General features: G+C 34.9%; 198 protein-coding genes, 1 tRNA gene, 4 pseudogenes and 1 riboswitch (2 of these 204 running past the window's edge). Of the genes and pseudogenes, 81 read left to right on the forward strand and 122 right to left on the reverse strand.

What is annotated here, in order from left to right; translation table 11 throughout:
- On the forward strand, positions 1 to 602 hold the 3' portion of the coding sequence (locus AC3IS6_RS11020; RefSeq protein ID WP_291286678.1) for a heavy metal translocating P-type ATPase. It extends 1,492 nt beyond the left edge of the window; the window shows 602 of its 2,094 coding nt (coding positions 1,493–2,094); its start codon lies beyond the left edge, outside the window; it ends in the stop codon at positions 600 to 602.
- A gap of 358 nt (positions 603 to 960) precedes the next feature.
- Positions 961 to 1,032, forward strand: a riboswitch (Fluoride riboswitch).
- 40 nt (positions 1,033 to 1,072) lie between these two features.
- A complete protein-coding gene (locus tag AC3IS6_RS11025; protein WP_291286679.1) occupies positions 1,073 to 1,414 on the forward strand; it encodes a hypothetical protein in 342 nt (113 codons plus the stop codon).
- Here the strand turns inward: AC3IS6_RS11025 and AC3IS6_RS11030 are convergent.
- Positions 1,405 to 2,046 carry a sensor histidine kinase gene (locus AC3IS6_RS11030; RefSeq protein ID WP_291286680.1) on the reverse strand — a complete coding sequence of 214 codons (642 nt, stop codon included), beginning with the start codon at positions 2,044 to 2,046 and terminating at the stop codon, positions 1,405 to 1,407. The two genes, AC3IS6_RS11025 and AC3IS6_RS11030, sit on opposite strands and share 10 nt — an antisense overlap.
- Before the next feature lie 154 nt (positions 2,047 to 2,200).
- Between AC3IS6_RS11030 and istA (AC3IS6_RS11035) the strand changes: the two genes are divergently transcribed.
- Together istA (AC3IS6_RS11035) and istB (AC3IS6_RS11040) are read left to right on the forward strand one after the other, a co-directional pair.
- Positions 2,201 to 3,748 carry an IS21 family transposase gene (gene istA, locus AC3IS6_RS11035; RefSeq protein WP_291286681.1) on the forward strand — a complete coding sequence of 516 codons (1,548 nt, stop codon included), beginning with the start codon at positions 2,201 to 2,203 and terminating at the stop codon, positions 3,746 to 3,748.
- Positions 3,749 to 3,760: 12 nt separating this feature from the next.
- The gene (gene istB, locus AC3IS6_RS11040; RefSeq protein WP_291286682.1) at positions 3,761 to 4,498 is read left to right on the forward strand and encodes an IS21-like element helper ATPase IstB; all 738 of its coding nucleotides are present in this window, start codon (positions 3,761 to 3,763) and stop codon (positions 4,496 to 4,498) included.
- Between the two features lie 442 nt (positions 4,499 to 4,940).
- Here istB (AC3IS6_RS11040) and AC3IS6_RS11045 read toward each other — a convergent pair whose 3' ends face one another.
- The 24 genes from AC3IS6_RS11045 to AC3IS6_RS11160 all read right to left on the reverse strand — a co-directional run bounded on the left by AC3IS6_RS11045 (position 4,941) and on the right by AC3IS6_RS11160 (position 29,372).
- Positions 4,941 to 7,448 (reverse strand): multicopper oxidase domain-containing protein, encoded by a 2,508-nt coding sequence (locus AC3IS6_RS11045; RefSeq protein ID WP_291286683.1) that lies wholly within the window; start codon positions 7,446 to 7,448, stop codon positions 4,941 to 4,943.
- A 25-nt stretch (positions 7,449 to 7,473) separates the two neighbouring features.
- Positions 7,474 to 7,698 (reverse strand): DUF305 domain-containing protein, encoded by a 225-nt coding sequence (locus AC3IS6_RS11050; protein WP_291286684.1) that lies wholly within the window; start codon positions 7,696 to 7,698, stop codon positions 7,474 to 7,476.
- A 419-nt stretch (positions 7,699 to 8,117) separates the two neighbouring features.
- Complete coding sequence (locus AC3IS6_RS11055) at positions 8,118 to 8,990, reverse strand: DUF2911 domain-containing protein (protein ID WP_291286685.1); 873 nt, start codon at positions 8,988 to 8,990, stop codon at positions 8,118 to 8,120.
- A gap of 10 nt (positions 8,991 to 9,000) precedes the next feature.
- Positions 9,001 to 10,245, reverse strand: coding sequence for a hypothetical protein (locus AC3IS6_RS11060; protein ID WP_291286686.1), 1,245 nt, complete (start codon positions 10,243 to 10,245; stop codon positions 9,001 to 9,003).
- Between the two features lie 26 nt (positions 10,246 to 10,271).
- Entirely contained in the window at positions 10,272 to 12,797 is a 2,526-nt protein-coding gene (locus tag AC3IS6_RS11065; RefSeq protein ID WP_291286687.1) for a heavy metal translocating P-type ATPase, read from the reverse strand.
- A 180-nt stretch (positions 12,798 to 12,977) separates the two neighbouring features.
- On the reverse strand, positions 12,978 to 13,517 hold the full coding sequence (locus tag AC3IS6_RS11070; protein WP_291286688.1) for a DUF3347 domain-containing protein: 540 nt from the start codon (positions 13,515 to 13,517) through the stop codon (positions 12,978 to 12,980).
- Positions 13,518 to 13,535: 18 nt separating this feature from the next.
- A complete protein-coding gene (locus AC3IS6_RS11075) occupies positions 13,536 to 14,750 on the reverse strand; it encodes an efflux RND transporter periplasmic adaptor subunit (protein ID WP_291286689.1) in 1,215 nt (404 codons plus the stop codon).
- Positions 14,751 to 14,753: 3 nt separating this feature from the next.
- Complete coding sequence (locus AC3IS6_RS11080) at positions 14,754 to 16,061, reverse strand: heavy metal-binding domain-containing protein (RefSeq protein ID WP_489164899.1); 1,308 nt, start codon at positions 16,059 to 16,061, stop codon at positions 14,754 to 14,756.
- Between the two features lie 10 nt (positions 16,062 to 16,071).
- Entirely contained in the window at positions 16,072 to 17,355 is a 1,284-nt protein-coding gene (locus AC3IS6_RS11085) for a TolC family protein (RefSeq protein ID WP_489164900.1), read from the reverse strand.
- The gene (locus AC3IS6_RS11090; RefSeq protein ID WP_291285321.1) at positions 17,306 to 19,240 is read right to left on the reverse strand and encodes an efflux RND transporter permease subunit; all 1,935 of its coding nucleotides are present in this window, start codon (positions 19,238 to 19,240) and stop codon (positions 17,306 to 17,308) included. Before AC3IS6_RS11090 ends, AC3IS6_RS11085 begins: the two co-directional genes overlap by 50 nt.
- Positions 19,227 to 20,537: an efflux RND transporter permease subunit gene (locus AC3IS6_RS11095; RefSeq protein WP_035650031.1), complete on the reverse strand. Its 1,311-nt coding sequence runs from the start codon at positions 20,535 to 20,537 to the stop codon at positions 19,227 to 19,229. The genes AC3IS6_RS11090 and AC3IS6_RS11095 overlap by 14 nt, the downstream gene beginning before the upstream one ends.
- Before the next feature lie 4 nt (positions 20,538 to 20,541).
- Positions 20,542 to 21,012 carry a heme-binding domain-containing protein gene (locus AC3IS6_RS11100; RefSeq protein WP_035650032.1) on the reverse strand — a complete coding sequence of 157 codons (471 nt, stop codon included), beginning with the start codon at positions 21,010 to 21,012 and terminating at the stop codon, positions 20,542 to 20,544.
- 1 nt (position 21,013) lies between these two features.
- Entirely contained in the window at positions 21,014 to 21,706 is a 693-nt protein-coding gene (locus tag AC3IS6_RS11105; protein ID WP_291285320.1) for a DUF3347 domain-containing protein, read from the reverse strand.
- Positions 21,707 to 21,774: 68 nt separating this feature from the next.
- The gene (locus tag AC3IS6_RS11110; RefSeq protein ID WP_291285319.1) at positions 21,775 to 22,239 is read right to left on the reverse strand and encodes a YncE family protein; all 465 of its coding nucleotides are present in this window, start codon (positions 22,237 to 22,239) and stop codon (positions 21,775 to 21,777) included.
- Between the two features lie 101 nt (positions 22,240 to 22,340).
- Positions 22,341 to 23,195 (reverse strand): DUF3347 domain-containing protein, encoded by an 855-nt coding sequence (locus AC3IS6_RS11115; protein WP_291285318.1) that lies wholly within the window; start codon positions 23,193 to 23,195, stop codon positions 22,341 to 22,343.
- Positions 23,196 to 23,345: 150 nt separating this feature from the next.
- The gene (locus AC3IS6_RS11120) at positions 23,346 to 23,714 is read right to left on the reverse strand and encodes a hypothetical protein (RefSeq protein WP_291285317.1); all 369 of its coding nucleotides are present in this window, start codon (positions 23,712 to 23,714) and stop codon (positions 23,346 to 23,348) included.
- A gap of 507 nt (positions 23,715 to 24,221) precedes the next feature.
- Positions 24,222 to 25,025: a PRTRC system ThiF family protein gene (locus AC3IS6_RS11125; RefSeq protein ID WP_291285316.1), complete on the reverse strand. Its 804-nt coding sequence runs from the start codon at positions 25,023 to 25,025 to the stop codon at positions 24,222 to 24,224.
- Positions 25,022 to 25,738, reverse strand: a complete 717-nt coding sequence (locus tag AC3IS6_RS11130) for a PRTRC system protein B (protein WP_291285315.1) — start codon at positions 25,736 to 25,738, stop codon at positions 25,022 to 25,024. Before AC3IS6_RS11130 ends, AC3IS6_RS11125 begins: the two co-directional genes overlap by 4 nt.
- Positions 25,735 to 26,826 carry a hypothetical protein gene (locus AC3IS6_RS11135; protein ID WP_291285314.1) on the reverse strand — a complete coding sequence of 364 codons (1,092 nt, stop codon included), beginning with the start codon at positions 26,824 to 26,826 and terminating at the stop codon, positions 25,735 to 25,737. The genes AC3IS6_RS11130 and AC3IS6_RS11135 overlap by 4 nt, the downstream gene beginning before the upstream one ends.
- A gap of 56 nt (positions 26,827 to 26,882) precedes the next feature.
- Complete coding sequence (locus AC3IS6_RS11140; RefSeq protein WP_291285313.1) at positions 26,883 to 27,101, reverse strand: PRTRC system protein C; 219 nt, start codon at positions 27,099 to 27,101, stop codon at positions 26,883 to 26,885.
- Positions 27,095 to 27,634, reverse strand: coding sequence for a prtrc system protein e (locus tag AC3IS6_RS11145; RefSeq protein ID WP_291285312.1), 540 nt, complete (start codon positions 27,632 to 27,634; stop codon positions 27,095 to 27,097). The genes AC3IS6_RS11140 and AC3IS6_RS11145 overlap by 7 nt, the downstream gene beginning before the upstream one ends.
- 4 nt (positions 27,635 to 27,638) lie before the next feature.
- Positions 27,639 to 27,845: a hypothetical protein gene (locus AC3IS6_RS11150; RefSeq protein ID WP_083558606.1), complete on the reverse strand. Its 207-nt coding sequence runs from the start codon at positions 27,843 to 27,845 to the stop codon at positions 27,639 to 27,641.
- A gap of 47 nt (positions 27,846 to 27,892) precedes the next feature.
- Positions 27,893 to 28,954: a DUF932 domain-containing protein gene (locus AC3IS6_RS11155; RefSeq protein WP_291285311.1), complete on the reverse strand. Its 1,062-nt coding sequence runs from the start codon at positions 28,952 to 28,954 to the stop codon at positions 27,893 to 27,895.
- 31 nt (positions 28,955 to 28,985) lie between these two features.
- A complete protein-coding gene (locus AC3IS6_RS11160) occupies positions 28,986 to 29,372 on the reverse strand; it encodes a single-stranded DNA-binding protein (protein ID WP_291285310.1) in 387 nt (128 codons plus the stop codon).
- Between the two features lie 447 nt (positions 29,373 to 29,819).
- Between AC3IS6_RS11160 and AC3IS6_RS11165 the strand changes: the two genes are divergently transcribed.
- Genes AC3IS6_RS11165 through AC3IS6_RS11190 form a run of 6 tightly spaced genes read left to right on the forward strand, consistent with a single transcriptional unit; the run spans position 29,820 to position 41,486 of the window.
- Positions 29,820 to 30,839 carry a hypothetical protein gene (locus tag AC3IS6_RS11165; RefSeq protein ID WP_291285309.1) on the forward strand — a complete coding sequence of 340 codons (1,020 nt, stop codon included), beginning with the start codon at positions 29,820 to 29,822 and terminating at the stop codon, positions 30,837 to 30,839.
- A gap of 4 nt (positions 30,840 to 30,843) precedes the next feature.
- Positions 30,844 to 31,281 (forward strand): hypothetical protein, encoded by a 438-nt coding sequence (locus AC3IS6_RS11170; RefSeq protein ID WP_291285308.1) that lies wholly within the window; start codon positions 30,844 to 30,846, stop codon positions 31,279 to 31,281.
- Positions 31,282 to 31,284: 3 nt separating this feature from the next.
- Complete coding sequence (locus AC3IS6_RS11175; RefSeq protein WP_291285307.1) at positions 31,285 to 34,518, forward strand: ATP-binding protein; 3,234 nt, start codon at positions 31,285 to 31,287, stop codon at positions 34,516 to 34,518.
- A gap of 12 nt (positions 34,519 to 34,530) precedes the next feature.
- Positions 34,531 to 35,631, forward strand: a complete 1,101-nt coding sequence (locus AC3IS6_RS11180; protein ID WP_291285306.1) for an RES family NAD+ phosphorylase — start codon at positions 34,531 to 34,533, stop codon at positions 35,629 to 35,631.
- Positions 35,632 to 35,686: 55 nt separating this feature from the next.
- Complete coding sequence (gene avs2, locus AC3IS6_RS11185; RefSeq protein WP_291285305.1) at positions 35,687 to 40,399, forward strand: AVAST type 2 anti-phage system protein Avs2; 4,713 nt, start codon at positions 35,687 to 35,689, stop codon at positions 40,397 to 40,399.
- Positions 40,386 to 41,486 (forward strand): ComEC/Rec2 family competence protein, encoded by a 1,101-nt coding sequence (locus AC3IS6_RS11190; protein WP_291285304.1) that lies wholly within the window; start codon positions 40,386 to 40,388, stop codon positions 41,484 to 41,486. The genes avs2 and AC3IS6_RS11190 overlap by 14 nt, the downstream gene beginning before the upstream one ends.
- Before the next feature lie 29 nt (positions 41,487 to 41,515).
- Here AC3IS6_RS11190 and AC3IS6_RS11195 read toward each other — a convergent pair whose 3' ends face one another.
- From AC3IS6_RS11195 to AC3IS6_RS11210, 4 genes are read right to left on the reverse strand one after another with little or no spacing between them, the layout of a single operon-like run.
- Positions 41,516 to 42,478 carry a PDDEXK nuclease domain-containing protein gene (locus AC3IS6_RS11195; protein WP_291285303.1) on the reverse strand — a complete coding sequence of 321 codons (963 nt, stop codon included), beginning with the start codon at positions 42,476 to 42,478 and terminating at the stop codon, positions 41,516 to 41,518.
- Between the two features lie 21 nt (positions 42,479 to 42,499).
- Entirely contained in the window at positions 42,500 to 44,482 is a 1,983-nt protein-coding gene (gene mobC / locus AC3IS6_RS11200) for a conjugal transfer protein MobC (protein WP_291285302.1), read from the reverse strand.
- 17 nt (positions 44,483 to 44,499) lie between these two features.
- The gene (locus AC3IS6_RS11205) at positions 44,500 to 45,804 is read right to left on the reverse strand and encodes a relaxase/mobilization nuclease domain-containing protein (protein ID WP_395433557.1); all 1,305 of its coding nucleotides are present in this window, start codon (positions 45,802 to 45,804) and stop codon (positions 44,500 to 44,502) included.
- On the reverse strand, positions 45,789 to 46,181 hold the full coding sequence (locus AC3IS6_RS11210; RefSeq protein ID WP_489159433.1) for a plasmid mobilization protein: 393 nt from the start codon (positions 46,179 to 46,181) through the stop codon (positions 45,789 to 45,791). The genes AC3IS6_RS11205 and AC3IS6_RS11210 overlap by 16 nt, the downstream gene beginning before the upstream one ends.
- 640 nt (positions 46,182 to 46,821) lie before the next feature.
- Between AC3IS6_RS11210 and AC3IS6_RS11215 the strand changes: the two genes are divergently transcribed.
- The 3 genes from AC3IS6_RS11215 (at position 46,822) to AC3IS6_RS11225 (ending at position 49,247) form a co-directional block, all read left to right on the forward strand.
- A complete protein-coding gene (locus tag AC3IS6_RS11215; RefSeq protein WP_366045962.1) occupies positions 46,822 to 47,112 on the forward strand; it encodes a hypothetical protein in 291 nt (96 codons plus the stop codon).
- A 237-nt stretch (positions 47,113 to 47,349) separates the two neighbouring features.
- On the forward strand, positions 47,350 to 48,864 hold the full coding sequence (locus tag AC3IS6_RS11220; protein ID WP_291285300.1) for a MauE/DoxX family redox-associated membrane protein: 1,515 nt from the start codon (positions 47,350 to 47,352) through the stop codon (positions 48,862 to 48,864).
- An 86-nt stretch (positions 48,865 to 48,950) separates the two neighbouring features.
- On the forward strand, positions 48,951 to 49,247 hold the full coding sequence (locus AC3IS6_RS11225) for a DUF6520 family protein (RefSeq protein WP_072974240.1): 297 nt from the start codon (positions 48,951 to 48,953) through the stop codon (positions 49,245 to 49,247).
- Between the two features lie 57 nt (positions 49,248 to 49,304).
- On the opposite strand, the gene AC3IS6_RS11230 is transcribed toward AC3IS6_RS11225, so the two are convergent.
- The 3 genes from AC3IS6_RS11230 to AC3IS6_RS11240 form a co-directional block, all read right to left on the reverse strand.
- The gene (locus AC3IS6_RS11230; RefSeq protein WP_291285299.1) at positions 49,305 to 51,902 is read right to left on the reverse strand and encodes an alpha/beta hydrolase family protein; all 2,598 of its coding nucleotides are present in this window, start codon (positions 51,900 to 51,902) and stop codon (positions 49,305 to 49,307) included.
- Between the two features lie 61 nt (positions 51,903 to 51,963).
- Positions 51,964 to 53,349, reverse strand: coding sequence for a RagB/SusD family nutrient uptake outer membrane protein (locus AC3IS6_RS11235; protein WP_291285298.1), 1,386 nt, complete (start codon positions 53,347 to 53,349; stop codon positions 51,964 to 51,966).
- A gap of 10 nt (positions 53,350 to 53,359) precedes the next feature.
- Positions 53,360 to 56,383 carry a SusC/RagA family TonB-linked outer membrane protein gene (locus tag AC3IS6_RS11240; protein WP_291285297.1) on the reverse strand — a complete coding sequence of 1,008 codons (3,024 nt, stop codon included), beginning with the start codon at positions 56,381 to 56,383 and terminating at the stop codon, positions 53,360 to 53,362.
- A 500-nt stretch (positions 56,384 to 56,883) separates the two neighbouring features.
- On the opposite strand from AC3IS6_RS11240, the gene AC3IS6_RS11245 reads away from it, so the two are divergent.
- From AC3IS6_RS11245 to AC3IS6_RS11305, 13 genes are all read left to right on the forward strand, one after another.
- Complete coding sequence (locus AC3IS6_RS11245; protein WP_291285296.1) at positions 56,884 to 57,105, forward strand: helix-turn-helix domain-containing protein; 222 nt, start codon at positions 56,884 to 56,886, stop codon at positions 57,103 to 57,105.
- 354 nt (positions 57,106 to 57,459) lie between these two features.
- Positions 57,460 to 58,542, forward strand: a complete 1,083-nt coding sequence (locus AC3IS6_RS11250; RefSeq protein ID WP_291285295.1) for a ComEC/Rec2 family competence protein — start codon at positions 57,460 to 57,462, stop codon at positions 58,540 to 58,542.
- Positions 58,530 to 59,819 carry an ABC-three component system protein gene (locus tag AC3IS6_RS11255; protein WP_291285294.1) on the forward strand — a complete coding sequence of 430 codons (1,290 nt, stop codon included), beginning with the start codon at positions 58,530 to 58,532 and terminating at the stop codon, positions 59,817 to 59,819. Before AC3IS6_RS11250 ends, AC3IS6_RS11255 begins: the two co-directional genes overlap by 13 nt.
- Complete coding sequence (locus AC3IS6_RS11260; protein ID WP_291285293.1) at positions 59,797 to 60,348, forward strand: ABC-three component system middle component 1; 552 nt, start codon at positions 59,797 to 59,799, stop codon at positions 60,346 to 60,348. Before AC3IS6_RS11255 ends, AC3IS6_RS11260 begins: the two co-directional genes overlap by 23 nt.
- Entirely contained in the window at positions 60,338 to 63,490 is a 3,153-nt protein-coding gene (locus tag AC3IS6_RS11265; RefSeq protein WP_291285292.1) for an AAA family ATPase, read from the forward strand. The genes AC3IS6_RS11260 and AC3IS6_RS11265 overlap by 11 nt, the downstream gene beginning before the upstream one ends.
- Positions 63,491 to 63,655: 165 nt before the next feature.
- Entirely contained in the window at positions 63,656 to 64,339 is a 684-nt protein-coding gene (locus AC3IS6_RS11270; RefSeq protein WP_291285291.1) for a GNAT family N-acetyltransferase, read from the forward strand.
- 178 nt (positions 64,340 to 64,517) lie between these two features.
- Entirely contained in the window at positions 64,518 to 64,838 is a 321-nt protein-coding gene (locus tag AC3IS6_RS11275; protein ID WP_291285290.1) for a hypothetical protein, read from the forward strand.
- 234 nt (positions 64,839 to 65,072) lie between these two features.
- Positions 65,073 to 65,555: a GIY-YIG nuclease family protein gene (locus AC3IS6_RS11280; RefSeq protein ID WP_291285289.1), complete on the forward strand. Its 483-nt coding sequence runs from the start codon at positions 65,073 to 65,075 to the stop codon at positions 65,553 to 65,555.
- A gap of 140 nt (positions 65,556 to 65,695) precedes the next feature.
- Positions 65,696 to 66,742 (forward strand): HNH endonuclease domain-containing protein, encoded by a 1,047-nt coding sequence (locus AC3IS6_RS11285; RefSeq protein WP_291285288.1) that lies wholly within the window; start codon positions 65,696 to 65,698, stop codon positions 66,740 to 66,742.
- Between the two features lie 269 nt (positions 66,743 to 67,011).
- The gene (locus AC3IS6_RS11290; RefSeq protein WP_291285287.1) at positions 67,012 to 68,097 is read left to right on the forward strand and encodes a DUF6236 family protein; all 1,086 of its coding nucleotides are present in this window, start codon (positions 67,012 to 67,014) and stop codon (positions 68,095 to 68,097) included.
- A gap of 141 nt (positions 68,098 to 68,238) precedes the next feature.
- Complete coding sequence (locus tag AC3IS6_RS11295) at positions 68,239 to 69,063, forward strand: competence protein CoiA (RefSeq protein ID WP_291285286.1); 825 nt, start codon at positions 68,239 to 68,241, stop codon at positions 69,061 to 69,063.
- Positions 69,064 to 69,222: 159 nt separating this feature from the next.
- Positions 69,223 to 70,278, forward strand: a complete 1,056-nt coding sequence (locus AC3IS6_RS11300) for a DUF4238 domain-containing protein (protein ID WP_291285285.1) — start codon at positions 69,223 to 69,225, stop codon at positions 70,276 to 70,278.
- A gap of 201 nt (positions 70,279 to 70,479) precedes the next feature.
- A complete protein-coding gene (locus AC3IS6_RS11305) occupies positions 70,480 to 71,085 on the forward strand; it encodes a DUF6602 domain-containing protein (protein WP_291285284.1) in 606 nt (201 codons plus the stop codon).
- A 149-nt stretch (positions 71,086 to 71,234) separates the two neighbouring features.
- Here AC3IS6_RS11305 and AC3IS6_RS11310 read toward each other — a convergent pair.
- Positions 71,235 to 71,297, reverse strand: a pseudogene (locus tag AC3IS6_RS11310) (histone H1); the annotation flags it as partial.
- 147 nt (positions 71,298 to 71,444) lie between these two features.
- Between AC3IS6_RS11310 and AC3IS6_RS11315 the strand changes: the two are divergent.
- Positions 71,445 to 71,912, forward strand: a complete 468-nt coding sequence (locus tag AC3IS6_RS11315) for an N-acetyltransferase (RefSeq protein WP_291285283.1) — start codon at positions 71,445 to 71,447, stop codon at positions 71,910 to 71,912.
- Positions 71,905 to 72,453, forward strand: a complete 549-nt coding sequence (locus AC3IS6_RS11320; protein ID WP_291285282.1) for a hypothetical protein — start codon at positions 71,905 to 71,907, stop codon at positions 72,451 to 72,453. The genes AC3IS6_RS11315 and AC3IS6_RS11320 overlap by 8 nt, the downstream gene beginning before the upstream one ends.
- Positions 72,454 to 72,642: 189 nt before the next feature.
- Here the strand turns inward: AC3IS6_RS11320 and AC3IS6_RS11325 are convergent, their stop codons facing one another.
- Both AC3IS6_RS11325 and AC3IS6_RS11330 read right to left on the reverse strand, forming a co-directional pair.
- Positions 72,643 to 72,819, reverse strand: coding sequence for a histone H1 (locus tag AC3IS6_RS11325; RefSeq protein ID WP_072974225.1), 177 nt, complete (start codon positions 72,817 to 72,819; stop codon positions 72,643 to 72,645).
- A gap of 114 nt (positions 72,820 to 72,933) precedes the next feature.
- A complete protein-coding gene (locus AC3IS6_RS11330) occupies positions 72,934 to 74,559 on the reverse strand; it encodes a tetratricopeptide repeat protein (RefSeq protein WP_489159442.1) in 1,626 nt (541 codons plus the stop codon).
- A gap of 435 nt (positions 74,560 to 74,994) precedes the next feature.
- On the opposite strand from AC3IS6_RS11330, the gene AC3IS6_RS11335 reads away from it, so the two are divergent.
- The 5 genes from AC3IS6_RS11335 to AC3IS6_RS11355 all read left to right on the forward strand — a co-directional run bounded on the left by AC3IS6_RS11335 (position 74,995) and on the right by AC3IS6_RS11355 (position 78,232).
- Complete coding sequence (locus AC3IS6_RS11335) at positions 74,995 to 75,708, forward strand: hypothetical protein (RefSeq protein ID WP_489159444.1); 714 nt, start codon at positions 74,995 to 74,997, stop codon at positions 75,706 to 75,708.
- Positions 75,709 to 75,710: 2 nt separating this feature from the next.
- The gene (locus AC3IS6_RS11340) at positions 75,711 to 75,959 is read left to right on the forward strand and encodes a hypothetical protein (protein WP_489159445.1); all 249 of its coding nucleotides are present in this window, start codon (positions 75,711 to 75,713) and stop codon (positions 75,957 to 75,959) included.
- Between the two features lie 43 nt (positions 75,960 to 76,002).
- Positions 76,003 to 76,863 (forward strand): helix-turn-helix domain-containing protein, encoded by an 861-nt coding sequence (locus AC3IS6_RS11345; protein ID WP_489159446.1) that lies wholly within the window; start codon positions 76,003 to 76,005, stop codon positions 76,861 to 76,863.
- A gap of 109 nt (positions 76,864 to 76,972) precedes the next feature.
- Positions 76,973 to 77,653, forward strand: coding sequence for a hypothetical protein (locus tag AC3IS6_RS11350; RefSeq protein ID WP_291285278.1), 681 nt, complete (start codon positions 76,973 to 76,975; stop codon positions 77,651 to 77,653).
- Between the two features lie 30 nt (positions 77,654 to 77,683).
- On the forward strand, positions 77,684 to 78,232 hold the full coding sequence (locus tag AC3IS6_RS11355) for a hypothetical protein (protein WP_291285277.1): 549 nt from the start codon (positions 77,684 to 77,686) through the stop codon (positions 78,230 to 78,232).
- Between the two features lie 12 nt (positions 78,233 to 78,244).
- Here the strand turns inward: AC3IS6_RS11355 and chrA are convergent, their stop codons facing one another.
- The 5 genes from chrA to AC3IS6_RS11380 form a co-directional block, all read right to left on the reverse strand.
- On the reverse strand, positions 78,245 to 79,375 hold the full coding sequence (gene chrA / locus AC3IS6_RS11360; RefSeq protein WP_291285276.1) for a chromate efflux transporter: 1,131 nt from the start codon (positions 79,373 to 79,375) through the stop codon (positions 78,245 to 78,247).
- A complete protein-coding gene (locus AC3IS6_RS11365; protein ID WP_291285275.1) occupies positions 79,365 to 79,799 on the reverse strand; it encodes a DoxX family protein in 435 nt (144 codons plus the stop codon). The genes chrA and AC3IS6_RS11365 overlap by 11 nt, the downstream gene beginning before the upstream one ends.
- A 352-nt stretch (positions 79,800 to 80,151) precedes the next feature.
- On the reverse strand, positions 80,152 to 80,295 hold the full coding sequence (locus AC3IS6_RS11370; protein ID WP_291285274.1) for a hypothetical protein: 144 nt from the start codon (positions 80,293 to 80,295) through the stop codon (positions 80,152 to 80,154).
- A gap of 374 nt (positions 80,296 to 80,669) precedes the next feature.
- Positions 80,670 to 81,659 carry a hypothetical protein gene (locus AC3IS6_RS11375; protein ID WP_291285273.1) on the reverse strand — a complete coding sequence of 330 codons (990 nt, stop codon included), beginning with the start codon at positions 81,657 to 81,659 and terminating at the stop codon, positions 80,670 to 80,672.
- Positions 81,660 to 81,752: 93 nt separating this feature from the next.
- Positions 81,753 to 82,220: a DUF1905 domain-containing protein gene (locus AC3IS6_RS11380; RefSeq protein ID WP_291285272.1), complete on the reverse strand. Its 468-nt coding sequence runs from the start codon at positions 82,218 to 82,220 to the stop codon at positions 81,753 to 81,755.
- Positions 82,221 to 83,164: 944 nt separating this feature from the next.
- Between AC3IS6_RS11380 and AC3IS6_RS11385 the strand changes: the two genes are divergently transcribed.
- From AC3IS6_RS11385 to AC3IS6_RS11475, 19 genes are all read left to right on the forward strand, one after another.
- Positions 83,165 to 83,644 (forward strand): hypothetical protein, encoded by a 480-nt coding sequence (locus tag AC3IS6_RS11385; protein WP_291285271.1) that lies wholly within the window; start codon positions 83,165 to 83,167, stop codon positions 83,642 to 83,644.
- A gap of 137 nt (positions 83,645 to 83,781) precedes the next feature.
- Complete coding sequence (locus AC3IS6_RS11390) at positions 83,782 to 84,126, forward strand: DUF4134 domain-containing protein (protein ID WP_489159450.1); 345 nt, start codon at positions 83,782 to 83,784, stop codon at positions 84,124 to 84,126.
- Between the two features lie 11 nt (positions 84,127 to 84,137).
- Complete coding sequence (locus AC3IS6_RS11395) at positions 84,138 to 84,566, forward strand: DUF1896 family protein (protein WP_291285270.1); 429 nt, start codon at positions 84,138 to 84,140, stop codon at positions 84,564 to 84,566.
- Between the two features lie 36 nt (positions 84,567 to 84,602).
- Positions 84,603 to 90,173 (forward strand): Eco57I restriction-modification methylase domain-containing protein, encoded by a 5,571-nt coding sequence (locus AC3IS6_RS11400; protein WP_291285269.1) that lies wholly within the window; start codon positions 84,603 to 84,605, stop codon positions 90,171 to 90,173.
- A 10-nt stretch (positions 90,174 to 90,183) separates the two neighbouring features.
- A complete protein-coding gene (locus AC3IS6_RS11405; protein WP_291285268.1) occupies positions 90,184 to 90,501 on the forward strand; it encodes a DUF4133 domain-containing protein in 318 nt (105 codons plus the stop codon).
- 40 nt (positions 90,502 to 90,541) lie between these two features.
- On the forward strand, positions 90,542 to 93,004 hold the full coding sequence (locus AC3IS6_RS11410; protein WP_291285267.1) for a TraG family conjugative transposon ATPase: 2,463 nt from the start codon (positions 90,542 to 90,544) through the stop codon (positions 93,002 to 93,004).
- A gap of 28 nt (positions 93,005 to 93,032) precedes the next feature.
- Complete coding sequence (locus AC3IS6_RS11415) at positions 93,033 to 93,719, forward strand: conjugal transfer protein TraI (RefSeq protein WP_291285266.1); 687 nt, start codon at positions 93,033 to 93,035, stop codon at positions 93,717 to 93,719.
- A 15-nt stretch (positions 93,720 to 93,734) separates the two neighbouring features.
- On the forward strand, positions 93,735 to 94,364 hold the full coding sequence (locus AC3IS6_RS11420; RefSeq protein ID WP_291285265.1) for a hypothetical protein: 630 nt from the start codon (positions 93,735 to 93,737) through the stop codon (positions 94,362 to 94,364).
- The gene (locus AC3IS6_RS11425) at positions 94,361 to 94,996 is read left to right on the forward strand and encodes a TerB family tellurite resistance protein (protein ID WP_291285264.1); all 636 of its coding nucleotides are present in this window, start codon (positions 94,361 to 94,363) and stop codon (positions 94,994 to 94,996) included. The genes AC3IS6_RS11420 and AC3IS6_RS11425 overlap by 4 nt, the downstream gene beginning before the upstream one ends.
- 11 nt (positions 94,997 to 95,007) lie before the next feature.
- Positions 95,008 to 96,204 carry a conjugative transposon protein TraJ gene (gene traJ / locus AC3IS6_RS11430; RefSeq protein ID WP_291285263.1) on the forward strand — a complete coding sequence of 399 codons (1,197 nt, stop codon included), beginning with the start codon at positions 95,008 to 95,010 and terminating at the stop codon, positions 96,202 to 96,204.
- A gap of 29 nt (positions 96,205 to 96,233) precedes the next feature.
- The gene (gene traK, locus AC3IS6_RS11435) at positions 96,234 to 96,842 is read left to right on the forward strand and encodes a conjugative transposon protein TraK (RefSeq protein ID WP_291285262.1); all 609 of its coding nucleotides are present in this window, start codon (positions 96,234 to 96,236) and stop codon (positions 96,840 to 96,842) included.
- Between the two features lie 14 nt (positions 96,843 to 96,856).
- Positions 96,857 to 97,351 carry a hypothetical protein gene (locus tag AC3IS6_RS11440; protein WP_291285261.1) on the forward strand — a complete coding sequence of 165 codons (495 nt, stop codon included), beginning with the start codon at positions 96,857 to 96,859 and terminating at the stop codon, positions 97,349 to 97,351.
- Between the two features lie 4 nt (positions 97,352 to 97,355).
- Positions 97,356 to 98,639 (forward strand): conjugative transposon protein TraM, encoded by a 1,284-nt coding sequence (gene traM / locus AC3IS6_RS11445; RefSeq protein ID WP_291285260.1) that lies wholly within the window; start codon positions 97,356 to 97,358, stop codon positions 98,637 to 98,639.
- An 18-nt stretch (positions 98,640 to 98,657) separates the two neighbouring features.
- A complete protein-coding gene (gene traN, locus AC3IS6_RS11450) occupies positions 98,658 to 99,503 on the forward strand; it encodes a conjugative transposon protein TraN (protein ID WP_291285259.1) in 846 nt (281 codons plus the stop codon).
- Between the two features lie 27 nt (positions 99,504 to 99,530).
- Positions 99,531 to 100,328: a hypothetical protein gene (locus AC3IS6_RS11455; RefSeq protein ID WP_291285258.1), complete on the forward strand. Its 798-nt coding sequence runs from the start codon at positions 99,531 to 99,533 to the stop codon at positions 100,326 to 100,328.
- Between the two features lie 6 nt (positions 100,329 to 100,334).
- Entirely contained in the window at positions 100,335 to 101,393 is a 1,059-nt protein-coding gene (locus AC3IS6_RS11460; RefSeq protein ID WP_291285257.1) for a hypothetical protein, read from the forward strand.
- A 14-nt stretch (positions 101,394 to 101,407) separates the two neighbouring features.
- On the forward strand, positions 101,408 to 101,692 hold the full coding sequence (locus AC3IS6_RS11465) for a hypothetical protein (protein ID WP_291285256.1): 285 nt from the start codon (positions 101,408 to 101,410) through the stop codon (positions 101,690 to 101,692).
- 42 nt (positions 101,693 to 101,734) lie between these two features.
- Positions 101,735 to 102,172, forward strand: coding sequence for a hypothetical protein (locus AC3IS6_RS11470; RefSeq protein WP_291285255.1), 438 nt, complete (start codon positions 101,735 to 101,737; stop codon positions 102,170 to 102,172).
- A 39-nt stretch (positions 102,173 to 102,211) separates the two neighbouring features.
- Positions 102,212 to 102,502, forward strand: a complete 291-nt coding sequence (locus tag AC3IS6_RS11475) for a helix-turn-helix domain-containing protein (protein WP_065450762.1) — start codon at positions 102,212 to 102,214, stop codon at positions 102,500 to 102,502.
- 125 nt (positions 102,503 to 102,627) lie between these two features.
- Here the strand turns inward: AC3IS6_RS11475 and AC3IS6_RS11480 are convergent, their stop codons facing one another.
- The 24 genes from AC3IS6_RS11480 to AC3IS6_RS11595 form a co-directional block, all read right to left on the reverse strand.
- Positions 102,628 to 103,848 (reverse strand): site-specific integrase, encoded by a 1,221-nt coding sequence (locus AC3IS6_RS11480; RefSeq protein ID WP_291285254.1) that lies wholly within the window; start codon positions 103,846 to 103,848, stop codon positions 102,628 to 102,630.
- Positions 103,849 to 104,108: 260 nt separating this feature from the next.
- Positions 104,109 to 104,196, reverse strand: a tRNA-Ser gene (locus AC3IS6_RS11485).
- Between the two features lie 153 nt (positions 104,197 to 104,349).
- The gene (locus AC3IS6_RS11490) at positions 104,350 to 104,748 is read right to left on the reverse strand and encodes an acyl-CoA thioesterase (RefSeq protein WP_489159457.1); all 399 of its coding nucleotides are present in this window, start codon (positions 104,746 to 104,748) and stop codon (positions 104,350 to 104,352) included.
- 6 nt (positions 104,749 to 104,754) lie between these two features.
- Entirely contained in the window at positions 104,755 to 105,888 is a 1,134-nt protein-coding gene (ribB, locus tag AC3IS6_RS11495; RefSeq protein WP_173967331.1) for a 3,4-dihydroxy-2-butanone-4-phosphate synthase, read from the reverse strand.
- A 2-nt stretch (positions 105,889 to 105,890) separates the two neighbouring features.
- Positions 105,891 to 107,345, reverse strand: a complete 1,455-nt coding sequence (locus AC3IS6_RS11500; protein ID WP_489159458.1) for an LptF/LptG family permease — start codon at positions 107,343 to 107,345, stop codon at positions 105,891 to 105,893.
- An 8-nt stretch (positions 107,346 to 107,353) separates the two neighbouring features.
- Positions 107,354 to 107,980: an outer membrane lipoprotein periplasmic chaperone LolA1 gene (gene lolA1, locus AC3IS6_RS11505; RefSeq protein WP_476019505.1), complete on the reverse strand. Its 627-nt coding sequence runs from the start codon at positions 107,978 to 107,980 to the stop codon at positions 107,354 to 107,356.
- Between the two features lie 73 nt (positions 107,981 to 108,053).
- Positions 108,054 to 110,507, reverse strand: coding sequence for a DNA translocase FtsK (locus AC3IS6_RS11510; protein ID WP_489159460.1), 2,454 nt, complete (start codon positions 110,505 to 110,507; stop codon positions 108,054 to 108,056).
- Positions 110,508 to 110,525: 18 nt separating this feature from the next.
- Entirely contained in the window at positions 110,526 to 110,900 is a 375-nt protein-coding gene (locus tag AC3IS6_RS11515) for a diacylglycerol kinase (RefSeq protein ID WP_489159462.1), read from the reverse strand.
- A gap of 8 nt (positions 110,901 to 110,908) precedes the next feature.
- Positions 110,909 to 111,406: a thiol peroxidase gene (gene tpx, locus AC3IS6_RS11520; protein WP_489159464.1), complete on the reverse strand. Its 498-nt coding sequence runs from the start codon at positions 111,404 to 111,406 to the stop codon at positions 110,909 to 110,911.
- Between the two features lie 344 nt (positions 111,407 to 111,750).
- Entirely contained in the window at positions 111,751 to 112,008 is a 258-nt protein-coding gene (locus AC3IS6_RS11525) for a DUF6952 family protein (RefSeq protein WP_017495510.1), read from the reverse strand.
- 107 nt (positions 112,009 to 112,115) lie between these two features.
- Entirely contained in the window at positions 112,116 to 112,424 is a 309-nt protein-coding gene (locus AC3IS6_RS11530; protein ID WP_007805605.1) for a thioredoxin family protein, read from the reverse strand.
- Positions 112,425 to 112,597: 173 nt separating this feature from the next.
- Positions 112,598 to 113,236 (reverse strand): peroxiredoxin, encoded by a 639-nt coding sequence (locus AC3IS6_RS11535; protein WP_160375383.1) that lies wholly within the window; start codon positions 113,234 to 113,236, stop codon positions 112,598 to 112,600.
- A gap of 137 nt (positions 113,237 to 113,373) precedes the next feature.
- Positions 113,374 to 114,981, reverse strand: a complete 1,608-nt coding sequence (locus AC3IS6_RS11540; RefSeq protein ID WP_489159467.1) for a glycoside hydrolase family 3 protein — start codon at positions 114,979 to 114,981, stop codon at positions 113,374 to 113,376.
- A gap of 208 nt (positions 114,982 to 115,189) precedes the next feature.
- Complete coding sequence (locus AC3IS6_RS11545) at positions 115,190 to 115,642, reverse strand: GNAT family N-acetyltransferase (RefSeq protein WP_489164919.1); 453 nt, start codon at positions 115,640 to 115,642, stop codon at positions 115,190 to 115,192.
- Positions 115,643 to 115,768: 126 nt separating this feature from the next.
- Positions 115,769 to 116,650: an XAC2610-related protein gene (locus AC3IS6_RS11550; protein WP_489159469.1), complete on the reverse strand. Its 882-nt coding sequence runs from the start codon at positions 116,648 to 116,650 to the stop codon at positions 115,769 to 115,771.
- Positions 116,651 to 116,685: 35 nt separating this feature from the next.
- On the reverse strand, positions 116,686 to 117,027 hold the full coding sequence (locus AC3IS6_RS11555; RefSeq protein WP_489159471.1) for a hypothetical protein: 342 nt from the start codon (positions 117,025 to 117,027) through the stop codon (positions 116,686 to 116,688).
- A 23-nt stretch (positions 117,028 to 117,050) separates the two neighbouring features.
- Positions 117,051 to 118,373: an MFS transporter gene (locus tag AC3IS6_RS11560; RefSeq protein WP_489159473.1), complete on the reverse strand. Its 1,323-nt coding sequence runs from the start codon at positions 118,371 to 118,373 to the stop codon at positions 117,051 to 117,053.
- Complete coding sequence (locus AC3IS6_RS11565) at positions 118,360 to 119,931, reverse strand: glycoside hydrolase family 10-like protein (RefSeq protein WP_489159474.1); 1,572 nt, start codon at positions 119,929 to 119,931, stop codon at positions 118,360 to 118,362. The genes AC3IS6_RS11560 and AC3IS6_RS11565 overlap by 14 nt, the downstream gene beginning before the upstream one ends.
- Positions 119,932 to 120,015: 84 nt before the next feature.
- Positions 120,016 to 121,284: an acyltransferase family protein gene (locus AC3IS6_RS11570; RefSeq protein WP_489159476.1), complete on the reverse strand. Its 1,269-nt coding sequence runs from the start codon at positions 121,282 to 121,284 to the stop codon at positions 120,016 to 120,018.
- A 218-nt stretch (positions 121,285 to 121,502) separates the two neighbouring features.
- The gene (locus tag AC3IS6_RS11575; RefSeq protein ID WP_489159477.1) at positions 121,503 to 122,711 is read right to left on the reverse strand and encodes an anhydro-N-acetylmuramic acid kinase; all 1,209 of its coding nucleotides are present in this window, start codon (positions 122,709 to 122,711) and stop codon (positions 121,503 to 121,505) included.
- 358 nt (positions 122,712 to 123,069) lie between these two features.
- Entirely contained in the window at positions 123,070 to 124,575 is a 1,506-nt protein-coding gene (locus tag AC3IS6_RS11580) for a sodium:solute symporter (protein ID WP_489159479.1), read from the reverse strand.
- Positions 124,576 to 124,820: 245 nt separating this feature from the next.
- Positions 124,821 to 125,642, reverse strand: a complete 822-nt coding sequence (murQ, locus tag AC3IS6_RS11585; RefSeq protein ID WP_489159481.1) for an N-acetylmuramic acid 6-phosphate etherase — start codon at positions 125,640 to 125,642, stop codon at positions 124,821 to 124,823.
- Positions 125,643 to 125,708: 66 nt separating this feature from the next.
- On the reverse strand, positions 125,709 to 126,986 hold the full coding sequence (locus tag AC3IS6_RS11590; RefSeq protein WP_489159483.1) for a RagB/SusD family nutrient uptake outer membrane protein: 1,278 nt from the start codon (positions 126,984 to 126,986) through the stop codon (positions 125,709 to 125,711).
- A 15-nt stretch (positions 126,987 to 127,001) separates the two neighbouring features.
- Positions 127,002 to 130,064, reverse strand: coding sequence for a SusC/RagA family TonB-linked outer membrane protein (locus AC3IS6_RS11595; protein ID WP_489159485.1), 3,063 nt, complete (start codon positions 130,062 to 130,064; stop codon positions 127,002 to 127,004).
- 223 nt (positions 130,065 to 130,287) lie between these two features.
- On the opposite strand from AC3IS6_RS11595, the gene AC3IS6_RS11600 reads away from it, so the two are divergent.
- From AC3IS6_RS11600 to AC3IS6_RS11615, 4 genes are all read left to right on the forward strand, one after another.
- Entirely contained in the window at positions 130,288 to 131,037 is a 750-nt protein-coding gene (locus tag AC3IS6_RS11600; protein WP_489159487.1) for a DeoR/GlpR family DNA-binding transcription regulator, read from the forward strand.
- A gap of 222 nt (positions 131,038 to 131,259) precedes the next feature.
- Complete coding sequence (locus tag AC3IS6_RS11605; RefSeq protein WP_489159489.1) at positions 131,260 to 131,538, forward strand: hypothetical protein; 279 nt, start codon at positions 131,260 to 131,262, stop codon at positions 131,536 to 131,538.
- A gap of 158 nt (positions 131,539 to 131,696) precedes the next feature.
- Positions 131,697 to 132,557 carry a hypothetical protein gene (locus AC3IS6_RS11610; protein ID WP_489159491.1) on the forward strand — a complete coding sequence of 287 codons (861 nt, stop codon included), beginning with the start codon at positions 131,697 to 131,699 and terminating at the stop codon, positions 132,555 to 132,557.
- A gap of 3 nt (positions 132,558 to 132,560) precedes the next feature.
- Entirely contained in the window at positions 132,561 to 133,808 is a 1,248-nt protein-coding gene (locus tag AC3IS6_RS11615) for an AAA family ATPase (RefSeq protein ID WP_489159493.1), read from the forward strand.
- 608 nt (positions 133,809 to 134,416) lie between these two features.
- On the opposite strand, the gene AC3IS6_RS11620 is transcribed toward AC3IS6_RS11615, so the two are convergent.
- Entirely contained in the window at positions 134,417 to 134,650 is a 234-nt protein-coding gene (locus AC3IS6_RS11620; protein ID WP_489159495.1) for a hypothetical protein, read from the reverse strand.
- A 676-nt stretch (positions 134,651 to 135,326) separates the two neighbouring features.
- On the opposite strand from AC3IS6_RS11620, the gene AC3IS6_RS11625 reads away from it, so the two are divergent.
- Together AC3IS6_RS11625 and AC3IS6_RS11630 are read left to right on the forward strand one after the other, a co-directional pair.
- Positions 135,327 to 135,764 carry a DUF6896 domain-containing protein gene (locus AC3IS6_RS11625; RefSeq protein WP_489159496.1) on the forward strand — a complete coding sequence of 146 codons (438 nt, stop codon included), beginning with the start codon at positions 135,327 to 135,329 and terminating at the stop codon, positions 135,762 to 135,764.
- 43 nt (positions 135,765 to 135,807) lie between these two features.
- Positions 135,808 to 136,182, forward strand: coding sequence for a hypothetical protein (locus tag AC3IS6_RS11630; RefSeq protein ID WP_489159498.1), 375 nt, complete (start codon positions 135,808 to 135,810; stop codon positions 136,180 to 136,182).
- Positions 136,183 to 136,485: 303 nt separating this feature from the next.
- Here AC3IS6_RS11630 and AC3IS6_RS11635 read toward each other — a convergent pair whose 3' ends face one another.
- Positions 136,486 to 137,169: a hypothetical protein gene (locus tag AC3IS6_RS11635; protein WP_489159499.1), complete on the reverse strand. Its 684-nt coding sequence runs from the start codon at positions 137,167 to 137,169 to the stop codon at positions 136,486 to 136,488.
- A gap of 293 nt (positions 137,170 to 137,462) precedes the next feature.
- Here AC3IS6_RS11635 and AC3IS6_RS11640 point away from each other — a divergent pair, with 293 nt between their 5' ends.
- Together AC3IS6_RS11640 and AC3IS6_RS11645 are read left to right on the forward strand one after the other, a co-directional pair.
- Entirely contained in the window at positions 137,463 to 140,369 is a 2,907-nt protein-coding gene (locus AC3IS6_RS11640; RefSeq protein WP_489159501.1) for an FAD-binding and (Fe-S)-binding domain-containing protein, read from the forward strand.
- Positions 140,370 to 140,676: 307 nt separating this feature from the next.
- Complete coding sequence (locus tag AC3IS6_RS11645) at positions 140,677 to 142,611, forward strand: amino acid permease (protein WP_489159502.1); 1,935 nt, start codon at positions 140,677 to 140,679, stop codon at positions 142,609 to 142,611.
- Between the two features lie 200 nt (positions 142,612 to 142,811).
- On the opposite strand, the gene AC3IS6_RS11650 is transcribed toward AC3IS6_RS11645, so the two are convergent.
- On the reverse strand, positions 142,812 to 144,056 hold the full coding sequence (locus tag AC3IS6_RS11650) for an aminotransferase class I/II-fold pyridoxal phosphate-dependent enzyme (RefSeq protein WP_489159504.1): 1,245 nt from the start codon (positions 144,054 to 144,056) through the stop codon (positions 142,812 to 142,814).
- 405 nt (positions 144,057 to 144,461) lie between these two features.
- Between AC3IS6_RS11650 and AC3IS6_RS11655 the strand changes: the two genes are divergently transcribed.
- Both AC3IS6_RS11655 and lpdA read left to right on the forward strand, forming a co-directional pair.
- A complete protein-coding gene (locus AC3IS6_RS11655; protein WP_489159505.1) occupies positions 144,462 to 144,917 on the forward strand; it encodes an Lrp/AsnC family transcriptional regulator in 456 nt (151 codons plus the stop codon).
- Positions 144,918 to 145,315: 398 nt separating this feature from the next.
- Entirely contained in the window at positions 145,316 to 146,719 is a 1,404-nt protein-coding gene (gene lpdA, locus AC3IS6_RS11660) for a dihydrolipoyl dehydrogenase (RefSeq protein WP_489159507.1), read from the forward strand.
- Positions 146,720 to 146,771: 52 nt separating this feature from the next.
- On the opposite strand, the gene AC3IS6_RS11665 is transcribed toward lpdA, so the two are convergent.
- The 3 genes from AC3IS6_RS11665 to AC3IS6_RS11675 all read right to left on the reverse strand — a co-directional run bounded on the left by AC3IS6_RS11665 (position 146,772) and on the right by AC3IS6_RS11675 (position 149,557).
- Positions 146,772 to 147,425: a hypothetical protein gene (locus AC3IS6_RS11665; RefSeq protein WP_489159509.1), complete on the reverse strand. Its 654-nt coding sequence runs from the start codon at positions 147,423 to 147,425 to the stop codon at positions 146,772 to 146,774.
- A gap of 650 nt (positions 147,426 to 148,075) precedes the next feature.
- Positions 148,076 to 148,450: a DoxX family membrane protein gene (locus AC3IS6_RS11670; protein WP_489159510.1), complete on the reverse strand. Its 375-nt coding sequence runs from the start codon at positions 148,448 to 148,450 to the stop codon at positions 148,076 to 148,078.
- 210 nt (positions 148,451 to 148,660) lie between these two features.
- On the reverse strand, positions 148,661 to 149,557 hold the full coding sequence (locus tag AC3IS6_RS11675) for a DUF4349 domain-containing protein (RefSeq protein WP_489159511.1): 897 nt from the start codon (positions 149,555 to 149,557) through the stop codon (positions 148,661 to 148,663).
- Positions 149,558 to 149,755: 198 nt separating this feature from the next.
- Here AC3IS6_RS11675 and AC3IS6_RS11680 point away from each other — a divergent pair, with 198 nt between their 5' ends.
- From AC3IS6_RS11680 to AC3IS6_RS11690, 3 genes are all read left to right on the forward strand, one after another.
- Positions 149,756 to 151,042, forward strand: a complete 1,287-nt coding sequence (locus tag AC3IS6_RS11680) for an anthranilate synthase component I family protein (protein ID WP_489159512.1) — start codon at positions 149,756 to 149,758, stop codon at positions 151,040 to 151,042.
- Between the two features lie 175 nt (positions 151,043 to 151,217).
- Complete coding sequence (gene tilS / locus AC3IS6_RS11685) at positions 151,218 to 152,528, forward strand: tRNA lysidine(34) synthetase TilS (RefSeq protein WP_489159514.1); 1,311 nt, start codon at positions 151,218 to 151,220, stop codon at positions 152,526 to 152,528.
- On the forward strand, positions 152,528 to 154,630 hold the full coding sequence (locus AC3IS6_RS11690) for a protein-disulfide reductase DsbD family protein (protein WP_489159516.1): 2,103 nt from the start codon (positions 152,528 to 152,530) through the stop codon (positions 154,628 to 154,630). The genes tilS and AC3IS6_RS11690 overlap by 1 nt, the downstream gene beginning before the upstream one ends.
- Before the next feature lie 164 nt (positions 154,631 to 154,794).
- On the opposite strand, the gene AC3IS6_RS11695 is transcribed toward AC3IS6_RS11690, so the two are convergent.
- The 6 genes from AC3IS6_RS11695 to AC3IS6_RS11720 form a co-directional block, all read right to left on the reverse strand.
- Positions 154,795 to 156,111 (reverse strand): ammonium transporter, encoded by a 1,317-nt coding sequence (locus AC3IS6_RS11695; protein WP_489159518.1) that lies wholly within the window; start codon positions 156,109 to 156,111, stop codon positions 154,795 to 154,797.
- A 338-nt stretch (positions 156,112 to 156,449) separates the two neighbouring features.
- A complete protein-coding gene (locus tag AC3IS6_RS11700) occupies positions 156,450 to 157,757 on the reverse strand; it encodes an amidohydrolase family protein (protein WP_281922024.1) in 1,308 nt (435 codons plus the stop codon).
- Between the two features lie 40 nt (positions 157,758 to 157,797).
- A complete protein-coding gene (locus AC3IS6_RS11705; RefSeq protein ID WP_489159519.1) occupies positions 157,798 to 160,794 on the reverse strand; it encodes an amidohydrolase family protein in 2,997 nt (998 codons plus the stop codon).
- A gap of 164 nt (positions 160,795 to 160,958) precedes the next feature.
- Complete coding sequence (locus AC3IS6_RS11710; protein ID WP_489159521.1) at positions 160,959 to 162,182, reverse strand: S41 family peptidase; 1,224 nt, start codon at positions 162,180 to 162,182, stop codon at positions 160,959 to 160,961.
- Positions 162,183 to 162,594: 412 nt separating this feature from the next.
- A complete protein-coding gene (locus AC3IS6_RS11715) occupies positions 162,595 to 163,668 on the reverse strand; it encodes an alanine/ornithine racemase family PLP-dependent enzyme (protein ID WP_489159523.1) in 1,074 nt (357 codons plus the stop codon).
- Positions 163,669 to 163,703: 35 nt separating this feature from the next.
- Positions 163,704 to 164,138, reverse strand: a complete 435-nt coding sequence (locus tag AC3IS6_RS11720; protein WP_489159525.1) for a GNAT family N-acetyltransferase — start codon at positions 164,136 to 164,138, stop codon at positions 163,704 to 163,706.
- 296 nt (positions 164,139 to 164,434) lie between these two features.
- Here AC3IS6_RS11720 and AC3IS6_RS11725 point away from each other — a divergent pair.
- The 4 genes and pseudogenes from AC3IS6_RS11725 to AC3IS6_RS11740 form a co-directional block, all read left to right on the forward strand.
- Positions 164,435 to 164,851: pseudogene (locus tag AC3IS6_RS11725) on the forward strand (magnesium chelatase domain-containing protein); the annotation flags it as partial.
- Between the two features lie 143 nt (positions 164,852 to 164,994).
- On the forward strand, positions 164,995 to 166,542 hold the full coding sequence (gene istA, locus AC3IS6_RS11730; protein ID WP_489159527.1) for an IS21 family transposase: 1,548 nt from the start codon (positions 164,995 to 164,997) through the stop codon (positions 166,540 to 166,542).
- A gap of 16 nt (positions 166,543 to 166,558) precedes the next feature.
- Positions 166,559 to 167,296, forward strand: coding sequence for an IS21-like element helper ATPase IstB (gene istB / locus AC3IS6_RS11735; protein ID WP_489159528.1), 738 nt, complete (start codon positions 166,559 to 166,561; stop codon positions 167,294 to 167,296).
- A 126-nt stretch (positions 167,297 to 167,422) separates the two neighbouring features.
- A pseudogene (locus AC3IS6_RS11740) lies at positions 167,423 to 167,725 on the forward strand (magnesium chelatase subunit ChlI family protein); the annotation flags it as partial.
- Between the two features lie 16 nt (positions 167,726 to 167,741).
- Here the strand turns inward: AC3IS6_RS11740 and AC3IS6_RS11745 are convergent.
- The 24 genes and pseudogenes from AC3IS6_RS11745 to lysA all read right to left on the reverse strand — a co-directional run bounded on the left by AC3IS6_RS11745 (position 167,742) and on the right by lysA (position 187,947).
- Positions 167,742 to 168,110 (reverse strand): nuclear transport factor 2 family protein, encoded by a 369-nt coding sequence (locus AC3IS6_RS11745; protein WP_489159530.1) that lies wholly within the window; start codon positions 168,108 to 168,110, stop codon positions 167,742 to 167,744.
- 60 nt (positions 168,111 to 168,170) lie between these two features.
- Complete coding sequence (locus tag AC3IS6_RS11750) at positions 168,171 to 168,857, reverse strand: GNAT family N-acetyltransferase (RefSeq protein WP_489159531.1); 687 nt, start codon at positions 168,855 to 168,857, stop codon at positions 168,171 to 168,173.
- Between the two features lie 40 nt (positions 168,858 to 168,897).
- Entirely contained in the window at positions 168,898 to 169,770 is an 873-nt protein-coding gene (locus tag AC3IS6_RS11755) for an alpha/beta hydrolase (RefSeq protein WP_489159532.1), read from the reverse strand.
- A 196-nt stretch (positions 169,771 to 169,966) separates the two neighbouring features.
- The gene (locus tag AC3IS6_RS11760) at positions 169,967 to 171,196 is read right to left on the reverse strand and encodes a porin family protein (protein WP_489159533.1); all 1,230 of its coding nucleotides are present in this window, start codon (positions 171,194 to 171,196) and stop codon (positions 169,967 to 169,969) included.
- A 345-nt stretch (positions 171,197 to 171,541) separates the two neighbouring features.
- A complete protein-coding gene (locus AC3IS6_RS11765; RefSeq protein WP_489159535.1) occupies positions 171,542 to 171,943 on the reverse strand; it encodes an SRPBCC family protein in 402 nt (133 codons plus the stop codon).
- Positions 171,933 to 172,271: pseudogene (locus tag AC3IS6_RS11770) on the reverse strand (ArsR/SmtB family transcription factor). The gene AC3IS6_RS11765 and the pseudogene AC3IS6_RS11770 overlap by 11 nt, the downstream one beginning before the upstream one ends.
- 159 nt (positions 172,272 to 172,430) lie before the next feature.
- Positions 172,431 to 173,495: a T9SS type A sorting domain-containing protein gene (locus AC3IS6_RS11775; RefSeq protein WP_489159537.1), complete on the reverse strand. Its 1,065-nt coding sequence runs from the start codon at positions 173,493 to 173,495 to the stop codon at positions 172,431 to 172,433.
- A gap of 302 nt (positions 173,496 to 173,797) precedes the next feature.
- Positions 173,798 to 174,394 carry a rhodanese-like domain-containing protein gene (locus tag AC3IS6_RS11780; protein WP_489159539.1) on the reverse strand — a complete coding sequence of 199 codons (597 nt, stop codon included), beginning with the start codon at positions 174,392 to 174,394 and terminating at the stop codon, positions 173,798 to 173,800.
- 97 nt (positions 174,395 to 174,491) lie between these two features.
- Positions 174,492 to 174,890, reverse strand: coding sequence for a YybH family protein (locus AC3IS6_RS11785; RefSeq protein WP_281922078.1), 399 nt, complete (start codon positions 174,888 to 174,890; stop codon positions 174,492 to 174,494).
- A 37-nt stretch (positions 174,891 to 174,927) separates the two neighbouring features.
- Positions 174,928 to 176,115, reverse strand: a complete 1,188-nt coding sequence (locus tag AC3IS6_RS11790; protein WP_489159541.1) for a hypothetical protein — start codon at positions 176,113 to 176,115, stop codon at positions 174,928 to 174,930.
- 389 nt (positions 176,116 to 176,504) lie between these two features.
- Positions 176,505 to 176,900 (reverse strand): VOC family protein, encoded by a 396-nt coding sequence (locus AC3IS6_RS11795; RefSeq protein WP_489159543.1) that lies wholly within the window; start codon positions 176,898 to 176,900, stop codon positions 176,505 to 176,507.
- A 508-nt stretch (positions 176,901 to 177,408) separates the two neighbouring features.
- On the reverse strand, positions 177,409 to 177,963 hold the full coding sequence (locus AC3IS6_RS11800; RefSeq protein WP_489159545.1) for a hypothetical protein: 555 nt from the start codon (positions 177,961 to 177,963) through the stop codon (positions 177,409 to 177,411).
- Positions 177,964 to 178,376: 413 nt separating this feature from the next.
- Positions 178,377 to 179,366 carry a T9SS type A sorting domain-containing protein gene (locus AC3IS6_RS11805; RefSeq protein ID WP_489159547.1) on the reverse strand — a complete coding sequence of 330 codons (990 nt, stop codon included), beginning with the start codon at positions 179,364 to 179,366 and terminating at the stop codon, positions 178,377 to 178,379.
- A 238-nt stretch (positions 179,367 to 179,604) separates the two neighbouring features.
- Complete coding sequence (locus AC3IS6_RS11810; RefSeq protein WP_489159549.1) at positions 179,605 to 179,970, reverse strand: hypothetical protein; 366 nt, start codon at positions 179,968 to 179,970, stop codon at positions 179,605 to 179,607.
- A gap of 104 nt (positions 179,971 to 180,074) precedes the next feature.
- Positions 180,075 to 180,458: a VOC family protein gene (locus tag AC3IS6_RS11815; protein WP_489159550.1), complete on the reverse strand. Its 384-nt coding sequence runs from the start codon at positions 180,456 to 180,458 to the stop codon at positions 180,075 to 180,077.
- Positions 180,459 to 180,503: 45 nt separating this feature from the next.
- On the reverse strand, positions 180,504 to 180,980 hold the full coding sequence (locus AC3IS6_RS11820) for a DinB family protein (protein WP_489159552.1): 477 nt from the start codon (positions 180,978 to 180,980) through the stop codon (positions 180,504 to 180,506).
- Between the two features lie 33 nt (positions 180,981 to 181,013).
- Positions 181,014 to 181,562, reverse strand: a complete 549-nt coding sequence (locus tag AC3IS6_RS11825) for a hypothetical protein (RefSeq protein WP_489159554.1) — start codon at positions 181,560 to 181,562, stop codon at positions 181,014 to 181,016.
- Between the two features lie 354 nt (positions 181,563 to 181,916).
- Entirely contained in the window at positions 181,917 to 182,366 is a 450-nt protein-coding gene (locus tag AC3IS6_RS11830) for a hypothetical protein (protein WP_489159555.1), read from the reverse strand.
- A 10-nt stretch (positions 182,367 to 182,376) separates the two neighbouring features.
- Complete coding sequence (locus AC3IS6_RS11835) at positions 182,377 to 182,985, reverse strand: hypothetical protein (RefSeq protein ID WP_489159557.1); 609 nt, start codon at positions 182,983 to 182,985, stop codon at positions 182,377 to 182,379.
- Between the two features lie 206 nt (positions 182,986 to 183,191).
- Positions 183,192 to 183,527 carry a hypothetical protein gene (locus tag AC3IS6_RS11840; protein ID WP_489159559.1) on the reverse strand — a complete coding sequence of 112 codons (336 nt, stop codon included), beginning with the start codon at positions 183,525 to 183,527 and terminating at the stop codon, positions 183,192 to 183,194.
- A gap of 71 nt (positions 183,528 to 183,598) precedes the next feature.
- The gene (locus AC3IS6_RS11845) at positions 183,599 to 184,012 is read right to left on the reverse strand and encodes a helix-turn-helix transcriptional regulator (protein ID WP_489159560.1); all 414 of its coding nucleotides are present in this window, start codon (positions 184,010 to 184,012) and stop codon (positions 183,599 to 183,601) included.
- 177 nt (positions 184,013 to 184,189) lie between these two features.
- Positions 184,190 to 184,912: a peptide arginase family protein gene (locus AC3IS6_RS11850; protein ID WP_489159562.1), complete on the reverse strand. Its 723-nt coding sequence runs from the start codon at positions 184,910 to 184,912 to the stop codon at positions 184,190 to 184,192.
- A 191-nt stretch (positions 184,913 to 185,103) separates the two neighbouring features.
- The gene (locus AC3IS6_RS11855; RefSeq protein ID WP_489159564.1) at positions 185,104 to 186,498 is read right to left on the reverse strand and encodes a PIN-like domain-containing protein; all 1,395 of its coding nucleotides are present in this window, start codon (positions 186,496 to 186,498) and stop codon (positions 185,104 to 185,106) included.
- Positions 186,499 to 186,654: 156 nt separating this feature from the next.
- Complete coding sequence (gene lysA / locus AC3IS6_RS11860) at positions 186,655 to 187,947, reverse strand: diaminopimelate decarboxylase (RefSeq protein WP_395339288.1); 1,293 nt, start codon at positions 187,945 to 187,947, stop codon at positions 186,655 to 186,657.
- Positions 187,948 to 188,069: 122 nt separating this feature from the next.
- Here lysA and AC3IS6_RS11865 point away from each other — a divergent pair, with 122 nt between their 5' ends.
- Positions 188,070 to 190,202 (forward strand): TonB-dependent receptor, encoded by a 2,133-nt coding sequence (locus AC3IS6_RS11865; protein ID WP_489159566.1) that lies wholly within the window; start codon positions 188,070 to 188,072, stop codon positions 190,200 to 190,202.
- 103 nt (positions 190,203 to 190,305) lie between these two features.
- Here AC3IS6_RS11865 and AC3IS6_RS11870 read toward each other — a convergent pair whose 3' ends face one another.
- Positions 190,306 to 191,760, reverse strand: coding sequence for a glutamate synthase subunit beta (locus AC3IS6_RS11870; protein ID WP_489159568.1), 1,455 nt, complete (start codon positions 191,758 to 191,760; stop codon positions 190,306 to 190,308).
- A 124-nt stretch (positions 191,761 to 191,884) separates the two neighbouring features.
- Entirely contained in the window at positions 191,885 to 196,402 is a 4,518-nt protein-coding gene (gene gltB / locus AC3IS6_RS11875) for a glutamate synthase large subunit (RefSeq protein ID WP_489159570.1), read from the reverse strand.
- A gap of 415 nt (positions 196,403 to 196,817) precedes the next feature.
- Here gltB and sucC point away from each other — a divergent pair, with 415 nt between their 5' ends.
- A complete protein-coding gene (gene sucC, locus AC3IS6_RS11880) occupies positions 196,818 to 198,011 on the forward strand; it encodes an ADP-forming succinate--CoA ligase subunit beta (protein ID WP_263363044.1) in 1,194 nt (397 codons plus the stop codon).
- Positions 198,012 to 198,265: 254 nt separating this feature from the next.
- On the opposite strand, the gene AC3IS6_RS11885 is transcribed toward sucC, so the two are convergent.
- Positions 198,266 to 199,069 (reverse strand): DUF5694 domain-containing protein, encoded by an 804-nt coding sequence (locus AC3IS6_RS11885; RefSeq protein WP_489159573.1) that lies wholly within the window; start codon positions 199,067 to 199,069, stop codon positions 198,266 to 198,268.
- A 220-nt stretch (positions 199,070 to 199,289) separates the two neighbouring features.
- Here AC3IS6_RS11885 and AC3IS6_RS11890 point away from each other — a divergent pair, with 220 nt between their 5' ends.
- Positions 199,290 to 200,330: a sensor histidine kinase gene (locus AC3IS6_RS11890; RefSeq protein ID WP_489159575.1), complete on the forward strand. Its 1,041-nt coding sequence runs from the start codon at positions 199,290 to 199,292 to the stop codon at positions 200,328 to 200,330.
- A gap of 1 nt (position 200,331) precedes the next feature.
- Positions 200,332 to 201,039: a LytR/AlgR family response regulator transcription factor gene (locus AC3IS6_RS11895; protein WP_489159577.1), complete on the forward strand. Its 708-nt coding sequence runs from the start codon at positions 200,332 to 200,334 to the stop codon at positions 201,037 to 201,039.
- Positions 201,040 to 201,353: 314 nt separating this feature from the next.
- Here the strand turns inward: AC3IS6_RS11895 and AC3IS6_RS11900 are convergent, their stop codons facing one another.
- The 4 genes from AC3IS6_RS11900 to AC3IS6_RS11915 form a co-directional block, all read right to left on the reverse strand.
- Complete coding sequence (locus AC3IS6_RS11900; RefSeq protein WP_489159578.1) at positions 201,354 to 201,815, reverse strand: DUF1456 family protein; 462 nt, start codon at positions 201,813 to 201,815, stop codon at positions 201,354 to 201,356.
- A gap of 146 nt (positions 201,816 to 201,961) precedes the next feature.
- Positions 201,962 to 202,999 carry an aminotransferase class I/II-fold pyridoxal phosphate-dependent enzyme gene (locus tag AC3IS6_RS11905; RefSeq protein ID WP_489159580.1) on the reverse strand — a complete coding sequence of 346 codons (1,038 nt, stop codon included), beginning with the start codon at positions 202,997 to 202,999 and terminating at the stop codon, positions 201,962 to 201,964.
- Positions 203,000 to 203,004: 5 nt separating this feature from the next.
- The gene (locus AC3IS6_RS11910; protein WP_489159581.1) at positions 203,005 to 204,015 is read right to left on the reverse strand and encodes a dipeptide epimerase; all 1,011 of its coding nucleotides are present in this window, start codon (positions 204,013 to 204,015) and stop codon (positions 203,005 to 203,007) included.
- Positions 204,016 to 204,030: 15 nt separating this feature from the next.
- Positions 204,031 to 204,834, reverse strand: coding sequence for an alpha/beta hydrolase (locus AC3IS6_RS11915; RefSeq protein WP_489159583.1), 804 nt, complete (start codon positions 204,832 to 204,834; stop codon positions 204,031 to 204,033).
- Positions 204,835 to 204,890: 56 nt separating this feature from the next.
- Here AC3IS6_RS11915 and AC3IS6_RS11920 point away from each other — a divergent pair, with 56 nt between their 5' ends.
- Positions 204,891 to 205,292: an excinuclease ABC subunit B gene (locus AC3IS6_RS11920; protein ID WP_489159585.1), complete on the forward strand. Its 402-nt coding sequence runs from the start codon at positions 204,891 to 204,893 to the stop codon at positions 205,290 to 205,292.
- A gap of 56 nt (positions 205,293 to 205,348) precedes the next feature.
- Here AC3IS6_RS11920 and AC3IS6_RS11925 read toward each other — a convergent pair whose 3' ends face one another.
- The 11 genes from AC3IS6_RS11925 to AC3IS6_RS11975 form a co-directional block, all read right to left on the reverse strand.
- Positions 205,349 to 206,578: a hypothetical protein gene (locus tag AC3IS6_RS11925; RefSeq protein ID WP_489159587.1), complete on the reverse strand. Its 1,230-nt coding sequence runs from the start codon at positions 206,576 to 206,578 to the stop codon at positions 205,349 to 205,351.
- Between the two features lie 122 nt (positions 206,579 to 206,700).
- Positions 206,701 to 208,692 (reverse strand): excinuclease ABC subunit UvrB, encoded by a 1,992-nt coding sequence (gene uvrB / locus AC3IS6_RS11930; RefSeq protein WP_489159589.1) that lies wholly within the window; start codon positions 208,690 to 208,692, stop codon positions 206,701 to 206,703.
- 133 nt (positions 208,693 to 208,825) lie between these two features.
- On the reverse strand, positions 208,826 to 211,936 hold the full coding sequence (locus tag AC3IS6_RS11935; RefSeq protein WP_489159591.1) for a TonB-dependent receptor: 3,111 nt from the start codon (positions 211,934 to 211,936) through the stop codon (positions 208,826 to 208,828).
- A gap of 348 nt (positions 211,937 to 212,284) precedes the next feature.
- On the reverse strand, positions 212,285 to 213,247 hold the full coding sequence (locus tag AC3IS6_RS11940; protein WP_489159593.1) for an alpha/beta fold hydrolase: 963 nt from the start codon (positions 213,245 to 213,247) through the stop codon (positions 212,285 to 212,287).
- 89 nt (positions 213,248 to 213,336) lie between these two features.
- Positions 213,337 to 214,296, reverse strand: coding sequence for a 23S rRNA (adenine(1618)-N(6))-methyltransferase RlmF (gene rlmF / locus AC3IS6_RS11945; RefSeq protein ID WP_489159594.1), 960 nt, complete (start codon positions 214,294 to 214,296; stop codon positions 213,337 to 213,339).
- Positions 214,297 to 214,353: 57 nt separating this feature from the next.
- The gene (locus AC3IS6_RS11950) at positions 214,354 to 215,016 is read right to left on the reverse strand and encodes a thiamine diphosphokinase (RefSeq protein ID WP_489159596.1); all 663 of its coding nucleotides are present in this window, start codon (positions 215,014 to 215,016) and stop codon (positions 214,354 to 214,356) included.
- A 264-nt stretch (positions 215,017 to 215,280) separates the two neighbouring features.
- Positions 215,281 to 215,724: a DUF1572 family protein gene (locus AC3IS6_RS11955; RefSeq protein ID WP_489159598.1), complete on the reverse strand. Its 444-nt coding sequence runs from the start codon at positions 215,722 to 215,724 to the stop codon at positions 215,281 to 215,283.
- 4 nt (positions 215,725 to 215,728) lie between these two features.
- Positions 215,729 to 216,211 (reverse strand): GyrI-like domain-containing protein, encoded by a 483-nt coding sequence (locus AC3IS6_RS11960; RefSeq protein ID WP_489159599.1) that lies wholly within the window; start codon positions 216,209 to 216,211, stop codon positions 215,729 to 215,731.
- 10 nt (positions 216,212 to 216,221) lie between these two features.
- On the reverse strand, positions 216,222 to 217,043 hold the full coding sequence (locus AC3IS6_RS11965) for a DUF4249 domain-containing protein (protein ID WP_281922126.1): 822 nt from the start codon (positions 217,041 to 217,043) through the stop codon (positions 216,222 to 216,224).
- Between the two features lie 36 nt (positions 217,044 to 217,079).
- On the reverse strand, positions 217,080 to 219,461 hold the full coding sequence (locus AC3IS6_RS11970) for a TonB-dependent receptor (protein ID WP_489159601.1): 2,382 nt from the start codon (positions 219,459 to 219,461) through the stop codon (positions 217,080 to 217,082).
- Positions 219,462 to 219,693: 232 nt separating this feature from the next.
- A complete protein-coding gene (locus AC3IS6_RS11975) occupies positions 219,694 to 221,916 on the reverse strand; it encodes an NADP-dependent isocitrate dehydrogenase (RefSeq protein ID WP_489159603.1) in 2,223 nt (740 codons plus the stop codon).
- A 395-nt stretch (positions 221,917 to 222,311) separates the two neighbouring features.
- Between AC3IS6_RS11975 and AC3IS6_RS11980 the strand changes: the two genes are divergently transcribed.
- The gene (locus AC3IS6_RS11980) at positions 222,312 to 222,722 is read left to right on the forward strand and encodes a helix-turn-helix domain-containing protein (RefSeq protein ID WP_489159605.1); all 411 of its coding nucleotides are present in this window, start codon (positions 222,312 to 222,314) and stop codon (positions 222,720 to 222,722) included.
- Positions 222,723 to 223,295: 573 nt separating this feature from the next.
- Here the strand turns inward: AC3IS6_RS11980 and rplS are convergent.
- The 4 genes from rplS to trmD form a co-directional block, all read right to left on the reverse strand.
- Complete coding sequence (gene rplS / locus AC3IS6_RS11985) at positions 223,296 to 223,646, reverse strand: 50S ribosomal protein L19 (protein WP_017495434.1); 351 nt, start codon at positions 223,644 to 223,646, stop codon at positions 223,296 to 223,298.
- 184 nt (positions 223,647 to 223,830) lie between these two features.
- Complete coding sequence (locus tag AC3IS6_RS11990) at positions 223,831 to 224,961, reverse strand: agmatine deiminase family protein (RefSeq protein ID WP_489159607.1); 1,131 nt, start codon at positions 224,959 to 224,961, stop codon at positions 223,831 to 223,833.
- A gap of 113 nt (positions 224,962 to 225,074) precedes the next feature.
- Entirely contained in the window at positions 225,075 to 225,899 is an 825-nt protein-coding gene (locus tag AC3IS6_RS11995) for an AraC family transcriptional regulator (RefSeq protein ID WP_489159609.1), read from the reverse strand.
- A gap of 103 nt (positions 225,900 to 226,002) precedes the next feature.
- A complete protein-coding gene (trmD, locus tag AC3IS6_RS12000) occupies positions 226,003 to 226,683 on the reverse strand; it encodes a tRNA (guanosine(37)-N1)-methyltransferase TrmD (RefSeq protein WP_489159611.1) in 681 nt (226 codons plus the stop codon).
- Between the two features lie 280 nt (positions 226,684 to 226,963).
- On the opposite strand from trmD, the gene AC3IS6_RS12005 reads away from it, so the two are divergent.
- The 6 genes from AC3IS6_RS12005 to AC3IS6_RS12030 all read left to right on the forward strand — a co-directional run.
- Positions 226,964 to 227,293, forward strand: coding sequence for a hypothetical protein (locus AC3IS6_RS12005; protein ID WP_489159613.1), 330 nt, complete (start codon positions 226,964 to 226,966; stop codon positions 227,291 to 227,293).
- Between the two features lie 115 nt (positions 227,294 to 227,408).
- Entirely contained in the window at positions 227,409 to 227,858 is a 450-nt protein-coding gene (locus AC3IS6_RS12010; protein WP_489159614.1) for a nuclear transport factor 2 family protein, read from the forward strand.
- Positions 227,859 to 228,192: 334 nt separating this feature from the next.
- Positions 228,193 to 228,654 carry an IS200/IS605 family transposase gene (tnpA, locus tag AC3IS6_RS12015; RefSeq protein ID WP_489159616.1) on the forward strand — a complete coding sequence of 154 codons (462 nt, stop codon included), beginning with the start codon at positions 228,193 to 228,195 and terminating at the stop codon, positions 228,652 to 228,654.
- Between the two features lie 115 nt (positions 228,655 to 228,769).
- Positions 228,770 to 229,120 (forward strand): cupin domain-containing protein, encoded by a 351-nt coding sequence (locus tag AC3IS6_RS12020; protein ID WP_489159618.1) that lies wholly within the window; start codon positions 228,770 to 228,772, stop codon positions 229,118 to 229,120.
- Between the two features lie 142 nt (positions 229,121 to 229,262).
- On the forward strand, positions 229,263 to 230,408 hold the full coding sequence (locus AC3IS6_RS12025) for an MFS transporter (protein ID WP_489159620.1): 1,146 nt from the start codon (positions 229,263 to 229,265) through the stop codon (positions 230,406 to 230,408).
- A gap of 51 nt (positions 230,409 to 230,459) precedes the next feature.
- Positions 230,460 to 230,686, forward strand: the 5' portion of a protein-coding gene (locus AC3IS6_RS12030) for a peptidylprolyl isomerase (RefSeq protein ID WP_489159622.1). 706 nt of this gene lie beyond the right edge of the window; the window shows 227 of its 933 coding nt (coding positions 1–227); it begins with the start codon at positions 230,460 to 230,462; the stop codon falls past the right edge of the window.

Here is a 230,686-nt window from a genome sequence, read left to right on the forward strand (position 1 = left end):
ATACACCGTTTACAATTATTGTTGTTGCCATCAATCAAAAATATGCCGGCTATTTTCTAATTGCAGACGAAATCAAGGAAGATGCAAAACAAGCAATTCAAAGTCTGCACAGCATAAATGTAAAAACAGTAATGCTGTCGGGCGATAAACAAGTAGTTGTAGAAGCTGTTGCCAAAGAATTAAATATAGATCAGGCTTATGGCGATTTGCTGCCTGAAAATAAGGTCGAAAAAGTAGAGGAACTTAAATCTCAAAATTTAAAAATTGCTTTTGTCGGCGATGGTGTAAATGATGCACCTGTTGTGGCTTTAGCAGATGCCGGAATTGCAATGGGCGGTTTAGGCAGTGATGCTACTATTGAAACGGCTGATATTGTAATTCAAAACGACCAGCCTATTAAAATATACACAGCTATAAACATCGGTAAAAAGACCAAACAGATTGTCTATCAGAATATTGGTCTGGCATTTGCCGTAAAAGCGGTCGTTTTAATTCTGGGTGCCGGCGGGCTGGCTACCATGTGGGAAGCCGTATTTGCAGATGTAGGTGTGGCACTATTGGCAATACTTAACGCAGTAAGGATTCAGAGGATGAAATTCTAGAACATCAGGAAATCTATTTTCAAAACAATCCGTGTCATTTACTTATGGCACGGATTGTTTTATTTTATCCGCTGGGCAATAAATCAGAAAAACATTCAAGAAAGGCAGAAATGCTGTCCAAAAAAGAAAAAGAAGATACCTGCCAAAACAGTACTCATGGAGTTTGACAAGTTCAGTAGGTTTGGTAGTATAGATTTTTATTGATGATTCGGCAAATCTTCAGTCCCTTTATTTCTATTGATTTTTCTGCCTATGATCGGGTAAAGTTATTTTAATGTTGTTGTTTTCTTTCTGTAAAAAAAGTTATTAATTTAAAATCGATAATTGCCTTAAATCAAAATAAAAGATTATTTTCACAGCACAATACGGCAATGATGTCTGCCTTGAACCGCCCACCAATATTATTGGAGCTGATGACGTCTAGTAATTGCTTATGCCACTAGATATGTATTCATTTTATTCAAGAGAATATGACCCAACAAAATTTCTCCCGCCGTATTATTTCAATACAACAAATTCCTTATCTTTTTTTTCTTTTCAAATGGATTTTCTTTGCTGCTGTAATTAGTATATGCGTAGGATCTGCCTCTGCTTTTTTTCTTGTCAGTTTAGATTTCGTTACCAATTATCGTGAAAATCATCTCTGGATTATGGCGCTGCTTCCTTTAGGAGGTCTTATTATCGGATTTACTTATCATTATTTGGGCACCAGTGTAGTAAAAGGGAACAACCAGCTGCTGGAAGAATTTTACAATCTCAGTCCAGATATATGTTTCTGCCGTCTGGGATATGAAACTGATCGTCAGAAATGAATGATGAAAGAATGAAAATCATTGTAAAAGGAGTAATTGACTTTCCAGCCGCTAAGCTCAGAAATCTTTTTTATGATGGAGAGCCCAAGTCCATTGCCCTTGGAAGGGGATCCACTGTTAAAGAAGCGATTAAATAGTTTTTCAATAGGAAACGGCTTATCATCACCTGTATTTAAGACAAGCAGTTCATTTTTTATTATTCTTATGATTATGGTGCCGTTACTTCGATTATGTCTTATAGCGTTATGTACAAGGTTGTTAATTAAAATTTCAGTAAGGATTGGATTTCCGCTGATCTGTAGTTTTTCGGAAGTCTGCAGATTTATTGCTATATTTTTAAGATCTGCCTGTTCGGTAAAAAATTCAAGGTGTTTTTCAATATGATCGTTAATCGAAATTATATTTTTTTCCAGATAAATTTCGTGTTCAATTTTGGAAAGCAGCAGCAGGTTCTTGTTCAATCGGTTTAACTTGGCCACATCCCTGCTTAACGATCCCAAGACCTGTGTCTGTTCCTTATTGAGTTCCATCTGAAATAAAACATCGATTTTGTTTTGAAACAAAGCAAGAGGTGTCTGGGGCTCATGTGCAGCATTCTCAACAAATTTGGAAAAAACGGTCAAATTGACCATAGATTTTCAGTTTAAAATGATCACCCGATTCGGAGCAAACTGATCACCTAATTTCAATTTAAACTGACCACCTATTTTCGGTGCAAAGTGACCACCAAAAAACTACTTCTTTTTCATGTTGTTTAACCATGGATCTGTAATAAAACTACAGACTATGGCAAATAATACAATAAACATGAATAAAATTAGAAAAGTAATTAAATTACATTGTGGCGGTAAGAGCAAATTGTTTATTAGCAAGTATTTATCTCTTTCCAGAAATACCGTAAAGAAATACATCTCTTTATTTGAAGTACTTGGATTAAGTCTTGAATCGATTAATCAAAAAACAGATGCAGAATTAGATACTCTTTTTTCTCAAAGCACAGAAGAGATTACCACTCCAAGGATGCAAAAGGTCTATGAGTTCTTTCCACAAATGGAACGGGAATTAAAGAAAACAGGCGTAACCATGTATGGCATGTGGGAGCGTTATCTCTCTTTAAATCCGGATGGATTTAGAATCTCTCAATTTAGATTCCATTACTTCAAATGGAGTAATAAAGTCAATCCTGTGATGCATATGATTCACAAAGCTGGAGATAAAATGTATGTGGATTATGCCGGAAAGACACTCTCAATTATTGACAAATCAACATCTGAAGTCAAGGAAGTACAGTTTTTTGTAGCTATTCTTGGTGCAAGTCAATATACTTATGCTGAAGCTTCTATGAGCCAGCAAAAAGAAGATTTTGTTGCTTCAGTAGAAAATGCGATACGCTTTTTTGAAGGTACTCCTGCTGCAATTGTGCCAGACAATTTAAAATCTGCCGTAATCAAAAGCAGTCGCTTTGAACCCACCATTAACGAAACTCTTGCAGATTTAGCAGAACAATATGAAACCACTATTCTGCCTGCTAGAGCCTATAGGCCAAGGGATAAGTCTCTGGTTGAAGGAGCAGTTAAAATACTCTATAGAAGAATTTATGCAAATTTAAAGGACATAGAATTCTTTAGCATAGAAGAGTTAAATCAAACTATATGGTACTTACTTGATGATCATAATAACAGAAAACTTACAGGGCGTCCATACTCCCGTTTTGAGCTATTTATTGAAGACGAGAAGCATGAATTACAGCCACTCCCTCAGGAACGCTTTGAAATTAAATATCATTCAATGGCAACAGTTATGCAAAACGGACACGTCCAATTAAGCCAGGACAAAAACTACTATAGTGTACCTTATCAATATTTAAAGAAAAAAGTAAAGCTGTTGTACACAAAATCAACAGTTGAAATTTACTTCAAATACAATCGTATAGCTACTCACAGCAGAAATCCTAAACCCTATATCTATACTACAAATCCTGAACATCTTGCAAGTACACATCAATTTGTATCAGAATGGAGTGCCTTTAGATTTATTGAATGGGCCAACAGCATTGATCCGGCAGTAGGAGAATATATTATGCATATATTCGATAGCAGAAGCCATCCTGAACAGGCATATAAAAGCTGTTTAGGAATATTATCTTTTGAAAAAAAGGTAGGCAAAGAAAGATTAATAAATGCCTGTAAACGCGCACTGGACTTTAAAATTTACAATTTTAAAACTATAAACAACATCTTAGAGAACAGTCTGGATAAAATACCATTTGAACAGGAAAAAGAGCAGGATCTTCCTGAGCACAATAACATTAGAGGAAAACATTATTTTAACTAAAATCAATATACAATGAATGAATCTACTGTAACAAAAATGAAGCAAATGAAGCTTCATGGAATGCATAATGCATTTAAAACAGCCCTTGAAAGTGGTAAAACTGATCATTACACACTCGATCAGTTTATATCAATGATGATAGATGCCGAATGGGATGAAAGACATAACAGACGCATTGAACGAAGTATTGCAAATGCACGTTTCCACTACAAATCCAATATTGAGAGTATTAATTTTGATGAGTCACGCAATATTGACAGAAACCTTATACTTCGTCTTGCAGAGTGCAGTTTTGTTGAAAAGAACGAAAATGTCTTAATAACCGGAAGTACTGGTGTAGGCAAAAGTTTTTTAGGAACAGCTCTGGGTTATCAGGCCTGTATAGAAGGATATAAAGTAAGTTATTTTAATACTTCAAAACTGTTTGCAAAGTTAAAAATGGCAAAAGCAGACGGCACTTACTTAAGAGAACTTGCTAAAATACAAAGACAGGATGTTATAATACTTGATGATTTTGGACTGCAAGCGCTCGACAATCATAACAGAATTACACTCTTAGAGATCATTGAAGACAGGCATAATAACGGTTCTATCATAGTAACATCACAAATACCAGTTCAGGGATGGTATGATATCATTGGGGAGAAAACCATAGCAGATGCGATCTTAGACCGGTTAATACATCAATCGCACAGGGTTGAATTGCACGGAGAATCTATGAGGAAGAAAAAAAGCATAAATAAGGGATAGTTATTTATCTATATTTGAATATAAATTAACAAATGAAAAAAGTAGTTTTTTGAAATAAATAGAGGTGCTCACTTTGCACCGAAATTAGGTGGTCAATTTAAACTGAAACTTGGTGGTCACTTTAAATTGAAAATAGGTGGTCAATATCACTGGTTTTTACAGCCTAAATAAGGATTATGAACTTTTTTGGTGGAACTGATCCATGATGCGCCCTATCATTTGGAGCCATGGGACAAAACTCTGTATACAGCTCTCGGTCGGCCTGTCTATAGGACAATATCTGGTCTTAAAGAGTTCTAAGAGAAGTAACGTTCTATTGTATTTGAAAATATTTTTATGACAATATACTTGCAGTTAAAAAATGTATTTAGTTATAAAAAGAGACCAGCCCTTTTAAGGCTGGTCAAGTAAAGTTGTTTGCTATTTTTTTTAGTTGAAAAGTTTAATAATTTAAAATAAAACCTGCACCAAAGCCCATATCACTATCATAATGCGAGGATAGGGAACCCCATCTGGTAACTATATAGCGTAGTCCTGCCATATATTCCTTGTCAGTATTCCACATTAAATTCATTCTAAGTCTTTTAGAAACAGGGATGTCCTTACGTTCAAACTGTAATCTGACTTTACCATCAGTAAAAACTTCAGCTTGCGCAACTATTAACATAGGAAGGGTGTAGTTAACACCCAGACTTACTACTGCACGTTTATCTTTTGTATTGTTTTGTCCGAAGAGATTTCTTTCCTGTACATCTTCTCCCATTCTTCGATATCTCCAGTCAAATCCAATAAAAGGCATTAACCATTGCATTTTTCCAATATAGCGTCCAATATGTGTTTCAGTTTCATAACCATGCATGTCATTGTATCCTAATCTCCATTCTGTTCCAATATTCCAACGCGTGCTTTGATACATTGCTTCACCATCATTTCCATTGGTTGCAAAATCATTCTCTGCCATAAAATGAAATTTCCTGTCGTCTGCAAAAAGTTTTCGTTGTGCTAATTTTGGGTTTGGTATTTCAGGGTTGGCGGGTTGATTTTCGTAAGTAAAAACCCTTCCCATTCCGCTCATCATATGATATAAAATATGGCAGTGAAAAAACCAGTCCCCATCTACGTTAGCATTAAATTCCAGCGTATCTGTTTCCATTGGCATTATATCAATCACATTTTTTAACGGTGCATATTCTCCTTGGCCATTAAGGACTCTGAAGTCATGTCCATGTAAGTGCATGGGATGGCGCATCATAGAATTATTATGTAAAACGATGCGTACATTTTCGCCTTTTTTAATTAATATTTTATCGGATTCAGAAACCACCTTATTGTCCAGACTCCATACATATCGATTCATGTTCCCTGTAAGTTCAAATTTTAGTTCTTTAACAGGGGCATTCTCAGGGAGTGTTGTTTTTTTTGGCGATTTTAGCATTGCATAATTCAGGGTTGTAATATCTGAAAGTGCATTGGCATTGTATTGCTCAGCATCCATTTTCATACCATCTATTTTTGTAGTGGTTTTAGGCTTGGTTTCACCAGTGATTTCGGGGTACATTACTACATTCATATCCATTTTATTGAGGCTCATACTCATTCCCATATCATCCAGATCTCCATTCATTTTCATCATACCGTTCATCATCTTCATTCCTTCAAAATATTTAAGCTTTGGCAAAGGCGACGTTAATTGCTTAACACCACTGCCAATATACAGGGAGGTAGATTTTGTACGGTCTTCCGGTGTTGCCAAAAATTCATAAGCAGTTTTATCAGATGGAACCGTTACAATTATGTCATAGGTTTCAGAAACAGCAATAATTAACCGATCGACCTCAACGGGTTCTACATCATTTCCATCATTGGCCACAACGGTAATTTTTCCGCCGGCATAGGTTAACCAAAAGTAGGTTGATGCACCTCCATTGGAAACGCGTAATCGGACTTTATCACCTGCTTTAAATTGAGAAAGCTGATTTTCATTTTTCCCATTGATTAAAAATTTATCATAATAAACATCACTAACGTCCATGGCATTCATGCGCTTCCATTCATTTTTAATTTTGTCTTTAAAATACCCTTGTCTTACGGCTTCTGCATAACTTTGTGTGGTTCCCTTTTTAATAGCAAACCAGTCTGATGCATTGTGCAGTAGTCGGTGTACATTTTCAGGTTTCATATCTGTCCATTCACTCAGTACTATTGGAACAGATGGCAAATCGTCTATTCCTTTGCGGAAAGTTGGATCATCCGTTTTTTTATTCATAATAAAAGAGCCGTACATGCCTATTTGTTCTTGTAGTTCCGTATGACTATGATACCAGTGCGTACCATTTTGAATAATAGGGAAAGTATATAAATGGGTGGTATGAGGTTTAATTGGCATTTGAGTTAGATTTGGCACGCCATCGTATTGGTTAGGCAAGAATAAGCCATGCCAATGAAGAGAAGTGTCTTCATCAAGCTCATTGTGGACGTAAATTTCAGCAGTATCACCTTCTGTAAAAGTAAGGGTAGGCATGGGTATTTGCCCATTAACAGCAATAGCCCTTTTGGGTTTTCCTGTGAAATTTACAATTGTATCTCTTATATAGAGATCATATCGGACTACACGGGGTTGCGATTTATTCTCTGCAACTTTTTTTTGAGTGTTCGTACCATTGCTGCTGTCCTGTGCTGATGTGTGCTCTTGGTCCATTTGATTTTTAGAAACCTGTTCTGGCTTGTCTCTGTGAGATGATATTGTTTTTTCCGGAACTAGTTTCATCCCACACTTTGGACAATTTCCCGGTTTGGATTCGTGAATTTCAGGATGCATCGGACAGGTGTAGGTTGTGGGTCTTGACTCTTCTTTGGATTGTTTTTTATCCATCACCATTCCTTTCATATCCTGAGCCTGAATTAGGGATGGGAGCATCATAACTACGAGTATTGTCAGTATATTTTTCATTTTGCTTTTTTTAGAGAATATCGTTCTATTTTTTTTTCATTTCATTCAACTTGGCTTTCATTTGTACAATTTCCGCCTGCTGTGCTTTAATAATGTCCTGAGCCAGTTGTTTTATTTCAGGATCTCGAAGAGAAGCCTCTTGAGCCATGAGAATTGCTGCAGCATGATGAGGTATCATTGATTTTAAGAACCGTTTATCTCCAACAGCAGCTTGTAAGCCTGATGCAGGTAAAAAAAATGATTGTGGCAACCCCGCCTGCAATAAGTAAGACTATGTTCTTCTTTTTATTCATATACATGCTGCCCATAACAATAATCTCAATTATGAGCATTGGGATAGTCATTATTGCTACCATGTAAAACTGGTTTACATTGGGAATTACATTAGCAAAAACATCAACCATCGAATACATTAGTATATACATAGAAAAAAATGATAATACTATCATAAGGGCTAATTTTTTGTACATTTTGGAGTTTGACTCTTTTGAATGATGCAGTGTCGGGTGTTCCGTTTTCATGATTTTTTTATTTAAAAGTTACTTAAATTCATCGATCTCCCTGAGCAAAGCAAGTCTAATACATACAACACGATAGCTGCTTAAAATTGTACGGGGTTATTATTTATGCTTTTGCATTTTAATATGATATTGTTATAAATTATTATCGTTATTTATTTTTAAGTAATAACTCCAACTCTGCAATCTGGTTTTTCAATTTCTCTACATTTTTCATTTTTTTCTGTTCTGCAATCGCTAGTGCTTTTTTTGCAGCTCCAATGGCTCCTGGATAGTCCTTGAGCTCTATCGATATTTTTTGTCTTAAAGCCGGATAATAAAAATTTTCAGGCTCCAACTTTTCAGCATCCACTAACCAGGATATTGCTTGGTTATTTGCTCTGCCGGTACTAGAATAATAATTTGCCGCCTGAAACAATAAAGTAGCATTTTGACTTTTCTCTTTAACGATATATTTGTCTATTAAGGCTAATATTTCTTGGTCAGCTTTACTTTTGATTGGGATTTTAACCATGGTATTTTCCCAAGTTATTTTCAGGAAACCTTCTCCTTTGCTATTAATGTCATTTAGCTCTATGGTAAATGTTTCATAGAAGTTAGGTGCCTTTTCTGAGGGAACTGTAAAACGCATAACGTCTTTTTTCTCATCATAGCCAGTTTCTCCATGTAAAGCAGTATCAGTATTTATAATGATAGTCCACTCATTTTCTGATGGGATTGAGAATATAGAATAAGTGCCTGTTTTTAAAATATTATTTCCAAAGGCAATATCTTCATTGGTAGTTATAGTCGTACAGTCGCTCGCACCTGTGCGCCAGAGTTTGCCAAATGGCACCAGTTCCCCAAATATTTTTCGTCCTCTTACTAAGGGTCTGCTATAGGCCATTTTTATTGTTGAGCTTCCAATTTCTTGTTGAAATGATGCTGAAGGGCTTGCAGAAGTAAGCTTAATTTGAACTTTTTCCTGTGCCCAAATTGATAACGATTGTATAATAATGAAGCTTAATACAATTATTTTTTTCATAGTTTTAATTTTAAATTGATTTTGATATTTTTTCCATTACCGAATGGTCGGTTCCAAATTTACAGATAGCATCACAATTAGCTCTTAATTCAGAAAACAGGATATATTTTATATTCATTTTCGAGTTTTTTATAACGGGCCTATTTAGCTGAAGCACTACATCCTTTTCTCTGTTATTGGGAATAATAATATAAAAAACTTCCTGTCCGCTTGAAATACTAAAGTACAGGTCAGACAAGCGCAGTATGCCGGAGTAGATACTAGTGCTCTTTTCTACTTCAAAGGCACCTATAATTTTGTTTGTGCCTTTTTCAAACCAGAGCACATCAATAAGCTTAATGGTATTTTGAGTGTCCTTGTCGGTAGGCAACTCAGGGAATTTTACCAGTGAAATAAATGAGAAATTTTGTCCATTAAATGATTTGGTTTTATCATTGCTTGCCGGGGTAACATCGAAACCGAGAGAAATACCTATTTTTAGCAGATGGTATTGCATCTCACTATGCAGATTTTCCTCCAGTTTTTCTTCGAGTATTTCTTTTTGACGCTTGTGTACGTTTTTTTCGAATCTTGAACGTTCTGCCTCGCTTAAATACTCATCGTTACCGATTAGCATTTTCTGAGTTCCAATTTCAAAACACAATCCTGCAATGGCACCCAAATCATTTGACAGCTGAGATTTATGCAAAGTGTTAGTTTCCATCAAAGTTTCTCTTATTTTAAGGTATTCTGTCCAACTTCCCAATTTTTTTTTGTCTTTAAAAAGAAAATTAAAACCATTGAGAATAGCAGTGTTGAATGGCGGGAACCAGGTTGGGTGTATAAAATATAAAATACTGGCAACCGCAGGTCCTAATCCTTTAATTTTTAATTCATCGAGTTTTATGATTTCTTTTACAACCTGTTCTTCAGACTTGGCATTGATACAATTTTCAAGGAATTGACCGAAAGCCAATTTATTGTTTTGATTTTCATAGATATCGGGAATGCGCAATTTGGGTTTCCAATAAAACGGATGGGAAACCCCTGCAAAGACTTGTTTTTGTTCAGCAATGCAACTCAGAACAAATTCTAAGCTGCTTTCTTTAAAATCATTAGGAAAGGTTTTCTTTTTAATATCCTCAATGACTTGTAAAACACCTCGTCTTATAGTCCGAAATGCCTTTAACCGTTGGTTGTTATCTATAAACCAGGTATTATAGACACTTTCGTTATCGTTTTTATACTGCAGAATAATTTGTCCTAGATTGGTCATTTGTTTTTATAATAAATTATTATTCTTTAGAGTTTTAAGCTTCTCAATCGCAATGCATTGACAATAACAGATACCGAGCTAAAACTCATTGCCAGGGCAGCAATCATAGGAGAAAGTAATATTCCGAAAAACGGATATAAAACTCCCGCAGCAACTGGTACGCCTAAGACATTATAAATAAAAGCAAAGAATAGGTTTTGCTTGATGTTGCGCATTACAGCGTGGCTCAAATTTTTTGCTTTTACAATTCCTTGCAAATCTCCTTTTACCAAAGTAATCTTGGCACTTTCTATCGCAACATCTGTTCCTGTTCCCATCGCAATGCCAATGTCCGATTGTGCCAAAGCTGGCGCATCGTTTATACCATCTCCTGCCATAGCAACAACTTTTCCTTCAGCTTGTAATTTTTCTATTACTTTTAATTTGTCTTCTGGTAAACAACCTGCTTGGAAAGAGGTTAAATGCAAATCTTCGGCAACAGCTTTGGCAGTATTTGCATTATCTCCCGTCAGCATGATCACTTCAACTCCTTGACGCATTAATTCTTTTATAGCAGCAGCACTGGTTTCTTTTATAGCATCGGTTATCGTTACAAATCCCACTACGTTCTTATCTACAGCGATATAAGAAACTGTTTTTCCTAGTTTTTGTTCGGCAATAATTTTCTCTTCAATTGTGGCAGAAATAGATGCGCCTACTTGCTCCATTAATTTTTTATTCCCTAATGCGATCTTTTTATCAATAGCAGTTCCAATAACTCCTTTTCCTGCAATATTTTCAAAATCATCGACTTTCGTTAAAGAGACATTTTTAGCTTTTGCAAATTTCACCACGGCTTGTGCCAAAGGGTGTTCGCTATACTGATTTAAAGATGCAATGTATTGCAGCAGTTCATCTTCTGAATATTGTAATGCAACAATTTTTTCCACCGAAGGTTTCCCTTCTGTAATTGTTCCTGTTTTATCAGTAATCAGAACATTTACCTTATCCATTTTTTCTAAAGCTTCGGCATTTTTTATCAGAATTCCCGATTGAGCGCCTTTTCCAACTCCTACCATTACAGACATAGGGGTTGCCAGTCCTAAAGCACAAGGACAGGCAATAATTAGTACCGCAATGGCATTTATAAAACCATAGACCAATGCCGGTTCGGGACCAAATTTTGCCCAAATGAAAAAGGTAAGAATGGAAATTACAACAACAATTGGTACAAAATATTTAGCAATACTATCGGCTAATTTCTGAATTGGTGCTCTGGAACGACTTGCATTATTAACCATCTGTATAATTTGCGAAAGCAAGGTTTCCGAACCAACTTTTTCGGCAATCATTATAAATGATTTGTTTCCGTTTATAGTTCCTGAAGACACCATATCGCCTATTTTTTTATCTACAGGAATTGGTTCACCAGTAATCATCGATTCGTCTATTGTACTTTCACCATCGGTTATTTTCCCATCCACAGGAATTTTATCTCCGGGTTTTACCCGTAATAAATTACCTTTTTTTATATCATGGATTGAGATTACTTTATCACCGCCATCAATTACCAAAGTAGCTTCGGTAGGAGCCAATTTTAATAATTCTTTTATAGCACCACTGGTTTGACTGTGCGCTCTGGCTTCAAGCAATTGTCCTAATAAAACCAAAGTCAGAATAACAGTTGTGGCCTCGAAGTACAATAGTACTGTTCCGTGCTGGGTCTTAAATTCACTTGGAAAAATGTCTGGAAAAAACATTCCAACTAAACTAAATAAAAATGCCACTCCTGTACCAATTCCGATAAGGGTAAACATATTTAAATTCCATGTGATTATTGATTTCCATGCTCGTACAAAAAATACCCAGCAGGCATAAAAGACAACAGGAAGTGATAAAATAAGCTGTACCCAATTCCATTTAGCCGCATCCATTAGCCCGAGTAAAGGATTGTTGTGTGCCATTTCTATCATGGCAATGGCGAAAACAGGAACTGTAAATACAACCGCTATTTTCATTTTCTTAACCAAACCCTTATAAATCCTTTGTTCTTCGCTTTCGCTTGGTTCCATTGGTACTAGATCCATCCCGCAAATAGGACATGATCCTGGCGCATTGGTTATAATTTCCGGATGCATAGAGCATGTGTATTGCTGAACCTGAACAGCGGCTGGTTCTTGTACCAAATGCATTCCGCATACAGGACAATCTCCCGGTTTATCATACATTTTATCGCCTTCACAATGCATCGGGCAATAGTATTTTCCACCCGCATCATTATGAGGCGCAGCTAACTTTTTATGATCACGATCGTTAGCAGTACTACAGCATGGTTTCTCAGCTGTTTTTTCTTGCAAATGAGTTGTGTGTGTCATTTCAATGGTGTACTTTCCAACCGCAGCTAATGCCTCTTGGAGTTCTTCGGTCGCAATATGTTTTTCCATTGTAATGGTTGCCAATGGAGGATCTAAGGTGACATTTGCCTTTATTCCCTCCACAGCATTTAGTGTTTTTTCTACTTTCGTACGACATCCATCGCAAGTCATTCCCGATATTGTATAGGTATGTGTCATAAAGTTATTTTTTAAGGATTTGATGTGTTATTTGTTTAATATATAGAAAGTTACTGATTTTTTTTTGAAGCCAATCTGTATTTTAAACTTACTTCAAATGGCTAGTTTTTCATCAGCTGTTTCAACCGATTGTTTAACACTAAAAAATAATTGCAAACAGTCTTCAATCTTAGATTCTGATTATTTAATTGTTTCTTTCACCTCACCACACTTGAGCATTTTTTCTCCAAAGTAAGGGTTACGCACTTCTTTGGTAGAACTAATCCATACAGCTCCTTTATTGTCGAAAGCCATTGGACAATATTCCACGTATAGCTCAGCCTGAGCCATTCCTGCTTTTTTTAGCAAGCCCACCATTTCATTACTTAGATTAGAATAAGCAGCTCGCTGCTTTTCGATATTTGGAGCTGAAACGATTGCTGCTGCGCTTGCTGCAAGATTGCTGTTGTTGCTGATTTCTCGTGCTCCGGCCTCAATCGCATTGGCCGCCAGTTTTGCTTCTGCGACATTATCTTGGGTAAGGGCAACTGTTAAATGGGCATACTGGCTGTATATTGCGTTTAAAATATCGTCATTTATCTTCACTACGGATTCCTTTGGAATTACGATAGAAGTTTTATTTTTCTGCGGAATCTCTTTCTTTTTGTTTTCATTATTACCGCAGGCAATAAGTAAGAAAATTACTGATATTGGAATTCCTGTTTTGATTAATTTTTTCATTGTCTGTGTGATTGATTATTACATTTTCATTCCTGACATTGGGTTTTTGCCTTTTTTTAATATAAACTCACTGTACAAGAGATAGGCGCCAGATGCAACAACAATATCTCCTTTTTTTAAGCCAGTAGTAATTTCGACTTCATCGAAAGTTTCCGAACCAAGAGCCACCATTCTTGGCTGATATTTGCCTTTTTCAATTTCAATCCACACATGTGTACCGCTGCCGTCTCTTATTACAGCATCTACAGGTATCGTCAATTTCATTTTTTGTTCTGATGAAGGCAGTAAAACAATTGCCTGCTGACCTGCCTGCCATTGATTGTTCGGATTGGCAATAGCACCGCGCAGCTGTATTATCTGCTTGCTTGTTTGCAGGGCAGGATTTATAAAATCTACGGTCATTGTTTGGGGCTGATCTTCATAACCAGTGACTATAACTTTTACTTTTTGTCCCGGTTTAATTTTACCAGCATCTGCCGGATAGACATCGGCTTCGACCCATAAACGATTGTAATCTTCCAGTTTCATAATAGAGGCTCCTTCTGCTACATATTGGCCTTCCGTTATGGAAAGTTCCGCAACTATTCCTGAATTTGGTGCGTAATAAACAACATAAGGAGAAGCTTTTTGTTTTTTTAATAATTCATTAAGCTGTGCTTCAGATTGTCCATATAATAATAGTTTTTGTTTTGCAGCACTTTTTATTTGGCCAAAGCGTTTATCCTCAGTAAAGCTTGCGGCCTGTGCTGTGGCAAGAAGGTATTCCTGCTGCAGGGCTGAAAGCTGTTCTGAATATATTCTGTATAAAGGCTGACCTTTTCGAACGGGGACACCGGTTTCTTTTACATACAACTCTTCAATCCTTCCTGCCACGCGACTTGAGATGTAAATAGTTTGCTCAGGGTCAGTAACCAAACGTCCGTTGAGACGGGAAGAATTTGAAAATTCATTTTCCCCAGCAGTTATTGTAGTCAAATTGGCTAGTGCTTGCTGGCTTGGCCCCAAAGTTAGAAAGTCCTGTGCGTTGTTTTTTTCGAAGGGTACTAAATCCATTCCACAAATTGGGCATGAACCTGGACCGTCTTTTACAATTTGCGGATGCATGGGGCAGGTATATGTTTGAGTTTTTTCCTGGCTGGCTTTTTTTTCTTCTTTTTGGGTACATGCTGCAAATAGAAGTGGAAAAACCATAGCAATGAGCAAAATAGTACGAAGTATTGATTTATTGTTCATGGTTTAATTTTTTAATTTATGTTCTGAAGATATTTTGATAAAACTCTCACTATCTATCATATAGGCTGCATTGCTGGCAATATTCCAATCACTGATGTCTTGATCTATGAGCACCATGCCATCAGCATTGTTCTTCGTTTTAACTTCTCGGGGAACAAATACATCCTGTTCTTTTTTGAAAACGATGGATTTATTTCCTAGATTGAGAACGGCACTTTGCGGTAGCCACCAGCCTTTACTGACAATAGGAATAATTGCAGTCACCAATTTTCCTGTCTGAAATTTATTATCCTGCAAATAAATTCGCGCTATGGTAAAATTGCTTCCCTCTTTAAAGACGGGCTGAATGAGTCCTATATTACCAGTATACACGGTTTGCTTATCTGAGGGTTCATAAAACACCAATTTTTGCCCTTTTTTAATCTGTGGTGATACCGATGGATCAAAAGCAAATTCAGCAATAAGGTTTTTGTTGGTATAGATTGTAAAAAGTGTTTGTCCTGCTCCAATATACTGTCCTTCTCTTAGCATAATAGCAGAGGCAGCAGGGGTAGATGCACTACTATTTGATGCTGTATTGCCGCTTGAGCCCATAGCGCCCATACCATCATCTGACGCTGCGCTTTGAGGAGAAGCCGCTGGAGCTGATGCAGACACGTTTGCTACTGCAGTGTTGTCCAAGATGTATCCGGAGGCATTACTGTAAACAGGGATGCGATAGGAAATTTTACCTGTTTTTAATACCTGTTGGATTTGTTTCTGCTGCATGCCTAACAGAGACAGCCTTTCTTTTGCTTTTTGAAGCATTGGATTGTTTGGGTCAGATTGATAAATAAATAACAATTCTCTTTGCGCGGCAGCCAGATCAGGTGAATAGATTTCCATGATTAGCTGTCCTTTTTTTACGGGCTGATAATTGTACTTAATCAGCAGACGCTCAATCCTGCCGCTTACCCTGCTGGAAATACTGGTCTGGTCACGGGTGTCGTAGGTAATAATTCCTTGTACCTCCATGGAGAATATTTTAGTACCTGCGTCAGGTTTTATGACAGATATATTAGAAACGACCTGTTCGTTGACTGGTTTTAAAAGGTGTTTTAAACTGCTGTCTATAGCTGTTTCCGTACCAGATGTGTGTCTTGGAACCAATTCCATACCGCATATAGGGCAGCTGCCGGGCTTATCCTGGATAACTTCGGGATGCATTGGACAGGTATATTCCTGATTTGTACTATGCTGATGTGCTGGCTTATTGTTATGCTCGGTTTTCTTGTTACAGGCTGTCAATACTAGTATCGAAACGAATAACAATCCGACTAACTTAGCGATAGAGTTCTTTTTCATAATCGACAATCATTTGATATAGTTTTAATTTTTCATCTAATAAGTTATTCTGCAGCATATTTAAAGCTTCCCAGGAATCAATTACTACAGGAATCTGAAGTTTGTTTTCCTGATAGTTCAGAAAGTTTACATCCAAGGACTTTTGCATAGAAGGGATTATTTTGGTTTCGAGTCCCTGAATCCTTTTTTGCATGGTCAGTATTTCATATTGCATTCCATATAACATACCTTGGGTTTCCTGCAGCATGGCGGATTTCTCTTTCTCCATTGCCTGTACATTATATTGCATTGCTTTGACATCTGATTTATACATTTTTGAGGACCACGGAGCAATAGGAATAGACATCATTGCCATTACCGAATAGGCTTTGGGCATCATTTTATCAAAAGAATTCATATGGTCAAACTGGATTTTAAAAGAAGGATTTTTCTCTGCTTTCATCGCTTGAATACTGAGCTGCATCGATTCAATTCCCGCATCCATCTTTTTAATATCTCCTCGCACAGCTGCAAGACTTGTGGTGTCGTGCAAAGCCGGGTTGAAGACAGGGATAATACTTGTGTCGATTGAAAAATCAGCATTGCCGGGCTGGTTCATCAAGCTGTTGAGCCATGCTCTTGCTTTTGCGATTTCACCTTCCTGCATGCGGATCATATTTTTGTTTTCTTCAATCCTTGCATCAATCTTGTATACATTACCCAACTGCGACTGGTTGTAAGGATAGCGTACTTCCTCAATCTTTTTCATGGTCAGCATTATCTTTTCGTTCTGATCCAAAACTTTCATTCGCTGTTCGGCTACCATCCAGCTGTAGTAGAGCTGCTTGGCCTGAGCTTTATAGTCGTTAAGTGTAACGGTCCGCGTAGCGTTCTCAATGTTTCCTTGGGACTGGATAAATTTTTTCTTCTTGTTTAGCTTTCCTATATTAGGGATGTCTTGTTCAATTCTGAACATTAAAGATCCCTTGTCGCGGTCATCCATAACTTCCTGAAAAGGATAGGGGGTCATAAAGGTTCCCACACCCACCATTGGTGCCATCCATGCCGTTGCGGCATCGGCACTATATTTATATCCTTCTGCCTTTAGGCTATAGCTTTGCAGGAGCACGTTTTTTTTATCAATCCTTTGAAGGATTGTATCAAGAGACAAGACCTGTTTGGTCTGGCTCAATAGCTGTAATGGCAGTAAAAGCAATAGTACTGCCAGTATTTTAATGTTTGACATCATGTACTTCGAGTTTACCATATTTTCGTAATTCATATTCTTTAGACATTAGGAAAATAAGCGGGGTTACTAATAAGATATGTACGGCAGAAGTAAATACGCCGCCAATCATAGGCAAGACAATTGGTTTCATTACATCCATACCAACACCATTGGACCAAAGGACAGGCACTAATCCAAATAATGAGACGCAAACGGTCATTAGTTTTGGGCGCAATCGTTTTGCGGCGCCGTGCACCACATACTCCCTAAGGTCCTCTTTAGTTATTGTTTCTCTTGAATTCCCTTTGGCCTTGATAAGCTGTTCCATGGCATCATTGAGATAAATAACCATTACTATTCCGGTTTCCACTGCAATTCCAAACAGGGCAATAAATCCAACTGCTACGGCCACTGATAGATTGACATCCCAGAAAAAGATTATATAGGCACCGCCAATCAAAGCAAAAGGCACTGTTATAAGGCTTAAGAAGGCTTCTCTGAGGGAGTTAAAAGCAAAATAGAGGGAGAAGAAAATAATAAGCAATACTATCGGTGCAATGATCTTAAGGGTCTTTTCTCCGCTGATCAGGTTCTCATATTGTCCGCTCCATTCTATAAAGTACCCTTCGGGAAGTATATTTTTGGCACTTTCTAATTTTTTCATGGCTTCCTGCACAGTTCCCCCCATATCACGGTCGCGTATATTGAACATGACTGCTCCACGAAGAAGCGCATTTTCTGAACTGATCATTGGAGGGCCGTCTACGAATTTAATATCAGCAACAGAAGACAGGGGCACTTCTCCAAAGGTTGGGGATTGCAAGGGAATGCGTTTAATGCGTTCGACACTATTTCTATAGTCCTGAGCCATACGCACACTTATTGAAAAACGTCTTCGTCCTTCAACCGTATTACCAATGGACGCCCCTCCTAAAGCAAATTCCACGGTTTGATTTACATCATCTACAGTTAGTCCATATCGTGCCAGTTCTGCACGATTGACATCAACATCCAGATATTTGCCGCCAGTAATGGGATCTACAAATAAGTCGGACACTCCGGGTGTTCCTTCTAAAGCCATTTTCACTCTTTCCGATACACGTGCAATGGTATCCAGGTTCTGCCCGTAAACTTTAATACCCACATCGGTACGAATTCCTGTAGCGAGCATATTAATACGATTGATAATAGGCTGTGTCCATCCATTTACTACACCAGGTATCTGCAGTTTGGTATCAAGTTCCTTAATAATGTCTTTTTTATTTATTCCTTCACGCCATTGTGATTTTGGTTTAAGCATTATAATGGTCTCAATCATGCTCATTGGGGAATTATCAGTAGCAGTATTGGCTCTTCCGGCTTTACCCAAAACACTTTCTACTTCAGGAACTGATTTTATTATTTTATCCTGTACCTGTAAAATGCGTTTGATTTCTCCATTGGATACATCAGGCAGGGTAACAGGCATAAATAAAATGCTCTGCTCATCCAGTGGAGGCATGAACTCCGTTCCGAGCCGCATCAATAATGGAATAGAAATCAATAACGCCAAAATATTAACTGTAAGGGTTGTTTTTCTCCATTTCAGAACCCAGCGTATGATTGGCTCATAACCCCTTTCTAAAAAACGATTTACCGGATGTGAATCGGTTGGACGGAATTTCCCTTTCATAAAAAAAGAAATCAGTACCGGAGCTAATGTAAGTACCAATAGGGCGTCCACAATCATTATGAATGTTTTTGTATAGGCCAAAGGATGGAATAGTTTTCCTTCCTGTCCGGTAAGCATAAACACAGGCAAGAAAGAAGTAATTATAATTACAGTGGCAAAGAATACGCCACGAGAAACCTGCTTGCTGCTTTTCTCAATTATTTTGAGTCTTTCCTCTTCGGATATCCACTGTGGTTTTTTGCGAAATATATTTTTAATTCTTTTCATCAGAGTTTGTTTCATTTTTTTGTTCAGATTCCCATTGTGCATACCGTTGCGAGAGATGCTGGTAGGCGTTTTCACTCATAATAATACCGTTGTCAACTATTACTCCAATGGCAAGTGCTATACCGGTAAGGGACATAATATTGGAGGATATGTCAAAGGCATTGAGCAGTATGAAACTTGCTGCAATGGTAATTGGTATCTGGATGATAATACTCAGTGCACTGCGCCAGTGAAAAAGAAAAATAATAACGATAAGCGACACTACAAGCATTTCTTCAATTAAGGTACGCTTAACCGAATCAATAGATTCTTTAATCAGATGTCCCCGGTCATATACAATATTGAATTTTACCCCTTTTGGGAGCCCTTTAGCAACTTCCTTCATCTTTTCTTTCACATTATCAATTACAGCATCTGCGTTTTCACCATAACGCATCACTACTATACCTCCAACGACTTCGCCTGTGCCATTATGATCAAAGATTCCCAATCGGGTTTCCCCGCTCATCTGGACAGTTCCTATATCGCTGACTTTTATAGGAATTCCATTTTGGTTTTTCAGCGGAATATCCTCAATCTCTTTGATGGATTTCAGATAACCGGATGTCTTAATGATATAACCAATATCACTCATGTCGAATTTTCTTCCGCCGCTTTCATTATTATTGGCACGTACAGCACTTATAACCTCCGGGACAGACAGCTTATAATATAGCAGTTTGTTTGGATCAATGGTAACCTGGTATTCTTTTTGAAATCCTCCAAAAGAAGCAATTTCACTTACTCCGGGAACATTTTGCAAAGCAAACTTGACGTACCAGTCCTGTAGGGCTCTTTGTTCGCCAAGGTCAACACCGGGTGCCTCCAAAGTATACCAGAGTATATGCCCAACCCCAGTTCCATCGGGTCCTAATTGCGGGGCAACTCCTTTGGGCAAGGTGCTGCTAATAGTACTGAGCCTTTCCAGTACTCTTGATCTTGCCCAGTATACATCAACATCATCTTCAAAAATGACATAAATAAAACTCATACCAAACATGGAAGCAGCTCTTACATATTTAATTTTGGGCAATCCCTGAAGGTTGGTAACCAAGGGATAGGTGATCTGGTCTTCAACGAGCTGTGGAGCACGTCCCATCCATTCTGTAAAAACGATTACCTGATTTTCAGATAAATCGGGAATAGCATCAATAGGATTTTTTTGAATAGAGATGATACCCCATACAAATATTCCTGCTGATAATAGTAAAACGATATAACGGTTGCGCAGCGACCATTCTATTAATTTGTGTACCATAGATTTAATTTATTTGTGCAAGACTATCGCTTACTTTTTCAATCCAATTGAGCAGTTGTTCTTTCTGAACAGTATTCAGCACTGCATTTTTATGGATCAGCGTATAGGAAGCCAAAGGCATTTCGTTAGCTTTTATCTGCTTGGCAATTCGGTCTAATTTATTTTCCTGTTTTCGTTTGGAATAACTTCCCCATTGGCTAAAATTCAAATTTTCTTTACCCTTAGTAATATGCCCCTCCATGAAAGTACGTGCCGGCTGTATGTAGGAGTACCATGGATATTGCGTGTTGCTGCTGTGACAATCATAACAGGAAGTCTGAAGAATCGTTTGTACATTTTTGGGAATGGGATAGACTCTCGAAATGTGAATTGGTAAAACCTGCCCGTAATCGGAATTTCGGGCAGGCTGATACAATTGCATCAGTAGAAAAATAATTAACCCAATAAAAAGAATCTTTCTGATGAATCGTTTCATTTTACAATTGTTTTTTCATTGAGCCGCAGGTTAGCATTTTAGAACCATAGTAAGGATTTTTTATCTCTTTTGTTTCACTGATCCAGATAGCCCCTTTCCCTGCATCATACATAGGGCAGAAGTCCTGATACAATTTTTGTTCTGACTTGAAAGATTTTATCAAATCATTCATGTCTTTACTGAGCATGGCGAAATGCTCTCTTTGGTGCTCAATATTTCCACCATTAGCTCCAATATGTTGGGCGTGTTCTTTGGCATCATCAGCTATATCAAGATATTCTGTCTTTAATTTCGCATCGATTGAATTGGGATTTACACTATTAAAAATTGTGTATAATGTATTTGCGGCATTTGCGGCACCTTTTGTATCATCTTTGGTTAATGCATTTTTTAGAGACAGGTAATTATTAACGATTTCGTTAATAGAAAATGTTGCCTGAGCAGCCTGGGTTGTTTTTGCTTCTGCGTTTTTTTCAGTAGTTTCCTTTACTGGCTCGGTTAATTCCATTCCGCATTTGGAACATTTGTCTCCTTTTTTTCCTGTAACTTCAGGATGCATGGAACAGGCATACAATTGTGAATCATTCTGAGCGGTCCCAGAAGCAGCTTCAGGCGTTGTAGTTTCTTTGTTTTTTGAATTACAGGCTATAAGTACAATTGCCATTACAAGGGTTGAGAAAATTATTTTTTTCATTTTTTTAGTTTTTGATCTCTTATAAATGTTGTTTTGTCCAACATTCTTTTATTTGAGTGTTATACGAATTATTCTTTTTTTGATTGTGCAAATTCAATCTCCTGTTGGCATTTTGAATACCTTTTTAAGCTAAAAATGTAAATCCTAACTTTTCCATTCATGTCCATTTGAGGCACCCAAATTTCTAAACCATTTGGACTGTAGATCGTGTTATGGTTCATCATTGGCAGGTTAATATTTTTTACAGTTGTCCCATGGACGGCATCAATTACTAGGAGTTTACCTGTCATTCCTTCCATGCCGACAGTATGACCGGCAGAGAAGTCCATTCCGGGCACGCCAATGGTCACATGATTAGAATGTAAAGAAATGTGGTAAGGCCACATGATCATATCAGTTCCGGTCCCCATAAGGCTGACGGTCTCTGTAACTTTATTGGTTGCCAATTTGATTACTGAAATTGTGCCGTCCTGGGCATTGACCACATATGCGGCAGGATAGTTTATGTTCAATTTTGGATCGGACATATTCATATCATCTGATTTACTGCAAGAAGACAGCCATAGGGTTCCTAAGATTAATGCTCCAAGGATTGAAGTACCTGTAATTATATTTTTAATTTTATGATTTGGGATTATTTGATTGTTTCTATAGTTGATCCACAGCTTAGCATCTGGGAACCGTAATACGGATTCTTGATACCGCTTTCTTTGCTGAGCCAATTCGCATCAACCATTGGGCAATGGTTATAATAAACCGGTTGTGGCGGATTGGTAGTTTTTATAAGATCGTAAGTGTTTTTAGATAAGCTTTTAAAGGATTCTCTTTGTTTCTTAATATCTTGGGTTTCAGAAATGTTCTTTGCATCCATAGCTAAACTTTTCATTAAATTCATCCATGCAGTATGTTCTTTAGATTTTAGGTTTTCCATTTTAATGGCATTGATTGCAGTAAGAAGCTCTTTAGATTTGATTGCAGTAGTCTTGGCATCTGTTTTCACCAAAGCATCTTTTACCTCAAAGTAGTTGTCGAAAATTATTTTAAATGGACTCTCTTGTTCTGCATCTGGAAGAACTGCGGTTGTATGCTGGGAATGATCCATTTTCTCCATATCCATTTTTGATTCTTTCATTGGGACAGCCATCTTATTTGTTCTTTCGTATTGGCAGCATTTTGGAAGTTTTGCATATGCATCGGCAGGAGATAAGAATTGCTCACTGTCATATCCCGCTAAGGCAATTCGTTTTAGAATCTCATCCTGATTTGTTTTCTTCTGGTCGTAGGTAATGGCCGCAATTTTGGTATTCTCATCCCAGTTTACCGAAGCGATATTTTCGATGTTTCCTGCTTTTTCAATAGCAGTTTTGCACATTAGACAATTACCATAAATTTTTGTGTTTACGGTTTTGGCATTTTTTATAGGTGCGCCATACACTATGACTGATAGCAATATTGTAATTGCCATCAATCCTTTTTGAATTGATTTCATTTTAAAATGTATTAGAAGTGAATGTAGCCTTATGAGAAATAATTGTATATACGAGGTGTATAGACTATTATTCTCTAAAGCGAAAAATTAAAATAATGAAAAGCAAATGCCTTCCTTTTTTGACACACGTATGGCTGTCAAAAAAGGGTTTTAGCTTATTTTAGGTATAAGCCAGATAGAAGAGAAACCAGTTAAAATTGCGGTTTCTGAATTGTAGAATTTTTGTTTTTCAGAAAAAAAACTCAAGGTAATGTTTTTGAATTCAAGCTGGTTTACAAACGTAATTCCTCCGTTGCAAATTGAAGCACACCCGCACATTGAATGCCCACATTTTCCGCCACATCCATCATGATTTTTCTCACCTGAATGATTCGTTTTAGAACAGCAATCATCTTTATCAGATTGCGAAGTCTCTTTTGTACAAGAATGATTTACCACAATTTTTTCACAGGCAAAAGTGTCTGTTGGCATTAGGAATAAGCCAAGTAAAACAAGTACTATGATGTGAAATCGATTCATGTGAAAAAATAATAGAAACAAACTTACTTATATTTTTTCGGTTTTTTCAAAAAAAAATGTTAAAACCATTTATACAATAAAAAGGTTGCCTAAAAAGCAAAATCAATTACTTTAAATTTCTTTTACTACGGTCTTAGTTTATAATCTATGGTGACGATTTAATAATTAGCTATTTGCCAATTAATATATAATAATGTTTCTCATTTTACTATGAATGTTAAAATAAGGAGAATGGTTTATAGGGGATTTAGATGTCATTTCATATAAAATTAATTTAACGATTTATCAGGGTTAGAAACATTACCATGATGGCTGTCAGTATATTAATTATTCTAGTAAAAATTAAAAATTAGTAGTTTAGGGTACTTATTGCATTTTGAAAATAAAACACTAAACACACAAACATCATTAGCTATATTGCGATTGTGTAATGAGCAATATAGCTAATGATGTTGTTCCGTTTTAAAGCGCCCCGCAATTGCCCGACCAATTGCGGGGCGGCGGGCATTAGCCTACCGCTATAGGTTCTAACCTAAAAGTGCCAAGATTCAGAAAAAATCCTCTTTGGGCAGTCATGCCTTCACGAAATAATTTCCATAGTAGTGATGCCCCCATACAGGCAAGTGTCGCATTAATAAATAAATCCTGTTTTTCGAGTGCCTCGGCAAGGGAACAGCTCGGCTCATTGTTATCTGTCTGCGCCATTAGTAATTCCTTAAATTCATCGGTTAGCATCGGAAGACTGGGTACAGTCCTGTATAGTTTGGAATCAGGCTGTTTGATTTCGCTGATTGTTGAGAGTATCGCCTGACCTGTATTTTGGGCGTTGCCGAGGTCGAGCCAATAAAGGGATTTGTTGCGTTCAAAATCATTATTTCCATTACAGTTCTTTAAGAAATCTGCTATATCAAAACGTGCCGATACGGTATCGACACAACTAATGTAAATATTTGCTCTGCCACGATTGGGCAGGGACTTCAGATTAGCTGTTGAAAATTGCTCTGTTACGGCTTTCCAATTCGTTCCAAAAAAGCGATTAATACGATTTATAAGTGCTACTGCTTTGGGAAGCCCAACCTCAGCATCTGCAAAAAGCTGTCGTCCCTGATTGGCATTAGTGACTACATCATCATCGAACAAATTAACCTGTAGTCCAGGATGTCCCAAGGCTATAAGGCTGTGGTTCATTCTTGCGAGTTCAGTGAGCATCCTGCTTCCTGTTCCTCCTGCGCCAATAAGATTTACCGTTATGGGATTGGCTGGGTTTATCAGGTAATTGTGTGAGTAATGCATGGCGCTTTGTGTATTCATGATAGTAATTTTTTAAGTGTTAAACCATTTTTGATTAGGGATTTTATGGGAAACGGTTTACCGCTACCCACCAATTTCTGCCAAAGCTGTATGATGTTTCCTTTTACAGGACTTGTATTTCCAATCAGATGACTGAAATAGCTTTTAAAGAAATACTGCTCCCAAGATTGCATGAAATCTTGTAAATGACAATCTGCTTTTATATCAACTTTCACTGTACCCATGCATACCCTTCCATCATTATATAAATTAAAAAAGGGTGCATGATACAGTGCTGTCTGTTCGTTTATTATTTTATCTGCAACCATTGCATAGATATACAGGGTGTTTTTGGAGGCTTTCCATAACAAGGGCGGTACAAATGCTTCTGCGTTTGGGATTGCTAAACCCTCCACAAAAAACAAACTGACTTTTTGGGCAGGGGTGTACCAAATAGCATAACCATCATGCTCGGGATTCAAATGCAGTACATTTTTTGGAAGCAGTCCTGATGGTTTTAGAAATTTACGTGTGAGTTCTTCTGAAGTATCAAGGGCACTGGCAAGCTGTGTGCTTTCTTTAAGGCTTAAGGGATGGGCGTTTATGGGACAGCCATTTTTATCCATATCATAGGCTTCCACATAAATGGATTTTTCAGCGGAGTTTTTCTGATAGACCACAAAGGCTTTTACAGGATTGTACAATGTTCCGAATGCGGAGGTTATATCTTTCATGGCATATTATTTAAAAGGGTGCATAAATCATTTAAAAGAGGAAACAGCCTGCACTCGAAATCGAGCGCTTTATGGGTTAACTCGTTTTGGGCATCATAGATTTGCAGAAGCGTCGGCTCTTCTATTTCGGAGCATTCGTTCAATTCATCATTGATTACCCGTGCAATATTCTCATAGAGTTGCCCATCAGTCTCTGCTATAAAGGAAATGTACTGTTCTGCCCTGATAATTCCTTCCTCGCTTTCAAACACCTCATTGGAGGTATTTTGAAAAATAGTGTTCGCAGGATATTCAAGCATTAATGTCAATGCCTGTTTGGCAACGTTTAGACAATCCTTTTCGAAACTGTTATTGAATTTATAACTGCCTATACGTTTTTCAAAGACACTCAGATGATAGGGATTGTACATTTTACGGTGCATAACATCCCCATAGTATGAAGCCGTGTTTAATTCTGAAATCATGCTGTTTCCATCTTCGGACTCTTCATCTTCCAACTCATCAATGATCCATTCTTCCATACATTCATAGTGATAAAACAGACAACTGATGTCTTCCCTGTAATACGGAATCCCTGCAATATGGTACAGATAAGCAAAAACAGAGAGCAGTAATTCTGCAGTTTTTTTCTGTTTCCTGTTTTGTAATAGTCGGTACAAAGGCAGTACAGGAATATAGTACAGCGTATTGCACGTGTTATAAATATGCTTGGTTGCTAATTTTACGCTACTATTTTGTTCCTGCATAATTGACAATTCAATATCACGCCCCAAACTGTTGAGCTGTTTCTGAATGTCTTCGTGTGCCAATAAGATATTATATGGATAGGGTTTGTCTTTTGTGCCCATAACCCGAAAACCATACAGCCCAGACAGGAGAGCAAGTGAGGCGAAAAAATTCTTTTCCACCTGAAATTGGTCGGGTACTTTTTTGCCCATTTCGAATAAGGGCAGAAAGGAATGCCTTAGAAAACCATCGGTAAAAGGCCGAGCGGAACCGAACTGTTTGGGTTCTTTTTTACTTCCTGCGCATCGGGAAGCCTGTTTGTGTTTTCTGTGAATTCCCCTAACTGTCTGTATAGTCTGCATAGCTTTTTATTTTTAGGCAGTTTGATACTGCCTGTTATTGTTTGTGTTTTCATGGTTTATCCTTTTGTGCCAATCTGAGCTACAAATTTGTACTGCACGGCATCATCATTTATAACAGGTCCCTCTATGGATGCCGTAGTTAAAATCGGATAGGTCTGCGCATAAAAATTGAGTACCGCTTCGGGGCTGAAGGATGTTGATGGGTCAGCGAGTTTAATCTCCTGCTCTTTATCCCTGAAGATAAAGATGCGCTCTAAGGTGGTGGCTGTTAACATGGCTGTTCGGTTTTGAGGTCATTGAAAAGGTCTATGGGGAACTTATCGGAAAGCTCTGCTTTTCGGGCATGAATAATGTCCTTATATTCAGGATACAGGTCAGCGGGAGGGACTTTCATCCATGCTTCTTTAAATTTACCTGCCGTTTGGAGTTCGTCTGCTTTTTTCATGGCTGATTCGTATTGTTTCTGCAATTCGGATTTCTCCTTATCTCTTTTCAGAATGTTGTCTTTTTCCATCTGTGAATTCACTTTTGCCTGTTCCTTTTCTTTGAGGAACTGTTCCATATTGGCAAAAAGCTTTGCGGTATCTTTTACAGGCTCTGTAATCGCCTGAAAAAATCCGTTGTCGAGTTCCTCCGCCGTGCCTTTTAGCAAAATAGGCGGTACTTTTTTGCGGGCATCATCGCCAACGGTATCATTAAAAAACAATACCGATACGATTAGTTTGTCTGCTTCTTCTTTGACTATGTTTATTTTCCAGTTCCCTGCTACCTGCAAGGCGAGGATTGATTTAAAAAAATTGGTTTCCATTGCTTTACTGTTTAGTTTGTTTTACCTCTAAATCACTAATTGCTACTAACTTTTCGTACAGGTCTTGCCAATAGGCTTGCCGTTTTTTATCAAAGTTTTCAAAGAGTTTGTCTTCATGGGCAAAATTCCTGAAGTAGTCTGCCTGTTTTATTGCCTCTGCTAAATTTAGAACTTCAATATTCTCTCCATTTCTATCTTCTATTTGTATCATGATTTCAGGGTTTAAAAGGACAGGCAGATTATGCCTGTCCCGATTAGCTAATTCAGAATCAAGGCGTCCGAGCCTTTATTTGCAAAATCCACGCAGAGGTTAAAAGCAGACTGTGTGCGAATCTGTCCTGTACCCCCCATCAAAAGCGAAGTTAATTTAGCCTCTTCATCTTTGTAATTTCTAACATTCTGAAAATATCCTGTGATTGCATTGTAAGCCCCAAAAACAGTCCCTTTGGTGGTGTCCATCAGTTGTGTAGGGTTGCTCATGGCATATTCAAATGCGCTATCGACTATATTGGTAAAACAAGTAGATAATTCGTCTTCCCTGCCATTTTGTATAGTTTTGAGCACTTCTTTACTCGGAACAAGGGCGGACTGTATTAGTTTTTTCACTTCATTGTCCGTTATTCGGATTTTTGTCCAATGGTTAAAAATGGATTCCATTTGCGAAGACAGCATATCTGATATACCCATTACTTTGTGTGCCTGTTCCAAACGCTGTTTGGCATTTGAGGTATGGCGAATACGCACGGTATTGGTCTTATTGTTCATAGCGGCATTCAGGGTATTGTTGCATACGATACGTATAGGGGTGAATGCTGCGGTTATGCTTCCGCTTCCGTCATGGGAAGTGGTCAGGAAAAGATATTTTTCAATCAAATCATCGTTACCAACCCTGATATAATCGGGCAGTTTTGCCGTTATAAAGATGCGTTCCCCTTTTCCGAGTGCCCCTGCGGTTTCGTATAGGATACCGTCACCACCTACGATGCTGTCAAAAAAAGAAAAGGCATCCCTGTTTTGTACAATTTGGTAATCTTTGCCTACCACACCGAGTACAGCATCATTATCGGTTCGCACCGTACTGTAGTAATTCGGGACTTCTATTTTATTGTGAATGATTTCATTATCCAAAATAATGTCGGCAGAACTGGCTGTAAATAACTTCCGTTTTTCTATTTCATAATCCAAACCTGCGTGCTGAATTGCCTGTGCGCTTGTGGGGTAATCGGTAATAATCTGCCCCAAATTGTGCCATGCTTTTTGCTTAGTGCTGAAAAAACTGTGTTTTCCTGTGTGCTCGTTGTAATTTATATTGTGTGCCATGATATTAATATTTTAAGTGATTGTGATAGAATTAAAAAGGTACGTCCTGTGCTTTTTTCGATTTCTTTTCCTTTACTGCTGAATTGGCCTGGGCAGTATCTTCTTTTTTGGGAAAAACCAAAATTTTAATATTATTGGTGTGAAAAGTCAGCGTGCCTACTGCTTCGCCTTCGCTGTTATTGTAAACATTCATGCCAATACGCCCAAAGAGCTGTACAAGTGTCCCTTTTTTAAGCCACTGTGCTGTAGCAGTATTTAACCAATAAGAGCAATTGATATAGGTTGTTACTTCCTTTACTTCGGTACTGCCTTTAGGTTTGTAATTGTCATTGATGGCAATACTGAAATTGACCACTTGTTTGTCATTGTTCACTTTTTGAACTACTGCATCTGCTGTTAATCGTCCTGTGATTTCCATAATTTTAAAATTTAAAGATTACTACTGTTTTAGTTTCTCTCTAATCCTGCTCCCTCAAAAATTGTTTTCAAAACGAAAAAACGGGAAAAAAGAAAGCAAGATGTAAGTGGCTTAAGGATGGGTAAGTGCTATAAGTCCCGAAGGGTGGCAAGGGAAGCGCCGCCATTATGCGCACGGGGCATGCTTAAGTCACTATCTTAGCTGCCCTTTTAGTCCGTTTAGAGTGAAAATCTACTATAACTCAATAAAGAACTAAGGCATAACTATACAAACTAAATTAGGTAGTGAAGTTCTAACTGCAGAAAGACAAAAAACATTCTATTTATCTATTCAGAATATTGAAGGAGATAATATTTAGAATTCTTGTGAATTAAAACGTTATTGTTTAAACGATGAAAAAATGTAATCTAAATATTGTTATATTTGTTAGTAAACGAAAATATAAAGATGAATAAATTGGATTTTTCAAAAATTGGATTTGATTATGGATTGAGGCCTCACTTAATGTTAGTTAGCGATCCTGAATTCTCAATTTTATTTAAAGCAGCAAAATGTATCGGTTTAAGTTATGAGTTTTCAAAGGGTGAAAAGGATTTAACCAAGCCAGAATCACTTTCATTTATGTTTGAAAATGAAAAACCCGCAGAAGACTTTTTTAATATATTATTAAACTGGATTGATAAATCAAATGGAGATGGAGATGCTGTAGCTTTGGATTTTATTGAAACAAATGAAGGTGGTTATGCACTGGGAATTTCCCCTGATATGAAAAGATTTATTGATCGTATGGTTCCAAAGAGCCATAAAGAGAAAGTTTCCCCGATTGCTATAATTTGTACTCAATTCAAGGAAATTCCAACTTTAAGTAAAAACTACCTTGCTTTTAAAAATAATATAAAAAGTATAGACCAATTTTCTATCGGATATGTTATTGTCGAGAAAGAAAAAATCATCAAAAAAGGTGAAAAACATTTTATTAAATCAGAGTTTAGCTTTTTTGAAGAAAATAGTATTCCTGAAGACCATATTATAGTCTCATATCGTGCAGTAAAAAAACAATCTGATTTTGTACAAAAGTCTACGATAAAACGTCCAAAACTACCAGTAAAAGAAATTGGGGAACGAAGACTTTTAGAAATGAAGTCATACCTTCCATTAACTTTAAATAGATTACAAAATAAATGGCTGGAAAGCATTATAGAAAAATTACAGAAAGAATATGAAAATGATCAAATAGTTCAGGCTATTTGTAACCTGACAATATTTGAAAGACTAAGGCAAAATCCTGATCTTACTTCTAATTTTACAGGTCAAGGATGTCTAAATAATATTTTAGATTACCTTTTATTTACGTTTGAATCATTTGACAGTTATTATCCTGATGATGATTTTTATACGGAAGATAAAATTATGCAACAAATCCAAAATGATAAAAACGAACTAGAACAATATTTTAATAAACCTTAAAACTATGCTTACAATTTTTTCTGCCGTGAGTGCTTTTGTATTGGCTTATAAGGCTGATATCGCCACTAAAGTTATAGCCAGTGCTACCTATGATGTTTTAAAAAACACAATTGATTTTTCGTCCTTAAAAGAAAGAATTAGGAAATTCTTTAAAAATGACACGGAGGTTGATACCTATTTAGAAACCATATGCAGCCAAGAATCAATAAATACTTCAAAACCAGAAAGAGACATTGAAGATGTATTTGAATCAGTAACAGGGGAAAAATATAATGACGAAATGTTTACAGAGATTAAAGGATGGATTAAAGAAAATGAATCTGTCCTAACACAGGTGTCCACAATGGAATTTAGTAATACCAACGGCTTTAATATTGGAGTTCAGAAAGCCAAAAAAAATATTATAAATATCTCTGGAGATTATAAACCCAACCAGAAATAATTTATGAAAATTGATATACCCTCACAGAGCGCCCATACTATATATAATGTAGCGGGAGGCTTGCATATAAATAATTCTCCTGAAATGCTTGAACTTCTCAATAAGCAAAAACAGGAGAAGCTTCAGGAATTATACTCCACACCTTATTTTGAAGCATTGTCCGAGGGACTATCAAAAAAAAAACTTATTGAAAGAAAAGACAAAGTTTCAAAAATTCAAGATGTTTTAGAAAAACATAATCAATTGATCTTTTACGGAGAGCCCGGTATGGGAAAGACAACCATATTGTATCAGTTTGCAAACGACCTTGAAAAGGTTATCTATATTTCTGTTAAAGATAAATCTCCTATAAGTATCTTTTCGTATTTGATAAACAAAATTCGCCAGCTAAACGGCGAAGACTTGCTTGAAGTGGTTGATGTTGATCAAGCCGTTGAATGGCTTCAAAGTAGTCTACAAAAAACGAGCGCTACGATAATCATTGATGATTGTGAGCAGCTGCCGGATACCGTAGCGAAAATTATACCTCTGGAAAAATTCAATAATCAATTTTTGTATGCAACCCGAAACAAAATTTTTTTTTCACAAGCGGGTGTAGTAACTTATGAGTGCGAAGCTTTTACCGATTCGGAAATAAAAACTTTTTTGAACTCTCATGGTAAGATAGTTGGTGCTTTAGAATTCAATAAAATTCGAAAAGCATCGAAAGGTAATCCTTTATATCTCTTCTATTTAACTAATTTTGAAGTCATTTCATTGCCTAAAAGTTTAATAGCTTTTCAAGAAGCAATTTGGAGCAAATTAAATACATCTGAGCAAGAAATCTTAATACTAATTTCAGCTCCTCATTTTAGTATAAATACTATTCAATTATCAGAAGTTCTTTCGTTTGCATCACCGTTGGAGTTTTCTAAAGTAATTGAAAATTTATCTACATTGGTCAATAGTGTAACTGGCTTATTGCATATTTTTCATCCTACCTTTAAAGAGTTTGTTTTAGATAAGATAAAAGATAAAGGACTACTTGAACATTATTTGATAAAACTTGGGGATTACTTTTTATCCAAGAATGAAATAATACAAGCAACTTATCTCTTAATTGACATAGCTCCCGAAAAAGTGGATAAATATTTATTTGATGTTTTTCCAAGATTACTAGATTGGGGAGAACTTCCTTTTGCTGTAAAAGTTATAAAAAGAACTCTTAGTAAGGTTAAGAAAAATATTGAGAAAGGATATTTATACTATCATTTAAGCCATGCAAATCATCTACTTGGAAATAAGGAAGAATCACGTTCGGAATTAGATCATTCAATTTTTTATCTTGAAAAAGTAAAAAATAAAAAAATGCTAGCAGCTGCATTGATATTTAAAGCAGCGGATTTAGTAGAACAGGGATGTATTTCTGAAGCAACTGAAATGGCTGATAAAATTTTTTCTGATCTGAAAGAAGAAAATAAAGAAGTAAAAGCACCATTACTAGTTACTCTGGCCAAAATTTATGTAGATATGTCAGAAACAACGAAGGCTGCAATGGTTAGTAAGGAAGCTTTTGGAATTTTCGAAGAGCTTGGAGACAGAAGAGGAATGATAAGCAGTTTAGCTAATTTAGTTTCAAGTCTTGCTCATGATGATCTGTATCATAATGATGCAGAAAAATATGGTTTACAATTATTGGAAATTATAAAAGGTGACGATACTGAATTCTCTATTGAAGTAATTGTTTTAAATGCACTAACGTCAATTTATCGAAAAAAGAAGAAATTTGAGAAAGCAAAAATACATTGCAAAAAAGCAATAGAACTTTATCAAAGATATGAGATGAAGGACAGGGCAATTTTGAATTTAATTAATTTTGGTAATATCTTAAGGGATGAGAAAAATATTGAAGGAGCCAAGGCGATTTATAACGAGGCATTAGTTTATACTGTTCAGTATAACATCAAAAAAGATGAAGGCCGGGTTTATTGGATTTTGGCTAGTGTTGAAGCAGCGGATGGAAATTTAGAAATTGGTCTTGAATATGCTGAAAAATCTTTTACCGCATGTTCCGTAGTAAATTATTATTACGGTATCGCTAATGCATTAAATGAAAAGGCAGAAATATTAGAATTACTTGGAGAAAATACAAAAGCAGCTCAGGCGTACGAAGATTGTGCTAATTATTATGCTAAAATTAAACAATACAACCAAAATTATAGAAGCAATACAGCTAAAGCTATAAATCTGTATAAATCTGCCGGAGCAAAAAAAGAAGCCAATATTTTGACTACAAAATTAATCGAAAATGCATTTGTTGATGAAGATTTTGATGGTATTGAAGAGGTAATCAGCAATGATCCCTCAGATGAGTCTGTTGTAGAGAATTTTAGAATTTTATTTCAAAAGTATTTTTCTCATTCAGATAATCATAATAATATAATTCAGCAATTTTTATCTTTTGTTGAATTTTGTAAAAAGCAGAATAAAGAAAAGGGCAAGTTGCTTTTTAAAGAATTTCTAAATATCATTATTTATAGCGGTTTTAAAGCTAAATATTCATATAGTATCCTAGGATTAGCAATAGAACAATCTGAAGATCTATTATCAGATGAAGATTTAAATTTTATTTTCTCTCTACTTGAGAATTGTTTGCCTTTTTTATCATGCAGAACTATCGATGAGGAATTTCAAATATTGGTAAGTATAGCTGGTAAAATTAATTTGGAAATTAAAGTAATTGCGGATGAACTTATTTGCAAAAAGCTTGCTTTATCTTTATTAATGCTACTTCATGAAAAACCAGATCTAATTGTTAATGAAGATACTATGGAAGAAAAAAGATGTGGAATCTTTTTTTTAATGCATAACCCAGAAATGGAAAAGATCTTAAAAAATGAAATTCCAGCAAAAAGTAAAATTTTTACAGAACATTCACAGTCTGTTCATATGGGAAAAGCAGATTATTCTATACTTGAAATGATAATAATAAGTCCTGAATTTGAAACACATTGTAATCTATCAAAGAATCCTGATGGTAAGGGGTCAATGTATTTTTATGTAAATACCGTTATAGGCATAAAAGAACATTTTTATCATAGTAAAATTAGAGATGATACGAATAAACGTAAACCTATTGTTCACACAATTGCAGGTCTTCTTGGTTATACTGATTTAGAATATAAAAACCATAAGGTTGATAATTTTTCTCTTGATTTAAGTAAAGTTTCGGGATTAGCTACATTACAAAAAAAATAAAATTTTACTATTATGGAATTATTATCCTTATTGCATAATCCTATTACCAACGTACCAATTCATTATGACAGTGAAGGTTTTAGGAAAGCAGTCGCTTCAAAATTGATCGATTTTAAAACCTTAGTAGATAACTCAGAAATCATATCGTCACATCCCGACTTGAATTATCGTGATGTAAATGAATATAAAAAAAAGATTGGAGTTCTAATTAACGGGCTCCTCAGGACAATTGATAATTTTTATAAAGGTAAACCGGCTCAGGCTTATATAACTTTCAGGAATACAATGAAAGCTATAAATATAACTGAATATCTTGATAAGAATTCAAGACTTCCGGCAGCAAATAATCTTTATCGTATTAGAACTACTAGTGGAAATTATCCTTTGAGCAAAGACGAATTGTTTCATATTCCATTTGAGAAGCGTGGAATAGTAAAATCACAAAGATTTAGTATTCCTGGGCTTCCATCACTTTACACGGCAAATTCAATATATGTAGCTTGGGAAGAAATGCGCAGACCAAATATAGATTCAATTCAGGCTATAAGGTTAGTTAATCAGCGCGATCTTAGATTACTAGATTTAACTTCAGATATATATAATTCTAATTTAAAAAATGATACCATAAGAACAGATGTAAATACTTCTTTATATAAAGTTTTAACCTGGCCATTAGTCGCTTGCTGTTCAATTAAAGTTAAAAATTCAGAAGACACATTTAAGCCTGAGTACATTATTCCACAGCTTTTATTGCAATGGGTTTCTGAAAATCTTGATGGTATTAAGTATTCGTCAACACATATTGACTTAAACAAAGTAAGACATACCGGAACATTTCATAATGTAGTTCTGCCTGTCAAAACCTTTAATTTGGATTATGGGTATTGTAATCGTTTAAAAACATTGTTTAAAGGAACTGATGTCTTGCCTATGCAACTAAGACAATTTGCAACCTATAACGATCGCTTTAACCATCAGGCAAGTATAAGAACGGATGTTAACCTAAATGTTAGTGAATTGGAACTTATAGAGGGAACTTCCCAGTATTATTCTCAAACATTATTTGGGGTTTTAGAACACGGTTTAAATGGTCTTGAAATCCATGATTTGTAGTGATTTTTATTATTCATTAAGAGAGTGACAGTAAAATTTAAAAAGTTAATTAAGAATGAAAAATACTAACGATAAAATTATATCTAATCTTACAATAAGACTTACAAATAGAGTAACAGGTAACTGCATAGGATCAGGAATTGTATATTATAACGACCAATTAAAGGACTTGGTATATATTTTGACCGCTGCACATTGCTTATTCCAAGACGGAGATGGGTTTCAAGAACCTTTAGAAGAAATAAATATTGATTTTTACAATTCCAAAAATAACTCGTATTACAGTACAACCAAAACAATCGATAACCGATTAGTTTTTAAAGATGCTGATAAAGATGTTGCTGTACTTGTTTTTGATAAGAGTGAATTAGAATCCTATATAGGGCTAATACCTAAGATATTATGTGTAAACCATAGACAGTCCTTTAATCAATTTGCTGTTAAAGGATTTCCAAATGCTACTCAGGGTAAAGAATTAGATGTGATTTTCCCGACTTGGAAACAAGAGATGACGGAAGTTCATAAATTTCAATTACAGCTGCATGAAGATTATAACTCATGGGCAACAGAAGGTTTTTCAGGTAGTGGAGTTTTTCTAGAAGCAAACGATGAAATATATCTTTTTGGGATTTTTACTCGTTTTAGACCCGAGGATATGGGAAAAGTTATTTATTGTCAATATTTGGATACTCTTAATGAACTTCTTAATAACTGTTATTTTCCACCGATCACATTTTCATTTATGGGAGGACAAGGGTTGACACCTTCATTTTTCAAGCAAAAAGTAGAATTAGCTATTGAAAATTTAGGTCCTAGATTTAATGAAAAACTAAATTTCAGATTACCTATAGCACTCAAATTTAATGACATTTCAAAAGATCAGAATTTCAAATCAAGAACATTCAAAATTTTCGACGACTGGATTAGTGAAAAAAGTTACCATACTCTATTTGAAAATGAGCATGTAGGCGAAATAGAAAAAAAACTTGTAGCATTTCGTCAGAAAGTTAAACAATGGCTATCGGACATTGAATTCAAAGCAGATGAAATCTTTGATCCAGAATGGATTCTTATTGAAATCAATACATTTAATGAACTAACAAATGACAAAACAGATCAGTTGTATCAACTTAGAAGACAAAAAGAAAGTGAAATAAAAAATATAAAAAAAGAATACAATTATCGAGAACCATATAGTGCTGAAATTGAAAGACTGTGGGAAATGCGTAGGGATAATAATACTTTTTTAGGACGGTTAGAGAATGATATCGATATCAGACTTGCAAACAACCCTTTTCTTATTATAAAAGGTGAAGCAGGTTGTGGTAAATCGCATCTATTGGGAGATGTAGCAAATGAGAGGATAAAAAAAGATATCCCAACAATTCTATTACTGGGACAGAATTTTACTAGTACTAAAAGCATATCTGCGAATATTCTTGAAAAGCTTGATCTTCAGTGCAGTTTTAAAGATTTTTTAACCAGTCTTAATGATATCGGTGCTCAGATAAATTCCCGAGTTCTTATCCTTATTGATGCTGTGAACGAAAGTAAAACATCTGATTTATGGACAGATAATCTTGCAGGATTTATAAAAGAAATTTCTACCTACCCTTTTATAGGACTTGTATTAACAGTCCGCTCAACCTATTTTAAATTTGTAATACCGGAAAGTACTCGTAAAAACGAAGAAATAACATTTCTAACACATGAGGGTTTTAGAGGTAATGAATATGCAGCCTTAAAATTATTTTGCAACTTCTTTGGGCTCAAACAGCCAACATTTCCAATTCTTGCTCCAGAATTTACCAATCCTCTGTTTCTACAGCTAGTCTGTATTGGCGTAAAAGAGTCAGCAGATAAAGCTTTTCCGTTAGGATTTCATGGAATAAAAGAGGTATTTGATATGTATATTACATCAATAAATATCAAATTACTAGCAAAAATTGAATATGCTAACCGTACAACTCTTGTTAGAGAAGCGATTAACAAAATAGCTGCCCTGTGTTTTGAAAAAGGAAAAAGAATTCTCTTCTTACAAGAAGCTGTAGAATTTTTTGATAAAGAATTTTCAAGGTTTCCTAATTTATTACATGATTTAATCCAAGAAAATGTACTTACAAAGAATATGAATTATAACTCTGTAAGAGATAAACATGAAGAGACAATCTATTTTGCCTATGAAAGATTTGGAGATTTTTATATTGCGGAAGAATTATTAAAACCTTACAAATCAAAAGAACAAATAGTTCCAGCATTTGAAAAAAATACTCCTCTTGCCATACTATTTGATAAGTACTATAATAATGGAATCATCGAGGCTATAGCAGTTTTACTCCCCGAAAAATATGAAATTGAGATTTTTGAAGTTTTTAACTGGATGATTGATGAAGAAAAACAACTTGATACTTATCGTAATCATACCCACATGATAAGTAATTATTTTCTTAAAAGTCTCACTTGGAGAGCAATTGATAGTATTAATTCTGAAAAATTAAACTATTGGTTATCAAGTGACGATTTTTTGGTAGATAATGATGATTGGATTCATAAATTACTAGAGTTCACTGCCATCCCTGGGCATCCATTAAATAGTGACCGCTTGCACCATGGTCTAAAAAAGTATACAATGTCAGAACGGGATAGTTTCTGGCAATCATATCTTTTGGGTTTCGGAGGTAATGACGATTATGGTAGTGCTTTTCCTATTAGACGCTTAATTGACTGGGCTTGGACAAAAAATATTTCTCCAAATTTGGATTATGAAACAACACGACTTACAGCTCAAAGCTTATCCTGGGTTTTAGCAAGTACCTGTGTGGAACTTCGCGATAAAACAACGAAGGCCATGGTCAATCTTCTAGAGAATCAACCGCAAGCATTAATTTCTACATTAAAAGTATTTAGGCGAACTAACGATATGTATATACTGGAAAGACTTTATGCTGTTGCTTACGGCTGTATACTCCGGACGGCGCAAAAGGAATCGATTTCAGAAATATCAAAATATACCTATTCTTCTATTTTTAAAAATGGCAAACCGCCCAGAAATATATTACTCCTTGATTATGCAAGAAACATATGTGAGTATGCTTTTTATAGAAAAACAAACTTAAATTTTGATATGACATTAGTACGTCCGCCGTATCAGAGTAATGTTCCATTTTTCCCAACCAAGAAAGAAACTCAAAAATATGAGATTCCGTACAATAAGAAGACTGAAAAAATCCAGTACAAGAATTCTTTTAATCAAATTTATCATTCAGTGATAAGCGGTGATTTCGGTAATAAAATTGTGAATACAGCTTTAAGTTCATTTTCCCCTTTAAAAAAGAATGCAGATGAAGAAATGAAAAATTTTTCTAAATCGCTAAATAAAAGTGAAAAAAAAATACTTAAAATGATTTCACAAAATATCGAATTAATTTTTTTCTGTAGTGAAAAACGCGATAGAAATTTTACTTCTGAATTTTCTGAAAGTGAAAAAGAATTAGCTGAAAAAATTAAATTTTTGGAAGATTTTCAAGAGAATGCCCTTGGTACTTTTGCTACAGAACAAAGAATATGGTTAGATAGAATAGGAATTCCATACATGCAAATTAAAATAAAAATAAAGTATAGGAACATGTCTTTATTTTCTACAGCTCCTATCAAATATTGGATTGTGCAACGAGTATTTAAGCTAGGCTATAAAAAAGATTTACATGGTGAGTTTGACTCTGGAGCCGGTAGTTATAATAATCGACATAACAATAAAGTTGAACGTATTGGTAAAAAATACCAATGGATTGCTTTTTATGAAATTCTTTCAATTATAGTGGATAATTATGAAATGAAAAAAAGATGGGGTTCTAGAAAACCTAATTATTATAACGGAGCCTGGCAGCTTTATATCCGAAATATAGATCCTGCTTATACAAGCTTAAACATCAATGAGGATAATATAGAAGATGACCTTGGGATTATTTACAATGAGAAAAAGTGGTGGGGAGAACCTACATACACGCATTGGAACGTTCCTTCTAATATATGGGCATTCCAAATTGAAGACTTGCCAATGGGTAAAGATGTCATTGTCAAAAAAGATCCTGAGGGTGTTGAGTGGTTACATTTAGAGCATTATATTGGATGGAGACAACCCAAGAGCCTAGGAGAAGATAAATATTTTTCTCCCCACAAACATATAGAATATTTGATTCAGGCATATTTGGTAAAAAAGAAAGATAAACGAGAAATCGTAACATACTTGTCGGATAAAAATTTTTTCGGACTTTGGATGCCTGAAAATCATGGTACAATAAGCCGTTTAATCAATCGAGAAAAGTTTTGGTCGCCAGCTTATTTTGATGAAGGACAAGAGCCTAAATGGGAATTTATTCGGGACACTGACTATAAAGTTATTGTTGCTACAACATCAGCAAAAGGAAGCATGGAAAATGATAAATCTGATGCAAATTTTGAATACAACATTCCATGTCAAACTTTATTTGAAGGATTAGGATTGCAGTACGCATCCAACGATGGAGATTTTATAGATTCAAATGGAGATTTAGTTGTGACAAACATCAATCCTAAAGGGGTTCTGATTCGCAAAGATAAACTTGTTGAATTTCTAAGTAAAAACAATCTTGAAATAATCTGGACCATACTTGGCGAAAAAATTTCGGATTTGGGAAATCAGGATTATGATTTCGGAGTTCCATGCGGTGTTTTCTCACTTGAAAACGGTACTGTTAAAGGAGAAATGCTAATGTATGAAAGAGACTAAAATGAAAATATATTTTTACCAAGCAGAGTGCGGAGATGCTTCACGAATTACTTTTAAAGGAGATGATAACCAAAATCATAATATTTTTATTGACTCTGGATATGAACGAACCTTTAACCATATTCTCTCTAATGAAATCAAAGAACTTATTACCAATAAAGAAATCATTGATATGTGGCTCATTTCTCATATTCATGATGATCATATTGGAGGCGTAATAAAATATCTTACTACAATTAAAAGAGGAGAATTTACTGATATTGTTCAAGAATGGTATTATAACCCCCCGAGAATATATCCTGCTTTAAAAGTCGTTTCTGATGAAAAAAAAATTAGTGAAATAAAAAGTATTGATCAGGGTGACCAACTCTATAATTATTTGAATCAGAAAGGAAAAATTAAAAACTTTGACATAACATCTGAAATTACCCTTCCCATTATTTTTGGCATGGAATTTAAGGTGCTCACACCATCAGTTGGAAAAATTAATAAACTTCGGGAGAAGTATCGTTTACCAATAGTTCCACTTCAAAAAAATGAATCTAGCGAAATCAGTGAGGCCAAGAAACCTAAAGAATATGACTATAATATGAGGTTAGACGATTTTAATCTTGATTTTTGGACTGAAGATACATCTGTTGAAAATGGTAGTAGTATTAGTGTCTTGACTATTTTTAAAGGAAAGAAAATTTTGTGGCTTGCGGATTCACATCCTTCAGATGTAGTAAGGAGTCTAAAAACAATGGGGTATTCTAAAAATAATAAAATTAAATGTAATTTGGTTAAAGTAACCCATCATGGAAGTAAGGCAAATAACTCTAATGAACTTTATGATCTTATTGACTGCGAGAATTATTTAATGAGTGTTAATGGAATTAACAAAGATTATTTACCTACTAAAGAATCAATGGCAAGGATAATAAGAAATAAAAATAGGTCCATAAACTCACATTATAAATTCTATTTTACATACGATAATGAAATACTGCGTGGAATATTTAAATCAGATGAAGATAGTGTTTTTGAAAAATGGAATTTTGATGTCCATTATCTTACAGAGGGAGAGTATTATGAGTTTGAATTATAGCAGTTTATAATACGGTTGTTAAAAATTAATTAAAGATCGGTCAGCTTTTGTGTTAATAGTTTTTTGTCTGGCAGTTGAATTTTATATTCCGCAACCATCGTTGGAGATAGACTTCTGCTTAAAGCGTATTCTACAACGGTATGATCCTGATCTTTGCATAATAAAATACCAATACTTGGGTTTTCATTCTGCTTTTTCACATCCCGATCCAATGCTTCGAGATAAAAATTCAACTGTCCGAGATGTTCAGGTTTAAACTTATCTGATTTTAATTCAAATGCTACCAAACACTGTAAGCCTCTATGATAAAAAACCAGATCAATATAAAAATCACTATGACCTACCTGAACTTTATATTCTTCTTCTATAAATAAAAAATCTTTGCCTAACTCAAGTATAAAATTTTTCATTTGATTGATCAATCCCTTTTGTAAATCACTCTCGCTATAGGATTCAGAAAGGTTTAAAAAATCAAATATATAGCTGTCCTTAAAAGTATTTTTGATATCGGGATGTAATTCTCTCATCATTGATGAGACTTTTGAATTTCCAATAATTGTTCTTTCAAAAACGCCACTGTTTATCTGCCTTTCTAATTCTCTTGAACTAAATTTCTCCTGACTTGAAAGCCGCAAATAAAATTCCTGTTCTTCGATTGATTTGGTCCTGCTTAAAATGATAAGATTGTTAGTCCAGCTGATTTCTCTCAGCAGTGCTGAGAGTTTTGGAAAAGCTTTGTATGTTTGATAAAACTGTTTCATTCTCCAAAGATTCTTGTCCGAAAATCCTTTTAAATCAGGTTCACTTTTCTGTAAAAAATCAGCCAGTTCTTTTACAACTGATTTTCCCCAATCTGCTGTTTCAATACGATTGTGAATGTACTGCCCAATATTCCAGTAAAGATTAATCATTTCAGTATTAACTACTGTAATAGCATTTGATCTGGATTGCTTTATTAATTGAATAATATCGGTAAATTGTTTCTGTGTCATTATTTCTAAGTTTAATTTTTATCACTTCTTAATCACTAAATTCATCAATTCAGGATCATTTAATAGTCGTTCTTTTTCAGCATAAATGATATCCTTGATGTCTTTTTTTATTTGCAGATAATTGCGCAGCACCATTGAATTGTCGACTTTTCGAATGACAGGGATATCGATGTAATCATCCTTTTCTTTTTTCAATGCTTCATGGTCATTTACTATTTCAGAATGAAAGGTTTTAAGTTCTATTTTACAATCAGGATCATCGGCTACCATACCAACAAACTCACCGGAACTAAGTCCGGAAATTTTGGACGGAGGTACAGCAGATTCCAATTGTTTGGACCGGCTTATAGAAGTATCTCCGCTATTGATGGAAAGGCTTTCCCTATCCTGCATAATTTTTCCAAAACGCTCTGATAATTGTTTAGCTGTATCACCTGTAACCTGTCCGCTGACTACGTTCCCAACAATATTCATAATAACATCCGCCTGTTCTCGTCCATAATCTTTACGCAGCTGGCTAAAATCTTGGATACCCAGACAAGTTGCTACTTTGTTGCTTCTAGCAGTAGCGATCAAACTGTCCATATTGTTGAGGTAGATAGTTGGAAATTCATCGAATATCAGACTGCTTTTCTGCTTGTTTTTTTTGTTCACTTGTTTTACCAATCGGTTAACATATAATGATAATACAGCTCCATATATCTGGATTTTCTGCGGATTATTGCCCATGCAGACAATCTTCGGTTCATCCGGATTATTGATATCCAATGTAAAATCGCTACCAGATAAAACATAATACAATTGTGGAGAGGAAAGCCGTGCCATGGCAATTTTTGCCGAAGCAATTTGCCCCTCCAACTGGTCCATAACATTATTTAGGTAGGCATTCACAAAAGGATTAATAAGTACTTCTATTTCTTTTTCGGTTCTGAGCAGGGTAAAGAGACTATCGTAATCTTCCTGCATTAGTTCAATTACATGGGGAAGCGTACAGAATTCGCCGTCTTTGTATTTTCGTAAATACCATATTATAGCTGATAGAAAATTAATCGGAGATTCTACAAAAAAATCGCCCTGTCTTTTGATCCATTCCCTGTTGAGTCCGAGCAAAATAGTACGCGCTGATTCTGAAGCATCCGTAATGTCACTCATACCAGATGGCTCTAAAGGATTACAACGATTTGTCCGGGTCAGGTCATCAAAATTAATGACATAGAACTGAGGCAAAACCGGATAGAGATGCTTGTATTTAAGCCAGGTATTATAGACAATTCTGGTCAGATCATCAAACTTGAAATCATAGACAAACATGGTGAATTGTTTACGGATGTGCTGGGTAATGACATGGCGTATGACGAAATAAGATTTCCCAGATCCTGGTGTGCCGGAAACCAGCAGTCCCCGAAAAGGATTAATAATGTTTATCCAACTGTCCCTTATCTTATCCTTTAAATGGTATCGAGCGGGAAGGTTGATGGAATATTCATTTTCCAAGAACCTTTCTTCCTGGGGGAAAGTTTCATTTTCGTTGTTAAAAATATCCTTGCTGTTTAACCTGTTTTTTATAATACGCGATAATAATGTACCGCCGGAAAGCATCAGAAGAAAGCCACTGGAAGTTATGGCCATGTAGACAATAGCTGCCAACATTAATTCTATTTTCAGGTATAGTGAAAGATAACTTATAAAGTAAATCAGAATCCCGGTAATTATATAAGCAAAAGCTGTTTTGTAATTCAGTTTTTCATCTTTTCTCCCTTTAACTCCAAGCAGTGAGATTATTAAAAATCCCAGTGCAAAGAGTTTGGACTTATGAAAATTACTAAATAGTCCTGTATTGTAAATATTACCTATAATTTTATCACTGAACCCACTGACCAGATGCCACTCCCGAAACGCTGCATAACAGTAATAATAAAAATGGATTACTAAAATAATAATACTGATGAGTCTTGTCATATCCAAGATCTTTCTCAGTGCCTGTTCGTTTTCTCCTGTCTGCATAGCCATAATTTTAAGTTTTATCGATTATTAGACTGTCCTCTTCTTTTTTTCTTTTTGTTTTTCAGCTCGTATGGAAGGTAATTAGATGTCTGTTCAGCTTGTGTGAGCATCTCTGCTAATTGGCCCATTATAGTACTGGATCCTACATACTTGTTATCCCTGAAATCATCTCCAAACAGTGCTGCAACTATTTCCGATTTCGGTGTTTCAAATTTGATTTCGTGTAATTTTTCACCAACCAAATTTGGCATTTTTTGTTCTTCCTGATTAATTGACGTACATCTTTCCTGTATTGCTTTGGCACTATATTGTTTACCGAGTGTACTTCCATTAAAAACACATTTTGTGGTATGGTCAACGTAGGTAATACCGTAAAGTAAACCTTCTGCGTTTTTTCTAAAAACAGTATTGATACCCTCTTTTTCCAGTAGTTGAACTAATTCTCTTATTGATATTTTTGTTCTTAAAAATGCCATATCAATGGCGTTTTTCACCCTTCTTATATCTGAGACTTGATTTTTGGTATTGGATGCGAATTTTTCTTCTAAAAATTTCAGTGTAGGCTTGTTGTAAAAAAGACTGGCTTTTATGGGTACACCAATAGGTTTTCCATTTTCATCGAGTATCCTGTACATTAATCCTTTTGCCTTAAACATTCTTGAATCTTCATTCCCTGGGTCTGCTAAAACATTGTATTGTTTGAGTACGGCATTGAGCTGTGGAAGGCTGGTATATTTGTACGATGAAAGCACCTGATCCAGTACATTTGTAATAGCCTTTTTTGATTCGCTTCTACCGTATTGAACCTTTCCTGAAATGATTGGCTTCAGGTGAAAATCCGGACTATTTTTATTCCCTTGAGCCTTAACAAGTCCAAAGCGTTCTTCGATTTCTTTTCTTGCCGGTTCAGATCGGTTTTTACCAATATTTTGCATATCAATTCGTGTACCATCCCTCTGAACATTTATGGAGACCAGATGGATGTGCGCATGCCCGGAATCGTGATGCTGATATACGAGATAAGGCTGCTCACCAAAACCGATTTTTTCCATATACGAATCAGCGATAGCCATTAATTTTTCCTTGGAATAATTTTCTGACGGATCAAAGTTGATCGAAATATGAACACTGTTTCGCTTTACATTTTCATTTAGTTGCAGCTGTTTTAAAAATCGGTTCAGTTTTACAGTAGGTCCCATTTTATCAACATCAATCGGATAATTTCCGGCGCCTATACATTCTGCCACACGCTCTTTTACTTTGTTTTCATTGTAATAAAAAACCTTATGAAGGGAATGTCCGGTCTTTATGATCGCAACCATCTTTCCGAGATTTTCTGGATGTAATTTTTGATTTCATCCATCTTGTCAAAAAGGATTTTTTTATCCAGTTCAGCGCTTATAATCCATACCTTGAATTCCGGAATCTGATTTAGTGTATGCAGTTTTTTTACTGCCTGATTGAAGTTGTTTCCAATCCCATTTAATTGCCTGAACAACTGGGTCATTTCATGGATCATATCATCCAAAGACTGATTCCTGTAAGTGGTGTTTATAGATTTGCCAAATAGGTGCCTGCGAATGTAATCGCTAAGCTTGCGGCAAGTACTCGCTTTCCATTTTTTCTCAATTTTTTCATACTCTTCGGGTGTAAACCGTAACCCGACAATGCGTGTTCTGTTTGAATTTTCTCTTTTCATCATCTCTCTTTTTCATTATTATCAAGCTCTTTTTATTCTTCCAGTATCACTGCTAACGAGTCCCGAGTGTAGAGCAGCAAGAAGGCTGTTGTTTAACAACAGGACATCTTGCCGATTGCAGGAACGTTGCAATCCTGCTGATAGTTTAAATGTCTTTCGGATATTCCTATGTTTCCAAAATACTCAAAACTTAAATTTCTCTTTTACAGACTTCTTTTATACTATTTGCTGTACTTATTGTGGTATTCCGTAAATTCAATGCTGTATTCATTAAGTCATTAAAATTTCAATATCTTTTTATAAAATCTGTTTCATTTTATTTTAGAACTCAAGGAAAGTGCACACTGCATAAAATTCAGAACTATTATAACTGGGTAGCAATTGTGCCAATTTGTGGTCCGAATCTTAGATTGAAAAACGTGCTCTTTCAAAGCAATAAACCAATTTTAAAACAGCAAAATCCTGACTGTTTTAGGGAAGGTTTTTGGTTGCTCAATTTTAACCTTTCCTTTTTATTTCAGAGACAAAATTAAGTAAGCGAAATGGATTTTACCTATGATGGACATATTATGTCCATGACACTTTAAGACTGGCTTTATACCTTTGTAGAAATAAATTATTAATTAAAACCGTGAAGATTATGACAACAAATGATGTGGCCAAGGTTTTTGATACTGTACTTAGTATCCCAGGCATGAATGATGTAGTGAAGATTGATTTGAAAATTTCACGAAAAAATGTATTATTATTAAACCATGTTATTGAACGTGGATTATCTGCTAAGGATAATGACAAACCCTCAATTCTCTTGATGAGTATCCCAGATGAAAATCTTCAGGATTTAAGATTCTTTGGAGATGAATGTTTACAAAAAGCCGGACTGATTGAACTTAGTGAAAAACTAAACACGTTGAGTGAAACGGGTAAGTAATTTTCTTTGAATTGCATTATTTAATCAAGGCATTGCTAAACAAAATAGTTTAGTAATGTCTTTTTTTATTTTTTTAACTATAATTGATTGTTTTTGAAAAATCTTGGCTTGTTTTCGGTAACAGTTTATTGCAGAGGTCACTGTAATTTTGTCTTATCAAATTCTAATTAGTAAAACTTCAAGTTAAGATATCCTTTCTAGAATTTGAAACAGGAATGATTTTCAAAATCTGTAAAGATGAAAAAATTAAATTTACATAGTAAAAAAGTAATTGCGGAGATCATTTGTCTCTTGTATACAATTCTTTTTGTTTATGCAGCAGTAAGTAAATTATTGAATTTTGAGAATTTTGAAGTGCAGCTTGGTCAGTCTCCATTATTAAGTATATATGCCTCGTGGATTTCGTGGCTGGTAATTAGTATTGAACTATTAATCGCTGCAGCACTGCTAGTACCCAAATTGCAATCAATAGGTTTGTATGCTGCAATGGGTTTGATGACAATGTTTTCTGCTTATATTTTTATAATTCTAAATTTCAGTTCTTTTATTCCCTGTTCCTGCGGAGGGATTTTAGAGAAAATGAGCTGGAATATGCACTTGATTTTCAATTGTATATTTATTGTCCTGGCCCTTTTTGCAATTGTGCTAGAAAAACAAACCAACATTAATGCTACTGCATCTACAACAGGCACCAGAACGGTTAAATTAACAATTGGAATTATTGTTGGCAGTATACTGATTGTGTTTATTTTATTTCTTTCCTCTGAAAATATCATACATCATAACAACCCTTTTATAAGAACATATCCAAATCATCCAGCTGAGTTTTCAAATACAATAGATTTAAAACATCATTCATATTATATTGCCGGTTTTGCAAATAACAGGATCTATCTTGGAAACTATCAATATCCAATGTATGTACTTTCAATGGACCAAAATCTAAAGAACAAAAAATTAGATAAACTGTATTTCGATGTAAAAAAAATCCCCTTCCAATCAATTACGATAAGTGTCAGAGAACCCTATTTTTATTTATCGGATGGGAATGTTCCTGTGCTCCTTAGAGGAGATATGAAAAACTGGACCATCACTAGAGAATTAAACTCAGTTCCTTACTTTACAAGGATAGTCCCAATTGACAGCAGCATGGCGGTATTCAGATCAAACAATTCAAAAAAACTGGCAAATGTTTTGGGGATTTATAATGCTGACGCCGAACAAAAAACAACATATAGCAGAGAACTTCTGCAGAGCCGCAATGATGGCATTTTTGATACTGATGGAACGCTTCTGTACAGTGAAGCGGCAAAGAAAATTGTCTACCTATACTATTACCGCAATGAATTTATGACCGCTGAAAAAAACGGAAAACTTATCACCAGAGGACATACCATTGATACTATAAGCCATCCAAATTTAAAGGTTTCACTCCTCAGGGATGGAAAACAATATGCAATGTCCACGCCATCATTCGTAGTAAATGCTAATGCCGCAGTAGTCGGCAATCTGCTCTTCGTGCATTCCAGGGTAAAGGGCAGGTATGAGAATAAAAAGTTATGGGATAAATCCTTTATTATAGACGTATACAATCTAAAAAACAATACATATCTGCTCAGTTTTCCTATCTTCCATACTTCGAGCAAAGTCCTTAATTCTTTTGCAGCAACTGATACGCATTTGTATGCTATAATTGGGAATGATCTTGTGGTTTATGAACTAAAAAAAATAATTAAGAATGAAATTCAATAATTAAAAATTTACCAGCGCTGTTGACAGGAAACAGATCGAAACCTGTAGAAAAAGTAGATCAAATTATAATTTTAAATTTTAATATTATGAAAAGTTTATTTTTAAAAAATGGAATGCCTGTGGCTGCCGTATTATTGGCAATGGCAGGCGCTTTTGCAACTACCTCCATGCAGAGTTCGCCAAAAGCAGATACCCTTGCCATCCGACCAGGATACTTTCCTGATTCAAATGGAGACTGTACTGAAGAAGAACCAATAGATTGCTCTAACATTCAAAAGCCGCAGCTATGTCGTCTTAACGTAACATCAGGTCCTGTTGCTTATGAAAAAGATGACCAAAACAATTGTGTTCAACCTTTATATCGTGTTGTAAATGGTCAGTAATTTTCGTTTTCATGGAAGAATGCAGTCCCATTTGGGACTGCATTCCTATTTAAATTTCTATTGTACTCCTTTGTTAATCCAAGAATAGGAATGATCATCCTTCAAGAAGTAATTAAACCATTCCATCATGCGTATCGTAATGTCTTTTTGATTGTCTGGTTTTGTAAAAACATGACCTTCATCAGCATATAAAAGCATGATGCTTTTTTTCTTTAATCGGCGCATTGCCAGGTAAAATTCTAAACTCTGGTGTATGTCTACCTGCTTGTCATTTTTACCACTCCACAGCAGTAGAGGTGATTGAATATTTACAGCATTTGGAAGAGGTGAATTAGCATGATAGCTTGATGGTATATCATGTGGAGATCCACCCATATTCCATTGTTCGCTCTCAAAGCGCCACATTTCCGGATTTCCAGATCTGCCGACAGAATAATAAAGGCTTATCAGGTCCGTTATCGCCCCACTGGCAATTGCAGCAGCAAACATAGGGGTCTGTGTAATAGTAAAAGCGGTCTCATATCCGCCGAAAGAATGTCCCATAAGCCCTATTTTTGCAGAATTTACAATCCCTTTTTTTATTACTGCCGTTGTTGCAGAAACCACACAGTCAGCAGCAGAAATACCTGGGCTCTGGTAAATAAGGCTGATATCAGGAAGAAGCACAAAATATCCTTCCAATGTCATTAAAGTAACATTAAATCCTCCTTCGTTTGCAAAGGTAGGGTTTTGATATAGATGCAACTCATCGGCTTTACCCTGATAAATATTAACAATCATTGGATATTTTTTTTTGGGATCGTAAGCAGCAGGATATAATAGAACAGCTTTTAAATTCTGATATCTTGAATTTTTAAAATTAATCAGTTCGGATTTTCCCCAATAGTATTTTTCATGCTGGGGATTGCTTTTAAAAAAACTAACCGACAGCGATGAATTATTACTGCTGACGAGTTGTGGAGGCATATCAAATTTTTGCTCTCGATAGAAAATTTTATTTCTTTTCTCACTGTATTTAAACTGATCAATATAACTGTCTAAATAGACTATTCTTTTTTCAAAGGAAGATTTATCCCATCTAAAACAGCCCATCTTACCGTCATTTCCCTTTGCCCTTAGAAATATTTTTTTGTTCAGGTCAAAGGTCTCTACAACGGGTCCGTCATATACGAGTTTTCTATAATTGACAGACGGATTAATAATTCTGTATTGTATTTGCTGCTCCCTTCCTTTAGTTAATCTTCTAAAATTACTTCCATTAGGGGTAATGGCCCAAATATCGTATTGGTCGTATAGGATAATCTCATTGTCTTTTTGTGTCCACCCTGGATTTCCATAGACTGATTCCGGAACAAGTTCCTGCTTTTTCCCCTTGAATTTAATGCCCGTCGAGCCAGTAATATTTGTATGGGCATCAGTGGCCGGATTATAAACCCACCAGTTATTTTCTTTAAAGTACGCCAGGTATTTTCCTGTGGGCGAAGGGTTCAATGCCTCTAAATCATAGGGATGTTTTTCCAGAATTAATTTTTTCTCGAAAGTTTTCAAGTTTAAGATGTAATAATCTCTCGGACCTTCTATTTCAAATTGGGGTTCATACTCTTTGGGATTTGATAATATAGCATACTTCATATCGGCGGTAAGCATAACACTTGATAACTCATTTGAGGTAATAATATTTACTTTGCTTTCTGTAGGCTGCCATAAACCTAATTTTGATTTCTTTTCAATACTGCCCTGAAATTTATCAACTGGATATATCCACTTATCATTTGCATTCCATATCTCAATATTTGATTCCTGCTGTATTAAAGCAGATGGGGTAACAACAGCAAAAAAAACTTTCTGCAGGTCTTCAGATATTAGAATTTTTCGAAAAGTGTCATTTACTATGGACCAATTTTCCGGGAAATTTATATCAGATGCGCTAAGATTATATAATTCATGATTCAATAGGTTGTACAGAAACAAAATATTTTCTTTGGAATCATCATACTGCTTTATAAAGGCCAGCGCATTCCCTTCTTTCTGCCATGTCAAACCTATGAATTTTTCCCTGCTGTCCTGCTGAAACCATTTTATGTTTTCCGGTTTTTTAATACTAATTAAAGCAATAGCATTCCTGTTATCCAATAAGGTTGTATAGACCAAATTTTTACCATCAGGACTCATCAGATAACTAGTTACATCATTGATCTTTTTGATGCTTCCGCTTTGCATCGATCTGATTTCAAGGGTTTTTTTATTATTCTTATTGGTTCGCAAATAAATTAAATACCCTGTTTCACTTAATGAATACTGCATCACATTGGGTACTGTTTCTTTTTTTGAGGTTTTCAAATTAAGAATATGTAGGTTATCTCCTGAACGGCAAACGAATATATCATTAGGCGCAAAGCTGCCGTTTTCGCCGCCCGGAAAAGCATATGTAGTATTTTTTTCGATATTCTGAACAAATAAAGTATCGTTTCCGCTGGTATACTCCATATTGTATACTGCCCATTTCTCATCATGGCTTATTTTCTCTAAACGAACTTCTCCCCAAAAATGGTACTCATCAGGTGACAAGACTTTTTTTTGCACCACCTGCCCCCATAAGGGACAGGCTACTAATGGCAAAATAAATAATAAAACTAAATATAGTGGGCATTGCATTTCACAGAACCTCATGGTTCTCAGATGCTTCTTTATTATATTGAAAAACATAATTATAAATTTAATATCCCGGATTTTGAGAACCAAGAAAAGGATTTGCACTAAACTCACTTTGAGGAATAGGTAATAAATCATCAGGTGTATTCCAGCCAGGCTTAATTCCACTGAGTACAATGTCTAATTTAGCCGTCCTTTTAAGATCAAAAAAACGATGCCCGTACTCAGTAAAAAGTTCCCATTTTCTCTCAATAATTATAGCGTCCAAAATTTCCTGCTGCGTTGTGGCTGAAGTGTCTGATAGGCCTGCGCGATGCCTTACTTTATTTAAATCTTCCTTGGCACCAATGAGATCTCCCTGATAGGCCCTGGCCTCTGCTCTGATCAGATACTGCTCGGCTAATCGAAACATTATTGCATATTCTTTTGAAACTGCTGTTGAGTTGTTTTCTTTGTATTTATATGCGTGGTAAAATGTCGAAGTATTTTTTGTAACTGCTTTTATCCATAGGGACCTGCGCAGATCACCAGCCCCAAATGAATCCACCAGAAAATTGCTGAGCGAAACACGAGGGGGAGGAATCGAAATAAAAGTAAAAGTGGCAGCTTCTGCTGTATTTCTGCCTCCAGCTCCGGCCTGTAGCTGCCATATAGTTTCATTTGAATTCAATAAAAATGCACGGTCGGGACTTTCCAGATGATAAAGTTCTTCTCTGTTAAGTACAGCAGAGGAGGCATTTGCCGCTTCCGGATAAGCTTTTGAATACAAATAGACTCTGGCAAGAAGAGCTTTTGCAGTTAAAACATTAGGACGCACTCTTTCCTGACCCTGATACTGAACAGGCAGTAAAAGAATAGCATTTTCAAGATCTGTTGTAAGCTTTCTATATATCTCCGCAACAGGTTTTCTGCTAACAGTGCTGTTTTCTTTATAATCAGTGCTAGTAATATAGGGTATATCTCCAAAAAGGTTTGTAAGATAGAAATGAACCAGTGCCCTGATAAACAATGCTTCTCCCTGAAGCTGATTCTTCTGCTCAAGGGTAAGATTGCTGCTTGCAGCTGAGCCTTCGATTATCCCATTTGCAGCATAAATTTGATTATAAGCGGCGTTCCAGTACCCACTGATAACAGTGTTGGCAGGCAAAAGTGTATTTTTATAAAAACTTAAACTGGAATTGGTTGGACTTTCACTGCTTTTAATTTCATCTGCATAGTTGCCAAGCTGATTTGAAATCCCTACAGCTGTTCCAGTGAAAATTCCCGCATCCCTAATATTGGAGTAAATATTTAAAAGTGCTGAACTGGCAGTATTATAGTCTTCAAAAACAGTTGGTGTGGTCAGCTGGGATTTTGGCAGATCAACTTCTACAAACGAATCACAGGAGAACATCGAAATTATAATAATATGGCACAAGGCATTGATCGATGTGTTAAAAAGTGTTTTCATATTAATTGATTTAAAATATTAATTGTATTCCTGCTGTTATAACTTTTAGTGGCGGCAGAAAACCGTAACTTAAAAATTCCGGATCCCCATCCTTATATTTAGTGAATGTCAAAAGGTTCTGGCCCTGCAGCATAATTTTACACTGGGTTTCTTTTAACGAAAGAGGCAGGTTGTAGGAAAGAGATATATTTTTCAACCGAATGAATGAAGCATCGGTAACGGATCCCGTGCTTTCATCAAGTAAATAACTGGCTGTCATAGCATCATCGTTATACCCGGTAGTGTAGATCTGATATGGCGCAATATCGTTCTGTTCCCTCCAGCTGCTGGCTATTCTTTGCTGCTGATTGGACATCATTCCGGCAGGTCCCATTGGATAAGTTCTGTTTTTCTGTTTTACCAACTGAAATAAAAAATCTAAAGTGATTCCTTTATAAGTCAGCTGATTTTGAATTCCTCCGAAATATTTCGGATTCAGATCGGCCATTGCCTGTCTATCTTCGGGAAATGTAATACTGCCATCGCCATTTAAATCATCGAATTCATATAAGCCTGTCTGCGGATTAACACCTTTGAGGTCGTAGAGCAGTGCGATATTTAAAGGTTTTCCAATCCGGTACTGCTGGCTGTAAGCTGAGCTTTCCAGACCTGGAAAACGCACCAATTTATTGTTGGCAAACGTTAAGTTTAGATTTGTTATCCAGGTAAAATTTCCTTTTACAAAATTACTGGTACGAAGTGTAAATTCCAGTCCGCTGTTTTCTACAACAGCGTCAAGATTGGACTGTATGCTTGTAAAACCTGTTGTGCCCGGCAAGGATAGGCCCACCAGCTGATTGGACGATCGATTTTGATACCAAGCTCCTGTTACAAATATGCGATCCTGAAAAAAACCAAGCTCGAGCGCTGCTTCAAATTTTTTATTTGTTTCCCATCCAAAATCTGCATTATACAATCTTGAGGGAGAAAGTCCGGTGTTGCCACCATAAAGCACTGATGAGGTGGTATAGGTATCTAGAAATTGATAATCACCGATTTGATCATTTCCTGTTGTTCCATAACTGGAACGGATTTTACCAAAACTTAGCCACGAGCTGTCTTTTAGTAAATTTTCATTTGAAAAAATCCAAGCCAGACCTACTGCCCCGAAATAAGCAAATTGATTTCCAGGACCAAAACGACTGGATCCATCTCGTCTTGCTGTCAGATTGATGATATACCGCTCTTTGAGGTTGTAATTTATCCTTCCGAAAATAGCCTGATATTTATACTGAGTCTGGTCGTTAGTGAGCACACGTACATTCTTTGCGGCGGCAAGGTTATAAATTAGATTGTTGGAAGCGAAACCTGTTCCAGACTGAACAAGTGATTGGGACTCCTGGCTTTGAAATGTGGCTCCCAAGAGAATGTCGAGATTAGATTTACCAAGATCTTTTTTCCAGTTGATCTGTGGTTCTATAATCCATGACGAGCGATCTGTATTATTTAAAAAAATAGCAGAACCTGCACTGCTTACATTATTTGCCGGATTATAAATTGTGGATGGCACGATTCGGGTTTCATCATTATGCAAGATTGTATATCCAAGGTTACTTTTTACCGATAATCCTTTTGCCAGTTCGTATGTAAGAGTTGTATTTGCTGTTAAATCATTGGTTGCAGATTCAAATTCCGTATTAAGATTTCTAAGGGGATTATCCCAAGTTCCGTTTTCCCAATTTAGTTCACCATCGGAATTATATAAAGCTGGCGCATTAGGAGGCAGTGCCCGCGCATCATAGGTAAAATCAAATGACGGCTGGTTATTATCCTGTCTATTAAATCCTGCCGAGAATGTCAGCTTAAATTTATTATCCTCTGACTGGTGGTTTAAATTTATCTGGCTGCCCCCTTTTCGGTATAAAAAATCACCAGCAAACACAGTGGATTCTGTATGGTAAGAACCACTGACCAGAAACTGTGTATGCTCTGAACCTCCTGATACAGATGCATGAAGGTCAGTTATTTGAGCTGTTCCTCCAAGTAGTTCTTTCTGCCAGTCTGTGTAGCGGTTTTGATCCCATGTGCCGTTTATATCATAATCAGAAATCCCGTACTCGCTAATCCCGTCATTTATAAAGGCCTGTCTGCGCATATCCAAGTACTCTTGTGTATTCATCAGTTTTATAAACTTAGTCACCGTCCCAGTACCTGTCGATGCCGTCACGGTAAACTTTGTTTTTCCGGCTTTACCTTTCTTGGTTGTAATCAAAACGACACCGTTGGCACCTCTAGATCCGTAGATAGAGGTAGCATCTGCATCTTTTAGAATCTCTATGCTTTCGATCGCGTCAGGATTTATACTGTTTAGAGGACTGGTAAGTGTGGGGAAAGTTGTTCCAGTATAAAAGGACCCAACGGGTTCCGAGGAATAGGGTACACCATCAATAATATACAGAGGTGCATTGGCATCCGTCCTGATGCTGTTCTGTCCCCTTATCTTTATATCAAAGCCTCCACCGGGAACTCCAGTTGCCTGGGTTATGCTCACTCCAGCCATACGGCCCTGCATTGTTGCAAGGATATTAGTTACGGGCTGTGTTTCGATATCTTTGGAAGTGATACGAGCAATACTTCCGGTGCGTTCGCTTTCTTTTACGGAATAATAACCGGCATTGACTTTAACTTCCTGAAGGGTTGTGATATCATAAAGCAATTGTATATCAATGTTCGTTCGACTTTTTATTGGGATCAAAGCAGTTTTAAAACCAATAAAAGAAACAATTAAGGTGTCATTTGGAGCGGAAAAAAGGGTGTATTGTCCACTATAATCTGAAATAGTAGACGAATTAAGTTTGCTTTTAACAGCAATAGTAACACCAGGCAATGGATTGAGACCATCGGTTATAGCCCCTTGAATTTGATGTTGTTGAGTAAAAATAGTACTGTGCCGGACTGTGTTTTTGGCATAGACAGATGAAAAAGAAAAACAAAGCCATATAAAAAACAGGCAATAAAGACCTTTCCCATCCTTGTAAAATGAAAAAATATTCATAATATTGGATTGGTTAGTTAAACGAAGATTTGATTAGCTACGGTCCTCTATAACAGTTTAGCGACGAAGTAGAGGGCCATTTTTTATGCATTAAGTAAACGGCTTAATGGTCATAATAAAATTTCTTTTTACATTAATAAACGAGTTTTAAGATTAAAATTCTCTTATAATGCGAAGTCATTTTTAATTTAAAGGATTGCTAAGAAATATAAGCCATGAAGAACCTAATAAAAAAGGCGCAGAACTCAGCTTATTGACTTGAGGTACTGGAAATACCGAGGAACAATAAGTGAGCCCACGCCATAGGCGTGAGCATCTTACTTATCCTCTCGTTCCTTTTAAATTTCCAGTTTTCAAGTCGAGATTCTAAGCGAATGCTTCAAATATCTTAATGTGAAGAATCGCAAATATATAAATTCAAAAACAAATATAATGAAAAAAACACACAACTACACATATATGTGTAGGATTAATGTTTTTTTATACTGGAAATTTATCATGTGGAAGAAAAAGAAATAAATAAAGTACAAATTAAGCTTGGAGCTAACATAAGAAAAATTAGAGAAGAAAAAGATCAATATTCTCAATCTAAATTAGCTATTGAAATTGGTATGTCAGTAAATCAGGTTGCCAGAATAGAAAGAGGAGAAACGAATCCAACAGTAAAAACTCTAACTTTAATTGCAAGAGCCTTAAAGGTTGATATAAAAGATTTGTTTTAAGAATAAAAAGATGCTTCGGCATCTTTTTTTATGCGCAATAAAAATTTAAAACAGGTATTTATACGGTATCAATATGCTTATTAAAAGAACTATTTTGCAACTTATTTAAAGATACAGATTATGGAAAACCGTAAAGTAATGTTAAAACAGTTTTATATGTTTGCTATTCGAAGTTAATCTGTTGATACCTTGTTGATTTTGAAAATATAAAAATAAAAAATCCATTTCAGGAATACATTGAAAATTGGATGGATTGTCGAATGCTTGTTTCAGATTTTAATAAGCTTTTCCGTCATATTCAAAGCCGACACAATTGAGCATATTTAATTTTGTCCAACCGCAACAATAACAACTATGAAAATTAAGTTTTTAAAAGCATTCAACGGAGACGCAATCCTGATTTCTTTCGAAGAAAACGGAAAACCAAGAAACATTTTAATTGATGGTGGAATGCCAGCAACTTATGTACAGAAAAGCAAGAACGGTAAACTTGAATATGGAGAACTAAAAGAAACAGTTGACAAAATTAGAGAGAATGACGAAAAAATTGACCTACTTGTACTTACCCATGTTGACGATGACCATATTGGAGGTGTATTGAAATGGTTTGAAAAAGACAATGATGCTCATTCTTTGATTGGTAAAGTTTGGTTTAATTCAGGAAAACTTATTTCTGAATACTTTGACGAAGAAGAAAATAAAGACAATTTTTTGACTTTCAACCCTGATGAAACAACACTTACAAGCATTGGACAAGGTGTGAAGTTTGAGGATTACATCGAGACAAAAGGAATTTGGGACAGAAATGTAGTTATCGCCTTAGAGTATTTTGAATATTTAGGAATTAAGTTCAAAATTTTATCCCCTAGCCCAGATAAATTAAAGTTATTGCTTGGTAAATGGGAAAAAGAAGAACCTGAATCTTTAGACACATCAGCCGAAAAAAACGACTATGACTTTACACTTTCAGAACATATTGCAAGTGACAAATTCAAAGAAGACCCTGCTATTCACAATGGAAGTTCAATTGCCTTCATATTAACATTTGAGAAGAAAAACTTTGTGTTTTTGGCAGATGCACATCCGACAGTAGTAGTGAATTCCTTGAAAGAGTTTGGTTATTCAAAGGAAAAGCCATTAAAAGCTGAACTGGTAAAAATATCACATCACGGCAGTAAGGCTAATAACAACATCGAAATGCTTGAATTAATCGAGACAAAGAAATATGTAATAAGCACTAACGGAGACAAACACGCTCACCCAAATAAAAAGTTTCTTGCAAGGCTAGCTTCAGTAAATGATAATTGTGAAGTATTCTTTAATTATCCAGAGCAAATTGAAAAGATATTCTCTGATACCGATTACTCAGATTTTCCAAATTTCCGACCAATGCAAATACCCAATAACGAATTTTCTTTCTCAGGATGTCAAGAATAGATTTATTAACAAAATTTACTGTAAAAGTTGAAGGTGGAAGCGGTTGCTTGTTTCAACCAATAAATGATGAATATAGTTACGTTCTAACAGCAAAGCATGTTATAATAGATAACAATGCACCATCAATAATTCGACAATACTTGGATGAAAATGGAAATTTAATAAACGAAACATTAGAAATTATTGAAGAGCCTTATAGGCATTCAGACAATAACAAAGATGCAGCAATTATAAAAGTTAAAAAAATAGGCATAATAGAAATATTACTTCGGAATGAAATATTACCTGAAAATAAAGATGGGTATTTTTTATGTGGGCATCCGAATTCTAGGAGAAATCAAAATGACAGTTTTAGACTTGATGAAATCACTATACTACAAACTAAGCAACACAATTATCGGGAATCAAAAAGTAAACAGCCTATTATCTACGATGAAGTAATTGGCCAATCAGGCGGAGGTATCCTGAAAGTAGAAGATTCCTGTATTTTGCTTGCTGGTATTCAATCTAAAATGGCAGCAGAAGATGGAAAAGAAACCTTAGGTCGATTAGTATTTATGCCTTTATCATTCTATGATGAAATTATAGCTGAAAATGAAGATGAGTTATCCAAATTATTCCCACCATACATCGGTTCATTTGAAAGATTACTTAATGACATTTTTCCATTAGGAGGAATTCAAGTTACATCAGCTAAAAAAACTTTAATTCAAAACGAATTAAAAGTCATCGCTAAAAATCTTTGCGAAGAATTTACCCCACAAAAGATAATTGAAATCTACAAAGATTCCCTTCTAGTCTCAGGAACTGATATCGGTCTAATTAATCATAAAGCATTATGGATTTCATTTTTAGAATTACTATCTATCAATCAACTGCATAATGAGCAAAAAATTACTTTAAATGAATTGAAAAATATTCATAAGTCTAAAAAACTATACTTTACCGATTCAAAAGAGTGGATTTTTAAGCTGGAGGATATATATAGGTCTGACTTGTCAGAAGTTGAGAAAGGAGGTTTGATTGTAATAGGTTCAACTTTTGACACCAAACCAACAACCATAGAACTTGACAAAGGTTTTATTGGAGATATTTGTACAGTTCCAAATAAGGAAATGTATATAAACAATACTGTTACAGAGCCATTCAATGACTTGACAATAGTTCATATTTTCAAGTTTCAAAAACACGTAATTGATAATTATAGAGAATTTACGGCAATAACCGCAGCAAATTCTCTGCAAAAAATAAAAGATGTCACAAAAGGAGTTATTTAATAAAATAGAACTTGAAATCACAGAAGAAATAAATTCAGCATTTGAACTGAATTATTTTTCGATTGGAAAAGTCCAATATGGAGGAGAAGTAATTGTTTGCATAGTTAAGTTTGAAGACGATACAATTCTAACATATAAATGGAAAGAATTTAACAGCTACTTGACAGCAAAATTCATTCCCACAGTTAAGGATGATTATTCAAAATGGAATTTTTATGTATTCTATATTTCAGAAAGTATATTAGGAAAATCTGTAAAATATGAAATCGAAAATAACAAGTTTAGTAGCAGAAAAATTGTAATTGAGAACGTCAAATCTATTACAGAAAAAGAAATTAATCTTTTTATATCAGAACATATTACAAATGACAATATTCAAATTGGTGTTGAGAATAAACAATCATTAAAGTTTAAAAAGAATACTTCAATATCCAACATAATTGACAAGCTTAGCTTAAACAAAAAGAGTGATGGTGATTTACTAGATGCATTGAATTCAATAGAAAAAATCTACAAAAATGAAATTTAAAAAAGTTGAAATACAAGCATTTCGTGCTTATGACAAAGCCGAAGATGGAACATTCGATTTTACACGTAAAGAAGATGGTGAAAGTGCTGATTTTATCTCGTTGTATGCTCCTAATGGATTTGGAAAGACCTCATTTTATGATGCTATTGAATATGGTATCACCAATAATATTGATCGTTTTCTAAGAAAAGGAAAGGATACTTTTAATTCAGTTAAATCAGAAAGAAGTATCAGATCTAATAAAAAGCAATACTTTCTAAGGAATAATTATTCAGATGACAATCTTCCATCTTTTATCAAATTATATAAAGTTGGAGAAGAAAGTCCGGTTATAACCAATATTGAAAAACCTAAAACAAAGGCAGGATATGATTATAAATTTGATCCCAAAGCGACTATTAATAAAGAATTCAAAACAGTTATTTTGTCTCAGGAATGGATTGACGCATTTCTAAAAGAAGACAAGCCAGAAGAAAGGTATGAAAGGTTTATAGAGTATTTTGGAGATAAAAAAATTGATGAATATTATAAAAAAATAACCTCCTTGATCGCTTTTAATAATAAGAAAATTGAAGCCCTTTTGGAAGTTTTAGATGGGATTCAATTAGAACTAAAATTTGAAGGTGATAAGGATATTCTTAAAAAAATAAATGAAAAAATTATTTCATTAAATAAGGCAGGAGAAAATTTAAAAGAGATTGATGAATCTTATTCAGAAACAGATGCTCTTTATCTATCAAATTTTATGTCTGAAAGGACAAATGATTTAGATTTTGAAGTTAAAAAAGAAATTGAACATAATAAGTATTTAGATGTTTTCTATGCAGGAAATGAAGAAATTGAAGGAATGGGTAAATACTTTGATTCAAAAAGTCAAATAGAGAGACTTGAAAAACAACTCAAAGGAAATAAATCTATTCTTGAAAAATTTGATAAAAAACAAAAGTGCACAAATGAGATTGATTCGATTAAAAAGCTAAATGAAGAACTGAGTACAAAAAAGCAAAACTTGGAATCTTTAAAAATTGACTTCAAAGAATATGAAAAAGTAATTAGAGAAATTTCGGGAAAAAGTAAAGAGAATGAAGAACTGAAAAATGAGTTGTCAGCAATAACAATAATTCTGAATGTTCTAAAACAAAATGAAAGTGAAAATACCACAAAACAAAGTTCTATACAGAAACAAATTTCTGATTTAGAAAAAACAATTTCTGAAACACCAAAACTTAAAGAAAGCACTGATAATACTAATAAAAAGTTACAAGAATCAAATGAAAAACTTGTTGATTTACAAGCAAAAATTACGAGCTTAGAAAAGGAAAAAAGTTTAGTTGAAATACCAATAAATAACCTCAAAACTTCGATTCAAGAAATCAACGCTGGTGTATATCCTTCTGTTTCTGATGAAGCGTATTCTGATAATGGAAAAATCATTGAGGAACTTACACAAATTGAGAAATCATTAACGACTGAAAAGAAAGATCTTAATGAAATTAATTCTAAGATAGAGGCAAGTGAAAACTTTCAAAAAGAAGTCGAACAGTTTATTTCAAAAGGTTCGGAAATAGTAAATAAAAGTCAAGCAAGTGCTTGTCCTTTATGCGAACAGCAATACGAATCGTTTAGTGCTTTGGCTTCAAAAATATCTAATAATATACTTTTATCAAATGTCCTTTCAAGTTTACTAAATGAAAGAGATGTTAAAAACAGAACCATTACACAAGTAAATGAATCATTAAAATTAAAAAGAGAAAGATTAATATCTGAAACCACCAAGAAATTAGAAGAAATAGAAAAAAAGCGTGCAACAATTTTAGATGATTTGAAAAAACATTCCGATTCAAAAGCGTTACTCACAAAAGAGATAGAGTTGAATACTAAAATTCTTAATGAAACTATTTTAAAACTAAAAGGAAAAACGATTGAAGAATTTGAAAAAGAAACACAAAGTTCTTTAAGTAAATTAAAATTAGAAATTGAATCATTCATCAAAAAGATTGAAGAACTTAAAAGTTCTATTATATCAGAATCATTGAAATTAGACAATTTAAAAGAAAAGTCTGCCAATATATTAGCTGAACTCGACAGACTTAATAAAGAAACGGTCTTTACTAGGGTTATAGAGTTCTTTAAAGTAAATTATCCTGAAATAGAAATCAACGAAAACGTATTGACCGATGAGTTAACAAAGACCTTAGCCAGCATAAAATCTAATGTCGATAGAGAAATAAATTTGAAAAAAGAAATTGAAGATCTCAACACTACTCTAAACTCTTTTAAAAGTGAAGATGTTCAAAAGCAGAATGAACTAATCGAAAAATCAAAAGAATTATTCATCAAGATAATAACAGGTTTTGAGCAAGAAGTTAAATCGAAAATTGGTATTGAATTAAAAGAATATAACCTTGAATTGTTTACTAAGTTTCTAGAGGATAGAAAAAAGAAGAGTAATGAAGAAATCAATAAAATGGAGCTTAAAATAAAAGACTATAATCTTTTAGCTAAACTCAAAGAAAATGTCGAACCTTATTTGAAGTACGAGGATGCAAAAATTAAAGATAAAGACACTAAAACGAAAATTGATTTTTTAAAAAATAAAATAGCTAAGGAATTAGATAATGAGTTAAAAAGTGTAGCCGATTATTTAACTCAACAAATAGATTCTTTCTTTTATGAAGGATTGATAAATGAATTATATAGGAAAATAGACCCACATCCTGATTATAAAACTGTAACTTTTAAATGCGATTTCTCAGACACTAAACCAAAACTTAATGTTTGTGTTTATCAAGAAAAACAAGATGAACTAATAATTCCTAATTTGTACTTTAGCACAGCACAGTTAAACATTTTGAGTTTAAGTATCTTTTTAGCAAAAGCACTTAATGCAAAAGACGAGAAAGGAAATCCACTTGAATGCATATTCATTGATGATCCTATTCAATCGATGGATAGCATAAACATTCTATCGACAATTGATTTATTAAGAAGTATTGTCTTTAACCATAAAAAGCAAATCATACTTTCTACTCATGACGAAAACTTCCATAATCTTTTGAAGAAGAAAATGCCATCGAACTTATTCAATTCAAAATTTATGGAATTAGAGACTTTTGGAAAAGTGCGAACAAACAATAATTAGAGAGAGCTTCCGACTAGCGCTCGTTTCCAACGAGTGCCTACTTAAGTTAATAGGCAAAAAGATAGTGGTTGCATAGCGGTTGGAACATTATGTGATCAATTGGCTTAATGGAAAAATGTTTTTGTACTTGTGATGATTTGGCAGAATTAAGAATATGATTGAAAAATGGAAGAAAAATATCTAAAATCTTTAATTCAAAAACTCAACAGAAATAACAATAATGAGCTTATTCATTTGAGACCTCTTTCTTCAAGCGTGGAATTTGCAAAAGTTTGGGTTAATAAACCTAAATTACAAAAAAACATTTCTGACATAAATGGTCCATATAATTTTTATTTTATCAAAAATGAGGATGATATTTATGTTTCAAATGTACTTGACATGGGGTCAGATTTGCATTGGTTTGTGGATAAGAAATTCCGAAGAAATGGATATTTAACTAAAGCTTTAAGGGAAATAATTTTAAGTCATTTATTCCAAGATAGAAATGAGCAAAGAATTACAATAGATAAAAGTCAAATTGGTGAAGAAAATTCTATTGCTTCGGAAAATGTTGCAGTTTCTCTTGGATTCAAAAAATTGAATGAAAAGGAATTTTTATTATCCGGAGATAATTATTGCAATGATTTTTATATTGATGGAATAAATTCTTTTATTCCTGAGGAAAAAATTGATGAATTAAAAAATAGAATAAAATATTTAGCTCAGTCATTGAAAATGATTCAAAGTGAAGTGGAAATGAAACTTGGTTTGGCTGACTATGTAGAGGAATTGGAGGAAACAGTTAAAACATTGAATAGACATGCTATTGAATTAAAAGAAATTTGGTTTGAACAAAATCCTGACTAACAATGTCAGCTACTAACATCGATGCTACCTATGGCTGGCGCAAGTGTCACACTCGTGCACACAATCAAAATTATTATTTTCTAGTTAAAATTTAATTCCTCCATAAACAGAGAAAGAAATTTGCATTTTTGATTTTAGAAGAATAAAAACATTTTGAATTTAAAAACTTTTACAAATTATGGAGATAAATTTTGATGTTATTAGAATTGGAAAAATTCGTAAAGATAACACCGCAGAAATAATTCTGAAACAGAATGTTAATTTCATGAAAAGTGGAATTCGGCATTTACTTAATAATAATATTGATAATTTGGAGGAAAAAATTTGTATTGTTTTAGCTATTCCAGGAAAAGGTTACTCTATTAAAATAGTATTACAGGAAGTAAAGAAAAAGCACATTAGAAATGAGCTTAAAAACAATTTTCCCTATTCTATTTACAATGGAAAATATTCTGCTATTTTGGACAATGTAAACAATAAGATTTCTAAAGGTTACTAAGTCGAAAAAATGCTATTTAATGGATTTTAGATCATTATAATATAACCGTACACCAACTGGTGGTCTTTTGCAAAGAGTGCCTACTTAAATTGATAAAGAAATTGGTTAGCGTTTGCAACCGGTTGGAATATTATTTGATCAATTCACTTAATGGAAAGTTGGTATTGTTATAGATTATTTATAATACAAGAACGTTAGTGTCAAACTAAAACCATAACATTCAAAATCGCGATTATGAATATTAATTTACCAAGTGAAGAATTATTGGATGTACTTCATCTTGCGCAAGAACAACTTTTACGAAGTGAAAGAATTAAGTTTGAAAAAAACAGAGTTTGGCGCGAAAATAGAGTTCCAAGCTCCCCTGGAGTTTACGCACTTTTTGAAAAAAATAACAGGATATTGTATATCGGAGAAAGTGGTAATTTGCGCGAACGAATGAACGAAATAAATAGAACCGTTAATCATTCATTTCGAAGGCAATTAGGATATTCAAGATTTGGCGGTGTAAAATCAACCAAAAAATTTGAATCTGATGTAGAATCAAAACTAGATTTATTCTTTGCGGAAGAATTATATGTTGCGTTTATAGAAGTCTATTTTGGAAGATTAGAAATTGAAGCTTTCTTAATTGCTAATCATCAAGTAATTATAACAAATTCTCTGAGTAAGCGAAAATTAAAAACGGTAATGGAATATCTCGAGCAAGCACGATAGTATGGTCAGCATATAAGTACCTATAATCGTAATCGCAGAGTTTTTCAGAGTTAATGGATTAATAGATAATAATTTTAAGCATAATAAATGCACACTTTTAGCTAAATTTACTTTGAATCATTTTCATCTAAATCTGTTTTATGAACCTCCCACATTCGCAGCAACTGCCGGTAAATAAGTTAGCATCAGTATTTGCTAATACTTCTGCAAGTTATAAGTTTTACTGGTTTTTAGCTATTCTTGAACTGGTAGAAGAAGGTAACACAAATATTGAAAAAAGGAGATTATTCTCAAGAATGATTAGTAACTCTTGGTACACTGTAAATTATTTTCATGTTTCTTTTGGCAAACAAGATCTTATTCAAGATTCAGTTAGAGCTATTATACAAATAGAGAATCTTACTATAAATGAAAATAGAAACACTTTAAATACTGTTTTAGAAAATACTAATAAGACTGAAACTATCAAAATTTTAAATCATTTTGATAAAAATGTACCACACTGGTTTATTTCATCTTGGTTTTCAGGAAATCGTAATGAAATTTATTCACTTTCCCAAAATTTTGATCATGGCTGTTTTTATCGTTTAGAAAAAGATTTTATAGAGATAAATCCAATATGGATTTCTTATTTACAATCGAATGCCAAGATACTTAAAGACTTTTGCTTCTGGAATTTATCTCTATTTCTTCAGAAAAGAAATCTGAATGTTCCTGATATTCCAAATAAAATAAGCAAATCAATCACGAGAAATTCTTTAGTTAAACAAACCAACGAATATTGGAAATTAGTATTTAATGAATTGGGATCGATTGATTGTATTTTCACGAACAACCGATTAGTTTTTGACGAAAAAAAATATGCTTTGGACCATTTTGTACCTCATGCATTTGTTTCACATGATTTAATTTGGAATTTAATTCCGATAGATAAAACTTTTAATTCCTCAAAAAGAGATAAACTTCCGTCAGTAAATAAATATTTTGATAAGTTTTATAATCTTCAAAAAACAGCTTTTGAGATCGTTAAAAGCCATAACGTTAAGAATAAATACATAGAAGAGTATCTTAGTATTTTCCCTGATTTAGAAGACAATTATGAATTTGATTATCAAAGATACAAAGAAACTATTCAACCTTTGATAACTATCGCCAGCAATAATGGGTTTTCATATTTAAAAGATTAGATACAAATAATAGCAACATAAAAACAGGTATTTATACGTTAGCGAAATCCTTTATAAAAGAATTATTTTGCTATTTATTAATGATACAGATTATGGAAAACCGTAAAAGAAAATAAAAACGGTTTTGTATGTTTGGAAATTAATATCAATCAATTACATAAAGCTTTTTATAATTAGGTTTTTGATGTCATTTTAAGACATTAATATTTAGGCAATAAAAATTTAAAGTGTTCACGTACCTAACAACAATACAACTAATAATAATCGATATGGGATTTACAAAAGCATTATACTACCCGACTATAGACATTCCTGAAGAGAATTGGCTAAAATCAGCAATATTGTATTGGGACGAAATTCAGACCATTGTACCAACTTCAATCAAGACCCCTTATCAAAATAAGCTAACTCAAACACTTCATGATAAAGGCATATTAACACCTTTTGAAATAGATCCTGACAATAGACTTGTCACCGATTTATCAGAAACTGTTTTAAAATACATAAATGAAGCCTCAAATTTTTTAGTAAATGAAAATTCCGAAAATGTAAGAATTCATACGGAAAAATTACCGAGAGAATTTAGGATGCATCCTGAAAAACTACCTCACGAAATCAGACATTTAATTGAACAAAATATTGATAACGAAGGCTGGTTTAGAACCAATAGCGAATTTGGTTCTTTTTATATGAGTTTGCTTGCGAATAAAATTTGTGAAGACAGGTCATTTGCCCTATTGACAGACAATTCAATAGCTTCAAATTTGACAGAACAAGCCAGACTTGACAATAGAGTTCAATTTGGAGCAAGAGATTATTACAGACGGAACGACAGAACAACATTACATCTTGCACAAGGATTATTGACAAACTTAATTGTAAAAGGTATCAAATTAGCACCAGATACAAGTGTTGAAAAAATAATTGATTTCAAAAATAATCATAAAGATGAGTTGGGACAATTTAGAACTAACTTATTGAAACTTGTAAACAATGTAAATAAAGAAAGTTCATTAGATGCAATTCAACAGCAAGTAAGTGATATTTATAACGACGAGTTCTTACCAGGATTAAATAATTTAGAGAAAGCCTTAGACGGTTCGCAAATAAAATGGTTTTCAGATACAATTTTGAAAGTTGGTTTAATTTCAACAGGAGCAACTGCATTTTTACCTACAATGTTAGGCCTTACAATTCCACAAGCATTGTTTGCGGGAGCTGGTATTTCAGTTATTGCAACTAAAATTATGTTTAATCAAGACAAGGCAGAAAGAATAAGGACTAGTCCATATTCGTACTTAATGAGTGTTGAAAAAGAACTAAATAAACATTCGATGAAAAACATAATAATATAGAAGGTCTGCCAACAAGGGTTTTGCAAAAAGAGGGTTCAATTCTAAACTTAACATTTGTTTTTCTAATTCCTCTTCTTTGCAAAGTCTGAGCCTGTTGATGGCAATCCAACAAAACTCCTCACTAAAAAATGCAAATTTGAAATGAAGTTCGCAATAATTGATGGTCATAAAATTGAGGCTTCTAAAGGGGCTAAAGGTTTCTGCCAAAGTTGCGGAGCAGAAATGATTGCGAAATGCGGAGAGTTTAAAATAAATCATTGGGCGCACAAAAAAATTCGCCAATGTGACATCTGGTGGGAAACCGAAACAGAATGGCATCGTGAATGGAAAGGAAATTTCCCAATTGAATGGCAGGAAATTATTCAATTTGACAGCCTAACAAACGAAAAACATATAGCCGATGTCCGAACAGATAAAGGTTTGGTTATCGAATTTCAGCATTCGCATATCAATCCAATTGAGCGCAGACAACGCGAGGATTTCTACAAGAATATGATCTGGATTGTTGATGGAACAAGATTGCAAAGAGATATTCCAAGATTTATTAAAGCACAAAAAGATTTTGTCTCTATGGAAAATCCCAGCATATTTGGGATTGAATTCGCAGACGAATGTTTTCCTAAAAATTGGCTAGGCAGTTCTGTTCCTGTTATATTCGATTTTAAAGGAACTGCGTTAATAGGAAATAAAAAAAGCAATAGAACGCTTCTTTATTGTATTTTTCCTGTTCAATCAGACTGGTTAACAGTATTCGCAGAAATATCTCGCAAAGCTCTTATTAAAAGCATAATTGACGGTGAATGGCAAACAAGATATGCCAATTTTATGAATGATTTGTCCGAACGTAATAAAATCAAAGCGCAGCAAGCAAAATTAGAATTAGAAAGACAACAAATGCGATCAAGGTATCAGTTTAATCAATTATTATTAGGGCGTAGATTCACTGGAAGAAGAAGACGTTTTTGAGTTTCATCAGTGTAATGCCGCAAACAAAGGTTTTGGGTAACGGCGGTTTTTATTTTCTGATCCTAAATTACTAAACCTAATTAATATATCATACGACAAAGCGCTAAAGTCGCAGCCACAGCGCAAAGCCGATGTGAATTAACCTGTTAAACATTAAATATGGCAGAAAAGAAAAAACAACATTTTGTTCCTAAACTTTTATTAAGACATTTTTCAAACGAAATAAAAAAAGCAAAAATTAATATTTTTAATGTAGAAACTGAGTTTTATAGAGTTAATTGCCCTTTAGATTCGCAAGCACAAGAAGATTATTTTTATGGAGAAGATAAAGTTATAGAAGATGCTTTAGGAAAAATAGAGGATTCTGCAGCACCTATAATAGCGGAAATAATAAACGAAAAAAAAACACCTGCGAGAAATTCTGAAAAATATATTTTACTGCATCTTTTTAGTATAATTCTTTCATACAGAACAAAAAACTCTTCGGAAAAACTTAATGAAGTTGTAGACAAAACAATTAAAGAGCTTGCTAAATATGACGATAGATTAGGTGCACTTATTAAGGATGATTTAAGTATTAAACTTAAGAATGCTCCTGCACAATCACTTTCTGCAGTTGCCAAAGGAGTTAAATATGCTAATGATTTAGAATTAATTTTATTAATTAATAATACTAAAAAAAAGTTTATTACGTCTGATAACCCATGTAATCGATATAATCAATATTTAGAAAGTAGAAATCATCCTGGTAGCCATCTCGGTCTTTTTTCAAAAGGATTACAATTCTTTTTCCCTATATCGCCAGATTTAATGCTTGTATATTACGACAAATGGGCTTACAAATTTGGAAACAAGAAAGATAAAGAAATCTTTTTAACAAATGAAAATGATATCAACCAACTAAATCTTTTACAATTAGCTAATTGTCATAAAATATGCATTTTTGACGATTCTGTATCAGAAATGTATTTAAAAAATCTTAATAGTAAAGTGAATAACTTGAGACAAATAGATAAAAGCAAATTATATGAAAGTGGTAAAAGACACCTAGATTTAGATGGAAATGAACATATTAAATTCATACACCAGGCAGAAGACAGAAGGCTTAATATGAAACTAAGCTTTGTAAAAGAACCACAAGGAGCCAAATCTCATAAACTAAATAATTTGTTGGTTCAATTAAGAAATGAAAATATGAGAAATTTTAAAGGCTGATCTAAAGAGTTGAACATATCCTAGGAATGTTGCCAGAAAACTTAAAAAAATAAGAACTTAAAAAATAATTTATCAGAGAATGGATTAATGATAGATTTGATGCAAATTTTACCGAAGCAGATTTATCAGAGTAATCCAATAATAAAACTTAATTAATCCAAAACCTTATCTTAGCATGGGAACAAAGGTAATAAAGCAAATATGCATAAAAGACAAATTGAAATAGTAGAATTCTCTGAAAAAGTTTACCATTCTGGATTACGCCATAAAGGTATTAACGGATCTTTGTATGAGGATTTTTTTATTCAAATTTTAAGAGAAGAATTACCAAAATTTGATTTTTATAAAGGACAAATAAAAGGCGAATTAAAGTCCTCTCCACAATATGATATTATAATCTGTAAAAAAGGAACGCCACAGCCAGAGTTTCTGAAAAGAGTTAATCCTTTAGTAAATATAGTTTCTGCTGAAAATTGTTACGGCGTTATTGAACTTAAAAAATGGGCATTCCCAAAAATGATAATGCAAAATGGGGAGATTCAAAATGCTTATAATAAATTTAAGTTAGGACATTCAAAACTAAAATATTTTTTTGTTGCCCTTAGATTCAAAGACAGGAAAAAAGGCAATGAAAATTGGAATAGCTTGAAGTCACAACTAGATGTAGACGGAAAATTTTGTTTTTTTGGGCGAACTGAGCATTCAAATAAGGAATGGATAACTTGGTCAGAAGATTTGATAAAAAAACATCAAGCTTACAATGGAGAATTTGAAAAATTAATATTCGAAATCAGCAACATCAATTAACTGCTGCTAAGCCAAATTCTTGATTTTCATAATATGAAATTTTTGCTTTTTGATTATAAATCGAAACCAAAAAAATGTTGAATCAATTACAGCTAATCTAAAATAAAGGGTTGCTATTAGAAAACACTCCACTAAGAGTAAAATGAATCTTATTTTTTCGACTCATCAATAGAAGCTTTTCTAAACTCTTTTAAAAGTTTTTCAATTTCTAAAGTTAATTAATGTCATCTTAATACATATCATACAAGCATTACCATTTAAATTATTAACCAAATAAAAGTTGTTCTTCGATTTTCCAAAAAACGTAAACTTAACAGTAAATGTTTCCGTTATAAGTAAACTATTTGTAAATTTGTGAAATGACAATTCAAGAAACTTCTTCGGGGAAAATTTATAATGTAGAAATTCTGCCAGTAGAAGATATTGATTTTAAGTCTATAGATAAAAAACGCTATTTTTTCGATTGGAAGACTGAAAAGGCTTATGAAATCTATAAGTTAAAAATTATCAATTCAAATGATATTCTAGGAATTATTTCTTTGGAAAGAATACCTCAGGAATGGAGAATCCATATTAGACTATTAACGGTTTCATTAGAAAATAAAGGTACGAATAAGAAATTTGATAATATTGCTGCAAACTTAATTACCCATGCTGCGAAAATTGCAGTAGCAGAATATGCAGAGTTAGCCTGCGTATCACTCAAACCAAAAAGTAATATTGCCCAGCATTATATCGACAAATACAATATGAATATAACCGGAATGACTTTGAGTCTTGAGGTTCCAGAAATTTTAAACTTGATAAACACATACGATAATGAATAAGAAAGTAAATATTGAAGATATTGAATTTGGAGTAGATTCAAGATACAAATCAAATTCAGAACGTGATACTGATGGAGCGGCTTTAATGGAAGCACGTTTACAACGAATTAAAAACTTACCCATAGATCAGGTTATTCGTGCCAAACTATTACAATTAAAATTAAAAATGGAAGCTTATATAAGCAAACCGACTTATGATAATCACCACTATTTTTCAGAATTCTTATCGGCATATATTGATACTATTTACAATAAGAGAAGTAGTTTTGCAAAAGATATTGATATAACTCCAGTAAGTTTAAGTCAAGTCATAAACAATCACAGAGAACCTAAAGAAGAATTTATTCTGAAGTTAATGATACATTCTGAAAAAACATATCAGAATGTTTGTGAGTTCCATAAAAAGACATGGTTTCAGGTTTATTTTCATGAAAAAATTTGCGATACTATGTCAACACAAGACAAATGGAGGCCAAAAATTGAAAAGCATGTAAAATTTAGTGAATCTCTAAAGTTAGAAACTGTCGATAACATCCGATAACCAAACAGATAATAGCAATTATTCTTTTAAGTTCTAATTGTTACTTTTATTAACGTTAGAATCTCAGAGATTAAAATTACTTACAGATTTATTAAGATCTATTACAAGAGTCATAATAAATTTACTTATTACAAAAAAAGCCTTTTCGGAAAAATCGGAAAGGCTTTTTAAGTAAAGTAAAGATTGAAATTATTTTTTCGACTCCTCGATAGAAACTTTTCTAAACTCTTTTAATAGTTTTTCAATTTCTAAAGTTGATTTACGAGCTCTCGCTCCAGCTGCTTTAACACCTTTTTCAATTAGTGAATCCGATTCTGTTTTAAATGTTTCGATTTCGGCGTTTATTTTAGCTACTAAATCTTTCATGATATGTTTTTATTAAATTAAGGCAGCGAAAATAAAACTTTGCTTGTTATATTGCAACTTTGCTGCAAAAATTAAAAACGTTTTTAATTCATAATTATTATAGGAATTATTTATTCAAAGAATCTTATTTTCCTGAGACATCTTATTTAGTTCTTCAATGAAATAAGACGTTGGACAGCCAGCTTCTGCAAAAAAAGCCTGAGTAAATGTTTTAGTACTGCTAAAGCCAACTTCTTCAGCCAATGCACTATTGGAATATTTCCTTATTTTACTATCCTCTTTTAACAACTTTATTAGATAATTGATTTTAAGATCAGCAATGTATCTCACAAATTTCTTTCCTCTGTATTGATAAATTATCTTTGATAAATATTTTGAATTGGAATTGAAGATTGCAGCAAGCTTTGCGGAAGTCAGGTCCTTTGCTAGAAATTTTTTATCTTTTTCGAATTTTTCCAATTGTTTAAGTATATCTGCAACAGTATCTTTATTTATATTTCCAATTCCTTTATTTTCATTTCTGAATTCTACTTTAGAAACAGCCTCGTTTTTTGCCATCAATTCCTCAAATTTTTGCCTGTAAACATTCTTATTTCTGATATGCCTGTAAGCAATGAATGATACGATTAAAAATAATACTACTACGATAGCAGTAAAAATAAAATCATTATACTTCCTCTTATTAAATAAATCTTCAATATCCTGCTTCTCTTTTAGTAAGACTTTTGTATCATACACTTTGCGAACTCTGCCGGAAAGATATCTAAACCTATTATCCAGCACACTGTCTGCTTTAAGTAATTTCTCAATGTAATAAAGCTGTTTCTGCAAGTTGTTTTTAGATTTATAATATTTGATAATCAGTTCATAGTTCTGACGCAAGTCGGGACGTATATATCCTTTATCATCAAAAATCTTATCAACTTTTAAAAAATACAGCAAAGCCATTTCTGGTTTATGGAGATCCCAATAGCTTTTTCCAATGTAAAAATAACCAACAGATTCATTTGCAAAATCCTTGTTTTTATTTATGGTCGGAATTGAATAGGCAATCTTTTTTATAGCTGAGGTATAATTATTTTTAAAATATTGATTAATACCTTCTGAATGAATGAAGTAATCTTTCATTTCATTATTGTCTAATCTTATTCCTTCCTGAATACCCTTTTCATTTATTTCAGAACATAAGCCGTAATTACCAATTCTGTTATAACACAAACCAAGTAAATGCAATGAATTCAAATATGCTCTTGAATTCTTTTCTTTAAAATAATCAATGCATTCGGTATAGAGAGAAATTGCCTCATCATAGAATCCGAGATAATACTTTACACCTGCAATATTATATTTAACTTTATAAGTTAGATACTTGTCGCTGGTTTTCGAAATATAATTATCGGCTGCAAGATAATTATCAAGAGCATGTTTATGTTTTTTCTGTCCATAGTAAACAATTCCTTTTGAAAGATAAGCAGAGCCAATAAGAGCATTATCATTGGCTTTTTTAGCAGTATAAATCATACTGTCAGCATATACCAATTTTAATTTTTCAGAAGAATAGAATAAAAAATTTTTATATCCATTTACAATTTCCTTGGAATTTTTATCCGTTTTTGCCTTGTTCAAAAAGTATTGAAGATAATATGCTTGTTTTATTTTATCCTCAGCCGTAGCTTCTATACATTCAAAAAGGTAATCATAATTTTTTCTTTGAAGCGTATCGGAAATTTTCGATTCCATTTCCTGCGCATACAATTGATTTCCAAAGCAAAGAATTACTAATAATATATAATTTTTAATCATAAGTTAAATTAAAAAATGAGACATTATTTGATGTGAAAATGCATTTTTATCAGCGAAAAACACTATTTGGTAAATATAATATTGTGTTTTGTTCAAAACAGTATCAGTAATAACGTAATGTATTGATAATTAGTGTGTTTTTGATTAAAAAAGGTGTGTCGATTTTCGGAAAATCGATACCCTAAATTCGGAAAATCCACATACAACGTTTTGCAAATCAAAAATTCTACTTCTAGATTTGTCTTGAATTCAATAGCAAAAACATTTGGCATCGTGCCGGATTAAAGTTCTGCTAACCCGGGTGAAATGAACTGACTGAAAAAAAAACAGTCTTTACATTTAACACTTTTAATCATGAAAAATCTTTTATTATTGCTAGTTGTATTAGCATCACTACTTGTTTCTTGTACCAGTGAGAGTATTGATAATGCCAAAATTTTAGATGATGGTCTTATTGAAAATAAATTTAAAAAAACAGCAAAGCTACTTCAGACACTAAGTCCTGAAAATCCAGCTAATGAATATGACATAGCAGGTAAAATACATAATGACATCCTTGATGTTTACTTGTCTGGAAATTATACTTTCAATACGATTGCTCAAATCAGCCAAAAAGTAGATTCTATCTCGGTTCTGAATAACGATCTATTAAATATGGCAACAAGTCTTCCCTGCAACTTTCAGGAAATTCAAGAAATTGTCGATGATCCTCAAATAAAATTAGAGCAGGCGATTGCAAATTCCTCAATGACAAATGCCGCTAAAATTTCTCTTTCCAACTTTATGGATTCCATACTGTTATGGGAAACTAATGAATATGCTATCATTCATCAATCCATAGTCTCATTCGAGGCTTCCGTTATATCCAACACACAGTTTAGCAATGAGGATAAGAGAATCATTCTCACGACTTCCTCTATAGCAAGATATTCATCGTATTATGCTAAAGAACGCAAAGATAAGGATTGGGAGACTTCTGTTGGAAATCGTGTTGGAGCGCTACAAGGTGCAGTAGCAAATTCTTCAACTGCGATTAATAAATCAATAGTGACAGGACTCATAATTCAAAATCTCCAAACAGAATAGTTATGTATATAACTGAGTCGATTGAAAAACAATTGAAATATGTGTATTGCGTGTTTTTGATTCTTTTCAATATTGTGAGCCTTTATTTCATCATAGATCTTTTATCCTATGATGAAATAATAGGCTATTTAACCGATGGCGGGATAAAAACTGATTCTCCCAGAAAATTGGCATATCTATTTTTTGTAAACGGCATTTCAAATTTATTGTTCGTTTGCATTTCATTGATGGCCAGATTATTCGAAAAGTAATACTTACTAGAACAATTAAATCAAACATTTTAAAGCGCTTATTTTGGCATCTCTAAAATCAAAATATAACCCATCAGGCATACAAGTCTACATCTTCGAAACGTTCTCCTCCAGAATTGCTTTTAAAGAATCAATTATATTGAATCGATTTACCGTTTTGATTATAAATTCCGGAGCAGTATGCCTGTTGGTCAACAGTAAAAAGATTCATTTATTTATCAACGAACTAATCGTTATTCCAAAAAAGTCTATTTGTGAAGTTTTAATAATGAGCAATCAATTGCAGATTTGCCAGCTTTCATTCTCTTCGGAGTTTGCTTTTACTAATAGTATAAGATGGCCGCACATAGGATATTTTGAATTTTTTATTGCAAAAAATACTTCCAAGATTTTTCTCAAAAATAAAGAAATTGGATTACTTGTAGATCTGCTTAAATTAATCAATAGTAAGGTCAGAAGTTCAAATAAGAATATTTTGAAAAAGGAAACATTGCTTTTGAGTTTTAATCTTTTCCTTTATGAACTGGCTGGAACATATTATCGGTCATCTTGGTATGATAATGTCAAACATACTGGAAATGAAAAAATAGTTATCCATTTTTTTAGGTTATTAGAACTAAACTGCCGAAAAGAACACAGTGTAAAATTCTATGCAAATATCCTAAATGTTACTGCAGGGCATCTTACTAAAACTGTCAAACAGGTTACGGAGATCACAGCGAAACAATGCATTGAGAATGCAATTATTCTGGAGGCCAAAATCCTGCTTCAAAATAATGATTTAACCATTTTATATATTTCAGAAGAACTGAAATTTGCCAATACTTCTTTTTTCAGTACTTTTTTTAAGAAGCATACTTCCCTGTCTCCTTCCGAATACCGTTTACGATTAAATTCTAATTAAATATTAACAACACATGTTTTGAGCGGGTTAAGAATGTTCTATAAGCATTGATTTAGAGTACTGTCGATTACAATTCGAGAGAAATATTTACTAAATAAAAGTAAAAGAAATGACTCAAACCTATCTTTTAGAATGGATGGACTTAACGGTTACTTCAACCCTTAATCCCAACAAGACCGATCTTACTATGATTTCTCCAATTCAATCCCGAGAGATTATTGAAAAAGCGAATGAACAAACATTTTTTATTCAGTCACAGTTTACTATACAGGTTTTTTCACTTACTAAGGAGAAACAGATAAAAATCTTAGTTGGAAATTATTATTCTACATTACTATTTCTTTTAGATAAAATCACAGAAATAACTAAAAGTAATGATTTACACAGAGATAGTCTAAAAGAAGTAACAACTACTTTAATATCCTGTTTGAATGAATTAATAATTTTTGTAGAATCAAGATTCGCAAACTATTTAACGGCACCTTTCCAAATTATCGAAAGGAAAACAAATAGCCCTGTAGTAATGAATGGCATTTCTGGTAAAGTTTTATGCAAACTTTCAACTGATCAAACAGCCTTAATTTTAAGGGCATCCGATGAATTAAAAATTCTTATTTCAAAATCAATGAATCATTTATTTAAAACCATAGTCCCTTTTTTATCCACTCCAAATAAAACAGATCTGTCTTATAATGCCATGCGCAGCAAGGCATATGTTTTTGAAGAAAGGGATAAGCAAATAGCAATTGAAACATTGGAACGCATGATCAAACAAATCAAAGAATATTAATAAAATATTACTAATTTAAAATTTAAAAACATGAAAAAGCTATCATATATTTTAACTACAGTGATTTTAATAATCACAGGCTGTGAGTCTAAAAAACTGGATAAGAAATTGGCTACTGCCATTATTCTGGAAAAAAATCATTATCCAATTATTGTAGACCATGATATTTTTTGTGGCGATCCCGCGCATGCTTATACCATTTTTAAATCCGGTCTCGTAGAAAAAGGATTTGTAAAAGTGCTTCAAAGCAAGAAACTTGGAGATACAACTTCGTTTGTGAGTTTTACTCCTGCAGCAAAACCGTATTTAATGCCTACACCTAAAGTTGATAAAGAACATAAAATTCAGCGTGTAAAAGTAGCTGATGAAGAATTTGGAGCAATTAAGGAAATCAGAATTATGAGCACTGGTAATAAGGCAATTGTAGAATATACTACAATTCGAAGAAAGAATGTTTTTGCTGCTGCCATTAAAAATGGTTTGAAAGATACACTCAATCATGAAGTCTATTTTATACTAACAGATGATGGCTGGGAGCTCATGGATAAAAAGTCGGAGATTGAATTTTTATCATTTTAGAATAGGGACATTTTAAAATTGGAACAACAAATAACCCAACAAAGAACCTCCTAAAACTACAAAAGCACTATTCAATTTCTTGTATCCAAATGCAATCGTTATACTTAAAACTGCAATTAAAACTGTTCGCCAATCCGTAATAGTCTCTTTACCCATATCAAAACAAGCGGCTATAATTATAGCTACCGAAGCCACATTAACTGCGTCTAAAAATGCAGAGAATAGTTTTGAATTTCGCATTTTCTTTACAATTGGGTTGAGCAATGCGACAAAAGCAAATGATGGCAAAAATATTGCGATTGTAGAAACGATAGCTCCTGACCAACCGTTAATTTGATAACCAATAAATGTAACTGATGAAAAAACGGGTCCGGGTGTGAATTGTCCAACCGCAATGGCATCAATTAATTGCTGTCTTGTTAAGAACCCTGTCGAAACTAATTCTGTGTCGAGAAATGCAAACAAAACATAACCGCTTCCGTAAAGTATAGCGCCGATTTTTAGAAAAATCCAAAATAGGTTTGCATTGGCTACTGAAAGTGGGACTGTATTTGTTATCTGCAATAAAGTGAATGGCAGAAAACCATTGATATTATTTTGCTTACTGTTTCGCAGATAAGCCAAAAGCAAAGCCAAGAATCCTGCTCCAAACATCAGATAGATTTCGTAGATACTCAATAATGCTCCAGCCAAAACAAGTAATCCGATGATGATGAGTTCTGCCGATTTTAAAGATTTTTTAGCCAATGGAAAAATTGCTCCCAATATGATGGCGATAATGGCAGGTTTTATTCCGTAAATAAAAGGCTGTACTTCGGGGATTTGGCCGTACTGTTTGTAGAGATAAGCGAAAAATCCTGTTATAAAAACGGCTGGTAAAATGAAGCAAAGACCTGCGATTATCAAACCTTTCCAACCACCTTTTTCGTGTCCGATGTGGATTGCCATTTCCGTGCTGTTGGGCCCAGGGATTAAGTTGGTTGCACCAACCAAGTCCAAAAAATGTTGCTCGGTGAACCATTTTCTTTTTATAACCACTTCGTCCTGCATCATTGCAATATGTGCAGCGGGGCCACCAAAACCAATAATGCCCAGTTTTAGAAAAAGTTTGGCGATGTCTTTTAAAGTTGCATTATGCTTCATTTTTTGCCACAGTTTTGTCCACCGACCATAGGCCACCGCCTTTGATCAACAAAAAGATACTGCCCAACAGCATCGCCCAGTCTGTACGGCTTCCATGCATCATTTCCCAAAAACCTTTTTCTGCTAAAACTTCCGATTTGGTTGTCGCAATTGCTACAAGCATTATAATAATAAGTGGGATACTTGCCAATCTTGTCAAAAGTCCAATAAGGATAAGTATTCCACAGGCGATTTCAAAAGTACCAACAAAACTTCCTAAAAATTCAGGCGATGTCAAACCAATTTTTTCAAACCGTCCTGCACCACGAATAGCAGGAAATAAAAATTTCTGAATACCCTCTGAAAGAAATACCATACCTACCATTAGACGGATAAGCACGGTGGTTTTTGAGAGATCTGTCTTAATTATCCTGGATAATATCATACTTAGTTTAATTTATTTACTTTCTTTCGGAAATTCACATTATTAAGCAAATTTATCAAATATTAAAAAGAGAATACTAATCAGGCGATGTTCTTTTACTTCTTTTTTTTGGTCGATGTGTGAAAAGAAAATAAGTCCTTGCACACCTAATTATTGAGATAAAGAATGTCTCACACAATAATGTCTCAATTTGTTGGTAAAATGTAAGGAAAGGGAATTGTGGAGTGGTGCATTTTGACAAAGGGACGTACCAATTTTAACCGCAAAAATGCATTTCCGGCCGTGGCGAGGAATTACTTTTTTGGTGCCCGCTTTTTTAGTTCAGGCTATATTTTAACTTCAATTTTTATAATTAGGGCAAATTATTTGACTTTACTACAACAAAATTTGCAACCCTGTCCTTGATAAGCCATTTTCCATTTATCTTAACATAGTTATCATCATATTTTACACTATAATCCGTTAGAACATCTTTTCCTTCAATTTTTCTGATCATTTTAATTTTAGCGTAAGAAACTTTTGATAATATTTAGTCATCGATTTTTACAGTGTGTTGTCCGTTAAGAGTAAAATATGTTTTCACTTCAGAGGAATGCAGATTAAAATCTCTCTCCATAGTTTCTCTCCTTGAAACATCTGCTACCAGAGCCGACCCATATATACTTTATAGCTAAGATCTGAGTTGAATAATAGCATCTTTTCTGCAATCTTTGTCTCATCACCTAAGTTAGCGTAATCATCGAATTGGTTAATGCGATGACAAAATGGTGAATTCAGCATCGCCAGAAGCTGAAAGCAGAAATGTCTGCCAAGAAATAAATTAGTTTTCAGTAATTGATTTTCTTCCATTAGTGGAAATATTATACCTGACTAGAATTCATACAGAATACTGACGATTTTTTTATCATTTAGTACAAACCTTATCTGCTCATATTTTTGAGTAGGGTTGATATCCTGTTCTTTAGCTGGCGGAAAATATTTTACTCCAATAATCACGTTTGGTAAACTAAAACTCCAAGATGACCGAATTTTAAAATTCTTACCACACAATTGTTGTTCGGATGAGTTCAGATATTCTTTGAATTTTGAAAGGTTTTCGGTTTCAAATACAGTTTTCCAGTTTTTACGAGCTTCAAAAACGATATTTTCGTCAAGATTTTTCAGGACACTACTTTCATCGGAACTGTTGCAGGAGTTTATAAAATCTCTGATGATTTTTCGTGGTTGCTTCTGAATTTCCCTGATTTCTTTCTTTTTATTTTCAAGGTAAGTGCCAAAATCCTGATTCACTACTTTGGACAACTTATAGTATCCTGAATGAAAAGCTTCTAAGGGAGATTTGTATAATCTATCTTTAAAAAATGTTGCTTCATCAGTTTCATTGGTTTTAAAATGATCCAGAAGCAAAAAACCTTTTTCTTCAGTAGCACTGTTAACACCATCTACAATATTTACAAAGTAGTACTGCTCTTTATCTTCAAACAAAACTTTGATTTTAGGGTTGAACTTTTCAGGCTTATTTACCGATGCTTTTACAAGATATTTCGTTTCATCCAAAGGATTTTCAATCCGTCTTCCCCAGCCATCAGTCGATAATTCTGATTGGTATCGGGATATTTGAACCCGTATTTCTTTTCGTCCTTTTTCAAGGTCGGTGGTAAATTCATATCCAGGAAAAGAATTGAGAATGGCCGTGTCTAATTCCCATTCCTCATAATCACTTGTAAAATTTATTTGATAACTAAATTCATATTCCCGAATGTAAACCGGAAATTGGAACTTGTTCCCGACAATTGTTTGCTCTAATAAAGTAAGATCGGATTTTCTGTTTACGGTTATTGAGATTTCTGTTTCAATCATTTTGAAATTTATTGTTACTGACAGTTTTTAAAGTAATGCCATTTTTTTGAGTTATTCTGCTTGAGAGTAGAAAGGAAATCAAGTGAAGTCTGCTTAATCATTGTCGTTAGCTAATTGGTCAATGTATTTCAAAATTATATTTACTTGTTTGTCCTCGGATTTTGTAGAGGATATTTTTTCAATAATTTTGATCCTATCTTCTTTTGGCAATTTATTGAACGGTTTTAGAACACCCGAATTTCTAAAAGTATCTAAAATTTCCTTTTCTGTAATCTGCTCTTTTGAAGTCAACAAGTAAAGTGTGACAGTTACAGTGTCGCCACCACTTTTGTTGATTGCTTTCCTAATTTTGTCATTGATTGAAATTAGCTTGTCTTGTCCCCCGATTGTAAATAAATTAATACTGTCAATTTTATAGTTGTCAATTGTACCAGATACTTTCAATGAACCCCATTTTCCTATGATATGTTTGGTATTAGGTACTTGGATGTGATATGTCCAAGCGCCTTTGCCTTGTTCATATTTCAATTCAAGCTTTTGTTCTTTTACTAAGCACTCCATATTTTACGAATTGTATTTTAGCCTTTCCAGTAACCCCATAATTTAGAAAATATGTATATTTTGTAGAGGAATTAGTCTATTTGTTTTAATGGCAAATTTAATGAATTAGACACTAGAGTTATGGCAAATATTCTATTATAAACCATCATTAATGAAGCGACCTTCTTTGCTTTTCTTTGGTCGCTTGACAGAAGAAAGAAAAGAAGTCCGCAGAATCTATTTTAGGGATGTGTATCCCTAACGAAAACTACACAACCTCTTTGGTAAAATATAAGAGAGGAGTTTACGGATCGGCATATATATTTGGTAAAGTGGTTTTATCGCTTAAATGCAAAAAGACTGTCCCGACATTAGAAGGGTTTTATCTTTTTTTGCCCGACTTTTCGGGTCAGGTGACTGGAAATGGCCTATGAACGGAAATCTTTCTGATTAAGAAAAAATCCTCTCTACTGAGGCATTCCATAGCGTAAAAAGCTCTATAAATGAGCCATTGCAGAATTGATAAACAATTCCTGTTTCTCGAATACTTCGGCAAGGGAGCAACTTGGGTGTCGTCCAATTGCTAGGAGAGCTTCAATAAATCTCCATATTCATCGGTAACAAACGGCAGGCTTGCCGCCGTTTCCTACTTTTTAAAATTAGGTTATTTTATTTCTCAGATAGTTGATGGTATTACTTGTCCTGTCTATTAGCTGTTGACAAAATACAGCTAATATATAGGTTATCCCTGCCGGGCTTTTTTATTTAGTATACATTTTTTTATTTTTTTTCTGCTTGATTTTAGTAGGGGTTCAATGGGGTACAACTGGGGTACAACAAAAAGTTGTACTTGTGGCAGTTTTATCTCTATCGTTTCTTTGCCTTGTAATGATGAAGAACCTGGTTTGGAATTATCCATTTACCGGGATTGTGAGAACTAATGTAGAACGATAAAATGATGAGGTATGTTTACAAACATTTCATGGGGTAATTACATAGTTGTAGTTATTCTGCTATTGGCAAGTTGGTATTTATTTGTTGGGTTTCGATTTTATTTTGATGATCTCAAAGAAGTCATATCAGGAAAGCGGAAACTTCAATTCCGTGGATTTGAAAATCCAAGTTACGAGGATTCTCAATCCGAATTAAATTATCAGGAATCACCTGAAGCAATCTCAGAACAAACTTCCTTCGGAGAGTTTGACACTACCTTTCAGGACGTTGATACTTTGGTGGCACGATTAAAAAGTTTTATCGCAGATGCAGCAAAGAAAAAATTAGTCAAAAAAGAATTTACCTATTATCTGCAGCTTCTCCTAAGAGAATTTCCCTCAGTTAAAAATTCCCCTTTTAATTCTTCGATAAGTGAATTGATAGTCTTAGAATGTGAGAAATTCGAATCAATTACTTTAACCCAGAAGGAAGCAGAAGCCCTTTGGGAATAAACTCTAAACAATATAACGGAGGAATCGCCCCTGTCCATCCCGGCGCAGTATGACAGATGTAACAGGAAAGTGGAACTGCGACAGCGGCTACACCTCCGTTTTTTATCTGAATTTTTAAACTTTAAAAATAATGAGTGATGAAAAAATGGAACTGGAATTTTAAAAAGTTTATTGAGCAAAGAACAAATAGTATCTGTATGCTTCTGGTACAAATCCTTTTTGTGATCAGTTATGAAACCTACGCGCAGGATGGTCTGGCAGGAATCAATGAAGCCAACCAACAAGTACGAAGTTATTTTGATGCAGGAACGGAACTGATGTATGCCGTAGGAGCATTACTAGGACTTATAGGCGCAGTCAAAGTATATCAAAAATGGAATGCGGGAGATCCTGATACCGGAAAAGTGGCTGCAGCCTGGTTTGGAAGCTGTGTTTTTCTGGTAGTAGTGGCCACAGTAATCAAATCCTTCTTTGGGATTTAAAACAAGTCGCTATGGAAGATATACTCAAAGAAAAGTTATGGTTTTACATTATCCATAACAATCCCGATCTGATGTTTACACTTCAGGAAGATTATAGTGTATTGGATTATCTCAACAAAAAAATTAGTAGTGTGAAATCCATATTGGAAGATATGTCGTCAGATGGTACACCCCAATATATCATCGAAGAAATTTGTCTCAATGTACTTACCGAAGATCTAAAACCTTCTCGGTTTTTATATATCCGCTCCCTGCTTTCTGATGAGTTTGAGAAAACCTATACCGCTTTTCAGGAATCGGGTATTCTTACCTATGAGGTAATCAATCTTATGGAAAGCTGCAAGCCCATTTTTGAAACCATTGGTTTTACAAAAGAAAATGAAGAAGACCCTACTTTGAGAAATGCCCTTATTGGTCAGATTGCTGACTATCTGAATTGAGCTATTTATAGCAGTGTAGTATGAAAAGGAGTAATTATGGCTTACAATATATCCAAAAAACTAAGTGCCAACATCAAGGCGATTACCATTGCAATGCAATGGCAGCAAGGTGATGCTTTATCGGAAGAAGCTGTTGCAGCACTTAAGGCATATGCCGGCTTTGGAGGTATCAAGGCTATACTATACCCACATGGTACTACCGAAGACTGGATAAAATCCGGAGCTGTTAAAGAAGACCTGAAGCAGCATGCGGAAATGACACGCCTTCATGAATTACTGCAGGAGCACTATTCTGAAAAGGATTATAATGCGGTTGTTTCTTCACTTCGTAATAGTGTTCTTACTGCTTTTTATACGCCGGAAATTGTACCGAAAACTTTGTATAATGCTTTAAAAGAACAGGGCATTAACCCTAAAAGGTTATATGAACCATCAGCAGGTTCCGGTATTTTTATCACCGAAGCAGAAAACACATTTTCAAATTTGGAACAGATTACTGCTGTGGAAAAAGACCGATTGAGCGGACTGGTACTTTCAGCATTAAACAGTACACTTTCAACCCAAAATACCACTCATGTAATAGGGCTGGAAGAAGCTCCAACAAATGATAACAGCAGTTATGATCTTGTGGTTAGCAATATTCCTTTTGGTAATTTTTCTGTGTATGACGAAACCTATCCCGATAAAACGATTTCAGGAAAAATCCACAATTACTTCTTTGCAAAAGGACTGGACAAACTGGCTGATGGAGGTCTTATGGCATACATAACTACAGACGGTTTTTTAAACAGTCCTTCCAATCAGAGTGTGCGAGAATATCTTTTTCAAAAAGCAGATTTTGTGAGTGTCGCAGTTATGCCTGATAATCTGATGAAGGAAACAGGAAATACCGATGCTCCAAATCATCTGCTTATTGTGCAGAAAAACGAGCATAAACAAAACCTGTCTGATAATGAAAATGAGCTGCTGCAAACTGTTGAACTCGAAAATGAATTTGGAAAATACAGTATTAATAAATATCTGCATAATAAACCCGAGCTCATCATTGGTAATGAAATACAAGCCGGTAAAAACCAATACGGACAGGCGCATCAAAGTGTGAGACTAAACGGTGATATTAATTCTATTGGAAAGAGTCTTGGAGAAAATATTACCAAAGGATTAAAAGAAAACTTTAACCCGGAACACTTTGAGAAGGCTCAAAAAACGGAGATCGTTCAGCCCGCTGAAGCAATTGGGCATACATTCACTTATTTACCCATGCCCGAGAGTAAAGCAAGCGGTATTTCAGTCCAGCTTGGCTTGTTTGATACTGTGCCTGCAGAGAATATCAACCGTGCTATGGATTATATCAACGAGCTTGATGAAACTGTAGTGGATAAAAAAACAGCACGAATACTCAGTACCATACGCACTAATGATAATCCCTCGCATGAAAATGTGGTGCTTATCGCTGCTAAACAAATTAAGACTAATCGATACCTGTATAAATTATATTCGAATGTAAAAGAAATCGATGGCTTTTCAGCCAATTGGATGAATGGCGGATTACTGCCGCATGAGTTATTGGCTTTATCCAATACCCTTCAATACTATAATCACAAGTATATTTATGAAGGAGATAAAACCCTTGAACCTGCTTTTAACCTTGAAAAAAGACTTTATGAAGAAGTTGCTTCATTGAAATCTTTTTATACAGAAGGCACTCTGGTTAGAGTTGGAGAATCCGTTGGAATTATCAGTGATATCAATGAGCAGCACAAACAGGCCTTTTTCCAGCCATTAGCATCACAAGGCAATCTGAAATTCTACGATTCCTATATTGCTATTCGGGATCATTATCTGGAATTGTTTGAGAAAGAGCAATCAGATAAAGCTGGCAGTGAAGAGGTTCGGAAAAATCTAGATGAGCAGTATACCAAATTTGTTTCCCACTATGGTATTTTGAACGGTGCTGAGAATCGCAGGTTAATCATGCAGGATTCCGCTTTCGGTTTCACCATTTTTTCTTCACTCGAACGCAAAGAAGGCGAACGTTATGTGAAGTCGGATATTTTAATAGAATCTGTAGTAAAACAGCAAGAGCGCTATTATACAGATGATCCTGTTGAAGCGCTGGCCCGAAGTCTGAATGAAAAAGGAGCTGTTGACTTAGGATTTATAACTGCTGCAACAGGACTTGAACAAAACGAGGTTATAGAACGTCTGAACCATCATATTTATTTGAATCCTACAGATCAGAATTGGGAAACTTCAGACCTCTATTTAAGCGGCAATGTTGTAGAAAAGTTACAACAGGCTAAACAGGCTGTGCAGCTATACCCTGAAAACACGCAATATTACAAAGGATTGCAGGCATTGGAAAAAGTTCAGCCAGAGCGTATCCCTTTTGAATTACTCGATTTCAATCTGGGCGAGCGATGGATTCCCAACCGATACTATGAAAGTTTTGCCGGAAAATTATTTGACCAGCCAACTGAAATTAATTATTTCCCATCACTGGATACCTTTAAAGTAAGTACAGGTCACAATACCAAAATAGACAGAGAATTTTCGGTGACTCCCAAAAGCGGCAGAACCACTTATGGTTACACGATATTGGAGCATGCGCTCGAAAATACGGCTCCCTTTTTTACCTATGAAGTTGATGGAGCCGGCGGAAAACCCATCCGACTGCCCGATAATGAAGCCATACAGCTTGCTCATCAAAAAATTGAAAACATCCGTAACGGCTTTATTGAGTGGCTGCAGGAATTGCCAATAAATGACAAAAATGAATTGGAAAATCTCTATAACAATACGTTTAATTGTTACGTATTGCGAGAATATAATGGAAGTCATCTGAGCTTTCCGGGTTTGGATAAAAAAGCTCTGGAGATTGAAGACTTGTACAGTTCTCAGAAAAATGCGGCATGGCGTATCATTCAGAACCGTGGCGCTTTAATCGATCATGAGGTTGGGCTTGGAAAAACATTAACCATGATTGTGGCTGCCAATGAAATGAAACGATTAGGAATTATTCATAAGCCTGCAATACTGGCATTGAATGCCAATGTAAATCAAATTGCTGCAACCTATCGAAAGGCTTATCCCAATGCCCGGATTTTAGCACCTGGTGAAAATGATTTTACCCCGGCCAAAAGAATGAGACTCTTCCATGAGATTAAAAATAACAATTGGGACTGTATCATTTTAACCCACGATCAGTTTGGTAAAATTCCGCAGTCATCCGAAATACAAAAAGAGATCTTACAAAATGAGTTGGATAATATAGAACGGGACCTTGATACGGCCAGAGATCTGGGAGGCGATATCTCCAAGAAAATATTAAAAGGTCTTGAAATACGAAAAAATAATCTGGACGGCAGACTAAAAACACTGCTCAAAGATATAGAAGATAAAAAGGACAGCGGCATCAACTTTAAAGAAATGGGGATTGATCATTTGTTTGTAGATGAATCTCACAAATTCAAAAATCTGACTTTCACTACCCGTCATGACCGTGTTGCCGGAATTGGAAATATGCAGGGAAGCCAAAAGGCGCTTAATATGTTATTTGCGGTACGCACGCTTCAGGAAAAATTCGATTCGGATCTGTGTGTGACCTTTCTTTCCGGTACCCCTATATCCAATAGTCTGACAGAAATGTACCTTCTTTTCAAATACCTGCGCCCTAAAGAAATGGAACGCCAGCATATTGAAAACTTTGACGGGTGGGCAGCTGTTTTTGCCAGAAAAACGACTGATTTTGAATTTTCTGTCACCAACGAGATTATTGCCAAAGAGCGTTTTCGCCATTTTATTAAAGTTCCGGAACTGGCACTGTTCTATAATGAGATTACCGATTATAAAACAGCAAAACATATTGATCTGGACAAACCTGAAATTGAAGAGCGACTTATCAATGTCAGCCCGACACCGGAACAAACCGAATTCATTATCCAACTCATGCAGTTTGCCAAAACAGGTAATGCGACACTTATAGGCAGGGCACCTCTTACCTCGCAGGAAGACAAAGGCAGGATGCTTATAGCTACTAATTACGCTAAAAAAATGGCTGCCGATATGAGGCTGATAAATGAAAGATATAGTGATCACCCGAATAATAAGGTTAATACATGCGCCAGAAATGTGGCTGAAATTTATCAGGGTTCCATGGAGCATAAAGGCACTCAGATTGTTTTTTCGGATATCGGGACCCCCAAGCCGGATGACTTTAATATGTACGATGCCCTTAAAGAAAAACTGGTAAGGGATTTTAATATCCCGGATCATGAGATTACCTATATACACGACTGGACCGATAAAAAGAAACCGGAGTTGTTTTCTAAAATGAATACTGGTGAGATACGTATTCTTTTGGGCAGTACAGAAAAAGCAGGCACTGGACTTAATGTGCAAAAACGTGTTGTGGCGATGCATCATATGGATATTCCCTGGAGACCATCTGACCTGGGACAACGCAACGGCCGGGGCAGCAGACAAGGTAATGAAGTCGCCAAACAGCACTATGGGAATAAAGTGAAAAATTTCATCTATGCCACAGAGCAATCCCTGGACAATTACAAATTCAATCTACTCAAGAACAAACAGACTTTTATCAGTCAGATGAAAAATTGTGAACTTAATATGAGGACTATTGATGAGGGAGCCATGGATGAGCAAAGTGGAATGAACTTTTCAGAATATATCGCAGTGCTATCTGGTGATACTTCATTACTGGAAAAATCAAAATTGGAGAAAAAAGTAACGGTAATGGAAAGCCTTAAAAAAGCACATTACAAGGAAATTTCCAGAACTAAATATCAGGTTGAATACCTAATGGAGGAAAAAGGAATCACCACTAAAACACTGGACAAACTAACTGCTGATCACAGTTTTTACAAAAACAATCTGAAGTATGAACCTGATGGTTCCAAAGCAAATCCTATAGAGTTGTATAACTGCAAGACAGCAGATCCAGAAAGTATCGGCAAAGAAATTATCCTGCTCTATAAAAACTGGAAACCTCCAGAAGGAGAAAACCAGGCCAAACAAATTGGGAAGTTATATGATTTTGGGCTCTATATAAAGAGAGAACGTGAAGCCTATCAAAATGATGGTTTGTACCAGTACCGTTACTCCAACAGCTTTTATGCACAACGCTTGGAGGATGGCATTAAATATACTTCCAATGGAGGAACTCCAAATGTGGACAATCCAAAATTGGCAGCCCGCCATTTTCTAAATGCCATTGATAAGGTGGAACATCTCAGGTCTAAATACCAAAAGTCACTGAATGATATTGAAAACCAACTGCCGGAATTACAACAATTAACCACAAGAGTATTTAGTCAGGAAGATGAGCTTCAAAAAATGAAAAGCGACCTCTTTAGTCTGGAAAGGGAAATAGCCCTGAAAATTCAGGAGAACCAATTGAAAGAAGCCAATCCGCAAGAGGCTAGTCTCAGTAATGAAACAAAATTAACGGATACAGCTCCGGTAATTCAACTCCCAATAAAGAGCAGTGAAGAATCACAGCGTTTCAAAGGGGTAGAAAGCAATACTGATAAATGGCAGGAACGCTCTTTTTCAGAAATGAGACGCAGCAGCAGGATGAAATTTTAAATTAAATACCATGTCAAACAGTGTGTATCAAATCAACAAAGGAATTAATCAAAGCATAGAGTTTAAGGGTTTAAAAGCACAATATATCTGGTATTTGGGTGGTGGCGTAATTGTCCTTATGATACTGTTTGCCATTATGTACATAGCCGGATTACCCTCTTTAATCTGTATCGGAATTATTGGTATTTCAGGAACATTGTGGGTTTTGAAAATATATAAAATGAGCCATCAATACGGTGAATATGGAATGATGAAAGCATTGGCGAAGCGACAGATTCCAAAAGCTGTGAAATCGCAAAGCAGAAAAATATTTATGATGAAGAAATAGAATTTGCTCAGCATTAGCTGAGCGGTAAAAAAAGAGGATGATGGAAAAGATGATAGATGATATTTTACCAATTATGGATGTAGAGCATGATTGCATCCTGTCCAAACAAGGAGATGTGACAGTAGTGTTTAGAGCAGAACTGCCCGAGATATTTACCTTGTCGGATCAGGAATACGAAGCATTTCATCAGGCGTGGCTCAAAGCCATAAAGTTATTGCCGAAATTTAGTGTATTCCATAAACAGGACTGGTTTATAGACAGCAAGTTTGAGCCCGATTTCACAAGTGAAGATTCGAGTTTTCTTACCCGAAGCAGTGAGCGCTTTTTTAATGAACGTCCCTTTCTGGATCATTCCTGTTACATTTTCCTGACCAAAAAACCGGCAGGCAGAAAAACGTCAAGTTCCCTATTTTCAAATTTACTTAGAGCTTCTATTGTTCCTGAAGAAACATTAAAAGCACAGCTGCGCCAAGAATTTATTGATAGTACCGGACAATTCAGACGCATACTGGAAGACAGTGGTTTTGTGAAATTGACCCGCCTTGGTAATAATGAACTTAACAGCCACAGCAGAAAGATTGGTATCATTGAACAATATTGCTTTTTGTCTGAAAAACAAAACTCATTTGTTTTTAAAGATATTGCTTTTGATGATGGTCTTCAGGTAGGTGACAAGCATTGCCAGATTTATACGTTAGGAGATGCAGCTGATCTGCCTGCCTTATGCGGTTCGAGAATTAACTACGACCGGTATTCTACTGATAAGACCAAATTCAGTATCGGATTTGCTTCGACTCTGGGGCAATTACTTTCCTGTAACCACATTTATAATCAATACATTTTTATAGAAGATTTTCAAAAAACACTGCAAAAACTCGAAAGTAAAAGACTGCGACTGCAATCCTTATCAGCCTACAGCAGGGAGAACCTGATTGCACGTGATGCCACTAATGATTTTCTTAACGAGGCTATCAGCCAGCAGCGACTGCCTGTCAAAGCACATTTTAATGTACTGATCTGGACGGACAACAAAGAAGAGCTCAAAGACCTGAAGAACAAAGTTTCTTCCGCACTGGCTCAGATGGATGCAGCAGCCAAACAGGAAACGGTGGGAGCCGCACAAATATTTTGGGCAGGAATTCCCGGGAATTCCGCAGATTTCCCAATGAACGACACTTTCGATACGTTTACAGAACAAGCGACATGCTTCCTGAATCTGGAAACAGGCTATCGTTCTTCCCTTAGCCCAACTGGAATTCGATTAGGAGACCGTTTGACAGGAAAACCGGTTCATGTAGATATTAGCGACGAGCCTGTTAAAATGGGGGTTTGTACCAATCGTAACAAATTTATATTGGGACCTTCAGGAAGCGGTAAATCATTTTTCACCAATCATATGGTTAGAAGTTACTATGAGCAGGGAACTCATGTTGTACTTGTTGATGTCGGGCACAGCTACAAAGGATTGTGTGATATGGTAAAGGGCTATTACTTTACCTATGATGAAAAGAACCCAATCCGGTTTAATCCCTTTTATATCAGTGAAGGCGATTCGCTTGATACCGAAAAAAAAGAAAGTATTAAAACATTGTTATTAGCACTCTGGAAAAAAGACAATGAAACATTCAATCGAAGTGAATATGTTGCATTGTCCAATGCACTGCAATTGTATTATGAAAAGTTAGATAGCAATTCTGATTTGTTTCCCTGCTTTGACAGCTTTTATGAATTTCTAAAAAATGAGTTTGTATCCATATTAGAGGGTGACAAGGTAAAGGAAAAGGATTTTGATGTAAACAATTTTCTGTACGTACTGCGTCCTTACTACAAGGGAGGAGAATTTGATTACCTGCTCAACGCTACGGAGAATTTGGATCTGTTGAAAGAACGTTTTATTGTTTTTGAACTCGATAATATCAAAGACCATCCGATACTCTTTCCCGTGGTGACCATCATTATCATGGAAGTCTTTATCAGTAAAATGCGCAAGCTTAAAGGAGTCCGTAAAATGATCCTGATTGAAGAAGCCTGGAAAGCTATAGCCAAGGAAGGAATGGCAGAATATATTCGGTATTTATTCAAGACTGTTCGTAAATTCTTTGGGGAAGCCATTGTAGTGACTCAGGAAGTAGAAGATATTATATCCTCTCCGGTCGTTAAACAGGCTATTATCAATAACAGTGACTGCAAAATACTACTGGACCAGAGTAAGTATCAAAATAAGTTCGAACAGATTCAGGAACTGCTTGGGCTTACCGAAAAAGAAAAGGCACTCGTACTATCGGTAAACAAAGCCAATGATCCTGATAAGAAATACAAAGAAGTGTTTATCTCCCTTGGAGGTATGCAGTCTAAAGTATACCGCACAGAGGTCTCCCTTGAGGAGTATTATGCCTACACAACTGAAGAAACTGAAAAAGTAAAAGTACAGGCGTATGCTAAGAAATTTGATGGAGACATCAGAAAAGGCATTGCGGCACTTGCTAATGACTTAAGAGCATAAAAAATATAAAAACTAAACAACAATACTTATGAAAACAAAAAAGAAAATCATGATTTGCCTGTTGTGCTTTTTACTGATCAGCACTCCGGCAAGACCGGCAACGGTTGCAGCAATACCGATTTTAGAAATTGTAAAAGCGGTTGCCAAAAAGGTAATTAAGGCTATTGATTTAAGAATCCAAAAACTGCAGAACAAAACGATCTGGCTTCAGAATGCGCAGAAAAAAATAGAAAATATACTCTCCAAACTAAAGCTGGATGAGATTTCCGATTGGACCCAGAAACAAAAAGAACTCTACAAGAATTATTATGAAGAACTGGCAAAAGTCAAGTCTATCATTACCTATTACCAGCGTATCAAAGATATCAGTGAAAAGCAGGTTCGTTTGGTAGATGAATATGAAAGAGCCTGGAACCTGTTTCAAAAAGATGCTCATTTTAAGGCCAGTGAACTCGATTATATGCAAAGTGTGTACTCGGGAATATTAAATGAAAGCCTGAAAAACATCGATCAGATTTTCCTTGTATTGGATTCTTTTACCACACAGATGAGTGATGCCAAAAGACTGGAGATTATAAATGCTGCTGCAGATCAGATTGATGCTAATTATGATGACCTGACACTCTTCAACAGACAGAATATACTACTGAGTCTTCAAAGAGCCAAAACAGAGCATGATGTCAAATCCGTTAAACAATTTTACGGAATTCCGTAAACAAAAAATAAAATCATGAAAAAAATATTTTTACTCGTGCTTTTTACTGCACTGACCACAGGGAATCTTCAGGCACAGGCAAAACAGCAAAGGATGCTTTTAGAGCAAATAGCAGCCCTGCAAGTCTATATCGGATATGCACAAAAAGGTTATTCCGCAGTCAAAAAAGGACTGAATACCATAGGAGATTTCAAACGTGGAGAATTTAATCTTCATACCGCTTACCTGAATTCCCTTAAGACAGTCAACCCCAAAATAAAAAAGTATGCAAGGGTAACGGAAATTATAGAGCTCCAGACAAAAATCATGAAAAGCTACAAGACATTACATCAGCAAATCCGGCAGGATGATTTGTTTCATGGAGATGAAGTCGATTATATCAAAAGGGTCTTTGAAAGGTTAATCAAAAATTGTGATACCAATCTGGATGAGCTTCTAACAATCGTTACGGACGGAAAGTTAGAAATGAAAGATGATGAACGAATGAAACGCATTGATATGATTTACCAGAATATGCTGGATAACTACGCTTTTTCTGAGAGCTTCAGTAATGAAACTAAAATACTGGCTGTATCAAAAGCAGCCGAATTTAAAGAAGCAAAAAACAGCCGTGTCGTAAACGGCATTAATACTGATTTGCCATGAAAAAATTACTGATTACAGGAATTGTATTTATCGGGTTGCTATTTCCATCGCAGATAACCGCTCAAAAACAGGAAATCCAGCAATTGATTTTGAACATAGAGAAGTTAGCCCAGTTCAAACAGATTTTAAAGGATATGAAAAAGGGCTATGAAATACTAAGTGGAGGTTATAATACGGTAAAAGATTTGTCTGAAGGAAATTTCAGCCTTCATGAAACATTTCTTGACGCGCTGATGCAGGTTAGTCCCACAGTTAAGAATTACAGGCGTATAGGTGATATTGTGAATTATCAGGTGCTGCTGGTAAAAGAATATAAGTCCGCTTTTAGCCGCTTTAGGGACAGTAAAAATTTCAATGCTGAAGAAATTGCCTATTTCGAAAGGGTATACAATAATCTTTTTAAGCAAAGTCTTAGAAATCTTGATGAACTCACATCGGTGATTACCGCTAATAAAATGCGAATGTCTGATGATGAAAGGCTAGCTGCTATTGACAAAATATATGCAGATATGCAGGACAAACTTTTGTTCCTGAGAAACTTCAACAATAATACTGCTGTACTGGCTTTACAGCGTGCAAAAGAGCGCAATGATACCCGCGCAATGCGCAGTATTTATAAGCTAAATAATTAAATCTAACGGTTATGATAAAGATAAGTAAGCCATTACTACTTGCTCTTTTTGCAATGATAATGCCATTTACCATTCACGCACAAGGAATTGCTGAAGACATGAACGGCCTGCATAGTGTACTGGAAAAATTGTATGATGAAATGATGCCTTTATGCAGTAACCTGATTGGCGTGGGACAGGGACTTGCCGGTTTTGCAGCTATTTGGTATATCGCCTCAAGAGTCTGGCGACATATAGCCAGTGCTGAACCCATAGATTTTTACCCGCTCTTTCGTCCCTTTGTTATCGGATTTTGCATTATGATTTTTCCCTCTGTCCTCTATATGATAAATGGTGTCATGAAACCTACCGTTACAGCAACTTCTGCAATGGTAGAAGGATCCAACAAAGCGATTGAAAGACTGCTTAAAGATAAAGAAGAAGCACTCAAAGAAACAGATCCCTGGAAAATGTATGTGGGTTCTACTGGAAGCGGCGACCAGGATAAATGGTACCGCTATACCCATGATGATGCAGATCCAAGTGGGCAGGGAATGCTCGATGGTATTGGAAATGATATCAAATTTGCCATGAGCAAGGCCTCTTATAATTTCCGAAATTCAGTAAAGGAGTGGATGAGCGAGGTACTGCGCGTATTATTTGAAGCTGCTTCCCTGTGCATCGATACGCTGCGGACTTTTCAATTGGTGGTACTTTCTATTTTAGGTCCAATCGTTTTTGGCATTTCGGTCTTCGATGGTTTTCAACACACCCTTACCGTCTGGCTGGCACGTTACATCAATATCTATCTGTGGCTTCCTGTGGCTAACATATTTGGAAGCATCATTGGAAAAATTCAGGAGAATATGCTAAAGATTGATATTGCGCAAGCTGGAGAATATGGAGAGACTTTCTTTAGCAGGACTGATGTTGCCTATTTGGTCTTTATGATTATTGGAATTATAGGTTATTTCACTGTCCCTTCTGTTGCCAATTACATTGTTCATGCCGGAGGTGGCGGTGCACTGGGACAAAAAGTGACCAGTATGTTTAGTAATTCTACAACTTCCATTGTCAATACTACATCTCAAGGGACAACAATGGTAGCGGATGCTATGGGGAATGCTGCCGGTCGTATGTATCAAAGCATGTCAGATTCCGGAAATTCTGCGCCTTACTTCAAGGACAAGGATAATTATATGGCTGAAAAATTAAAAGGTAAATCTTAACCCTAAATTCAAAGTTTATGTTTAGCAAAATGAAAAATATTGACACTGCTTTTCGGCATGTCCGCGGTTTTACGCTGCTTGTCATTACAGGGTGTATCCTTATTAGCTGTTTTTCGCTTTATAAGAGTTTCACACTGGTATCACAAATGCAAAATAAGGTTTATATACTAGCTAATGGAAAGGCGCTGGAAGCCTATGCTTCGGACCGAAAAGACAATATACCTGTAGAGGCAAGGGATCATGTAAAAACGTTTCATAAGCTGTTTTTTACACTTGACCCGGATGATAAAGTCATTAAAAGCAATGTAACAAAGGCTCTTTATCTGGCGGATGACAGTGCTAAACGGGTCTATGACGATTTAATGGAAAACGGTTATTACTCCGGTATCATATCGGGGAATGTCAGCCAGACGATACAGATTGACAGTGTGACTATTGACCTTAACAACTATCCGTATGGATTCCGATGTTATGCTACTCAAAATATCATTCGTACCACCAGTATTGCACATCGAAACCTTATAACAGAAGGCAACCTTCGAAATGTATCGAGAAGTGACAACAACCCTCATGGCTTTTTAATCGAGCGTTGGAATACTATTGAGAATCGGGACATAAGTACTGAAAATAGAAAATAATAAAGCTGTACATCATGAAACTCTTTTTTAAACGAAATAGTAAAAAAAGCGATGTTCTTGCAACTGCTAAAAATAATCTATGGCAAAAGTTTGACCAGGCTAATCTGCGATTGCAGTATAAATGCGCCAATTGGCTGGAGCGCAAAACAGCTCATTTTACACGTCTTAACTGGATTGTGATTCTGTTGTGTTTTACAGTATTTACAACCGGCTGCAGTATATACCTGATTGTTAATAGTTTTTCAAGTAATAAAAATAGAAATATAACAGTAACCCCGATTACCAAACCAACTAATCTGGTACCCACAAAAGAAAAGCCTCTTGAACTCAATACAATTATTAGCGAAACTGAATTTGAAAAAATTACAAGTTTTCGGAGGTATATGGATAGTCTGGGACGCAGTCCGACAGGAAAAAAAACGCATGACAGCATTGTATTAAATCGTCCCGGACTTCTGGACAGTTTAACAATAATAGAAAATTATTATTACTCACATCTTAAAAATTAATATCATGGAACAAAACACAAAATCATTAAAGGCCTTAAAGCATCGTAAGATGCTCTTGGTACTGCCAATATTGGCGTTGCCATTTCTAACAGCCCTATTTTGGGCATTGGGTGGCGGAAAAATGGATGCTGCCAACTCAGCAGCACCACAGCAAAAAGGTTTTAATCTAAAACTTCCCAATGCGAACCTGAAAGAAGGACTTCCGCTCGATAAAATGAATTACTATGATCTGGCTGCACTTGATTCAGCAAAGCTTGATGAACTTATTAAAAAAGATCCCAACTATTTGAGCCAGTCTTTTCAGATTGATTCAACCGAAGACAGCAGTGCTGTTACTCAGAGAAAAGAGCGACATGGTTTAAATAAATCTGTTTATCGCGATCCAAACGAAGAAAAAGTACATCAAAAATTGGAAGCATTGCAAAAAGCAATCAATACACCAGTAGCAGTTCCGGAGCAAAATAAAGATTATGTAAAAATTGCAAAATCGAATGAAACCTCGCTGCATTCCAATGATGTGGACAGGCTCGAACAAATGATGCAATCCATGAATGAAGAGCAGGAAAGTCAGGATCCAGAACTACAACAGCTCGGTGGAATGCTCGAGAGTATTTTGGATATCCAACATCCAAACAGGGTACAGGAAAAATTAAAAAAAGCGTCCGAGGCTCAGCGTGGACAAGTCTTTACTATTTCCACCAAGGAGTATGAAGATCCTGTTTCTTCTTTACAAAACAAAACATTGAACAGTTCTGAGTACAAACAGAATGGTTTTTACTCTTTAGATGAATTTGAAGATAATGATTTAGAGCAGAATGCTGTAGAAGCCATTATTCATGAAACACAAACAATTGTAAATGGCTCCACAGTTAAGTTTCGACTCATGAATGACATATTTATAAACGGTATTAAAATTCCAAAAGACAATTTTTTGTTTGGAGCAGCTTCCTTAAAAGGAGAACGATTAACTATCAACATTACTAGTGTCAGATACAACAACTCCCTATTCCCAGTGGACTTGTCGGTTTACGATATGGATGGACTTGTTGGTATCTATATTCCGGGAGCTATCAATCGTGATGTCGCCAAAGCCTCGGCTGATCGCTCCATGCAAACTTTAGGAGTTGCATCATTGGATGATTCCTGGGGAGCTCAGGCAGCGGGAGCAGGAATTGAAGCGGCAAAAAGTCTGTTAAGTAAAAAAGTAAAACTGGTTAAAGTAGTTGTAAAAGCAGGTTATAAGGTGCTCTTGCATGATGAAAAACAGAAACAAAAAGATTCCAATTAAAAACTAAAAAAGATACAGATGAAAAATTTTAAACTATTGATGATGGGCTATGTATTATTTATGACCATCGGTGTATTGGCACAGCAAACAGGTAAAAACCATTTATCCAAAACAGAATCGGACTCCTTAATGATAGCCTATTCAAAAACGACCAACCTTGTATTTCCTTTTGCCATAAAAAGTGTCGACAAAGGAAGTCCCGACATATTGGTACAAAAAGCAAAAGGTCTTGAAAACATCCTTCAGGTTAAGGCAGCTCAAAAGGGATTTTTTCAGACCAATCTTACGGTCGTGACTGCAGATGGTAAACTCTATTCTTTCGTGCTGGATTATAATGAAGATTTCCCGCAGCTGAATCTTACGCTGAATAAAACTAAGCCAGATGGACAGGAAATTTATTTTTCAGATGAAATTATTAATGATCAGGATATTGAGGAATATTCAAAGTTAGCGCTATACGACAAAAAAAAGTTGCGAGGTCAAAAGGAAAGTAGATACGATATTGATTTTAGGCTCAACGGAATTTTTATTCGTGACGAAGTAATGTATTACAGGGTAAAGATAACCAACAATTCTAAAATCAATTATGAGATAGACCAGCTTCGTTTTTTTATTCGCGACACTAAAAAAATAAAACGTACTGCTTCACAGGAAATCGAAATTAAACCAATTTATATCCTGAATGATATTGATAAAATTCAAGCTGAAGCAGAAAACATCTTTGTATTTGCACTGCCAAAATTTACAATTCCGGAAAAAAAATATTTAACCATTCAGCTAATGGAGAAAAATGGCGGCAGACATTTAGAAGAACATGTCAAGAATACAAAACTGGTACAGGTGACTGTACTTCCCAAACTATAAACTATTTAATAATTAAAAATTGAAATCATGAACGAGAAAAATTTTGAATACTTAAGAGATCAGATTAAGTATACGGGATTCGGTGAAATGCTTGAATCTGAATTAAAAGAAAAAATGCAGAAAGAAGAACCTAATTTCACTTTGACACATAATACGCAATATGGTAATGATACTGCTGCAGCTACATTAAATTTCAATAAGTCAAAAGAAAGCGATATGTATTTCTTTAATTCTTATAAAGTGGAATTGCAAAAAGAGAATTCCAAAGAAAATTTGGAGCAAACCTTTTATATCAATAAAGGCAGCAACATCACCATGAAAGAAGCTTACAATCTTATGGAAGGCAGATCAGTAAACAAAGATCTTACCAACAAGGAGGGAGAAATTTACAACGTTTGGCTTCAAATCGATTTTAAACAGTCCGAATCTAATGGAAACTTTAAGCTAAACCATTACCATCAGAATTACGGCTATGATTTAGAAGCAACACTCTCCAAACATCCGATTAAAGAACTGGAAACCCCAAAATATAAAGAAGACTTGATAAATTCTTTGAAAAAGGGAAACCTGCAATCCGCTACTTTCCAAAAAGAAGGAAATGAGATTAAGCAGTATATTGAAGCCAGCCCACAATTCAAGACAATTAATGTATATGACAGCAATTTGCAGCGCATTGATAATCGTAAGTCTAAAGAAGAAAAGCAATCCGAAAGCCAGCAAACTTCTGAAAAACAAGGCAGTAAAAAGCAAAACCAAACTACTGATGATGATGGACCAGAAGTGCCAAAGGAAGCTAAGAAGAAAAAGAAAAGTCAATCCATGTAATCAATAATGATGAACGAACAACTTCCCGTAAACAGAGTAGAGATGGAATTGAACCAGTGGCGCTCCAGGGAAGAGCGTTTTAGTAAACTGTTTAATTTTAATCTTTCCAATAATAGGTCACTGATCAAAGAAAAGCTGCATCATTACGAGCGAATTGGAACAAAGTATAAGGGCAGCAAAAATATTGAGGAACGTTTTGCTTTGCAGATGCTCAAGCAGGAAAAGGACAAGATTCTAAAACAGCTTTATCCTAATTTATTGGTAAGACTCATTCGTAAACTAGTTGTCGCACCGCTTATAGATCAAATTGCAGTGCGTAAGGATGTAAAAGAAGAGCAGAAGAATAACCAAGCGCTGTGCAATCAAGTGCAGCGTATTGGTTTTATAGATTTATCAAATCAAATTGATCAGCAAATCAAACAAGGTCACCAGCAATTTACTATTCCGGTTTCCTATTACGTCAACGAAAAAGAACGACTGGATCATGAGTTGTCCTTTGTTAAAGACCAAAGCGGACAGTATCAATTTGAGGGTTATAAAGCTAGTTTGCATAATGAGTTAAAACCTGAAGAAAACAGGAATCAGTACTTCAAAGTTGAGCAAGAAAATTCTGTTGACACAACACAGGCTTATAATTTATTGGCAGGGCGAGCGGTTCAAAAGGAAAAAACTTGGATACAACTAGATCTTAACGACAAAGATGCTAGTGGCAATCATAGAATCAAAGAATTTCATTCCGGGTATGGTTACGATCTTGAAAAAGCCGTACAACAACTTCCTTTAAAGGAATTATCAAATAAAACTCAAGCAGATAAATTAAAGGATGCTTTAAAACAAGGAAACAGGCTGCCTGTAACCTTGATTAAAAATGGAAATGAACATCGGTTTTATATTGAAGCCAATCCTCAATTTAAATCGATAAATATTTATGACGAGCACTCAAGAAAAATTACGCTATCAACGGCATTGGGGAATAAAACAATGGAAACAGTAAAACAGCAGCAAAAGACAAATGAGAGTCAACAGGTGAACCATTCCACAAGAAATGGTATGCGTGTAAGCTGATAATCTAGGAAATAATGAAAACATTAAAACCTTTATCTGATTTCTTTAAGGCAATAGAAAAAGATTACCGTATTAGTATCACTCATATTGGTATATATGCGGCATTGCTTCAATTTAGGACGCAAAAGGGTTTTGTTAATCCTATTGAGGTCTATAGGTATGAAATCATGAAGTTAGCGAAGATAACCGGGCCTGTAACATACCATAAATGCATGCGTGAACTAAATGAGTATGGTTATATAAGTTATCTTCCAAAACGCAATAGAAACCAAAGGAGTACGATTTATTTCAATTCTTAGTGACATTGATATAGAAGTAAAATTGCAAAAAAAGTTTATGTTATGAAGAAGTTTGCTTTTGAAGAACTTCCCGATGCGGTTTCAAAATTGTATGGGAGGATGCAAGAAATAGAAAGGTTTTTAGAAAAAAATAAACCTAACCTTAGTAAAAGGAATTCGTCACTTAATGCCTTAGCACAAGAGAAGTGCAGTTCTAATTTCAACAAGAGCGATTTGGCACAACTTTTTTATATTCTTATGGATGAGAAAATTTTATTTTTTGATGACCTTAATCAGAAGTGTAATAGAAGCAAAATTCAGCTTTTTATAGAAAATAATTTTACATATATAGGAGATTCAGGGCTTCAAACAAACATAGATACTATAAGTAAACAGTTTTCTGAGTCAAAAGGATTTACCTATAAAGACAAGCAAATAAGATTTCTTGAGACTATTATTGTTATACTTGAAAAACGGAGAGAAAAATTAATTTGCTGGTAATCTGTATCACTTAAAATGCAATACTAAAAATTAACTATTATGTCTAAAGAAGATAACAAAACTAAAATGTCCTATATAGTAGCAATCAAACAATTGCTAGATCCTTTATATGCCAGACTAGAAAAAATCGATTCAAAAATAAAAGGAAACAATACAAAAGACAGTTTACGATATTATAGAAATGAAGATTTAAAGAAAATATTCGGACTCTCAAATAATACAATTATAAAATACCGTCAAACGGGTATACTTCCTTATACTAAATTAGGTGATATTTACTTGTATGAATCAAGCAAAATAGAAAAAATACTTAGCGAAAACGAACCGTGATTATTATTGATTGTACTTCTACAAGTAAGATAAGATTCTATTTCAATACAAAGGCAAAAGGATTCAATTGTGAATTCTTTTGCCTTTGTAATAGTAGTCTAGTCAGTGTTTAACTGGCTAATTGTTCAGGTGTACTTTTGTTTTAATTTTGACATATCTTCCATGATATTCATATCCAGTACCTTAGCATAATGCTGGGTCTGTTTAATATTAGTATGTCCCATCATTGCTGAAACATTCTCTATTCTTATTCCATTACCTAAAGTCACGGTTGTTGCAAACGTATGTCTCGCTACATACCAAGTGAGGTGTTTATCGATACCGCACAAATCAGCAATTTCCTTTAGATAAGCATTCATTTTTTGATTAGATAAATTTGGGATCAGTCCAATTTGCATGTTTCTGTATTTATTAATAATCGCCAAGGTGGGAGGAAGGATAGGGACATTTGCCCTAATTGCTGTTTTTGCCCTATTGGTCATAATCCAAAGGTTATCATTTCCATCCGAAGATATGTTATTGGATGTAAGGTTAGCGGCATCTACAGGTGCATATCCCGTATAACAGCTAAACAGAAAAACATCTTTAACCTTTTCTAGGCGTTTAACTGAAAACTTCTTGTTTTCAATTAAGTTTAATTCTTCCTGAGTAAGAAATACAGCATCTGTGACATGCAGTTTACCATCATAAACATTAAAAGGGTCTTTGTCTATTATACCCATTCTGATGCTGTATTTACATGCTGTTTTGTACATACGCATGTATTTGACTACCGAGTTATTTTGAATGCCTGTTTTGCCTTTAAAGCTGCTGTCATATTTAAGAAATGCCTCAAGATTGTAAACATAGGCACTGTTCACTTCTGGCAAAGAAATATCTTGTATTCCATACTGTTTTGTCATAAATGTGACAAGCAAATCTTTTGCACGTTCATATTTCTGGTAGGAAGCCTTTGATCGCTCTCCGGCATCAACCTTTCTTTTAAAGAACTCATTATGCCTGTTCATAATTTCGATTATGCTTACACAATCTTCTTTTACTGCTGTTTCTCCTTTAAATTCATCTTTGAGTAATTGCAATGAAAAATCCTGATCAATTTTAAGAAGTTCATTGAACTTCTTCTCCATACCAAGAAGAAAAAGATCCAGGGCATTCTTAATAACCTTTTCTTTTTCAAGTTTTAGAACACTTCTTAGGTTGTCAGTAAATTGCCATCTTTCTTTTAAGATCGATTTACCCGCCGCCATCGTTATGGATTGCTTCTTGTACGAAATGCGGGCATAAATTGGAGATTCTCCATTTTTGTTGAATTTACCTGCTTTGAGATAAAAAATTACTTTTAACATAACTCACAATTTTAAATTAATAATCAAATTGATTTAAAATAGCTGAAAGTTTGTAGTGTTTTCAGGGAATTCCCGGGCAATTCACTTTTTTTAGTGACCCTTTTTTTGCTTTTTTTTGCAAAAAAAAATAGGGGTCACTCATAGGGTCACTGTACTTAGATAATATATGTGTTTTTTGACAAGTGACAAAAAACGAAAAAGCCTTTAAATACTTGTATTTAAAGGCTTTTGACTTTTAAAGTTTCTTTTGAAACTTCTACTGGCGGAGAAAGAGGGATTCGAACCCCCGGACCTGTTACAGTCAACAGTTTTCAAGACTGCCGCATTCGACCGCTCTGCCATTTCTCCAGTATGTCGCAGATCATTTGCTGATTGCGAGTGCAAATATAAGATGCTTTTTCGGTTCTCAAAACTTTTTTCGGACTTTTTTTGAAAGTTTTTTTTAATAATTTTCAAGTGCTTAATTACCAGTATTTACGAGAAACTGATTTTTGAAAAAAATTATTCCAAGTCGTCTAAAACCGGTACAGGTTTTTTGTTTTCATCAACGGCAACAAACGAAAAAGTTCCTGAAACTACGGTTTCGCGAAGTTCGGAATACATTTGTTCCATAAAAATATCAACGTGAATTTTACAACTCGTTCTTCCAACACTTATCACTTTGGCTACTAATTCGATTAAAGTTCCGGCTGGAATAGCTTTTTTAAAATCAATTTGACCAGTCGAAATTGTAACTACCTTTTTTCGGCTGAATCTTGTCGCACAAATAAAAGCAACTTCATCCATAAGATGAAGTGCTGTACCTCCAAATAAAGTATCATAATGGTTTGTCGTACTCGGAAAAACCGCTTTAAAAATACGTGTTTCCGATTTTGCAATTCTTTCTTCTAATGTTCCCATATTTATTTAGTAGCTTACGTATTCGGTAATTTCAAGTCCATATCCAATCATTCCCACACGTTTTGTTTGTTCCGTGTTAGAGACTAGTCTGATTTTTGAAATATCAATATCGTGTAAAATCTGAGCGCCAATTCCATAATCTTTACTGTCAATGATCACTTTTGGTGCTTTCATTGTTCCTCCTGCCTGCAAGGCTTTAAGCTCTGCAATTCTATTCAATAGATTCACAGCCGTCATGTCTTGATTTATGAATAATACAGCACCTTTGCCGTTTTCATTAATCACCTTAAACATATCGTCTAATTGCTGCTCGGCATTATTGGTCAATGTTCCTAACAAATCATTATTTACTTGTGAAGAATTGATTCTCGTTAAGATTGGTTCTCCCAGATTCCAGGTACCTTTTGTTAACGCAATATGAATTTGTTTGTTGGTAGTTTGCTCGTATGCTCTCAATCTAAAAGTTCCAAAGCGTGTTTCGATGTCAAAATCTTCTTTTTTCACAATCAGACTATCGTGCTGCATTCTGTAGGCTACTAAATCTTCAATTGAAACTAATTTCAAATTGAATTTCTTGGCTACTTTAACCAGTTCCGGTAAACGAGACATGGTGCCGTCTTCATTCAAAATTTCACAGATCACACCGGCTGGCTTGAATCCAGCTAATCTGGCAAAATCAATTGCAGCTTCTGTATGTCCTGTTCTTCTTAAAACACCGCCTTGTTTGGCTACCAAAGGAAAAATATGTCCCGGGCGTGCCAGTTCATGTGGCTTAACATTTGAATCTGTTAGTGCTAGCACTGTTTTAGATCGGTCAGCTGCTGAAATTCCCGTGGTTACTCCATGTCCTTTTAAATCAACAGAAACAGTAAAAGCAGTTTCCATATGATCTGTATTGTTTGTAACCATTGGTCTTAGATCCAATTCCTTACAACGGCTTTCTGTCAATGGGGCGCAAATTAACCCACGTCCGTGAGTAGCCATAAAATTGATCATTTCCGGAGTTACTTTTTCGGCTGCAGCCAAAAAATCACCTTCATTTTCACGATCTTCATCATCGACTACAATGATTACTTTACCCTGACGAATGTCTTCAATAGCTTCTTCAATGGTATTCAGTTGTATTTTTGTTGTTGACATAATTATTTTTGATTTTGAGCAGGAAAGAACCGCTCTGAAATTTTTTGAAATAGTTGTAATATTGGAGTTGTAATTGCGTCAAAGTTGATTAATCCGTTGTCGTTAGTAGCACGATACGTTAATAAAACGGCTAAAGGCAATAATATGAAAGAAGACATCCATGATCCTATAAATGGACTCATTCCGCCTTCCTGCGAAAGTCTTTTTCCAAAAGTATTGATGAAATGGAATGTAATAAAAATTAAAACAGCAAAAACAATAGGTAAACCAAGCCCTCCTTTACGGATGATGGCTCCTAGTGGTGCGCCAATAAAAAACATTAAAAAACAGGCAAACGCAATAACGAACTTTTCATATAAGGCCGTTAAGTGTTTGTTGATGTCTCTTTGTTTGTCTTTTAAATCGTTTTGTGTGGTTTCAATAGAATAGATATTGCTCGTAACATTGCTACTGGCCATTTTAATAACATCAGATTTTTCTTTAGTGGTATAGAGCGATAAAAGATTATTGGGTAAATCTTTTTTCTTTTTATCTGTTTTTAAGGGTGCCGGCGATTTTCTAATCCCAACACGCTGATTGATGTTTTCTGAAAAAGAAATAATTTCATTATCCAGATTTTTGTTAAGTGAATCCAGAGTATAACGAAGTTCACTAACATTCAGCATTCCGTTTGTATTGCTTATGTTTTCCTTATCGTCATCGGTTTTGTTTAATTCGGATAAGTCGATATTGATAATTTGCTTTTTAAAAGCGCTCTTTATGAAAGGCAGTTTAGCGCGATCCTCGTATTTTTTTGGAGTGACGTCCTGATAGTAATAACCATCATTTAAAACTAATTTTAAAATGCTGGATTTTTCGTTACTCATTAGTTTGCCACTTTTGGCCTTAATAACAGTTTTATTTTCACCGGTATTATTTGGCTTTTCGTGAATAGTAACGCCAGTTAAAATATTCCCGTTTTCACCCGATTTTTTGTTGACCTTAATGTTGTAAAAACCAACATCGTTAAACTGTCCTTCGGCAATTGCCATTGCAGGTTTGGCCTGTGCAATGTTTTTTCGGAAATTAATAAACTTGTATTCCGCATACGGAATTACATTATTGGCGAACCAAAAAGCGACAATACTTAAAACAAAGATAAACATGATTAAAACCCGCATAGCTCTTTGAAGGGATATTCCGGATGATTTCATGGCCGCGAATTCATAATTCTCAGCCAAATTACCAAAAGTCATAATGGAAGCAAGTAAAACCGATAGGGGTAAAACCAGCGGAATGATTCTGGGCATCGAGAATAAAAGGAATTTTACCACCAATATCAAATCCAGATCTTTACCTGCAAGTTCTGAGATAAAGAGCCATACGGTTTGAAGTATGAAGATAAAAAAAAGGATTACAAATACCGTAGTAAATGTAATCAGGAATGTTTTTAGTAAGTATTTGTCTAAAATTTTCAACCTTGTAATTAGTCTAATTTATTGATGTAGTATTTTGGATATTTGCTCGCTACAAATGTAAATTGATTTTTTGATAAAGGCTGATTGGTTTTAAAAGAATTAACGGTTAAAGTGGTTTTTGTTCCATTTTTTCCGGTTTCAATCAAATTATAGATGTGTTTGGTCTGAACATCAATACCCAAAAGAATTTCTTTCCTTTGATCTTTTGAGTTTGTAGGGGCTAATTTGATATATTGAATTTTTCTTCCTTTCACGTTCTGAACAATATCCATATTGTATTTATATCCTGAATTGAAGAAAGTCAGCATTTTTGAAGGTGTAATAGCGGTATCGTCTTTTTCGTTTACTTTAGAAATCGTAACCTCTTCATCCTCCGGAACGATAGTGTATGTTTTCTGACCGTCAAATATCTTAGTTACTCCCATGAAATTCAATACATATTGATTGCCTTTCATTGTCACATTACCTTTACTGTCCTGGTTGATGTTTTCTTTGGCGTTATTCAGAGTGTATTTAAAGTCAATAACAATATTGTTGTAGCTTTTTATTTTAGAAGTTACTTCATTCAATAGATCTTTGGCTTTTTTATCCTGAGCCTGAATAGAAGTGAAGCTCAAAAGCAATAAAACTGCCATTTGAATACACTTTTTAGTCGTCTTAGTAATAGAATTGTTTTGGATTTCCTGAATTTTTGTTTTCATGATGGGGTTAATTTTGTTCATTGTTAAAAAATTGATCAAGAGCACTTAAGTCAGTTATGTTTACAGTTCTTGCTTTACTGCCTTCAAAAGGGCCAACAATTCCGGCTGCTTCCAGCTGATCGATCAATCGACCGGCTCTGTTGTATCCTAATTTTAATTTTCTTTGCAGTAATGAAGCGGAACCTTGTTGTGCATTGACAATAATCTCTGCAGCTTCTCTGAATAAAGTGTCTCTTTCGGAAATATCCACATCAAGATTGATGCCAGTTTCTTCTCCAACAAACTCCGGAAGCAAATAAGCCGTGGCATAAGCTTTTTGCGAACCGATAAAATCCGTAATTTTTTCTACCTCAGGAGTGTCGATGAAAGCACACTGTACACGTACCACATCATTTCCATTGGTGTATAATAAATCTCCACGTCCAATTAACTGATCGGCTCCCTGAGTATCCAGAATAGTTCGGGAATCGATTTTAGAAGTTACTCTAAAAGCAATTCTTGCAGGGAAATTGGCTTTAATTAAACCTGTAATAACGTTTACCGATGGTCTTTGAGTGGCGATAATTAAATGAATACCAATAGCACGGGCCAGCTGAGCTAAACGGGCAATTGGAATTTCAACTTCTTTACCTGCTGTCATGATCAAATCAGCAAACTCATCGACTACTAAAATAATATAAGGTAAAAAGCGGTGACCTGCTTCAGGGTTCAATTTTCGAGCTCTGAACTTTTCGTTATACTCTTTAATATTACGTACCATTGCGTCTTTTAGTAAAGAGTAACGGTTGTCCATTTCAGTACAAAGGGAATTCAGGGTATTTACTACCTTAGCATTGTCTGTGATGATAGCATCTTCGGTATCCGGAAGTTTGGCTAAATAATGTCTTTCAATTTTATTGAAAAGTGTAAGCTCTACTTTTTTCGGATCCACCAGTACAAATTTGACTTCGGCCGGATGTTTTTTGTATAAAAGAGAGGTTAAAACAGCATTTAAACCTACGGATTTTCCTTGTCCGGTTGCTCCAGCCATCAATAAGTGTGGCATTTTTGCTAAATCGACTACGAAAGTCTCGTTTGAAATGGTTTTCCCTAAGGCAATTGGCAGCTCCATTTCGGCTTCCTGAAATTTCGCCGACCCAATAACGCTCTTCATTGAAACCATTGTTGGGTTCTTATTCGGAACCTCGATACCAATCGTTCCTTTTCCTGGAATTGGAGCTATAATACGAATTCCTAATGCCGAAAGCGATAGTGCGATATCGTCCTCCAGGCTTTTAATTTTAGAGATTCTGATTCCGGCTTCCGGTACAATTTCGTATAAAGTTACCGATGGACCAACGGTTGCTTTAATTTGTGCAATTTCAATTTTATAATTGCGCAGTGTATCTACAATTTTGTTTTTATTTTCTTCTAATTCTTCCTGATTGATGGTGATTCCGCCGGTCGAATATTCTTTTAATAAATCAATTGTTGGAAACTTGTAATTGGATAAGTCTAAAGTGGGGTCAAATAAACCAAAATCGGCTACGAGACGTGAAGCCAGATTTTCTTCAATAATATCCTCTTCTTCTGCTTTTTCAATTACGAATTCTTCTGTATGAACCGGAGTTTTTACAGTTACCGGATTTACATCCATTTGAACTGGTTTTAAAACCGGATTCAAATCAATTTCTGATGCATTTGAAATGGTTGGTTTCAGGGCTTCTTTGTTGATTTCGAATTGGCTGACATCAGATTTTAAATGAATGTTGTCCAATTCCGGATCTTCTTCCTCGATTGCAAATTCTTCTAAATTATAAGCGCTTTCAGCTTCCTGTGGCTTTTTTATAGAAGCTAATTCTGAATTGAATTCCTTTTTGGTAGAATCAAAAAACGATTGAATTTTTTCAGGCGATAGTTTGATTTTGAAAATCAGGTAAATAATCAGGCCAAACAGTAATGTAAGTAAAGTACCTGTTTTTCCAATATAATCTTGTAGAAACAGGTTAAGTTCGTATCCAATTGTTCCGCCCAATTCCGGTGCCGATGTGGCAAAAAAGCCAAAAAGAACAGAAACAATAATAATAGCAAACAGATCCCAAAACCAAATGTTTTTTAATTTTTTGGTAGAGAGTTCCAGGGCGAGAAACATTCCGGTAAGGAAAAATAAACGCACCAGTACAAAAGCGGCAATACCAAAACCTTTGTATACAATAAGATCGGCGAGAAAAGCCCCGAATTTTCCGAGCCAGTTTTCTACAACTTCAGCACGATCGCCAAGCTGGCTTACCGCACTTTGATCTGATTGCCATTGTCCGTTGACATAAAAAGAAATAAATGCAACTAAAAGTGCAACTGAAAATAGTACTAAAAGGCATCCCAAAACAAACTTTTGTTGCTTGGTTAATTTTCCGTACTTTGCCGTTTCAGTCTTTGATTCGTTTTTTTTGTCTAAAGTTTCTTTTTTGGTTGTTTTTGCCATTCTTGCGTTTCCTGTTGCCTATGTGAATTTTGGGATGTAAATGATTAAGCCTATTGCTATTGCTGTCATTGCAGCAAAAAATACCGCTCCGGCTGCAATATCTTTAATGAAACCGATTCGTTTGCTGTAATCAGGGTGAATAAAATCGGCAATCTTCTCTACTGCCGTATTCAGGCCCTCAACACTTAAAACTAAACCTATGGCTAATGTTTGACACAACCATTCGGTCTGTGAAATATGAAAATAAAACCCGGCAATAGTCATGATAATTCCCAGTGAGAATTGAACCATAATGCTGTGTTCTGTTCTGATAAGTTTTACGGCTCCATTAAAAGCATATGTCATACTTTTTAATCGTCCTGTAACAAAGGTATTATCTTTTTGAAATTCCATTTAAAATTTTATAGTGCTGCTAAAGCTGCTTCGTAATTTGGTTCGTTAGCAATTTCAGCTACTTGTTCTGTGTGAATTACTTTTCCATCAGCATCAACTACAATGATTGCTCTTGAATGTAATCCTGCTAACGGTCCGTCAACAATTTCTAAACCATTAGTTTTTCCAAAATCTCCTGCTTGGAAATCAGATAAATTAACTACATTTTCTAATCCTTCAGCACCACAAAAACGTTTTTGAGCAAATGGTAAATCTCTTGAAATACACAATACAGTTGTGTTCTCTAAATTGCTGGCACTTTCATTAAATTTTCTAACAGATGTAGCACAAGTTCCGGTATCGATACTCGGGAAAATGTTTAAAACTAGTTTTTTTCCGGTGAAATTGCTTAAGGAAGCAACGGATAAATCGTTTTGTACTAATTTGAAATCAGCTAGTTGCGATCCAACTGTTGGTAACTCGCCTGAAGTATGAATAGGATTTCCTCCCAATGTTATTGAAGCCATGATTTTTATTTAAATTAATGAGGCTCAAAAGTAAGGATTAATATTTGAATCTAAAAGTATTTGTTAATGGGTTTAAGGAGAGATTAAGCATGTTTTTTGGACAGTCACGAATTCACGAATTATTTTAGATTTATCACAAAGTATGTCATTTCGATGAAAGATAAATTACACTAGTTAATCTATAAAGATTGGTGATTTTGATTATGGAGTTTCTTCTTTTTCGAGAGGACAAGATTGCGCGAAAACTGAGACTGAAAACTGCTACTGAGACTGAAAAATAAAAAAAAGCGTCTCAAAATTGAAACGCTTTCTCTTGTCATGTTTTTTTTATTTGTAATGCTCGATTATTTATCGATGGAACCTAAAACACGTTTCATAAACGCATTTAGAGCTTCTTTTTTATCAGTGCCCTGAACTACCATTTTGTGTACTTCAAGTGCGCCATACATGTTTGAAATTAATTCGCCAATTACATCTAATTCTTCATCCTTTAAAGACGGAATTTCAGTCATAGCCTCTAAAACTTCAATGGTTTCAATGATATAATCCTGATCGTTTTCCTCGATGAATTGGGTCAATTGCTTTATTACGGGTAATTTCATAATTAGATTTCTTAGATTTTTAGACATTCTTAGATTTCTTAGACTTTCTTGAGAATTCAGACGTCGTCTAAGGAGTCTAAAGATCTAAGTAAGTCTAACCAATCTCATTACGCGATAGCGTTTACCAAGTCGATTAAAACTTCTTGTTTATTGGTTTGAGTTTCTCCAACCAATTGTCCGTTTACAAAAGTGGCAAACGTAGGCAGATTGCTTACATTGGCTAACTTTCGTGATTCCGGAGAATTTTCAGCATCAACCAAAACAAAAGTGATAGCTTCGTTTTCTGTTGCTAATTTTTTGAATTTTGGTTTCATAATACGGCAATTTCCACACCATGAAGCTGAATATTGTACTACTACTTTTTCGTTTTTAGCAACTAAATCTGCTAACGTATCTTCGTTTAAGTCGATTAACATTTGTTTTGTTTTTTGAGGTTCTAAGGTACTGAGGTTCTAGGTCGCTAAGTTTTTTAGCTTTTTTGTCTCAGTTTCTTTTGAATAATTTTTGGTAGTAAGATTTAAGTTACTAAGGCTTTAAGATAAAATCTTAGAACCTTAGCATCTTAGTATCTTAGAACCTTTAAAAGGAATTAGTTTGCGCTCAAATACTCAGCAGTACTTAATCTGTCTGCGCTCATTGCTTCTTTTCCAGCTTCCCAGTTTGCAGGACAAACTTCACCTTTAGTTTGAATGTGTGTGTAAGCATCAACCATTCTTAAGTATTCGTTTACGTTACGTCCTAATGGCATATCGTTAACACTTTCGTGGAAAATTTTTCCAGTTTCGTCAATTAAATAAGTAGCTCTGTACGTTACGTTTGAACCTTCAATGATAACTGAATCTGTTTCTTCGCTGTAGCTTGTAGCTTCGATATCAAGGATACCTAAAATGTTAGCTAAGTTACGGTTAGTATCTGCTAAGATTGGGTAAGTTACACCTTCGATTCCACCATTGTTTTTTGGAGTGTTTAACCAAGCAAAGTGTACTTCGTTTGTGTCACATGAAGCTCCGATTACGATAGTATTTCTTTTTTCAAATTCTGGTAAAGCAGCTTGGAAGGCGTGTAATTCTGTTGGGCAAACAAAAGTGAAATCTTTTGGGTACCAAAACAATAATACTTTTTTGTTGTTGTTTACTGCTTCTTCAAAAATGTTGATTTTTAAATTATCACCCATTTCAGAGATAGCATCAACTGCAATACTTGGGAATTTTTTTCCTACTAAAGACATATTTTTCGTTTTAAAGTTAAAAATTTATTTCTGGTGCAAAAGTAGGGTATAAGTACACATTCTTACAATAAGATGTGATTATAAAAATTTATCAACTGATAGTTTTTGATTATGTGTAATTGTTTGTGAGTTGTAAGTTATTGAATGTCAATATTTACAGAAAGACTGCCTTTACAAATTCCATTTTCAAGAAATTGAATTCCGGCATTTTTTTGAAACTCTTCAAAATCCTGATATACCTGAATAAGTCCTGAAGCCTTTGAAAGGTTCGGGATTATGGATAAAACATAAGGATTTCCAAAAACATAAAGAATACATTTTTTTATTTGCAACAAATCTGACAGGAGTGTTAAAACTTCTTCATTGATCTCAAAATTGTTCATCGGTTTTGCTTTCGGAACAAATAAGGAAATGATAATGGTTTCAAACGGCTCCAGATTTTTTTGGATTTTCTGAATGTTTGAATCTTTCAGATTTTCAAAAGCAAATTCTGCTGAATTTAATTTTGAATTTAAGGTTTGAAAGAATGGATTATTGCTGTTTTTGTACAAACTGAATTTGGCCAGCTGATTGTTTCTTTGCGCTTCAAGAATCTGTTCAGTAGTGAAATTACCGATGATTTTGGTGATGGAATTTTGAGCAATTTCAAGGTTTAAAGCCGAAGCTCTTTCAAAATTCAACTCACCTGAAGTAAATGGAATTTCAGATAAAATGCCAACTTTTTGCTTTGCGCTCCTGATTCTGTTAAAACTTTCTTCAATGCGTTCCGGAGAAGCATTTTTAAGAATGGCTTCAATTCCTTCCGGAACATTTTCGGCGAAACATAAAACGTCGTTACCGGCATTGAAGGCTTCCCATTCGAGTTCTCCTTTGGTTTCGTATAATTTAGAAACACTGTGCATGTTTAGGGCATCAGAAATTACTAAACCGTCATAACCCAGCTGTTCTCGTAAAAGTGTTTCGATAATAGGTTTTGAAAGCGTCGCCGATGTGTTTTTTCCATCATTCAAACTTGGAACTGCCAAATGTCCAATCATAATCGAATCTACATTGTTCTCAATACCTTTGATAAAAGGGTATAACTCATTTTCGAGTAATTCTTCTAAGGTTTCGTTTAAAACCGGTAATCCCAGATGCGAATCGACATTGGTATTGCCGTGTCCCGGAAAGTGTTTCAGGCAGCCTAAAATTCCGGCTTCGGACATACCTTTCAAATATTCGACAGCAAAATGGGCAACTTTTTCTTTGTTTTCACCAAAAGAACGATAGCCAATTACCGGATTATTCGGGTTGTTGTTGATGTCTGCCAGTGGCGACAGATTGTAATGAATCCCGGCCGCTTTTAAATCTAAACCAATTTGTTTTCCAACTTCATAAACCAAATGTGATTTGCTTTCCGGCAAAGCTCCCAACGTGATCGCGTACGGGTATTGCGGCGTTTTTTCAATGCGCATCGCCAAACCCCATTCGGCATCAATACTGATTAAAAGGGGGGTAGAAGCTGCTTTTTGGTAGCGAACGATCAGGTCTTTTATTTTTTGATAACTATCGTCATTAAAAACGACTTGTTTCTTGCTTTCGTAATTTGTTGCGGCACTGGCACGGCTGTGAAAAAAGGTAAGTCCACCAATGTTGTGTTCTTTTATTAAACGTTCGGTTTTCTGAATGTTTTCTTCGGTATCGTTTATAAAAACTGCAGGAAAAAAGAATTGTCCCACTTTTTGTCTTAATGCTTGTGCTGTCATTTTCATTAGTATAAAACCCGTTGGGTTGTAATTCGTAAAAGTTTAATTAAACACATAGAAACATAGATATTATGTGTAAAAAAGGATACAAAAAAGAAATATATTTCTTTCGCATAACCAGCTTTGTGTATTTTAAATAAGTGAAACGCTTTTTTTTTGCTAAAAAAATCTATGTTTCTATGTGTTGAAAATAGTTACACTCAATAGGTTATTCTAAAGTCTTTTTCATGCAAACACTATTCTCCATTTTCTCGTAAGGCGGATAATTTGGAATAATAGTGTAACCTAATTTTTGGTACAGATTGATGGCTTCCGGCTGATTTTTACCGGTTTCTAAAATCGTATAACGGTATTCAACTTCCTTGGCCCATCGTTCGAGTTCTGCCAGTACCTGAGAAGCAATTCCTTTTTTGCGGAAATCCGGATGTACAAACATGCGTTTGATTTCTACGTTGTCTTTTTCTTTTTCTCTGAAAGCGCCACAACCTACAGCAACATCATTTTCGTAAAAAACGACAACATGTTTTATTTGATCGGTCTTGTTGAATTGATTGTAAAAGGCATGGTCGTCTCCATCTCTGATTTTTAAATCCTGATCCAGTAAAACTACCAGGTTTCTAAAATCAATGTCGTCAGAGTTGGTTCTTTTTAAACTAATCATGATGTTAAATTTATTTTCGTTTTTGAAAAAAGGATCTTTATAATATAGTGTTTTGTCTAAAATGAAATTTATTTCTCTGGATTTAAAAGTTTGCATTTTCATAAAAATGCTTTTTAAAGCTGCTTTTTATTCATAACCTTTCCCAGTAAACCAATCATAACCTTCAATTATTTTATATTCATTAGGCATGGAACTCAGTAGCACGGTCTCTTTTTTATTATTGTTATAAGGTTTGTTTTTTGAGATAATTAATTTACCGGTTTTCTTATCTTTTTTGTCTATTTCATAGTAGACATATTCTAGAGTGTCAATTGTCTCACCATTCCATTTATACTTATACATCTCAGTTTCTCCAGGATGACCATATTGTACACCTCTTATTATTTTTTCTTTAGGAGAGAAAGTTGGATTGATAAATTCAAAACTATTTGAAAAAGTTTTTTGGTCTTCTCTGAGCAAGTAAATATTACTGAAAGCTTTTAAGCAACACCCGGTAGCACCATACCAGTTTAAAACGAAATCTTTTAATCCATCTCCATTAATATCTCTAATAGTGTCATTTCTATAAGTCATACTCCATTCTTTATGAGAGACCACCTTTTTAAATTTATTCTTAACTTTTGAATAGATGTCAATGTATACATCGTCTATTCCGTATCGGTGAATAATTAAATGAGGATGCTTTTTGGTGAAATGATTATCGAAATTTATATCCACTTCAATTGCAGTATCCACTTTATATTCCTTGTGAAATTTGTTCTTGTCAATATTTTGTGTTGCAATTTTTATTGCATCTATTAGAATCTGGTCAAATCTTAAACTATCAATTCTATTTTGCTGTTCTAATTTTTTTCTTTTTTCTAAATGTTCTCTTTCTTTTTGTATAAACGTTGCCGAAACTGAATCTTTTCTAACTGCGGATTTTTTTTTCTTTTCGTTTGATTGTCCGCATGAAAATAATAACAGTATGATTACTACTATTGCTAATATGTTTGGTTTTGTCTTCATACGGTTACGAAAACTTAGAAAATGATAATTTGTTCTTATTTCAGTTTGCTTTTCTTTTGTTTGGCTAGTAGTGTTTTGGTATGTAATGCTTTTTCTAGTCGGTTTTTAAAGCGGAAAAGTTTTGGTAAGCCTTCAATTCGGTCTTCGATCGTAATTTCTTCGTAAATGATAATGGCTTTTTCTAAAACTCTAATTTCATTTTCAATATTATTTTCGTTTTTGTAGATCGTTGCTAATCGATCATAAGGATGATTTCCTTTAAAGCTTTCCTTGACATTTTCCTCATACAACTCAATCGCTTTTTCTAAATTTCCTGTTTTCTCGAACTCAGCTCCTTTTAAGTTGCGTTCGGCCTGCAAATTCTCATTGATTTCCATAGGTAAGATGTTTGATTTGGGGTTTAAACTTCTTCAGATTTTTTTCCGAAATCTTTCGGGAAAATTAAAAAACGTGATAAAATAAGACCTGGAATTGTAGCTATTATGACCCAAATAAAGAAGTTTTCATAACCTAAATATTTTTGTATAAAGCCACTAAGCATTCCCGGAAGCATCATTCCTAATGCCATAAAACCAGTCGCAAGCGCATAATGTGCGGTTTTTGATTCTCCTTCTGCAACATGTATTAAATACATCATAAAGCCTGTGAAACCAAAACCGTATCCAAATTGTTCCAGAATAACAGTAATACAGGTATAAAGATTTAAAGGAGAGTTAATTTCGAAAAAATATAGATTTAAATGAAGGTGGAAAACATTCTCCGGTTGAAAATGGGCCAATCCAATGAAGCCAAGAATAGGCAGATGCATGGTAAGAAACATAGGAAACATCCATTTGGTAAGACCATGTTTAGAGATTGCAATTCCGCCTAAAATTCCTCCAACAGTCAAGGCAAAAATACCTAAAGTTCCGTAAATTATTCCAACTGCTTCGGTATCTAATCCCATTCCGCCCAATTCTTTTCCGTCAAGTAAAAAAGGACTTAACATTTTAAGTAACTGCGATTCCCCAAGCCTGAAAACAAGGATAAAAGCGAGGATTACTCCAATTTGTTTTTTCTGAAAGAAACTTATGAATATAGTTGCAAAGTTTTGATGATGTGTTTTATCTGTCCCTTCTGAGGTGTTTATTTCGTCTTTTGGAGTAAAGATGAAATTGTAAATTGTAATAAATGTCATTAATAAACCGACAAAAATCATGGTATACGACCAGGCTTTTGTATTGTCACCATATTTATGTTCTAAATAACCGGCAAGCAAAACAATTAATCCATTTCCGGTAAGCATCGAAAGTCTGTAAAATGTACTTCTGATTCCCAAGAAAAAAGATTGTTGCTCTTTTGGCAAAACCAATAGATAGAAGCCATCACTGGCAATATCATTAGAAGCTGAAGCAAAAGCGGCAACCCAGAATATGGCTAAAGTCATCATGAAAAATCCACTCGCCGGAATCGTAAATCCGACTAATAGAAAAGCAATAGAAATGAGCAATTGCATCGATAAAAACCATTTTCTTTTAGTTCCTGTCAATTCAATAAAAGGACTCCAGAGTGGTTTTATCACCCAGGGTAAGTATAATAAACTGGTGTAAACGCCGATATCCTCGTTTGAGATCCCCAGATTTTTGTACATAATTACTGAAACGGAGATAATGATGGCATAAGGTAATCCTGATGCGAAATTGAGGAACGGAATCCAGAACCACGGTTTATTATCTGTTTTCATTAGGCTGAGCAGGGGTATAAGGTTTAATTGTCTTTTTTAAGTCGATGGCGGCTGGAGTACTTTCGTTGGCATAATAATCTATAAAAGTTACAGCACAGGCTTTGTACTTACTGATTTTTTCGGCAGGAATGCTAAATGAAATCACATCGCCATTTTCGCGAACTGTAATTTTATCGATGATTTTTGTAGCATCATCAATATCTACTTTAGAGACATGATCTCCACCATAAATTACCATATAACGCACTTTTGTGTTCAATGGATTTTTGATCGTGAAGGTGTATTTGCTGCTGTCTTTTGAGTATTCATTTACAACAGGTGTATCGATTATAATGTGTTTTAAATTAGGAACTGCAGCCGGAAGTGCCGGATACTTGTATTGGTTTTCCTCTAAAAGACGAACAATGTCAAAGTTTTTATTCATGAACCATTTGGAGCTGAAATAAGCGCTTCCGCTTACTTTTTTGAAGCTTCGGGCATAATCAATCTGAGTTGGGATTTCACTGGCAAAATTCCAGCTTTTGTCATTATCTCCTCTAATTTTATAAGACGCATGTCCGATATACAAAGCAGTATTGTTTGAGTTCTCTGACCACCATTTTACTAATTTTGAATAGGAAGCTCTCGGGTTGTTCATGCTCCAGTACAATTGAGGCAGGATGTAATCGATCCATTTTTGATCCATCCATAAAACAGGATCAGCGTACAAATCGTCATAATTGGAAGTCGATTGGGTTTCAGAACCTTTAGGGTCTTGTGATTTATTACGCCACACTCCAAACGGACTGATTCCGAATTGTACCCATGGTTTACTGGCTTTAATCATGGTAGAAATGGTGTGCACAAAATTGCTCACATTTGCACGACGCCAATCGCCAATGCTTAGTCCGGCTCCATATTTTTTATAAGAGGCAGTATCGTTAAAGGTTTTTCCAGGAACAGTGTACGGATAAAAATAATCGTCAAAATGAATAGCGTCGATATCGTATTTGTCAACTACTTCTTTTACTACTTTGGTTAAGTGTTCCTGTACTTCAGGCAATGCCGGATCGTAATATATTTTTCCGGCATATTCGATCATCCATTCCGGATGTTTAAAAATGTCGTGATTAGGGCTCAGCTGCTGTTTATTTAGATCGAAAGTGGCGCGATATGGATTCAGCCATGCGTGAAATTCAAAACCTCTTTTATGGGCTTCCTCGATCATCCAGGCCAATGTGTCGTAATACGGATTTGGCGCCTGACCTTCTTTACCTGTCAGGAAACGGGACCAGGGTGCCAGTTCTGTAGGGTACAAAGCATCACCAACACTTCTCACCTGAACAATTACGGCGTTGTAATTTAATTTTTTATAAGCTTCTAAAATTTCAAGATAGTCTGCTTTTTCTTTCTCCACGCCGTCTGTAGCCGTTTTGGGCCAGTCGATGTTTACCACGGTTGCAATCCAGACCCCTCTAAATTCGTTTTTAGGGTAAAGGGTTTTTTCCTGTGCATTGGATTTCCATCCAAAGAGAAATAAAAATAGAATAGAGAATAATAGTTGCTGATTTTTATGCATTTCAATCTTTTTTAACAGAAACCAAAAATAGTTTTTTTAGATGAGTATAAGAAATTATATGCTCTTCGTTTTTTTTTACAAAAATTATACCTTAAAAATGAGCCCTTTTTTATAAAAATATCCTAACATACAACTCCACAAAAGAACATATAGTATAGAATAGGTCAGGGAAGATAACATTTGATTTTCAAAAAGCGGACTGATCCAGTATTGGTAAGCATAGTCTCTAACGTTGATGGGATCTGAAATATTTTGAGGGTTCTGAACTTTAAGCAACGCAAGTGCACGCGGCAATATTCCGGAAACAAAGAATACGATCATCGGGTTTACACCCCAGCTTAGTAAAAAAGAGGTCCATTTTTTATGGTTCAGTACGTCTACGATATAATAGATCAGAGTTAGAAGGAAAAGGGCAATTCCGGCAGTAAACAATACATAAGAACTGCTCCAGAGTGCTTTGTTTAACGGGAAAACAATTGACCATAACAGCCCTGAAATAAGGAGTACGCTGCTTAAGATTCCCATTTTTTTAGCAATTTCGATTTTAGGTAAAGGTTTAAGCAGTAATTGTCCAATTAGTAAACCAATCAATCCGTTGGCTATAGTGGGTACCGTGCTTAAAACACCTTCGGGATCCCAGGTTTTAGTAGCGATGTACATGTGATCTTTGAGTAAAATACTATCCAGCCACGAAGCTAAATTGGTACCGGGTTCGAGGTTTGCAGGACCAATTCCGGGAACGGGAATCAGCGTCATTATGGCCCAGTATCCCAATAAAATAAGGACACTTAGAAGGATTTGAGTTTTTATGTTTGTTTTTAAATAAACAATCGACACCAATAAATAGACAATCCCGATGCGTTGCAACACACCCGGAAGCCTGACATCGCTGAAATTTTCGTGTCCACCGTAAGCTAAAGTCAGGAAAATAACGAAAAGCCCAACGGCCAAAATGGTTTTGGTTTTAAGATTGAAATTTCCAATTAAAGCATATCCAACTGCGGCAGTAATAAGTAAACGTATTAGAAGGAGCGGGAATCCATCTAGTCCTAAAAAATAAATACTGTTAAAAAAGTACAGAAAGAACCCAAGGCAAATAATGCGCAGGGAGCGGGTAATTATTTTTAAGATATTTTCGGGTTTGTCCTGTTTGATGGGCATGGCAAGAGGAATCGCAATTCCGACAACCAGAATAAAAAACGGAAAAACAAGATCGGCTAAGGTACAGCCGTTCCATTTTGCGTGATCGAGAATGGGGTAAACGTAATCCCAACTTCCCGGATTGTTTACAACGGTCATTAACAAGACGGTAAGTCCTCTTAAAACATCAACTGAAATGATACGATCTTTCATTTTTTTCTTTTATTTAATCCGTTTCGGGGTACTTATTGTTAACACATAGTGACATAGTATTTTGCAAACTAAAGAACAGGCGTTTCACTTTTTCTCAACACACATAGCTTACTATGTGAAGGAAACAGGTTTCTTTTTTGTATTCTTTTTTTACACATAAAACCTATGTTTCTATGTGTTTATTTAATCTTTGAGGGATTACACCCAAAATGTTTTTTTTACTGTGGTAACGAAATTTTCCCCATAGTTACAGATGGAATTCCTTTGTGTGAGCCAAAATTAAAATCATCTCCGGCTATAGTTTCATTGGCTAGAATAGCAAACAAAACGGCTTCTTTGGCATCGCCTGAAATACCCAGTTCATCTGTTTTATGAAAATCGCAAGGCAACAATTCTTTAAGCCATTGGACTAATAAAGGGTTGTGCGTACCTCCGCCGGACAGGTAAATTTTGAAATCTTCCAGTTTAGAATTTGAATGGCTTACCGCATACTGAATGGCCTCGGCAATCGTTTCGGCACTAAAACGGGTTAAAGTGGCCAGTAAATCGGGAGGGGAAATGGTATCGGGAGTACTTTTGGCTAAAGCCGCTTTTACATATTCGGCACTAAAAAGTTCGGGGCCAATTGTTTTTGGAAATTCCTGATGGAAAAAAGCATCGTCTTTTAAATGGTTTAGTAACAACTGGTTTACGGTTCCTTGTTTGGCTATTTCGGCATCTTTGTCGTAACTTTTTTCAGGATAATAATGTTTGGTAAAAAGATCGATCAGCGTATTTCCGGTTCCGGTATCAGTTACGAAGGTTTCTTCGGAATTTAAAGAAGCGGGTAAAAAAGTAAAATTTGCAATACCGCCCATATTGAGCATGATGCGGTTTTCTCCTTTTTTTCCAAATAAAAAATAATCCCCGTAAACAGCTAACGGAGCGCCTTCGCCACCGGCAGCAATGTGTTTTTGTCTGAAATCAGAAAGGGTAATAATGCCTGTTTTTACTGCAATATGATCGCCGTCACCAATTTGTAAGGTTGCATTTGGAAATTTTTCCTGCTGGTGCAAAAACTTAGGTGCGTGCAAAACCGTCTGTCCGTGTGAGGCAATTAAATCGATCTGGGTGGCGGGAATATTTCGTTTTTTCAGAAAATCGTTAATCATTTCGGCGTGCAAAATTCCAATCCATTCGTTGAGCATCACCAATTGTTGAAAATCAATTTCTTTCTTCGCAAAAACTTTACGGATTTCAATTTTAATGTCTTCCGAATAATCAATGGTTTCAAATTGATCTATTTTGACAGTGCTATTTTGCCCTGAACCCGAAATTTCGCATAAAGCAATATCGAGTCCGTCAAGCGAAGTGCCGGACATTAACCCAATAATGCTGCGGGTTTCTTTTTTTGCAATTTGGTACAGTGCGTTAATATTTTTATTCATGAAAATTGAATTTTATAAAGACGATTTGAATTATAAAAGTGATAAAATTAACTCGTTGGTTATAATTGTTTTAACACATAGAAACATAGTATTACTTGTTGTGTAAAAGGCGTTTCACTTGCATCAGTACACATAGCTGAATGTTTAAAAAAAACATTTAGACTCATTGATATTTAAGTAAAATAATCTGCGCAAATCTTTTTATTCTCATTTTATCTGCCTGATCTGCCTGATCTGCGTGAAAAAAGTTAGCCCGCAGATTTAGCAGATTTTAATTAGAGTTATAATCCCGCGTGTTAAAACATTTTTTTTATTACATCCAACGGGTTAAAATTAGAGTATTTTGGCAGTAATCGGCTTAAAAGTATATTTTTTTGTCGGTTTTTTTACTGGTAAAATAAAGGCCTGTATAAGTAATCAGTGCATTAATAATTATTAATTCGTTGTCAAAAACATAACCCAAAAGAGCTTTGGAATTTTCGCTTAATAAATACGTCAACACAGGAGCGAGAATACAAAACCAAGGTACCAGTTTGTCTTGTACAATTCTGTTTTTCTGAAGTAATCCAAAAGCATATAAACCCAGAAGCGGTCCATAAGTGTAAGAAGCGGCCTTGAAAACCAGTGCAACAACAGAGCTGTCGTTAAAAGAATTCAGAACAATAATCACCAGAAAGAAAAGAAAGGAAAAGGCAAGATGTACCAAATGTCTTCGTTTTACATTTTTGGGATTTGAAATGTTTTCGGTTTTATCCATTCCCAGAAAATCAACACAAAAAGAAGTCGTGAGGGCCGTTAAAGCAGAATCTGTAGTAGCAAAAGTGGCGGCAATAATTCCTAACAGAAATACCAAAGCGGGAATCGTCGACAAATGATTTAGTGCAATCTCCGGAAAAAGCAAGTCGGTTCTGGGTTTGTTGGTTACTAAGTCCAGCGGTACGGCAATATTGTTTTTTGCAGCGTACATGTACAATAAGGCTCCCAAACTTAAAAAAAGAAGACTGATGGTGACAAAAATAACGGTAAAGGTATACATGTTTTTTTGTGCTTCTCCGATATTTTTGCAGCTGATATTTTTTTGCATTAAATCCTGATCGAGTCCAACCATCGCAATCATTATAAACAATCCTCCCAAAAATTGTTTGGCAAAATGGAATTTATTCGTCAGAAAATCATCGAAGAAAAAGGTCTTGGAATAATTACTGTTTCGAATTGCTGAAACCGATTCGAAAACGGTTAGGTCTAAACTGTTTAAAACAAAATATATGGTAATAAAAACAGAGGACACCAGAAAGAATGTCTGAAGGGTATCTGTGATAATAATAGCTTTCAGACCGCTGCGGTAAGTGTATAGAAAAACAAAGGTAAGGCCTAAAAATACGGTGAGCGGAAACGGAATGTGATAGTAGTCAAAAACATAGCGTTGCAGTACAAGCACAACCAAATAAAAACGCAAAGCAGAACCTATGGTGCGGCTTACCAAAAAAATAGAAGCTGCGGATTTGTAGCTGTTTGTTCCCATCCTTTTTTCGATATAACTGTAAATCGAAGTAAGGTTCATTCTGTAATACAGAGGAAGTAATACTTTTGCAATAATGATTAGTCCTACGGCTTGACCCAATATGAACTGAAAGTATTTGAACTGTTCTCCGTTTGGAGACCCAACCTCACCGGGAACTGAAATAAAAGTAAGTCCGGAAAGGGAAGTGCCAATCATACCAAAAGCGACTAAATACCATTTGGAGTTTTTATTGGCTTTGAAAAACGAATCGTTGTCCTGTCCTTTTTTGCTGATGATTTGTGAAATCAGCAGTAATATTCCAAAATATACGATGATAAAAATTAAGATGGTGCTTGAAGACATTTTGGTTTTGGATTAGTGATGAGATTATTTTTTTAACTTGTTAATGTGCTTGACAAAAGGTCCATTAAACGCAATATTGTCATTTCGACGAAGGAGAAATCTTCGCAAGTAACTCCGTAAAGAGATTCCAAGCTTTGTGGAGTTTCTAATGGAGATTTACTCCGTCTGTTCGCTATCGCTCGAGTCTCGTCCCTCGAAAAGACATAAACTTTTCGGGAAATTTATTCACCATAGTAGTAAAGAGTTTATTTCTTAGCGTTATTTTGCGGCAAAACGGCCCTCACACTTTTGTGTTTCTCCAGTAGTTCAGCTGCTAGATCGTGTTCGATATGAAGTTCTTCCATGATCATTTTAATGGCTCTTTTTACTAGTTTTTCGTTAGACAATTGCATGTCAACCATTTTGTTGCCTTTGATTCTTCCCAGTTTGATCATAACCGAGGTTGAGATCATGTTTAAAGTTAGTTTTTGTGCTGTTCCGGCTTTCATGCGGGTACTTCCGGTTAGGAATTCCGGACCTACAACTACTTCAATAGGATAATCGGCAACCTGAGCAATGAGACCGTTGCTAATACAGGAAATACTTCCGGTTTTTATATTGTTTTCTTTGGCTTTTTGGAGTCCGCCCAGTACGTAGGGAGTGTTTCCGGAAGCAGCGATTCCAATTATAAAATCTAAACTCGAGATCTGATGTCGTGATAAATCTTTCCAGGCCTGCTCGGTATCGTCTTCGGCCTTTTCTACGGCTTTTCTAATGGCGGTATCGCCTCCCGCAATAATTCCGATAATCATATCATGGGATACTCCAAAAGTAGGAGGACATTCGGAGGCATCCAGAATACCGATGCGTCCTGAAGTTCCGGCACCAATGTAAAATAAGCGTCCGCCCAATTGCATTTTTTTTACAATGGCTTTGACTAGTTTTTCAATCTTCGGAATTTGTTTTTCAACAATATGAGGTACCTTTTTGTCTTCTGTGTTGATGTTGACGAGCAGTTCTTTGGTGCTCATCTGATCCAGATTCTTATAAAGGGATTCTTGTTCGGTTTCGGGAATTTTGTTTTGCATAACAAATAAGTTGTGGTTGTTTTATAAAAATCGAGGCATAGGGTTATGCCTCGATTTTACCATTTTTTAGATAGCCGGATCAACAGGGGTATTCGTATTGTTGTTTCTTTCAGAATCCGGATAAGGATACCAGTTACGGTTTCTTTCGGCACCGGCTGTTCCTGCTCCCGGGCGGTCAAATCTTCTGCTGTCTTCCAGTTTTAGGCTCGACATGTACATCTCGATACAGCGGTTGCGGTAAATTTCGTTTAAAATAGCAGGTTTGGTTACAGCACCCGTGTATGGCGGAAGATTGGCACCAATGCCATAGGTATCTGCTCCGGTTGTTTTGGTTAAAACCTTATTTAGTTCGATAAGTGCCTGAGGTAAATTGTCTTTTCGGGCATAACCTTCGGCTTTAATCAGCATCATTTCGCCTGGTAAATACAATGGAATTGATTTGGTATTCGAATCAAAAAATCCTGTGGCAACTGTTGGATTTGAACCCGGTTTGATGTAAAAATTCAGTCTTCCGTCAGTATTTGAAGGGGCTAAAGCAGCAGGTAATCCCAAAGTCAGATCAACGGGCTGAAAAACATTGTTGGTTGTGATCGAAATATAAGCAATCGGATTCGCGCTAATCTGATCAAAAGCAAATACTGATTTTACAGACAAATCAACCATACCGGCATAAGCAATCGCATTGTCGTAATCTCCTGCCATCAAATACGTTCTGGCCAATAGCGCATAAACAGTATTTTTGTAATTAATGCTACTTACCAAACCAGGGGCTCCGGTCGCTTTGTCCAGTAGTGGTTCTGTTAGTTTTAAAATTTTGATAGCTTCTGTTAATACATCCGCTCTGGAATCAAAAGTGGAATTTTTGCCTGTTTTTAAGGGTACGCTTTGAAAATATTGTACCAGGGTTGTAAGCGCCATTGCCTTAAAAATAGAGGCATGAACCAGAACACTGGCTTTTTCGGTATCTGAAGTTAATATGTTGACATTATCGATTACTTTTTGTGATTCAGATTTAATCACCAAACACTGTGACCATAGATTGTTTACAACCTGATTTTTGGTCGAAAGTACACCGCCACCTACAGAAAGTTCGCCTTCATCGACATTTCCGGCATTTAACAGTCGCAGTTCTTTTGTAGTGAATCCGTTTCCGGTAATGGTATTGTAAACGGGGCTTGTCCGGTCAACGCTCCAAAGCAGTTGTAGTCCGTTGGCAGCACCAATAATTCCCTCTCGGGTTCCAAAAACTAATTCCTGAGAGGGTTTGGTTGGGTCTAAATAATCTTCATTACAGCTCGTTAAAAGCAATGTAAGAGCAACTATAGGGATGAATATTTTTTTCATGATGTTTTGATTTGATTAAAATTGAACTTTTACCGCCAAGGAGTAAGAACTTGGAATTGGCACCGTTCCAAAATTGTATTTCGCAACCGAAGATTGTCCGCCCGAGTTGGTTTCCGGATCGAAACTGGTAAAATTATCCCAGGAGATCAGGTTTCTTCCACTGGCTGTAACGGTTAAATCGTCAAAGAATTTGTTTAATTTTCCAAAAGAATAATTAAGCGAAACTTCTCTTAATTTCAGATAACTTCCGTCTACCACTCTAAACTCTTCCACATTATAAACCGACCAGATATACCCACGTGGTAATTCGCCGTTAAGTTCCTGAGTAACTATTTTACCTGATCCTACACCTTGTCTGGTTCTGTAATCGGCATCAAAAACATCTACGCCCTGAACACCATCAAATAATACCGAAAGACCAAATTTCTTGTAATTCAGATTCGCTCCGAATGCGATGATGTAATCCGGATTCGGATTACCAATTTGTTTGTTCAAAATGGTTCCTGTTGGCTGTCCTGAAGCATCTCTTTGTGGTGCTCCGGTATTTACATCTCCTTTTTCGGTTTGCGGATATCCGGAAGGTGTCAGCAATAAGCTTCCATCGGAATTTCGGGCAAAGTAAGTTCCGTAGAAAATTCCGATTGGTTTGTCCATCTCCACAAAAACAGGAGCTCCGGCTAAGTTACTATCCAGTTTGAAACGGGTTTGTGGTAATCCAGTTACTTTGTTTCGGTTGCTGCTGTAGTTTACAAAAACATCAAGATTAAGGTTTTCTTTTTTGATTAAAGCGTATTTCAAATTGATTTCGAATCCTTTGTTGTTCATTTGTCCGATATTTTTAATCGTATTGGTAGCTCCTTCAGAAGCAGCCAATTGAACCGGCAATAGCAAATCGTCAATGTCAGCATTGTAATAACTGAACGATAAATTCAGACGGTCTTTGATAAAACCAAAATCACCTCCAATTTCATACGTAACACTTTGTTCCGGTCTCAAATCTAGATTTCCTTGTTTAAATCCTTCAATAGTAAAAGCACTGTTTCCTAAAAGTGTTCCTGTAGAATAATTGGTAAATCGGGCATAAGGTTTAATTGCCGTTAAACTTCCTGATTTTCCCCATGAAGCTCTAAAACGTACTGAACTTACGGCATCGTGAATGCTTTGCATGAAGGGTTCATCTGAAAACACATAACTCACACTCGCTTTTGGATAAAATTGTGAACGGTTGGCGCTCGAAAAAATAGTCGAAGCATCCTGTCTTCCGGCAATCGTTAGGTACAATTTGTCTTTGTAACCAACAGTTTCCTGAAGGTAGTAACCCCATAAGTTATATTTGGACTGGCTAGAACTTGGTGAACCAGGAATCAGCGTATTAAAAGCATTTATGGTTTCGATAAATGGTTTTAAGTTACGACCTTCAACCGCCACAAAATTATCGCGGTAGGTTTGCAGGTTGTAACCTCCGTAAGTAGTAGCTTTCCATTTGTCGTTAATATTCCAAAGGTATCTTAAATTCAAATCGTTGTTGAATTGTACCACTCTGTTGGTCGCTTCAGAAACATAACCGTCATTGTAATAGGCAGGATTCACAACATACGGATATCTCGGAATGAACACATTTCCTCTTTGATTGTAATTGTCTATACCAAAAATCAAATCGGCATTGAAATTTTTAAACGGCGTATAGTTTAATTGTAAATCAGAGATAATACGGTCTGTATTTTGTTTGATTTTGAAAGTTTCGATAATCGAAAGCGGATTCACCCTGTTGGGATCAACCGCCAGCAGATTACCGTTTACATCTCTTTGATTGATGTCGTAGATATTATTGGTAATGTTGATCGCATTAATCGGACTCCAGAAAACATTCCCGTCCGGTTTTTCATTCGAACTTGAGTTGATATAATTTAATCCCACCGTAGCGGATAGTTTCGAATTGAAGTCATGTTTCAATCTTACTTTGGCTCCGGCTCTTTTAAAATCGGTATTTTTTATAATTCCTTCGTTTACTAAATAGCCAAGAGAGGCAAAATATTTGGTTTTTTCGTCTCCACCTTGCAGCGAGAAATAAGTATCGGTTCCAACGCCGGTATTAAAGATATCATCCTGATAGTCGTATCGTTGTACGTTAGTTGTTCTGGTTTCAAGGTTTCGGCCTAAAACCGTAACTGTGGTTGGACTTGCTGGATTTTCCTGAATTGGGAACAGGGCCGGAGAGGTGCTTACAAACTGTTTGTCAGACATGTTCATGTCCAGTTTTTTTCGGATTTGGTTAGACGTCACACTGGTTGAAAAAGTATATCTGGTTTCTCCTGCGACTCCTTTTTTAGTCGTAATCAAGACCACGCCGTTGGCCGCTCTCGATCCGTAAATTGCGGCTGCAGCACCTCCGTTTAACACCTCAACGCTTTGTATGTCGTTTGGGTTAATGTCGGCAGATCTGTTCTGACCAATCTGCATGTTGGAGTTTCCGGTCGTTACGTTTAAGTTGGTTACGTTGGTAGTAGCGTTGTTTAAAACCACACCGTCAATAACATATAAAGGATCTGAAGAACCTAATATCGAGGAAGTTCCTCTCAGTTTGATGCTGAAACCTCCCGCAGGATCACCCGAGTTTTGAGAAACCTGAGCACCAGCAATTTTCCCCTGCAAAGCTGTCGAAAGCCCTCCGGGTTGTGCTTTAACCAAATCTTCTCCTTTTAAACTGGTTACGGCATTTCCAAGCTCTTTACGGGTAGCGCGTACGGTGGAACCCAGTACAACCACTTCGGAAAGGGCATTTGTTTCTTCGGCCATTTTTAGGTTGATGGAAGTTGTGTTTGCTGAAATTTTAATTTTCTTCGAAGCAAATCCTACAAAACTAAAAACGAGCGTTTCGTTTTCTTTTACTGCGATGCTGAATTTTCCGTCTAAATCAGTTGTCGTGCTTTTAGAAGTACCTTCAATCAAAACGGATACTCCTGGAAGAGAAAGTCCGTCGGTAGTACTGGTAATGGTACCGGATACGGTTTTTGACTGCGCAAAAATGGGCTGCGCAAACAAAATAATTCCAAATAGAATAAATAATAGTCTTTTCATTTTTAAAATATTTGTTTGGTTAGAGATTCTAAATATAAGAATTAATTTTAATAAATGCGATTTAATGCAAACTTTTTATGTTTTATGTTATAAAACGCATAATAATGCATTTTTATTTTTTGTTTTTAGTATTTTAGGGCTTGTGTAGGATAATTTGTAAATAATTTAGATTGAATGATGCATAATAACGCATTATAATTTATATTTGTTCAAAAAAGTTAAAATGCTTAAAAAAGAAAGACATCAGTTTATCATGGATAAATTCAAGAGTGTCGAAAAGATAAACACGATCGATCTTGCCGCAGAGCTCAGCATCTCTGAGGATACCATACGCAGAGATTTTAATGAGTTGCACAACAAAGGGCTGATCAATAAGGTATATGGAGCTGCCTTTCCGGTAAAGGAGAAATCCAATAATGTATTTGATATTACCATTATCAATGAAGACAAAAAGATTGTAGTAGGACAAAAGGCCTTGTCGTTTCTTGATGAAGGTCAGGTGATTATCATGACCGGAGGAACTACCAATTTGTCTTTTTGTAAACTTATTCCAATTGATTTTTCGGCTACCATATATACGTACAGTCTTCCTATAGCCATGCAATTGTCGCAGCATCCTAATATCGAACTGATCTTTATTGGCGGAAAACTACAGAAAAAAGCCATGGTAACCGTGGGCATCGATGTGGTTCAGGTTTTGTCTAAAATAAGAGCCGATGTTTGTTTCTTGGGAGTGAGTAGTTTAGATGTCAATCAGGGACTTACCGAAATGGGATATGAAGTTTCAATCATCAAAAAAGAAATGATTAAAGCTTCCGATAAAGTAATTGTGCTCGCGACTTCTGATAAAATTAACGGCAAAATGCCACATCAGGTTTGTGGTCTCGACAAAGTAGATGCGATCGTTACCGAGCTGAATCCTAAGAGTGCTAAGATTAGAAGCTTTGTGGAGGCCGGGGTGAGGGTTGTGTAGGTGAAATTGCGTTTTTATGCGGTTTTTTTTTGCTGCTGTGTGATTCTAATTGCTGCTGGAATTGTGCAGCTTTTTTTGAATAAACAGGTATTTGTACGTGGTTGTTTAGAATGGTTAATTGATATTTTTGAGAAATTCTGATTTTTATTTGAGAAAAAGGTTTTCCGTAAAAAAGATCTAGATCAGTAATTTACATTTGAAAATTAACTTTAAATATTTATTATGGCAAATTTTAAAAAAGCTGATATGCTCTATGAAAATGAGTATACATGGAAACGAGACGGAGGAGATGGTCCTTATATCGGAACAATTGATAGAATTAAATTAGATAGAGATGAAGGGTATGAAGTGCTAGATTTCGCAAATTCATATCTTAATGCAAATGTGTTATTTGCAAACAAGAATGATTTACATAAACTTGAGAAATTAGTAAGACAGAAATTACCTTCTAATGTTGTAATGAAAAATGAAATAATTGATTTTTTGAAAAGAAATTGGTAATAATTATTTAAGACCTAATACAAGATTATATTTTGTATTAGGTTTTAATCTCTGTTCCCGCACGAGCCCCTTAGTATGGTGCGATAAGACTAAAATCTGACAGAATCTGTCTTTTAGCTTATAAAAGTGAAAACTATTATTAATTAATTTTTAAGAATATGATATTTAATATATACTACATTAATTTTCCTAAAGTTTATGAAATAAAAATGATGTTAAACAATGTTTTTTCGTTAGGTAAAGAAATAACGAAAGATAATAGTGTTGAAGGTGATATATCATTAAAAGCAAAATTTGGATTGAATTTCATGGATTTGTTTAAGTTAGGTGATATCGAATCTGGTGGAAATGTTAAAGGTACAAATTCAAAAAAGGTTTTAGAAACTTTTGAAATTAAGACAACTAAATCTGTAATTCTGGATGAGGTTGTAAAAAATAGTAATACAATAGTCTCTTTTGAAAAAATTGAAGAAGGAGAACTTATTAAATTAGATAATGTAAAACTTTCCCTTGAAAATGAAAGTGAGCTAAGAATGGTTAAATTTATGAATGGTGGAGCTTTTAAAGATTTAGTAGCACCAGGAACTAATGGAATGGATCTGAATAATCTTTTCAATTCAATGTTTAAAGACTATGCTTATAAGATTAAAGGTGAGAAAGAAAATCTAGATAATAAGATTCTGTTTAAAATTCCTTTGACATTTGAAAGCGAATTTGAAAGTTCTTATAGTGTAGATGATCTATTTGTTGGAAAAGTTTCCATAGTGGGACTTTATAAAGGAAAAATAAAAGTTGATGATTTAAAGAATTCTTTTGAGTATTTTCAAGAGATAGGTCAACTTCAAAATTCCTTTAATACCAACAAAGATGATGAGGAAATACAAGATAGTCATTATACAACTCAAAACGTTAATAGTACTCCTTTTGATTTTAAAAGTTCAGGAGATGGAAATGACTTTCATTATATTGATTTATTAGCAATCGTTCAAAACGTGAATATTTTATTAAAAAAGAACTAAGAAATGAAGTCAGAGTTGTTGTTTTATGAGAAAGATGATTTTTTTGATTACAAGGAATTGAAATACAGTGAAGGTTGTTCCATTGTTAGTATTTCTAAATTTATAAAAGATAATGAGTTAATTCAAGAACTAAATTCAGAAAAGGAGATTGTTGATCTTTCCGTTCTTTCAGAATATACGAGTCTTCAATTATTACCGGAGCAAGTATTGCCTCTTTTTGCAGATGATACTATTTTTATTGCGGATAAAAAACATAAAAAACTTTTGTCATATGAATTAAGATTTCTTTTTGAAATATTTGCTGATGTAGAAAAAAGCTATTTAAAAAAAGAAGTCAATTTAGATAATGATTTAGGTGAAATAAAACAAAAGAAAAGACATAATAAAATTATTGATTTAGATGACGACGCTATTGCAGCTTTTTTTTCAACTTTTAGAGAAAAGTTATATGGACATCCTAAATTTAAAGATGATTTAGAAGAACAAATAAATACTTTTAGAATTTTTAATAAATTAGGTGAGCATAAAATACTTTCTTTGTTTTTAATGGGAGATTCAGGAGTTGGAAAAACAGAAGTAGCCAGAACTATTTTTAATTGCCTTAATGGTAAAAAGAAATTAGCTAAAATCAATTTTGGGAATTATAGTAATGAATTTTCATTAAGTTCTTTAATCGGATCTGCTCGAGGATATATAGGTAGTGATGATGGTGAAATATTTATGAAAGTTAGAGATACTGATGTTGGTATTCTTTTAATTGATGAATTTGAAAAATCAAACGCTTCTCTATTTAATTATTTTCTGGATGTTTTGGAAAGTGGTAAGATGACAAATTCATTAGGGGATGAAATTGACCTCAATGGTTTCATTATTGTTTTTACTTCGAATATTAGTAAAGAAGATTTTCCTAAAAGAATTTCCCCTGAACTGCGATCTAGATTTGATTATAAATGTATGTTTACCTTACTTAGTAATAAAGATAAAGAGAAATATATTGAATTTAGAGTTGAAAGTTTAGTGAAAAAAGTTAAGCAAGAATTTAGTATTGAGTTTCCAGATAATACTATTGATTATTTTACAAGATTGATAAATGTATCGAAATATGAAAATATGCGTGATATAAACAAACAAATAAAACGAGTATTTTTAAAATATATAGAAGATAATAATTATATTGATGTTGAACATGAAGAAGTTGATTCAGTATCAAAATTTAGTATTGGTCGTAAAATTATCAATTTATTTAAATAGATAAATCCTCTGTTTGCACTATCGTTTGAAATGGTAGATTCAACGAAACGAAATGAACAAAAAGCCTCGATCTTTTAAAATCGAGGTTTTTTGTTCATTCCCGCTGTGCGAAGTCTCCCGACTTCGTACCCGTTCCAATAATCTAGATGTTTTTTGAATTTGTTCGATCATTGTTGTCGCTACGAAGTCGAGAGACTTCGCAGAGCGCGTGTAAGAAAATCTAAAACAACAAAAATTAAAACCTCGATTTTTAAGATCGAGGTTTTAATTTTTGTTGTTAATTTAAAATTAGCAATCTATTCCTCATCCAAATAAGGATTTAAAACTTCGAATAATTCATTGAACCTATAAAAGCTGTTTTCGAGATTGCTTACTTCGTTTTTTCGTTCTTTGTATCTTTTGAGGATTTAAGTAATCCAATATATGTTAATATTTCGATTATTAGTTCTATCATGAAGTTTAGATTTTAATATAATGGATTAAATGTATTGCTATAATTTGATTTTAAAAAGTAATTCTGCAAAACAGATTCATAATATAGATTTAAAAATAACAAAACCTCGCTCCTAAAAAGACCGAGGTTTCATTGTTAATTTTAAAAATAGTTATTACTCCTCATCCAAATAAGGATTTAAAACTTCGGCTAATTCATTGAGCCAATAAAAGCTGTTTTCGAGATTGTTAACTTCATTTTTAAGCGTTTCATGCTCTCTTAAAACTCCTAAGGCAAGGATGTAATTGACTTGCCTTATGGCTTTCGCCATTTCTTTTGGGTCAATACTGTTGTTGAAGAAATTGGTTAGCCTGATTTCGGCTTCTTGTGAAAGATTTTTGGTACTCATAACTCTGTAATTTTAGGAAATATAAAACCCACATGGCTAAGGTGTCCTACACTTACAGAAGTGTTACGGTTGTTTCCAATACCGCCACCATACCACATGGGCAAAAGTTTTTTAGATGTCATGATTCTGTAAATTAGGAAAGGCAAATATAGTAAAAGCCTAAGTAATCAATAGGAGTTTTGCAGCTAATTAAGAAAGTAATTGATTTAAGATAGAAAACATAGTTTACAGGGCGTAGAAATAAGTTTTGAATTAATTCCAAGTATTATAGAAAATAGGTTAAATTCGAATTTTAGATAATATTTGTAACGATTAAATAAAAACATGAAAAGCACATTCGCATATTTATTCCATTTTTTATATTGGGTTTGGTTTATATATTTTCTTTTTTATACAATTCAGGAAATTATTACTTTGAAACAAGTTGTGGTTGGTGAAGGTTCTCTTTTTATGCTTATTTCTACTTTTGGTTTATTTTTCGCGGGACTTTTTCTGTATTTATTTACCATTACTTTTGAGATTCCAAGCGTTATCAATAAACATTTAAGATCTTATTCTCTAGTTTTCTGTGTGGTTTTAATTACGTTGTTTCTTTTTGCTTTTAAAGGAAATAGCTCTTTACGTTTACAATATTAAGGTTGCATAAATAATTCAAATTAGGAATTTGCTATAAATTATGATCGAAAAAATAGTAGCAGACTATATCAGTTTTATAAGAACATTTGAAACTTTATTAAAAAAGAAATATAAACAGGATATAAATCCATGTTCGTTTTCGAACACTTTTTTTGAAAGAAAAGGAACTATCGATGGAATTGAATATTGGTTTCACGGAAGTGGCTGTACAGCCAAAAAAGAAGGTGTTATTTATGACTATGATATTTCGATAAATGAAATTAAGTTTTCACAATGGAAATTTTCGGAGTTTGTTAGAACGCATCCGGAGTATCAAAAATTAAATTATAGTCCAGAATATATCGAATATGAATTGTATCAACTTATAAATAAAGGAATATTAGATTGGGTGATTGTTGAGAATACAGAAAAACCTCCTTTTGGATGTGTTTTTATGAGTTATAGAGTAATTCAAGAACCGTCTTTTCTTATCGATTAATTTTTTCAATAGAAATCTTGTCATACATAAATTTGAGTAAAAAATGAGTAGATTTAAAAACATAGATTCAAAACTGGTTGATTTAGCAAGTAAGCTTAATGGGAGGTTGGCTAAAGATCGACCTGATTATCCGGAAGTATTAGGAACATTTGAAGAACGAAGAATTGATTGGATAGAAAATGATATAATGAAAGCAATTATAATTCAACCAAATTTTGAAGAAAATGGAGTAAATTCAAATATTTGGAATTTTGTAAATGTTGCTATTTACGACGATGGCTTCTCAATTGCAAGACCAAAATGGATTGAAATATTAGTAGATCAAAAAGACTTTATTTTTATCGCTGAGAACATTGATGAATTGCTTTTAAAGTCTCAAGAAAATTTATCTAATATTTCAATGAAGGATTTGGTATAAATTAACGGTATTGTTTCGAAAATATTCAAGAACCGTCTTTTCCTATCAATTAATGTTTTCTTGTAACACCAAAAGCCCTAGCCCTGATGGGAGGGAAAATCCTTTTGTGTCCGCCGCGGCGGACACAAAAGATTGGAAGGACAGCAGGATTAGCTTCTGGAAATTCCAATAAAAAAATCCCAAATCCCAAAAGACACAATCAAAGAAAAAAACTTAGAACCTTAGCTTCTTAGAGTCTCAGAACCTCAAAAAATTTCATTAGCCTTCGACTCCGCTCAGGGTGACAATTGGGGTGAAAGAGATTTATTTCTTTTGGAATTTGTATTCTCGTTTTTTGCTTTTTGGGTTGAGGTCGACAAATTCGTATTCTTCAAAATCTTCAAAATTAGTTTTAAAGAAATCGGCTGCTTTTTCGTGCGACCAGGATTTAGGATAATAAAAACCATCGAATTCAGTATTATGAAGAAGAAGTTCAAAATCATGTTTAAATTCGTTGGCTCCGGAATAGGTTAAAGCAATTTTTCCAGTCCATTCAATATCATATTTGTTTTGAGCTGTGGGAGTAATTTTTATTCTATGATTGGCGCAGGTATCGTGTCCTAATAAATAAATTCCGAATGCTATTTCGTCATAATCAAAATCATCATCAAGGGGAAAAGTGTCTGCCAATAAATCATCTTTTATAAAATCATTGAAAACAGTTTTTTGTGAAGTTTTATTGATTTTAATTCCATAATCTCCCCAATGTGTTGAAGACATTGTACATTGATGAAAATTGCCCCAGACTCCTTTGGAATGCCAGTCACCTTTATATTCTTCATCGTCGTCTTCGGATCGATCTTCGGTATAATAAGCATCTGTTTTTAAATGAAAATCAAACCAAATCGATTCATCTTCTTCGATTCTTCCGTTCCATTTAAATTGTTCTAAAGTGTGACCATTTGGATATGGATTTCCTAAAAAATAGATTCTGTTTGGCTGGTTCATATATTGGAAATTTGTAACTCAAATGTAATTTTCAATTTTTGAAATTCCAAATTGCAAAATGGTTGTATTGAAATATTGGTTTTATAGGCCTTAGACTAAGCTCAGGGTAACAATTGGGGCGAAATTCCAATAAAAAAAATCCAAATTCCAATTCAAAAAGACACAATCAAAGAAAAAACTTAGAACCTTAGCTTCTTAGAGCCTTAGAATCTCAAAAAAAGAGCATCAGAACCTTTAAAAAAAACTATTTTTGTAATTCACTGAATCCGTTTTAGTCCATAAATTAAGTTATAATGTCAATAATTAAGGAGTTACAACACTTATCAGAATCTTTAGAAGGAACACTTTTATACGACGATCTTCATAAAACACTTTATTCAACCGATGCTTCGGTATATCGGATCCGGCCAAAAGCAGTCGCAGTACCCAAAACAATCGAAGACATTAGTAAATTAATTCGGTTTGCGGGACAACATCATATTTCGGTTACACCAAGAACAGCTGGAACTTCTCTTGCCGGACAAACGGTTGGCGATGGAATTGTGGTCGATGTTTCGAAGAATTTCACCAAGATTCTGGATTTTGACCCGATTAAAAAAACGGTTACGGTGCAACCCGGTGTCATTCGCGATGAACTGAATTTATTCCTGAAACCTCACGGCGTATTTTTCGGACCCAATACTTCGACTTCCAATCGATGTATGATTGGCGGAATGGTGGGGAACAATTCGTCCGGAACCACTTCGATTCGTTATGGAGTAACGCGTGACAAAATTGTCGAAATCAAAGCCATTTTGAGCGATGGTTCAGCGACGGTTTTTAAAGAGCTAACTTCGGCTGAATTTATCGAAAAAACCAAAGGGGATACCTTAGAAAATAAAATTTACAAAAGCATTTACGACGAACTTTCGGTAAAAGCAACGCAGGACGAAATTATAAAAGAGTTTCCGAAGCCGGAAATTCACAGAAGGAATACAGGTTATGCCGTGGATATTCTGCTAAAATCAGATTTGTTTGGGGGGACAGAACCCACCATCAATCTGGGAAAGTTGCTTTGCGGAAGTGAAGGAACCCTGGCTTTTACGACCGAAATTACATTAAAAGTAGACGATTTGCCACCCGCCAATAATATTATGGTGGTGGCGCATTATCATAGTATTCAGGAATCGCTGGAGTCTGTTGTGGTAGCGATGAAACATCATTTGTACACCGCTGAAATGATCGACGATACGATTTTGGATTGTACTAAAACGAATCGCGAGCAATCTAAAAACAGGTTCTTTTTAGTGGGGGAACCCAAAGCGATTATGCTGTTTGAAGTAGCTTCGCACGATGCCGCTGATGCGGAAAGTCAGGCCAACGCTTTAGTAGCCGATTTAGAGAAAAACAATTTCGGCTACGCGCTTGTTAAAATTTATGGTGCCGATATCGAAAAAGTAAACGAGCTTCGTAAAGCCGGTCTCGGACTTTTAGGAAGTATTGTAGGAGACAATAAAGCGGCCGATTCCATCGAAGATACTGCTGTTGAATTGAGTGATCTACCGGCTTATATTGCTGAGTTTTCGGCGATGATGCTGCGACACGGACAAGAGGCAATTTATTATGCACATGCTGGAGCGGGTGAGCTACACTTGCGTCCAGTGCTGAATTTGAAGAAAACATCCGACTTAAAACTCTTTAGAACCATTGCGACAGATGTAGCAATTTTGGTTAAAAAATACAGAGGATCTCTGAGTGGAGAACATGGCGACGGAATCGTGCGCGGTGAGTTTATTCCGTACATGATTGGCGAAACGAATTATGAATTGCTGAAACGAATCAAGTTAGCGTTTGATCCGAACTCGGCTTTGAATATCGGTAAGATTGTGAATGCCTTAAAAATGGACGAGAATCATCGTGTTGTTTCGGGCAGAGTTGAACCGGATATTAAAACGTTTCAGGATTTCTCGGATAGTTTAGGGATTTTGCGTGCTGCCGAAAAATGCAACGGTTCCGGTGATTGCAGAAAATTGCCGTCGGCAGGAGGAGCGATGTGTCCGAGTTATCGAGCCACCAAAAACGAAAAAGAAACCACGCGCGCGAGGGCGAATGCCTTACGCGAATATTTGACCTATTCAGAGAAAGAAAATAAATTCGACCAGAAAGAGCTTTACGAAGTTTTTGAATTGTGTGTGAGCTGTAAAGCCTGTGCCAGTGAGTGTCCGAGTAATGTAGACGTAGCCACGCTGAAAGCAGAATTTTTATACCAATATCAAAAAGCGAACGGCTTTTCGACCCGAAACAAAATTTTTGCACACAACGCCAAACTGAATAAGATGGGAAGCTTGTTTCCGTCGATTACGAATTTTATTTCCAATCAGTCCCTTGTGAAAAAAAGCATGGGAATTGCGCCGGAAAGACAGGTTCCGCTATTGGCGAAAAAGACATTTAGAAAATGGTACGAAAAGCATAAACCGCAGCAAAAGAATTTCCCCAACGGACAAGTGTATTTGTTTAATGATGAGTTCACGAATTACTACGATGTCAATATCGGAATCGACGCTTTTGAATTACTGACGAAATTAGGTTACGAAGTTTTAATCGTCGATCATGAAGAAAGCGGAAGAACCTATTTGTCGAAAGGATTTCTGGAAGAAGCGAAGAAAATTGCAGATATCAATGTGGCTGTTTTTAAGGATTTAGTTTCAGAAAAAGCACCTTTAATTGGAATTGAACCTTCGGCGATTTTAACGTTTAGGGACGAATATTTACGTCTGGCAACCGATAAGGAAGCGGCCGGAAAAGTAGCGCAGCATGCTTTTACGATAGAAGAATTCTTTAAAAAAGAAAGTATCGAAGGTAAGATTACGGCTGATTCTTTTTCAGGAGAAAAGAAAGAAATTAAGATTCACGGACATTGCCATCAGAAATCACTGAGTTCGGTTGAAGCGACTTTTGCCATGCTGAATTTACCAGTGAACAATACGGTTACGATTTACAATTCGGGCTGTTGCGGAATGGCAGGGTCCTTTGGCTATGAAAAAGAGCATTATCAGGTGAGCATGCAAATGGGAGAAGATACGTTGTTTCCAAAAGTAAGAGCGACCGCTCAGGATGTAAAAATCGCTGCAGCAGGAACCAGTTGCCGTCACCAAATTTATGACGGAACGAACAGGGAAGCACAGCATCCGGTAAGTATTTTAAGAAATTGCCTGAAGTAAAGTGTGTTAGCTGCGAATTTCACGAATTAGCACGAATTTTTTCGTTTCACGCAGATTTTGCTGATCAAAGCAGATTAGAATAAATAAAATTTGCGCGTATCTGCTTAGATCTTTTTAAAATCTGCGTGAAAAAAAAACCAGTGTGACTCTGTGTAATCCGCAACAATCCGTGGGCAAAATAATTCATCACAAAAAGCAGTGCAAAACAAAATCGTTTTATATATTTGAAATCAGGATAATTTTTGCATTATTTGCAAAATAAAACCACAAAGACCGAATTAAATTAATTTTAAAAGCAAAATCATATATGGCATTATCAGGTTTATTCCGAAAAAAAACGGTACAAGATATTCTGAAGCAAGTTGCAAAGAACGATGCAGACGGTCATAATGCATTAGGAAAACACTTAACTGCCAGGGATTTAACCGCCTTCGGAATCGCTGCTATTGTTGGTGCCGGAATTTTTAGTACGATCGGAAAAGCCAGTGCAGACGGTGGACCAGCTGTTATATTTTTGTTTTTATTTACAGCAGTGGCTTGTAGTTTTGCTGCTTTTGCTTATGCTGAATTTGCCTCAATGGTACCCGTTTCAGGAAGTGCATATACGTATTCGTATGTGGCATTTGGTGAAATTATAGCCTGGGTTATTGGTTGGGCGCTAATCATGGAATATTCGGTTGGAAATATAACCGTTGCGATATCGTGGAGTGATTATTTTACCGGACTGCTCGCCAGCGGAGGCATACACCTCCCGCAATGGGTTCAAATGGATTATTTAACCGCCTCAAACGGATTTAATAACGCAACTGCTCTGATGCACAGCGGAAAAGCTTTTGATAACTTAGAGCCAGCCTTGCAATCGGCTTATACGGCCTGGACGACTTCACCGGTTTTATTTGGCTCTTTTCATTTTGTAGCCGATCTTCCAGCTTTATTAATCATCATTTTAATTACAGCATTGATTTACCGTGGAATGAAAGAATCCCGTAATGCAAGTAATATTATGGTGGTGGTGAAGCTTTGTATTGTACTTTTGGTAATTGCAGTAGGTATATTTTATGTAGATACAGCCAACTGGGATCCGTTTGCACCAAATGGAGTAAGTGGTGTACTAAAAGGTGTTTCGGCAGTATTCTTTGCTTACATTGGTTTTGATGCTATTTCTACCACAGCTGAGGAATGTAAAAATCCACAAAGAGATTTACCACGCGGAATGATGTGGGCGATTATTATTTGTACGATTTTGTACATTGCCATTGCCTTGGTTCTTACCGGAATGGTACGTTATAATGAATTAAATGTAGGGGATCCGTTAGCATTTGTATTCGAAAAATTAGACTTAAAATGGATGTCCGGAATTATTGCAGTAAGTGCGGTAGTGGCAATGGCCAGCGTTTTATTGGTATTTCAAATGGGACAACCTCGTATCTGGATGAGTATGAGTCGTGACGGATTATTGCCAAAACGTTTCTCACGTGTACATCCAAAATTCAAAACACCTTCTTATGCCACGGTTGTAACCGGTTTTGTGGTTGCTGTTCCGGCCTTATTCTTAAATCTTACCATGGTAACAGATTTATGTAGTATTGGAACTTTGTTTGCGTTTGTATTGGTTTGTGCCGGAGTTTTGGTATTGCAAAACAAACCTGAGATTCCAAGAGGAAAGTTTAAAACACCATATATCAATTCCAAATACATAATGCCGGTTTTATTGACCATCGGATTAGTTTTTGCCTTCGGATATAATAAAAAAGCCACTATGAGCTTTATTACAAACGAGACTCAAATTAATAGCCCGGCAGATATTATTACATCATTGGATAAAAGTGAGTCCGAAAAAGTTTTCAATTATCTAAAAAGTATTGATGTACAAAATAAAACTTCAGAAACAGCCGATTTAGAGCATTTACTAAGCCAATATCAGTCGGATGATGCGAAGTATGCTGAGGTTGTAAAAGGTTTACCAATTAGTGATTCCTTAAAATTCGAAAGCGGATTCAGCTTGTTCAAGCATAAAATTCCAATGTGGATCTTCTTACTTGTTCTGGTTGGCTTGACAGTTTGGGCTTTCAAACAAAATTTATCATTGATTCCGCTTTTAGGGTTAATCTGTTGTTTGTATATGATGGCTGAATTAAGTGTATGGAACTGGATTTATTTCACAGTTTGGTTACTTATTGGTCTTTGTATTTACTTTGGCTTCAGTCGTAAAAACAGTAAACTGAATGTAGAAACCTTATAACTTAAGAATATAAAAGAGATAAGCCGTTCTGAGAAGTGATTTTCAGAACGGCTTTTTATTTTGCCAGAGATTAAAGAAATTTTTGTTTCACGCACATTTAAAAAGATCTAAGCAGATCGGCACAAATCTATTTATAATCTAAAAAGATAATCTGCTATAATCTGCGTGGAAAAAAGATTAAGCTTATTACAGAAGAAAACTTAGCGAATCTCTGTGAAAACTTCTTTTCGAATCTCGGTGGAATGCAAGATCCCAAGTTCAATCATACAAGCCTTCATCATTTCGTAAGTGCGTTCAATATCATTATCAAGACCAATAGAGAAACGAATTAAGCCGTCTGTTAAACCCATTTCGGCTTGTTCTTCTAGCGGAATTTCGCTCGAAGTCGAAGTTCCAGGTGCACTGAATAGTGTTTTGTAAAAACCTAAACTTACTGCCAGATAACCCAAATTTCTGGCCTGCATTAATTCCATCAGTTCATTGGCTTTTGCCAAAGTCCCAACGTCAATTGTCATCATACCTCCAAAACCATATTCCGGATTAATCATTGTTTTGTACAATTCGTGACTTGGGTGGCTTTTTAAGCCTGGGTAAACCGTTTTTAAGCCGTCTTTTTCAAATTTATCGGCCAGAACGTGTGCATTATGACTATGTTGCTTGACGCGAATATGAAGCGTGCGCAAGTTCTTCATCACCGAAGCCGATCGCAAACTGTCCATTGTAGGGCCTAGTAGCATACTTGCTCCGGAGTTTACATTTTTCAGCGAATTGATAAACTCTTTCGAAGCACAGGTTACGCCACCAACAGTATCGCTACTTCCATTAATGTATTTGGTTAAACTATGAATTACAATATCGGCCCCTAGTTTTGCCGGAGAAACCGATAGTGGCGAAAACGTATTATCGACCACTAATTTCAGGTTGTATTTTTTAGCAATTTGGGCAAGACCTGCAATATCGGCTACTTCTAACAATGGATTACTTACGGTTTCACAATACAAAACTTTTGTTTTCAGGGTAATAGCAGCTTCGACCACCTCCAGTTTGGTAATGTCAACAAAGGAGGTTTCAATTCCAAAACGGGGAGCGAAATTCTTTAAAAAAGCATAGGTTCCGCCATAAATTGTTCTACTTGAAACAATATGATCGCCAGCACCGCAAAGTTGCAACAGGGTAGGTGTAATGGCTCCCATTCCTGAAGCCGATACATTTGCAGTTTCTGTTCCTTCCATAGCTGCCATAGCCTGATCCAGATACAAATTACTAGGCGATGAATGACGCGAATACAAATAACAGCCTTCCATGTTCCCTTCAAAAGTATCAAACATAGTTTTGGCCGAAAGAAAAGTATAAGTAGAAGAATCGGAAATCGATGGATTCACCCCTCCAAATTCCCCAAAGTATTGTAAATCCTGAATTTTGTCTGCTGGATTAAAGTTTTTCATTTTTTTAATAGTTTATAGTTAGTGGTTAATGGTTTATAGTTTGTGGTTTGTTGAAATTGTTATTGAAATTCCCATTGACATTAACATTGAAATTGACATTCTCAGAAGCTAATTCCTGCTGTCCGTTTCAATCTTTTGCGTCCGCCGCGGCGGACACAAAAGGATTTCCACTTCCATCAAGGCTAGGGCTTTCGTTGTTAAAAGAAAATCTACTCAAAATAAGGCTTAATTAGAAAATTAATCAATTATAAAACATATAATTAGATTTTAAAACTATAAAAATGTGTTTGTTGTGATTTTTAATCTAAATTTGATTGATAAAAGATAATTTAATAGATTTTCTTTCACTTTAACCATCAATAACAAACCACTAACAACAAACCAAATACACTAATCCTCAACGAAATGACTTTAGATGCTACCGATAAAAAACTGCTGGTTTTATTACAGACCGATAGTAAAAAAACAACCAAAGAATTGTCTTTAAAACTCAATTTGTCCGTTACAGCAGTTTACGAACGTATTAAAAAATTAGAGCGTGAGGGAATCATCAAAAACTATGTAGCATTGGTTGATAAAACAAAAATCGAAAAAGGATTTGTGGTTTTCTGTCATCTAAAACTCATTCAGCATACCAAAGAATTTCTCACTAAATTCGAAAGCGAAGTCATCAAACTCAATGAAGTTTTAGAGTGTCACCACGTAAGCGGTGATTACGACTATATCTTGAAAGTCTTGGTGAAAGACATGGAAGCATACAGAGAATTTCTGGTCACTAAACTCACAAATTTGCAGCACATTGGAAGTACCCAAAGTATGTTCATGATTAGCGAGGTCAAGAATTCAACGGTGATTTTTTAAAGGTTCAAAGGGACAAAGGTTTTCCTCAGAAATGTGCAGCAGTGCGTCTAAAACTTGATGGATATCTAAGATTCTAGTTTCTTTTTTGAATTGCCTCCAGTTTCAGCAGGAAGTTTGTAATATTAATAATTCAAAAAAACTTTGCGCCTTTGCGCCTTCGCGAGCAAAAAAAGTCTGCGTGATTTTCAAAATCAGCTTTCATTACTTAAAAAACTTTGCGCCTTTGCGCTTTTGCGAGCAAAAAAAATCAAACGAAACTTGTCAAATCTTTGCGCACCCGACAGTCAAATCTTAAGCAAAACATTAAGTAAAATTTCACACAAAAAACATTGAGATTTAAACTTTAAACAAAACTTTATTCCTTAATTTTGTATCGCTAAAAATAAAATAGACAAACTATGAGTTCATTTGACGTAGTCATTATAGGTTCAGGTCCTGGCGGATATGTATCAGCAATTCGTTGCGCACAATTAGGTTTTAAAACTGCAATTGTAGAAAAGTATAACTCTTTGGGCGGAACTTGCCTTAACGTAGGTTGTATTCCTTCAAAAGCATTATTATCGTCTTCTCATCATTATGCAGAAATTGCGCATTTTGCAGATCACGGAATCGAGGTTTCTGGAGATGTAAAAATCAATTTAGAGAAAATGATCGCGCGCAAACAAGCCGTTGTAGATCAAACCGTAGGTGGAATCAACTACTTAATGGATAAAAATAAAATTACTGTTTTTAATGGTTTAGGTTCCTTCGTAGATGCAACTCACATTGCTGTAGCTAAAGCTGACGGAACTTCTGAAACTATTGAAGCAAAATATACTGTAATCGCTACAGGATCAAAACCATCTTCTTTGCCTTTTATTAAAATTGACAAAGAAAGAATCATCACTTCTACTGAAGCTTTGGCTTTAAAAGAAGTTCCAAAACACCTTGTAATTATTGGTGGTGGAGTAATCGGAATCGAGCTTGGACAAGTTTACCTTCGTTTAGGAGCTCAGGTTTCTGTAGTTGAATTCATGGACAGAATCATTCCTGGAATGGATAGCGCTTTGTCTAAAGAATTGACTAAAGTATTGAAAAAACAAGGAATGAAATTCTATGTTTCTCACAAAGTAAAATCAGTAGAAAGAAATGGAGATGCTGTTGTCGTTCAGGCTGAAAATGCAAAAGGAGAAACCATCACTTTAGAAGGGGATTATTCATTAGTTTCTGTAGGTCGTCGTCCGTATACAGACGGACTGAATGCTGACAAAGCAGGAGTTAAAATCTCTGACAGAGGACAGGTAGAAGTAAACGATCATTTACAAACTAATGTTCCAAACATCTACGCTATTGGTGACGTTGTTCGTGGAGCAATGTTGGCACACAAAGCTGAAGAAGAAGGAACTATGGTTGCTGAAATTTTAGCGGGTCAAAAACCACATATCGATTATAACTTAATTCCTGGTGTTGTGTACACCTGGCCGGAAGTTGCTGCTGTAGGTCAAACTGAAGAGCAGGTAAAAGCTTCGGGAACAGAATACAAAGTAGGAAGCTTCCCTTTCAAAGCATTAGGACGTGCAAGAGCGAGTGGAGATCTTGACGGTTTTGTGAAAATTATTGCTGATGCTAAGACTGACGAGGTTTTAGGTGTTCACATGATTGGAGCTCGTACTGCAGATTTAATTGCTGAGGCAGTTACTGCAATGGAATTTAAAGCTTCTGCTGAAGATATCTCAAGAATGAGCCACGCACACCCAACTTTTGCTGAAGCAATAAAAGAAGCGGCTTTGGCAGCTACAGACAACAGAGCATTACACGTATAAGCTACGTGAAATTATATTTTAAAGCCCGTCAGAAGTAGTTCTGACGGGCTTTTTATTGCTTAATTACGGTAAAAGTATAATAGGTTTCTTTATTTTTTAAATACACACCGTAAGTTCTATTCTCTTCTTTGTATAAATGGTACAAATATTTGTCGCCTTTGATACTTAAATTTTTTCGTGCCAGATTGTTACTTTCAATAAATTCCAGTTCAAATTCACAATTACTTTTCTTTCTGAAATGCAATTTTGAAAAGGTATTGTCGGCAAATTTTTCTATCCATAGATTATCGCTTAAAGTTACTTCTACTTTAGCACCTCCATGTTCCAAATAATAATATTTTGAAGATTGGTTAAAACGATTGCATTCTTCTTTAGATATTTCATCGAGAGGCTTTTCATCCTGCATTGACCAGCTGCTTTGTGCAGATTCATTCGGAAAAAGCGCAACAAATTCGTTGCAATTTTTATGTAATCTGTAAAATACCTGTTCAAATATTCTTCTTTTTACAGTGCTGTCTTTAAATTTTGTCAGATAAGGAGTTATATGAGTCTTATTGATTGTATTAATTCTGATTTCATTGTCCAGCACTTTGTTTTGAACTAATGATTTACAGATTTCAATGGTTAGAGAATCTACAGATTTTATAGATTGTGATCTCGAAAAATTAATACACAGTAATAAAATGATCAAATGGTATTTTTTCATGTGAAAGGCTAATTTTAATCAAATATAGTTGTTTAGTAAAAGTATTTATAGAATTGATTTTTATTCTTTTAAAATTTGCCTTCAAAAAAGAAAAAGTTTAGGAAAAATTTTGTAAATTAGAGGTAGAATTCTATCGTTGTATTTAGTAAGATGAAATGATTAATGATTTGAAAAACAGGTGTGTAGTTTCGTTTTTGTGCAGAGTGAGGAATTGCAGATTTACTTTGTTTCTGAAGCTCAAAAAATGTCAAAAAATCTAATTTTGATCAATCCTAAATATTTAGTAAAATAGTCTGAAATTGTTGGACTAGATTATGAATGTAAAAGGATTTTAAAGAACGTAACTGCCAGGTATTCTTTAGATGCTAATGATAGATAAAAGGTTAGTAACAGGGGCTATAATGTCACAAAAGACAAGTGGGAGGAAAGCATCGGGAAAAGCCAGGTTTGTCAAAAAGGACAATGTTGGTATGCTTAAGGTTTCATTTTTTGGTCCTTTTTATTCCAGTTAAAATTAGGATTGCAATTGATTCGAGATTACGTGGCGTATTGGTTGTAGTTGAGGTAACAGTGTGTGGATACTTTTAAAATAACAAACCCGACAGGCTATTAAGCTTGTCGGGTTTATTTTTAGGTGTAGTGAAAATAAATTATCTGGTGAAAACACTTTTGTAATTATCCCAATATCTGTAGATTAGAAATAAATTGGCAAGGAATAGCAATACTGCAAGTGGCAGACCTTGAGGAGCCAGAAAATAATTAATGAACAAAATGTTTACCGTAATTGGTAGGATCAGTATATTGGCTAATGTTACATAACGTCCCGTTACAAACGCAATTCCGCAAAGAAGCTCGATTGATTTTGCTAAAGGCAATAAATAAGTTGAGGCAACAAGTCCCATATTAAAAGCTTTGAAATCACCGGTAGTTTCCGGTTCCGGAGCCAATTTAAAGAAAAAACTAAGAGAGGCGAATAGTAATAAAAGACCAATTAAAACACGGACAATAATGGTAGCAATTTTCATAATACTTAAGATTTTTAATGGTTTAAAAAAGTATAATTTATTTTTGGAAAACGTTACAATCTGAACTCTCAAATGAATTAAAAAACAATTTTTAAGACTTTTAGATTGAGAGTTTTACAGTCTTTATTGTTCTATTTTGGGAAAAATAGAATGCTATATCAAATATAACGAATTTTTTCTTATGAAATTGCTGTTTTATTAACACTTTTCTTATCTCTTAATGTATTTTTTGTAAAGGAAAAATCCGCCAAAACTAATCAGAATAAAAGGCCATAAATTGATGATAAAAACAAAGATCGTTTCAAGGATATACCAGCCGTTTTTAAGAGAATCAATAATTTGTATGCCCAGATTTGGTTTGTAAGCATTACTGTTTTTCTCACTTGCCATTATTTCCTGCCTTACTGTTTCGTTTTGATAGAGTTGTAAAGTAATGGTGCTGAAATTAATTTGGTCCTGCAGAGATAAGTTTTCAATGGCACGATTGTCTTTTTCTTCTTTTTGGTTTGCCAGTGCATTTTCGGCTTCCATAACGTCATTAATTTTTTTGCCTTTGGAATCAATTGCTTTTTCGACTCTTTTCTCTGTAACCGCACTTCTTTTTTGTGAAAGCTGATTGGCTAGTAATTTTAGAGAAACATCATCGGCTTTGATAACTCTAAAATCAAGAAAATCGATTTGTCGGGCTATGGTTTTAATAACGGTATCGAGTTGTGTGTTGGGTACGCGAATTGTAATGTTGTTCTCGACTGTGTATTTGGTTGTTTCGAGTGTACTGTCCTGACTAATTTTAGTTTTAATCTGATCGTGAATGTTGCTTTGCAAATTAGTGTAGGTCACAAATCCTCCAAATTTTTGTGTTGCATTTTCAATAGCATAAGTAGATTTGACGACATTTTTAACTTTAAATTTAATATCGGCAGTTCGAATGAATTTTTGCGTGCTGTTTTTTTTCTCCACTGCTGCCGATGAAGAGATTGCAGTGCTGTCTGTTGTCGTTTTGTAATCTGCGTTTACTGCTTCCGCAGCAGGATCGGCTTTTTTACAGGAAAAGAACAAAGTGATAATCATTAAGGAAGTTAATCCAAGGTTTGCAATTGTTTTCATAAAGGTTTTAGAATTTGATTCGTAAATAATTTAGTGGGTCTGTTTTTTTTAAGATGTGTTTTTTGAATCAATAGGCGCGAAAAGGTTTAGGTATTCTTGTTAATTCGATATACTAAAAAGTGTGCCAATATTTTTTGTGTATTATTTTATTGAAGGATTTTTTTTGTTGTAATTTTGGGGCCTAAAAATCACCTATTTTTGAGAGTTACCACATATAAAAATATTTCAGATCCAGAGCATTTTAAACAGCAGCTTTTAAGCTGGTCACAACAATTTCGAGAGGTTGTTTTTTTGGATAGTAATTCTTATCCACAGGAATATTCCAGTTTCGATTTTGTATTGGCGGTAGATGCTTTTACCTCTTTAAAAACAGATTTTCATAATGCCTTTGAAGATTTAAAACAATATCAGCAGACCACTAAAGACTGGCTTTTTGGATATCTTTCCTATGATTTAAAGAATGATGTCGAAAAGTTGACATCGTCTAATTTTGATGGTTTGGATTTTCCGGATTTGTTTTTCTTTCAACCTAAAAAAATATTTACAGTAAGAGGAAATCAGCTTGAAATGCAATACTTGCTGCTTTGCGATGATGAGCTTGAAGAGGATTTTGAAGAAATTGTTCAAAGTAAATTTGACAGCTTCGAAACTTTAAGCGGAATTGAAGTCAAACAACGTATTTTAAAAGAAGCGTACATCGAAAAAGTTGCAAAAATGCTGGAACATATCCATATCGGAGATATGTATGAGGCTAATTTTTGTATGGAGTTTTTTGCTGAGAATGCCGAAATTAATCCGCTGGAAAAGTTTCTGAAGTTAAGTGCAATATCAAAAGCTCCGTTTTCGGTTTTCTTTAAAAATCATAAACAATATTTGCTTTCAGCTTCTCCGGAACGCTATCTGAAAAAAGTTGGAGAAACTTTAATTTCCCAGCCGATAAAAGGAACCTCAAAACGATCTTCAGATTCAATCGAAGACGAAAAGTCAAAACAGTTTTTGGCATCTGATGCAAAAGAACGTGCTGAAAATATTATGATTACCGATTTGGTGCGAAATGATTTGTCTCATACTGCACAAAAAGGTTCTGTTGAAGTAGTGGAACTTTGTAAAATTTATTCGTTTTTGCAGGTGCATCAGATGATTTCTACCATCACTTCAAAGTTAGATCCGCAGTACTCTCCAATTGATGTTTTAAGAACTACTTTTCCGATGGGAAGCATGACAGGAGCTCCAAAAATTTCGGTTATGAAGATTATTGAAAAAGTGGAAGAAACCAAACGAGGTTTGTATAGCGGTGCTGTTGGTTATTTTACACCCGAAGGAGATTTTGATTTTAATGTCGTAATAAGAAGTATTCTGTACAATCAGGAGAATAAATATGTTTCATTTTCGGTTGGAAGTGCTATTACATCTCAATCCATACCTGAAAGGGAGTACGAAGAGTGTCTCTTAAAAGCCAAAGCGATGCATGAAGTTTTACGGTAGAAATAGGTAATGACGACCAGGGGATTGGAGGGGCAAGGAATTCATTATAAAAGTTAAAAAAGAATAAAATTCGTACAATTTCGTTTTTAAACAAACAATATAATGTAAATTCGTACAGTTTTAAAACATAAAAGAATCTTTCTCCATAATTAGAATTAAATTTTTACATTTATAAATGCTTTCAAAATTTCAAAATCATCTCGCTTCAAGATTTCCATTTTTGGATGATAAAAGGCTGTTTCTGGCGGTAAGCGGAGGTTTAGACAGTATGGTTTTGTTGCATTTGTTTCAGCAATTGCCCATTAAGATTGCCGTTTTGCACTGTAATTTTCAACTTCGCGGATTAGAAAGTTTTGGCGATCAGGATTTTATTCAAAAGTACTGCGATCAGAATGCTATTTCAATTTTCAGTACTCAATTTGATACCGAAGCTTTTGCCAAAGATTACAAGCTATCTACTCAGGTTGCGGCTCGTGAATTACGCTACAGCTGGTTTTACGAACTTTTAGAGACCGAGAATTTTGACTATATTCTAACAGCGCACCATGCCGATGATAATCTTGAAACTTTCATTATCAATTTAACTCGTGGGACCGGATTGGAAGGATTAATAGGGATTCCGGAAGAAAATGATAAAATTATTCGCCCGCTTTTGCCTTTTTCCAGAGAGGAGATTTTAGAATATGCGAAAAATAATAATATTCAATGGCGGGAAGACAGCAGTAATGCGTCAAATAAATATCTTCGAAATAAAATCCGTCATGATCTTGTTCCAATACTAAAGGAGATCAATCCGAACTTTTTAAATGCTTTTCAGAAAACACAATCTTATCTGCAGGAATCGCAGGAAATGGTTGAGGATGCTTCGATCATGATTTACCAACAAGTAGCGAAAGAAGAGGGGGATGATATTCATTTTGATTTAAATCAGCTCAAAAAGCTTCCCAATTATAAATCGTATCTGTACCAATGGTTGAATGAATTTGGCTTTTTGGCTTGGAATGATGTTTATGATTTGGTAGACGGACAATCTGGAAAACAGGTGTTTTCGGCTGATTTTCGATTGTTGAAAAACAGGGACACTTTGATTTTAAGTCCAATTTCTGAATTATCGGAGCAGGAAGTGTTTGAAATTAATGAAGGAGAGCAAGACGTTAATTTTCCCTTAAAATTGAGGCTTTGTCAGGTAGACGACATTACAATAGATTCAAATAAAGCTATATTTGTGGACGCTGAAAAAATCCGATTTCCGCTGATTTTACGTAAATGGGAGGAAGGGGATGTTTTTCATCCTTTTGGAATGAAGGGAAAATCTAAAAAAGTAAGTAAACTTTTTAAAGATGAAAAATTGTCGCTGATTGAAAAGGAAAAGATTTGGATTTTATGCTCAGATAATCAAATTGTATGGGTGATAGGAATCAGACAAGATGAACATTTTAAAATTGAGAATACAACAAACAAAATAATTAAAATAGAATTATTATAATGAACCTTAATCAATACCATCAAACGACGATGTCGAAAAGTGTCTGGAATAAATCCATTGTATTTTTGCTGTTTCTTCTTTTTGCATTTGCAGAAGGGAATGCTCAAATTCTGGAACCTGTAAAATGGACTTCTAAAATTGAAAAAAGAGCCGGAAATAATGCCGTTTTGATTTTTGACGGAACGATTGAAAAAGACTGGCACATGTATTCGCAATTTACGCCGGAAGGTGGGCCGCTTGCTTTGGAGATTACTTTTAAAAATCAAAAGGGAAATTATAATTTGGTTGGAAAAGCCAAAGAAGGAAAAACCAAAACTGCTTTTAATGATGTCTTTGGAGTAAATGAAACTTTCTTTGAGGGTAAAGCGCATATCGAGCAGGAAATCACCATTATCAATCCAAATCTAAAAACGGTTGATGTTGATTTTGACTTTCAGGTTTGTAAAGAAGTTTGTATCAATTCAAGTAAAAAATTCTCGATTGCAATTCCGTCAAATTTTAAAATGGATGCTGTTGCGGCGGTATCTGAATCTAAATTAGACGAAACAAAAGTTGTCGGGATAGCAGTTGATACAGTAAGCAAAGCAACTGTTTCGGAAAAACTAGAACTTAAGAAAATTGATAACGCAACAGCTGAAGTTGTAGATAATGTACAGAAAACTACGCCATCAAGAAGTTTATGGTCTATCTTTTTTATTGCATTTATCTCCGGATTTGCAGCTTTGCTGACTCCTTGTGTTTTCCCGATGATTCCAATGACTGTAAGTTTCTTTACCAAACAAAGTAAGAGTAGGGCAAAAGGAATAAGAAATGCTATTATCTATGGATTTTCTATTATCGCTATTTATGTAATATTAGGTCTGATTGTTACCAAGATTTTTGGTGCAGATGCACTGAATGCATTATCTACAGACGTGTGGTTTAATCTAATTTTCTTTGTAATACTGATTGTTTTTGCTACTTCATTTTTGGGAGCTTTCGAAATTATGTTGCCTAATTCATGGGCTAATAAAGCAGATCAGCAGGCAGACAGAGGCGGGCTAATTGGTATATTGTTTATGGCTTTGGCTTTGGCTATTGTGTCGTTTTCATGTACAGGACCTATTGTTGGAACCTTATTGGTAGAAGCTGCTTCGAACGGCGGAATTGCTCCAATTGTTGGAATGTTAGGATTCTCATTAGCATTGGCATTGCCATTTATGTTATTCGCGATGTTCCCGGGCTGGTTAAATTCATTACCAAAATCAGGTGGCTGGTTAAATACTGTGAAAGTAGTTTTAGGATTCTTAGAATTGGCTTTGGCTTTTAAATTTTTATCAAATGCTGATTTAGTTCTTCAGTTGCACTTTTTGGAAAGAGAAGTTTTCATCGCAATCTGGATCGCAATTTTTGCTGCTCTGACGTTATATTTATTCGGAAAAATTACATTACCGCACGATAGTCCGTTGAATCATATTTCAGTTGGAAGACTGTATTTAGGATTACTTACATTGGTATTTACAGTGTATTTAATTCCGGGACTTTGGGGTGCGCCTTTAAAATTAATTAGTGCATTTCCACCACCTCCACAGTATAGTGAAAGCCCGTTTGGGGTAGGAGGATCTTCAAATTCGGGGGGCAACAGTACAGAGTCTGTTGCAGGCATGCCAATTGGAGCGGAGCTAGGACCTCATGGTATCATGGTTTTTCATGATTATGAAGATGGCTTAGCTTATGCAAAATCAATCAATAAACCTATTATGCTGGATTTTACAGGCTATGCTTGTGTGAATTGCAGAAAAATGGAAAATAATGTATGGTCAGAACCAATGATTTTGCCAATCTTGAAAAATGATGTAGTCTTGATTTCTCTTTATGTTGATGATAAACGTGATCTGCCAAAAGAAGAACAGTATGTTACAGCAAAAGGAGATAAAATCGAAACCGTTGGAGATAAATGGACTGATTTTATGATCTCAAAGTATAAAACTAATACACAGCCGTTATACGTGATAACAGATTTGGAAGGGAAGAATTTAAACAGTTCAAAACCGACGATCAGTTACGTAAGTGCCGAAGAATACCTGCAATGGCTGAGAGAAGGAATCTCGAATTTTAAGTAGTTTTTTTGGAGAGTAAAGATTAAAGAATATAGATTACAGAGTATAGAGTAGGTGATTTTGAATCTAAGATCTACAATAAGCAAAGGTGAAGTTAATTCAAAACAAAAATCCCTCTAAAGTAAAGCTTAGAGGGATTTTTTATGGGCAAAGGCGGAAATTTTGTCTTATAAGAATTCTCCGTGTTGAGAAATATCTAGTCCTAATTCTTCTTTTTCTTCAGTGACTCTTAGTGGTGTAATTTTATTTACGATAAAGAATAAAATATATGAACCTACAAAAGCGAAGATAGAAACGATTACCAAAGCCGTTAGTTGATTGATGAATAATGTTGGTGTTCCAAAAATCAGACCCTGATTGTCTCCAACGGCCGGGTTGATTGCTTTTGAAGCGAAAACACCGGTTAACAGCATTCCGACCATACCGCCAACACCATGACAGGCGAAAACGTCTAAAGCATCATCGATTTTTCCTTTAGGGAATTTACTTACGACAAGGTTACTTACTATAGCAGAGAATGCTCCGATGAAAATAGCGTGAGAGATGCTTACGAAACCTGCGGCAGGAGTAATGGCGACCAAACCAACAACTGCACCAATACAGGCACCAAGAGCGGATAATTTGTGTCCTAGAATTTTATCAAGAAAAACCCATGCCATGGCAGCAGCTGCGGCAGCAACCGTTGTCGTTCCCAGGGCTTGAACAGCAAGTCCGTTAGCTCCTAATGCAGAACCTGCATTGAAACCAAACCATCCAAACCATAGTAAACCTGTTCCTAATAAAACATAAGTAATTCTGGCAGGATTTACTTTTTGAAGTTTTCTTTTTCCTAAGAATATGGCTCCGGCTAAGGCAGCCCATCCGGCACTCATGTGAACTACAGTTCCTCCGGCGAAGTCTAATACTCCCATTTTAAAGAATACTCCATCAGGATGCCAAGTCATGTGTGCTAGAGGAGAGTATATGAAGATAATGAATAAAACCATGAATAATAAATACGCCCAAAAACGCACACGTTCTGCAAATGCACCAGTGATTAATGCAGGTGTAATAATGGCGAATTTGGCCTGAAATAATGCGAATAACATAAATGGTATTGTTGGCGCAAGGCTCCAGGCAGTTGAAGTACCTACACCCTGAAAGAATAGATTTGAAGTTGGATCTCCAATGATTCCGCCAATGGTAGGACCAAATGCTAATCCGAATGCCACAATAACCCATAAAATAGTAACAATTACCATTGCCATAAAACTTTGCAACATAGTACTAATAACATTTTTCTTACCTACCATTCCTCCGTAGAAAAATCCTAATCCCGGTGTCATAAGCAAAACAAAAGCAGTTGCTACGATCATCCAGGCTGTATCTCCAGTATCAAACTTTACAGCTTCTACCGGAATTGGGTTCTCAGTTAGGATGAAGTTGGACAAAAAGGTTAGTACCAAAATCGTGATAAGAATCACACTTAAAATAATTTTTCGCATAGTTATTTAGTTTTAAATTTTTTATAAAAATATAAAATCAATCAAGACCCCTGTAAAAAATAGGGTTAAGTGTTTTATTTTTATTAATTTTTAAATTTATACCTATGTATTTTATGTGTATCTGTATAAAATAATCAAAAATTTACAATTTGGTAATGCGGAATTTCAATTGTGAGGCATTTGGCTGGCTGTGGAGAGGAGAAAGAGAGGTAGAATTCCTGTTTTAAGAATCTTTTGATCTAAAAAAAAAGGCAATTAACTGAAACGTTTTGAATTATAAATAAAAAAGGCATCAGATGAATTTTCAAATGATGCCTTTTGTTTTAAAAAACTATTGCTTATTTCTGATTGAATTTTGCTTTGAATTTATCATTCAGCTTCGTCTGGAAAGTTTCTAAATTAATTTTTCTTCCCTGAATGAAAGCGGTCGTTAATTTATTGGTTCTCATGTCCAACGCATCACCTTCAGAGATAAATAAAGTAGCATCTTTACCTGTTTCCAATGTACCACAAGTATCATCAATGCCTAATAATTTTGCAGTATTTGAAGTGATAAGCTGTAATGCTTTTTCTTTATCTAAACCAAATGCGGCACAAGTTCCTGCTAAGAATGGAAGGTTACGTACGCTCATACGTTCGTGATCACCACTGTTTTCAAGTCCTACGACAATACCTTTATCGGTAAGTATTTTTGCCATTTTGTAAGGAAGATTTACGTCTTCATCATCACTTGAAGGCATGTCGTGAACTCGTCTTAAGAATACACCAACATTGTATTTTTGCAATACATCGGCAGCTTTATAAGCTTCAAATCCACCCACAATAACTATTTTCTTGATCTGATTGTTAACTGCTAACTGAATTGCATCAACGATTTGTTTTTCTTCATCTGCGTGTACGTAAAGCGTTTGAGTTCCGTCAAAAAGCCCTTTTGTAGCTTCAAAAATGATGTTTCTTTCTTTTGAAGCAGCCTGATTGTAAGCTTTTGCATTGCCCCAAAAAGCGGCAATTTCTTCAACCTGTTTTGGATAATCTTTGTTGGCTTCAATAATCCCAGGCTCAAACCATGACCCTGATCTTCTAAAATTAGAAGGGAAGTCAAGATGAATTCCGTCATTCTCTTTTATAATGGCATCTTTCCAACTCCAGGCATCTAGCTGTACAACAGAAGATGTTCCTGAAATTCGACCTCCACGAGGTGTTATCTGCGCAATTAAAATACCATTTGGACGAACAGTTTCGACTACTTTTGATTCAGAGTTGTAAGCAATGATACTTCTTACATTTGGATTAAAAGTTCCAATTTCTTCCTGATCGTCTGATGATTTTACAGCGTCAATTTCTACCAGACCTAATGTTGTGTTTGCAACTATAAATCCCGGGTAAATGTGTTTTCCGCTGGCGTCAATAGTGGTGTCGTATGCATCGGCGGCAAGTCTTACGGTTGTTGCGTCGGCCACCAGAGTTATTTTTCCGTCTTTAAATCCAACGGCACTGTTTTGAATCACACTGCCATTACCTAAATGGGCAGTGGCATTTAATATCAAAACCGATTTGGTTTGTTGGGGTGCCGGTATTTGCTGCGCTTTTATTTGTAATGAGGCGCAAAAGGCCAGCAAAGTGATATATATGTTTTTATTGATCATGTTATCTGTTTTTATCTTTATGAATTTTATAAAGCCGTTATTATTGTTCTAAAGTATCACAGTGATATTCTTTCTTCTCTTTTTTGGTTGGCTGTTGCGTGCTCATACCTTTGTTTTTTTCCTGCAACATTTGTCCAATAAGTAAACTTCTTTCTTTTGAAATAGCCAATTGTTTTTCGGCATCCTTTTCAGTATCAAAATATACTACACCCTCAATCATTGTTTTTTCGACTTTAGCATAGATAGACAGTGGGTTTTCGCTCCACAATACAACATCTGCATCTTTACCAACTTTTACACTTCCTACTTTATCGTCGATATGTAATAATTTAGCTGGGTTGAGGGTTACAAATTTCCAGGCTTCTTCTTCAGAAATATTTCCGTATTTCACTGCTTTCGCAGCTTCCTGATTTAATCTTCTTGACATTTCGGCATCATCTGAGTTGTAAGCAACAACTAATCCTTCGTTGTGCATAATTGGACCGTTGAACGGAATTGCATCGTTTACTTCAAATTTGTAAGCCCACCAGTCAGAGAAGGTAGATGCTCCAACACCGTGTTGTTTCATTTTATCGGCAACTTTATAACCTTCAAGAATGTGCGTAAAAGTGTTTACTTTGAAATTGAATTTCTCTGTAACATTCATCAACATTAAGATCTCAGATTCTACATAAGAGTGACAAGTAATAAAACGTTCTTTGTTGAGGATTTCAGCTATCGTTTGCATTTCTAAATCAACTCTAGGTGCTTTTCCTTTTTTAGAACCGGCGTTGAATTTTTTCCAGCTTTCATCGTATTCTTTTGCACGTTGAAAATAGTCTGTAAAAACCTGTTCAACTCCCATTCTGGTTTGTGGAAAACGAGTAGGGTTATCAATTCCCCAATTGGCTTGTTTTACATTTTCTCCTAAAGCAAATTTGATAAACTTTGGTTGGTTTTTGTATAACATTTCGTCTGGAGAAGATCCCCATTTCCATTTTACAATTGCAGAACGCCCACCGATTGGGTTTGCAGATCCGTGTAATAATTGTGAAGTGGTTACACCTCCGGCTAAGTCTCTGTAGATATTAATGTCTTCAGAGTTTACGACATCCTGAATGGTAACTTCGGCAGTAGAGTTGTGCCCCATTTCGTTTACACCTTTTGAAATCGCGATGTGTGAATGTTCGTCGATAATTCCACTGGTGATGTGTTTTCCTTTTGCATCAATAACTGTAGCTGAAGCATCTGAAAGGTTTTTACCTACAGCAGCAATTTTTCCGTTTTTAATTAAAACGTCAGTTTCTGTTAGTATACCTTCTTTTTCGTTTGTCCAAACTGTAGCATTTTTGAATAATAAAGTTTGAGCAGTTAATTTTTTTGAGTCACCAAAAGCAATATTTGGGTAAGTTGTCGGGATAATCGGATTTAGTTTTTCAACTTTAGTAGAATCTTTAACTACTACAAACGGGCTTGTTTTTGTAGCTGTCCAAAACAATTCAGTACCATTCGCTAAAACTGCTTTTCCGGATAAGTTTTCTGGTTTTTCGATTAATCCGGTTAAACGTGTAAAGTTAGATCTGATTGAATCTGCAGGTTTAATTAAAAGGGTGATCCAGTTTTTAGAAACGGCAAAAGTGCTGCTTACTTTTTTGGTATCTGCAGTTGTAATTTCAGATTTTGGAGCATCAACTGTTCCTTCAATTTTCCATTTATAGGTATCTTTTCCAACAGTTAAGTCGTAGTTACCACGAATATCTTTTGCATTAACATCATTAACGACATATTTGGTTCCCTGTACCCAGTTTTCATACAAAACGGTTTTTTCGTCAAAGATTTCACCTGAAGTAATAATGAAATTGGCAAAAGCACCTGTTTTTAAACTTCCTACTTCATTACTTTTCCCTAGTATAGCAGCAGGAACTGTGGTTAGGGCTTCTAGAGCTTTTGTTTTATCAAAACCATATTTAATAGCTTTTAATAAATTAGTTTTAAAGTCTTCGGTCTTTTTTAATTTGTCTGTGGTTAAGGCAAAAACAACTCCGTTGTCCGAAAGCACTTTTAGGTTTGTAGGTGCCTGATTCCAGAAACGCATGTCGGCCAATTCGATTTGATTGGATAAATATGGGTTAGAAACATCATACGCTTCAGGGAAGCTGATTGGAATGATATATTTTGCATTAGTAGCTTTTATTTCTTCAATTCTTTCAAACTCATTACCACTGCCTTTGAGCACATAGTTCAGTCCAAATTCTTTAGCAATTTTCGCTGCTCTTAAGCTGTTTAGTTTGTCTTCTGTAGCAAAAATCTGAACCAGTTTTTCATTGTCTGCTAATGCTTCCAATGATAAATCTTTAGTTTCTGAATTTCCTTTTTTGTACCAGTCTAAGTCCAGATACATCTGACGTAATAAGGCTGTCATACCCATCAAAGAACTTGGATAAGCCTGATTGGTTAAGGCGCTTCTTGTAAAAGCAAAATGGTTGGTCACCTTATTAGCAATAATTTGTTTGCTGTTTTCGGTATTGTTCAGTGCTACCAGGATTCCGGTTCCCTGAGCAACTCCGTCAGCAATATGTGTTCCAACTACTCCAAAACCAGCTTTTAGTAATTCTTCAGCTTTAGGCTGATCGTATTTAAAAGTCTCATAAGTATTTACTTCAGGGAGAATGCTTTCGTTCCAGTAGTATCCCACTTTTTTTGTATCGTATAAAGGACTGCGATCACGTCCACGTCCAGAAGGACTTTTAGGTTTTTCAACCCCAAAACTGGTGTAGATATCAATAAACGAAGGATAAATTGTTTTTCCTGCAAGATCAATCGCAATGCTATTTTTAGGAATGGTGATGTTGTTTCCAACAGCAACCACTTTTCCATCCTGAATTAGTAAAGTTCCTTTTTCGATTTTTTGTGTTGGAGTCACATAAATCGTGGCATTGGTAAAAACAGTGTAATTGTTGTTCTTGTTGTGGACACTTTCATTTACAGGAAAGTAATCTTGAGCGTACGTTTTTGTTAAAAAAACACTCAAAAACAGTAGTAGTAGTTTTCTTTTCATGGATAATTAATAAAATTTTCATTAAAAATAGGAAATATTAATATTTAAGCAAGTTTTAATTAAAATTAATTTTTTATATACCACGTTAAGTTCCAAAAACGATTTAGTAATTTTCCTGCTTTTGATGTTTTATATTGTTTTTGAGTGCTGTTTAGTGCTGCTTTTTATTTTAAAATCTTCTCATAACGGCTTTTTAAGCCTTCCAGATAAGGGGCTTTGATTTCTGTTGCAATTTCTACTGCTTTTTTTAAGACTACCACTGCTTGATCTTTTTTTCCGTTTTGTTCCAGAAGATCACCATATTTTAAAAATGCTATCGGAGATTTTGGGTGTAATTCGGTATTGCTTTTTAAAATGGACTCTGCAATAAATGGTTTTGTCTTAGTGTAATCAGACGATAACGTCGCAAGGTCGTCTTCTGAAAACAAGTCAGATTCGCTGAGTTTTTTGACAACTGACAGGATTTGCTGGTCCATCTGAGCCGAATCAGCTTCGTTAAGAGGCTTCGTTTGTTGATCGATAACTGATTGCAGTTCGATATAAAGTTTTTTTGATTCAGCTGCAATTTTGTTTCGATAGCCTTCAGCAGCTTTTGCGGCTAATTCTATTGTTTTGTTATATGCCGAATCTTTAGCTGTTTTATATTCCGGGATTACTCCAATTCCTTCCCAGTTTGTTTTGGTAATTGGATTTATTGCTGTTCCGGTTGGAATAAATATTTCTAAGAGACTGTTCACTTCAAAAATGTCACCCGGATTGGCACCACCACCGGTTACTTCACCAACTAAGGTTGCTCTTTTTTGAGTTTGCATATTATAACTGAATTCTTCTGCTCCCGAAAAAGTTCTGGCACCTGTGATAATAAATAATGGAACATCGGTTCTTTTTTTACCACTCACTTCTATAACCTTAAATTCTTCGGTAAAGTTGCCTTTTCTAAAATATAAGGTATTTAACAATAATGGTTGTTTAAAGAAATAACTGCACAAGTACTGAACAGTCTTCGGACTTCCACCTCCGTTGGTTCTTAAATCAACAATTATGGCATCTGTTTTAGATAATAATTCCATATAAGAGTCGATAGTTTGTTCGGTCTCTTCTATGAAATAGTTAAATTTAAGATATCCAATATTGCCGTCAATTATCTTAACTTCTTTAAAACCATTGGCTAGTTTTCGATTGTCGGTAAAATTATGAAGGTAAACTTCGTACGAATCTTTAGTCGAATTTGCTTTGTCTTTTTCAGGAACAAATTTGGGTCTAACTCTGAGATGCTTGTCATTGTTGATAAACCTAATTTCTTTTGTTAAGGCTATAGCGAAAGAATCCAGTAAATCATATTTTTTGAATTTATTTTCTGTATAAGCCTTTTTTAAATGAGCGCCCATCTGTTTTGCCTTTTCAGGAAAGATGTATTCTTTTTGTGTAAGGGAATCTATTTTTAAAATAGTTTCCTTTTTAAATTTCTCGGTTATTTTTTTTTGCTGACCACTTACGCTTGATATAATAAGGCAGGATAGAATCAGAGAACAAATGAGTTTGTTGCTAAAAATAAAAATCTTGTATTGAAAAGGTTTAAAGAGATACTTCATATTGCTTTTGGATTTTTATATAATAACGCTAATTTAAAGTTTTATGATAAATTATGAGAAAAATATTTCTACAATAAGTATTTTTAAGGAAATGTTTATTTTGAAATCTTGTTTTATTGGTTTTTCTCTAATGCAGATTATGATTTAGAAGAGAGATCTGACTTCCTGAATTATATTGCGGGAATTAAAAGATTAAAGTGATCCTTTTTTATTCGATATTCTTTTCGATATAATTAGAACTCAACAAATACAAGGCTCCCATATATTGAATATGAAAAGAAACCAGGTCCCCAACTTTATATTTTTGTGTTGAACTCGAAATGTCAATTACCAGCATATCCGAACTGGCATCGACAATCGTAATTTCTTTGTCTACTGCTTCCAGATACTGTGGTTGCATATCCAGTAATCCAATATCTAAAATTGCTCTCAACGAGGTTCCGCCAAAATCTTCGGTTTCTTGCATAGAGAAAGTATTACCGGCTACATTTTCGCCTAGTTCACCTGTTGGAATGTCTGGTTTCTCCGTTATTTCGATAATTTCAGCAAATAATTTAAAGACATCACTATGCATGCCCTTTATTGTTTCTCCGGTAAACAGATCTTTTCCAAAAAAGAGAGCCTCACCAATTCTAAAATGATTGACCTCCATCGGGCGGGCATTTTTAAGTAGTAGTGGAATGGCAACAGAAGTGCCGCCGGAGACCCACGGAATGGCAATATTGAATTTGGCTTCAATTAGCTGTTTGTACAAACTTAATTGTATGAGTTTGTCCTGAGTAGGCATGACTCCGCTCAGACAATTTAAGTTTGTGCCAATTCCAAGAATTTCTATGTTAGGCAAACTTAAAATTGTACCATAAAATTCGATAAGATCTTCGCCCATGACACCTTCTCTGAGATCTCCCATTTCAATCATAATGATGATTTTATGGACTGTATTTTGTTTTTTTGCTTCTTCAGAAAGCATCTTTATGGTGTAAATCTCGGTATTAAAACTTACATCAGCATACTTTACAATGTTTGAAATACTCCTTTTGGCAGGTGGTTTTATATAAACGGTTTGGATGGTTGGGTCCAATGCCTTTATTTTTTTTAAATTACTGACCCGAGAATCATGTATTTGTTTAACTCCTAATGAAATAATTTCTTTCAGGTACAATTTGTTTCCGCATAAAAGCTTGGACACAACTCCCCATTGAATGTTTTTCGATTCAAAAATTGAGTTTAGGAAATCGTAGTTTTCTTTTAGTTTCTTTCGATATAATTTTAGGAATGCCATTAGGCTTTGTTTTTATTGAATTAATTATTTTGCGTTTATTTGATTAGGCGCATTTCAAGATATTTGTTTGTAAATCCCAGTTTTTCATACAGTGCTTTGGCCGGATTGTCTGGCTCAACATGAAGCGCAATGTTTCCTTCTGCAATAGAAATTGCTTTATCCATTATTCTTTTTCCGTATCCTTTTCCTCTTTCAGAATGATCTACGGCGATGTAAACCAATATGTTTTCAGGGATATAATCTTTCATTCCGGTATTGTTTAAAACCACGGCACCGATAATTTTTTTATTGTCTAAGCCAATTATAATATTTCCGCCTTTGTCCGGATTCATTACATAGGCGATGGCTTTGAGAATATCTTCTGTTTTGTCTCCATATTGCTCTAAATGAGTATGTAAAAAATGGGCAATTATTGTTGGTGTGCAAGTGTCGTCGTATCCGGAAACCGAATTAATTACTTTAAATTCCATTGTTAAAATTTTAGATTATTTATGCTGATAGTGAATTTTCAGCCCTTTTACAGATGCAAAATCAATTGCAGTAAGATTCCATGAATTAGAAATCGAAATTATCGACCGATATGCGATGATATTTTCGCAAGGTAAGCATAAATACTGGTTTTGTTCTAATTGGTTGAAGCCTTTTTGGTTTTTAGGAGTTTTTAAAAGTGATTTTTCTGAATTATTAAAACATTATTTTGTGCTATTTTAACTATTAAATATAAAAGATTTTCATTAGATTTAGAAACATTTAATGAATAGGAATTATGCTAGTAAAAGTTTACGGAAGTGCCGTTTTTGGAGTAGAAGCAACTACAATTACAGTAGAGGTACATATGGATAAAGGAATTGGTTATCACTTAGTTGGGTTGCCAGATAATGCGATAAAGGAAAGCAGCTATCGAATCGCCGCTGCGCTTAAGAACAATGGATTAAATTTTCCGGGTAAAAAAATAACAATTAATATGGCTCCCGCTGACCTGCGAAAAGAAGGTTCTGCGTATGATTTAACTTTGGCGATGGGGATTTTGGTGGCTTCAGATCAGCTAAAAGCGCCTGAGATTGAAAGATACATTATTATGGGAGAACTTTCTTTAGACGGAAGTTTACAGCCAATTAGGGGAGCACTTCCTATTGCAATAAAAGCTGGAAAAACCGGTCAATTTGACCACCTAATTCCGGAGTAAATTGACCACCCGTTCCGGAGCAAACTGACCACCTGATTCCGGAGCAAATTGACCACCAGGTTTTGTGGTTAATTAACGATTAAAAACTATTCATTTTTTCATGTTGTTAGAACCATACATTCGTTAAAAATATACGGATTATGGCAAACAAAATAACAGACATGAGTAAAATTAGAAAAGTAATTAAATTCTATTGTAATGGAAAGAGTAAGTTATTTATAAGTAGCTACTTATCCCTTTCAAGAAATACGGTAAAGAAATATATTTCCTTATTTGAAGTTCTCGGATTAAGCTTAGAATTAATCGACCAAAAAACCGATGCAGAGCTGGAACTTTTATTCTCCCAGACTAGTGTAGAGGCCATTAGCCCGAGATTACAGACACTTTATGATTTTTTTCCTAAAATGGAACGTGAACTAAAAAAAGTTGGCGTTACCGTACAGCATATGTGGGAACAATATATTGCTGTAAATCCTGATGGTTATCGAACTTCACAATTTCATTATCATTACAATATATGGGGCAAGCGAGTCAATCCGGTCATGCATATGAACCATAAGGCTGGTGATAAAATGTATGTTGATTATGCCGGAAAGACACTCTCAATTATTGATATAGATACCGGAGAAGTCAAAGAAGTACAATTTTTTGTAGCAATATTAGGCGCTAGCCAATACACGTATGCTGAAGCTTCCATGAGCCAGCAAAAGGAAAACTTTGTTGACTCAGTAGAGAATGCCATGCGCTTTTTTGAAGGTACTCCTGCTGCCATTGTTCCGGATAATTTAAAATCTGCAGTAATAAAAAGCAGTCGTTTTGAACCGACAATCAATGAAACCCTGGCTGATTTAGCAGAACATTACGAAACTACAATTTTACCTGCCAGAGCTTACAGGCCCAGAGACAAATCATTAGTTGAAGGAGCTGTTAAGATATTATATCGAAGGATTTATGTAACCATAAAAGAAACCAAATTCTTTTCTCTGGAAGAATTAAATCAGCAGATCTGGGATTTACTTGACTCTCATAATAACAGAAAACTAACAGGACGCCCTTATTCCCGCTTTGAATTATTTTTAGAAGACGAGAAAGAAAAACTGCGTCCACTGCCACAAGATCGTTTTGAAATTAAATACCAATCTTTTGCAACAGTAATGCAAAACGGTCATGTTCAATTAAGCCAGGACAAAAACTATTACAGCGTTCCGTATCAATATGTAAAAAAGAAAGCAAAGCTGTTATATACCAAATCAACGGTAGAGATTTATTTTAAATACAATCGAATAGCTGTACATCCAAGAAACTACAAACCTTATGTCTATACAACAACCCCTGAGCATTTAGCCAGTACACATCAATTTGTAGCCCAATGGAGTGCTGCCCGCTTCATTGAATGGGCTAATAATATTGATGAGTCAGTGGGAGAATATATAATACAGATAATCGAAAGCAGAAATCATCCAGAACAGGCTTATAAAAGTTGTTTAGGAATACTGAATTTTGAAAAAAAGGTAGGCAGACAGCGATTAATAAATGCCTGCAGGCGGGCACTTGATTTTAAAATTTACAATTTTAAGACCATACAAAATATTTTAGAAAACAACTTGGATCATATTGATTTTGATCAAGAACCTGAGCAAGAACTTCCCGATCACAGTAATATAAGAGGAAAACACTATTATAACTAAATTAAATCTTGAAAAAATGAATGAATCCACAGTAACCAAAATGAAACAAATGAAGCTTTATGGCATGTTTAATGCTTTTAAAACAGCCATTGAAAGCGGAAAAACAGATCATTATACCCTTGACCAGTTTGTATCGATGATTATTGATGCAGAATGGGATGAAAGGTACAATCGTCGTATTGAACGAAGTATCACTAATGCCAAATTCCATTACAAATCAAATATTGAAAGTATCAATTTTGATGTATCACGTAATCTGGACAGAAACATGGTACTGCGTCTGGCAGAATGCGAATTTATAGAGAAAAATGAAAACATTTTAATCACTGGAAGCACCGGTGTCGGTAAAAGTTATTTAGGTACCGCATTAGGTTATCAAGCTTGTATACAGGGTTTTAAGGTAAGTTGTTTTAATACCTCAAAATTGTTTGCTAGACTAAAAATGGCTAAAGCAGATGGCACTTATCTGCGGGAACTTACCAAAATACAAAGACAGGATGTTATCATACTTGATGATTTTGGACTCCAGGCACTTGACAGCCATAACCGAATTACTCTTTTGGAGATCATAGAAGACAGGCATAATAACGGCTCTATAATCGTGACATCACAAATCCCGGTTCAAGGCTGGTATGATATAATTGGAGAAAAAACGATAGCCGATGCAATATTAGACAGACTTATACACCAATCTCATAGGCTTGAATTACATGGAGAATCCATGAGAAAGAAAAGAGGAATAAACAAAGAGTGATATTTTATTATATTTGAATACTAATTAACAGATGAAAAAATATAGTTTTTAATCAAAACGGAGGTGGTCATTTTGCTCCGGAATTAGGTGGTCATTTTGAACTGGAATAAGGTGCTCACTTTAAAACGGAATGGGGTGATCAATATAACCGGAATTTGCACCAAGCGTTTTGAAACGATGGAAAATGTACATTACAATGCACAAATGAGCAGTAAACTCATTCGGGAGTTTTGTGCTCTTGATGATCAGTCAAAAGAGTTGCTTAAAACGGCCATGGAACGATTGAATCTTTCTGCGCGGGCATACGATAGAATTTTGAAAGTAGCCCGAACGATAGCCGATTTAGAGGCGGCACCTAATGTAATCTCACAGCATATTGCCGAAGCGATTCAGTACAGAAGTTTGGATCGTGATGGCTGGCTGGGATAGAATTTTACGGTTTAATTTACTCAAATTTTAAACTTGTATTTTTTGACATCAGGTACGAAGTAAGTTTTTTAATTCTTCCTTTTTCCATTTCAAAAACATCACAGAAAACGGCATCCAGTTTATTGCCGTTTTTCATGTTTCCCTGAACGGCACCTTCGGCAATAACGATATCATTTTCTTCAATCAATTTTATGACTTGAATAGTGGGACTGCCTGTAAAGTTATCATTTTCAATTTCTTTGTCAAAAGCTTCTTTACCAATATGCTGATAAATTCCAGGCATTTCCCAAATGACATCATCAGTAAGACAATCTAAAATTCTTTTATGATCGCTGACTCTAAAAGCGTCCATATATTCGGTTACAGTTTGTTTATTTGGTGTCATGTCTTAAGGATTATGATGTTCAAAACGATTTTTAGACTACTATTTAGGAGCAATATAAAATTACTGTTTTTTGGAAATATTCCAAAAGCTGATTTTTCTTCTTGTTGCAAAACCTAGTTTTTCATATAAGCCAATAGCGCCAATATTACTTTCGACAACATGTAAAAAAGGAATTTTGTTTTCGTATAAAATTAGATTTACAACATGTGTAATCAACTGTTTGGCGTAACCTTTTCCAGTGTGATCAGGATGTGTGATAATGGCACTGACTTCTGTAAAATCATTCATTTTCATGCGTTCGCCTGTGACTGCGATCAATTGGTTTCCTTTAAAAATTCCGTAATAGTTGCCTAATAAAGGTGTTTTGGTTTTAAAATACCCCGGCTGAACTAAATTAACTAAGTGTAGTAATTCGGCATTATGATTTTCGGTAAGTTTGACGATTTCAGTATCGACTGTAAGTTGAATTTTGTCGTGAACAACCATTTGCAGACAAACCAATTCTTTGGTTATTTCTAAAGAATCTGGGATTTCAGGTTTTTCACCCACTATAAAAAAAGAATCCGTTAAAGCAGCATATTGTTTTCCGGCTTTTAAAGTACTTTCCCATTTTATAAAACCTCCAAACGGACAATACTCCGGATCGTAAAATTTAGTACCATCATAATCAAGGGCAAATGCGGAATGACTTTCGGATAAGGAATGCCAAACCGGATTGTCTAATTTATTTTCGTCTTTATTTTTCATTAGTAAAATTTTTTTTTTTTGGTCATGCTATATTCGGTTTTTATTCTTTCTCTTTTATAGGATAGAAAAAACGAAACGAATTAGAAGCTGCGGGATGCAAAATAGTAGCATGATTTTCTAGTGGGAGATAGTCAAAATAGACTTTTATGTTTTTGCTTTTTGAAGCTTTAATTTTTTCAGCCAGTAAATTGGCATCTACTTCCATTACTCTGGGAATTTCTGTTGGTGTAAGTCCTTCTTTTCCGACCGCAATATAAATATCTGTCTGTGGACTGAAATTTTCCTGAAAAATGGCGCTCTCGAGATTTAGTACGGAACCATTATTCCACCAAATACTTGGACTTACAATAACATATTTATTAAAAAGTGTCGGTTTTGTTAGTAGAATTTCAGTTCCTATTAATCCTCCCAATGATTGTCCCATAAGGGTTTTAGAAGCATTGGTCTTGTATTTTTTTTCGATAAAAGGCTGTAATTCTTTTTCGATAAAAGAAATGAATTTATCAGAATGACCAGAAGTTGGAAACCTTTTTTGATCTTTTTCGATAGTTGTCGGGAATGTAAAGTCTCTTCTTCTGTCGACAGTCGCAATTCCCACAACAATTGATTTAGGAACCTGATTGATCCATTCAAAACTATTAAACTGTACCAGGCCGGCGATATGAATAAAATCTTCATCAGCTGAGCCGTCTAATAGATAAATTACTGGATATTTTGTTGCATCTTCTGCTTTGTAACCTTCCGGAAGATAAATATTCAAGATCCTTTTTTCTCCTAATTCCTTCGATTGAATTTCATCGATAACACCTAATACAAATGGTTTTCCGGTTTCTGTTGATTTTGTTTTATTGGTTTGACAAAAGATAAAAGTTGTAGAAAGGAATAAAAGAGCAAGGATAAAAAATTTGTTCATTATTGTGGTATTTAGTAGCATTAGGGTTAAATGTTATGGAGTGAAGCAGGAAAATTATATAGAACAAAAATACAAATTTATGGCATTCTAAAATCTTAATTAGGAAGGAGAACACTCTTAAAAAGCGACTATAAAAAAATCCCTTTGATCATTTGATGAAAGGGATTTATAAAGCATTTAATACTATTGAAATGTTTTAGAAAAAAGAATAGCCTATGATCACAGATGTTGTTGAGAATGAGGAGTTCCATGAAAGATAGTCTTTTAGGATACTTTTACTAGTTTGGTATCTGAATTCTATGCTGTATTTGTCACGGAATTTTCCACCAATCCCCAATGCTCCACTATTACCGGATTTAATATCCAAAGTGCTAATTTTCGATCCGTCTTTTCGTGTAAATTCTATTTTTGAGTCTAAACCAAAATCAAACAATAATGAAGCATTTACAAAGATTTTAAAATCATTTTTAAGAAAAAAGTAATGCCTGATCCCTATAGGCAGCTCTATTGATTTATAATCTACTTTTGCGTCTACTTCGGAACCTACCAAATTCGAGGTTTGTTTGGATTTTTCGCCACTATAGTACTGATAAGTTGGCTCTACGATGATAGCCCATTTATTTTTATTAAAAGGCAAAATAAATTCTGCTTCAATACCCAGACTAGGATTTGTTTTTGAATCAAATTTAAAATCATAGAAATCAATTGGCGGGTTGCTTATTGATAATGCACTATTGTTTAATCGTGGTCTAACGGTTAAATTGAACAAATCCTTTTTTTCTTTTGTTTCAAAATCGACAAAATGAGTATCACTGCACTTGTTATACTTGATGAAAAATTTGAACAGCTGATTGTATGTGTAATCCAGATTTTCATATTCTCTTTGAAGAATGTTTTCGCATTTTAGGTCGATAAAAAGCTGTTCTCTAAAGTAATTGTTTTTTGCAATTGAAGAGTTTTCGTTTACCAGATAAGTTTTGTAAATAAGTTGTTTTATTTCTGAATTATCTATTTTATAAAAGAAACGGCCTGAGTTTCCTTCCCCATAGGAGTAAAGTGATGCTTTTCCTTCAATATGTACTTTTAAGAAGAGTGTTTCTTCTTTTAAATCCGGATTTTTATCCGTACTCATGCTTTCTATTTGTCTTGAGGAGCGGTCTATTTTTACTAAAGTTTTGATGTATTTGCTTTGTCCTGTGATTGCAAATTCTTTTACAGTTTTTAGGTCTGCAATAAGAATGTCTTTGCTTTCAGGTAATTGATATCTAAAATTGGTTGGAGTACTTTTCCAATCCAGGTTTTCGATTAAGCAATTTATCTTTTGATTGTTTTGATTGATGAAGTAACCGTTTTCAAAAGCGACTTGAGAATAGCTGTTTAGGGTTACTATAAAGGCTAATACAAGAAATAAAATTTGTTTTTTCATTAAAATTTGGGCTGTTATTTATTATTGGTTTTGAGTAGAATTAAATTTTTTAAATGGTAGTTAGTAATCTTTTTTAGATGAATCTTGACTAAGAAGTTGTGATATTTTTTTGGCGGCAAATGTAAGGTTTGAAACTGGTATTATAGTACGTGAAACCGTAAGTAACCTATTATTATTATTATTCAAAAAGAAATTTGGAAGCTCTTTCGTTGTCCGCATTTTTCAATAATCATAATATTGTTACTTTTTTATTTCGAAGCAAAAATTTCATCCAAACCTTCCATCGCGATAGTGAAACCTTCTTTGAAGCCCATTTTGATGATTTTTTCCAGATCAGAAAAGTTTTCATGTTTGATGGCAATTGTCTACTATCGTTAAGTTATCTTTTTCTGAAAAGCTGGCATTCCAATCAGAGCTTGGGAAATCTGTATTTAAATTGCCTTCGTTATCACTAAAAGCATCTGAATATTTGAAGTTTGATTTCGGAGTTATCGATGTAAAATCGGCTATAGCCCAATGTTCTTTGCCTTTAGGCCCAACCATTACAAAGAGTCTTCTTCCTCCTTCTCTAAACTCGATACTTTTTGTTCTGGCTTTCCAGGGAGCGAGTGCCCACCATTGATCCAGTATTTCAGCCTCTGTCCATGCTGACCAAACGTGAGCAAGTGATGCATTGAATTCGCGTTTTACAATTACAGCGCTGTTTTCTTTGTCCACGGAAAAATTCATTAAAAGATTAGATTTCATTTTCTTTAGATTTTAGATTCATTAATACTTGATCCATCTGGCAGAAACGGCTTTTCCATATTTTCTTGAATTGTTCAAGCCATTGGTCAACTTCTTTCATTTTGTCAATTTTGAGCTGATAATAAATTTCCTGTCCCATTTTTTTTCGTCCAGTAATTCAGATTCATTTAAAATTTTAATATGTTTAGAAATAGCTTGTCTGATAGTATTAAATTGCTTAGCAATAGCATTAGGCGTTAATGCATTGGTCGCAACCAAAACTAAAGATGGTTCTTCGGGTCGGATCGGCAATTGCCTGAAAAATATCTCTTTTCTTTTTTTTAAACATGTATTCACAACTAATCAGTTGTGAATACATGCAGCTTTTTGGTACACCAGTGCTTTTTTACATTTTTTATTAACTTAAAAGATAAAGACGCATTTTGTGCGTCTTTATAAATTGGATATATATTAGATTTATGGTGTTTGAATCAAATAAAAGGAGAAATTAAATTTTTATAATTTTAAAAGTTTGCACAGCCTTGTCGACTGAAATTTTTGCGATATAGGTTCCTGGTAATACTTGTGACATATCAATTTGGTCGCTATTTGCATTTATATTTTTATTAATTATTTCCTGACCGAGAACATTGAATATTTTTATGTTTTCAATATTATTTTGGTAATTTAAATTTAAAAAATTTGTTACAGGATTTGGATAAACAGCAAGCTCTGCTACGTTGAAAGTTGGCGTGCTTAAAGTTTTTGGTTTCCATGAAAATGTAGTACCCGATGTTGGTTTAATAGTTGGCTGATTTGTTGAGCAAGTATGACTGACACTTTTTCCAGCTACTGTAGAGTTCCAACTATTGCTTCCAAAGGTTGTTCTGTTATTATAATCAGTACTCTCAGTACCGCCTAATCCAATTTGACAAGACGAACCAGAGTAAGTAAATCGCATGAATCCATAAACAACATCGACTATATTTGACGTTTCATGTAATATAATTTGGAAATCAAAACTAGAGTCACTAGGTGTGTAGTAGCTATAATTTTCCCATTGTACAACCAAGGAACGATTAGGTGCCACTCCAATGGTTGCAATTCTTAAATTTGAATTCAAACTTGGTATGTTTTGATTAATGACCCCGCTTAGATCAGCATGTAATCCAGCAATTCTGTTTCTTAAATAAGGAGGATTTGAAGTATAAGTAGACGATAAGATAGAATACAGGTGCGTGCTTGGAGTCGTTCCCATGTCAACTGAAGGAGTAAGTGAACTTTGTCCAAACGAAATCCAACCGTTAGTTGAAACTCCTACTCTGTCAAAAACAATTCCGTTAAAAGTAAAATCAAAACCTATAGGGAATCCCGGTCCGGTTTGTCCCGCCCCACCACCAGGATTTCCTGCATCTACAAAATTATAATCTTCATTTCTAGTAACTCCTAAAACAATACCAGTTGTAATTTTTGTATAAGTACCAACACTTTGAGAAAACTCATAAGAACTAACTTGTGCAGTAATTTTAAAAAAAGAAAGAGCCAATAATAAGCTAAAAGTAATTTTTTTCATATATCTATTTGGATTAAATTTCAGTAAAAATAGAATTTTAAATTCTTATTAAGAAGAATTAAATTACTTTTTACCCAGGGCTTTTGCTATAAGATTATCCTCTAAATTTATTCCTATACTATAATATCTTTCAATCTGGCTTTTAGATCTTCTCCTGTATCAAACACCATTTGTTCGTTGTTTGGAAATGGGACCACGCGTTTGTTGAAATAGTCGATATAACTATCTTCACAGGTATTTCTGTCTCCTTTATAGGTAAAGTAAATGGCCTCAAAAAAGAGTTTGAATATGGAGCAAAATTGTTACTTTACTTCGGTTCCTTCAAACTTTATTCTGGTATCGTTTACATGAACCAATTCGTCGAGTTCGTAGATGTTTTTATAGCCGTAGCCATAAAGGTTAATATGTGTAGGGATGTTCAGCGCTAACATGACAGGCTTTCTATTGGCTAAAATCTGAGACTCAGGGGCGCTTTTAGGAATGGCCATTTTAGATGCAAAATCTATTGGGTCACCATTAAAATTGTTGTTGCAGTAAATCAATATTCGGGTGTTAGGATCAGGAATTAATTGATGAAGATTTTCTTGTGTAAAGTCGGTAAAATCAAGGTGAATAGCCCCTTTTAAATGTTTTCGGTTATAACGAAAGTCAGAACGCGTGTCCAGAATAATGGTATTGTCTTCCTGACTCATTTTAAGAAAAAGGTCAAGACTCACCAAATGATTTGCTCTTGCCTTTTCGACTTCGGTAACAAGATTTTTAAAATCGTCGTAATCAACTAATGCTTTTGGATAAGATTGCTGCTTTGTCATAACGGTAGAAGTTTTGGCTGTCTGCGATTGAGTAACACAGCCTGTGAAACAAAATGATACTAAAAATAGAATTGTTACTTTTTTCATTTGATATCAAATTTATAGTTTAGTAAAAGTACTACTCGAGGCGAACAATATTATATCGACAATTTTTTGGGCGTCACATCCTAAAATAATGGAAAAATCAGATTTCAAGAATTTCTGCTGCAAAAGGATTGTCGACCAGCCATAACCAAATTCCGTTGTCGTTGCGTTGCATCAAACAACTTGTTGCGCCGCTCATCTCAATAGGATTTCCATCGGGTGTTTTGGCTTTCATTGACCATTTATCAATCCAAACTGCCTGATCGCCCACAATTGTTGCTTTGTGTTTGCTGCCTTTTATTTCAGGTTTCCAGTTGCAGAGGTGTAGCATGGCTTTTTCGATATTTTCTAAACCTTTAATTTCAGATCCGTCTCTATCAATATATACAGCTTCTTTATCAAAGCAACTTAAAGCTCCTTGTGGATCTCCATTCAAAATACAGCTGCGAAAATATTTTACGGCGCCTTCAGGAGTGGTTCGGTCGAATTTTTCTATCATTGTTTTTTACTTAGCTTTATTTCTGACTGTTACCAATTTATCTTCTGAATTTATTTCTAACTATAATATCTTTCAATCTGGCTTTTAGATCTTCTCCTGTATCAAACACCATTTGTTCGTTGTTTGGGAATGGGACCACGCGTTTGTTGAAATAGCTGATGTAACTATCTTCACAGGCATTTCTGTCTCCTTTATAGGTAGAGTAAATATTCTCAAAAATAAATTCGCTGCTTACAGGAAAGGACTGAAGTAACTGGTTTGTTCTTGAATCAACATAATCGACTTTTGCTGTAACCTGGCAAGATTTAAATTGTCTGAACTCGTATACATTTGCACGAAGCATTCTGTAATTGTCTACTTTTATTTCTTTGCCCAGACTGTCTTTAACGGGTCTTCCTCTGCTGTCCAGAAGCGTTTTTACACCGTCTTTGATTTGTCTTTCTTTGATGAATTCTTTTTCTTTGATTTGCTCAGGCGAAATATTGATCTGTACAAAGTTTACAATCAAACTATAATCGTAAACGACTCCTTTTTGTCTAAGGCTGTGATAAACGGTCCATTTATCATTTAGTCCGTAGGTTTTAATATCCAGCAAATCATCCTGTAGCTGTTTGGGAATGACCATATTGGTTTCATTTGTAGCATATACATCTACAAAATCGGTTCCTTTAAACTGTGCATCGTCCATCAGTTTTTTGGTGTTTTTGTAGTTTGGACTAATACTTTCCAAATAGAAAAAATCATCGTAGGCTTTTCTAAAATCCATTTTGTTATTTGATTTTAAAAGTGCAGACGCATTTTCATACAAATACCTCGACAATGCAATTTTGCTGCTTATGATCTGATTCGTATAATTATCAAACTGGAATGTGGCGCTTCTTCCTTGTTTCAACAGTTGCAGAGGCAATAATGGTCTGATTTTCTCCTGACGATTGTTCAACTGCATGTATGTATTGTAAGTGCGTTCGGCATTTATTGGATTTGCTTCTTTTATCATTAACTCCAAATTACGCAAGTCTCTGTCTTTGGCTTTTGCGAAAGCTTCTTCTAGTAAATACACGTAATCTTGTTTTCCTTTAGAATCTTTTTTGGTTCTTAAAGCTTCGACGGCACGGTCTATCGCTCCATCATAATTTCCATCGCTAAGCATTGATTGAGTAGTTTTTACACCACAAGAGGACAGAGTTAAAAATAATATTGAAAACAGTATAGTGATTTTTTTCATGCTAAAGACAATTGATTTTAAAGGAGCAAAGATATCTGTTTTTTAGACAAATTAGAAGTTGTGATTTTAATTTAAGAAGCAGAAGTTTTAATTTTTATCATAACCTTCAGTCCCGCTGTACGCTAAATCTTTTTTGCCGAAACCCGGCAAAAAAGGATACCGCTTCCATTGGGGCTAGTTAATAGAGTTTAGTTTTCAGAAAGAACTTTCGATAGCTGTGTTGTAATTTCGACCAAAGGGAGAAATCACATGAAGACATATGCGCAAAGGAGAACTATAGTTTGTGGAATATTGGTATGTGATTTCTCCCTTTGGTCGAAGTGACATCACATACAATATATAGGTTTTTTGTAAAAAAAAATAAAAACAATCGATTGGAATTTTATGTTTTACTCCGGCCAATATAGTACATTAAATTTATGACCATCCGGATCAGAGAATCCAAAGAAATAACCTTTGTTATAATTTTGAGGTTCAGCAAAAATAACGCCTCCTGCATTTTTTACGTCAGATAACCATTGGTCTACTTCCTCTTTGCTTTCGGCTGAAAGCGAGAAAATAATTTCGTTTCCCAGTTTAAGGTCGGCCATTTCATCGTTGACGGCCCATTTAAAACGTTCTTTTATAAAAAAATGAATAATGAAATTGTCGTCGCCAAAAATAAAACTTCGGAGTTCTTCATTTGTATTGTGACCGTTTGGTGTAATACCTAAATCATTGTAGAATTTAGTTGTTCGGTCTAAATTTTCTACGCCTAAATTTGCCCATATTTTTTTAGTTTTCATAAGATGTTTTTTTAAAATATTAGATTTTAATTGCTAAAATTTTAGGATAATAAATTTATGAAATTTAAATTTATAAATTGCAGAAACGTCCACATACTATTGAGCCTGTACAGATTCAGATGTTCAGCGAGAATGTTTAATGACTTTATTTGCATCGTTTTTAACGTAGACACAAACGCAGCAGTGTGTCTAATACATGGTTAGGGTCTCATTATTTTTTAATTTTAACCTGGGGATAATTTTCCAAAAAATAATAAGCAAAAGGACATTGGTAAGTGTCGCCGTTTTCATCAAAGAAGGAATAGATAAGATCTAAAACCGAAAAACCACGGCTTAAAATGAGATAGTATTGAGTTTTTTTACGGGAGTTGCAGCAATTTTCCAAACCAGATCTTGTAATTGGTGTTGGCAATCCAGGTTCCGTTTCAAATAGTTTCTGTAGAGCGATTGACAATTTCTACAGTGTTTTTATCTTTTAATATTTTTAGAATCTATAATAAAAATTGATTTATTCCTGCTGAATCCAGTTGTATTTTTCGTCTTTAAGATAAATAATCCCGCCTCCGCAGCTCTCATCGGCATGAATAAAGATTCCGTCATTTGGGAGTTTGATTTTATCTTCTTCTTTTATTTCTTCGTCGCCCATAATCTCTCCATCATCATTTACATTATTCCAGTAGATTTCTCCTTTTGGAGCTTTTTCAAATACTCCGACCCAGTCGATTTCATCAAAACCCTGATTAAGAACAGTGGTTCCCATTCCGAGATAATCTGTTTGGGTTCTATTTCCGAAAACAATTCGGAAACCGCTTTTACCACTTTTTGTGCCTCTTACAATTTCAATCGTTTCATTTTTTTCGTCTCCATCCAAATCACATGTAATTTTGTTCGTTTTATGTTTGGCCGAAATTACAATCGTATCTGTGTTGTTGTGATTTTCTTTTTCGTCAGACACCTGAACATTATCTTTTACCGCAGTTGGCGCTTTTGTAACTTCGGTTTTGGGGTCTTTTTTGCAAGAGATAAAAACAAAGGCAGAGAGGAGAAAAATATTAAATTTCATGTTTTTAAAATGTGATTTTTGGAATAGCTAAGATATAGAAACGGAGTTTAAGAAGTTTTAAAGAGTATAATTTGTAGAAATTCTCAAATGTGAAATTTAATACTGATAGATATTATACGTTTCCGACACGTTGAAATAGTATGTTATATGGAATAAGCTGATTTAATCAGATAGGACTGTTTTCTGAATACAATTTTCGTTTTAAAATTGCTCCAGAAAACAGTAATAGCCCAATTGGAATAATTTCAATTAGGCTAAAGTCAGTCTTCTTGATAAAAGAAGCATATTTTTGGAAATCTAGTTTTAAAGCATAAATTGGCTACTCAAAAGGGAATAGATGTACTTGTATTATCGACAAATATATGGTTTGAGAGATTTAAAAAAATGAGAACAAATAATAGGTGTAATCACTATTATTTCTTTATTAATTTTTTTCTTTGAACTCCATCATTCGAAAAAATTTCAAATATATAGGTTCCGGTTGCTAATTTTTCAACAGCTATTTCTTTATTTATATTAGAAGAGGATGAAATCAGTTGACCGTTTAAATTATAAATATTAACTTTTGTAACTTCTTTATTGGTCAGAATTCGATCGTAAAATGGATTTGGATAAGCAATAATCTCCTTTTCGCTTAAAAAATCTTCATTGGATAATTTTTCGCAATTACTCCCATTTTTAAATCCGGAGATTTTGAAATTATCAAGATACTTAACATCTCCCCAACGAGCACCTACAATATGAATGTTCATAGTGTTATTCGAGTTGAAGTAGTAGTTATACCCCTCTTTTTTATTTGTCACTTTCAAAACAGGGTTTGATGTCCCATTTAAGCCAAGATCAAATATTTTGGCAGTAATAGAAAACTTACTTGTACCAATTTTGGTTATCTCAAATGTTAGTCTGTACCAATTATTATTTACGATATCACTTTGGGTAAAAGAAGGGTTGTAAGTTGGATTTGGGTCAGATAATCCAGTTATATCTAAGTTCTTGCCGTATCTATTGTCAGAATTTGAAAGTTTAGCTGATAAAACAGTTTCTCCGTCCTCTTTTGCTATAAAAAAGCCAACAGAATTGTAATAATCCGTTATTGCAGTAAGATAAAATTGAGTTTTGTAGTCTATCGAAAGAGTCATGGTCTCGGTGTCTACACCTTTAAACTTAGAACATAATCTTAAAGGTCTTGTTGCTGCACCATCTAAACTGGTTGTTAGAAAATAGCCATTGTTTCCATCACTACTTTGTTGATAGTCATACTCTGGAAGTGGTTTTGCAAACTTGTTTGATAAATCGTTATCAGTTGTAGAAGTAAAATTGTTAAAATTAATTTCTTCAGTAACTATTTGAGCATTCACTTTTGCAATCGTAAGAAATAATAAAACTAAAACTTTTATTTTCATTTTACCTGTTTTTTTAATTCCATCATTTCTTTTATAATGGCTCTGGTTTATTTGTCTTTGAATTTTTGGTGTTGCTAAAATATGATAAATTTTAAGAATAATGTTTAAAAAGTAAGCTGTTTTTAGTGATTATTTCTTGTTTAATGTTCTTTTTTTAACAAAAAATCTTTTTGAAGTTATAGTTAAGATTATCATGTTGCCTTTTATCGATAAGAAGAGATAATTTAATTTTCTGTTTTTAATTTGTTTTCCTAATTTTCACCTGATATACAATTTCCCAAAAGAGGATTGATAGAACAGCATTGGTGAATATAGCCGTTTTAACTAAATAAGGATCGTATTTGGAAAGCAGATGTAAGTTGGCAAACTGAACAGCTAAGAATAGTGACAATGCTGCAATTACAATAGAGCAGATTACATTTAGCACAGGTTTCCATTTTAATCCCAAAAAGGAGTAAATGATATTTAGAATCGCAAAACCACATCCGAGTGTGATATAGGGATCCGTTTTTAAGATTTCTCCCAGAGAAAGTAAAAAGGAAGTTGAAGTAAGGTATAAAAAGAATAGTATTGCGTAAACTAGTATTCGTATTTGGATTTTCATTTTGATGTTTTTTAGAATAAAGGGAAAGAGGTTTTATTTTGTTTAAGATTATTTTTTTTGAAGAGGAGCAATTTTACAGGAATGGATTTGTTTTCTATCTTAAATTATTCTTTTTTTCTCATGTGTAGCGCAATTCTGTTTCCTTCACAATCTTTAAACTCTGCCACCCAACCAAATTCACCATTTGAGGTTATTGGAAATAAGATTTCGGCACCATTTTTTACAGCCAGATTCAGCGTTTCTTCAATATCTTCAGTATTAAAATACACAAGAGTTCCGTTTAGGGTTGGATTGTATATTTCTCCCTGTGCCAAAGCTCCCGAAATGCCATTATTACCTTCGGTAAGCGGAAAAAAAGCCATTTCATTATCATGAATACGTTCCCGTTCAAATTCAAAACTAAAAACTGCCGAATAAAAATGTATGGCTCTTTCGATGTTGGCTACCGGAATTTCAAAATAAACAACGGGGTTTGATTTATTTTTCATTTTGTTTGGGGCTATTTTTTATTGTAAGCGAAGTTATAGAAAATTCTAGTTCAATTGACTGGATTTTATTTTTTCAATTTGTCGTTTGTGCCGAAGGATATGTACAATCGCATGTTCTGTAATTTGTTCAATGTCGTACAATTGTCCCCAACCTGTTTTTATTTTTAGTGAGTCGTCAAATTGTTCTAATTCATTGTCTTTAATTTCTCGAAAAACATTTTCGGTAAAGATGAAAACATTCGCTAAATCTTTCAGATAGTCGGCAATGGTGACATGAAAAATTTTGTCAGGTCGCTGCATATTGTGCCCTTTCAGATTATGAATACTGATAGCATAGCTATAACCAGAACTTACTACGTGAGAGAGAATGTTTTGTATGGATTTACAATCTTCGCTTGTTGTTGTTTCGTCTATGATGTGGGTCAAAACATTATCCGGAATACTTTTGATAACGTTGGTAAGATCTAAAATTGCCTGTTCGTAGATGTCAAGCAATGCTCCAACTGCTCCTTGTCTGTTCATTTTTGTGTTTTGTTAATTATTTCTTTAGCAACTTCAGAAATTTCGCCGCTTAACGCGAGTATTTGGCTTATCGGTAGCATTGACTTGATTCGATGTCGTTGATTCCTTTAGACATTCCTGATAAATTTGTTCCCGCCATTTCTTGAAAAGATCAATTAGAACAAAAAATAATTCTTCTGATGGATTTTCAGGCTGTAGTTTTTTAAGTAAAGTTCCTATTGTAACATTATGCGATTTTCCGGAATGATTGATAACGTAATCCTGTGTGGTTTCGTCCTCTAAAAACATATCTGCGTAATAATTCTTTAGCACCACAGAGTCAAGATTCAGGATTTCTAAAATTGTGTTTTTAATTTGGGTTGGTATTTCGCATTCAAATTGTTTTTCATATCCGTCGCGACCTTCTAGAAAAAAAGATACCTCAACTTTACATTCAAAAATTATATCGATGTAAATTCCTAAACTTAATATTCTTGCAGAAAAACCATCAAAATGATCATACGAAAGAATATAATCTTCATGTAATTTGAAGATTCCTGTTGTGGAGTCTATTCTACGTATGTTAACAACTTCAAAGTTCATCTTTGTAGGTTTTGGAAGTTCTTAGGGAAGATATTAAATTATTTGTATTTGAAGATAGGATTTTGTTTTATTTAAATGTCAAGCCCTAACTGTTTTCAATCTTGTCATTTCTCCTTAGATCGAAATGACAAGATTGCGTAGCGCTTTGATGAAACTTTAAACACAAAGTATGTCATTTCGACGTGAGGAGAAATCTTCGCAAGAAACTCTGGAAAGAATGAGAATTAAAAGCTGTCGGGAATCTAATTGTTATGATTAAAATTAATAAAAAAGAGTTTTTCATTGAGACCAAGTTATGTTGTAAAATTCAAAGTATTAAGGAGTTTTGAATTGTAGATAAACTCTGTTTTTTTCTTATTGTAAAATAGTCTCTATTTTGGTCTCTGATTTTTCTTTGAGGACACTGCTAGGATGAAAGTTCCAGATAATTAGAAATTTTCCTTTCGCTAGATATTCTTCCGGACGTTCGTCAGTTGGCTGACCGTCTTTTCCCCAAAGCAAGCCTTGCAGAAATCGATCTCCTTTAAAAGTGTGTTCAAATTCAAAATACATTACAGATCCACGATCAGTTTTACTTTTAAAATTTTGAATTGCTTTACTTTTTAAAGTCCCAACAATGCTAGCGTAGGTTTCGATATCATTATAAAAAGTACAGGCTTGTGGAGTAATACAAATATTACCATCGTTTAAAGTATAACCTTTGGGGATTTCTTTTGGTTTTAGTTTTAAATCGGCAATTGTCTGACCGAATAAAGTAGTAGTAAGTAATAAAAAAAATACCGACAGGGGAATCGTAATTTTCATGGTTTAGGGCTTAAAATTGTTCGAGTTTGAAAGTATTTTGTTGTATCAATTTATCTAAATTTTCTTTCCAACCTTTGCAGATTGAACCACCAGCATCATTATCAGAAGTGTCATTAACAATGTTATTTAAAAGATAATCTAACGAAGCAATAACTTTTTTCTCAGCTATACTTTTTGGTGTACCACCTCTGGAAACGTGATGTTCTATTTCAGACAAAACAGAATAATCTATTTTTAAGCCTTCACTTAGGATCTTTTTGCCTTTTTCTTTGAATTCAATATCAGAAAATGATAGTGTAACTAGTATTTGTGGGCTAACCCACGAACCTTTATTAATTCTTTGCCAAAAATAGGATGTTAAATTCTCGCGAGTTGTTTGTTTCAGAGTTAATAATGCAATTGAAGCAACCAAATGCAGTCTCCAATCTTCATGTTCAAGCAAAAGTTTGATACTGTCTGTAATCGACTCTTTAGAATTATTTTGAATAATCGATTCTAGTTTGGAGATACTAAATTTTAAGTTGAACTCTTTTGGCTCTTCTGCATAACTTATAAGGTTTAAGAAAGGTAGGTGATTTGGTTGTCCGCCCCAGAAGTTTTTGAAAATTCCTAATTCCATTCGATTTTATTAATTGTGATAAGGTTTTTGTATTTATCGATTTTGAGGTTAATAACGATACTAAAGGAATCTTTTTGTATTATAATTTTAAATCGGCAATTGTCTGACCGAATAAAGTAGTAGTAAGTAATAAAAATAATACCGATAGGGCAATCGTAATTTTCATGGTTTTATGGAGGTAGGTTTGTTGAGCGAAAATAGTTTTTTTACTTTTTTCTTACTTTAACTTCTTTCTCTTTTTCGTCATAATATAAAAGATCTTTATTTTTTTCAAACCAAGATCTCCACTTTTTTATAGTTTTATCAGGCGGAAATACAGGCATATCAAATACCTCTTCCATTTTGTAGGTAATGCCGGTGATGTCTATTAGAAACTTTCGGGCTTCGTAAACTTTGTTCAGGCTTATAGATTCATTTTCATTGTTTGCTAATCGTTCAAATGATTCGAGGTTGTCTAGAAAAATTGCTTGAGCATTTTGAGCATTTACTTTGTTTGTAAAGGAAAGTAAAATCAGAAATAAAAGAATGGTTAGTTTTTTCATAGGTTAGTTTATAAAAAAAGCACAAAATAAAATGATATTTGTGCTTTTGTAAAATTAATATTTGTGAGGAATTATTTTCCTTTTAGTAATTTTTCTAAATATTCATTTTTGTCTTTTTCAGCCTGAACCAAACGTTCGTAAAGTTCAACTACTTTATCAAGAGGATTGAATGTGCAATAATTATTTGAATGTTCACCTGAATTATTTCCTGCATTAATTACACTGTCTTTGGTGTCGTAATAAGTATTGAAATAATTTATAACGTTCTCTTCTGAAAAATTTTCAATAGCTTCAACGGTAACGCCTAATACTTTTGCAATTTCGGCAAGCTTTGTATCTTCAATCGTTTCACTCGCCTCTAAATTAGAAACAGATTGCTGACTTAAGCCAATTGCAATCGCCAGTGCTTCCTGCTTCATACCTTTAAGCTCTCTAATTCGGCTAATGTTTCTGCCAATGTGTTTTGGTTTGGTTGCTGCGCTCATAATTCAAAGGTATTTAAAATTCTTTTATAAAATTGATGTTGGTAAAAAACATAGTTTTTTAATATGATTCTATTTTGGAGTTTTTTGCGTAAAACAAATTTATTATTTTTCTGACGGAATTTATTTTTGTGTTTTAAGTTTTTTTGTATTGATACGGCGGATTTGTAATCCGTGTTCCTAATTTGCTTTCAAATGAAAATCAATGTTTAAAATCTTAGAAAAAATGTTCATCACTTCCATAGAATTTTCCCATCCACCACAACATTCAGGACTTAGACAAAAAGTAATTACAGATAAGTTATCAATTACTGAAGCAATTTTTTTTGCAAATGCCTCAATAAATTCATGCGAAAATACTTTTATCCTCTTTTCATTTAATGTATTGAAGAAATAATCAATATCAACATTTAATATCCAATTTTGATCAGGATACTCATTTATGTAATCATCAATATTATTTAAAAAATCAATAAAACTTATTTCATGTTTAATAAAATCAGGATTTGGATTAGCAGAATCGAACGTAGAAAAAATTGTAGTCCCGTAATAATTATTATAAACTTCTTTTAAATTTAAGATGTAGTTGTCCCATCTGAAAACTTTACTAATTCCTCTTTTACTTTCTATAGATAAGTTTTCGTATTCAAAAAAAGTAAGTTTTTTTAAATCTATTTGAGGTTCAATTATTATTTGTTTCACAGTATTTGGATGATCTAATAAGTCATAATGTCTATCAATATGAATTAAATTATTATTCTCAATCTCTTCAATTTGATTCATCCAACACCATGCTGCACATAAATGATTATCCATTATGTATATTTTATCTTGCTGAAAAAGAAAATTCACTTTATCAATCCATGATTCACCAAATTTTCCATTAAATTCTTTAATCCACATGTGTGTTTATAATTTATAATATTGAATGTATTTCATTCGTGTTCGAAATATTTTATTTTTTTTAATCTCAGATTGTGTTCACGAGTGAGACGTTCGCGCAAGCAGCAAATTTAGTAAGCGACAATTAAAAAGCTGTTTGATTTGCTAGGATGTCTTAATACAATTCTTTTCTAGGTTTAATATCGTAAAAATTAAGCTTCTAAATATATTAATATATCTCTATCAAGCATAAAAGTTTTTTTAAAATAAAGTTTTGTGATGAATTGTTTATCAATTGTTTTGTGTTCTGAAAAACCATATGAATTCATTATTTGATCAACATAATTTAGCCCGTAATTTCTTTTTAACATTCCATTTTTGTTGTTTTCACACTCATTTTTGAATTGTAAAGTGAAGTAATCACCTTCTAATTTTAGACGGATTGTTACAGATTTATTTAATGAATGTTCATAAATATTTTCTAATATTTCAATGAAAATATATCTTAGTTCATTTTTTGATATTAGTAGAAAGGGAATTTTTTCACTCAAAGAATGAAATCTTATTTTTAATGGGAACTGAGCTGCAATTTCTTTTATTAACTCCTTAAAATCAGTTATGTCAGTTATGTTTTTTTCTTTTTGTAATGTTTGCTGAAAATCTATTAAATCTTTCGTTTCTGTAATGGATTGTTCTTTTATGTCAATGTCAAGATATTGTTTCGAATATTTCATAAATCCATACGTATCATACATATGAAACAATTCTAATTTTTGAGCCTTAAAATAGATTTCATTTAGTAGTTCATAGCGAGGACCTAAGGTCTTTCCTCTTTGTTTCGTCCACCAGTCATCTTTATTGTCATTAGTTACGAAGATTATATATTTTTCATTGTCATCCACAGCTTTTTTAATTATTTCTTTCCAAACAATTAAATCTCCAAATTTTCTCAAATATTTTTTATCTTCAAATAAATAAAATCCGGGTTTTTTAGAATCCTTATATCCAGGTGGAATTTCATTTTTATATCTTGATTCACCTTCTTTATATATGTCTTCTAATTCTTCGGTAGTGAAGCCATTACTTACTTTTTCTTTAAAAATTTTTAAAACTGTAGATCTAATTTCATCCTTGTCATGTACATCTGGTTGTTTTTTTTCTAACTTTTCTAATTCATTTATAAAGTTGTTAAGTTTTTCAATGGACTCTTTAAATAAATTATCATTTATAAATTGATCAGGATTAATGACTGAGTGTCTTTTTTTTAATTGTAGAGAATTGATTTTTTCAATCAAATCCATATGAACTTTTGAAATTTCATCTAAACTTTCATTTACAATATTTTGGACAGAAGTGAACTTGTTTTTTTGATCGCTTACCACTTCAAGTCTATTGCTTGTAAATTCTAATAATACCTGAAACGGAATCCAAACTTTTGATTTAATTTTTTCATTTAACAAACTACTTAAAAAATCCTTTTTAGCAGTTTCAGGTAATCGATATATGTCCAGCAAGGAATTTGTATCAAATATAAACAAAGCATTTTCCCAAAGTTTTTTATAATCATCATTTGATAATTCTCTATGACATTTGTATAAGTGATCCATATTTAGTTGTTTTTTATCTAATTGTACAAATTAAATTTAGCTCTTAAGAAAAATCTAATTTAGTTTATTTTTTTTGTCTTCCTTGTACAGTAATATACAAAAAAAATCCCGCCTCAATGAAGAAACGGGATTCAATAGATATTCTCTTTTTTTATTTTAAACTGTTGCAGCAACTTCTTGTGGCAACGGAATTTGATTTTTAAGTAAATCCTCGAATGTTTCGTGTTGACGGATTAAGATTCCTTTTCCGTTCATCCATAAAACTTCGGCTGGTTTGTATCTTGAATTGTAATTTGATGCCATAGAAAAACAGTAAGCTCCGGCATTTCTGAACGCTAATATATCACCTTCGGTAATTTCCGAGATTCTGCGGTTGTTGGCAAAAGTATCAGTTTCGCAAATATATCCTACTACCGAGTAAAAACGCTCTTTTCCTTTTGGATTCGAGATGTTTTCGATATGATGTGATGAACCGTAAAACATAGGACGGATTAAGTGGTTGAAACCACTGTCGACTCCTGCAAAAACTGTAGAAGTTGTTTGTTTTACCACGTTTACTTTGGCTAAGAAGAAACCAGCTTCACTCACCAGGAATTTTCCAGGTTCGAAAATCAAGGTTAAATCTCTACCGTATTCAGCACAGAAAGAGTTGAATCTTTTTGATAATTTTTTACCTAATTCTTCAATGTCGGTTTCGATATCATCTTTTTTGTAAGGCACTTTGAATCCGCTTCCAAAATCAAGGAACTCAAGATCTTTGAAGTGTTTAGCGGTGTCAAACAAAATTTCAGCAGCATACAAGAATACTTCGATATCAAGAATATCCGACCCTGTGTGCATGTGAATACCTACAATACTCATTTTTGTGTTCTCTACAATTCGCAAGATATGCGGTATTTGATGTACAGAGATTCCGAATTTACTATCAATATGTCCTACAGAAATATTTGCATTTCCACCCGCCATAACGTGAGGATTGATACGAATACATACCGGAATTTGCGGATATTTTGTTCCGAATTGCTCCAGAATAGAAAGGTTATCGATATTGATCTGAACACCCATTGCAGCAACTTCTTCGATTTCTTCTAAAGAAACTCCGTTTGGTGTAAAGAAAATTTTGTCAGGATCATAGCCAGCATGAAGTCCTAATTGAACTTCCTGAATAGATACAGTATCCAGGCCAGACCCCATGTTCTTTAATAGCTGAAGAATGGCAACGTTAGACAATGCCTTCATGGCATAATTAACTCTTAAGTTTTCTACCTTAGAGAAAGCTTTAGTTAACCTGTTGTACTGAGATTGGATTTTTTCGGCATCATATACATATAATGGACTTCCAAATTGGTCTGCTAACTGCAGTAAATCTTTTGCTTGCATCTGTAAACTATTTTCAGCAAACTTATTACTCTTTTGCCGATTGACAAATTTTAAATTGAAAAATAACAAATTGTAACAAATTGTTATAAAATAAACATTTAAAGTTTTTTTAACTTTTAATGGTTTCTAATTCTTATTTAGAGTTAATTAAAATTATATTTGCCCCAAAATTACATTATTAGAGATTATTTATGAAAAAGATTACTACATTTTGCTTGATTATCCTTACAACTACTGTAGGATTTGCTCAGGAAAAATCAAAAGACAGTTTGCAGACCAATAATTTAGATGATATTATTGTGACTGCAAGTCGAAAAAAAGAAAGTATTAAAGAAGTCGTTTCTTCTATTACGATTGTTGGAGCGAAAAAGATCCAAAGTCAGACTATGGTTAATTCAAATATTAGCAATATTTTACAATATACAGTTCCGGGTTTAGCAACGGCAAGTAATCAGACTTCAAATTTTGGTCAGACTTTAAGAGGAAGACCTTTTTTGGTGATGATTGATGGGATACCACAATCTACACCTTTGAGAAATGGAGGTAGAGATCTTCAGGTAATTGACCCTTCGTCGATCGAAAGAGTGGAAGTAATTAAGGGAGCTACCTCAATTTACGGTAATGGAGCCGATGGAGGGATCGTTAATTATATTACGAAGAAAAACCATTCAGAAGAAAAGATTAGTGGTTCGGTACAACTTGGTTTGATTACACAACCTAAAACATTCGCAGAATCATTTGGTTACAGAGCTTCACTTTCGTTGGCAGGAAAACTAAAAAAGTTCGATTATGTTGTTGGATTTACACAGGAAAGATCAGGTGTGTCTAAAGATGCAAATGGTGTCAATCTTTCACCGTTCTATAGTTTATCAAATTTAAATACCTATAACGGATTGTTTAAAGTTGGATATGCACTTACAGACAAGCAAAGACTTGAATTCTCGTATATGGGCTATGCTTCAAAATCATTTTTAGATCAGGATGTTAAGATTGGTAAGTGGGGAGAAATTCCAACTATTGGAGTAGAAGCCGCTGGTCGTTTGGGAACGCCTGAAGGAACACCTCGAAATCATAATTTTAGATTGTCGTACTCCAATTCAGAGATTTGGAATAATACTTCTTTGGATGTTAATGTTTATGCACAAGATTTCAGAACGGTTTACTCGTACGACAGAGATCAGTTTTTAAATGGAGGACAATCGAATGTGGCCTCACAAAAGAAAGGTTTGCGTATTAATTTTGATTCCCGTCTTTTTGCAAATGATACGTATAAAGCAGAGGTAATTTATGGTTTGGATTTGCTTCAGGACAAAACGGTTCAGAAATTAGAGGATGGTCGTTTCTGGACGCCACAAATGAACATGGTCAATACGGCTCCTTTCGCCTTAATCAAGTTTGATGCTTGGGGAAAATTCACTCTAAAAGCGGGTGCGAGATATGAAAATATCAAAGTTAAGGCGGATGATTTTAATACATTGCCGGTATTGAATGCTAAAAACAATACATACACCAAAAGTATTTTTGTTCAGGGAGGCGAATTAGATTACAATGCTCTTGTTGGAAACATCGGATTAAGATATAACATTATGCCGGAAGTAAATGTTTTTACGAGTTATTCACAGTCTTTTTCGATCAATGAAGTAGGTCGTATTTTAAGAACATCTACAGAAAGTGTGATTTCAAAATTACCAACTGATCCTATAATTGTAAACAATTACGAAATGGGGGTAGCGGGAGCGATCAAAAAATGGTTTAACTATGAGGTTACCAGCTTCTGGAGCACATCAGAATTAGGGGCTACGTCGATTCAGTCAGCTGATGGTTCTTTTGCTATGCAGCGTGCTCCTGAAAATATCTGGGGTTACGAGGCTGTTTTAGGTTTTAAACCATTGGATATTCTAAGCTTTGGTGGTGCTTTTGCCTGGATTGAAGGAAAAGTAGATAATGATAATAACGGAACCTACGAAAAATACATTAACGGATCCCGAATAATGGCTCCAAAGCTTACTACTTATATTCAGATACACCCTGTAAAAAATTTAGATATTGAATTAAGCTCTTTGCATAACTTTAAAAGAGATCGATTTGATCCTAGTCCAACAACAAACCTGTACAGTTTTAACGAAGGGCCTGTAAAAAAGTATACCGTTTTTAACTTGAGCAGTTCTTACCTTATCAATAAATCGTTTCGATTAGGATTAGGAGTTGAGAATTTGTTTAATAAAGATTATTCTCCAAATATTGCATGGTGGCAAGCCAGAGATAAAGATTTTGTAAGTGCTCCGGGAAGACGTACAACTTTACAGCTTCAGTATAATTTTTAATATTCTCTTTATTTGAGATGTCAATTCTAATTAAATAATAAAGCCCCTTTTTTATGCTTAAAAAAGGGGCTTTTGTTTTTATAAAAGGAGATAAGTTAGGAACTTATAAACTTGGTAAATCGCCGTTTCCTTTCGTCGGTAGATTTGTAGAACCCATTAAGAACAAATCGACCTCTCTTGCTGCTTCTCGACCTTCTGAAATAGCCCATACAATTAACGATTGCCCTCTTCGCATATCACCGGCAGTGAAAATGTGTGGTACATTCGTTTGGTAATTTTTGGCTTTATAGTTGCTTCTCATGTCGATTTCCAGACCTAATTGCTCGCTTAAAGTTTTCTCAGGCCCCGTAAATCCTAAAGCCAATAAAGCTAAATCGCATGGCCAGATTTTCTCAGAACCTTCTTTTTCGATTAATTCCGGACGCTGACCCGGAGTCATTTTCCATTGTACTTCAACGGTTTTTAATCCTGTAAGTTCTCCTTTTTCGTTAGATAAGAATTCTTTGGTATTGATTAACCAGTTTCTGTCACAGCCTTCTTCGTGTGAAGAAGATGTTTTTAATTGCAACGGCCAGAAAGGCCAAGGGGTTGTCTCACTTCTTCCAACGGGAGGTTTTGGTAAAATCTCAAAATTGGTTACTGATTTTGCGCCATGTCTGTTAGAGGTTCCAATGCAATCAGAACCTGTATCTCCACCACCAATTACAATTACATCTTTTCCCGTTGCTTTAATCTGATCCGGAATTGATTCTCCAAATAAAACTTTAGTCTGCTGCGTCAGGAAATCCATGGCCTGAACAACACCTTTGCTTTCGATACCTTTTGTTGGTAAACTTCTTCTTTCAGTTGCTCCACCGCACAATATGATAGAATCAAAAGTATTTAATTGGTCTACGCTAAAGTTAACACCAACATTTACATTGGTTTTAAAAGTGATTCCTTCAGCTTCAAGAATAGCTACACGTCTGTCGATGATTCCTTTTTCTAATTTAAAATTCGGAATCCCGTAACGCAACAAACCGCCAATAGCATTGTCTCTTTCAAAAACGGTAACGGTGTGACCGGCTCTGTTTAATTGCTGTGCCGCTGCTAAGCCTGCAGGACCTGAACCAATAACGGCTACAGTTTTTCCTGTTCTGGTTTTTGGCGCCTGTGGTTTGATCCAGCCTTCGGCAAAACCTCTTTCGATGATGTTTTTCTCGATGTTTTCGATTGCAACAGGTTCTTTGATGATTCCCAATACACATGATTTTTCACATGGAGCAGGGCATAAGCGGCCAGTAAATTCCGGAAAGTTATTCGTTGATTGTAAAATCTCTAAAGCACTTTGCCATTCTTCCTGATGTACCATATCGTTGAAATCAGGAATTAAATTTCCTAATGGACAGGAACTGTGGCAAAAAGGAATTCCACAATCCATACATCTTGAACCTTGTTCTTTTATTTTATCTTTTGCTAACGGAATAGTAAATTCGTTGTAGTTCGAAACACGTTCCGCAACTGCTAAATTACTTTCGTCGGCTCTGTTATATTCTTTAAATCCGCCTATTTTACCCATGACATTTTAAATTAAATTCCAATTTCTTTAAATTCCAAATTCCAATCCTTCGACTTCGCTTCCTTCAATTTCGCTCAGGAAGACATTGCCATTGAAATTGATTTTTGATTTTTGAAATTGATTTTTATCCAGCTATTAACTCTTCTATTTTTTTCTCTTCTGCAATTCGTTGTAGCGCTTTTTTATAATCTGTTGGCATTACTTTTACGAAATTTTGCTGTTCATTTTCCCAGTCTGCTAAAATTCTTTTTGCTAATGGACTGTTGGTGTACAAAGAGTGGTTTTTGATAAGTTTTCTTAGTTTTCTCACATCTTCGTCTTCGATAGGATCGAAAGCAACCATTTCCATGTTGCATACCCTTGAATCGAATTGCTGCTTCGGATCGTAAACATAGGCAACACCACCGCTCATTCCTGCTGCGAAGTTTCGTCCTGTTTTTCCTAAAACAACCACTGTGCCACCGGTCATGTACTCGCATCCGTGATCTCCAATTCCTTCCACAACTGCTGTTGCTCCGGAATTTCTAACACAGAAACGCTCTCCGGCAATTCCATTAATATAAGCCTCTCCGGTAATAGCTCCGTAAAGGGCAACGTTTCCGATAATGATGTTTTCTTCAGGTTTGAAAGTGGCAGTAGGAGGTACTTTTACAATTAATTTTCCTCCTGATAGTCCTTTTCCTAAATAATCATTACAGTTTCCGTGAATTTTAAACGACAATCCATTTGTTGCAAAAGCACCAAAACTTTGTCCGGCAGAACCTTCAAAATCAACTAGAATAGTGTCATCAGGTAATCCTTGTGCTCCATAAATTTTTGAGATTTCATTACTCAAAATCGCACCTACAGAACGGTCTGTATTTTTAATTTTAAAGGTAACCCTTGTTTTTTCTTTTCTGTAAATAGACGGAATCGCTTCTTTGATAATTGCAAAGTCTAATACGTTTTCAAGCTGGTGATCTTGTGTAGTCGTATTGTGATTTGGAACCGTTTTTGCTTTTTCCGGTTTGTATAGAATTGATGATAAGTCTAAACCATTGGCTTTGTAATGTTGGATCGCTTTGTTTACATTTAATTTTTGCGACTGACCTACCATTTCTTTTAAAGTTCTGAAACCTAATTGCGCCATGATTTCTCTTAATTCTTCGGCAATAAAATACATGAAGTTAATAACGTGCTCCGGAGTTCCTTTAAAATTTTTTCTCAATTCAGGATCCTGAGTTGCAATACCAACCGGACAAGTATTTAAGTGACAAGCTCTCATCATGATACATCCTGATGCTACCAGTGGTGCAGTTGCAAAACCAAATTCCTCAGCTCCTAACAATGCAGCGATGGCAACGTCACGACCTGTTTTCAATTGTCCGTCACATTCCAGAACCACACGACTTCTTAAGTCGTTTAAGATCAAAGTTTGCTGTGCTTCGGCTAATCCAAGTTCCCAAGGAATACCTGTGTGCTGTAAAGAGGTTAAGGGTGCAGCACCGGTTCCTCCGTCATAACCAGAAATTAGGATCACGTCAGCTTTTGCTTTGGCAACACCGGCAGCGATCGTTCCAACTCCAACTTCGGAAACCAACTTTACGTTTACACGTGCTTCACGATTGGCATTTTTCAAATCGTAAATCAACTGCGATAAATCCTCGATAGAGTAAATGTCGTGGTGCGGAGGAGGTGAAATCAAACCTACATAAGGGGTTGAGTTTCTGGTTTCGGCAATCCAAGGCACTACTTTTTCTCCCGGAAGCTGTCCGCCTTCACCAGGTTTCGCTCCCTGAGCCATTTTAATCTGGATTTCTTTAGCGTTGGTCAAATAGTTGATCGAAACACCAAAACGTCCCGATGCTACTTGTTTGATGGCGCTGTTTCTGGAATCACCGTTAATTTCTTTCTGGAAACGTTTTGGATCTTCTCCACCTTCTCCGGAATTGCTTTTTCCGCCAATTCTGTTCATGGCAATCGCTAAATTCTCATGTGCTTCCCTACTGATAGATCCGTAAGACATTGCACCCGTTTTGAATTTTTTCACAATTTCAGTCCAAGGCTCTACTTCATCAATAGAAATTGGATCTAAATTATTGAATTCAAACATACCTCTAATAGTCATTAGATTCGAGCTTTGCTCATTGACCATATTAGAATATTCTTTATAACTTTCAGGACTGTTTAAACGAACAGCCTGTTGCAGTTTCGAAATAGTGGTTGGGTTAAACATGTGTTTTTCGCCACCACGTCTCCATCTGTAAATACCTCCAATTTCTAAAGGAAGCAAACTTGCTACTTTTGAATTTGGAAATGCTTTTTGGAAACGTTTCTTCACTTCTTTTTCGACTTCCATTAAACCAATTCCTTCAATTCGTGATGGAGTATAAGGGAAGTATTTTGAAGTAAAGGTTTTGTTTAAACCTAAAATCTCGAAAATTTGTGCCGCTCTGTACGAATGTAAAGTAGAGATACCAATTTTGTTCATGATTTTAACGATTCCTTTTGCAATTGCTTTGTTGTAATTTACAATGGCATAATCTGCTTTTACACCTTTGATAAAGCCTTGATTGACCTGATCGTGAATGATTTCGTTTACCATGTATGGATTAATCGCACTTGCACCGTATCCGAACAATAAGGCAAAATGATGAGGTTCACGAGGTTCGGCAGATTCGATTATGATTCCGAATTTTGAACGAACCTGTAGAATGTTTAGCGAGTGATGAATATAAGAGCAAGCCAATAGCATTGGTATTGGAGCCAGTTCTTCGCTTACGCCTCTGTCTGATAAAATAATGATGTTGCATCCGTCAGAAACGGCTTTGAATGTTGCTTCAACACATTTTTCAAGGGCACGCTCTAAGCCATTTACTCCTTTTTCTATCTTATATAAGGTAGAAATTGTAGCCGACTTGAAATCAACGTGGTCAATGTTTCTGATTTTATCTAAATCCTCGTTGGAAACAACCGGATTTTGAATTTTTAGTTTTTTGCATTGTTTCGATTCAATTTCAAAAATATTGAAATCACCACCAATGGCTAAACTGATATCGGTAATGATCTCCTCGCGAATACCATCCAAAGGCGGGTTGGTAACCTGAGCAAATAATTGTTTGAAATAGTTGTACAACAATTGAGGCTGGTCTGATAAAACAGCCAAAGGAGTATCATTACCCATAGAACTGATAGCTTCAGCTCCCTGACCTCCCATTGGGTTAATGATTGTTTTTAAATCTTCAATCGTGTAACCAAATAATTTTTGTCTGGTTAAGAAATCCAGTTTTTCAACCGGAGTAGGGTTGTTGGTGTACGGAATATTAGATAATGGCAATAAATTTGCATCAAGCCATTCTTTGTACGGACGTTTTGTAACGATTGATTTTTTAACCTCTTCGTCTTCAATAATTCGACCTTCGTTCATATCTACAAGGAACATTTTTCCTGGTTCTAAACGACCGTGTTGAATCACATCTTCCGGTTCGATATCTAATACACCAATTTCTGACGACATGATTACGAAACCGCTTTTGGTTAAGGTATAACGAGAAGGACGCAATCCGTTTCTGTCTAGTAAAGCGCCAATTACGTTACCATCTGTAAACGGGATAGAGGCAGGGCCATCCCAAGGCTCCATAATACAAGCGTTAAACTCGTAGAATGCTTTTTTCTCGGGAGACATAGTCTGGTGTTTTTCCCAAGCTTCCGGAACGACCATCATCATTGCTTCTGGTAGGGAACGTCCTGTCATTAATAAAAGTTCTACGACCATATCCATAGAAGCAGAATCTGATTTTCCTTCTAAGATAATTGGGAATAGTTTTTTGATATCATCGCCAAAAACTTTGCTTTGCATCAATTCTTCACGGGCACGCATACGACTTACGTTTCCACGAAGTGTATTGATTTCACCATTATGACACATGTATCGAAATGGCTGTGCTAATTCCCATGAAGGAAAAGTATTGGTAGAGAAACGCTGGTGCACCAATGCCAGACGAGTCACTAAATCGGGATCTTTTAAGTCAACATAATATCGGCTGATGTCTTCCGGCATCAATAAACCTTTATATATTATGGTAGTTGTCGATAAACTAGAGAAATAAAACATGTGACTTTCGGAGGTTTTAGATCCTCTAACGGCATGTTCGGCAATTTTTCTAGCTGCAAAAAGTTTTGCATTAAATTCATTTTCAGTTAAATCCTGACCGTTTTTGCTAACAAAAACCTGCTTAACTGTTGGTTCTTTTTCTGCGGCAATCTGCCCTAAATTTTCCACTTCAACAGGTACATCTCTCCAACCAAGGATCTTTAAGTTCTGATCCTTAATAGTTGATTCGAAAGCGTTGATACAAAAAGAAACCTGGTTTTTGCTTTTTGGTAAAAAAACCATTCCTACTGCATACTCACGTGTTTCAGGGATTTCAAAATCACATACTTTTTTAAAAAAATCATGTGGGATATCGAATAAAATTCCAGCTCCGTCTCCAGTTCTTCCATCAGAACTAACTGCACCACGATGTTCCAATTTTATTAAGATATCCAATGCTTTGTGAATAATATCATTTGATTTAATACCATTCAAATTACAAATAAATCCTGCACCACAATTGTCGTGTTCAAATTCAGGCAAATAAAGCCCTTGTTCTTTAACTTTCATTCTTGATATTTTTTCTACAAAAATAGAGATTTCGTTAAATATAATGTATTGAAATTGTCATTTGGCTTTCATTTTTGTTGTAATATTAGAAAAAGACTTCTTAATTGATAATATTGTTATTTTAACCATTGCGAATTATTAAAATGACAATTCAGATTAAAATATATTAGGAAAAATCGCTGTAAGGCTAATGAATACGGTGGTGTTTTTGTTAAATATCAAACGTTTTAGTGGTTTTGAGTTAATATTAACAAATTATTTAGTTAACCATTTCTTTGCATTCAAAAAGAATAAACGTTTCGTGCATATCACACGTATTATTTAATTGAAAAAGATTTTACTATTAAGTTGAATTTTGCTACTTTTGTCGCACTTTTATTCTGAAATAAATTCAGAACCAGACAAATTCTATATTATGAACATACACGAATATCAAGGAAAAGAAATTTTAGCAAGTTACGGAGTACGCATTCAACGCGGAATTGTGGCTAACAATGCGGTTGAAGCTGTGGCTGCTGCAAAACAATTAACTGCCGAAACTGGTACAGGATGGCATGTGATAAAAGCACAAATTCACGCAGGTGGACGTGGAAAAGGTGGTGGAGTGAAGTTGGCTAAAAACTTGCAACAAGTTGAAGAAATTGCTGAACAAATCATCGGAATGCAATTGATTACACCTCAAACTTCTGCTGAGGGTAAAAAAGTAAACAAAATTTTAGTTGCTGAAGATGTTTATTATCCTGGCGAAAGTGAAACTTCTGAGTTTTATGTTTCTGTTTTATTGAATAGAGGTACAGGACGTAACATGATTATGTATTCTACTGAAGGTGGAATGGATATTGAAGAAGTTGCTGAACATACACCACACTTAATCTTTACAGAAGAAATTGATCCAACTGTTGGATTACAAGGTTTTCAAGCAAGAAGAATTGCTTTTAATTTAGGTCTTTCTGGAAATGCTTTTAAAGAAATGGTGAAATTCATCGATTCATTATACAACGCTTACGTTGGTTCTGATGCATCTATGTTCGAAATCAACCCGGTTTTGAAAACTTCAGATAACAAAATTATGGCTGTTGATGCTAAAGTAAATATCGATGATAATGCTTTATACAGACAAGCAAAATATGCTGAGATGAGAGATATCCGTGAGGAAAATCCAATCGAGGTTGAAGCTAAAGAAGTAGGATTGAACTATGTAGATCTTGACGGTACTGTAGGTTGTATGGTAAACGGAGCTGGTCTTGCAATGGCAACTATGGATTTAATTAAATACGCTGGTTTTGAGCCTGCTAACTTCTTAGACGTTGGTGGAACTGCTGATGCAAAACGTGTTGAAACAGCTTTCCGTATTATCTTAAAAGATCCTAACGTAAAAGCTATTTTGATCAATATCTTTGGAGGAATCGTTCGTTGTGACCGTGTTGCTCAAGGTGTTGTTGATGCTTACAAAAACATGGGTGATGCTATCAATGTGCCAATTATCGTTCGTTTGCAAGGAACAAATGCTGAAATTGCAAAAGAATTAATTGACAATTCAGGTATGCCAATTTTATCAGCTGTTCAATTTCAGGAAGCTGCTGATCAGGTTAAAGCTGCTCTTTCTTAATTAAATAAGAAATCAAATTATATAAAATCCATTCCGAAAGGAGTGGATTTTTTTTGTTTTTATAACCGCAAAGAGCGCAAAGAATTACGCAAAGTTTTTTTAGCCACGAATTCACGAATTATTTTTTATAATCTTTGAGAATAAAAATTCGTGAATTCGTGGCTATTTTAAACAAATTGCTTTGCGAACTTTGCGTTTCTATTGGCAATCCAAAGTTAAATTCTTTGCGCTCTTTGCGGTTAAATGATCCCAGACTATTTCAAAACCGTTGCCAGTTCTATAATTTCAAAATCAGAATTATGTTCAAAGAATTCTCGTATCATTGCAGTATGCCCGGCTCCCAGTAAAACCATGATTTTGTCATCTTTACTTTCAGTTAGTTTTTGAATTAAAGCATACATGTAGAGGTTTCTTCTGTACCATTCAGAAACTAGAAAAGCCCCCACGAAATTGTCTGTTTTGCCTCCTTTAATTGCTGTTTCCAGATACCAGCTAATATTGTCCTCATTGGATTTTTTCGAGTTAATGTCCACAAGTAATTCTGTTATAGAATATTTGGCAATTTTTTGATTTTGGTCTTTTTCGTAACTTTTCATTAATTCGTCATTCTTCCTGATCAGATCAAACTGATTAGCAGCTGTCATTCCTTTGACTAGACTGTCGTAAGGAAAGTCGGTATTGTTATAATCAATTCCATACAATGTTTTATGACCTAATTTTTTGGCTGATCTTAAAGCTACTTGTACTATTTCGTCTGCTTTTTTATGAAGTAAACTGTCTGAGTTTTTATTGTAGAATTTATCCAGTTTGTCTTGTTTCTGATAGTTCCATTCGACAAAAATTTTATTCGGACCAAATTTTTTAATTTTATTGGTAATGTTCTCCAACTCTTTTTGGCTCTTGTCTGACATAACATTAAAGCTGTTTATTTTAGCAACGTCAAGTCCCGGGTTTTCAAAATGAAAAGTTCCAAGCAGTAGAACTTGTTTCTTTTTTGACTGTGCAGAAACAGTATTAAATGCGATAGTAAAAAGCAGTAATAAGGCGATTTTTTTCATGATGATTTGTTTTAAATTCAAGACAAATGTAGAGTAGCTTTTCAGGTGAAATTAGAGTTTTTGATGAACGCTAAATTTCAAATTACAAACATTGAGAATCTGTGGTTGAAAAATTTGGTGTATCGTTTTTGATGGTTCGTCACCCAAAATATAGGTTTTATATAAATGTAGTATTCATATGAAGTCATAGTTGTATTTTTGAAAGGACAATAATATTATTATGAAGTTAAAAATTCCTTTCTACTACCATGTTGCTCTTTTTTTAGGGCTGTTCGTAACCTTTTATCTTTGGGATATTGGTGTGAATAAGCGTAATACGGATTTTGTTTTCAGTAGGATGTATTTCTTCTTTAATGTAGGCTACATTTTTTCCATTTTCGTTATTTATCTTTTGAATTTTTATTTGTTTTGTGATTGGTTTTTAAACAAAAAAAAGATTCTGTTGTATGTTCTGAGTATTCCCGTTTCATTAGTGATTTTTGCCGGGGTTCGGTATTTTTTACAGGAAGTGGTTGTTTTTGAAATCACCAGAATTCATAATTATTCTGAGAACAGTAGAGAAATAACTTATTACATTAAGGACAATTTTTTCTTCGGATTGCCTTCGATAATTTTAAGTGTTTTGAGTTATTTGTTTTGGCAATTTCAGGTAACCTTCAGGCAAAATCATCAATTGCTCTTAGAAAATAAAAAGGCAGAACTTCAAATGTTGAAATCGCAGGTGAGCCCGCATTTCTTGTTTAATACTTTAAATTCCTTCTATAGTCAGTTGATTTTGAAAGATGATGAAATGGCTTCGGATATTTTAGTACTTTCGGATTTGCTGCGTTACGTGATTACAGAAACAGATAAAGATGAGGTATTGCTTTCTAAAGAAATTCAATTTGTACAAAACTATATTCATTTGCAGAAAAAAAGGTTTGAAGATCAGCTTTATTTAGATTTTGTAATTGAAGGGAATTATTCAACAGAAAAGATCCTTTCATCGGCTTTGGTTCATTTTATTGAAAATGTTTTCAAACATGGGAAATTGAATGATGAGAAAGAGAAAGCAGTTATTTCGATTGTAATAAAAGAAAATTTTTTAGAACTGTCAACTTTTAATTATAATGGTGCTGGTGAGAATTACTCTTCAACTGGAATTGGTTTTGATAATCTTAGCAAGCGTTTAGAACATGCCTATAAAGGTCAGTTTACACTTGAGAAGACAGCAGAAAGTAATACCTTTAAAACCTATTTAAAAATACCACTAAAAAAGTAATATGAAATTTAAGTGTATCATCGTTGATGACGAACCGCCGGCAACGCGCATTCTGGAAAATTATATTGGGAAAGTATCTTTTTTGGAAAAAACTGCAGTTTTCAATGATGCATTGAAAGCATTAGAGTTCTTGAATACGCAAAGTGTTGATGTCATTTTTCTGGATATTCAAATGCCGCAATTAACGGGTTTACAGCTTTCCAAAATTATTTCAAAAGATATAAAAGTGATTTTTACAACAGCTTATCCGGATTTTGCTTTGGAGGGATTTGAATTAAATGCTGTTGATTATTTGTTGAAACCAATTGCTTTTGAACGGTTTTATCAGGCAGTTTCCAAGCTAAATGCGGATTCAAAAACGGAAGTTGTATCGGATAACAATTCGGCTGATTTTATTTTTATTAAAACTGACGGAAAAAACAAATTTATAAAGTTATTTTTAGACGAGATTTTGTACGTAGAAAGTCTTCAGAATTATGTTTGTATTCATACGGTGAACCAGCAAATTATTACGCATTCGTCTTTAAAAAATGTAATTGAATCGCTACCTGAAAGAAATTTTGTCCAGATACATAAATCGTACGTGGTGGCTTTAAAACAAATAGAATCTACAGATAGTTTTTCGGTTTTTATTAACGGAAAAGAATTGCCAATTGGAGCAACTTTTAAAGATGCTTTTTTTGAACGAATTGATCAGAATAAGATATAGTTTACTTTGATGGTGATTTTTACCGCAAGGGACGCAAAGTTTTTTTTAGATTGCGTTTAGTAACCGCAAGGAGCGCAAAGTTTTTTCTTAGATTGTGCTTAGTAAACGCAAGGAGCGCAAAGTTTTTTTTAGATTGCGTTTAGTAACCGCAAAGTTCGCAAAGTTTTTTCTTAGATTGTGCTTAATAAACGCAAAGTTCGCAAAGCTATATATAGATAAAGCTTTGCGAACTTTGCGGTTGTATAGATTTTTATAGTTAAAAAACCTTGCGCTCCTTGCGGTAAAAAGCACTCTTTGCGGTTAAACAAACAGTACTATTTTTTATTCTTCCCGTTTTTGTAAACCACTTTTTCTACCACTACTGGTTTTCCGTTGCCTTTTGGGAACTCTTTCTTCTTAGGTTTTTTGGCAGCCGAACTTGATTTTGATGAACTTTGATCGCCTCTTGCTCTTTCAGGATCTTTTGGAGCAGCTTTAAATTCTGGTCTATTTGAACTGTCTTTTTTTGGAATTTCAGCTTTATGTTTGGCTAAAACATCATTTGGGTTTTTCGGGTTTTCTTTCGTTCCTCTTAAATGAATTACTAATCCATTTAAGAAATTACGCAAAACCTGATCACCACATTCCATGTAATTTTCATGATCTTCGGCTCTAAAAAAAGCGCCCAATTCTGATTTTGAAATTCTAAAATCCACTAATTCTAAAATTTCTACTATTTGGTCGTCACGGAGCATCAAAGCCACGCGAAGTTTTTTTAGGATATCGTTGTTCGTCATCGTTTAATTTTTTACAAAGGTACGTTTTAAAAGTAATTTGATTGCAATTTATTGAGTTAGGAGCAGTTTTTTTGCCACGAATTCCATGAATTAAAATTTAAGCATAATGCAATTAGTAAAAATTAGTGCAATTCGTGACAACCCTTTTACTTCTTGTTCGACCTGTTTTCGTTTAAGATATTTACTAATTTGTCTAAATCTTCACGAAGATGATTTGCTGTTACCACAATTCGATTTAGATGAGCTGTATCTTTTTGATATTTGAAACTGGCAATAATAATTTTATTTGCTTTTAATATTTCGATTAGATTTTTATCCTCTAAATAAAGCAGAGGGTATGTTTTATCAAATTTGATTGCATCATTTTTGATTAGTTTCTGATCGATATAATGTAGGTTTTTCAGCAGTTTTTGATGTTGTAGGCTGTAAATTTCCGTTGCATCAGCCAGTGTCTGAACAAAGGCGGGATTCATTCCTGCAGCTGAAATAAAAGTATCCGAATTTTTTATCTGATTGATGAAAGAGACATCACTGGCAATGACTCCACCATTTAATCCCATTGCTTTTCCTAAAGACGAAACCATAATTTTGCGTTTAATCGTAAGGTCGATATCGGAATAAATTCCACAACCATTTTTTCCTAAAACTCCAAGCGAATGGGATTCATCAATAAGTAAAGTGATTTCTTTATGATTGGGGATTTCTTTTAAAAGGGAAAAATCAACAGCTTTGGTTTGATGGGAGGGAACTCCGTCAGTAAGAATACTGATTTTTTCTGCTTTAGCATCCAGTAGACGTGGATTTATTTGGTTATTTAAAAATACGGGTAAACTATTTGGTGTTTTAATTGCGGTATGCAAATCTGAAAAATGGAAGAAACAGTCGGTGGTTTTATTTAATTGTTCGAGGACCAATTTTCCGGCAAGCATTCCGGAGGATACTGTAACGGCGCTTTCGGCCTGTATGTGATGGGCAAGAAAAGTTTCGCCATTTTCATACGCGGTTAGTTTTATATTGGCACTTCTGGAACTTCCATAAGTCGTTCCCCATCTCGGTATATTTTTAATGACCAAATCCTGAAAAGCCGTGTTTGTAGGTAGTCCCAAATAAGCCGTTCCTCCAAAATACAAATAGTGTTCCTGATTGATTTCGATGATTCTGTCCGGAAATTGATCGACGTTCATAATAATTAGATTAAAGTAACTCCAGTTCCGTTAAGCTTAGAATAATGGATTACACCTTTTTTTATCGTTACACCGGTCGCAATATCCTCGGCTAGAAGTAGGGCTCCATCCATATCGACATAATCCAGTTGTGGCAATAAATGCGCGATTGCTGAAATCCCCACAGTAGATTCGGTCATACAGCCCACCATTGTTTTTAGCCCTAGTTTTTTGGCTTCTTCAATCATACGTTTTCCAGGCGTTAAACCACCGCATTTTACCAATTTTACATTTACACCATGAAAATGATTGAAACATTTGGCTACGTCTTCCTCAATGATACAGCTTTCGTCGGCTATTATGGGTAAAACCGAATGTTTGAAAACTTCCTTATGTGCTTCCCAATTATCGGCTTTCATAGGCTGTTCCAGAAATTCGACTCCTAATTTTTTTAATTCAATAGCGTTATGAATGGTTTCTTCAACCTCCCAGCCGCAATTGGCATCGATTCTAAAAATGGCGTCGGTATGTTTTCGGAGTTCTTTAACAATGGCTATGTCTTCTTTTGTTCCCAGTTTAATTTTGTAAATGGGCCATGGAAGTTCCTGCATTTTCGAAACCATTTTTTCTATAGAGGCAATGCCAATAGTGTAATCTGTTAAGGGATTTCGATTAATAGTGTAATTCCATAAATCGTATAATTTCTTGCCTTTTTTGCGTGCATATAAGTCGTTATATGCCATATCTAATGCGCATAAAGCAAACATGTCACTTTTTAAATACGGATAGATTTTGGTCCAGAAAATTTCAGGAGCTTCATCTGCTGTGTTTTCGATAATGTTTCTGATTTTTTCTAAATCCTGAATCATCATCGGAACGGTTGTTTTGTAATACGGATTTGAAGTAGCCTCTCCAAAACCCGAAAAACCATCGCTTTTGAGTTCTACAATTAGTGAAGGTTGAAAATCAATTGATTCTCTGGAAATGGTAAAAGTATGTTTGAGTTTTAAATTGTATTCTCTTAGAATTAATTCCATAGGTCTGTTTTTTATTTAATAACCCAGCCAGATTATAGCTTTTGCAAAACCATCACGCCAAAGTTTTTCGTTATGTTCACCGCCTTTTACAATTCTAGATTTGGTCAGATGAAGGCAATAGCAGCGTTTAGTATCTAATAGGCGTTCCATTTTTGTCATATCTTTTACCATATCGTCACTTTCTTTGTCTCCGCATAAAAAATAAATTTTGGTTTTGATTTTAGGAGTTTGTGCTGTCAATGTATAAATGTCATTTGAAAACCAAAAGGATGGTGAGAATACACCTGCTTTTCCAAAGATTTCAGGGTATTTTAGCAAGGCGTAATACGAAACTAATCCGCCAAGCGAACTCCCTATAATAATTGTATTTTTTGCCTTGGTTTTTGTTTTGTAATTCTTGTCAATATAGGGTTTTAAAGTCTTTACAATAAAATCAAGGTAATTATTAGCATTTCCGCCGCCATATTTTTCATTTTTATAGGGTGTTAATTCGTTTAAACGTTTGTCGTTTCCATGTTCAATGCCTATTATAATTACGGGGGCTTTCAAGCTATCCAGTTTTTCGTCTACATTCCATTCTCCTGCATATGAAGTCTTGGCATCAAACAAATTTTGAGCGTCGTGCATATAAATCACAGAATATCTTTTTTGGGTTGCAGCCGAATAGCCATCAGGGAGATAAATCCAGATCTTCTTGGTTGTTTTTAGTTGAGGGGCTTCAATCGTAAAAGTCGACACGTTTTTTGAAGCAGTACTTTCTTGTGCGCCAGCGATAGAGATTGCCCATAGGAAAATAAAAAAGAAAAATCCTCTAATCATGAGCACTGTTGCGTTTTAGATTTAAAAACAATATTTTAGCTAAAAATAATAAATTGATGAATACCGAAACAGAAAAGAGAAGTTTACTTTTAGAAATGATTGCTTTTTCTACCGTTGACGGGCAATTGCATAAGAGAGAGTATGATTTTTTATGGCTGGTGGCGCAGGAGCTTAATATTGGTCTGGACGTTTTTCGTGATTTATTTCATCAGGAAAGTGCTGGATCAGTTATAAAATCGGAATTTCAGCGCATTCAGCAATTCTACAGACTGGCATTGATTATGTATTGTGATGGTATTTTGCATGAAAAAGAAGCAAAAGCCATACAGCAAATCTCCATCGAAATGGGGTTGAATCCAAACGCGACCAGACGTGTTTTAGATTTAATGAAAAATGCGCCAAATGCTATAATTGACCCTAAAGTTTTATTGAAAGTTTTTCAGGAACAACACAATTAGTGTTACAGCAGTTTTGATCGTTTGAACGAAGCCGATGCAATTCAAAATAAAGAAGGTTAGCCTTTTTTAATAGCCATTTTTAAGCCTATACCTGTTTGAAAATCGGGTGCATTGTCTAAGTTTAAATCTTCTCTGAAGTATATAAAATAGGAAAATCTCTTTGTGGAGTAGGTACAGATAAAATTCCATCCTTCTAAGTTTTCGTATAAATGAGAGATCGTTTTTTGCCAATGAGTATTTATTCTTTGCCCGGTTAGAACGATATAATCTCTTTCATTTTTTTTGTTGTAAGAAGTCTGAAAATTATAGTTAATGCCATACGAAATACGGTTGTTGTTTTTAAGTTTTACCTTGTAATCAATAAGTCCCTCAAAACTATAGAAGAAATCCTGACTGCTGATATTTACGCGGTCGCCATATTGTAAAAAATGCTGGCGTAAAACTCCTGCACTTGCACCAAAACTTAGGATGTTTTTGTCTTTAATGATCTTCTTTTTTAGAATAGAAGCAGAAACTCCAAAATCAGCTACAGGATTATACTTGGAAGTGTTAATACCAAGTTGCGTTCCGAAATTCAGATAGATATGATACTTTTCATTCATTTCTAATTTGGGATAATAGTTGTAATTGATGTCAATTCCGGGAATGGTAAAATTGCCATTATTCATTGTCAGAACCTTATCGTTTTCATCCTTATATGAGATTCCGGCTTTATTGAGACCATAATGTCGACGTGAAAACGGATCTTCGCCACCAGCAATATTACTGTGAAACCATTCGATTGTTTCATCCGAAGTAAAAATTGAGTACGGATATTTTCCACCATCGAGAGAATTCATTCGTAAACCGAAATTAAGTTCGTGGTGAACCGTAATGGGTAATGTAAAAGTGAATCGATACGATCGAATAACTCCATCTGCAAAAAACTCTTTAGTATTGGCAGGAACTTTATTTAAATCGAAAGAAAACTCCCGTGTATGCCAGGGTAAACTTTTGGCTATTTTTTGATCGTTGGGATCTGTTAAATCGTATGATTTTACATAAGGAAGAACAACATTACCGCTCGAAACTTCAAATGAAAAAGAGTATTTATCAGGAGAACGAACATTAAAACTGTGATTTAACCTCGAAATATAAATTCCTAAGGGATGATTAGAAAGAATATTTGGTTTTATAATGTCCGAAGAATTTTCTATTTCTTTATTCCAAAAATCGTTATTTTCAGATTGTGCGACAGCATGAGCGTTGAAACCAAAAAAAGTAAAAAGGAATAAAAGATATTTCATTTCAGAGTTTAAAATTTTTGTTAAAACTAGTGAATTTGAAATTCCTTATAAAATATTTCTTAAATAAATTTAAGAATAAATTCTTCTTTTGTTTTTTTATCCGTTATTTTAAAATGATGTGTTTAAGGCAGTTGTTCCTGAAGTTTTTTAATGTCGTCACGTAGTTTCGCAGCTTGTAAAAAGTCCAGTTCTTTTGCCGCTTTCTCCATTGATTTTCGTTTTTCACGAATCATTTTTTCCAGTTCCGGTTTCGATAAATAAGCGGTTTCAGGTTCTGCTGCTGCTGGTAAAGTATGTCCTAATTCATATTCCACCAGTGGATTTTTAGTAAAAGCACTGTCGATTTTTTTGTTTAAGGCCTGAGGGGTAATATTATTTTCAGTATTAAAATTGATCTGTTTGGCTCTGCGATAATTGGTTTCGTCGATCGTTTTTTGCATACTCGCCGTAATCTTATCGGCATACATAATTGCTTTTCCGTTCAGGTTCCTTGCGGCACGACCAATAGTTTGTGTAAGTGATCTGTGACTTCTTAAAAAGCCTTCTTTATCAGCATCTAAAATAGCAACAAGTGAAACTTCAGGTAAATCCAATCCTTCACGAAGTAAGTTTACTCCAATTAGAACATCAAAAATACCTTTACGCAAATCCTGCATGATTTCGATACGCTCTAAAGTATCTACATCGGAGTGTATATAGCGACAACGAATGTTTACTTTAGTCAAATATTTGGCAAGTTCCTCGGCCATTCTTTTTGTCAGAGTAGTTACCAGAACTCTTTCGTCTAATTCGCAGCGAACCTGAATTTCTTCGATCAAATCATCAATCTGATTCAAACTGGGTCTAATTTCAATAATTGGATCTAATAATCCGGTTGGACGAATGACTTGTTCTACATAAATTCCGTCTGTTTTCTGTAGTTCATAATCGGCAGGTGTTGCAGATACGTAGATTACCTGATTCTGCATGGCTTCAAATTCTTCAAATTTCAAAGGTCGGTTGTCCATTGCGGCTGGCAAACGGAAACCGTATTCTACCAGATTTTCTTTTCGGCTACGGTCACCTCCGTACATAGCGTGAACCTGTGAAATTGTCACGTGACTTTCGTCGACTACCATCAGATAATCACTTGGGAAGTAGTCTAGCAAACAGAAAGGACGGGTTCCGGCTTCTCTTCCGTCAAGGTATCTTGAGTAGTTCTCAATTCCGGAGCAATATCCTAATTCGCGAATCATTTCTAAATCAAAATTGGTACGTTCTTCCAGACGTTTTGCTTCCAGATGTTTTCCTATTTCTTTAAAATAATCGACTTGTTTGACCAAATCCTGCTGGATTTCCCAAATAGCATTTTGTAAAACATCAGGAGAAGTCACAAACATATTGGCAGGGTAAATCGTCAGTCGTTGGAATTTTTCAATGACTTGAGAAGTCTTGGCATCAAAGGACTCTATTTCCTCGATTTCATCACCAAAGAAATGAATTCTAAAGGCATCATCAGCATAACTTGGATATACTTCTACTGTATCTCCCTTGATTCTGAATGTTCCGGGAGTAAAATCTGCCTCTGTTCTGGAGTATAAACTCTGAACGAGCCTATGTAATAATTTAGTTCGGGAGATGACCTGATCTCTCGATATTTCAATGACGTTTTTTTGAAATTCAACAGGATTTCCAATACCATACAAGCAGGAAACCGAAGCTACGACTAAAATATCACGACGTCCTGAAAGCAGGGAAGACGTAGTACTCAAACGCATTTTTTCCAGCTCCTCATTGATGGACAGATCTTTCTCAATGAACACTCCGCTAACTGGCATAAAAGCTTCCGGCTGATAATAATCGTAGTAGGAAACAAAGTATTCTACAGCATTATTGGGAAAGAATTGCTTGAATTCGGAATACAACTGGGCAGCCAACGTTTTGTTGTGGGCCAAAACCAAAGTTGGTCGCTGAACTTCCTGAATGACATTAGCTACTGTAAAGGTTTTTCCGGATCCCGTAACCCCTAACAGAGTTTGATATTTCTCACCATCAATAATGCCTTGTGAAAGTTTTTCAATTGCTTGCGGTTGATCACCTTTTGGGCTGTATTCTGAGGATACCTGGAAATTCATTTTTGGACGATGAAAGATTAGTTTTGTAAAGATACAAAGTTTGGAATCATTTTTTGGGAAAGTAATATTCAAAAGAATAGCCGTTAGTAAATTAATGCTAACGGCTATTCTCTTGAATAAATTTAAGGGATATTTAGAAACTAAAACTTAATCGAGCAAAAACAAAGCGTCCATTTTGACCAAATTGGGATACATTTCTGGAATAAACAAATTGATTTTGATTGGATAAATCGATAGAAGTTGCAGTTGGTGCATAGGTTATATTTCCGTTAGCATCAACACCGTTAGCTCTTTTTGCTGTTTGTGGTCCCAGGTTTTTGTCCGGATAAATGTCAAAAATATTGTTAGCGCCAATTACGATTTTGGTAACAGGACTAATTTTAAAACCTACGGACAGATCAGTAATGACTCTTCTTCCCCAAACAGGATGTTCATTTTCTACCGCTTTTCCGTTTACAACAGTGGCACCTACAAAGCCATCACCATTTACGTCAGCAACGTTTGGATCGGTTACGTCTCCAAAATAGACATTTCTTAGAAAGAAATCGAATTTTTTGTAGGTAAGATTGTTTGTCAGATTTGCTTTTACTCTGGGTATTGCTTCTTCTAAATAAATTCTGGAAGATTCAGAAAAATAAGTGTTTACCTGTCCTGCCGCTTCTAATATTGGAGAGGCGTGAATGTTTCCTATTTTACGTGTTTTTGAAAAAGTACCTGAGAGATCATTTTTCAGCGTCAGATTTTCATTTAGGGCCAGTTTGTTGGTAAACACTACATCAATTCCTTTAGATTCGGTATCAATTGCATTGGCGAAAAAAGTTGCCGCATTTGCACCTGCCTGATCATACAAAGCCTGAGTTAAAGGGGTTGGTGTAAATTGATCAGTAAGTACTACTCTGTCGTTTATTTTTATGTAATAAGCGTCCGCGGTTATTGTAATATTGGCTGATGGGATTTTAGCTGTAAATCCTGCGCTTACACTGGTTGATTCTTCCTGTTTTAGTTTAGGTATTCCAAGTAATTTTGCTATTTCAGAATCATTGCTGAAAGTTCCTACTTCAAAAGGTACTCCTCCTGTAAATTGCGTTGCAGTGGATTCATAATAAATCTGATGTAAGGATGGAGCTCTAAAGCCTGTCGAGATAGCACCACGTAAATTGATGTTGTCTGTAAGTTTATAACGGGTTGCAATTTTAAAATTAGTAGTGCTTCCAAAATCGGAATAATTTTCAAAGCGGACAGCTCCGTTTAATAAACATTTTTCGGTTACATCTAACTCTAAATCCGTATAGAGAGCCACACTGTTTCTTTTTTCGTTTTTTGCATTTTCTGCTCTGTAACCCGGAAAAACCTGTGCTCCACCTGGTCTGGCGGCGCCATAAAAATCAGTAACTCTTATGTTGGCAGGTGTTGTACCGGTAACTACATTTCCATTGATATCATATTGACTGTAAGAATCAGGAACTCCGGCATTGATGCCGTACTGTTCGTAGCGATACTCAGCTCCAAAAGCCACATTTAGTGTATTGAACTTTTTACTCATATCAAAGTTTGTTGTATTTTGGGCAAAACGCAAACCTCCTGCATCAAATTCGGTAGGCGAGCCTTCTCTCAAAGTAGCATTTACAGTGTTTTCGATATTATAGTCAAATGCATTTCGGCCGTATGTATTACTCAGGTCAAAATGCCAATCTTTAAATAGGGTTCCTCTAAGTCCCGTTGCTGCCGAAAGATCATTGATGGTAGAATGAATTTCGGGTAAGAAACCATTTAAGTATAAACCGGTGTAAGATCTTGATTGATTAGGTCTTCTGAAAAAACCGGCAGATTCCCCATTTCTATAACTGGTTCCACCAAAAACGTAAACTTCTAATTTATCATTTATAGGATAGGCGGCATTCAAAAAGAACTGAACACTTTTAAATTCAGATTGCCCAATTCTCATATTAAAGTTCCTTCTTTCAAGTTTTCGGTAAGCCAGTTCTCCGTCTGTGGCATCAAAATTTAAGGCAGTTTGTAATTGCGAAATAGTTGTAGCATTATTGATATTCGTTTGTTGTGCCCCGGTAAAATAACTTACTTTGGGAGCATAGTTTTTTATTAAGCTTACAATTTGAGCAGAATTAGAAGTATTTGTAATGTTTCCGTACAGAGAATTTATATTTATTCCGTCTTCTGAAGCTCTTTGTTCAATCGCATTGTAAGCATTATAGATAGTACCTGTGGCATCATTGGCTCGGCTTGTAGCATCTCTTAATTGCAGGCTTCCTGTTAAATTAATAAAACTTTTTTCTTTGCCTAAATTAGTTCCGTAATTAACGTCCATCTGGTAATGGTTACCGTCATTCCCACCTCTGTGATCGTTAGCATTTTTTGAGAAATTACTTCCTGAAAAGAGATTAAGATCTATTTTTTTAGTGTCCTTTTTTATGTTAAGGTTAATTACTCCTGCTATAGCATCTGAACCATATTGAGCAGAAGCTCCATCTCGCAGTACTTCTATTTTCTCAAGAGCGAAAGCAGGAATTGCGTTCAAGTCGGTTCCTACTGATCCTCTTCCCGGTGTTCCGTTTATGTTGACTAAAGAAGAGGTATGTCTTCTTTTTCCGTTTACTAAAACCAATACCTGATCGGGACCTAAGCCTCTTAATTGTGCCGGATCAAGATGATCTGTTCCGTCGGCTACCGTTTGGGTATTGGAGGTAAAGGAAGGCGCCACCATGTTCAAAATCTGATTCAGATTGGTTTGTGCACCTTGTGTTGCAATATCTTTCATCGCAATAACATCTATAGGAACCGCTGATTCTGTAACGGTTCGGGTGGGGTTACGTGACCCAATGATAACGACGTTCTCCAATGATTCACCACTGCCTCCCGATAGCGTAACATTTACTGTAGCTGCGTTAACAGTTACGGTTTTGGTTTGTAATCCTACGTATGAGAATTGGAGAACATCACCAACTTTGGCTTCAATAGTATAATTTCCATCAATATCTGTTACCGTTCCTTTTTGGGTACCTACTATTAAAACAGTAACTCCCGGTAAAGAGGCTCCGGTTTCATCGACAACTTTTCCTTTGACGATATCGATTGCTTTGTTTTGATTAGTCGTAACGGTATTTTTTACACGCTCAGTAGCATTAAGATCATTGTTGTTTGCTAAAATAATAACAGCTACTAATGGAATAAATGGCACTTTTTGGAGCCGCGAAAACATTTGGTTTTTAAATAAATTCTTCTTCATAATTCTGGTTTATATTAGTTTGGTTTAAATTAATAGGAAAGCAAAAAAATAATAGTAAACCGGGTTACTATAAATTATTTTTGAAATTGAATTCGTTTGGGAATATTTATTTAATAGGTTTCTGTACCATATTGTAATTGTCACTTTTTTAAATTTATGACCGGATTGAACTACAGTAGATTGAGGTGATATTTTTCGCTGTATTTTTTTAGCGGTTTTCTAAAATAATTTTACTGTAACTGTAAATATATATAAATTTAAGTTAAAAATATTGGTAAGTTTATTTTAAATGTTAATTTGTTTGGTTTTTAACATGTATTTCGTTTTTGAGCTCCAAGAAATATTTTTTTAAGGCTTTGGGTTTGTTTTTTCAGTATTGAAAAAGTCAATAACTGCCTCATTTACAATTTTAGACTGATCGATGCTTAAGAAATGCCCTGCATCTTTAATCGTTTTTGTTTCACTGTTTAGTAAAAGCTTTTGAGCGCGTTCAAGACTTTCTTCTGAATTGATGACATCGCGATCTCCAATTAAAATCAAAACGGGGTTAGTAATTGATTTCAGTTCATCATCTGAAAAAGGGTGCATTTTGAACATGCTTGAATTTGATTTTGCATATTTATTGGCCAGATAGAATTGTTTTTTGTAAACAGGACTAATCTTTTCCGGATGAGTAGAAAAAGTTTTCAGGGTTTTTTCGAATTTCTTTTCATTTGGGAAAAGCTTCAACATTAGGGCGGAAGTTGTTTTTCCGACTTTATCTATAAATTTAAAAGTTTGTGCGGGGCTTAATAATACTATTTTATCAATAGAATTTCCTTTTTGGGCAGCTAATAATGTGGCAATCCACCCACCGCGTGAGGCGCCTACGATATCAAATTTCTTTAATTTGTAGTGATTGAAAATTTCGTTGTATAAGATAACAATTTCTTCTGAGGAAAGAGGGGGAGAGGTCAAAGTAGACTTTCCGGGTTCCATTATAAAATCAATTGCGTAAATGCGATGTTTTTTGGAGAGCGCTTTTATGTTGGGATACCACATGGTAGAACTAGCATCCATTCCGTGGATCAATACGAGATCTTTGCCATTTTTTGGTCCCGCAACAATCACATGTGCGGTTCCGTAAGTTGCTTTTATGTTTTCTTCAGTATAGGGGATATCCCAAAGTTTCAACGCCTGATTGTATGAATCAATATAAGCTTGTTTTTCGCTTTTTGTTTTAAAAACATAATCGTCAAATTTCGCTGTTTTGGAAGAAGCGCAACTTGCAAGCAAAAACAATATTGTTAAGCTGAAGAAAAATTTTGGCATAGGAATAAAATTCAAATTACTTTAAAGGTACAAAAAATGTAAAGCCTAAAAGTATCAGAATTTTATTTAAAAGTATTAGGATTATAATGTTAGACGTTTTCAGACTTCCATGCCTTTTGTTGTGCTTCACTTAAAAAAGTCCACGCTACAATTCGGCTTGTTTTCTGACCCTGAGCCATATCGATTGTTTTGATAGAAGCTGCATTTACTTTGTTTAATGTTTTATAAATGCTGGAAAGATTGTCTCTTTTTGAAACCAGAGTGGTAAACCATAAGCACTGCATGGCATATCTGGCGCTTTCATAAACCATTTGAGTTACAAAACCAATTTCGCCTCCATCGCACCATAATTCAGCATTTTGACCTCCGAAGTTTAGAACAGGATTTGCTATTTTCTTTTCCTTCGGATTTAAATTCGAAACCTTACGAACAGTACTTTGATTAGCATCTTCGGCCGAAGAATGAAAAGGTGGGTTACACATCGTAAAAGTAAAACGATCTTCGGGGGTGATGATATTTTTAAAAATAAAGCGCGACTCTGTTTGCTGCTGAAGGCTTATGGCCTCAATGAGCCTTGGGTTGGCTTCAATAATTTTACTGCAATTTCCGATCGCTTTTTCATCAATATCTGTTCCTACGAAACTCCAGTCGTAAATTGCATTTCCTAAAATAGGATAGATACAATTTGCGCCTGTACCGACATCCAAACCTAAAACTGATGGTCCTTGCGGAATATCTCCGTTGTTGGTTTCGGCTAGTAAATCGGCCAGATAATGAATGTAATCTGTTCTTCCGGGAATAGGTGGACAAAGATAGTTTTTAGGAATATCCCAGTTTTGTATGTCGTAATACGTTTGTAGTAAAGCTTTGTTCAACAGTTTTACTGAAAGAGGATTACTGAAATCAATAGTTTCAATTCCGTGAATGTTTACGGCAACCTGTGCTTTTAACTCAGGACAATTCGCGATAAGAAGTTCAAAATCATAACGTGAACGATGAAGATTTCGAGGATGTAAATTGTTTTTTTCGGAATTGTCTGTTGCTTTCATTTTTGTAAATTTCCGTGCAAAGATAGGTATTCCTTTCTTAGGAAACGTCCTGTAAAATTAATCCATGCATTCCATCAACAGTAAATCACCATCAGTATGGATAATGGTTACCAGACCATCCTGAAGAACAGAATTACTGCTTCCGGTTCTGTAGCCAATTGTTAGGGTGTCGTTCGTAAGAGGATAGAGTAAATTGGTAGAGTAAATTCCGTCAACAATCCCAATCGGAATCAATGAAATGGGAGTTTTTGCGGTATACCATTTCTCGAATTTACGGGGCAGTAAAAATACTTTTGAATGATCGTCAAGAATAACAATTTTAAGCAAATCGCGGTAACGGGCAATGTTGGTAATATTGGTAATGGTATGGTCTGCACGTTTTCCGGTGGCCCAGACAACATTTACAGCAGGGATCTTCCGATCGATTAAATAATCAAAAGCTTTCTCCAAATCGGTTTTGTCCTGATCGGGTGTATGAACAATTTCGATAGGGTATTGTGTCGTTTTGTAAATTTCAGGATCAAAACCACGGTCGAAATCGCCCAGAAGAACATCGACTTTTATACCCAGTTCAATTACTCTCTCTATGGCCGAATCGAGTACAATAACCAGTGGTGACCATTCTAGTAATTGCCCTAATAACTCTGGGTTGCATGCTGCTCCGTTGGCAATAATTAAAGCGGGTTCCTGGTCGTCGCGTACGATATGGTGTGAAGACATTTATTTTTTTGATTTGAAATGTGCCGCAAATGTACAAAAGTTAGTGTTTAGTCGCAGTATTCAGTCTCAGTTTATAGTCTCAGTTTACAGTATTCAGAAAACCGGTACTGCGACTGAACACTGCGACTGAACACTGCGACTGAACACTGCGACTGAACACTGCGACTGAACACTGCGACTGAACACTGCGACTGAACACTGCGACTGAACACTGCGACTGAACACTGCGACTGAACACTGCGACTGAACACTGCGACTATAAACTTAAAAAACTAATCTGCGGTGGTAATTGATTTGCCCTAAATGATAGGCTAAATGGGTAGATAGATGTACTAAAAAGAAGCCCGTTGTCATTTCTTTTTCGAAAACAATTTGTGGATAGGTTTGTTCTAAATCAGCTTCGATTAAACGGTCGAGAGCATTGTTAACAACCAAAATAGTGTCTTCGATTTTGCGGATTAATTCTGATTGGGGAATATCTTTCAATGAAAATTCTAAAGGGCGATCGCGTACATAACCTGTTTTTCCTAATTCGGCTCCAATATAGGTGTTTAGGTTTCCTATTAGATGCAAACAAAGATTTCCGGCTGAATTGGAAATGCCCGGTGCAATTGACCAAATCTGATTTTCGTTTTGATACGATTCGATTTCAATTTTTAATTTGTTCAGGTCTCTGTTAAAAAGCAATTTTAAGGTTTCGATCAACATGATTTTAGGCTTTATGGGTTATCGGAATCCAGATTTCTTCTTCAGAGTCGGGATCTTCTTTTTTGTATTTTTCATCCATTACAGCAAAATGAGGCCTTTCATCTACCGTATATTCTGAATTTGGAAGCCAATCTACAAAAATTTCACGATAGGTTTTGTGGCCTTCGCTTTGAGGTCCTTTATGTACAAAAACGGCATACAATCCCTCAGGAATTACCAAAGATTTCATTTCCCGTGGTACCTTATCAAATTCAGAGACTTCAACTGCGGCCCATTTTTCGAAAGTATTGCCCGGATCAAAATTATCAAAATGTGCGTTTGGAAAAACTTCCAGAGAATACAAATTGGCGTTGATTGTATTTTTAATTTCTTTTCGTTTTGGCATAAAAGAACTCCATAATTGATGGGTTTTGTTTTTCAAAAATGACATTGTAACGTATTTCCCAATTAGTTTCTTCTCGGGTAAAATCTGAATTCTGGCTTCCATTTTTTGCGGGTTATTTAATTTTGTATTTTTTGTAATCGGTTTCACTAAGCGAAAAATAACCTAACGGATAGTTTGCTTTATCGACAGTATTGATAATATTTCCTCTTACGGTTGCGGGTGGAGACTGAAAAGGTCCACCAGAATTATTCCCCGCAATACTTACCAGAATGCTCATATAATTGTAGTATTGTTTTGAGATACCGTAATGTGTCATTTCGATTTCGTCTCCAATCTTTAAGTCGTCATCATCGGATGTGCTAAAATATTCATTTCCCTGAAAAAACTTGTCTTCTGTAACGTAGTACTTTGATGTAATTTTGTTCGAATACACATATTTAAAGAGATAAAAATTATCTGCATCGGCGGGATCATTAAAGTAAGCCCTGGTCTCAATGTCTTTTCCTGTAAAACCACCTTGGTTATTTTGTTCGATTCGGGTAATGGGTGCAACTGCTTTCATGGTTTCCGTGGCTGTGTAGGTAATACCGCCCGAAATCACAGTTAGCGTGTACGTCTCGTCAATTACCGGAATAAAATTCGAGCACACATATCGCCCGGTTTTAGGAACTTCGCTAAAGTTAAATTGTATGTTCTTACTGTTTTTTATAAATATGGTTGCTCCCGAAACAGTTGGAATAACGTTTTGAAAATAACCAGTTGTAGTGGTCAGTTTTATAGTTTGTTGTTTTCCTGTGGTTTGTTTCTGCCAGTTTATAGCGGCTTCGATTACTAATTTTGGTGGAGCAGTATCTAAATTAACATCGACCACTTCCTCACAACCCGTGAAGAAAATCGATATCAAAACTAGAATTAAGAGGTTCATTTTTTTCATGATATATCTTTTGTTTCTTTTTACAGAAAGTTGGTCTTAAAATTTAAAATTATAACTAACGGCTGGAACTATTCCGAAAATCGAAGTCTTTACAGCTTCATTTGTACCGGTATCTACATTTTGACGGAAGTTGATCGAAGCCGCATTTTGGCGGTTGTACAAATTATAAATGCTAAAAACCCATTCGCCTTTCCAGTTTCGGTCTTTGTTTTTTCTAGGTGTCAAAGTTGCAGAAATGTCTAAATGGTGATAGGCTGGCAAACGGTTTTCATTTCTTAATCCATAATTTGGGACTGTAATTCCCAGATATTCATATCGTCCATTTGGATATGTAACGGGTTGACCGGACTGCAGCGCAAAGTTAGCACCAAAAGACCATTTTTCATTTAAATTATAAGCGGATGTAATGGCTAAATTATGAGTCTTATCGTAAGCAGAGCTGTACCATTGTCCGTTATTAATTCCGATTTCTTCCGGATTTCTTCCCGGGGTTTGTTGCTGTGATTTTGATAAAGTGTAGGAGATCCATCCGTTGAATTTGCCTTCATTTTTCTTTAGCATAAATTCGACGCCATAGGCCCGCATTCTTCCATTCAGAATTATTTGTTCGATCGCATTATTCGCAATCAAATCGGCACCATCGATATAGTCAAGTCGGTTTTGGATTTTTTTATAATACGTTTCTACTTCAACAGAATAAGCACCATTGTTAATATTTCTAAAGTAACCCAAAGCTACCTGATCTGCGATCTGAGGTTTGATGTAATTATCACTTGGCATCCAGACATCCAGCGGAGTAGGAGAGGAAGTATTCGAAATTAGTTGAAGATACTGTGCCATTCGGTTGTAGCTTGCTTTAACCGATTGGTCATCATTTAACTGATAAGAAACAGAAAGGCGTGGTTCTAAATTATTGTAATTTTGAATGACTTTGTTTTTACCAAAATAACGGGTTGAGGTTGGAGTTCCCTTTTCGTAGATCTGCATGTTGCTATTAAAGATCACGGGTTCGTTATTGTCATAATAATTGATGGTAGAAGCGCCTAAACGGTAGAACAAACTGTAGCGCAATCCGTAAGCAACCGTGATTTTTTTCGATAGCTGATTTTCGGCTTCGATATAAACAGAAGGTTCAAACGCATATTTTTTATCCAACTGATCCGGATTAATTCCCGATGTTTCATTGCTTGGTTTGATCGTTCCGGGATTAAATTCGTAGTAAATTCCATTTAAACCATAGTTCAGTTTGAATTTATCTGAAATATAGTTTTTGAAATCGTATTTGATGTTGTAGTTCTTAATTCCTGAATCCCATTTGAAACCTACAAAGTCTAAGTCAAGTCCATAATAATAATCGCTGTAAATCAAGGATAAATTAGCAAATAGTTTATCAGAGTACAAGTGATTCCAGCGCAGGTTTAGCGTTGAGTTTCCGTAGATATTGGTAAAACTTTTGTTGAGGCTAAAAACATCACGCCCAAAATAACCGGATAAATACAAGCTGTTGTTGTCGTTCAGTTTATAACTCAGTTTGGTATTCAAATCATAAAAATAGGCAGAGTTGTCTTTTTGATCTTCGGATAATTTTAAAAATAAATGAGCATAAGAAGCTCTTCCTCCAATAAGGAAAGAACCTTTGTCTTTTACTAGCGGGCCTTCGGCAAGAAGTCGGCTTGAAATTAACCCAATTCCTCCATTAACATGAAATTCTTTGCTGTTTCCGTCTTTTTGGTAAATGTCTAAAACAGAAGAGGCCCTTCCGCCATAACGTGCCGGAATTCCGCCTTTGTATAATTTGAGATCTTTAATAGCATCGGGGTTAAAAACGGAGAAAAAACCAAATACGTGTGAGGAATTAAAGATAGTAGCTTCGTCTAGTAAAATTAAATTCTGATCGGCACCTCCACCACGTACATTGAATCCCGAAGCGCCTTCACCTGCATTTGTAACTCCTGGAAGCAATAAGATCGATTTTAAAACATCGACTTCACCTAAAACAACCGGCATTCTTTTGATTGTCGAAATCGAAAGTTTGTTGGCACTCATTTCGGGTGATTTGATATTGATTTTGCCTTTATTGTCAGTAATTATAACTTCCCGAAGTTCTTCACCGCTCTCGTTGATTGCAAAATTGTTTTTTGTGTTTTGACTTAAAGTAATTGTTTTTTGAAGGGTTTGATAACCGACATAACTAATTTCGATCTGATGTTCACCTTGTGGAACGGTAAGGGAATAAAAACCATATTCGTTGGTGGTGGTACCTATTTTTAAGGCCGGAATATAGAGATTTACACCAATTAAGGTTTCATTGTTTTTAAAGTCAGTGATGGTACCGCTTAAAGTGAATTTTTCCTGAGAAAATGATGTTAAAATAGTAAAGAGCAGAATAAAAAAAGTGGTGTTTTTTTTTGTAATCATTGTCTTGGTTTTGAAACACATAGTTAATAATTCTTACTAAATATTTTCGCAGAACGTTTGTTAAACATTAGTTAAGAAAGGCTCTTTTTTTATAGGTTCAAAGGTACAAAGGTGCAGAGGTTCAAAGGTTCAAAAGGGTGTTTTTTTTTGGTTCAATTCAAAAAAAAAGACAACTAATTAAAGTTGTCTTTTCTGCAGAGACGATTGTGACGTCTCTTTATGTTTAATTCTATTATTTTATTTGTGCAATAATTGAATTGAATGTTTCGCTAGGACGCATTGCTTTGCTCACTAATTCCGGAGTTGGTTGATAGTAACCGCCAAGATTTTGAGGTTTCCCCTGCGCACCAATTAATTCGGCATCGATTTTAGCCTCGTTAGCTTCAAATTCAGCGGCAATTGGAGTGAAGATAGCTTTCAATTCAGCATCTTTGTTTTGAGCAGCCAAAGCCTGAGCCCAGTAGTAAGCAAGGTAAAAATGAGAACCACGGTTGTCAATCTCGCCTACTTTACGAGCCGGAGATTTATCATTAGCAAGGAATTTATCATTTGCTTCGTCTAAAGTTTCAGATAAAACAATTGCTTTAGAATTGTCTAAAGTTTGTCCTAAATGCTCTAAAGAAGCACCAAGTGCTAAAAACTCTCCTAATGAATCCCAACGTAAATATCCTTCTTCTGTAAATTGCTCAACGTGTTTTGGAGCAGAACCTCCTGCGCCAGTTTCAAACAATCCACCACCGTTCATTAACGGAACGATAGATAACATTTTAGCTGAAGTTCCTAATTCTAAAATTGGGAATAAGTCTGTTAGATAATCACGTAAAACGTTTCCGGTTACTGAGATAGTGTCTAAACCTTTGATGATTCTGTCTAAAGTAAATTCAGTAGCAGCAACAGGGTTTAAGATACGAATATCCAGATTTACAGTGTTGTGGTCTTTTAAATATTTTTGAACTTTTGCGATCAATTCTCTGTCATGTGCTCTGTTTTCGTCTAACCAGAAAACGGCAGGAGTATCAGATAAACGTGCTCTGTTTACAGCAAGTTTAACCCAGTCCTGAATTGGAGCGTCTTTTGCCTGACACATTCTGAAAATGTCATTTGCTTCAACGTTTTGTTCCATTAAAACAGTCCCTTTGTTGTCTGTTACACGAACAACTCCGTCGCCTTTCATTTGGAATGTTTTGTCGTGAGATCCGTATTCTTCTGCTTTTTGAGCCATCAAACCTACGTTAGGAACACTTCCCATTGTTTTAGGATCAAAAGCACCGTGTTTTTTACAGAAATCGATAGTAGCCGTGTAAATTCCAGCGTAAGAGCGATCCGGAATAACTGCGATGGTATCTTGTTGTTTTCCTTCTTTATTGTACATCTGTCCTGATGTACGAATCATTGCCGGCATAGAAGCATCAACGATTACATCTGAAGGTACATGTAAGTTTGTAATTCCTTTATCAGAGTTAACCATTGCCAAAGCAGGTCCGTTTTCGATTGCTTTAGTAATGTCTGCTTCAACTTCAGCTTGCTCAGGTCTTCCTGCAATTTTTGCATAGATATCGCCTAAACCATTTCTGGTGTCAATGTTTAATTCTGCAAATAAAGTTTCGTATTTTTTGAAAAGATCAGCAAAGTATACTTCAACGATTGCGCCGAAGATAATTGGATCTGATACTTTCATCATGGTAGCTTTTAAGTGTACCGAAAGTAAAACACCTTCTTTTTTTGCATCTGCAATAGCATCAGCAGCAAAAGCTTTTAATTTTTTTACACTTAAAACAGAACTGTCAATAATTTCACCTGCTTTAAGAGGAGTACTTGCTTTTAATACAGTAGTTGTGCCGTCTTTTGCAACGAATTCAATTTTTACATCATCAGCTTCTGCAACTGTAAGCGATTTTTCACTTCCGTAGAAATCACCGTTTGGCATTGAAGCCACTTTTGTTTTAGAATCAGCTGACCATGCACCCATTGAGTGTGGATTTGCTTTTGCAAAGTTTTTTACCGCTCTTGGAGCTCTACGGTCAGAGTTTCCTTCACGTAAAACAGGGTTTACGGCAGAGCCTAAAACTTTAGCATATTTTGCTTTAATTTCCTTTTCAGCATCGTTTTGAGGATCTTCAGGGAAATTAGGAATGTTGTAACCGTGCGATTGCAATTCAGCAATAGCCGCTTTTAATTGTGGTACCGATGCAGAAACGTTTGGTAATTTGATGATGTTAGCATCAGGTTGTGTAGCCAATTGACCTAATTCAGCCAAAGCATCTCCTGTTTTTTGATCAGCTGTTAAAAGCTCAGGGAAATTGGATAAAATTCGGGCTGCCAAAGAAATGTCTCTGGTTTCAATTGCAATACCTGCTGTAGACGTAAAAGCTTGAACAATAGGTAAAAAAGAATAAGTCGCTAACAATGGCGCCTCATCAGTTAAGGTGTAATAGATTTTTGAATTCTGTGTCATTTTTTTTTTTATAATCGTATCGTCAGAGAATGACGATGTAAAAGGTATAGTCGGCTCAGAATGAGCGGAGCAAATATAATAAAAACAGTCCGAAAACGGTGTAGTTTTCAGGAGAAATGCCGAAATTATCAGATTGTTATTTCGAGGTCTTTAAATTGTCAAATCGACGATTTTGGTATTAAAAAATTACAGTTTTGATGAATCACTAAGAAAAGTGAGCTATTCCGAAACAGAGAAACCTTTTCAGTTGTATAAAATCATTTTAGTGCTGTCCTTTTGTCTGAAAAATTGTATTTTTGATTTAATGAATAAATGAGCGATAAAGGGTAAGTTACATTGTTTAATATGTTTTTTACCAGTTGCTTGTTATTAAACTTAATCATTATCTTTGAATTATGAGCACACTAACAAAACCAAGCCATATAGGTCGAAAAATTAGCCGTATCCGTGAACTTCGAGATATGAAACAGGAAGCTTTGGCGCAAGCTTTAGGTACAAGCCAACAAACAGTTTCAGCGATTGAAAATAGTGAAACAATAGATGATGAAAGACTTGCTGAAGTTGCAAAAGCGCTTGGCGTAACCGTAGAAGCAATCAAAAATTTCTCGGAAGACAATATGATTAATTATTTTAATAGTTTTCATGATAACAGTTTTACAAATGGAGCATTCAATGCAAATAATTGTACTTTTAATCCATTGGATAAATTAATTGAAACTTTCCATGAAAAAGAAAAGCTTTACGAACGTTTACTACAAGCTGAAAAAGATAAAATCGAATATTTGGAAAAACTATTAAAAAAATAGATACCAATTATTATTAAAATACGAACCGATGCTTTATGAGTGTCGGTTTTTTTATTTTGGGCGTGTCCCGCCGAAAAAGGCGGGTCGGGCTATCCGCTTCAAGTCCTCGCACTTCCTTCGTCAGGCTGTGGGCTTTCCACTTCTATCCCTCACGCAAACGGTTTCATTAGACCGTTTATGGTTTCCAAGATTAAGCTGGTAAAATCTGTTTTTATCAGCGTTTTCGCTTTAGCGCATCAGTAAAATCAGTGTCTAATTTTGACGCGGATGAAACAGATTTACTTCGTAAAAACGCAGATAAAAACGGATTTTAATCCGTTGAAATGATGTATGTCGCGCAATCTGAGAAACCTGTTAGGTTTTTAAAACCTAACAGGTTTGGCGTCAACTAAAAGCTCTTATGAAAATGATTGTCCTAGCCCCGATAGCAGTGGAAATCCTTTTGTGCCGGGGTTCGGCACAAAAGATTGAAACGGATAGCGGGATTAGCTCCTGAAAATTTTAAAAAACTGGCACAAAAAAACTCGTTTCAAATGATATGAAACGAGTTCTTTATGACAAATCGATAAATGATTATCTTCTTTTATCTTTAATCTTAGCTTTTTTACCAGTAAGTTCTCTGAAGTAGAAAATTCTAGCTCTACGTACAGCTCCTTTTTTGTTGATTTCAATTTTTTGTAAAGCTGGTAAGTTTACTGGGAAGATACGCTCAACTCCAATAGCTCCAGACATTTTACGGATAGTAAAAGTTTCTGTGTTACCAGAACCTCTTCTTTGAATAACAACTCCTTTAAAAAACTGAGTTCTTGTTTTTTCACCCTCTTTAATTTCGTAGTAAACTGTGATAGTATCTCCAGCTCCGAAAACAGGGAAATCTTTTTTAGCAACGAATTCGTTTTGAACGAACTTTAATAAATCTGCCATGATAATTTTTTATTATTGTTTAGTATAGAGTAACATTCACGGATTTCGCCAGAGGTTAGTCTAATTCGGGTGCAAATGTAATTAAAATAAATTAAATTCCAATAAAAGAAAATCCCAAATTCCAATTTTTTAACTAGTTGATTAATTGGGATTTGGAATTTTAAAAATTTGAGATTTATTTCTTTTATTTAGGCTGCTGCTGCGTCACACAGTGGATCATTCCCCCGTTAGCGTATAAATTACGAACGTCGATACCAATTACCTTTCTGTTAGGATATAAACCTTGAATCAATTGATTGGCAACTGCATCATTAGGATCATTGTAATTAGGAACCAATACAACCGTGTTTCCAATGTAGTAATTAACATAAGAGCCTTTGTAACCTAATTTTTTCCCGTATGTCGTTACCACTTTGTTTTGAGTCAAAGGCAGTTTTAGGAAATTGTATTTTTTACCTTTTAAATCTTTTGAATTGTACAAAGTAGGAATGTCTCCTTCCGGTACTTCCCAGTACAGTAAATCATCTTCACTCATCGTCACAATGGTGTTGTCATTACCAAATCGTGCAAACCCGTCAATATGCATGTCGGTGATTTCTCTGCCTGCTTTTCCGTTAAGCCAGATGAAGTTAGACACTCCTAAATATTTTTTAAAAATGGCTTCGGCTTGTGCCTGACTCATTCCCGGATTACGATTCGAGTTTAGAATAGAGCTTTTAGTAGCTAATAAGGTTCCTTTTCCGTCTATTTCTACGGCTCCGCCTTCATTAACCATTATAGAATTTAAATCTACAACTGTTGTTTTTTGATCTGCTGCAATTTGTGAAGGGATGGTGTTGCAATTACTGAAATCGGCTTTTTTCCCCCAGCCATTAAATCCCCAATCCTGAATTACCAATTGATTGTTTTTATCTTTTACGTAAATAGGACCGTTATCTCTTACCCAAACATCATCAGTTTTGTAGATTTTAAATTCTACAGCAGAAAGAGAAACACCTGCATTTTTTAATAAGGCTGTAATTCTGTTTTTTTCGATAGTATTGTAAGCAATAATATTTACTTTTTCACTTGTAGATAATGATTTAGTCATAGCGACCCAGGTAGCATCCAGATCATTTTTGTAATCAATACCATATTGATACTGGTGTGGCCATTGTAGCCAGGTTGCTTCATGCGGAGCTGATTCTTCTGGCATGGTATACATAATTTCACTTTTAATGGATTCTATCGGTTCGTCCGGCGTTACAGATACTGCATCTTCCTGACACGATGTAAATAGGGGAAACAGTAGTAAGGGTAAAAATAATTTTTTCATCTTAATTTGTGTTTGTTGTGGATTAACTTGTTTAGTGTCATTTTGTTACTATTATTTTGACGGTACAAATGTATTTCTAAACCATAGTCTGGCAGTTGTCCAAAATGGACAAATCAAATAAGCGGAATAAAAATCGCGGTAAGATATTCGGACTCGTTATCACAATTGTCGCTGGTCTGCAAGTATTGTTCAATAACAGGCAAGTGTGAAAGTTCAAAAGTGTTGGTTAAAAACCAGCCTCCGTAAATTTGGTTATAGGTGTTTTCTAAGGTATGGTAACTCCCGTGATGAAAGAAACGGGCATATTTACTACCAAAAATCTGCTTCTTTGGAAGGTTTTTAGTGATAGCTGTTGTAGCAACACAGGCTTCATAAGTGCAATTTATTTTTTCGGTGATTAAAATATCATCTGTGATGACTCCAAAGAAATGGGTCTCGGTTTCGGGGAATTTGTTTTTTAAAAGGGTCTCCCAAAGCGTTTCTATTTCCTGATTGACATAAGGAGTTTTCGAACTAAGATAATAAACAGTTGTTTCGGGAATTACAATTATATCGGGATTTAAAACAGTGGTGAAAGACTGGAGCGGGTGGGTATCGTTGAGTAAAAGTTCTTTCTGATTGCGAGCCAGCGTAGGAGAACAATCAAAATGTTTTTTAAATGTTTTTGAAAAAGACTGTACGTCGGCAAAACCTACCTCAAGTGCAATTTCTGAGATTTGTTTGTTGGAGTATATGAGTTTTTTGTATCCGTTTTCGATCTTCAGTCGGGTTTGGTAAGCGCCAATAGTTTCATTAAATAACGAATAAAAAATGCGTTGCAGATTCCGGTAGGAGTAACAGGAAATGTCCTCCAGAGAATTTATTGAGATGATTTGATTGTAATGCATCTCAATATAATTCCGGGTATTGTAAATATGTTTTAGATTAAAATCATTCATTTTTTAGTTTTTAGAAAGAGGTAATAAATGGATAACGTAATAATTACAGCTTTCAGGTATGATTTAGAAGAATCACTAAAAATAAATGAGTAAAGAGTCTGGTTTATTTTTCTTCTAATAAATCCGGACGTCTGTTTTTAGTATGCTCGAACGCCATATCCTCACGCCATTTGTCAATTTTAGCAAAATGGCCGCTTGTTAAAACTTCGGGAACTTTCCAGCCTTTGTAATCTGCCGGTCTTGTGTATATGGGGCCTGAAAGCAGATTGTCCTGAAAACTGTCAGTCAATGCTGAAGTTTCGTCACTTAAAACACCAGGAATCAATCGGATCAAAGCATCAGATAACACTAAAGCTCCTAATTCTCCACCGGATAACACATAATCACCAATTGAAATTTCTTTAGTAATAAAATGATCACGAACACGCTGATCTACGCCTTTATAATGTCCACAGAGAATGATGATATTTTCATACATCGACATGGTATTGGCCATTTTTTGGTTTAAAGTTTCCCCGTCAGGCGACATATAGATAATTTCATCGTATTCGCGTTGGCTTTTTAAATGCGTGATACAGGCGTCGATGGGTTGAACGGTCATCACCATTCCGGCACCACCTCCAAACGGATAATCGTCAACACTTTTTTGCTTGTTTGTTGTGTAATCACGCAAATTATGAAAATGAACTTCCACTAAACCTTTGTCTATGGCACGTTTCATAATCGAAGCCTCAAACGGACTCTTTAATAATTCGGGTAAAATCGTTATAATGTCAATTCGCATTTTTTTTCTTCAATAGTTCTAAGGTGCAAAGATACAAAGTTAATTTTTGTGAATTTTCAAGATTTGAAAATGACAGAAAATAATTAAAAGTTTTAAGAAAAGAGTTTATAACCAGAAGGTTATAGTGTTTTTTGTTGTTTAAGTGTTTTTTGTACGGTTAAATAGATGATGATTATATAACATAAAACACCTTAAATGTAAAAAAAAGATGCCTAATTTTAACTAATATTACAATTCAATTGTTTGATTTTGTAAAGGGATACTTAAAAATAAAATTTCCATGAAAAAGCTACTGCTATTAACTGTTCTATTGATTTTACAAGCATGTTCAACCACTAAAAATGCAAATGATCAATGGATTGGTCAATCAAAAAAAAATCTTATTAAGATATGGGGCCCCCCTATACGTACTTTACACAATTCAGATCACGGGGAAATATTGATTTATGCGGAACAAGTGTATGTTAATGCAAATACTAATGAAGGCACCAGAATGGCTGGTTCAAATTATTGGAACTATACCTACATATATACCCATAAGAATGGAGAGATTTATTTGTACAAAACAGATAAACAGCAACAACCACCTCAAACAATTGCTGTTAAATAAGCTGATTTCTTGTTTTTTATACGGAAATATTGAGAATTTATCATTTTGGTCAAAATCATTTGATTATATTTATGTACGCTTTGTGCTGATTTTTAGTAACTTAAAATGATAAATCATGAGAAAAACAGCTATGCTTATTGTATCTTTTGTAATTATTTCCTGTCAGAATCAATTAAAACCTATGGATACTACAAAAAACGAGCAATTAATCAAACAGTATTTTGAGCATTTTAATAGCCACGATTGGAAAAAGATGTCTGAAATGTACACCGAGACTGCTGATTTTAAAGATCCTTCATTAGGGCCGGGGATTATCAAACAAACCCGTAAGCAAATTGCGGATAAGTATGCGGAGCTTAATTCCGCTTTTCCGGATTTACATGATAAAGTTGTTCAGGTTTATCCGTCTGGAGAGAAACATATTATTGTCGAGTTTGTCTCATCGGGTACAGCGCCTGACAATTCAAAGTTTGAACTGCCGATCTGTACTATTTTTAAAATTGAAAACGGATTAATTACCAAAGATTTTACCTACTTCGATAATTTTGAAGAAGAAGAAAACTAAGAGTAGCTACTAACTGTAAAAAGAGGTGTTGTCCCTACGGGACATTTTGACTGCTGTATATTTTTTACTTACCAATATTTTGCTCCTATATGGAGCATTTTTTTTTGATAATAATTACATAAGTAAAATAAATTGTGAGGAAGTAATATTTATTAATAAAATATTGTAGTTTTATTCTTTCATTTTATGGTGTGAAATCTAAAATAAAAATTGTTTATGTATCGCAAATAATTCCGTCAGGAATTACATATCGGTAGAATCGAAAGAATATATGTTTTACAGATCACAAATTATTCCGTCAGGAATTACATATTGGTAGAAATATTGGTAAATTATGGCAAACACATACACCCAAATACATATTCATTTTGTTTTCGCAGTAAAATTCAGACGTGCGTTAATAGACAAAGAATGGAAAGCAGAATTATATCAATATATAACCGGAATTATAAAAAATAATGATCATAAGCTTCTGGCGATAAATGGTGTTTCGGATCATATTCATATTTTAATTGGGATTAGACCTGCGCAATCAATTTCCGATTTGATGAAAAATATTAAACAGGATTCCTCAAAGTGGATCAATACTAATAAATTGTCCAAAGGGCATTTTCAATGGCAGGAAGGCTATGGAGCGTTTTCATACAGTAAATCTCAATTGACTGCCGTAATTAAGTATATTGAAAACCAGGAAGCGCACCACAAAAAGAAAACCTTGAAAGAGGAGTATATTCACTTTTTGCAAAAGTCCGAAGTCGATTACGATGAAAGGTTTATCTTTAAAGAATTAATTTAGAAGAAAGCAATAAGAAAGCGGATTAGCCTAAATTTGATAGAAATAGGCAGAATGAAAAACGCTAGCTGATTTATGAAATTTATAACAAACAGAAAGTTAATTAAACATATTGAAAATGCAGCATTTAAAAACAAGCAAAGAATTTATAAAAGGCGATGAAATCGAGTGGGAGGTAGTTGGTGAAGGAATCAAGCGCAAAATTCTTGCCTTTGATGAAAGAGTGATGTTGGTAAATGTTCATTTTGAAAAAGGGGGAATTGGTGTTTTACACGAGCACTATCATTCGCAGGTAACGTATGTCTCAAGTGGTAAATTTGATGTGACCATCAGCGGTGTTACGCAAACACTGAAAGAAGGAGATAGTTTTTACATTCCGCCACATGCCATTCACGGAGTAGTTTGCTTAGAAAGTGGACTTTTAACAGATGTTTTTAGTCCAATAAGGGAAGATTTTATACAATTGTAATGTTTTAAAATTCAGTATAATTTTTAAAACAATAGACAGGTTTGCCTTGGAACTTAGAAAAATTATAATTTTTTTAAAGTTTTGGTAATAATTAGATTGGTATTTTTGCAAAATGAATTTATCCAAAACGAATGTCTTGTTTATGGCAGCTTGCACTGGACTTATAGTTGCAAATCTTTATTACTGCCAGCCTTTAATTGTATTAATTGCCAACGAATTTAAAATTCCTGAAGCCAATGCGGGAACAATAACTTATCTAACCCAGGCGGGTTATGCGATAGGATTGTTTTTTATGGTTCCGTTAGGCGACAAAATCGAGCGTAAAAAACAAATTTTAATGACCACTTTTGCTTCTGTAATCGCTTTGATTATTGCGGCAACGGCAAAAAGTTTTTTTCTTTTGCAGGTGGCTTCTTTATTAATTGGAATTACTTCAATCGTACCACAGCTTATTTTGCCTTTGGCGGCTTCTTTAAGTGCACCGGAACAGCGTGGAAAAGTAGTAGGAACCATCATGAGCGGTTTGCTTGTTGGGATACTATTATCGAGAACGTTAAGCGGATTTATCGGTCAGATATTAGGCTGGAGGTCTATGTTTTATATTGCTGCGGGAATCTGTTTATTGATCTTTTTTGTGATTCAGAATAAATTTCCGGTGAATAAACCTCAGTTTGAAGGAACTTACGGACAGTTGATTCAGTCACTTTTTACACTTATTAAAACACAGCCGGTTTTACGTGAAGCTACACTGATCAATGTATTCAGTTTTGCACAATTTGGAGCTTTTTGGACCACTATGGTTTTACTGCTTTCCGGAGAACCATTCGGTTTTAACAGTGCTACAATTGGGCTTTTTGGAATTGTAGGAGCTTCGGGAGCTCTGGCAGCACCTTTAGTAGGGAAAATAGGAGATAAAGGAAACTCGAGAATTGCCGTAGGTTACGGTTGTTTATTAATCTTAATTAGTTTTCTGGTTTTTTATTTCTCAATAGAAAGTGTAATCGGAATTGCGATTGGAATCGTATTTATTGATATTGGAATTCAGGGTGTTCATATTTCAAACCAAACGAGAGTATATTCATTGCTTCCGGAAGCAAGAAACCGATTGAATACCGTCTTTATGTCGTTTAGTTTTTTAGGAACGGCAGCGGGATCAGCTTATGGATTGTTACTTTGGAAACTGGGGGGATGGCACGCTGTATCGATTGGATGTGTTGGATTATCGGCACTGGCATTTGTCGTTTACGGCCTTACTTACAAATCAAAGTCTAAAAAACAGAAAGCATAAATTGATATAAAATTAATTTGTAAATTTGCAATCAAATAAAAAATAACAACAATGGAAAACGGAATATACGCTAAATTCAACACTAGTAAAGGTTCGATTTTAGTAAAACTTGCACACGATTTAACACCTGGGACCGTAGGGAATTTTGTAGCTCTTGCAGAAGGAAATATGGAGAATAAAGTAAAACCTCAGGGACAAAAATTCTATGACGGATTAACTTTTCATAGAGTAATTCCTGATTTTATGATTCAGGGAGGATGCCCAAAAGGAACTGGAAC

The sequence above is a fragment of the Flavobacterium sp. KH_035 genome, from assembly GCF_057839565.1.

What these genes read in the sequence shown, in the direction of transcription:
- AC3IS6_RS11895 (WP_489159577.1), top strand. Translation starts at nt 200,332, where the DNA reads ATGAAATTTAAGTGTATCATCGTTGATGACGAACCGCCGGCAACGCGC.
- AC3IS6_RS11950 (WP_489159596.1), bottom strand. Translation starts at nt 215,016, where the DNA reads ATGTCTTCACACCATATCGTACGCGACGACCAGGAACCCGCTTTAATT.
- AC3IS6_RS11475 (WP_065450762.1), top strand. Translation starts at nt 102,212, where the DNA reads ATGTCTAAAGAAGATAACAAAACTAAAATGTCCTATATAGTAGCAATC.
- AC3IS6_RS11440 (WP_291285261.1), top strand. Translation starts at nt 96,857, where the DNA reads ATGAAACTCTTTTTTAAACGAAATAGTAAAAAAAGCGATGTTCTTGCA.
- AC3IS6_RS11305 (WP_291285284.1), top strand. Translation starts at nt 70,480, where the DNA reads ATGCATAAAAGACAAATTGAAATAGTAGAATTCTCTGAAAAAGTTTAC.
- mobC (WP_291285302.1), bottom strand. Translation starts at nt 44,482, where the DNA reads ATGCAGACAGGAGAAAACGAACAGGCACTGAGAAAGATCTTGGATATG.
- AC3IS6_RS11105 (WP_291285320.1), bottom strand. Translation starts at nt 21,706, where the DNA reads ATGAAAAAAATAATTTTCTCAACCCTTGTAATGGCAATTGTACTTATA.
- AC3IS6_RS11560 (WP_489159473.1), bottom strand. Translation starts at nt 118,373, where the DNA reads ATGAAAACAGATAATAAACCGTGGTTCTGGATTCCGTTCCTCAATTTC.
- AC3IS6_RS11845 (WP_489159560.1), bottom strand. Translation starts at nt 184,012, where the DNA reads ATGAGCGCAGCAACCAAACCAAAACACATTGGCAGAAACATTAGCCGA.
- AC3IS6_RS11910 (WP_489159581.1), bottom strand. Translation starts at nt 204,015, where the DNA reads ATGGAATTAATTCTAAGAGAATACAATTTAAAACTCAAACATACTTTT.
- AC3IS6_RS11060 (WP_291286686.1), bottom strand. Translation starts at nt 10,245, where the DNA reads ATGACCAATCTAGGACAAATTATTCTGCAGTATAAAAACGATAACGAA.
- AC3IS6_RS11785 (WP_281922078.1), bottom strand. Translation starts at nt 174,890, where the DNA reads ATGATAGAAAAATTCGACCGAACCACTCCTGAAGGCGCCGTAAAATAT.
- AC3IS6_RS11455 (WP_291285258.1), top strand. Translation starts at nt 99,531, where the DNA reads ATGAACGAGAAAAATTTTGAATACTTAAGAGATCAGATTAAGTATACG.
- AC3IS6_RS11385 (WP_291285271.1), top strand. Translation starts at nt 83,165, where the DNA reads ATGTTTACAAACATTTCATGGGGTAATTACATAGTTGTAGTTATTCTG.
- AC3IS6_RS11420 (WP_291285265.1), top strand. Translation starts at nt 93,735, where the DNA reads ATGAAAAAAATATTTTTACTCGTGCTTTTTACTGCACTGACCACAGGG.
- AC3IS6_RS11905 (WP_489159580.1), bottom strand. Translation starts at nt 202,999, where the DNA reads ATGAACGTCGATCAATTTCCGGACAGAATCATCGAAATCAATCAGGAA.
- AC3IS6_RS11045 (WP_291286683.1), bottom strand. Translation starts at nt 7,448, where the DNA reads ATGAAAAATATACTGACAATACTCGTAGTTATGATGCTCCCATCCCTA.
- avs2 (WP_291285305.1), top strand. Translation starts at nt 35,687, where the DNA reads ATGAAAAATACTAACGATAAAATTATATCTAATCTTACAATAAGACTT.
- AC3IS6_RS11480 (WP_291285254.1), bottom strand. Translation starts at nt 103,848, where the DNA reads ATGTTAAAAGTAATTTTTTATCTCAAAGCAGGTAAATTCAACAAAAAT.
- AC3IS6_RS11620 (WP_489159495.1), bottom strand. Translation starts at nt 134,650, where the DNA reads ATGAGTACCAAAAATCTTTCACAAGAAGCCGAAATCAGGCTAACCAAT.
- AC3IS6_RS11270 (WP_291285291.1), top strand. Translation starts at nt 63,656, where the DNA reads ATGGAAGAAAAATATCTAAAATCTTTAATTCAAAAACTCAACAGAAAT.
- AC3IS6_RS11965 (WP_281922126.1), bottom strand. Translation starts at nt 217,043, where the DNA reads ATGAAAAAAATGAACCTCTTAATTCTAGTTTTGATATCGATTTTCTTC.
- AC3IS6_RS11900 (WP_489159578.1), bottom strand. Translation starts at nt 201,815, where the DNA reads ATGACGAACAACGATATCCTAAAAAAACTTCGCGTGGCTTTGATGCTC.
- AC3IS6_RS11160 (WP_291285310.1), bottom strand. Translation starts at nt 29,372, where the DNA reads ATGGAAATCACAGGACGATTAACAGCAGATGCAGTAGTTCAAAAAGTG.
- tpx (WP_489159464.1), bottom strand. Translation starts at nt 111,406, where the DNA reads ATGGCTTCAATAACATTGGGAGGAAATCCTATTCATACTTCAGGCGAG.
- AC3IS6_RS11145 (WP_291285312.1), bottom strand. Translation starts at nt 27,634, where the DNA reads ATGGAAACCAATTTTTTTAAATCAATCCTCGCCTTGCAGGTAGCAGGG.
- AC3IS6_RS11635 (WP_489159499.1), bottom strand. Translation starts at nt 137,169, where the DNA reads ATGAACCAGCCAAACAGAATCTATTTTTTAGGAAATCCATATCCAAAT.
- AC3IS6_RS11650 (WP_489159504.1), bottom strand. Translation starts at nt 144,056, where the DNA reads ATGAAAAACTTTAATCCAGCAGACAAAATTCAGGATTTACAATACTTT.
- AC3IS6_RS11850 (WP_489159562.1), bottom strand. Translation starts at nt 184,912, where the DNA reads ATGTGGATTAAAGAATTTAATGGAAAATTTGGTGAATCATGGATTGAT.
- AC3IS6_RS11605 (WP_489159489.1), top strand. Translation starts at nt 131,260, where the DNA reads ATGGCAAATTTTAAAAAAGCTGATATGCTCTATGAAAATGAGTATACA.
- AC3IS6_RS11235 (WP_291285298.1), bottom strand. Translation starts at nt 53,349, where the DNA reads ATGAAAACACTTTTTAACACATCGATCAATGCCTTGTGCCATATTATT.
- lolA1 (WP_476019505.1), bottom strand. Translation starts at nt 107,980, where the DNA reads ATGGCAGTTTTATTGCTTTTGAGCTTCACTTCTATTCAGGCTCAGGAT.
- istA (WP_291286681.1), top strand. Translation starts at nt 2,201, where the DNA reads ATGGCAAATAATACAATAAACATGAATAAAATTAGAAAAGTAATTAAA.
- AC3IS6_RS12020 (WP_489159618.1), top strand. Translation starts at nt 228,770, where the DNA reads ATGCAGCATTTAAAAACAAGCAAAGAATTTATAAAAGGCGATGAAATC.
- AC3IS6_RS11375 (WP_291285273.1), bottom strand. Translation starts at nt 81,659, where the DNA reads ATGATTGAAACAGAAATCTCAATAACCGTAAACAGAAAATCCGATCTT.
- AC3IS6_RS11165 (WP_291285309.1), top strand. Translation starts at nt 29,820, where the DNA reads ATGAATAAATTGGATTTTTCAAAAATTGGATTTGATTATGGATTGAGG.
- AC3IS6_RS11615 (WP_489159493.1), top strand. Translation starts at nt 132,561, where the DNA reads ATGAAGTCAGAGTTGTTGTTTTATGAGAAAGATGATTTTTTTGATTAC.
- AC3IS6_RS11600 (WP_489159487.1), top strand. Translation starts at nt 130,288, where the DNA reads ATGCTTAAAAAAGAAAGACATCAGTTTATCATGGATAAATTCAAGAGT.
- AC3IS6_RS11530 (WP_007805605.1), bottom strand. Translation starts at nt 112,424, where the DNA reads ATGTTAATCGACTTAAACGAAGATACGTTAGCAGATTTAGTTGCTAAA.
- AC3IS6_RS11780 (WP_489159539.1), bottom strand. Translation starts at nt 174,394, where the DNA reads ATGAAAAAAGTAACAATTCTATTTTTAGTATCATTTTGTTTCACAGGC.
- AC3IS6_RS11300 (WP_291285285.1), top strand. Translation starts at nt 69,223, where the DNA reads ATGGCAGAAAAGAAAAAACAACATTTTGTTCCTAAACTTTTATTAAGA.
- AC3IS6_RS11775 (WP_489159537.1), bottom strand. Translation starts at nt 173,495, where the DNA reads ATGAAAAAAATTACTTTTAGCTTATTATTGGCTCTTTCTTTTTTTAAA.
- AC3IS6_RS12010 (WP_489159614.1), top strand. Translation starts at nt 227,409, where the DNA reads ATGAGAAAAACAGCTATGCTTATTGTATCTTTTGTAATTATTTCCTGT.
- AC3IS6_RS11075 (WP_291286689.1), bottom strand. Translation starts at nt 14,750, where the DNA reads ATGAACAATAAATCAATACTTCGTACTATTTTGCTCATTGCTATGGTT.
- rplS (WP_017495434.1), bottom strand. Translation starts at nt 223,646, where the DNA reads ATGGCAGATTTATTAAAGTTCGTTCAAAACGAATTCGTTGCTAAAAAA.
- AC3IS6_RS11865 (WP_489159566.1), top strand. Translation starts at nt 188,070, where the DNA reads ATGAAAAAGATTACTACATTTTGCTTGATTATCCTTACAACTACTGTA.
- AC3IS6_RS11120 (WP_291285317.1), bottom strand. Translation starts at nt 23,714, where the DNA reads ATGAATCGATTTCACATCATAGTACTTGTTTTACTTGGCTTATTCCTA.
- AC3IS6_RS11940 (WP_489159593.1), bottom strand. Translation starts at nt 213,247, where the DNA reads ATGCCAAAATTTTTCTTCAGCTTAACAATATTGTTTTTGCTTGCAAGT.
- AC3IS6_RS11285 (WP_291285288.1), top strand. Translation starts at nt 65,696, where the DNA reads ATGAACCTCCCACATTCGCAGCAACTGCCGGTAAATAAGTTAGCATCA.
- AC3IS6_RS11745 (WP_489159530.1), bottom strand. Translation starts at nt 168,110, where the DNA reads ATGACACCAAATAAACAAACTGTAACCGAATATATGGACGCTTTTAGA.
- AC3IS6_RS11415 (WP_291285266.1), top strand. Translation starts at nt 93,033, where the DNA reads ATGAAAACAAAAAAGAAAATCATGATTTGCCTGTTGTGCTTTTTACTG.
- AC3IS6_RS11990 (WP_489159607.1), bottom strand. Translation starts at nt 224,961, where the DNA reads ATGAAAAAATTATTTTTACCCTTACTACTGTTTCCCCTATTTACATCG.
- AC3IS6_RS11180 (WP_291285306.1), top strand. Translation starts at nt 34,531, where the DNA reads ATGGAATTATTATCCTTATTGCATAATCCTATTACCAACGTACCAATT.
- istB (WP_291286682.1), top strand. Translation starts at nt 3,761, where the DNA reads ATGAATGAATCTACTGTAACAAAAATGAAGCAAATGAAGCTTCATGGA.
- AC3IS6_RS11640 (WP_489159501.1), top strand. Translation starts at nt 137,463, where the DNA reads ATGTCAATAATTAAGGAGTTACAACACTTATCAGAATCTTTAGAAGGA.
- AC3IS6_RS11645 (WP_489159502.1), top strand. Translation starts at nt 140,677, where the DNA reads ATGGCATTATCAGGTTTATTCCGAAAAAAAACGGTACAAGATATTCTG.
- rlmF (WP_489159594.1), bottom strand. Translation starts at nt 214,296, where the DNA reads ATGAAAGCAACAGACAATTCCGAAAAAAACAATTTACATCCTCGAAAT.
- AC3IS6_RS12005 (WP_489159613.1), top strand. Translation starts at nt 226,964, where the DNA reads ATGAAAAAGCTACTGCTATTAACTGTTCTATTGATTTTACAAGCATGT.
- AC3IS6_RS11135 (WP_291285314.1), bottom strand. Translation starts at nt 26,826, where the DNA reads ATGCAGACTATACAGACAGTTAGGGGAATTCACAGAAAACACAAACAG.
- AC3IS6_RS11110 (WP_291285319.1), bottom strand. Translation starts at nt 22,239, where the DNA reads ATGAATATGTCCGATCCAAAATTGAACATAAACTATCCTGCCGCATAT.
- AC3IS6_RS11555 (WP_489159471.1), bottom strand. Translation starts at nt 117,027, where the DNA reads ATGGAAATCAATGAGAATTTGCAGGCCGAACGCAACTTAAAAGGAGCT.
- AC3IS6_RS11030 (WP_291286680.1), bottom strand. Translation starts at nt 2,046, where the DNA reads ATGGTCAATTTGACCGTTTTTTCCAAATTTGTTGAGAATGCTGCACAT.
- AC3IS6_RS11540 (WP_489159467.1), bottom strand. Translation starts at nt 114,981, where the DNA reads ATGACAGCACAAGCATTAAGACAAAAAGTGGGACAATTCTTTTTTCCT.
- traJ (WP_291285263.1), top strand. Translation starts at nt 95,008, where the DNA reads ATGATAAAGATAAGTAAGCCATTACTACTTGCTCTTTTTGCAATGATA.
- AC3IS6_RS11470 (WP_291285255.1), top strand. Translation starts at nt 101,735, where the DNA reads ATGAAGAAGTTTGCTTTTGAAGAACTTCCCGATGCGGTTTCAAAATTG.
- AC3IS6_RS11700 (WP_281922024.1), bottom strand. Translation starts at nt 157,757, where the DNA reads ATGATCAATAAAAACATATATATCACTTTGCTGGCCTTTTGCGCCTCA.
- AC3IS6_RS11410 (WP_291285267.1), top strand. Translation starts at nt 90,542, where the DNA reads ATGGAAAAGATGATAGATGATATTTTACCAATTATGGATGTAGAGCAT.
- AC3IS6_RS11715 (WP_489159523.1), bottom strand. Translation starts at nt 163,668, where the DNA reads ATGGCATTCCTAAAATTATATCGAAAGAAACTAAAAGAAAACTACGAT.
- AC3IS6_RS11750 (WP_489159531.1), bottom strand. Translation starts at nt 168,857, where the DNA reads ATGAAAAATAAAGACGAAAATAAATTAGACAATCCGGTTTGGCATTCC.
- AC3IS6_RS11350 (WP_291285278.1), top strand. Translation starts at nt 76,973, where the DNA reads ATGACTCAAACCTATCTTTTAGAATGGATGGACTTAACGGTTACTTCA.
- AC3IS6_RS11215 (WP_366045962.1), top strand. Translation starts at nt 46,822, where the DNA reads ATGACAACAAATGATGTGGCCAAGGTTTTTGATACTGTACTTAGTATC.
- AC3IS6_RS11365 (WP_291285275.1), bottom strand. Translation starts at nt 79,799, where the DNA reads ATGATATTATCCAGGATAATTAAGACAGATCTCTCAAAAACCACCGTG.
- traK (WP_291285262.1), top strand. Translation starts at nt 96,234, where the DNA reads ATGAAAAATATTGACACTGCTTTTCGGCATGTCCGCGGTTTTACGCTG.
- AC3IS6_RS11290 (WP_291285287.1), top strand. Translation starts at nt 67,012, where the DNA reads ATGGGATTTACAAAAGCATTATACTACCCGACTATAGACATTCCTGAA.
- AC3IS6_RS11460 (WP_291285257.1), top strand. Translation starts at nt 100,335, where the DNA reads ATGATGAACGAACAACTTCCCGTAAACAGAGTAGAGATGGAATTGAAC.
- AC3IS6_RS11810 (WP_489159549.1), bottom strand. Translation starts at nt 179,970, where the DNA reads ATGAAAATCCAAATACGAATACTAGTTTACGCAATACTATTCTTTTTA.
- AC3IS6_RS11085 (WP_489164900.1), bottom strand. Translation starts at nt 17,355, where the DNA reads ATGAATTACGAAAATATGGTAAACTCGAAGTACATGATGTCAAACATT.
- AC3IS6_RS11855 (WP_489159564.1), bottom strand. Translation starts at nt 186,498, where the DNA reads ATGGATCACTTATACAAATGTCATAGAGAATTATCAAATGATGATTAT.
- AC3IS6_RS11705 (WP_489159519.1), bottom strand. Translation starts at nt 160,794, where the DNA reads ATGAAAAGAAAACTACTACTACTGTTTTTGAGTGTTTTTTTAACAAAA.
- AC3IS6_RS11330 (WP_489159442.1), bottom strand. Translation starts at nt 74,559, where the DNA reads ATGGAATCGAAAATTTCCGATACGCTTCAAAGAAAAAATTATGATTAC.
- ribB (WP_173967331.1), bottom strand. Translation starts at nt 105,888, where the DNA reads ATGTCAACAACAAAAATACAACTGAATACCATTGAAGAAGCTATTGAA.
- AC3IS6_RS11655 (WP_489159505.1), top strand. Translation starts at nt 144,462, where the DNA reads ATGACTTTAGATGCTACCGATAAAAAACTGCTGGTTTTATTACAGACC.
- AC3IS6_RS11800 (WP_489159545.1), bottom strand. Translation starts at nt 177,963, where the DNA reads ATGAAATTTAATATTTTTCTCCTCTCTGCCTTTGTTTTTATCTCTTGC.
- AC3IS6_RS11975 (WP_489159603.1), bottom strand. Translation starts at nt 221,916, where the DNA reads ATGACACAGAATTCAAAAATCTATTACACCTTAACTGATGAGGCGCCA.
- AC3IS6_RS12025 (WP_489159620.1), top strand. Translation starts at nt 229,263, where the DNA reads ATGGCAGCTTGCACTGGACTTATAGTTGCAAATCTTTATTACTGCCAG.
- AC3IS6_RS11490 (WP_489159457.1), bottom strand. Translation starts at nt 104,748, where the DNA reads ATGGGAACATTAGAAGAAAGAATTGCAAAATCGGAAACACGTATTTTT.
- AC3IS6_RS11055 (WP_291286685.1), bottom strand. Translation starts at nt 8,990, where the DNA reads ATGAAAAAAATAATTGTATTAAGCTTCATTATTATACAATCGTTATCA.
- AC3IS6_RS11395 (WP_291285270.1), top strand. Translation starts at nt 84,138, where the DNA reads ATGGAAGATATACTCAAAGAAAAGTTATGGTTTTACATTATCCATAAC.
- AC3IS6_RS11565 (WP_489159474.1), bottom strand. Translation starts at nt 119,931, where the DNA reads ATGCATAAAAATCAGCAACTATTATTCTCTATTCTATTTTTATTTCTC.
- AC3IS6_RS11370 (WP_291285274.1), bottom strand. Translation starts at nt 80,295, where the DNA reads ATGATCAGAAAAATTGAAGGAAAAGATGTTCTAACGGATTATAGTGTA.
- AC3IS6_RS11340 (WP_489159445.1), top strand. Translation starts at nt 75,711, where the DNA reads ATGTATATAACTGAGTCGATTGAAAAACAATTGAAATATGTGTATTGC.
- AC3IS6_RS11140 (WP_291285313.1), bottom strand. Translation starts at nt 27,101, where the DNA reads ATGTTAACAGCCACCACCTTAGAGCGCATCTTTATCTTCAGGGATAAA.
- AC3IS6_RS11995 (WP_489159609.1), bottom strand. Translation starts at nt 225,899, where the DNA reads ATGAATGATTTTAATCTAAAACATATTTACAATACCCGGAATTATATT.
- tilS (WP_489159514.1), top strand. Translation starts at nt 151,218, where the DNA reads ATGCTTTCAAAATTTCAAAATCATCTCGCTTCAAGATTTCCATTTTTG.
- sucC (WP_263363044.1), top strand. Translation starts at nt 196,818, where the DNA reads ATGAACATACACGAATATCAAGGAAAAGAAATTTTAGCAAGTTACGGA.
- AC3IS6_RS11175 (WP_291285307.1), top strand. Translation starts at nt 31,285, where the DNA reads ATGAAAATTGATATACCCTCACAGAGCGCCCATACTATATATAATGTA.
- AC3IS6_RS11095 (WP_035650031.1), bottom strand. Translation starts at nt 20,537, where the DNA reads ATGGTACACAAATTAATAGAATGGTCGCTGCGCAACCGTTATATCGTT.
- AC3IS6_RS11695 (WP_489159518.1), bottom strand. Translation starts at nt 156,111, where the DNA reads ATGCGAAAAATTATTTTAAGTGTGATTCTTATCACGATTTTGGTACTA.
- AC3IS6_RS11065 (WP_291286687.1), bottom strand. Translation starts at nt 12,797, where the DNA reads ATGACACATACCTATACAATATCGGGAATGACTTGCGATGGATGTCGT.
- AC3IS6_RS11100 (WP_035650032.1), bottom strand. Translation starts at nt 21,012, where the DNA reads ATGAAACGATTCATCAGAAAGATTCTTTTTATTGGGTTAATTATTTTT.
- AC3IS6_RS11760 (WP_489159533.1), bottom strand. Translation starts at nt 171,196, where the DNA reads ATGAAAAAACAAATTTTATTTCTTGTATTAGCCTTTATAGTAACCCTA.
- AC3IS6_RS11280 (WP_291285289.1), top strand. Translation starts at nt 65,073, where the DNA reads ATGAATATTAATTTACCAAGTGAAGAATTATTGGATGTACTTCATCTT.
- AC3IS6_RS11195 (WP_291285303.1), bottom strand. Translation starts at nt 42,478, where the DNA reads ATGACACAGAAACAATTTACCGATATTATTCAATTAATAAAGCAATCC.
- AC3IS6_RS11400 (WP_291285269.1), top strand. Translation starts at nt 84,603, where the DNA reads ATGGCTTACAATATATCCAAAAAACTAAGTGCCAACATCAAGGCGATT.
- AC3IS6_RS11250 (WP_291285295.1), top strand. Translation starts at nt 57,460, where the DNA reads ATGAAAATTAAGTTTTTAAAAGCATTCAACGGAGACGCAATCCTGATT.
- AC3IS6_RS11190 (WP_291285304.1), top strand. Translation starts at nt 40,386, where the DNA reads ATGAAAGAGACTAAAATGAAAATATATTTTTACCAAGCAGAGTGCGGA.
- AC3IS6_RS11690 (WP_489159516.1), top strand. Translation starts at nt 152,528, where the DNA reads ATGAACCTTAATCAATACCATCAAACGACGATGTCGAAAAGTGTCTGG.
- AC3IS6_RS11870 (WP_489159568.1), bottom strand. Translation starts at nt 191,760, where the DNA reads ATGGGTAAAATAGGCGGATTTAAAGAATATAACAGAGCCGACGAAAGT.
- AC3IS6_RS11625 (WP_489159496.1), top strand. Translation starts at nt 135,327, where the DNA reads ATGATCGAAAAAATAGTAGCAGACTATATCAGTTTTATAAGAACATTT.
- AC3IS6_RS11545 (WP_489164919.1), bottom strand. Translation starts at nt 115,642, where the DNA reads ATGATTAGTTTAAAAAGAACCAACTCTGACGACATTGATTTTAGAAAC.
- AC3IS6_RS11515 (WP_489159462.1), bottom strand. Translation starts at nt 110,900, where the DNA reads ATGGAATTTCAAAAAGATAATACCTTTGTTACAGGACGATTAAAAAGT.
- AC3IS6_RS11155 (WP_291285311.1), bottom strand. Translation starts at nt 28,954, where the DNA reads ATGGCACACAATATAAATTACAACGAGCACACAGGAAAACACAGTTTT.
- AC3IS6_RS11325 (WP_072974225.1), bottom strand. Translation starts at nt 72,819, where the DNA reads ATGAAAGATTTAGTAGCTAAAATAAACGCCGAAATCGAAACATTTAAA.
- AC3IS6_RS11265 (WP_291285292.1), top strand. Translation starts at nt 60,338, where the DNA reads ATGAAATTTAAAAAAGTTGAAATACAAGCATTTCGTGCTTATGACAAA.
- AC3IS6_RS11550 (WP_489159469.1), bottom strand. Translation starts at nt 116,650, where the DNA reads ATGAAGACAAAACCAAACATATTAGCAATAGTAGTAATCATACTGTTA.
- AC3IS6_RS11525 (WP_017495510.1), bottom strand. Translation starts at nt 112,008, where the DNA reads ATGAAATTACCCGTAATAAAGCAATTGACCCAATTCATCGAGGAAAAC.
- AC3IS6_RS11225 (WP_072974240.1), top strand. Translation starts at nt 48,951, where the DNA reads ATGAAAAGTTTATTTTTAAAAAATGGAATGCCTGTGGCTGCCGTATTA.
- AC3IS6_RS11890 (WP_489159575.1), top strand. Translation starts at nt 199,290, where the DNA reads ATGAAGTTAAAAATTCCTTTCTACTACCATGTTGCTCTTTTTTTAGGG.
- AC3IS6_RS11130 (WP_291285315.1), bottom strand. Translation starts at nt 25,738, where the DNA reads ATGAAAGATATAACCTCCGCATTCGGAACATTGTACAATCCTGTAAAA.
- AC3IS6_RS11025 (WP_291286679.1), top strand. Translation starts at nt 1,073, where the DNA reads ATGACCCAACAAAATTTCTCCCGCCGTATTATTTCAATACAACAAATT.
- AC3IS6_RS11240 (WP_291285297.1), bottom strand. Translation starts at nt 56,383, where the DNA reads ATGAATATTTTTTCATTTTACAAGGATGGGAAAGGTCTTTATTGCCTG.
- lpdA (WP_489159507.1), top strand. Translation starts at nt 145,316, where the DNA reads ATGAGTTCATTTGACGTAGTCATTATAGGTTCAGGTCCTGGCGGATAT.
- AC3IS6_RS11980 (WP_489159605.1), top strand. Translation starts at nt 222,312, where the DNA reads ATGAGCACACTAACAAAACCAAGCCATATAGGTCGAAAAATTAGCCGT.
- AC3IS6_RS11590 (WP_489159483.1), bottom strand. Translation starts at nt 126,986, where the DNA reads ATGAAAAAAATATTCATCCCTATAGTTGCTCTTACATTGCTTTTAACG.
- AC3IS6_RS11670 (WP_489159510.1), bottom strand. Translation starts at nt 148,450, where the DNA reads ATGAAAATTGCTACCATTATTGTCCGTGTTTTAATTGGTCTTTTATTA.
- trmD (WP_489159611.1), bottom strand. Translation starts at nt 226,683, where the DNA reads ATGCGAATTGACATTATAACGATTTTACCCGAATTATTAAAGAGTCCG.
- AC3IS6_RS11820 (WP_489159552.1), bottom strand. Translation starts at nt 180,980, where the DNA reads ATGAACAGACAAGGAGCAGTTGGAGCATTGCTTGACATCTACGAACAG.
- AC3IS6_RS11675 (WP_489159511.1), bottom strand. Translation starts at nt 149,557, where the DNA reads ATGAAAACAATTGCAAACCTTGGATTAACTTCCTTAATGATTATCACT.
- AC3IS6_RS11925 (WP_489159587.1), bottom strand. Translation starts at nt 206,578, where the DNA reads ATGAAATATCTTTTATTCCTTTTTACTTTTTTTGGTTTCAACGCTCAT.
- AC3IS6_RS11355 (WP_291285277.1), top strand. Translation starts at nt 77,684, where the DNA reads ATGAAAAAGCTATCATATATTTTAACTACAGTGATTTTAATAATCACA.
- AC3IS6_RS11755 (WP_489159532.1), bottom strand. Translation starts at nt 169,770, where the DNA reads ATGAACAAATTTTTTATCCTTGCTCTTTTATTCCTTTCTACAACTTTT.
- AC3IS6_RS11970 (WP_489159601.1), bottom strand. Translation starts at nt 219,461, where the DNA reads ATGATTACAAAAAAAAACACCACTTTTTTTATTCTGCTCTTTACTATT.
- AC3IS6_RS11955 (WP_489159598.1), bottom strand. Translation starts at nt 215,724, where the DNA reads ATGTTGATCGAAACCTTAAAATTGCTTTTTAACAGAGACCTGAACAAA.
- AC3IS6_RS11425 (WP_291285264.1), top strand. Translation starts at nt 94,361, where the DNA reads ATGAAAAAATTACTGATTACAGGAATTGTATTTATCGGGTTGCTATTT.
- AC3IS6_RS11765 (WP_489159535.1), bottom strand. Translation starts at nt 171,943, where the DNA reads ATGAAATCTAATCTTTTAATGAATTTTTCCGTGGACAAAGAAAACAGC.
- chrA (WP_291285276.1), bottom strand. Translation starts at nt 79,375, where the DNA reads ATGAAGCATAATGCAACTTTAAAAGACATCGCCAAACTTTTTCTAAAA.
- gltB (WP_489159570.1), bottom strand. Translation starts at nt 196,402, where the DNA reads ATGAAAGTTAAAGAACAAGGGCTTTATTTGCCTGAATTTGAACACGAC.
- AC3IS6_RS11935 (WP_489159591.1), bottom strand. Translation starts at nt 211,936, where the DNA reads ATGAAGAAGAATTTATTTAAAAACCAAATGTTTTCGCGGCTCCAAAAA.
- AC3IS6_RS11630 (WP_489159498.1), top strand. Translation starts at nt 135,808, where the DNA reads ATGAGTAGATTTAAAAACATAGATTCAAAACTGGTTGATTTAGCAAGT.
- AC3IS6_RS11885 (WP_489159573.1), bottom strand. Translation starts at nt 199,069, where the DNA reads ATGAAAAAAATCGCCTTATTACTGCTTTTTACTATCGCATTTAATACT.
- AC3IS6_RS11380 (WP_291285272.1), bottom strand. Translation starts at nt 82,220, where the DNA reads ATGGAGTGCTTAGTAAAAGAACAAAAGCTTGAATTGAAATATGAACAA.
- AC3IS6_RS11915 (WP_489159583.1), bottom strand. Translation starts at nt 204,834, where the DNA reads ATGATTAGAGGATTTTTCTTTTTTATTTTCCTATGGGCAATCTCTATC.
- AC3IS6_RS11220 (WP_291285300.1), top strand. Translation starts at nt 47,350, where the DNA reads ATGAAAAAATTAAATTTACATAGTAAAAAAGTAATTGCGGAGATCATT.
- AC3IS6_RS11720 (WP_489159525.1), bottom strand. Translation starts at nt 164,138, where the DNA reads ATGGAATTTAAAGTAATTAATTCGGTTTCCGGATACGACGACACTTGC.
- AC3IS6_RS11790 (WP_489159541.1), bottom strand. Translation starts at nt 176,115, where the DNA reads ATGAAAAAAATCACTATACTGTTTTCAATATTATTTTTAACTCTGTCC.
- AC3IS6_RS11535 (WP_160375383.1), bottom strand. Translation starts at nt 113,236, where the DNA reads ATGTCTTTAGTAGGAAAAAAATTCCCAAGTATTGCAGTTGATGCTATC.
- istB (WP_489159528.1), top strand. Translation starts at nt 166,559, where the DNA reads ATGAATGAATCCACAGTAACCAAAATGAAACAAATGAAGCTTTATGGC.
- AC3IS6_RS11125 (WP_291285316.1), bottom strand. Translation starts at nt 25,025, where the DNA reads ATGAATACACAAAGCGCCATGCATTACTCACACAATTACCTGATAAAC.
- AC3IS6_RS11255 (WP_291285294.1), top strand. Translation starts at nt 58,530, where the DNA reads ATGTCAAGAATAGATTTATTAACAAAATTTACTGTAAAAGTTGAAGGT.
- AC3IS6_RS11960 (WP_489159599.1), bottom strand. Translation starts at nt 216,211, where the DNA reads ATGGAAGCCAGAATTCAGATTTTACCCGAGAAGAAACTAATTGGGAAA.
- AC3IS6_RS11390 (WP_489159450.1), top strand. Translation starts at nt 83,782, where the DNA reads ATGAAAAAATGGAACTGGAATTTTAAAAAGTTTATTGAGCAAAGAACA.
- AC3IS6_RS11665 (WP_489159509.1), bottom strand. Translation starts at nt 147,425, where the DNA reads ATGAAAAAATACCATTTGATCATTTTATTACTGTGTATTAATTTTTCG.
- traM (WP_291285260.1), top strand. Translation starts at nt 97,356, where the DNA reads ATGGAACAAAACACAAAATCATTAAAGGCCTTAAAGCATCGTAAGATG.
- istA (WP_489159527.1), top strand. Translation starts at nt 164,995, where the DNA reads ATGGCAAACAAAATAACAGACATGAGTAAAATTAGAAAAGTAATTAAA.
- AC3IS6_RS11465 (WP_291285256.1), top strand. Translation starts at nt 101,408, where the DNA reads ATGAAAACATTAAAACCTTTATCTGATTTCTTTAAGGCAATAGAAAAA.
- AC3IS6_RS11295 (WP_291285286.1), top strand. Translation starts at nt 68,239, where the DNA reads ATGAAGTTCGCAATAATTGATGGTCATAAAATTGAGGCTTCTAAAGGG.
- AC3IS6_RS11795 (WP_489159543.1), bottom strand. Translation starts at nt 176,900, where the DNA reads ATGAAAACTAAAAAAATATGGGCAAATTTAGGCGTAGAAAATTTAGAC.
- AC3IS6_RS11170 (WP_291285308.1), top strand. Translation starts at nt 30,844, where the DNA reads ATGCTTACAATTTTTTCTGCCGTGAGTGCTTTTGTATTGGCTTATAAG.
- tnpA (WP_489159616.1), top strand. Translation starts at nt 228,193, where the DNA reads ATGGCAAACACATACACCCAAATACATATTCATTTTGTTTTCGCAGTA.
- AC3IS6_RS11230 (WP_291285299.1), bottom strand. Translation starts at nt 51,902, where the DNA reads ATGCAATGCCCACTATATTTAGTTTTATTATTTATTTTGCCATTAGTA.
- AC3IS6_RS11835 (WP_489159557.1), bottom strand. Translation starts at nt 182,985, where the DNA reads ATGGAATTAGGAATTTTCAAAAACTTCTGGGGCGGACAACCAAATCAC.
- AC3IS6_RS11710 (WP_489159521.1), bottom strand. Translation starts at nt 162,182, where the DNA reads ATGGGCGCTCATTTAAAAAAGGCTTATACAGAAAATAAATTCAAAAAA.
- AC3IS6_RS11320 (WP_291285282.1), top strand. Translation starts at nt 71,905, where the DNA reads ATGAATAAGAAAGTAAATATTGAAGATATTGAATTTGGAGTAGATTCA.
- AC3IS6_RS11510 (WP_489159460.1), bottom strand. Translation starts at nt 110,507, where the DNA reads ATGGCAAAAACAACCAAAAAAGAAACTTTAGACAAAAAAAACGAATCA.
- AC3IS6_RS11595 (WP_489159485.1), bottom strand. Translation starts at nt 130,064, where the DNA reads ATGAAAAGACTATTATTTATTCTATTTGGAATTATTTTGTTTGCGCAG.
- AC3IS6_RS11315 (WP_291285283.1), top strand. Translation starts at nt 71,445, where the DNA reads ATGACAATTCAAGAAACTTCTTCGGGGAAAATTTATAATGTAGAAATT.
- AC3IS6_RS11070 (WP_291286688.1), bottom strand. Translation starts at nt 13,517, where the DNA reads ATGAAAAAATTAATCAAAACAGGAATTCCAATATCAGTAATTTTCTTA.
- AC3IS6_RS11815 (WP_489159550.1), bottom strand. Translation starts at nt 180,458, where the DNA reads ATGAAAAATAAATCAAACCCCGTTGTTTATTTTGAAATTCCGGTAGCC.
- AC3IS6_RS11115 (WP_291285318.1), bottom strand. Translation starts at nt 23,195, where the DNA reads ATGAAATCAATTCAAAAAGGATTGATGGCAATTACAATATTGCTATCA.
- AC3IS6_RS11205 (WP_395433557.1), bottom strand. Translation starts at nt 45,804, where the DNA reads ATGGTTGCGATCATAAAGACCGGACATTCCCTTCATAAGGTTTTTTAT.
- AC3IS6_RS11830 (WP_489159555.1), bottom strand. Translation starts at nt 182,366, where the DNA reads ATGAAAATTACGATTCCCCTGTCGGTATTTTTTTTATTACTTACTACT.
- AC3IS6_RS11920 (WP_489159585.1), top strand. Translation starts at nt 204,891, where the DNA reads ATGAATACCGAAACAGAAAAGAGAAGTTTACTTTTAGAAATGATTGCT.
- AC3IS6_RS11575 (WP_489159477.1), bottom strand. Translation starts at nt 122,711, where the DNA reads ATGAATAAAAATATTAACGCACTGTACCAAATTGCAAAAAAAGAAACC.
- AC3IS6_RS11840 (WP_489159559.1), bottom strand. Translation starts at nt 183,527, where the DNA reads ATGAAAAAACTAACCATTCTTTTATTTCTGATTTTACTTTCCTTTACA.
- AC3IS6_RS11210 (WP_489159433.1), bottom strand. Translation starts at nt 46,181, where the DNA reads ATGAAAAGAGAAAATTCAAACAGAACACGCATTGTCGGGTTACGGTTT.
- traN (WP_291285259.1), top strand. Translation starts at nt 98,658, where the DNA reads ATGAAAAATTTTAAACTATTGATGATGGGCTATGTATTATTTATGACC.
- AC3IS6_RS11405 (WP_291285268.1), top strand. Translation starts at nt 90,184, where the DNA reads ATGTCAAACAGTGTGTATCAAATCAACAAAGGAATTAATCAAAGCATA.
- AC3IS6_RS11260 (WP_291285293.1), top strand. Translation starts at nt 59,797, where the DNA reads ATGTCACAAAAGGAGTTATTTAATAAAATAGAACTTGAAATCACAGAA.
- AC3IS6_RS11805 (WP_489159547.1), bottom strand. Translation starts at nt 179,366, where the DNA reads ATGAAAATAAAAGTTTTAGTTTTATTATTTCTTACGATTGCAAAAGTG.
- AC3IS6_RS11090 (WP_291285321.1), bottom strand. Translation starts at nt 19,240, where the DNA reads ATGAAAAGAATTAAAAATATATTTCGCAAAAAACCACAGTGGATATCC.
- AC3IS6_RS11570 (WP_489159476.1), bottom strand. Translation starts at nt 121,284, where the DNA reads ATGAAAGATCGTATCATTTCAGTTGATGTTTTAAGAGGACTTACCGTC.
- uvrB (WP_489159589.1), bottom strand. Translation starts at nt 208,692, where the DNA reads ATGAATTTCCAGGTATCCTCAGAATACAGCCCAAAAGGTGATCAACCG.
- AC3IS6_RS11275 (WP_291285290.1), top strand. Translation starts at nt 64,518, where the DNA reads ATGGAGATAAATTTTGATGTTATTAGAATTGGAAAAATTCGTAAAGAT.
- AC3IS6_RS11150 (WP_083558606.1), bottom strand. Translation starts at nt 27,845, where the DNA reads ATGATACAAATAGAAGATAGAAATGGAGAGAATATTGAAGTTCTAAAT.
- AC3IS6_RS11610 (WP_489159491.1), top strand. Translation starts at nt 131,697, where the DNA reads ATGATATTTAATATATACTACATTAATTTTCCTAAAGTTTATGAAATA.
- AC3IS6_RS11580 (WP_489159479.1), bottom strand. Translation starts at nt 124,575, where the DNA reads ATGTCTTCAAGCACCATCTTAATTTTTATCATCGTATATTTTGGAATA.
- AC3IS6_RS11825 (WP_489159554.1), bottom strand. Translation starts at nt 181,562, where the DNA reads ATGAACTTTGAAGTTGTTAACATACGTAGAATAGACTCCACAACAGGA.
- murQ (WP_489159481.1), bottom strand. Translation starts at nt 125,642, where the DNA reads ATGCAAAACAAAATTCCCGAAACCGAACAAGAATCCCTTTATAAGAAT.